The sequence below is a fragment of the Virgibacillus dakarensis genome (assembly GCF_900155625.1).
Taxonomy (GTDB): domain Bacteria; phylum Bacillota; class Bacilli; order Bacillales; family Amphibacillaceae; genus Lentibacillus_C; species Lentibacillus_C populi.
The window spans coordinates 287568-518253 of the sequence record NZ_LT732554.1; the positions used below are offsets into that span (position 1 = coordinate 287568).

Below are 230686 nucleotides of genomic sequence, written 5' to 3' on the forward strand. Positions count from 1 at the left end.
TGCAAGAAAAATGGCGATCCTTTCGAGGCTGGCTTTTTCTACTGATGTTGAGCTCGAGGATGTAGAGGTAAAGGGAATTGCCAACTTGGAATTAGCTGATTTACAATATGGAAAACAATTGGGCTACACCATGAAATTGATCGGCTACTCTAATTTTCATAACCAGCATGTGGAAGTAAGTGTTCAGCCGACGTTTCTGTCCAATCAGCATCCGCTTGCTGCAGTAAAAAATGAATACAATGCCGTTTATGTCAACGGGGAAGCGGTAGGAGAAACCATGTTTTACGGAGCAGGGGCTGGGAGTTTGCCAACCGCAACGGCCATCATGTCTGATGTTGTTGCTGTTATTACGAATATGCGCCTGGGGGTAAACGGAAGACGCTTTGTTTCACCACGCTTTAAGAAAGAACTAACACCACCAGAAGAGCGGTTTGGGCAATTTTATATTCGCATGCATGTAAAAGATGAAGTGGGAGCTTTTGCGGCAATTTCTCACGTGTTTAATCAAATGGATATCAGTTTTGAACGAATCCTGCAAATACCTCGTAGTAAAACGGAATTAGCGGAGGTTATTCTGATTACACACCGCACCGCCCTAGCAACATTTCAGGAATCAATGAACAAGCTGTACACCCTGGATGTTGTGGCAAGTGTTGAAAGCTCATTCCGTGTTGAAGGAGATGGAAAAAAATGAACTGGCCAGGACTGTTAAAACATTATGCTGAATACTTACCTGTAACGAACGATACTCCTGCACTTACATTAAAGGAAGGTGATACGCCGCTTATTCACTTTCCCCACCTTTCCAAACAATTGGGTATAGAACTGTACGGAAAGGTAGAAGGTGCCAATCCGACCGGTTCGTTTAAAGATCGAGGTATGGTAATGGCTGTCGCTAAAGCTGCCGAAGAAGGCAGTACATCCGTTATTTGCGCTTCTACTGGCAATACATCCGCTTCAGCTGCAGCATACGCGGCAAAAGCAGGCATGCGGGCAATCATTGTAATTCCTAAAGGAAAGGTTGCCCTCGGAAAACTTGCCCAGGCGATGATGTATGGTGCAGAGATTGTGGAAATAGACGGTAATTTTGACGAAGCATTAAAAATGGTTAAACGTGTCAGTGAAAATGCACCTGTTACGCTTGTCAATTCGATTAATCCGTACCGATTGGAAGGACAAAAAACGGCTGCATTTGAGGTTTGTGAACAATTGGGCGCAGCTCCTGATATCCTTGCTATTCCAGTTGGCAACGCCGGTAACATTAGTGCATACTGGAAGGGTTTTAAAGAATTTCATGAAGCGAAACAAACTGGTCTCCCGAAAATGTTTGGTTTCGAGGCAGAGGGCGCATCTGCAATAGTAAAAAACAAAATAATTGAACAACCGGAAACAGTTGCCACAGCTATTCGCATTGGCAATCCCGCCAGCTGGAAACTCGCTGTTAACGCAAGAGAGGAGTCAAATGGAAAAATTGGTTCTGTTACCGATGCGGAAATCCTTAACGCCTTTAAATTGGTAGCACGAAAAGAAGGTATATTTGCCGAACCAGGATCCTGTGCTTCCATTGCAGGGGTTATCCAGCAATGTGAAAATGGATTGATCGAACAGGGAAGCAAGGTTGTGGCTGTCCTTACCGGAAATGGGTTAAAGGATCCGCAAACAGCAATTGATCAGTTACAGGTTGATCCTGTTTCACTGCCTAATGATGAAGATGCAGTAACGGCTTATATTGAAGATGTGGTCATACGATGAATATGTTTAGTCTCTCCGTTCCAGCAAGCTCGGCAAATATTGGTCCAGGATTCGATTCCGTTGGCATGGCATTAAATCGTTATTTAACATTACAAGTCACTAGGCAGGAAAAATGGGAATTTGCACAACATTCCCATTTACTTCCTTCCTTTACTGATTATGAAGACCATTTTATCTATCAGATTGCAAAGCAAACAGCAAACTGGCACCAAAAATCACTGCCAGCATGCAAGGTAAGCATCGACAGTGAGATTCCGTTAGCTCGTGGACTTGGTAGCAGTGCCTCCGCAGTTATTGCTGGAATTGAACTCGCCAATCAGTTGTGTACGTTATCCTTATCATCATTGGACAAGCTCCAATTGGCGACCGAAATTGAGGGGCACCCTGATAATGTGGCTGCTTCATTAGTTGGTGGATTGGTGATTTCTGTTGAAACGGATAACGTGATCGACTATTGTCAAGTACCGGACTTGGATATTGATATCGTAGTATACATTCCGGCTGTAGAACTGAAAACAGAAAAGTCGAGGAAAGCGCTCCCAGCCTATTTTTCACGAAAAGACGCAACAATTGCAAGCGGCATTAGTAATCTTATGATTGCTTCCCTGCTAAAAGGGGACTATGAATTAGCAGGCAAAATGATGGAGCACGATCTATTCCATGAGCCTTATCGCGCAGATCTCATCCCCCATTATCACGACCTTAAGCAGGAAGCAAAACAATTTGGGGCTTATGGAACAGTAATAAGCGGTGCTGGGCCTACAATGATTTCCTTTGTACCTAAAGGGAAAGGCGGTACCATTTCTAAACAAATGAAAACATTTCTGCCCCATTACCAGATTGAACCATTAGATATCGACCATAACGGACTAAGGGTTGAACAGGAAATAATCTAAAGAAAATGTGAACATCTGCTTCCCCTTTACACCCAAGGATTTCATTTTCAAATAGTTTATCTTATAGCCATAACGGCTGCGGTATTTTCCGCAGCCCTTTTCACATTATGGACAAAACTGCATTGAAAACAGTGTGAATGGATAAATCGCTGAAGTTTCAGCAAAAAGTGCTGGGGTTTCCCGAAATTCGCTGAAGTTTCATGGGAAATAGCTGAACCATGATGAAATTAGTAGATAACCAATTTCATAATACCTCTATCCGGTAACCTGGATAATTAAAACCTTTAAGTAATTGCCCTCTGGATAATGTGGGCTTATTTTAAAATCCTCTGGCAAGGTGTATGCTTCCAAAATGTCGTACCTTGTGTTCATTTCCTTAAATGCTTTATCAACAAATTGTCTAAACCGCTTCATCCCGAACGTTGCATTATTCGTTGAAGCTACAATAATGCCGTTTTTTTCCGTAATAGCAACGGTATCTTTTATTAATGCTGGATAATCCTTTGCCGCTCGAAAAGTATGCTTTTTTGAGCGTGCAAAACTTGGCGGATCCAGGATCACTAAATCAAACTTTAAATCTTTCCTCCTTGCATAGTTGAAGTAATCAAAGACATCCATTACAATAATATCCTGCTGTTCAAAATCAATACCATTTACACTGAATTGTTCGATGGTTTTACCCTTGCTGCGTTTTGCCAAGTCCACACTTGTCGTTTTTAACGCCCCGCCAACAGCGGCGGCTATCGAAAATGCACCAGTATAGGAAAATGTGTTCAATACATTTTTTCCTTTTGCATATTTATCCCGAATGACTCTTCTTACTTCACGCTGATCCAGAAAAATACCAACCATCGCCCCGTCATTCAAGTAAACAGCATAATTCATTCCGTTTTCTTTGATAATGATTGGGAATTCACTGCGCTCGCCCTTGACAAAATCATCATCATCGATATATTTCCCATTTGTGTCAAATCGCTTTTTTTGATATATCGCTTTGTATTCTCCTAACGCATCCAAGGCGAGAATAACGCGCTCTTTAAATGAATAAATCCCTTCACTATACCAATTGATTAAATAGTAACCGGAAAAATAATCAATCGTTAGTCCGCCAATCCCGTCCCCTTCTCCATTAAAAACACGAAAGGCGGTTGTATTTGGATCGTTATAAAGCTTTTCCCTTTTTCTACAGGCCTGCTCGATTTTCTGTTTAAAAAATCCAAAATCAATCTTTTCATTTTGCTTGTCTGACAGTACCCAACCAATTCCTTTGTTCTGAATTCCAATGTAGCCCTTTGCAAGAAATTGATGTCGCTTGTCTCTTAAATGGAAGATACTTCCCTCATTTTGGTGTACGTCTGCATTCAATACGTCTTCTCGATGTACTAATGGATAACCTTTTTTATACCTTGCTGCCTGTTTCTGTTTTACAAATAAATCAACTGTTTGCACCATAATCTCATCCCAACAATCCGTTTTTTTCAAAAGTAATGAAAGTATAAAAATATAGGCTCTATTCTGCTTACGTCAGAGTTGGCCATGTCCAGCTCCAGCGCTAAAGCCAAGCAAACTTCACACTCCTTCACTACGATAAGTCTACATCGGTTCGCTTGACAAAGGAGGGCCGACTAAAAGCGGACTTTGCGTCCAACTCACGTCTACCCCTATGAAGGGGCATGTTTCCTTTATCTCATTGCGGTTGTTTGTTCGGTTAAAACCGCTGCTCCCGGCAGCAACACCGAACCACCCGCGTTGCGCGGGCGCAGTTTGTACGTTGCTAAACGGGCGCTTGCGCTTTTCTTATTATTACATGGATTTAGCAAAAAGAAAAAGGATAGACTGTACTTTCGGATAGTATTTCCCTGCAAAACCATTTGGATTACACTATAATAATACTGAGGTGAAAGATATGGCACGTGAACGGAAATTCTCGAAAGATGAGCTATTTCAAACGACAAAGGATATCCTGCTTAGCCACGGATACGAGGGGTTCACATTCAGTATACTAGCGGATCGCCTGCAAGTATCGAGGGGCACTATTTATAAATACTACGAGAATAAAGTTGAATTAATTACGGACTATACACTATTTGAAATGAACCAATTTCTTACAGATTTAAAACAACTTGATCACAATGGTAACTTTGATGCCCAGTTTGAATATCTCTTGACGATTATGTTCACCCACAGCAAAATCCGCCACATTCTTATAACTGCTAACCGGATATTGGGAACCGAGAATGAAAAAGTCAAGGCAAAAAAGGAACAATTGGGAGAGCTTCATTGGGAAATATACCGTCATCTGGAATCCTTTATTGGGCGTGGCAGAGAAGAGAATGTATTAAAGTCACATATCCCTGATGAACTAATTTTAAGCTTTATCTTTCATTCCATTGAAATTCCAAACCAGCTTTCACTTACACAAGAAGAATGGGTGCAATCTGTAAAAGAACTGCTTAGTCACGGAATGTTAAAAGAAAATTATTGACACATCCAGAAAATATCATGATAATAATGGTGACAGATGTGTCATTTTTATTTTCAATAAAGTGACGTATGTGTCACTTTTAAGCCTGAAGGGAGTTAGAAAATGAATGAAGTCAGCCATTCATTATATTACAGACCGTGTAGCAACAAAAAAGGGAATGTGGATTACCCTTGCCATATGGCTCATGATGACCGTATTACTGGCGGGGCTCGCACCAGGAGCTAGAGACTTTCAAGTTTCCGGCATTGATTCTTTACCGGATGATGCACAATCCGTTATTGCGCAAAAAAAGAAAGACAACTATTTTGCAGATAATGATGGAATTCCCGCCTTACTAGTATTTCAATCAGAAGATGGCAAGGTAGAACAAGGTAAACTCGCGAAATTTTTAAACAATGTTGAACAAGAAAACATTAGTGGTTTAAAACGTGTTATTCCCTTAGAAAAATTACCGCCTGAAGCTGCAGAAAGCTTTTTCTCAGAGGATCACGCTACAGCATTAATTCCGTTAACGTTTGATTCATCTTTAGATTCCAAGGAAATCCAACATTCCCTGGAAAAAGTTTATACACTGGCCAAGGAGGCTACTGATTTAACGCTATATATTACCGGGCCAGCCGGGATTTCGGCAGACACACTTGAACTGTTTTCACGGGCTGATATTGTCCTTATCCTGTCAACGGTTGCAATCATTCTTATATTGCTTATTGTCATTTACCGTTCACCATTACTGGCATTAATCCCCCTATTCGCTGCAGCTTTTGTTTATGAAATAACAAATCAAGTACTAGGTTTAATGGGAAAAGCCGGATTAACGCTGGATAATCAATCTTTATCGATCATGTCCATTCTTTTGTTCGCATCCATTACAGACTATTCGTTGTTTGTTCTGGCGCGTTTCAGGGAAGAACTGAAGGAACATAATAGTAAATTTGATGCGATGAAACAGGCAATGCGTGGGTCTGGTGTACCGGTATTTTTCTCTGGTGGAACGGTATTGGCTGCCATGCTTGTATTGTTTTTTGCACAGTTTGGCGATTACCTGAACTTTGCACCGATTTTTGCTACGGCAATGATCGTTGTTATCCTGGCGTCTATAACACTAGTACCTGCTTTGTTCACCTTATTCGGCAGAAAATCATTTTGGCCCAGAATTCCGCATGTTGGCGATCGCCATGTGAAAACAAACTCATTATGGAGTAAGGTAGGTCGTTTTGTATCCCGTAAACCAATTGTTTCTGTTGTGTTAGTCGGTATTATCTTGCTTGTCTCAGCAAGTAATGTGTTAACAATCGATTATGAATTTGACACGATGAAATCCTTCCCTGATGACATGCCTTCTAGAGAGGGGTATGACATTTTAGAGAAAAGTTTTGAACCTGGTGACTTGGCGCCAACCACCGTTTTATTCGAAGCAAAAGATGCAGTACCACAGGAAGAACAACGGGAACTGGCACATACACTATCTGAACAGCCATTAGTTAATAATGTTCAGGTAAACGGAGTAACAGATGATGAGAAAGTCGTCTCATACAGAATGACGTTTGCGACAAATCCATATGCAGTCGAAACAATGGACGCCTTGGAAGGAATACGAGGTAATGCAGCAAAACTTATTGATCAGAGTAAGTTGAATGGCGATCTTTACTTTGCCGGCGAAACTGCAGCATCCGTAGATGACCGTTCGGTTAATAACCGGGATCTAATCGTTATTGTCTCACTTGAAACAATATTAATTTTTTTGCTGTTAATTCTTTTAACACGATCGTTCAAAATGCCAATCTACATGATGGGAACCATTTTAGTATCTTTCGTTGCGGCATTAGGTCTGGGCACGTTTTTAATGGATTTATTCTTTGACATTGATACGATAAGCAATCGGGTGCCGCTATATTCGTTTGTCTTCCTCGTTGCACTCGGCGTAGATTACAATATTATACTCATTTCCAGGTTCATCGAGGAGCGAAAAAAACGAACTGTCAAGCAGGCTGTTGAAGTAGCAGTTGCCAATACAGGTGGCGTTATTTCCTCGGCCGGAATTATTCTTGCCTCTACATTTGCTGTCCTAATGACACAACCAGTTGAATTACTGTTCGTTTTTGGATTTATTGTAGCAGTGGGAATTTTACTGGATACGTTCCTCATTAGAGGGGTGTTGTTGCCGGGACTGTTAGTTTTATTAGAAAAAGATAAAGATAAAGAAAGAGGAGAAGAGGTATAGTTATTCCATGTAGAGTCTGCCCTTTTGGGAACAGGCTCTGCATTTTTTCTACTTTAAATTACATATTGCCCCCAAATTTTGGATTATCGGGGAAATGAAATAAAGTATGTTTACTCTAGTGGACGTTGTGGTAAATTAATTTTTTTGTTCTCAATTTATGTTCAATTTTAGTCGCATCCGAAATAAGGTGGTATTCAGGAAAGTCGGTTTTATTCGTGTTAGCGGCAATTCCTGCTAAACCAAAAACTGTATCTTCATTAACCTCATTCATCATTTTTATTTCCCCTCTTTCTCTTTTATAGTCAACGTTTTTACAGATTCGGTAATCGTATCCTGATTGATTTGAAAATCACATGATACGAGCTCATAATACTTCATCGCTTTTCCGTCATCAGATAGTTCGAGTTCACTCTTCACAATACCTGCCTTTTCCAGCTTTTGCAGGTCATTTGTAATAAAGGACCACTCATTTCTACCTCTCTAGTAAGCTGGCTAAAATCAAACCGCCCTTATTTCACTCTTTGCATTGAAAAATAATATTTATCTTGTGTAAAGGTGGGGTTCAGCATGTATTGAAATTAACAATACGTCTGGGGACCTATTATTAAATATTGCTTAGGGCGCTTATTTCATGCGCAATATCTCATTAATATAAATAGTAAAGCATAATTTGCTTGTTCAAAAAACTTAAGGATTTCTTAAGCTTTTCCGTAACTTTTTCTTATAGAGGATGTTCAAAAAGTCACCAAATGATAAGCGGCGAATCTCTTCGTTGGCTTGCTTTTCCGCTCCTCATGTACCTTTTTGTGTACACTCCGGTGCTCAAAGCTACGCCGCCTCGACCTTCTTGCTTCTCATTCGGCGACTTTTTGAACACGCACTTATATTTTTATTGATAAATTTGTGTTCGAAAAATGTTTTATTGCTTGAGGTGATTAATATGAAAGAAAATAAGGTATACATTCTTTTAACAGATACAGGAACCTTATTTACAAGAGCTATAAAGTTATATACAAAAAAACCGTACAATCATGCATCCATTTCATTTGACCCTGATTTATTAGAAGTTTACAGCTTTGGAAGAAAAAATGTGAAAAATCCCTTTGCCGGCGGGTTTGTTCAAGAAAATATTCAAGACAGGCTATATAACAATGCTACATGCACTATATTTTCGTATAGTGTTACGGAATTGCAAATGCAAAAAATGAAGCACTATATCCACCAGATAGAGAAAGAGAAACACCTTTATCGTTACAATTTCTTAGGATTACTTGCAATTATAGTCAAGAAACCAATAAAAAGAAAAAACGCCTTCTTTTGTTCGCAATTTGTTGCAACTGTATTACAGGAATGCGGTATCTATGATTTCACAAAGCCACTTTCACTTGTGACGCCACATGATTTCCAAGAATCACCTGGATTGCAGTTAGTGTACCAAGGAAACCTTAGCGATTATAATCAAGAAGGAACAGATCAGCAAAATGCGATATAGTAAACGCTTCAACTAGGATAGCTTCCTTTAAAATATAATTCAGAGTGGTGGTTGCTATTTTTTGCTGCCAAGTCATACTTTTTCAAAAGATGAAAGAGCTTATTTAATGTACCCTGGGAATGATCATCATTTAGAAATTCCTGTAATTGTACACTTGGATCAGCTGACAAAAACGCCTTCTGACTTGAAAGCTTTTTAACAACATCCGTTTTAGAATGATCAATATCACATACTCGCATATGATCACCTTTCTTGATTGGCATGATATCTCCACTCTGCCACACAGACATTCAGGAATCCTTGATGCAATCTTTACGTTGACAGCTTTTCATAAATCCACTATAATTACTCTTAATTCAAAATACATGAATTTAAAATAAATATGTGGAAGTGATGAAATGGGTGAAAACTTGTCGCTAAAGACTTTTGTTGTATTAATGAAATCGGCAAAATCGGTTGAGGATCGAATAAAGCAAGACATCAAAAGATATGGTGTTAGCACAACGGAGTTTACCATTTTAGAAGCATTGTACCATAAAGGGAATTTGACGGTACAGCAAATTTGCGATGCTGTTTTGATAAACAGCGGCTCCATCACATATGTTATCGATAAGCTGCAAAAGAAAGGATTATTGAAACGATCCCTTAGCAAAAGTGATCGCAGGGTAGTTCACGTACAGATAACTGATCAAGGAAAGCAATTGATGAACCGGATTTTTCCCAAGCACCAAGCGGTTATTGAGGAAGTGTTTAAAGACGTAAGCCCTGAAGAAAAACAAACTGTTATTGATGTATTGAAAAAAGTTGGTTTGAAGGCCGAGCGTGACTAGAAAGGAGAATCATCCATGAAAAAAACAGCAGGGATCCATCATATATCAGCGATAGTTGGCCACCCGCAGGAAAACGTTGATTTTTACACAGCCGTTTTAGGCTTACGACTGGTTAAAAAAACCGTAAACTTTGATGACCCCGGAACCTATCATCTATATTTTGGTGATGAAACCGGAAAGCCAGGTACCATTATTACCTTTTTCCCATGGGCCAGGGGACGCCAAGGAAAAATCGGTGATGGACAAGTAGGCGTAACCTCTTACGCTGTTCCGATTGGCGCCATGCCGTTTTGGGAAAAGCGCCTTACCAAATTCAACATCGATTTCACGAAGGACGAACGCTTTGGTGAAACGTATATAAGTTTCGCTGATCCACATGGGCTGCAATTGGAGATTGTAGAACGCAAAGCAGGAGAACAAAATAGCTGGACGTTTGGCGAGGTAACACCGAACGTTGCAATTAAAGGATTTGGCGGTGCAACATTACTGTCTGCCGAGCCTGTTAAAACCGTTCAATTACTGGAAGAAGGAATGGGCTTAAGAAAAGTTGGTGAAGAAGGCGATATTATCCGCTTGGCCGCATACAGTGACATCGGAAATATTATCGATATCAAAACAACATCAATTGGTCGCGGCACAATGGGAGTAGGCACCGTTCATCATATTGCCTGGCGCGCTGAAGATGATGCCGATCAGTCAGATTGGCAACAATATCTGCAAAAACACGGGTATGGAGTTACACCAGTAAAGGATAGAAACTACTTCCATTCCGTTTACTTTAGAGAGCATGGCGAAATTTTATTTGAAATTGCCACTGACTCTCCTGGTTTTGCAATTGATGAGTCAACAGAATCACTCGGAGAAAATTTGAAACTGCCACCTCAATATGAAGTGCACCGACAAAAACTAGAAAATAGCTTAATTCCAATTGAAGTTCGGGAGTTCGACTGAAGGGACTAGGTGAAAGGGGAAAAAAATGATACATTTATTTCAAAAAGGAACCAACCCATCCAGCCCAACATTCCTTTTACTTCACGGAACTGGGGGAACGGAACAGGATCTGATCCCGCTTGCCAGTGAGATAGATAAAGAAGCAAGTATTCTTAGTGTACGTGGTAATGTCTTGGAAAATGGCATGCCCAGGTTTTTCAAGAGACTTGCTGAAGGTGTATTTGATGAAGAGGACCTAATCTTCCGTACAAAGGAATTATCTGCATTTCTAGATCAAGCTGCAGAAGAACATCATTTTGACCGTAACAATATCATTGCAATTGGCTATTCAAACGGGGCTAACATTGCAGCCAGTTTACTGTTCCATTATCAGGACGCATTACAAGGCGCCATCCTTCATCACCCAATGGTTCCGAGACGAGGAATCGATTTACCGGATCTTACTGGAAGAAATATATTTATTGCAGCTGGCATGAATGATCCGAATTGCTCGTCGGATGAATCAAAAGAACTGTATAAATTACTGGAGCAGGCAAACGCAAATGCCACTATTTATTGGGGAAATAAAGGGCATCAATTAACCAATGAAGAAGTTGAAGCTGCTGCAACATGGTATTGGAATAACAAGTAATGAAAATCGGGAAGCCTGAAACATGGTTGGCTTCCCGATTTTCATTACTCAATACCGACAACCCGGCTCCTTCTCTCTAGAATAGAAACATCCCGCCAAATCCCATTTAGCTTTCCAATCCGCTCTCTTTGTCCAACTAGTTTAAATCCAAATTTCGTATGTAACCGAATGCTATTCGTATTTTCCGGAAAAATCCCTGATTGCAATGTCCAGATACCGTTCGCTTCACTTTCTTCTATTAATGCTTTTAACAATTTGCTCCCTATCCCTTTCCCACAGCTGTTTTGACTTAAATAAATGCTTACTTCTGCAACCCCAGCATAGGCGCATCTACTGGAAACTGGACTTAAAGCGGCCCAGCCAATCACATTTCTTCCTTCCCGTACAACCAATCTGCCGGCTGAGATATGACCCTTATCCCACTCCTCCCACGTGGGAGCCTCCTTTTCAAACGTTGCATTTCCAGTGTCTATGCCTTCTATATAAATGTCACGAACTTGTTGCCAATCTGTTTCTTGCATTTTATCAATTAATACAACTGTATTCTCCATTTATACCACCTATTCTCATCTATCTAGCTTTTATTATCAATCCAAAACCGGCGCTTTACCGTTCCATCGGTATCAGCAAAACTTTCATCCTCGATTCCGCCATTTCTTATAACGACCTTTGCGGAACCGATATTATCCTCATCACACGTTACCAGTACACGATCAATTCCTAATTCCTTGCATTTTTTCAACGCCTCTGCCAGAATCAATGTCGCATAACCTTTTTTTCGTTCGGATGGCCGAGTACTATATCCGATATGGCCGCCAACATTTCGCAAAAATTCATTAAGATCATGACGAATGTCAACCATTGCCACAATCCGCTCGTTGTCATCGATTAAAAAATAATTCGTGCTTGGCAGCCATCGATCAGTCCCACCTTCCCTTATTGCTAACGCTTTTAAATATTCTTCATAAGTCTCATGACCCGCCAAATCAAAGCTGCTTGGCACCAATCTTGATGGTCCCCATTCCCTCACATAGTTTTCGTGTTCCTCTTTCCACTTTAACGCCGGTCTAGCTAACCGCATAATGATCCCCCCACTATAAAAAAATTACGTTATTGAATCATTTTAATCAATAACGTGCATTTTTTAAACAACTATTTTAGTGAGAGCCAGTCATGTTCTTGTAATGATTAGCTCTCGCTTCTTATTTGACCGCAAGCATCCTGCCTAAAACATCTTCTCCTGCTTTCTTATGAATTTATCTAATTTTTCAAGCTCTACCATTAGCTTTACAATACTACTTGCAACAGGGAAAATTTCAATCCACTTTTCGATTTCTGATTGCTGCAACTCGTTGATCAAATCATTGATCGTCAAATTCATAGCGGTAAAACTTTCTTTTTGCAGCTCTTTTTGAACAATCACCTTATCTTCGTAAGTTAGAATGATGTTCTCATGATACTCAACAATCTTCGCAACAAGTTTTTTGACAAGGAATGAGTGGTTCGGTGATATTTCTTCGATGTTGTCTATTTTCAATTTCAGATTTTCAATTAGCTCCGATTCCAGCTCGACCACGTTAAGCATCTGTTTAAAAATGACAATATCACGCATGAAATGGTATCTGTTTCGAATAAACATCCTGCTTTTTTCGTCGATGATAATGTCGAGATAATTGTTTATTTCCTTGATATCCTTTTCCAATTCATCTTTCCTTTTTTTCAACTCCCTTACTTTCATTGTCTTATTGGGAATAACCTGAAGTAAAAAGCTCGTTTTATCCAATGACTTTTTGATCATATCGTAAAGAAGTTTTGGATGATTTGGGGGAAAAATAAACGCGTTAATCAAAAAAGCAGACGAAATACCGATAAAAATCAATGACAACCGCTCGATCAGATTCGTTAAGTGAATACCTTCATCCCCGGAAAGCATGATGATCGAGATTGTTATAATCGTTATGTTAACTGTTTTCACCCAACCCAATTTGATGTTGACCGCAATCGCAAGGATAACGGTTACCCCGATAGCGGCAGGGTGTAAACCAAGGGTGTATGCTCCAGCAAGCGCAAATATGATCCCGATAAGTGTGGAAAGAGCCGTCTCTTTAATATACGTAACAGAGCGCATGATCGAGGGCTGCATTGCAACTACTGCTGTTATAACAGCGACCAAGCCAAACTCAAAATTCAATACCTCTGTTATCACTATCGCCAACGTAACAGCCAAGCCAGTTTTCATCATCCTTGGGCCAATATGAAAGTTCACTTTATATTTCCCCCTAATTAAACCCGAAGAGTCCTCTAATTGATACTGTACTATAATTATCTATCATAGTACCACTTCTTAACCATTTTAGCAGTGCAATTACTTCTGGTTCTTGGAGAACAAATTTTAATCAATAACGTTACATTTCACTCTAATGCCTATACACTTTAAATAATCCACTTAAAGCATCCCAAATTAATCCAATAATGAGAATATATAATATGGATGAAGTCACCCATTCCCAAATGTTACTTATTGTTTCGAATTCCTCACTATGCTCCGTGACAATACCAGATTGCGTTAGTTCCGTCATAAAATCAGGATTCCAAAATTCCGGTCCTGCTATCATAACCAAAACCAGTACAAAGGTTACCACATTGATCAACGTGTTATATACAACAAGTTTAACCGTCCATTTCCCGGAAATAAGCTTGAGACATTCTTTTAAGATTCCTAATCCCAATACTAATATGATAAATGGGAAATAACTTGAAAAAGTCTCCTCATTTAAAAATGGAACGATAGTAAATCCTCCGTCGTGGAATCTAAAAACCCCAATATAGTTACTTGAGAAGGCAAACAATACCATTACTAATACTAAAAAGATTATCCCGCCAATCGGCTCACTTCGCTTAATTTGTCTTTTACGATCCGGAATTTCCGGAAGATTAGATGGTTTCCATTTTGAACCCTTTTTATTTATATCTTCGGATTTTACCCCAGCATGATCAATTATCGCAAATACTATTGTTACCCAGCCAAAACCTTGAGGAATTGCAAGAATAACAGAAACAATGAAATCTACAAAATGATCGAGAATTCCAACCGGTTCAATAATTACTTCAATTGCAAAAGAAATGCTCATTGCTATTCCAATTGATATTAATACGATCATTAACACGGAAATGTATGAATCATAAAACTCTGGACTAATAAGATACCGTTTTGTCCCCCGGTATTTTGCTGCTAAAAACTTCGGATCCCCTAACTCTAGCAATACCGCTTCCACGTCACCGTCAGTAACGTCCTCATCCTGAACGCGTTCATCTAGCATATCTTCAATTAAACCCCGAAGTTCTACTGCAATATCTTCCCGTTGTGCAGGCGGAAGTTTTTGTGTTACCGCATAAATATACCTTTCAACCATCTCCATTTTACATTCCTCCATGTTCATTAATTAAATGATCTAAACTTGAAACAATACTTCTCCATTCAACACAAAGCTGATCATACACTTCTTTTCCTGTTGCACTTAATAAATAATACTTTCGAGGACGAGCTTCATTCGTGTCCCACTTGCTTTCCAACAATCCTTGTTTTTCCAGCCTTCTTAACAGCGGATATAATGTACCAGGCTCAACGTCAATCCCCTTATCCCCTAACTTGGAAACAAGAGAGTATCCATATTGCGGTTCGGATAGCTGGCTAAGGACACCAATCGTAATCGTCCCACGTCGTAATTCCTGCATTAATTTATCAATCTGTTCACTTGCATCGCTCATGTCATCATCTCCTGTTTTCATTATAGTGTATGTCGTACACTATTGTAAAGGGTACATTATTATGTGATAAATTTTAAATTTGATGAGAGGTGCTTGGAAGAACATATTTTGTAAGGGGGGCAGCATGGCTTGATAAAGAGAATAAACCTAAGTAGTAAAAAAACAAACAACTAAATAAGCGTGCAGTTTGGTACGAACAGACTGCACGCTTATTTAAAATATCGTTAATTTTTTTCTAACAATTCATTGTTGATTTAGTCAACGTAATTGGTTATGTTTATATAGAGGGTATGATAAGTGCCCTACCCCTTTATGAAGGGGGGTGAAAAATAGTGGAGATGATTTTACTTCTAACGGCCATAATAGGCCTGGCTGCGTCAGTCGTTGGGCTTGTTACTGAAATTGTAACAACGTACCGTAACCTATATAGCCGAAAAGAAAAGAATCCTTCGCCGTCCCAACCGGAAAAGGATTCTAATAACAACCATTGAGGTCAGGGGGAAACCCCTCTCTGCACCACTATTATATTCATATCATACCCTCAATATAATAAAATTGTCAAGGAGGTTATCTGATGCAAACGGCTACTTTCATCATTTCAATTGCTTCAATCCTCATCAGCTGTACAACCTTAACCATTATTTATAAAACAAAAAGAAGAAGCAACTAAAAAGATAAAAATTGTAATAGAGGTGTGATTTTATGGTAGCTAAAAAACCGGAGCAATACTATGGTCTAAAGGAAATTTCTGATTTTGCCAAAGAAGAGGGGATAGAATACAGTACACGAGAGTTATCTGTCTACAAAAGCCGGAATAAATTACCTGATCCCGTTGTTATGATTGGAAAAAAAGCCGGCTGGACAAAGAAACAAATCGATGACTGGATAGCCCAGATCAAATTAAAAGAAAAACATAAAAATAAAAGTCAAAAATAAGCCGTTATTCAAAGAATTAAGCAAAACACCAAGTACTTAATGCCTAGAGCTTCGACGCAATTTCTGCTATCATTATCAATAACAAACCATACAGGAGAGAACTTAATGAAAGTTTATATCGATGCCGATGCCTGCCCAGTAAAAGAAGCAACCATTTCCATCGCAAAAGCTGAGAATATCCCTGTCGTTCTCGTAAAAAGCTTTGCCCACTTTTCGAATACTCGAGAAGCGCAAGGGGTCGAAACGATCTATGTCGACACTGGCGCTGACGCTGCTGATTACCGGATCATGAAATTGGCACAGAAAAACGACATCATTATCACACAGGATTACGGCCTCGCCTCGCTAGGGTTAGCTAAAGGATGTATTGTTCTGCACCATAAGGGATTTGCCTATACGAACGACAACATTGATCAACTCTTGCAAACACGTTACGAAAGTGCTATGGCCAGAAAAGGCGGAAAACGAACGAAAGGACCCAAAGCATTTACAGCAGAGGACGAAAATAAATTCTGTAAATTGCTCAAGCAAATTATTGAGCGGAATAGAGAATCCTTCCGCTGATTCAGTTATTTCGAATCAGCGTATCTTTGCCCGTTTTTCTCTATTCTCCTTTCTTGATGGCGCTGTACGGTATAATCTTTTTTCTTCCTCTGTTTCAGGATAAACTTTCGGAACCGCAATTGGCTTTCCTTCCTGGTCAACAGCAACCATGGTAAGAAAAGATTCAGTTGTAAGTCTTTCCTCATTTTTAATTAAATCACGTGCTGTAACTTTTACATAAACCTCCATCGAGCTTGTCCCAGTATAGGTAACAAATGCTTCTAACATCAAGGAATCCCCAACCTTGGCCGCAGAAAGAAAATCAACGGAATCAATAGACGCCGTAACCACAGCACTTTTGGCATGTTTCATCGCTGTTAATGCAGCAATTTCATCGATATAAGCCAGTACTTTTCCACCAAACATCGTATCCAAGTGATTGGTATCTGGCGGAAGTACTAAACGGGTTTGAATAGTTTTAGAATCCTGTATAGCTACTTTTTCCACATTTATATCCTCCTTTAAAAATGAAAAACACCTTCCAATAGAAAGATGTTAAAAATGCGCACAAAAAATAAAGATACATAAAATCAGAAAGCGCAACACCCTCCTATTTCCCGTAGGATTGAATGCTCTTCCCCATGGCAGGTCTCCTGGCTTAGAATCGACAAATCTCTTCCCTTCCCGTTTCTCATCTGAAACAGTGGTAATCAAAGGATTCTCCTCATTACAGTGGCGGGACCGCGCTGGAATTTCACCAGCTTCCCTTTTCAACTTGCAACACAAGTCACCATAAGGCAAAAAGTATTCCATTTTCTTGATTATATCACCTTTTTTAGTAAGATAGTGATTTTCACGGAACAATTCCATAACTTGCATTTTTACGTGATGTTTGACAGTTCTCAATCGATGATTTGCACTTTTACGTTGATGTGTTGTCCTTTTTCCATTGATGTTCTGCAGTTCATTACCGAAGTGAGCGGGGAACAAGATGTGCTGAATTTGGGTCTTTGAGCCGCGACCATTAGGATTATCCTTTAATCCGGAAGCTTTCCCGGAATCCATCACCACTTATTCTAATCACTTATTTTCAGAAATTCCACATAAACTATTGTTATATTTATCTAATTAGATTAAAATCTAATTAGATAAATCAACTGGAGGTTTCCTAAATGCAGCTTGATCGAATTGTAAATTTTCATAAAACCATTGGCGACAAAACGCGCATTCAAATTATTGCCTTGTTAAAAGATGGACCACTCCATGGGCAGGCCATTGCTGGTAAACTCGGTTTAACGCCACCAACGATTTCATACCATATTACCAAGCTTCGGGAAATTGATGTCATTTATCAAAGGCGCGACAAAAATACGATCTACTTTCATTTGAATGAAAAGAAATTAGCATTTTTAGCGCAGGCAATTCTTAAGATCGGGGGAGAAAAAGAAATGGAGCCTTTTCAGGTTGATGATAAAGAAAAGTATAATGTCGTCAAAAACTTCTTTGACGATAATGGGAAGTTAAAAACGATTCCCGCCCAGCGCAAGAAAAAACTAATCATTTTGGAACACCTGGTACAAGGCCTGGAAAAAGGCAAAACATACAGTGAAGAGGAAATAAATGTGCACATTAAGCAATTTCATGATGATTATGCAACCATTCGCAGGGAATTTATCATGTGCCAGTTTATGAATAGACAAAATGGCCAGTACGAATTAAACCCTGAAGAAATATGGCTGATTTAGTCAGCTAATTTTTTTACAAAGCTAATTAGATATATATGAAATTAGATGAAATTAAAATAAGGTGATAATAATGAAGAATTGGACCGTATGGAAGCAGGAAAAAAATTATCAAAAACTGTTTTGGTCAGGCTTTATGAATGGGATTGGCAACCGCTTCAGTCAGGTAGCTGTTCTGACGTTACTTTATCAGGTTACCGGTTCGGGAGGGGCAATTGGGCTTCTCTTCGCAATAAGGATGGCCCCATTTTTATTGCTAGCTCCCATCGGCGGGTTTTTGGCCGATCATTTTTCCAAAAGGAAGATACTGATCGTGATGGACATTATCCGAATTCCTTTTGCGATATCGCCAATCCTCGTTCAGGGTGCAGATGATTTATGGATCGTATACACAAGTGCATTTTTCCTTGCCGCTGGAGAAGCAATTTATTCACCAACAAGGATGTCTGCCATCCCTGCGTTAGTAAAACAAGATCGGTTGCTCTATATAAATGCACTGGAACAAATTATGGTCGGCGTTGTTCTTGTTGTTGGTTCCTGCAGTGGCGGGGTTATTTCCTATATTTTTGGTTTAAACCTGGCTTTTCTTTTAGATGGTCTATCCTATCTTTTATCAGCTTTATTTATTGTTAACATGACCATCCCGGCAGCTGTTAAGAATAAAACAGAGAGCTTAAATCCTGCACAATCCAGTTCTATATGGGGGGTTATCAAGGGATCTTCTGTACTTCTAATCTTTATCATTATCGAGATTACGATGCCTATAGCAAACGGGATTGATAATGTTCTGATAAGTGTATATGCACTGGACATTTTCCACATGGGTGACCTTGGCGTTGGGTTTATCTATGCCTCTCTTGGGCTGGGATTTATCATTAGTTCCTTTTTATCCAATCTACTGAAACGGAAGCTAGTTGCACTTATCATTGTATTCATTGCACTTGAGGGCTGTGGACACCTTCTCTTAAGTATCGCCCCTGTCTTTTCATTGGCGCTCATTATCGTTGTGTTTATTACATTTGCCGGTGGAATCAGTAATATTTGCTTAAGCACGCTGATCATGAAGATTGTACCCAAACCGCGGCAAGGATCATTTTTCGGAATTACCCAAATGATGACCAATACAATGCTTGGCATATCAATGGGAGTTGCCGGTTATCTGTTGGAAATCTTTGAACCAAGAATGCTAAGCTTTCTTGTCGGGACAACCTACATTCTATTCACAATTTTTTATGCCGTTATGTTTTCAAGGGTGAATCTGGTGAAGGAGAAAAGAAAGCTTGTTTTTCATGAAAATTAAAGTGAAGTGGTCGCTTCACTTTAATTTTTATAATGGTCATCACAAACTATTTAAATATACTATTTCCCTTCGACAAGCTTGCCGAAGTCTGTCCTATAATCAGGCAACAATGTAATGGTAGAGCATACAGCATTGGTTTCTACAACTTCGACTATGACATCCCCTCTGTTTGTATATGTCTTTTAAAAATATCCTTTGACAATTGATTAAGTCGTTTGTCAATTTGCTGATAAGCCCATGACTGTTTTAGAAGGGGAATTTAAATATTATTCTCAGAATAAATTGATAGAAACCCTGCATATCCATAAAATAGAGACTACTACTTAGACTCCAAAGGCTATTATCAACCTGTTTATGCTTTCCATAGTATAGTAGAGAAAAGGATATGACTATCTTATTCCGGGAATCCAGAAAAATTTATTGCTGATTGGGGTAGCTTTAGGAAAATGCGGATTTACAACGTTAAGTAAATTTCAATTTAAAAAGTCCAACTTCTCTATATTCAAATAAAGAAACTGGACTCTTTTCTTTTGTTACTACATAAAGGCTAAGGTGACTCCGCTATCGATTTTTTGGCTCCTTTGAGAAGCTGTTTTACTTTGAGTCCAAATAAAACACAGCAAGTTATCACGGCACAGAAATCTGCAATCGGCTCCGCGATAATCACGGCATTTGTTTTCGGAGAAATAACCATCGGAAGCAGGTATACCAATGGAATAAGCAAAATAATTTTTCGAAGTACAGCGATAAAAATGGAAACTTGTGCTTGCCCTAAAGCGATAAATACTTGCTGAAATGCTAACTGTACCCCATAAATAGAAGTACCTAAAAAGAATATTTTCATAAGCTTCGTAGTAAGCCTGATTAATTCGGGATCATTAGTGAAAACCATAATCGGAAGCTGTGGTAGAAAAGTAAATACGCTCCATATAGTCAATCCAAACATTCCACAAAAAAGGCTGCAATACTTTATAGTGGACTTCACTCGATCATGGTCACCTGATCCGTAATTATAGCCGATAATTGGTTGTGCCCCCTGTGCAAAACTATTCAACAACAATGTAAATAGTTGCATGAGGACACTCATGATTCCCATTGCAGCAACGTAAAGGTCTCCGCCATATTTACCAATAGAGGTATTGAATACAATTTGAATAAGACTTTCGGTTGATTGCATAATGAACGGTGAAAGCCCTAAAGCTAGTACACCGCCTGCTATTTTAAAATCGATGCGTATGTATTCAAATCGCAGTCGCAAATGTGCTTTTTTTGAGGTAAGAAACCATAAAACCCATACAGCAGAGATTGTTTGGGAAATTACAGTGGATAACGCCGCACCCTTTACTCCCATATTCATTCCGAAAATAAAAATCGGATCAAGAATAATGTTAACTGCTGCGCCTATACATATTGTTATCATAGCAGTTTTAGCAAATCCTTGTGCGGCGATAAATTGATTCAAGCCTAGTGATATAAGTACAGTGACCGAACCAATTAGGTATATGCCCATATAATCATCAGCAAATGGCAATGTATCAGGGCTTGCCCCAAACAGGACTAATAACTGCGATTTGAAGATTAGAAAAGTTATGGTCAATACGGATGAGACAATCAGTAACATTAAAAAACAACTTCCCAATAGCTTTTCAGCTTCTTTATGTTTTCTTTCTCCCATTTTAATAGAATCTAGAGGTGCACCCCCAAAGCCGATTAGAGCTGAAAATGATTGAATCACCATCATAATAGGGAACACTATCCCGATACCAGTCAAGGCAAGTGTGCCCGTCTCGGGTATTCTTCCAATAAACATTCGATCGACCACGTTGTACAGTGCATTTATTAGCTGTGCTACGATTGCTGGAGTAGCAAGCGAAAAAATCAGTTTTGGAATTTTCTCATTAGCAAAACGATCATTCATATTATTGCTCACCTATCTGCCTCCTTGTTTTGAGTATTTAAGCAATTATTGAGTAAGTATTAGAGCATGAGATATTAACAGAAAGTACAAAAAAGGAAACACCAGGTTCTACAAATCATGCTTTTTTACATTTATAATTATAACATAATCCACTTCTAAAATCACTGTATTAATCCACAAATAACACATTATATAAGGCATATATGAGCCGTTTTAAAGGGGTTATAACACATAATTAATGGTATTATACATGATATAAAATAAAAACCCTCAGAATGGATTTATGGAGGTTTTGAGGAAAAGTGTTTTCATTAAATATTTACCTTGCAATGTAAGATAAATTTAAAACCTCAAACAACCTAACCCCGTATTTGGGACGGGTTTAAAATAGTTGTTTAATTTTGGTTATAAAATGCTTTACGTTTTTGATTTACTCACGCCTAGAGATAGGGGTATTATACGTTAATGCGTTATAAATCCTCCTATAACTTCGTGTTCAAAAAGTCGCCGAATGAGAAGGCCAGCTGAACGACTTTTCTTGGGCTGATTGTTCGTGTGATTGACCCTTTCTGCCATAGAATTTTCCAATCACGTCCGTACACTGGCATCCCATCATAATTCAAGGGTAGAAAGGAAATTCCCTACTTTAACTCACTAAATAAGGGGTAAAGTTTATTGGAATTTATTGCAGTTTTAGTTTATTATTATTATTAATAAAATAGATTTTCCTTTTGGATTTTTTATAATGGATAGCTTTCATAACAAATGCTTAATAATTAGGAGGAAACATGCTACAAAAATTCGGTTTTTCGCAATACGAAAGCAAACTTTATGAAGTACTAGTGTCCAGTGAAGAACCAATGGATGCAACTAATATTGTTAACTATTCAGGTGTCCCTAAAGCAAAAGTATACGAAGTCATATCACGCATGGTTAAAAAGGGGATGGTAATGGAGTCGATATCAGAAAAGAAAAAGCTTTATTCAGCGTTGCCTCTGCCACTTGCCATCGAAAAACTATCTGCTGAATTTAAAGATAACATAAATCAATTAAAGAAAAAAACGTATAAAAAATCATTTACTGATGATCGTGTTTGGAGTTTAAAGGTTGACTCGTCTATTCGAGCGCAAAGTATTCAACTTCTTAAAAAAGCAAAAGAATCAATTCGTATTTCTGCTTGGAAAGATGAATTTGTGGAATACATACCGTTTTTAGAAGAGAAGGAACAAAGTGGGATAATTGTTGAAGGGCTTGTTGTTGGTGACCTGACAACTGCCTTATCAAATATACTTACTCTGGTCCCTACACAGGAGCATAAAGCGTTAGAGAGATTTAAATTAATTATCATCGACGATAAAGAAGTAATGTTTGCAGGTGTTGAAGATGACTCATGGCAAGCGATCAAGACGATGTCCAAGCCATTTGTGAAGGTATTTACTGAATTCTTGTATCACGATATCGCATTAGCTAAAATTAATAAAAAATATTACGATTTATTAATGGGCGATGAAGAAATAAAAACTTTTCTTATGAAGTTGAGATATTAAGTGTAAAAAAGGGAAACCTCCGCTCCAAAACGTAACCAATAGCTCTTACACTCTCTGAACAATAGCATCCCTCGACAAAAGCCCCCTTATCAGGGGCTATATTCTCTCCTTATTTCCATTTTTTAGCAGGCCATTAACTTCTTTATCTGTGGGCATACCAGATTGTGCACCAAACTTCGTTACAGATAATGCACCTACTGCGCATGCGTAGTGACATGAATCTTCAAATGATGCACCCTTAGCCAATTGAACAGCCAATCCACCATTAAATGAATCCCCCGCTCCAGTCGTATCTACTACTTCAACTTGATGACCAGGAACATGGATCTCTGTACCTTTCTCATAATAGACTATACCTTCGCCGCCTTTTGTAATGACTAATTTCTCTTTAAGTTTATTTAGATCTCCTGAATAATCTTTTATCAGTTCTTCATATTCATGTTCATTTGGGGTTATCACATCGGCAAAATCGATTAGTTTATCAGGCAGTTTTTGGAAAGGGGCAGGGTTTAAAATAACTCTTACCCCATGTTGATAAGCGATTGCCGCTGCGTTCACAACCGTTGATAAGGGAATTTCCAGTTGCAGCAATACAGCATCACTATTAGCAATTACCTCTTCATTTTGTAAAATCATTCTTTCCGTTACTAGATTATTTGCACCAGGTACCACAACGATACTATTATCTTCTTCCGCTAAAGTGATTGCTGCAATACCGGTTTTTACGCCCGGTACAGATTCCATGTTATCGATTATAATACCTTCTGCTTCTAAATGATCTAAAAGTTCTTTACCAAACGGATCTTCTCCCACACAACCAATCATTGTCACCTTTCCGCCGATACGAGCAGCCGCCACAGCTTGATTGGCTCCCTTTCCCCCAGGAATTGTAGAGAACTGTTTACCAAGAACCGTTTCACCTGCTTCCGGTCTCCTGTTAGCTTCCGTTACTAAGTCCATATTAATACTTCCAATAACTGTAATCTTCGGTTGCATTTGTATAATCTCCTTCCAGCAATATATATAGGTGTTGATCCTCTTAAAAATAGGTGATTATAGTGGAGTCAATTCAACAATTTTCCTAGACCCGGATATTAGTCGAACAAAGATTTATAATACCTGTATCATAAGATTATTCAAGCTACTTATTCATTTTCTTTAACGCGGGCAAACACACTTCAAAAAATGATCCACAAAGTGATTAGCCTCAACCTCAAGACATACTTTAACATTACCATCTTGATTCTCTACACCTACAGATTGCCCCTTTTCTGCACCCTCTGTTTTCACGTTGACTGTCATCGTTTTTGTTTTAACAAAAGATGAATCAATAGCAACACCGACCACTAAAGGATCATGCAGTGCACATCCATTCAATTCCGGCTCAACCTTGGCATAAGCATCCATATAGAAATGACACATATCTGCTAAAGCGCGTGAAAGTAGTGTATCTCTTTCTTTCCATTCATCCAATACCGATCGTCTGAGCAATGTCTTTAGTGTAACATCTAAACCGACGAGTGTTATTGGAATACCAGATTGAAAAATAAATTGTGCTGCTTCAGCATCATGATAAACGTTTGCTTCAGCATAAGGCGTTATATTACCTGGCACTTTTATAGCCCCGCCCATATGGATGACCTCTTGTACCAAATTTACTATTTCTGGATCTTTCTCAATCGCTCTTGCCAAATTCCCTTGATTTGCAGTTGTTAAAATCGTAATATCTTTAGGGTAATTACGAACAGCAGAAATAATAAAATCACGAGCACCCATGTCCTCCGCTTGTTTATCCGTGGAAGGCAGCTGAGCATCACCAATACCGTTCTCACCGTGAATCCAAGTTGCTTTATCAGCAGGCACATGTCCCGCAAAAGTTTCTTCAATACCCTGAAAAACAGGGATCTCTTCGGCATCAAGTACTTGTAAAAGTTGACATGTATTTCTTGTTGCTTCCATAACTGATGTGTTTCCAAAGGTTGTCGTTATACCTAGAATATTTAGTTCCGGTGAATGAACGGCATATGCGATGGCGAGCGCATCATCAACACCAGTGTCTACGTCTAAAATAACATTTTTCATATCTTTAGTCCCCTTCTAATATTCTTAGATGTTAACTATATTATGGTTTAAAGGATTGTAAAATTGGTCTTTACGTAACTCCGTTTTTTGTTGATCACTCTTGTCTTGAAAATCATATAGTGCATTCTCCTACCCCCATACATTGGATTCGGAAAGATAATAAACTTATCACCAAATTCATCGTTGAGATCTTCAACAACTTGATTTCTATCTTTCAAAGATTTTTCCTTAAACCCAGGAAAGTCTGATAAATTATATCCGAAAAACAATACAATATCATGTGTTTTTTCAATACGATCGTCCCGCTCCTTTTTTCCCTTCTTTATATATTGTTGGTGTTTTTTATAAAAAAACACCAATAATTGCAGCTGATAAAATAGAAGCTAATGTAGAGCCTAATAGTAATTTACCTCCAAATCTTGCCACGATATCCCCTTTTTCAGAATTGAGGGCTTTAACACAGCCCGTAATAACACCAATAGAACCAAAGTTGGCAAAGCTCACAAGAAAGACGGAAACAATACCTATCGTTCTAGCAGATAAATCACCCATAATTGCTTTTAAGTCTGTCATAGCAACAAATTCATTGGTTACTAACTTTGTCGCCATTACACTTCCAGCCTGTACAATATCTTGCATGGGTACACCTAAAACAAAGGCAACTGGCGCAAAAATATAACCAATTAATTCTTGGAATGATTTATGGAAAATAAAGGTGAATGCATCGTTAACAAAATATATTAAGGCCATAAATCCAATTAACATGGCTGCAATAGTAATGGCGACCTTAAAGCCATCCATAATACTGTCACTGATCATTTGGAAGAAAGCTGGTTTTTCTCCGTTGTCATCCGTAATCAGTTTGTCCTCTTCTTTATCGAGGTCATAGGGATTAATCAGATTAGCGATGACAAGGGCGGATAAAATATTAATCACAACGGCAACTACAACAAATTTCGGTTGGATAATCTGCATATATGCCCCGACAATTGTCATACTAACTGCACTCATGGAAGAGGTACATAACGTATACAAGCGTTTATCAGAAAGGTGCCCTAATTGTTTTTTCGTTGTTAACCATACTTCGGACTGTCCAATGATAGCGGCTGATATCGCATAGTAATTTTCTAATCTGCCCCACTAGCGTTGCATAAAAAATAAAAGATCTAGTCAACCATTTTGATTTGTAACTTATTTACATTTATCAATTATAAAGAATATTCAGTCTCACCTTCTTCGTGAATCAGAGAAAAAAAGATAATAGGGCTATAAAGGTAGTCCTTCATCCATTTTTTGGAATTCATTAGTTATTTAAACGAGTGGATCGTACGTTAGATCATCTAAATGTAAAACATCTCCTGATTCATATTGTGCTAAGGTTTCTTCAAATATTCGCTGATGCTGCATCTTTCGGCGTCCGTTGGATGTTCGATCCGGTTTTTTGAAAAGTTCTTTTATGAAGCTCGAAAGACTTTTAGACCAAAAATCACTTACCCAATTGAACATTTCCAGTAATGTACCTTTATATCCTAATTTGTTTTTCATTAACAGATTTAAGCAGAATGTAATCATCGCGATGTAAATCTGGTTGAATACGGCATTTTCGCTTTGTCCGTAAAATTTTATCAAGACCAAATGCTGCTTTATCCATTTGAAAAACAATTCGATTTGCCAACGTGTACGGTAGAGGTCACTAATTTCTTGCGCGCTCACTTTTGCATCATTGCATACAATCGAAATGAGGTTGCCTTTACTATCCAATGTTTCTACCAAATGTAAAGGATGTTTCATATTTCCGATTTTCACCATCGCATCACGAATGATTGCAGAGGATGGATCTACAGGTAGTTCCTCTATCACGTGAACGATCGTATTTGCTTTAATTCTGGTGACAAATCGAATTCCGTTTGCACAATAATACTCAAATTTGCCAAAGTCGAAATAGCCGCGGTCGAATACGTGAAGCGCATCTTTACCCAAAATTAATGGGTCTAACTGTGTGACATCTGCTGGCTTTGCAGGAGTAAGAATCACGTCATTTGGATAAGAAACACCATCACAAAAATTGACGGAAGTATGTAGCTTTATTCCAGCTTTTGTCTCTCGGAAAACGGCCCATTCATATTGGCTAAGGCACATCGAGATCGTTGATGAATCGATTAAATGTATCTTTCCAAGTGCCTTATCTGCTTGCTTGGAACCGAGTTCTTGATGCAATTTTTGAACCAGATGATGCAGGATAACCTGAAAAATTTCAGGCGGTATTTCACCCAGCTTTCGTGAAAGCTGAGATTTACTAATACGCTTTATGCCAACAAGTCTTTGTACCATTTTCTTGCGTTTTACATTATCGCTTATCCGCCCAAGACTCTTTAATTCTTTCAGCTGAGCATAAATGAAAGTTCTGATAAACGTGAGTACACCAAGCTTTTTTACATATTTATCGATTTGGGCATGGTCAATCATTTTTTGTATAACTTTTGTATCCAGTGGATGAATGTATTCCTTAAATACATGTTTTATGGTATTATTGTCCATGTTAGCTCCTTATAGTTAGGGATTTGGACTGGACTACCATACCCTAATTATAAGGCTTTTTTTATGACTTTTAAAGGTTAAATTGCCATTATTGCCAAATTTCACATAAAATATATTTCTTGACTTTTATATTTTATTTTCCTGCAACGCTAGTGAATCTGCCCATGCCATTTATTTTACTTAATATTAAGCCGATACACCTAATAATTAAAGGTAGCACTTTGATATAATTCAAGAAACTGATTAATATTGAAATAAAAATAATAGGTAAAAGCACGTTAATAAAGAAAGTTGCACCAGGTTCGTTTTCCAATCCACCAAAAACAAAATCAACACCTTTAACAGCGGTGTTCATAAGCGCATTAAACCAATCAGATATTGCATCTATTAAACCAATACCAACAATTGTGTTTAACAATATCCAAGATAGTATTAACTCTAAGACTATCATTACAATGATCGGTTTTGCTTTAATATTCCTGCGATCACTGCTGAATATAAACCCAATAATGAAAACAAGTAAAAAGCTTAAAATTAAATAGATGATCCTCATACGTTAACCCCCATATAAAATATCTACTTTTTTCCTTACCTCAAACGCAGTTAGGCATGACAAATCTAGTGTAGATCATAAAGAAATTTTGCTAAGACAAAACCGAAATCCTCCTACTGGAAGCGTGACAGGGAGTAACCGGTTACACATTTGTCTAAAATAATCCAAATCCCTTATAAATAAACTTGCAATCAATTCAGACATGCTTTTGTCACTAACATTGTTGTTATCGCTTACCAAAAGTAGAAATTTAAGAACGCCAGCATCTTATTTTAGGTTACCACTGAATAGGTAACTTTTTATAGAATACATCCACCTTTACTATTTGTCAATAAAAATTTAAACTTGCAAAACAGATATTCCGATACCCCACAAAACAAAAGGTCATGAACAGGAAATAATAGAGAAAAATCCTTATTAGGACGATGACAAAAATAAATTAACTATTAAAAAGGAATCTGTAATATCATACAGATTCCTTTTGCAAATGCTCAAATCGTTCCTTTGTTGCTAACAATTCTATCGAAGGTCTGGTAACTGAAAAAATAGCACATAAAAAGGCAACAAGGACAAACAGGCCACCTACCCACGCGTTATTTACAATGGAGTGATTGGCAATTACAACTCCTCCTACTGCTGATCCTAAAGCTATCCCCAACTGCAAAGCAGAAGCATTTAAACTTAGTTGAATATCGGAGGATTCAGGCGCAGTTTTGATAAGATAGTTTTGTTGTGCCGGGGTGATAGCCCAACTTAACATACTCCAAACAACCATTACAACTAAAAATAAATAGAAAGAAAATGTTGATACGGGTATAAGGAAAATGACGATTGCAAATGCAGGAATAATGACTAAAGTACTTTTTACTGAACCCCACCTATCAGCTGACCATCCGCCCAGGCCGCCACCTACAACTGCAGCTATACCAAAAACAAAATAAACGAAGCTTATCCAATTGGCGTTTAAATGTAACACCTCTTGCAGAAATGGAGTGAAGTAGGCATATAATGTTAGATGACCACTTAACACTAACACTGTCGTTAATTGAGCGCTAATGATTTTTGGCTTTTTCAATGTTAATAATTGCTGGCGTAATGGTATTACTTGTTTTGGCGCTATCCTGGGCAGTAAAACAGCAATACCGATCATAATCACATACCACCTGTTCAACAGGTGGTTTGACTTAGCCCTATAAGGGCATGTTACTTGCAACGCCTTAAGGGCGTGGTTTCGCAAGCCGACTACATTTATTTATTTAGCTTATCTTCTATCATATCTGCATCGGTTTGGTTTTTTATATACTTCTTGATAACCTCTTCATTTCGACCGACGGTATCTACATAATACCCTCTTGCCCAAAAGTGTCTATTTCCTTTACTTTTGTATTCAGGATGTCGGTCGAATATCATCAATGCACTTTTTCCTTTTAAATATCCCATGAATGTTGATACGCTAAGCTTCGGTGGTATCTTCACACATAGGTGAACATGGTCAACAGAAACACTTCCCTTTACTATCTCAATTCCCTTATACTCGCAAAGTTTTCTGATGATCTCACGTATATCTTCCCTAAGTTTTCCATACATTGTTCTTCGTCTATATTTGGGAATAAACACAATATGGTACATGCAATTCCACTTCGTATGTGATAAACTTGATTTATCCAATTTTGGATTTCCTCCTCTAACTGACATCGGCTTCCGAAACCTTTGTCATTATACCAGAGGGGGATTTTTTTATCATACGTAAAGGTACTTCCACTTTTGTTCTCCCACGCATAGCGTGGGGCTTAATCTGGAGTTATAAGTGTTAAAACAGATATCAATATAAATGGAGCACGCCATCCATAAGCTTTACCAATTAACAGCCCAAGAGGGATCCCTAATACCAAAGACGCGCTTACCCCCATCGTAATCGTACCTATTGCCCTGGCCTGGTATTTTTCCTTCACGATAGAAGACGCAATCGTGATAGACAATACGATGATCAGAGAGCCGCCTGCAGCAGATATGATCCGGCCGACAACTAATGCTGTATTTGGTACGTAACTGTTTTAATTCCTCTTCTTTCCGGTTCAGCCTTGACGTCAGAAAGCCAATTCTTGTTTTACGTTGTTGTATCGTTGAATCAAGATACGTATGTTCAAATTGATACGCATGATAATAGATGTCTGTCTTCTTTTTATAGCTTACGACAAAGTAATTGCCTTGTTTTTGTTCTCTTGCATGCTTGGGAAATTTAGGTTTGTCTTTGATGAAGGATGTTTTGATTTTTCTTAAGGTGGTTAATCTGGAACGTTCCTGTTTTAATTTCCGTTTGATGGAACGGATTTGTGCTGACTTATTTTCGATATAGATTTTTTTCAGTTCGTCCAGACTTTTTAATTGAGCCTTGGCAGCTTGAACAGCACTATTAGCGTAATAGTCGTCCAATTGATATTTTTCCTTGACGTTTACATGGATCGATTTTTCCCGTCTACTCTGGCCCGAACGCTTTTCCTTGACCAAGGTATTCAAGACGAACTGTTTTGCACGGTTGAAGCAGGATAAGCAATCGCGAATAGCTCCAACAACTGAATTGGAAAGTGTATTTTTATAGATTCGATTAGAGAAATATGCCTTTGTGCTCATCCCTTAAAAGCCCCTTTTCTTCCATCTATGCCTATTATCACTCGAATACAAGTTCTTGTCAACTTCAAAAAGTCTCCCTTGGAGAGGCGATTCATCCCCTACCTACTCATTGAGTTTCACCCTATACATTCCTTGAGGAAGGGGTCTTCTCGCCAATGGAAGATAAAATGATGCTACTAATCCTATATACTTTGGCTATATTTGAAAGCAGCGTACACTTAAGGACCCCTATATCACAGTTATACAGGGGCATTTTGTAAATAATATCATATTTATTACAACTTCCTCACTCTAAAATTATCCCCCAAAACCGCCCAGTTTTGCGGGAATGGGTTTCCTAACACCCAGTAGCTTGCTCCTCTTAGACCATATTCCTTTAACACATCGTATTTTGCTTGAACACTGCGGGCATCTTCAAACCATACTTCATGCTGCTGACCAGTCTCATCAGTATAGCGGAAAAATGGCGACTGGTAGGTTGTATTATACTGAATACTGGCGCCATAGTTTGCTGCCATCTGGACGGCTTCTTTCGGGCTGATCGTTCGAGCGATTGTCCCCTCTTGCCACGGAATTTTCCAATCACGGCCGTATAATGGTATCCCCATCATAATTTTATTGCGGGGAATGACGGTAACAGCAAAATCCAATACTTCACGAACTCTATTAATTGGTGCAATAGCTAATGGTCTGCCACCGGCCCAGCCCCATTCGTATGTCATAATGATAACGAAATCAACAATCTCTCCATGTGCAGCATAATCATGTGCTTCGTACAGTAATCCTGGTTGATCTGCACTGATTTTTGGTGCAACGGCTGTTGAAACAAGCAATCCTTCAGGACGCAGCCTTGTCACTACTCGGCGTAAGAATGCGTTATAATTTTCTCTGTCTTCCGGATAAACGTATTCAAAGTCAAAGTTTACTCCTGCATATCCTTTTGCCCTTATGGTTTCTAAAAGATTTGCAATTATCCTTTCCTGCAGGTCTGGATTTCTTAAAATCGTGGCAGCCAAGTCTGAATCAAAGTTTCCCCCGGAAAAGTTTGTTAAAACAAGGAGTGGGGAAACACCGTGCACTCGGGCTGCCTCCAGCAAGGCGCCTTCCTGCATTTGCGTAATTGTCCCGTCTTCTCTCATACTGTACATAAATGGGGAAAGATAGGTGAAATTTCTCCCTAACGCCAGTACCTCCGCTCTCCCTTGTTCATTTATTTGTGTAATATAAGCATTTATTTCTGTTACCGGCCGATTGCTGTGAGGAATTCGCAATGTTTGGCCTGGGTGTAGCACAGATGTTGGTGTGATATTATTCGCCTGTGTAATTTGATTTACGGTTACACCATACTTCCTGGCAATTGACCAAAGCGTATCACCTGCTTGTATCGTATAGGAAAAATAAGGAAGTACAAGCATTTCACCTACATAGATGAGTGATGGATTTGTAATATTGTTTACCGCGGCAAGCTCTTGGACAGTTACACCACGCCTATCCGCGATTGACCACAATTGATCACCAGGCTGCACCACATATTCACGATAAGGAATCGGAACAACCAGTGTCTGCCCAACGACTAAGACATTTGGATTATCTAACTGATTTACTAATACAATTTGGTAGATATTTGCATCATAGCTTTGTGCTATCCCCCATAACGTTTCCCCCTGCTTAACCACATGAATTTGCATCGTTATTTCCTCCAATTTTCATTTCTATATCCATGCTATTCATGTGACATCCGTCCTGTTAATGACTAGTTGAAGTGTCAAACGAGGGTTGACATTTATGCCAATTTGGGATAAACTAATTTCGAAAGTTGCATTAGGTAAACTATATTTTATTAATCCATATAACTGGTTGGAGGAAAACAATTAGAAGAGAAGGAAAAAATTATGGGAGCAACTGAAAATATTTTTAACGGGAAAACAAGAGGATTCAAGCGGATATTACCCTTTTTAGGGCCTGCCTTTATAGCGTCCGTTGCCTATATTGACCCAGGTAACTTTGCGACAAATATTACTGCCGGATCAAAATATGGTTATATGCTGTTATGGGTTATTGCAGCTTCTAATTTAATGGCGGTATTAATACAAACCCTGTCTGCAAAATTAGGGATTGCAACTGGAAAGAACTTGCCTGAGATAGCACGACAGCGGTTTCCAAAAGGGATTTCCTATTTTTTGTGGGTACAAAGTGAACTAGTGATTATGGCGACGGATTTAGCCGAATTTATAGGTGCTGCATTAGGTCTTTACTTGCTTTTTGGAATACCAATGCTACCCGCTGCACTGATAACGGCGATTGTCTCATTTGCCATACTGGAGTTGCAGCGCCGGGGCTATCGTTCACTTGAAATAGGAATTGCAGCAATGGTTATGATGGTTGTACTTGCTTTTGCATTTCAAACATTTTTAGCAAAACCGGATGCACTTCAAGTTTTAAATGGAATGGTCATACCGCGTTTTGATGGAGTAGAAAGTATCTTGCTCGCAACAGGCATTCTCGGAGCAACGGTAATGCCACACGCGATCTATTTGCATTCATCCCTTATGCAAAACCGGATAGTCGGCAAAAATGATCGGGAGAAAAAACTTATCTTTAAATTTGAATTTACCGATATTGTGGTTGCCATGATAATCGCTGGTGCTATTAACATGGCTATGCTGATTATCGCTGCTGCATTATTTTATAAAGAGGGGTTAGTAGTTGAAGATTTGGATGTAGCGTTTCGTGAGCTAAACCATTTAATCGGGCCATTTGCAGCTGGGGCATTCGGTGCCGGTTTGTTAATCGCTGGGTTGTCCAGTTCTTCAGTTGGTACGTTGTCAGGCGATGTTGTCATGCAAGGGTTTATTAAGAAGCGCATACCCCTATATGTACGACGGTTTGTTACGATGATTCCGCCTTTACTTGTAATTATTTCCGGGGTAAATGCAACATATGCGCTTGTCATAAGCCAGGTGATTCTTTCATTTGGTATTGCATTTGCACTTGTTCCACTAATTATGTTTACAAGTAACCAAACCATTATGGGGGTTCTGGTCAACAAACGTATAACAACTATTGCAGCTTGGATTATCGCTGTTTTAGTTATTTTATTAAACTTGTTTTTGGTGGTTGAGTTAATTTAACTGCAGTACAGGGACAGTCCTAAGACTGTTCCTGTTTTTTACATATTTTCCAGTCGTTCAATTCGACTCTCTATTGGTGGATGAGTAGCCCATAGACTGCCCCGTTTTTTACGCTTATTCCCTAAAGGTCGTGCAATATACATAGATGCTGTTGCCTCTTTCGCGTTTTTAACATCTCGTGGATTCTGGCTGATTTTCGTTAAGGCATTAATCAGCCCCTTAGGATTGCGCGTTATTTCGACTGCAGATGCATCAGCCAAATATTCACGATTTCTGGAAACAGCTAGTTGCACAAATTGAGCCGCAATCGGTGCCAGAATAACAAATACCAGTGCAATAATCATTAGAATAGGGTTGGACTTCTTATTTCCCCCGCCACCCCTTCTGCCACCACTAAAAAATAGCATGCGCGACCCAAAATGGGCAATTAAAACAATAACACCGACTAGTGCTATGCAGAGTGTCATCAGACGAATATCATAATTCCGTATATGTGAAATTTCATGGGCTGCCACACCAGACAACTCTTCACGATTCAACCTGTCCAATAAACCTGTCGTAAATGCAACAGCGCTTTTCTCAGGTTTTATTCCGGTGGCAAATGCATTAGGTGCCGGATCATTCACAATATAAACCTTTGGCACCGGAATCCTGGCAGCCAGTGAGAGTTCCTCCACAACATCGAAAAGTTATGGATTGTCCTCACGCTTTATTTCCTTCGCCCCGGACATACTCAAAACCTGTGATGTTGCGGACATGTAGGTAATCGGTACATAGAATGCTAGAATGATAAGCGTAATGATTAACCCCGACCAGGAGTCATTATTAAACAGATAGCCGATTGCCCAGCCAATTACCAGCACAAGCACACTAAATACGGTGACCAGCAGGATCGTTTTGCGCTTGTTTTGCAATATTTGTTTATAAAGCATAATTTTCCTCCACTAAAAGGTTACATTTGGTACTTCGCGATCCGCTTCGGGAATCGATAATAGCTGTTCCTTATCAAAACGAAACATTCCAGCCAGTATATTAGTAGGAAAGGATTCCCGTTTAATATTGTAATCAGCTACTGTTTTATTGTATAGCTGCCGTGAATAGGCTACTTTATTTTCCGTCGTTGTCAATTCTTCCTGGAGATTAAGAAAATTCTCGTTCGCCTTCAGATCCGGATATGACTCCGATAATGCAAAAATTGACTTTAATGCTCCTTCAATTTGATTATCTGCCTCAATTCGCTCTTGTGGTGTGCCATTTACTAATTGACTACGGGCCTGTACAACTTTTTCCAATGTTTCCTTTTCATGCTTTGCATATCCTTTAACCGTGTTCACCAGATTAGGGATTAAATCATGACGTCTTTTTAACTGTACGTCAATTTGACTCCATGCCTCTTGTACCCAATTACGGTATTTCACCAACCCGTTATAGGACACAATGGAAAAAATTACAATGATAACCACAACTGCAATCACGATAATAGTCGGTACCATTTCTTCCATCCTCTCTCAAGCAGCTATTTTTTTTCACTATAAGTATATGATTGTACAGATATAGTATAACATAGAAAGTAATCTGTTTTTTGCCTAAAAAACGCAAGTCCCGTGACTTATAAAGCATAAAGTCACCGGGACTGACTTCGCCCAATTATTCACCTGTTTTTATACTGATAAATTTCTGCTCCATCATTTCTTCCATTGCATATTTGACTCCCTCTCTGCCGACACCACTGTCCTTCCAGCCACCGTAAGGCATGTTATCGATTCGGTATGTTGGAATATCATTTACAATAACGCCTCCTGTTTCCAAACGTTCAGCCGCATAAAACGCCCGCTCTAGGCTTGGAGTCATTACGCCTGAATTTAATCCATACCGGGAATCATTGGCTTCATTAATCGCATCGTCCAACGTATCGAACGGAGAAATACAGACAATTGGACCAAAAACTTCAAAGCGGGATACCTTGGAATCACGATTTACATTTGTCAGAACAGTTGGCATCATAACGTTTCCCTTTACATTGCCGCCACATTCAATTTTAGCACCTTCCTCCACAGCTTCGGTCAGCCAGCTTTGCAGGCGTTCCAGCGATTTTTTTGAAATAACTGCTGTTATATTGGTTTTCTCATCAAGCGGTGAACCAACGACCAGCTGTTTCGTTCGGGTGACAAACCGTTCTAAAAAGTCGTGATACAATGATTGGTGAACATAGATTCGCTGAACCGAAATACATACCTGACCATTGTAGGAAAAAGCCCCCATTACACTGCGTTCAGTGATTTTATCAATATCTACCCCTTCGTCAATAATAAAAGGAGAATTCGATCCAAGCTCAAGTGTCAGCTTCCGGAAGCCGGCTTGCTGCTGGATCAGATGCCCAACCTCAACGCTACCGGTAAAGGTTACCTTTTTTACGTGTGGATGGGTGGTTAATGCCTCACTTAGCACATCCCCTTTACCCGGAATAATATTCAAGACCCCATCCGGAAGACCAGCCTCCTTAAATACCTCAGCAAGAAACAATGAACTTAACGGGGTTTGTTCTGCGGGTTTTAACACAATGGAATTCCCAGCAGCGATTGCGGGTCCGACTTTATGGGCAACAAGATTAAATGGAAAATTAAACGGTGTTATCGCTGTTACTACACCGATTGGGGTTCGTTTAGTAAAACCAAAACGGTTTTCGCCACCCTCTGCCGCATCCATGGGAATTCGTTCACCGTAATTGCTCTTGGCCGCCTCTGCGGAAAAACGATAGGTTTGTACAGTACGGCTTATTTCCTCCTGAGCATTGCGGATTGATTTAGCACCCTCCAGCGCAATAATTTTGGCACACTCATCACTGCGCTCTTCCATAATCGTTACAACTTTAGCTAAAATTTTCGCGCGTGCATGTGCAGGGTAGGACCGGAATTTTTGAAAAGCAGCGTGCGCCTCCACAATGGCTTCCACAGCATCCTCCGGTTCCGCTTGTCCAATTTGTGCCAGTTCTTCTTCCGTATGCGGGTTATTTAAAGGTTCATATGCCTTGGCTTCCCGCCATTTCCCGCCAATCCACAATTGCCACTTCTTTGTCATCTTGCGTTCCTCCCATTCTTGAGGTGCTGTCACTTCCCGAATAATATTACGGGGTTTGTGCAGCCTCTTAGCATTATAGTTTACAAATATAATCACCAAGTGTTTTGGTTAGCTCGACATTTTCTGAGTAATCTACATCTACATCAACTAATACAATCGTTTCGCTGGCAAGTGCCTCTTCCAAGGCAGGTAATAGTTCATCTGAATGTTTTACCTTAATCCCCTTACAACCAAAGCTCTTAGCGAACGTTAAAAAGTCTGGATCGGTAAAAGCAATCGCATTTGTCCGGTCATATTTATTCAGCTGCTTCCATTCGATCAATCCATATTTTTCATCGTGGAAAATAACGATTACCATAGCTACCCCGAGCCGCTTTGCTGTTGCTAACTCAACACCATTCATTAGAAAAGCGCCATCACCCGTAACAGCAACTACTGGTTTATCCGGATTCGCAAGTTTTGCTGCAATTGCCCCTGGAACAGCAATACCCATGGCTGCCCAGCCATTCGAAATGATCGTATGATTCGGTTTTTCCGGCTGATACAGACGAGCAACCCATAATTTATGTGCTCCGACATCGGAAATAACAATTGCTTCGCCTTTTTCTGCCTTTTTCAGATCAGCAATAATACGTTGTGGTTTCACAGGACTACTTGATACTTCATCAGATGCATGAAGTTTTTCTACAAGCTGTGATTTCAACGCTTTCACTTCTGGCCAAAGTTCTTTTGCTTTCACATGGGGGCTTAATGCTTTTAACGACTCCCCTACATTTCCTACTAACTCTGCCTCAAGTGGATAATAGGCATCAATTTCTGCAGGTAGACTGTCAATATGAACAATTTTATTCATTGCCTCATCATTCCAGTATTTTGGCAGATACTCGACAAAATCATATCCAACTGTGATAATACAATCGGCAAGATCGAAGCCGCACAGCACATAGTCTTTCGACTGCATCCCAACCGTATACAATGTCAGCGGATGATCGGATGGGAGAATGCCCTTTGCCATAAACGTGTTTACAACTGGAATATTTTTAGCTTCAGCAAATTCTCTTAATGCTTTGGCTGCATCATTGCGAAACACACCGTTTCCAGCCAGGATTATTGGCTTTTTTGCTTGATTGATCTTCTCTGCAGCCTTTCTTACCTCATCCTCTGCCGGTTGTGATATTGGCAATGGTGTGACAGGGAGCACCTCCCCATTCGTGTCCGTCATGGCAATATCCTCGGGAAGCTCAATATGAACGGCACCAGGCTTTTCCAAAACAGCAGTCTTAAATGCTTTCCGAATAATTTCCGGAATGGTGTGGGCAACGCGTATTTGCTGATTCCATTTCGTTATTTCTTCAAAAACACCGATAATATCTACATATTGATGTGATTCCTTATGAATACGTTCAAGCCCGGCCTGTCCTGTAATGGCAACAACTGGCGCATGATCAAGATAAGCATCACCAATTCCTGTCAGCAGATTGGTGGCACCTGGCCCAAGTGTAGCTAAACAAACGCCAGGATTCCCGGTAAGTCGGCCGTAGACATCTGCCATAAACGCTGCTGCTTGTTCATGATGAACAACAATAAATTCAATATTAGAACCAATGAGCGAATCAACCAGATCCGTATTTTCCTCACCAGGAATACCAAAAATATATTTTACGCCCTCATTCTCTAAACACCTTACAAATAAATCCGAAGCCTTCAAGTCGTTTAGCCTCCTCGTTGTTTATTTTTTTATAGTGTTCCGTGACAGTAGAAAAATTATGTAGTAACTAGACTTTTCCGGGTTGGAGCGAGGTTTATAGAAGATTTTGTTGCTGGTTGACTTATAGCTAGCTGTTTTATTAACATCTTCGGTACAGCTTGAACGGTACAAACGCAATGAGCTATAATAACTCAAGTATCGGACATGATAAATAAACCTCAACCTATGGTATAAATAGAACAGAGGTGATTTTATATCATGCTGCACCTGGATTAAGTAACGGGTTACGTAAGAATCCAGGTAATTTGTTAAAAAAGCGATCCAGAAATTCATTAATTTGTTCATCCGTTAGAAGACATTCTTCCGCAAGCATGGATCCTAATACTTCCAGTATGGTCATTAATGCTTCGGCAAAGCGAAGATCATCAAGCTCATCACAGCACATATAGAACAGCTGTCCAAGAGTTTTGGGATCTTCTTCCTCACGGGCGCTCAATGACAACATCATGTAACGCAGAAAGACAATCGTTGTATGTGCAGTCATGGAATCGTAGCTTTGACATTGAAACTCCTTGGCCAGTCGCAAATGAGATTTGACCACCTTGAAAAAGCACTCAATTTCCCAGCGCTTTCCATAAATTCGGATGGCATCTTCTTCCGTATGGGCGAGGTTGGTTGTTAAAAGTGCAAGCCACTTTTTGGAACGGTTTCGATCACGTACGAAAACAATCCGCGCCTGAATTTCATTGCCATTTTCGTCATCGTGACCAAGTCCAACTACGATGCTTGCAAGAATTTTGGCGCGACCACGCTTTTTGCGAACCTTTTTGTAAAGTTGGTTCAATGTGTAAGACTCTCCTTCATATGTATAGTGAATCTTTGGAGAACGTTTAATCATACAAACAACATGGAGAGGGTAGTTTTTCACGATTTTCGATATGATTGCCGGATAAGCAAACCAGCTATCAAAAAGAACGGTTTTCGCGCCAAGCTTTTTTGGATGAATGGAGTCCAAAAGATTGAACATTGTTTCGGTGCTCTTTTGTGTTGCCTCTTGGCGTCTATGATAACCGACTGTTCGCTTGTCTATTTTCGAGTCCATCTCTCGATAACGAGAGGCAACATTTTTGGAGCTTAAAAGCGAAAAAGCAAGTGGCATAAACGTAGCTCCATCAGACCAACCGAGTGTAAGCATACGGAAGCCTTTGAAATATCTCCCGGTTGTGTGATCTTTAACACGTGCAAGCAATTCAACGACCTTACTCCGATTGCGACTAAATAGAGAATCATCAAAGATCAGCACACGATCCCGGTCCTTGGACGTTAATGGGAGAATGTACTTTATAACGAGGTATGATCCAACACATGCAAGAAACTTACGCCAGTTATACGTAGGGTTTTTCAAAAGGTCGTATACAGTATCCTTTTGAAAATGCTTTGGAATTCGTTCGGATTCGAGTGCCCGGGAAAAGCCCATGCCATGAAGAACGAGTGCAAAAATGAATTGAACAATAATACGAGCAGAAACTCCCTTTTCCTTATGAATATTGGACTGATGCAGGAAAGTTCCAATTTTTGCTTGGGTGAAAAAACGCAGCATACGTGAATTTGATTTTTCATTTTCATTAGAATTTGGTAAAATAGTAGACAAGGAAAACATCCTTTCTTTGGTTGGTGTCGTTACCTATATTTTACCAAAGAATAGGGTGTTTTTTGTATTTTTTTGATTTGTTTTTGATAGTAAACCCTGATTTGATATGGGTTTGAACGGATTTTTTTACTCCGAAACTTGAGTATAATAATTTAAAATGCGGGGTGGAAAGGGTGGATAAACTTGATTGTGCGGGATCACTCGGATCGTTATATTTTAATCGAACAGGATAACCATGCCCATATATCTGGCAAGCTCGCGGCGAATTGGCAAGAGGCACTTTTTCAGGGAGATAGGGTAAGAAAAGCAGTTGAATTTGCTATTTATCATCATGATCTTGGCTGGAGACTTCTAGACAAACAACCATTCTGGAATGATAAAAGCAACAGGCCATATACATTCTTGGATTTCCCCGAACTTCCGAAAACCGTTTTTTACAAACATGGAATTGATGAGGTTGAACAAAACGATACCTATGCAGGTCTATTATGCAGCCGGCATTACACGCGCTTTTTGGAGAATAGCACACTAGAAGAAGCACGGTTATTTGTTCAGCATGAAAAGAGGCGACAGCAGCGGATCAAACAATCACTACCCGCATTCGACCAAGCAAGCTTCGACTTTCATTACGGGCTGCTGCAATTTTGTGATAATGTATCATTGTATATTTGTTTGAATGAACCTGGAGCTGCCAAAGAACAGGAACACCCTTTTTTTAAGGATGGTATTCCTATCCCCGATTCATTTGCTTTCTTAAAACAGAAAAAGGCAGAAGTCGCTTGGATGAACGATCAGACTATCATGATGGACGTGTTCCCCTTTAACGGTTCTGTAGACGTTATGCTAAAACAAAAAACAGTAACGAAAGAATCTATTTTGGAAAAAGGGGTGATAGAGAGCTATCAAAATGCCCCGTTACAACAAACGACTATTATGATCGAGGCAAAAGAAGGTTACATTACGAATTGACATATTCTCAGAAAAATGGTTAAATAAAAGTAGATTTTCAAAGGGGAGTAGCTTTAACAGTAAAGTCGTCATTACAGAGTGCGTTTTAGACTCTCGGCTTTACCGGCAACTTACGGCGTTGTTAGCAAGACCTTTGCCAATGTGGTAAAGGTCTTGTATTTTTTTTGAGGCCTTTACCATATTAACTGGTAGAAGTCTCTATTTTTTTATTTGGAGAAGGGAGCAGTCGATATGGATTCACTTTGGCTGGAATATGGATGGACATTATTAGTACTAATCGGATTAGAGGGTATATTATCTGCTGACAACGCACTCGTTCTGGCAGTAATTGCTAAACACCTGCCAGATGAACAAAAGAAACGTGCCATAAATTATGGTATTATCGGTGCGTTTATTTTCAGGTTCGCAGCCCTATTTGCGATATCTTTTCTAGTAAATGTGTGGCAGGTCCAAGCAATTGGTGCAGCCTATCTTATTTACTTGGGTTTAAAGCATGTATTTGGAAAGGAAAAGAAGAAAGAAGTATCAACCGGGAATGGTTTTTGGCCTACAGTAGCCAAAATTGGTGTTGCCGATCTTGCCTTTGCAATTGACTCGATTCTTGCAGCTGTTGCACTTGCCGTAGTCCTTCCTGAAACACCGTTACCGACGTTTGGCGGGATGGACGGAGGTCAATTTATAATTGTAGTTATTGCGGGGATTGCTGGTTTAATCTTAATCAAGTTTGCTGCAAACTGGTTTGTTACACTTCTAGACAAGCGCCCCGGGCTGGAAACAACAGCTTATTTAATTGTTGCTTGGGTTGGCGTAAAACTCGCTGTTATTACGCTTGGTCACAAGGATGTAGGCATCCTGGATGAGCACTTTGCCCATAGCACTGGCTGGAAAATTACCTTCTGGGGAATCCTTCTTGCTATAGCAGTCATTGGATGGTTTGTTTCAGGAAAGAGCAGCTCACAGAAAGGTTCCATTGAGGAAGGATCTTCTTAATATAACGATATAACGCCCTGTCGCTTCAGATGGTTTCAAGCGACAGGGCGTTATATTCATCTTGACCCATAAAGTCCCTGTTTCAATTTGTTCAATTCATCATTCAGCTGATGCATCATCGCTTCAGAAGCAACTTTTTTAGGTAGCCCTGTATCTAAAAAGATTGGCTCTCCGAAGATAATACTTGGCTTTTTACGCTTGAACAAATCTTTAAAGTTATTTGGACCGACATAAGCAACAGGTACAATTGGAACCTTTGAATGACTCGCAATGGTTACTGCCCCTCTTTTCAAAGGCACTTCATCACTTGTTCTCGTACCACTTGGAAATATACCGACAACTTCCCCTTCCGCCAGTAATCTACGCGGGATTTTAATGGAGCTCGGACCGGGATTTTCCCGATCCACGGGAAAGGCATTTAACTTTCTCATCAACCAATTTAACAAACCAGCTTGGAATAACTCCTTTTTCGCCATATAATGAATTTTCGTTGGCAATACGGATACTCCTAGCCACAATATATCTACCCAGCCTGTATGTGTGCAAGCTATAACATACCCTCCAGACTGTGGTAAATTTTCCTTATGATAAATTTTTATTCTGCCAAAAATGCTTAATACTATTTTTAAAACATAGGCTGCAAAATAATACATAACGATCCCCCTCTTCTGTAAGAGCTTATCCCTGCTATCACGTACAATATCGACTCAGGAATAACGCTTTTAAACTTATTTTAACACATAGTATTATGATCTGGTACTAATTATTACTATTGCTTTTTTCTTAAAAAGATTTATAATGAAATGGTTTGATAACCGTATCAAACACGTGGTTCGCAACCATCCCACGATAAAAAACTAAGGAGTGACTAAGATGAAATTAAAAACGCTGGTAATAAATGCGGTGATTGCGGCGCTTTATGTTGCGGTCTCATTAGTATTACTAATCTTTCCGCCGCTCGCCTTTTCGAATGTGCAGTTTCGTATCCCGGAGGTGTTCAATCACCTGGTTGTCTTTAATAAAAAGTATTTTGCCGGGATTGTTACAGGTGTCCTGTTAACAAACATCTTTTCCCCGACAGGAGTATTTGATTTGGTGTTTGGTGTGGCCCATTCAGCATTATCATTAGGAATTACCATCTGGCTTGGTAAATTCATTAAAAACCATTTAGCTCTTATGATTGTTAATACACTTGTATTCACATTTAATATGTTTATCATTGCCTTTGAATTGTACGTAGCTTTGGATTTCCCATTCCTGCTCACCTGGCTGACAACTGCTGCAGGAGAAATTGTTGTGATGGCAATCGGAATTCCAATTATGCATGCATTGAATAGGAAAGTACAATTTGGCAAATTGGTTTAATCAACGCAGCCTGCTATCTAAATGAACAGCAGGCTATAATTTTCTTTTTTGTTTGAGATATTTATACTTTTTTATAAGGGGCTGAATACATGAAACGATTTAGCTTAATGGTTATGTTAAGTTTAGTTTTTGTCCTAAACGCATGTGGCAATGATCTAAAAGGGGATGCACAGCTTAATGATGCTGACTTAACCGAATTTGAAAATGGCCTGCTTGATCTGATGAGTGGTGGTGCATTCGCATTTGACCTGGAAGTAAATAACGATGATCTTCAGGAAATACATAGTACAGTTGATTATTATACGAATGGCACATTTAATCGGCACGTACTGGACTTCAATACGGCGATTGATCCATCAAAAGGGCAAGATCCCGTTCGTATCATATTCATTCCACAGCAAATAGACGATCAACATGTACAATGGACTTCCTCGATTATGTCGAATGGGGTAGATACGGCCGAACAATCAACATTTACATCAGAGGCTATTCCTATTGAAACAACGTCTTACGCCTCTGGTCCAACTGGATTACCAGCGCCTCTTGTTATAGACAAGAAGAAAATCGTTGCTTCTACTGTATATTCTGATAAAAATGGAATAACTACCTATCAAAGCATTGAAACTGAGCAAGATATTCAGCAGGCTACCGACTATGAGGATGTTTTTCTGGTTACAATGGAATTGCACTAAAAGGAGGGTTAACCCTCCTTTTAGCTTCGTGACAACAAACTAAAAAAATTTTGCAGAGTAGGAACGATTTCCCCTTTTTGGATCATCTTTTCATATGTATCTTTGCTTACCCATTTAGCATCGATTACTTCGTCAGGTTGAAATTCCAGATCATTAAGCTTAGCGTTGGAGATAAACAGCCAGTTGTCGGAATGGTGATTGCTTCTCACTTCGCTAAAAAGAAGTTGTCCACTTTCTGGATTCAGCTCAATGCCCAGTTCTTCTTTTGTCTCTCTTAAAGCACCTTCCAAGCTGGTTTCCCCGGTCAATACGGAGCCCCCTGTACACTCCCACAGGTTTCCATAATGCTTGTTCGGATGCCGCTTTGATAGCAGGAGTTTCCCCCGATCATTTTGAATCCATACATGAACAACGATATGATAGCATCCTTCAGGCAGTGGCTCACCTCGTGTATGTGTCTTTCCAATCTTATTACGGTCATAATCGTATAGATCCCATTTTTCCAAAAGATCACCTCAGTTTTATTATGCTAATGGATAGGTAGCTTTACCGGTATGATAACAAAGCTTAGTTTATCATGTTTTACCAAAAACCTAAATAAGCATAAAAACTCTGAAAGTATATTTTTTAACCTGCGTTACAGCTACTAAGTCAAACTAATCACAGGCTCCATTACTGTCAACGTATTATTCACCGTATCCAGTTTAACGGTTGCACCAATTGGAATTGCCGCTTTATACGTGCCATGTGCAGTCGTAACATTGGTCATCAATGGTTTACCAAGTGGCACAAGGAAATCATTAATCAGATCTTCATAGGAGGTTCCGTAAGCAACCGGGCATTCCGTACATTCTCCAAGTACAATCCCAATGCAATCCTGAAATTTTCCTGCCAATTTAAGATGGTTAAGATATCTGTAAACCATGTTAATTGGCTCGTGCGTTTCTTCCAGCAGCAGGATTTTCCCTTTCGTATCAATTTCGTAAGGGGTTCCAAGCGTACCTACAAATGATGTGAGGTTGCCTCCAACAATAGATCCGGTCACATTGCCCGGGACTCTGCTTATTTGCGGGATTCCAGGAGGATTTTGTATTTGTCTTTGTGCGCTTAATACTGATGTTGCAGAAAAAAACTGATTATAATTATAAGCTGGCGTGTTCATGGTAAAATCAATCAGCAACAGACTTTGGAATGTAATTAAATTTGCATACTGGGCCAGGACATTTTGTAAAACGGTAATGTCACTGTAGCCGGTTAGAATTTTTGGGTGGTTTTGGATAAAAGTGAAATCAAGATAAGGAAGTATCCCTGCGACACCAACACCACCTCTTGAAGGCAAGATCATTTTCACTTGGTCATCGGCAAACATATTCATCAAGTCAGAAGCACGTTCTTGATCCGTACCTGCAAGAAAGCCATCTTCCGCATAGACATAGTCACCTAACACAACCTGAAACCCAAGGCTCCTCACCGTTTCAATTCTACTGTTTATTACGCTGGCAGGTAACGGGCTTCCGAGCGTAACAATACCGATCGTATCACCACTTTGCAGTATCGGTGGTTTTATCGCCAACAGAGACACCCCCCTTAGTTAAAAACGTATTGTCAAATGTTTCTTAGTAAAAACTATTGTCTTTCCCGATTTCATGCGTTTTTATACAAAAAAACTTGCCACCCCCTTAAATTTAGGGTATTAATGAGGTAACCACACACCCATAAACACCCAAAAAGGAAGTGACAAGTTGTTACCTCAATTTATAGCCTATTTGCTTCAATATATCAAGTACCAAGAAAAGATTATTTTTGGGCTCTTAGGAATTATTTTAGGTAAATCGGTCGCTAAAGCTCAATTTGATGAGCCTGTTAATAAGCCTTACAGAAAATTGGAAGTCGATGAAATGCCTGTCATCGAAACCCTGGAAAAACTCGATTTTCAAGAACTTATCCTGAAATACCAAGCTAAACATGGTAAAGTATTAAAACCTGTCGCTCGCCGTAAAAATAGTGTGGTTAAGGTGCCAGCGACGTTAACATGCCCAAAGTGTTCGGCCCCTGCTTCGTATTTATATGCCAACAACGGTGACAAAGGGCAATACCAATGTAAAGTGTGTGGTTGTCTGTTTAATAAACAGAATCGCTTTTTGAAAGAGGCTATTATCAAATGCCCTCACTGCTTGAAAACACTAGAAAGAATCAAAGAACGTAAGGATTTCTACGTTTTCAAGTGTAAAAACAATAATTGTTCCTTTTACCAAAAGAAGCTGAACCAGATGACCGAAGAAGAAAAAGAACGTTTTAAACAAGATCCACAGGCGTTTAAGGTTCGGTATATCTTTCGTGAATTTTACTTTGATTTCAAACCTTTATCCAAGGAATCACCAGTGAATCCTAAAGTGGATCTTTCACGGATCTATGCTTCACCACATACATTAGGACTTATTTTAACGTATCATGTGAACTATGGTCTCTCTGCCCGAAAAACAGCTGCACTGATGTACGATGTTCATCAAATTAAAATCTCGCACCAGACGATATTGAATTACATGAACAGTGTCGCACTCATCACAAAGCCATATGTTGATCACTATCCGTATGAACTATCTAACAGCTTCTGTGGTGATGAAACCTATATCCGCGTGAAAGGACGTTGGCATTATTTATTCTTTTTCTTTGATGCGGTGAAGAAAATTATCCTGTCTTATCCGGTTTCACCAAATCGTGATACACAATCCGCAATCAAGGCATTGGATGAAGTCCTGCAAAAGTTCAAGACAATTCCTGATGACTTAATGTTTGTCGTTGACGGCAACCCAATCTATATTCTAGCCCAGCATTACTTTGCACAACATGGCATTCACTTCGATATACATAAGGTAATTGGGCTTACCAACGACGACCCTGTTTCCAAGGAATACCGTCCCTTGAAACAAATCATTGAACGGTTGAATCGCTCGTTTAAAGGCAACTACAGGGCTACAACTGGGTTTGGTTCCCAGGAAGGATCTGTTTCCTACGTGACGTTGTTTGTGGCGTATTTTAACTTCTTACGCCCGCACGCATCACTTGAATACAGTGTTCCTGTCATCATCCCGGAACTTGAAAAAATGCCAAATATGCCGGAAAGATGGACAAAGCTAATCTCCATGGCTCAGGACTTCTTGATAGAGCAGCAATCGGCCTAGCTTTTGTTTAGCTGAGCCCGACGAACTAGCCATCGGCGTAGCGAACTCTTGACAAACCGAACTGGACAATGGTTTAAAATGGTAAAAGTCAAGGGCTTATTTGTCATGCCTTCTTTTGTTCCCTTCGCCCTTGACACCTCACATGTAAACCATTGTCGTGTTTGTCAAGAGCGATGGCGGTAGTTTTTCTCCTCTCAAAAATTTGGAAGTTTTATTTTGAGGTTGTTTTCATAGAACTTTTTACACTACCGTTAAAAATAAAGATCAATCTAGAATATTCATAAATAGTTGAACGTGTTCCTTTCTATATGTTTTGGCAACAAGCCGTTTTGCAGTTTATGCATTGATATGCAATGATAGTAGTAAATAAAATGATGGGAAGTGCAATGCGGATGACAAAAAAATATACATTACAACAACCAAAACTCCCCCATGAACTACCTGAAGAAACTTTTTCAATTAGCGACGATCCTTTTTTCAAGGGAATTACCATAAAAGATTGCTCCATTACCGGGGAAGAAATGAATCGCTTGGCCTTTGACCAGGTTATATTTAAAAATGTCTTATTTGAAGAAGTGGTATTTCGGGACATTGAATTAACCGACGTCATTTTTACGCACTGCGACCTTTCTAATGCGGACTTCAGTGGCGGAATTATCCATCGGGTAGAGTTTAGAGAATCAAAAATGCTCGGTATTGATCTTTCTGAAGCGACGTTAGGAAATGTCATGTTTACTACGTGTCACGCCAATTTAAGTTCATTTCGATTTGCCAGATTAAAACAAGTACTATTTCAGGAATGCTCTATGGATGCAAGTGACTTTTACGAATGTGCGTTAAAAAATATTCAATTCCAGCAATGTCATTTAAATGAGGCGACGTTTGCGAATGCCCCATTAAACGGAATTGATTTGAGCACCTGTAAATTTGAACGGTTGAATATCACGATAAATGATTTGGAAGGATGCATAGTATCAGCGGATCAAGCAATTGGATTTGCCAGATTACTGGGATTGAGGATCAAGGAATAAGCAGCTCCTATTGCAAATCCAATAGGAGCTGCAATGTTTTCCTAATAGTCCCGGGGCTTTGTTGCTAAAATTCGCATTCGGTATATATTCATCGCCGTTTCCCCCAATTGGTCGAGAAGATTATAGTTTGCATAGGCTCCTACAATCGCTCCGAATCCCGGGACGAGCTGAAGCATTTTTACCAGATCAATATAATCCCGGTATTCTTGCTGAAATGCTCGCCAATCCATATCGACGAGCTTTTCCTTTTCTATCTCCCAATTTTTCAATATATGAAGCGTTTCTCTTCGTTTCTCGTCATTTGAGAAAGCAAGCTGAAACACGTGCAGGATAAACAAGCGTTCTTCATATTTATTCGCATCAAATCCGTATACAGCAGCGGCATCGAACAAAAACTTCATTTTTATCGATAATAAAAGCGGAAAATCGGCAATCCCAAGAAAAATACCACCAGCACCAGTTCCGGCTCCCTCAACAACAGCGGTCTTTCGATAGGTGGCTAACTTTTCCTGAAGAAGTACATCACGTTCCTGCAAGCCCATCCCTGCTGATTGTCCTTTGTTTTGAATCAGGTTAGAACCAAACAGCGTTGCTTTGACCATGTTTTTGATACTCTCCGTTATCACACGATGAACCTTTTCCGGTATCATCCCATTTAACTTTGTCTGCGCTTTTTTTGACAGCCGGTTAAACAGACCCGATTGCTTTACTATTTTTCTTTCCCAGGCTTGAATCTCTTCATATACCTTTCGTTCATATTCAGTCATTTCATGTCATCCTTTGGTTTCTAATCGGTGATCGTTCCTATTTATCACTCACAACTGTAATACTCCCATTATCAGTAGTCAACTTTATGACGTTATCCCCATTGCCAATTATTGTGCTGCCATCGTATTTATTTAATATATTCACTTTACCATTACCCGTTTTCACAATAAACGTTGCATTTTGAGGAGCTTTTTCCGCCGCAACATTGATCCTCCCATTATTCGATTCTAATTCGAGCGGCTGATTCAGATCATGGATGGAAAGTGAAATACGTCCATTATTTGTTTTACCCACAATTTCACCGTTTACATCGTCCATCGTAATTTTTCCATTATCGGTTTCTGAACGAATAATCGATGCCGCAGCTTGCTTTAATTCCACTGTTCCATTATCGGAGTGGACATCCACTTCTTTAACCTCGAGTCCTGTCAGCTTAATTCGTCCATTACTTGTTTTTGCATTTAGCTTGGAGCCAGTGATTTCGTTAAATTCCAGCCGGCCGTTTGATGTCACAGCATTTATTTCATCGGCATTTACATGATTTACAAAAATTTTCCCGTTATCATTCGACACAATTAGCGAATGATATTGTTTTTCCGGTACATATACCTTTAGCGTTAAGGATGGTGAAAAGAAATCAAAGCTAAAAAGTTCGCGTTGTTCATCAGCTAACTTTATGGAAAGTATATGGTTGGTTACATCAACTGTGAATTTTTCTGTACCGTTTTTAAGCCGTTTTCCCGTCAATTCTGCTCTTGGCTCCGAATCGTCGGTAGCAATGAATTCTACTGTAGAATTGTCTGTTTGGATATCGATCGTCTTAAATTGGTCATCCGCTATCATTTTCTTTTCTGAAATAGATTCCTTTTGAAAAGCGGAATGATAGGTTAGGACGACCCCTATAATTCCAACAGCCAAAAGCAGGACACCAATAATAGATAAACCTTTCATGTTAATCATTAGTTAAACCACCTTTCACGAGGGAGGTATTCAGTTTCAGATAGCGGATAAATCCACGCGTTAGTATGTTTGTCAGATGATACATGCCAATTGTAATCAGTAGCCCTAATCCGCATAGCGCTATCGAGGCAAATAAGTCAAAAAGCACAAATGATCCGGGATAAATAACAACATTTATTAAAACAAGAAGCGGTGATAAACTAAAGGCTAATCCAATCACCCAACCGGCAGCAACAACTGCCAGCAAAGCAATAAAAGGCCCAAGTACGATAATTAGATTGAAAAATCCTAGTCCGATTCCTGCCCAAACCGCGCGAAACATATTTCCGGCGGTTACATTCGTCTCCGCCTTTTCCAAGTGATACATTGCAAGCAGTTCTCTGGCTATTTTATTTGGCGAGCCAAGCGCATCGGCAATTTGCTCTTCCGTTTTCCCCTCTGCTTTGCCAATAGCAAAATGCTCTTGATAATCCTGCAAAATATCTTGCTTTTCTTCTGTTGAAAGCTTTTTTAAAGAAGCATTTAATTGATCCATAAATTGCTTTTCAGTCATTGTTTTGCACACCTTCTTCGATTAATTGATTGACAGCATTGGAAAATTCCTTCCACTCCTGCATTTGTTCATGAAGATAATCCTTTCCTTTATCTGTGAGCTTATAATATTTACGCGATGGCCCCTCAGAAGATTCTTGCAAGTAGGTTGTAAAATAACCTTCTTTTGTTAATCTCCGTAGCAGCGGGTACATGGAACCTTCGGCAATTTCAATTTTATCTGAGATCCTTTGTACCAATTCGTAGCCGTAGCAATCCTGTTTCTCTAATAATACAAGGACACAAATTTCCAAAATACCCTTCTTAAATTGTACATTCACTATTGTCACCTCATCTTAACAATCTTCACTACCTTGCTATGAACAGTATCTGTCAAACGTTAATTTATCATATAGTACTGTTTAATGCAAGGTAGTGTGATAAAAATTTTTAAAACTTGCTGATATCCAATACTTACATGCAAGTTTGCTTTAAGCATTCCCAAATAACACGATTCGCATATTCATTTTTGTTTACTGCCTCGATTGTTTGTTGATGATATTCATTAGCTGGGGTAATTGGATATTCACCACAAATGTCAATACCACAAAACGCCTTTTCCCGAATAATTTCTTTCACCATTCCAATAAGCGGTTGCAGTCTCAATGTCCCGTGATCCCAAGCTGTTACCGCATCTCTTGAGTCAAGAACATCCTTATCAACGCTTATATAAACGGAATCTGTAGGTATTTCATCCATGATAGATTTTAAAATAGTGGATTCGCTGGTATGAAGGGATTGTTCCGAATATACCGCTACTTTTTCCACCATAGCAGACGGTATTTGCTGCTTCCAGTCCTCCTTTACACCAATAAGGATGACCTTCTCAAGCAAGGGGAGTTTTTTTACTGATTCGCGCACCCATGATCCGCATGAAATTAAAGATTCATTCGGACTTGGAAACATGTCCGTATGATGATCGAATAAAACTAATGTAAAAGGCTTTTGTATCACTGATAATAACAGGAAGGAAACATAATGGTAATTTCCGCTTCCCAAAAATGTCATCTGATTTATACCGCTCTGCTTGAGTTTCTGTTCAATCAGAAATAAACCATCTTTTTCACAAAACAAATTAGTACCTGGTATCCCTTCAAGGTCAAGCCACTGACAATTTTCTGTTTGAAGAAATGCCTGCTTACGGTACGTCTGGTCAAAATTTAATACTGTCACATGACTACCCATTTTTCTGATACTCCTATCGAAACATATTTAGGTAAGCTACAATAAATATTATAGCATTTCCATTATCAAAATTGTTGGAATTCATTTTGTCGATTGTTTTCCAAACAAAAACTGATAATATAAAATGGTAGCTATTTTCATAGATTAAGAAAGAAGGGCAACATGTTGAAAATAAAAGAACTAACTGCGTATCCATTTATCCTGACGGGAATCGTGTTTTTGTTATTATTCGGCGTTATTAGCTGGGGTGTGTATGTTGATAGCAGCTGGGTTCATACCTTTGATTTAACTTGGATTGACCATTTCCAATCCTACGTATCTAACGGAAAAACATCCTTTATTATGAAAATAACCGAGTTAGGAAATATCAGGCTTGTCATTGCATTGACCATCATCCTCGTTATTGTACTCTTTTTCAAGCGAAAGTATGCGGAAGGTCTTTGGTTAGGCGGGACAATTCTCGTCTGTGCAGCTATTGCAGTTAAACTTCTTAAACATCTGGTTGATCGGGATCGTCCTGAATATCTGCAGCTTATTACAAAGACAAATGAAAGCTTTCCAAGTGGACATGCGACCGCAACGACTATCTTTTATGGTTTAATCGGTTTGCTGCTGTTCCTTGCCGTGAAAAAAGGATGGACAAAATTTATTATAGCTTTTATAACATTGGCATGGATTTTGTTCATCATGGTAACCCGTATTTACCTTGGGGTTCATTATCCAACAGATGTGCTTGCTGGATTTCTTTTCGGCATGGCCTCCGTATTTATTTCGGTAGGGGTTTATTTAATTGCCCGGGATCCACTCCGTAATCTTCTGGGAAAACTAAAATTAAAGGATAAGAGCGAGTTATTGGAAAGAATGAGAGGGTAAATGAATGATCGCCTGCACGAATATGTGCAGGCGATCATTCATTTTATGACTGTCCCTATGATCCTTCGATATCCCGCTTGTTATATCCAATAAATCCGCCAATCACTAAGGCAACAGCATTAAGGTGGTTAATCTGGAGCGTTCCTGTTTTAGCTTCCGTTTGATAGAACGGATTTGTGCTGACTTATTTTCGATATAGATTTTTTTCAGCTCGTCCAGACTTTTTAATTGGGCCTTGGCAGCTTGAATAGCACTGTTGGCGTAATAATCGTCCAATTGAAATTTTTCCTTGATGTCTAAATGGATCGATTTTTCCCGCCTATTCTGGCCCGAACGTTTTTCCTTGACCAAGGTATTCAAGGCGAACTGTTTTGCGCGGTTGAAGCAGGAAAGGGCGTCGCGAATAGCCTTAAAAAGGAAATCACCCGTCTTTGTATTGACCGACTAACCTCACTATTCAGTTGATATTTCCGTTTGGCTAGTCAAGTCCGCTTGATCAGCGGCTTTTTGTGTTTGATCAGTGATTTTTTCTTTTTAATAAGCGGGAATTCCTCTAATTTCTTGTTGATGTTCCGCTTTTTTACTACATCAGAGCAAAAATAAGAATGATTCACCGCCTTTTGGGTAGTATATGGGTGGATATTAGTATTGGAAAAATAGTAACAGAAAGCGAGATGAACATAATGAAAGATCAGCCAAATCATGATAACCATCAGACGAACATCGAGAACAAAGATACGTTAACGAACAGACAGGGACATCCAGTTACGAACAATCAAAATGTCAGGACGGTTGGCAAACGAGGGCCTGCTACATTAGAGAATTATGATTTCATTGAAAAAATCAGCCATTTCGACAGGGAACCCGTTCCTGAACGAGTTGTCCATGCTCGCGGAGCCGGTGCTCATGGTTATTTCGAAACATATGGAACTGTTGGGGATGAACCAGTTGCAAAATATACACGGGCAAAGGTTTTTCAGGAAAAAGGAAAACAAACTCCTGTCTTCGTACGTTTCTCAACGGTAATACATGGCAGACATTCCCCGGAAACAGTCAGAGACCCACGCGGATTTGCGGTCAAATTTTACACAGAGGATGGGAACTGGGATTTAGTTGGCAACAATTTAAAAATCTTCTTTATTCGTGACGCAATGAAATTCCCTGACATGATTCATGCCTTTAGGCCAGATCCCGTTTCTAATGTTCCAGACAGTGAACAGTTTTTCGATTTCTGCTCGAATTCACCGGAATCCTTTCATATGGTGACATTTGTCTACTCCCCATGGGGTATTCCAGCAAATTACCGAATGATGCAAGGGTCTGGAGTGAATACGTACAAATGGGTAAATAAAGACGGTGAAGCGGTTCTTGTCAAATATCATTGGGAACCGAAGCAAGGCATTAAAAATTTGACGGTGAAAGAAGCAAATGAGATCCAGGCAACTAACTTCAGTCATGCCACACAAGATTTATATGAGGCAATTGAAAAAGGGGACTATCCCGAATGGGAATTGTTTGTGCAGATCATGAGTGATGATGAACACCCGGAACTGGATTTTGACCCGCTTGATGACACCAAACTATGGCCGGCAGATCACTTCCCATGGCTTCCAGTTGGGCGAATGGTGCTAAATAAGAATCCGGAAAATTTTTTCACCGAAGTAGAGCAAGCAGCATTTGGCACAGGGGTTCTTGTTGACGGACTGGATTTCTCTGATGACAAAATGCTGCAAGGCAGAACATTTTCTTATTCTGATACACAACGTTATCGCGTTGGCTCCAACTACTTGCAGCTGCCGATCAACGCTGCCAAAAAACGTGTCGCAACAAACCAGGAAGGCGGCCAAATGCGTTATCAGGCTGAACATCCTAAAGGAAACCCGCACATTAACTACGAGCCTTCGATTTTGGGTGGTTTAAAAGAAGCTGAGCAAATTGGCAAAGAATATACACCAAAAGTAGAAGGAAACCTTGTCCGAGAATCAATTGACCGCCAGAGTAATACGAAACAGGCGGGAGAGACCTATCGCAACTTTGAGGAATGGGAAAGGGACGAACTCATTTCCAATCTGGTAGGTGACCTTTCCCAATGTGACAAGCGAATCCAGGATAAAATGATTGCACTAGCAGAAGAAGCAGATGAAGAATACGGCCGTCGTTTACGTGAAGGTTTAGCAACTGCCGCAAAAGACGGATCAAGCAAAAATCCAATTGGTAATAAAGATAGCGAAAAAGCTCCACAGCAAGCTGTTGAAAAAGGTCATGACGCTGATCCTTATTGATTGAACTAAGGCGCTGGAGCCGGACGTGGCCTACCCCGGGTGCAAGCTGAATAGACCTGGAATTTTATACTTTCCTACCCCCTTAAAAAACAGTCTCTTTGTAAAAACCAGGGATAGCGATCCCTGGTTTTTACTTTGACTATGCCGATAGCATCATCACATCATTTAAAATATGGACATTATCCTAGACCGTGAATAAGATACATCATAACCTTCATAAAAGGAATGATGTGAAATGGCTAATCAGCCTTTACCTGTTTCAATCCGAACAATGCTTTATCAACAACAAGGTACCACCATCCATTACCCACAACTATTTGGTTTACAAAACCCCGAGGTACAGCAACAAATTAACCAGGAAATCGTTCAACAGGTACAAACATTGATTAATCTGCAATACCAGAAGCAAGGTGCGGATTCATTTACTGAGATGATCGGTAATTATGAAATCAAAACGAACGAAAGAAATGTACTTAGCCTCTCCTCCACAAATTATGCAATCGCTTATCATTACGCACACGGGTTAACTATCATGAAGTCACTAACCTTCGATACGCAAACTGGCAAAAACTTTAATCTAAAAGACTTGTTTAAGCCTGGCAGTGATTATGTGGACGTACTGTCAGAGATTGTCCAAAAGCAAATTCAGGAACGGAATCTGGATCTCTTGGATACGTTTAAAGGAATAGAACCTGACCAGGACTATTACATTGCTGACAAAGCCCTTGTTCTTTATTTTCAGCCATACGAAATCACACCGTATTATGTCGGCTTTCCAATGTTTCCAATCTCCGTTTACAGCATCCAGGATATAATCAATGAAAATGGGCCGCTTGGGCAAATGGCAGGCAATCAATGAAGTCCATTCTGCACCCGTCCAAGTTTATGTAAAAAAAGAAGATCAACGCAGTGATCGCATTGATCTTCTTCTAGTCAGGAATTAAGAAACCATTACTTTACAAATGTCGTTCGTAAATTCAACCGGATCGTTAATTGGCATTCCCTCAATCAGTAGTGCTTGGTTAAACAATAGTTTAGTGTATAGATCCAATTTGCCATTATCTGCTGCAAACGCATCTTTTAACGATTGGAACACCTCATGATTTACGTTGATTTCCAGCACCTTATCAGCCTTGATTTGCTGGTTATCCGGCATGGCATTGATTACCTTTTCCATTTCCAGCGATATTTCCCCATCAGCAGCTAGACATACAGGATGTGATTTTAACCGTTTGGATGCCCTTACTTCCTTTACGTTATCGGCTAAAATAGTTTTCATCGCTGCAAATAACTCTTTATTGTCCTTCTCTGCTTTTTCGCTGCTTTCTTCCGTTTCATCCTCATCAATACCTAAATCGCCACTAGATATCGATTTAAATTCTTTTTCTTTATAGTTCATCAACATTTTAATCGCAAATTCATCGACTTCCTCGGTGAAATATAAGATTTCAAAGCCTTTATCTTTTACCATTTCAGTCTGTGGCAGCTTTTCAATCCGTTCATTCGATTCCCCTGCAGCATAATAGATATACTTTTGTTCTTCCGGCATTCTGGAAACGTACTCGTCCAACGTTACCATTTTCTTTTCTTTGGAAGAATAAAACATCAGTAAATCCTGCAATGTTTCTTTGTTTTGGCCAAAGTTATTGTATACACCGAATTTCAGCTGTCTGCCAAAGGATTCATAGAATTTTTCATACTTTTCCCGGTCATCCCTTTGCAAACTTAGCAGCTGATTTTTAACCTTTTTAGTAATATTTTTCGCAATTAATTTCAACTGCCTGTCATGCTGCAGCATTTCCCTCGAGATGTTTAACGATAAATCCTCAGAATCTACCATTCCTTTTACAAAGCTGAAGTGATCCGGGATGAGATCGGCACATTTTTCCATAATTAAAACACCATTAGAGTATAGCTCCAGCCCTTTTTCATAATCCTGTGAATAATAATCGTAAGGTCTATTTTCCGGGATATACAAAATAGCGTTATACCGTACTGTTCCATCAATATTAAGATGAATATGCTTTAACGGTTTATCAAATCCATACCGTTTTTCCTGATAAAAGTTCTCATAATCTTCCTCGGTCAGCTCATTTTTGTTCTTCTTCCAGATTGGAACCATACTATTAATTGTTTGTTCCTCAATATGGTCCTCATATTCGTCTTCACTGCCTTCTTTCAGCTTGCTTTCCGTTACATCCATTTTGATCGGATAACGAATAAAATCGGAATATTTTTTGATAATTGCTTTTAAACGATATTCTTCCAGAAACTCATCATAGTTTTCATCATCGGTATTCTCTTTTATTTTTAAAGTAATCGTTGTACCTAACTGATCCTTTTCAACTGGCGTAATCGTATAGCCGTCGATGCCTTTGGATTCCCATTTATATGCCTCATCACTACCGTATGCCTTACTTTCCACCGTAACAACGTCCGCTACCATAAAGGCGGCATAAAATCCGACACCAAACTGGCCAATAATGTCATAGCCATCCTTTAATTCATTTGCATCTTTAAAAGCCAACGAACCACTCTTGGCAATGGTACCTAAATTATTTTCCAGTTCTTCTTTGGTCATACCAATTCCGGTATCGATAACCTTCAGTGTTCTATTTTCTTTATCTGCTTCCACTCTTATATAGTAATTTTCTTTATTAAAACTTAAATTGTCATCCGTTAATGCTTGATAATAAATTTTATCAATCGCATCACTAGCGTTCGAAATCAGCTCTCGTAAAAATACTTCACGCTGCGAATAAATCGAGTTAATCATCAATTCCAACAGCCGCTTAGATTCTGCTTTAAACTCTTTTTTTACCATGCCGCTTCTCCCTTTCAATTGTTTATATAACCATTTTAGCACTCTGACTATACGAGTGCTAAGCTCTATTATTTTAATATCACATCCTTTTATTGCTGTCAATTAATCGCGTTTCCCAAGCTGCCATTTTCTAAAGGTAGTAGTGTATTCTGATATATTGCATATTCCCATACAATTGTTTTTCATGTATAATATAGGTGGCCCACCTAAAAATTTATTTAATAAGGATGAATTGATATGCCGATACCCTCCGATCTTACCAAACCAGTCCGCAAATCAGCAAAAGAAAATGCCTTCAGCCAGCTTCAACAATGGATTATAGATGGGACACTGCAGCCAGGAGAAAAATTGAACGACACTGAACTTGCCGAAGCACTAGGTGTCAGCAGAACACCAATCCGTGAATCTCTACAGCTGCTTGAAGTAAATGGCTTTGTTAAAATGTACCCGGGAAAGGCAACACAAGTAACAGAAGTCAGAAAAAAATCGATCAATGAGCTTCTTCCACCCTTAGCCGCGTTACAAGCATTATCCGCTGAATTGGCCATTGCTCAGCTAACGGATAAAATTACTGCATTACTTGAAACAACAAATGAGCGTTTTGCCGAAGCTATCCGTTCGGAAAATTATTATTCTGCACTAAAAATTGATGAGGAATTTCATCAAATCATTGTTGATACTGCAAATAACCAGTATATTAGCTCGATCGTTGCATCACTGCAGGCCCATGTCAGGAGACTATTCTTTCACAATTCAATTGTCTTAACGGAGAAATCAATCGATGAACATGCGGCAATTATAAAACTCATGAAAGAACGTGATAGTGAAAAAGCAGCTAAAATTATGAAGGAAAATTGGCTTCGGGCGATTGATGAGTTTTACTTTAAAAATTCTGATTAAATATATAAGCCGACCCTCTATTTATCAAAAAAGAGGACCGGCCATTTTTATCCCGCCTTAACGGGCAGTAAAACCCCCACATCAATTTTCGAATGTAGCAATGAAAAGTAAGTGGGGGATTAACTGCCCATAAAGGTCCGATTCTGTTCAACTAACATTTGGTGGGGGAGGTAAGGAAACCCCCACCAAATGAAGTTTCACTTTATGCATTTGCTGTAGATAATCGTTGGATACGAATCATAGCACCCGTAATCACTATGACTGCCAGAGCTGGAAGCAGCCATCCAAGTCCTTGATTGTACATTGGCAGCGCCCGCTCATAGAAGGAAACAATCGGTGTCATCCATCCAAAATAATCTATCCCGAGTGAATCACAAAGCGATTTCAATCCATCAAAAATACTAATTATAAACGTAACAACTGTTGCAGAAACATAGACAACACGTGAATGATTAAACAGCGGTGACAAAAATGTTAAAAGCATTAGGACGATTGCCAGTGGATAGAGAAACATTAAAACCGGAACCGAATAAGTAATAATGTTGGCAAGTCCAAAGTTTGCGATCACAAATGTTAATGTCGCAAATAATACAACAAACATTTTATAGCTGAATTTTGGAAATAACGTGTGAAAATATTCCGCACAAGCCGTTGTCAGTCCGATGCTCGTTGTCAAACAGGCTAATATAATCACAACTGCCAGCAGAATAGAGCCCAATGTTCCAAAGTAATACGATGCTGCACTGCTTAGAACCGGTCCCCCGGTCGTAAAAATCCCAAAGGCTTCTGTACTCGTAGCTCCTAAATAAGCAATTCCAACATAAATAACACCTAGTAATGCAATTGCAACAAGTCCCGACTTTGCTGTTGCATGAAGTATTCCACGATTTGATGAAATACCCATTGCACGAATCGCGTTGATAACGATGATACCGAATACCAGGGAAGCAAGTGCATCCATCGTATTATATCCTTCCAGGAAGCCTTGTATAAATGCCCCTTCATTGTATGCCTCCTGCGGTGACTGAATAGCCCCCATTGGTCGGGTAATGACCATGAATAACAGAATTCCCAACAGAATAACAATTCCTGGTGCTAATATTTTACCGATATTATCAACCAGTTTTGCGGGATTTAATGAAAACCAAAGGGTAACAGCAAAAAACAATAAGGTAAATAGTAACAAACCGCCTTGCTGAAATCCTTCCCCTACAAATGGCGCAATGCCAACCTCGTAAGCAACCGTACCTGTCCGTGGTGCCGCGAAGAATGGACCTATCGTCAAATAAAGCAGGGAAGTAAAAAAGATTGCGTAGACTGGATTAACCCTGGTTGCCAGCTCCTGCAAATTCCGGCTTCCCGAAAAACCCATTGCTAAAATTCCAAGTAACGGTAGTCCAACCCCAGTAATCAAAAAACCAATTACTGCCGGCCATATATTCGTTCCAGCATTTTGTCCGAGCTGTGCTGGGAAAATAAGGTTTCCCGCACCAAAAAATAATGCAAACAACATGACCCCGACTACGAAATAAGATGAGAATGATAGTTTAGTTTTCAATACAATCTGCCCCTCTAAGTTGTGTTTGTGCTTCTGGATCTACTGCACGTATATGCAATATATTAGTGGTTTATATATTACTAGACTTTACAGAGAAATGCAATATATTGTAATTCAACTTATAAGTTCCCCTCACTATAATACCCGACAAGAACTGTAAACAATAATTCTTTAATTTACAGGGAATTTGTTATATCCTATTTATATTAAATAATAGGGGGGAATTTATATGGCAATGAAAAAAACACTTACACTTGCTGGTTCTGATTCAAGCGGCGGGGCTGGCATTCAAGCAGATTTAAAAACCTTCCAGGAGCTTGGAGTATACGGCATGAACGCCCTTACATCTATTGTAACGATGGATCCGCATAATGGCTGGAGTCATGATGTATACCCAATTGATGTCGATGTCGTAGAAAAACAATTGAACACCATCCTATCTGTAAAAATCGATGCTATGAAAACCGGTATGCTTGGCTCAGTAGAAATCATCGAACTTGGTGCACGGAAAATAGATGAATTCAACTTGGATAAAGTTGTCATTGACCCCGTAATGGTCTGTAAAGGTGAAGACGAAGTACTGCAGCCGGAAAATACCGATGCAATGCGTGAATTACTGCTTCCCCGCGCAACCATCACAACACCAAATTTGTTTGAGGCTGGACAGCTCGCGCAAACGGGGCGAATTAAAACAATTGACGGCATGAAAGATGCTGCAGTAAAAATACATGAACTTGGTGCCAAAACAGTTGTCATCAAAGGTGGAAAAGCACTGGATCATGAAAAAGCTATTGACCTTTTTTATGATGGCAAGGAATTTACTCTGCTTGAAGAGAAGAAAATTTCCACAACCTATAATCATGGGGCAGGTTGTTCGTTTGCCGCTGCCATTACAGCTAATCTCGCCAATGGAAAATCAGTAGAAGAATCCGTTGCCGCTGCCAAAGATTTTGTTGCAGCAGCAATTGCACACGGATGGAAGCTGAACGAGTACGTTGGTCCTGTTATGCATGGGGCGTTTAACAAATTCGGGGGCATTGAATAGGAGATTTGTATAACTACCACCGAATAAAATATTAGCTGACAGCTTAGCCTATGAATTTAACGGCACCTTTCCAATTTCCCGCGGGGCTCGATCGTTTTACGGAACTTCTCCGTCACATACCAAGCACATCTAAAGTCAGGGGAACCGGCCGTTTGCCGATTCCCCTGACTTTGCTTTCCGAAATCTATCTTCTACGATTACTTATATTCCTTCAGCTTAGACTCCATTTCAGTCATAAGTTTTCCGGCTTCCTCCCAATTTCCATCTGATAATGCTTTCTGATAAGCATCAAATAGATCGGCAAACTCCTGCAATTGTTCATCTGCTTTTGTAAGTGGCTGTGCAGGCTCCTCTTGTTTATTGGCATCACTTTTATCATCCTGCTTACCATCTTTTTGGCGCTTAGGATCAATTAAATCCAGCATACTATCAAGTGCTGTTTTAAAGTCTTTTTCCATCACGATCTTGTCACCATAAGCCAAAACAACCCGCTTGACTTCTGGAAGTGACGTGGCATTGGACGATTCAATATAAATCGGCTCCACATACAAGAGCGTATCTTCAATTGGAACTGCAAGCAAATTGCCGCGAATAACATCGGATCCACCCTGCGACCATAAATTCAATTGCTTGGAAATATCACTGTCCTGATTGATCCGATTTTCAATTTGCTGTGGACCGTAAATATTCTTCTGCTTGGGAAAGCGGTAGACAAACAACTCTCCGTAATGGTCACCGTCATTACGAACTCCCATCCAGGCAATCATATTTTGCCGCTTTTTCGGAGTGTATGGCATCATTAAAATAAACTCTTCCTGATCTTCCTCCTGCAGCTTCATTGTCATATAATACGGTTCCATTTCGATATCTTCATTAAAATATTTCTCCGTTGGGAACTGCCAAAAATCCTCCCGATTATAAAATACCTCCAAATTTTTCATATGATAGGTTCCGTACATGGAAGCTTGAACCTTGAATAGCTTCTCAGGGTACCGGAAATGTGCCTGAATGTCTTCTGGTATGTCTGTCGTAAATAACTGCGGGAAGATATTTTGATACGTTTGCATCAATGGATCATCTGGCTGAACGACATAAAATTTCACTTCACCAGTATATGCATCAACACTCACCTTTACCGGGTTTCGTATATAATTCGAATCGCCCTGATAAGGCTCGGCGTATGGATAACGTTCCGCTGTCAAATAAGCATCAACGATCCAGACAAGCGTTCCATCGTCCCGAACGACAATATACGGATCCTTGTCATAGGAGAAGAACGGCGCAATCCGTTTAATGCGATCCATAATATTTCTTGTGTCAAGTAATTGACTTTCATCCGTGATTTGATCCGATACGAACATCCGGAAAGAACCTTCATTCAGCGCAAACAATAGTCGTTTAATGCCCTTCAGCGGAATTCCACTGTCAGCCTCAAACCGGGTTTCCTCATTTTCATCCCCTGAAGGATAATCAAATTCATCAACTTTACTGTTCACAATTACATTTTGATAGGATTCCTCCCCAAAGTAGATTTGTGGACGTTTAATATCCAACACACCCTCCGGGGGGAGATTCTTCATCATATATTCCGGCTGCCCCTGTTCGGTAACCTGGTTCACGTGGCTCATTGCAACTCCATATCCATGCGTATAGCGCAAATAACGGTTCACCCACGTTTTTGCCTGATCCGGAAGATCCTCTGTGCTAAGTTCCCTCGATCCAAGAAAAACCTGTTCATAATCCCCATCTATCTGATAGCGATCAATGTCAACATCATTAAATTTATAGTACGTTCGAAACGTCTGTAATTGGTTATATACTTCCAAAAGCGGTCTCGCATCGTTCATCCGGATGTTATCAATAGTTTGTTTATTCCGGTCAATCATGGCTTCACTAAGCGAATAATTTCCCGGGTGTTCCTTTTCTTTAACCTTATCGAGGTCATATGCAGCCCTCGTTAATGTCAAATTATGTTTCAAATAAGGACCTTCTTTGGCAAATTCATTTGGCGAAACGATAAAATTCTGTACGACAGCGGAAGCTCCCTGGCCTACAAGCAAAAGCGCAATATAGACGGCTGCAGGAGTTACCATCGACCGCAATTTTCCGCGTATTAAAGCGATAATCATCCAAACGGAGCCGGCCACTGCAGCAAATGCAAGCACGTAGGCCTTAGGGATGTTAATAACTTTATCGGTGTAACTTAATCCATGAATTACGCTGTCCTGAAAAAGGTTCACCTTACTAGTTAAAAGGGTCTCATAAGGTGCCAGCAAATGATTCCCGGCTAATAACAATCCAATTACAGCAAGTGTTATCCCAAGGTGCAATTGCGCGAAACGGCTTAATCGGTACATGTGGAATACCGAGTACGCACCGATTTCAATCAACAAGAAAAAGATGGTTAATGACAATAGTAGCGAGACAACAAATTTTAAAAACGGCAATATAAACATGTAAAACGAAACATCCAGATTAAAATATGGATCCGTTTGTTCAAAAGAGGCATAGTGGATTAGCTTCAACGCTCTTTCCCAGCCAAATCCTTGTGTGAGCATACTCCCAAATAAACCAATAAAAATGGAAATACCAAGCATGATAAGCATTATCCATTTTCGCGTCAACAAAATTTTGGGCAATTGATGACGATCAAAATGACGTAAGTATGACTGCAAAATCCAGTACAATGTGATAAAAGTACCAGCCGCAAATAGGACAAATCCAATTGCACCAAGTACTATTTTGCTTCCTAAAGTCGTTGTAAATACTTGCTCAAATCCAAGCGAATCCATCCATATGTAATCCGTCAATATTTTAACGGAGGATAAACCAATCACGGCAAGTAATATAACAATAAGAATGATGTAGCCAATCCAGTTCATTGGTTTTTTCCATTTAATGAACGAATTGCCATGAAACAATTTATTCAGATTCAAAGTAATCCCCCTTCCCTTAAATCTTTCCTTTCCAATAATACTCGAATTATAGTAAGAAGCAAACCATGTTCAACCGGTTTCTCCTTAATAGTACGAATGGGAGGGGGAAAAGTTTCATTAGTAATGGTTATAATAATAAAAGCACTACAGCAAACCTTTTTCTATTTCTTTCATCTTGTAAAAATAGCCTTTTCGTTCAATTAGTTCTGCAAATGTACCAGATTCAATAATCTTTCCTTGCTCCATTACGATAATCTGATCCATTTTTTCCAGACCAGTTAAACGATGGCTCACTAATACGAGTGTATCGTCTTTCGCTTGTTTAAAAAGCCGCTCATAAATGGCTTGCTCGGTCAGAGCATCTATAGACGAGGTGGGCTCATCCAACAGCCAGAGCCGCCCTCCCTTCAGCATTACACGGGCAATCGCCAGCCTTTGTTTTTCACCACCTGACAGATTTTCTCCCTTTTCAAAAATAGGATCAGCTAAGGAAAGATGCTCCAATCGCACGTTGGCTAGTGCATTTTCCATCTGTTCATCAGTCAAGTTATCTTTAGCCAAAAGCAAGTTATCCCGGACGGTACCAAAGAAAAAGTGGTTTTCCTGCAAAACAACTTTAGCTACATTCCAGATGCTCGTTTGATCAATTGTGCCGATGGAAACACCATCGAATAAAATATTTCCCTGATCAGCCTTGTATATTTTTAAAAGCAGCTGTAACAATGTCGATTTCCCCGAGCCACTCGGCCCAACGATAGCTGTCTTGGAACCTGCTGGCAAACGTAAAGATACATCTTGAAAAGCTGTTCTCCATTCATCTGGAAAACGGAAAGTAACATCATTCAATTCAATCGAGGGCGCTTTATGATGCTCCAGCTGTTTCAGATCTTCCTGTATCTCTTCCTCCACTTTTTCCTCACGAACAATAGAGAATAGGCGAGTTGCTGCTCGTTTGCAGTCTTGCAAATAGATAGGAAGAACAGCCATTGGCGATGCATCCTCAAAAACCGTCAATGAAATCATTACAAGCATCGCAAGGAATATCCCTTCCAGCTCGCCTTCCACTACAAAATAGGCACCCAGCGCCAGGATAAACCACGATACTATTAGTGATATAAACGTATTTACAGATTGGCTATACATCATGTTGATGCCTTCCTGTTCTTGCTCTTTAATATACGCCTCAGATGAATGGATTAGTGATCGCTCTTTCTCCTCTAGCTTCTGGTAGATTTTCAAATCACGAAAACCGTGGAGAAATTCAGTAACCTCCGTCGATAGTTCTCCCCTTCCCTCGCGTATTCGACTGGCAATTTTCGCCTGCCTCACTGCAAATAATACAGGGACAACAAAAACTGTTATTATAAGTCCAATAAGTAAGGCGAGCGCTGCATAAATAGAAAAGAAGGATGTGAATAGAATGGTACTCAAAAACACGATCGTCAACACAATCGGTGGATAAAAAATTCGTAAAAAGAAATTCTGTAAACGTTCCACATCGCCAACAATTCGCGCCAGCAGATCCCCGCTTCGGTAATTTTGCAAAATTCCCGGGGCTAATGGTTCCAGTTTTTCAAAGAAAAAAATACGCAAATTACTTAAAATCGTAAATGTCGCCCGGTGGGAAAAATACCGCTCCAGATAACGGCTAATCGCCTTGGTAAAACCGAGCAGCTTCACTGTAGACGTTAAAATAATTAACGCATAAATAGGAGGGGCCAAGGCTGCTTTGGAAATCAAGTATCCACTTGCAGCAAAAAGCCCGACAGCAGCTATACCAGCAACAAAGCCAAACAGAATCGAATAAAAAATATCCTTTTTTTCCGCCATCATTAACTTAACAACAATTGCTAAATCTTTCATTATTCTGCAATCCCTCCCTGTTGAACCGACACCATGTCACGATATGCTGCCACTGTGTTCATCAGCTGATGATGGGTACCAGCTGCAATCAACCGGCCATTTTCCAGGAAAAGAATGCTATCTGAATGCTTAATAGTATGAAGACGGTGGGCAACGGTAATTACTGTAGCATTCTTGGACAATTGCCTCATCGAACGTTGTAACATTCGTTCTGTATAAAGATCAAGCCCGGTGGTTGGTTCATCAAAAAGAATCACCGATGGCTGCTTCAAAAACGCTCTTGCCAGGGCAACCCGCTGTTTTTCACCGCCCGAAAGTCCTCTGCCCGCCTCCCCGATAGCTGTATCATACCCTGCATCAAGTGATTGAATCATCTCCGCAATTCCCGCCTGCTCAGCAGCCTGCTCTACTTCACTACGGGATGCATCATGATTCCCGCCGATGGCAATGTTTTCTGCTATCGTACCGGAGAAAATATACGGATGCTGCGAAATATAACTCAATTGATTAAACCAGTCCTTTTCTTTGTAAACTGATAACGGCTGCCCATTAACAAGAATACTTCCGGTTGACGGCGCAACTAATCCAGCGAGCAAATGTAATAGTGTTGTTTTCCCCGACCCACTCTCGCCGACAATGGCAATTTGCCCGTATGACGGTATCTCTGCGTTTATATTCTTTAAGGCAAACTGTTCTTCTCCATAGCTAAAGCCTGCGTCTTGTAATACAATAGCTGGCGGGGTCAACTCTATTTGCAAGCTTTGATTCTCCCATTGAACGCCAGAGTCTTTTTCAGCTAATTCAGCAAACACCTTATTGGCTGCACCCATACTGCTTTTTCCGTTATGAAAAGCACTTCCCAGTTCCTTTAAAGCATTATAAAACTCGGGTGCAAGCACTAATACGAAGAAACCGATAAAAAAGGAAATGCTTTCATAAATAATTAATTGGATAGATACCTCAAGGGCAATAATCCCGATACTGAGCATTGAAATCAGCTCTAACATGAACGACGAGGTAAAGGCAATCTTTAAGATCTTCATGGTCGCATCACGAAACCCGATACTGCTTTGTTCGATCGCTTGTTTTTGCTGTGTTGCCCGTCCAAATAATTTAAGTGTGACAAGCCCCTGTAAAATATCAAGAAACCGGCCTGAAAATGCCCCAAGCTGCTCCATCTGCTCTTCTGACTTTTTCTTCGTTTGCATACCAATAATGACCATAAAAATTGGAATAAACGGTGCTGTAATAGTCATAATCAGGCCCGTATTGACATGCTGCGTAAAGACCACAATCAGAATGAAAAGCGGAATAAAGGAAGTGCGCATCACTTGTGGAATGTATTGACTAAAATAGCTATCCACTTGATCAACAGCGTCCATCATAACACTCACTTTTTCACCCGATTGCCCACGTAATGAGGCCTGTACAGGGTTACTTGCGTATTTATTTAAAAGGGCCTTGCGAAAATCAGCCTTTGCTATTGCAGCCATCCTTACACCTGTCCGACTACTTACATAAGCAGATATGGTTCTTATCAACAGAACGATCAGCAATCCCACCAAAAATGGCAGGATCGCTTTATAGGATTGCCCTTGTAAAAAAACACCATCAACAATCCGGACAAAAAGATAAGCCTGTCCAATAATAGCCCCACTGGTTATGACAGCTAAAATCAGCAAAAAAACCAGACTGCTTTTCTGTTTAAATGCTACTTCTTTTAAATTACGCACCATTGATCAATTCCCCTATTTTAAAATCGTCAAATGCAGTTACACTATTATCTTTTGCCTTTCACGTAATCCGCATCGAATAAAAACAGCCTCATTAATAAAATCAAGGAGGGAATTAACAAACACAATCCCGCAATAAATGCAACTATCAATGCAAATCCCATTGACTGATGTGTAGCACCCTCTGTAATCGTAATATACGGATCAAGGATATATGGCAAATGTCCCGCTCCATAGCCGAAAAAGGCAAAGAAGAATTGGAACATCACGCTTATAAAAGCAAGTCCATAATGTTTTCCTTGATAAAGCAGGGCCATTGCAATCAGGAAAAATCCGACAGATAAGCCGAACATCCACCATAAATCAAGCATTGCTTCATAATGTCTTTGGTTATGCTGACTTAATGCAATAAATGCCGTAAGACTGGCAATGATCGTTGGAACACTCCAAAATAAAGCGTATTTCCTCACGAGCGTTAATGCCGGCCTGTCATTTGCCCTTGCAGCATAAAACGTTAAAAATGTAGCACTGATAAAAAGCACCGATACGATCGCTAAAAATACCACACTCCATGAATATGGATTGGTAAATAACTCGAAATACTTCAGGGAAACAACCCCATTTTCTTCAACGATAAAGCCACCTTCTGATAATGTTAATGCCATAGACAATGATGCCGGAATCAACAAACCTGTTGCGCCATACAGAAACATGTATACATTGCTCTTTTTTGAGCCATAATTTTCAAATGCATAAAAAGAACCCCGAATCGCCAGCAGTATAATCGCAATACTTCCCGGAACCAGCAGCGCGGTACCGTAATAATGAGCGGTATCTGGAAAGAACCCGACGACACCGACAAAGAAGAATACGAAAAATACGTTCGTCACTTCCCATACCGGTGATAAATATCTGGAAATTAATTGATTCATCACATGATCTTTCTTCGTAATTTTGGCGTAATATGCATAGAATCCCGCGCCAAAGTCTACGGAAGCTACGATCAGATAACCGTAGAGAAAAATCCATAAAACGGTAATTCCAATCATTTCATAACTCATGAATCATCACCCTTTTCTATCGTTGGGTACAATTTTTCCAATTCCTCTTCAGCAGGATTCGAACGAAACATTTTCCGTAAAGTCACAGTACAAAGTGTTCCCAACACGATATACAAACCTAAAAACAACCAGAACATCAGTCCAATATAAGGGGAGGATGTTGCGGCCTCCTCTACCGTCATATAGCCCCGAATAATCCACGGCTGGCGGCCCTCTTCGGCAAGAATCCAGCCAAACTCGATCGCCAAAAATGCTAATGGTCCAGATAGAAAAATTAATATAAGCAGACCTTTATTATGTTCATTCCACTTTTTCACCTTACTGAAGATGAGATAAAGCATTGACACTGCTAAAAGAAAAATGCCAATAGCGGTCATTAAGTCAAACATATAATGGATCCAAAGCGGTGGTCTTACTTCTTCAGGAAATTCCTCCAACCCTGTTACTTCACTATTAAAGTCGCTGTGTGCCAGAAAGCTCAACAATTTAGGGAACCGAAACTCGTACCTCGGTTCGTTCTGCTCGTCAAGCCAGCCAAACATTATCAAGTCTGCCCCTTTTTCTGTTTCAAAGTGCCATTCAGCTGCAGCCAATTTTTCTGATTGGTGTTCAGCAAGAAATTTAGCCGACAGGTCTCCGGCTATAGCGGTTAGGGATGCAAATATGAACGTAACTGTAACGGTAAGCTTTAATGCCTTTTTATGATAGTCAGAAGCTTTTTTTCGTAACATCATAAAGGCAGAAATTGCTGCAAGAATAGCCGCACACGTTACATACGCCGAAGTTAATACATGAAACACTTTAGATGGGGTGGCTGGATTAAACATTGCGGTAATTGGATTGACCGCTGCAAACGCACCATTTGCCATTGTGAATCCTTCCGGTGTGTTCATAAAGGCATTAACAGTAGTAATAAATATCGCGGAAAGCCCGCCGCCTATGACAACCGGTAGCGATAACAACCAGTGGGTGAACGGCTTTTTAAACCGATCCCAAGTGTATAAATACATGCCAAGAAAAATGGCCTCAAAGAAAAACGCAAACACTTCCATAAACAACGGCAGACTAATCACATTGCCAGCAACCTGCATAAATTCCGGCCATACAAGCGATAATTGCAAACCAATAGCGGTTCCGGTTACAACACCAACCGCAACTGTAATCACAAAGCCGCGTGCCCAGCGCCTGGCTAGCATCCTATAGTGCGGGTCCTTTTTCTTGACTCCTATGAATTCTGCAATCGAGATCATTAATGGGATCCCTACTCCAAGCGTTGCGAATATGATATGAAAGCCAAGCGTCATCGTTGTAATCAACCTGCTCATCAAGACCGGATCAACATTCATCACGATAAAACCTCCCTGCTCATTTGCTCACTACTGATCAAAGTCTATTATATCTTTTAACTACTACCCCTAAGTTTCCCCATTATGAGCGGAATTAAGCAATAAGGATAATAGTTGAAATAAACCTATTTACACTTTACAGATAGTATAAACCATTTTGCTGGAAAAGAAAGATCATAGTCATGACAAATAAGTGACATTTAAGAAAGTGCCATTTTTATCCACGCCTGGCAAGTGGAAAAGGAAATGGCCGAAAATACAATTTGCATGTTCAGCCATTTCGTATAAACGTTATGCTGTTATCCAACAGGCGAACCATTGTCAATTGCTTCATCCGGTCTTAGCAGTACTACATCGCCTTCCCCTGGCATACCGCCGAGAACCAGTACCTCCGACTTAAAACCGGCAACACGCATTGGCGGAAAGTTTACTACCGCGGCTACTTGACGACCAACTAGCTGATCAGGCTCATATCGTTTCGTAATTTGCGCCGATGATTGTTTAACACCAATTTCCCCAAAGTCAATTTCTAATTTAATTGCCGGTTTTCGCGCCTCCGGAAATGGCTCAGCCTTTAGTATAGTACCTATACGAATATCCAGCTTCATGAAATCCTCAATTGTTGCCATTACTATAGCCTCCCATTTTAATTTGACCCAATTTTACACCATTTCAGTGCTAAATGGTATTCTGCAAGCCGACAAAAGGTAATGGGAACCCATTTAAAAGACCGCTATACTATTAAATGTACTATGCTATCCTCTATAGTTATTCGATTCAATTCTTCATTTTTCGGTCATTTTATTCATTCGAATTGATAATCCCTGCCATACGATAAACTTCATTGATAAAGTCAACGATGGCAGAAAGGTTCAACTTTAATCAATGCAGTAGGATTCAATCAAATAAAGGAGGGAAAACGCACATGACTTACTTTGGTGAAGTAACTCCAGCTGCAACAAACAGCTCTTCTGTAACCGGAACGAGTAATAGCGGTACCTCAGCTGATGGCGAAACTGATTAACTAGTCATCATCAGGAAAGGGATGCTAGGTGTGTGGATGATCCTGGTCTTAGGGGGTCGTCCACTCCCTGCTAATTCCGATCCTAAATCAGATGACAGCAAGGAGGAGTTTAAACCATGACAACTGACACCGAAGGAAACCAAACTAACGGGCAACTAACCGATAATCCTGCGTTCATTAAGGAGGGGGATTATCTTTTTCCCAGGTATACCGTTATAGAACTCATGCGTCGTGGAAAAGACTGCGACGTCTATCATGTGTGGAGTGAGGATCGTTACTGTAGCTGTATTGGAAAATGCCTGCGACCAGACCGGTTGGAAAAGCGTGCTGCCAAGGAACGGTTGATACGGGAAGGAGAATACTTAAAAAGATTAACCCATCCAAACCTTGTTCGTGCCTATGAGGTTCACAACGATCCTTTCCCGATCATGATACAGGAAACGCTAACCGGTCAAACGCTTCATCACCTGGTCAAGACACAGCAGAACCGTCGTCTGTCCGTGAAGCAATTGGCTCATTTGGGTGCTCAATTATGTTCTGTTATGCATTACCTTCATCAAGAAGGAATATTACATTTAGATTTAAAACCATCCAATATCATTAATCAACCTCCATTGGCTAAAGTAATTGACCTTAGTATTGCAGCTCAACCAGGGGAAATAAAAAAAGGTGCTGGGACACGCCAATTCATGGCGCCCGAACAAGCTCGCGGTGACCAATTGACCACTGCAGCAGACATATGGGGAATCGGTGCAGTACTATTTTTTGCTGCTACCGGGAATGCGCCATTTCAAACCTATGATGGCAATCGATATGATCAATTAGAACGGTGTGCGGAAAAAGTTCAAACCTGTCGCCGCTTACCAGCTAATTTCGCTAACATCATTAACCGCTCGCTTCACCCTAACCCATTGCAACGTCCAAAAATCGAGGAAATAGCATCAACCATGAAGCAGCATTACTAATTGAAAATGCTGCTCCTTCGGTTAATTTAAATTGACTGGTCTGGGCGGGAGTTTATTTTTTAAAAACCTTCTTGAACGTTTACACACCAATTTTTATGCTAACTAATATGGTGTCCTGAAAAACAGGCTGAAAAAAAGTGCCCAACCTAATTTCAGTTTGAGCACGACCTATCGTTAATCCTTCGCAATCATATCCAGCCATTTTATGTCCGCTTCCAAATGAAGCAACGCCCCTTCTACAAGCAGCTTCATTGTTTGATTCCCAGCTTGGTTCATCTGTTTTTTAAATTGCGTAAGGTGCAGGACATCTTTTATAATTGTCTGCTTCTGCACCTGAATCATATTTTGTTTTTCCTGGTAATCTACGTGACTGGCACAGAGGTATTTAAAATAAAACTCGTCTTTGAGCAAAGAACGCTCTACAGGATTTTTTAGCCAGTTCCATAGTTCTTTTTTTCCTTGTTCGGTGATCGTATATAGTTTACGATCCTTCTTATCATGTCCCGGTGATTCAACGAGATTATCCCGCTCCAACCTGTCAAGTGTCGTATATACCTGACCGGCATTGAGCGGCCACATGCTTTGAACAAGTTCATCAAAACCTGTTTTTAACTCATAACCATGGCTCGGTTTCTCATATAGTAATGCGAGTAATGAGTGTTTTACAGACATAAGTATCCCCGCTTATTCATAAGATATCGCTTCCTTAACCGGAACTCGTGATGCCGTGATGCTTGGCAACCATGCTGCAACCATTGTAAATAGTATACCACCTGCAACTGCCAAAAATAAACTTACCCACGGAACCGTAAAACTTAATAGTGCCTGCGCTTGATCAGACTGTGCGTTTAAGTAGGTAGCAAGAATGCCATAAACAACCCCTACAACCACACCGGTAACCCCAATAATTAATCCCTCTGCAATGATCATAAATTTGACTTGCCGTTTTGTAAAACCGATTGCCCGCATCGTACCAATTTCCTTTATCCGCTCAAGTGTATTCATAAATAGTGTATTACTAACCCCTATAGCGGATAGCGCTATAACTAAAAGAAGCAGCCCCTGCATAAGCTCATTCATTCCAGTTAACGCGTTGGTCGATTGTTCTACCCGTTGCGATAAACTCGATATACTTGAAAGTTCCTCCCCATAATTTTCCGATAGCTTCGAATATATGAATGGAATACTTGCTTTTCCGTTTGTAACTATCGCCACGTGAAACAGATGGGACCAATTTAGAACCTCCCCAAGTATTGACTCTTCTACAAATGCTACATAACTTGTATAGTGGGAGGTCTGCACACTCCCTTTTACATAGAAATCCGTCTTTCCAGCGGGAGTATTTAATGTAATATGATCTCCAACTTCGCCACCCCACTCAGCCAATGCGCGTTCTCCGAGATAAAGTTGCGGGAACCCGGCCACTTCCTTGGCTTCATCTGAAATACGAAAGAATGCAGCTTTATCTGGATCACCTGAGTAGCTCATGATGGAAAATTCCCTGTCTTCACCAGCTTTGGTTTGCCACGTAACATTTGGAATGTCTGCAAATCGATAAACATTTGCAGTACCTTCGATTCCTTGAATAACATCTAGATCATCATCCTGCCATGGTGTTTCCTTCATGACATGGATATCGCCACCAAATGTACTGCGAACTTCATCCTCCATTCCATCTGGAAGTGATTCAAGAGCCGCACTCATAAACATTGCCAAACTAACACCAATTGCTAGCATTGCGGATGTATTTGCATTACGATTTTCAAACAGGCTGACTGATCGAACTGCCTGCTTTCCAGCGAACCGAAAAGTGATCTGAAATAAGGGATTGATAATTCTTAGAATTGCTCGCATAAACAATGGGTACAAAAGGACAAGCCCGACAAAGAGCAGTAAAAATGCCCAAGCGTTATCAATCAATCCTATTCCGGTACATATAATACCTGCGATTATCCGGATAATACTTGCTCTTTTGCCGCCCTGCCGTGATACTGTCCGATCAACCATTGCTTCCAAAACTGGTGTTTTACCCGCCCGATAAACAGGGATAGCAGCAGCCAAGAAAGGAAATAGAAGCCCAACTGTTGCCGAAATAGTAAGCGGTGCCGCCAATTCCATATCGTATGTAATATCCTGCGAGGCAATTGCTGACATCAGCATTTCCTGAAAGAAATCACCAAACCAAATACCAAGCGGGAGCCCAACAACAGTTCCTATTAAGGAAAGAAGTCCGATTTCCTGAAGAACCAAACGATAAATACCTTTAGTTGTATAGCCTAAACTTTTCATCACAGCGAATTCTTTTCTTCGTTCAATAATACCCGCATAAATCATGTTAAACGCAATAAACCCGCTGATAAATATAGATAAAATGGCTATTATATCGAACGTATAGTATAGACCTTCCACATCATTATTTTGCCTGTCATCCATAACGACTGGCTGCACGAATAAATCAGATAATGCAAGCTCTGCTTGATAAGCAGCAAGAAGCTCATCCTTTTTTGAACCATCGTTTGTTACAAATCTATAGCTGGTAATCTGCCCTTTTGCTCCAGTCCATTCTTGCAAAATATCAAGCGGAACCATAACTTGTGAAGAACTGACACTCGCCTGTTCCTTTGTCCGGGGACTGCTTAGCATCGAGCCCTCATAAACAATTGCGGTAACGTCCATACTGCCCATATTTTTAAATGTAACCGTATCGCCTATTCCCTTTTTCCAAAGCTTTGCAGCATTCTCCGTAATAATAAGCCCTTCCTCGGAAATATCACCCTCTTTTACAGGAAGTTCAAATAAACCATTATCGAAAGTTGATACACCTGTGAACCGTACAGATGTCTGCGCCGGATTCATTCCATCTATTTCTGCAATTCCTCGTTTAAGTAAAATGGCATTTTCCTTTTTGACTTCATCTCGGGTGAATAACCAGTCTAGTTCCTTCTGTTGAAAAACACGATTATTACTTTGAATCCAAAAATCCGTATCACCCATATACATTTTTTCATATCTTTCAAGTGTACTTGAAGTTGTCTGTTTTGCAATGAGCATTGCTGTCATAACAACCACGCCAAGAATGATGGCAATAAGCGTAAAGAGAAAACGTTTTTTATACCTGGTCAAATTACGCCATGAAACGCGAAAGGAACTCAGCATAATCATCATCCTCCCTTTTTACTTCGGTCTCAATGATCCCATCTTTAAACAGGACAATACGATCCGCATAGCCTGCGGAAAACATGTCATGTGTCACCATAACAATTGTCTGCCCTCTGTCCTGATGAAAGGAGGACAATAACTCTAAAATATCGCTTGAATGCTCCCTATCTAAATTACCAGTTGGTTCATCTGCAAGCAGAATGGCCGGTTTGTTAATTAGTGCACGGGCAATTGCTACGCGCTGTTGCTGTCCCCCACTCAATTCGTGCGGAAATCGTTTGCCATAGCCTTTTAAATCCACAGCATCCAAAAGATCATAAATAGCCTCTGTATCAATCTTTCTGCCACTCGCATGCATTGGAAACGCTATATTTTCATAGACTGTTAATGTTGGAAGGAGCTGATAGTTTTGAAACACAAAACCTATCTTTTGGCGTCTTATAATGGTCCGTTTTTTTTCTGATTTTGTTTCTAATTTTACACCATCCAGTGCAATCGAGCCTTCCGTTGGGATATCCAACCCACCAAGCAGCTGAAGAAGCGTACTTTTCCCTGACCCACTTGGCCCCATAATGGCTACAAACTCACCTTGTTTGACAGAAAAGTCAACACCCTTTAGTATGGGTATCACCTCTCCCCCAGCTTTATACTCTTTTTTAACACCTTTCGTATGAATCATACTAGTCACCCTTTCGAATTAGATGGAAATATTGTATATGACCACGAATAAATAAAATCGGCGATAAAAGCAATCCCCCAAACCATCGAAATACCATAAATCGTCTCATTTGCATATGGTGTTTCCATAACATTTTCTGTACCGATCCAAGATAAATCCTTTATATATTCCAGGGATTGGGCTGCGCCACCGGTTCCGTAAATCCAGAACGCTATTTGAAAACCAACAAATACAATAAGATGTGCAATGGAACTCCAACGGTATTTTTTGGCCATATACTGTGGATCTTTCTGTCTATTCATGATTTCTATGTCCTTAGCTGAAAGAAGTTGGACATTGCGCCATCCTCCAATTACTTTACGCATCCAACGATCTAATTTCATAAAGTCAAAAATTCCAAACGTACACGCATATACTACAAAAACCGTAATAATGATTTGAAATTTTGATATTTCACCTGTCTCCCCATAGATAAACACTGCTAGTATAGCCTCGAGAACCAATAGTGCAACAAAACAAAAAAGGAACAACAGACTAACGTTACGCTTATCAAAAAGGTAACGTACAATCCCGAACAGAAGCAGGGAAGCAAAGGATAACACTTCTATTGCGATGAACAATTCCCATTGATAGGAAAGAATTAGATCCACCATTCGATCACCTACATTCATTATATACTGAGTATCTATTTACTTAGTATATAGATACTCAGTATATAAATCAAGATGAATTTTTATTTGTAATGCAAAAAATTTCAGCAAAAAAAGACTAAACCCGAACGGATCCAGCCTTGAATGAAGGTATTCTATTTTTATTCAAAGGAAGGTAGTAAAATTATTTGTTTGACCCAATCGTGAATCCCCTGTTTAAGAGGAACTTTGCTCCTTTTTAACTGGAATCATCATTACAAATTCTGGTTAGCTGAATATGGATCTTGATTCATCGGATATTTTTCGAAATGGGTTAAGTTATTTACATTGTTTCCCCGGTATTCCTCTTGCTCAATCCATTGATACAAATATTGGTACGACTTCTTAATGTTTTGGTGTTTATCGTGTTTACAGGTTGCGTAGGTTAAGGCAGGAACTGAGATAGTCACAGGATTAATATTTCATAACCGTACAATCTCGACTCCCATCGTTTCAAAATGATAGTCAAACGCAAAGATTTTATGAATTTGTTGTTCTTTGATCATTGCTACACTTAACGCATCACAATAAGAAATTTTGTGGTTTCTATATTGTTCAAGAAGTTGAAGTGTATTATTTCTGATTGTAGTGGTCACACCTGCAATAATAAATGAATATTTCAAAGAGACGGTTACTATATGAATAATTTTCTCACTTAAAATAGTATAAAAAACAGGGTGGTACAAAAGCTATTTGATGAGGTGAAAAAAATGCCAAGTAACCAAAAAAAGAAATTCCCAATCCCGACAAAAGCAAATACTGACGGTAAAATTAGTGTCAGTAGCGGGCTGGGGACAAATAATCCGCTGAATGAAGAGGATAATTTTGCGGGGGATTCGGTTGATGAGCATAAGGAATTGGAAGCGGCTAATGAAGTGATTGCGGAAAAGATTATATCACAGGTAAATAATAATTCTTAATACCCTGCGTTACCTAACTGAAAAAGTGGCATGAATTCATTTTCATACCACTTTTTTGTTATTGTTACATCGGGTTATTTAGCTCACGAAATAGAAAACATTTTATAAAGTTCGGACTTGTAAAAAGGAAATATGGAACCTCACGGCGAATTAACTATACATACAGTATTCTCTTGGGGGTTTTATCATGAATCCAATATTAAAACAAATTGGTGCAATTTTTATGCCCGTTAAAAATATAGAAGAAGCTCGCAAATGGTATTGTGATATATTAGGAATACCAGCAGATGGTAGGATAGTATTTGGACATTTATATATCATAACCATGAGCGGAACAGAGATTGTACTGGATAGCAAGATTTTTTCAAAGGATAATGTATTTAGAACCCCACCATTCCACTTTAATACCACCGATATCGAAAAAGCATATAAGTATATGAAGGGGAAGAATGTCGAAATTGTAACAGAAATTCAGTTCGATCAATGGTTTAATTTCAAAGACCCTGATGGAAACCATCTCATGATATGCCAGTGCTAAGCTTGGTTGTTACAGTTACCTTTTTCATGTTCAAAAAATAGTACCCTATTAGGAGAGCCTCTTAATAACTTCTTCTAAAGGGTACATATTATTTTCCAAACTTATTGGACACTTTACCGAACCTCTGCCTCAAACGTAATAACCTCATCAGCACCGGTTGGATATTTATCATATACATATCCGGATGAGCAATTGATGTTTATGAACCCCAGTTCTAATAAAATTGATCGGAATTCCTCAATCCCAAACCAAATTAAATTGAATTCCTGCAACTCTGTATCCATACATTTGCCATCCTTCCACTTTTCATATTTTAGATACGTTACTGTTTTTTGGTTAATCCAGTCCATAGCAATCGATTTTCTTTCGAGTGTAATTCCTTCTCCGTTTGACAAAGAAAATGCCTCCGTTGTTACTTCCCCAGCTTTGAAATCGTGTGGCAACAACAAATCAATAATAATGCGACCTCCAGGCTCCAGATGATCTTGGAATCTTCTCAGTACATTTATGACGTCTTCACGGTTATCAAGTAAACATAAAGACCCTGTAGGCATAACAATCGCTTTATATTTATTAGACAGTTGAAAATTCTCCAAACTTGCTTGATATAGTTGGGTTGCTAATCCTCGTTTTTTACAATGCTCCCTGCATACATTGAGCATATCCTTTGAGTAATCGATTCCATCAACGTTAAATCCTTGTTCTAATATCGGAATTAGAAATCTCCCCGTTCCAACACCCGCCTCCAGCACTCTTCCATCCATATGCCTTAGCCGTTCTATATAATATTCAATATCCCCACCAATGGACTTGCCAATCGGCTTTGTTAGGTTGTAGACTTCTGTACTCAATTTTCCATAATAACTGAACATTGTTTCTTCACTCCTTAATAGGCCATACCCAACCGTAATCTCAATGGGTTCCATTATTCATCACATTCCGCTTGCGAATTCGCATAACAAACAAAAAGAACAACACACCTGAGTATATTAATACATACATCCATTCCAGCAATAATCGTGCATTTATTAATAAGCTATCATCCCCTAGCAAATCAACAATCGAAAAGGCCGGGGGAATAACCCAAGTTATATAAGACATGAATTGGGGCAGAACACCTACCAGACCACCTTTTACCAGAGAAATAAGTAACACCAGGACAAGCAGCAGCCAGGAGCTAACTGTTTTCACCCGTGTCATCCAGCTAAGGTAAATGGTAATTGAAATGCTTAACATGGATATAAGCAAATGCGAACAAGCAGCAATGAAAATATCCTGCAATGTGACTGGACGATCAAACGCCCCAATCATGATCGGGTAGAAAATAGCAAAGGCGGATAACATCGAGATGATAACCAAGACCGATAAAATCATACTGCTGAATATCTTAATAACGCTTTTGGCATTGACAATTGTTATCTGTAACTGCACAGAATCTGTTGTTTGCATGATGGTTACCGACATCCAGGCTGAAATAAAATAAAGAACAGCACACGAAACCCCATAACTGCTTAAAACTGGATTTGGTGTATATGTGTAGGAAACGATCGTCCAAAGCAAGAAAAGGCATACAGGGGGAACAAACTGATATGATCGTATATAATCTTGCATGCAGTATTTCACTAAACTTTTCACTTTTTCACCTGCTTTTTCCCATTATCATTAGATCCCAGCATCGGCAACATATCCATCTGACGGGAGACAAATTGAATGGTTCCACCTAATGCAATGATCTCGCCAATTACCTCGTTACTTTTTACAGCATGTACCGAAATAATATGGGGCGATGAAGTCTGACAGACATGCTTCATAATGAATGGCGAACTGCTAACGAAGGATAAGAGAGCCTCGGTGGCACCTGAAAATTCGATTGTTCGATATTGGTTGTTTTCCCTGGACACCATTACTTCTTTTATGTTCTGTTGGGTTACATGAATGCTCCGATCAGCTAGTCTTTCAGCAAAAAACGACTCATGACAGGTAAAGATAATTGTTGTGCCTGCCTTTTTTAATTGGGTCAGAATGTCTACCAGCCTTTTCTGTGAATCAGGATCCAATCCCGATATCGGTTCATCTAGCAAAAGCAGCTCCGGATTAGGTAAAAGGGCTTGAATGATATTCACTTTTTGCTTGTTTCCTTTGGATAAATGCTGTATGCGGGTATGCTGATAGGAATCCAAACCAAATTGCTTCATAAGTTCTCCCCTGCGGATATTCAAAACATCAGCTGAAAGCCCTTGAATTTGACCCATATGCTGTAAATACTCTATTGGTGTAAAACGCAATGACTTAGGCGTCTGTTCCGGGACATAGCCAATATTTTGCGTGAATCGATTTTGACATTCCCCTTATTCGGAACCATTAAACCGGCGATGATTTTCAGCAACGTGCTTTTACCCGACCCGTTATCTCCAGTAATAGCAACACATTCACCATTCTTTAGGGATGTGGTCGCACCTTTAAATATGCATTTTTTATGTACTGAATAGTGGATATTTGTAAGTTCTAACATATTCACATTAGGCTCCTCTGAATCTCTCATATTTCCTCATATTGAAGCATTATTCCATATAATTAATTGCCTAAATAATATTATAATAAAAGCAAGGGTGCTTTAACAGTAGCACCCCCGGTTTTGATGAGGAACTATTCTATATTTGATTTTTATTAAAGAACAATTTCTATCCCAATCATTTCATTCTCAAGCTCAATATATTTCATATTTTGCTTTTTATTAAAGTTAATATTTTTCACCAACAGATTTTGTTCCAGTAGATCTCTAAATTGTTCAACAACATCCTTTAATGAATCACTCATGCAAAAGGTAAGGTCTACCCGCTTTTCGACAGGCAAATTCAATTCTTTACGGTACTGTTGAACAGCTCGAATGAGTTCACGAGCAAGACCTTCCCTACGGAGATCTTCGTTTATGTTTGTATTTAAGAAAACGGTATAGCGTTCATTAGAAGCCATTTCCATTCCCTGCTGCGCTGTTTGATTAATGAGTAAATCCTCTTTTTCAACACGAATGGACTCTCCCGATTGCATTTCCAATGCAACATACCCTTTACCTACCACGTCATTAGCTTCTTCCACTGACATCTGTTTTAAAGCCTTTTGAACAAATCCTACTTGCTTACCAAGCTTTGGACCCGCCGTTGGGAAGTTTAGTTTAATTTCATACTGAATATTTCCTCCAGCATGTTCTTGAAAATAAACCCGCTTAACATTAATTTCTTCCTCAATGATATAACGATATTTCGACAAAAAGTTTATGTCATTTTTTTCATCAACCACAATCAATTTAGATAGAGGCTGTTTTGTTTTAATATTCGAAGCGTTACGAGTATGGCGGGCAAGCTCAATAACCTGAAGAACTCCATCCATCTCCATCTCCAACTGTTCATCAATTAAGGCTTCATCCGGTACAGGGAAGTATTCTAAGTGTACACTTTTCCCCGTTAAATTGATGTGAATTTCCTCGGTAACAAAAGGTGTAAATGGAGCAAGTAGTTTGCTCGTTGTTGTTAATACCTCGTATAACGTATGATAAGCCGCTAGTTTATCATCATTCATTCCTTTACCCCAAAAACGGTCACGGGAGCGGCGGATGTACCAATTACTAATTTGTTCAACTAGTATAGATAATTCTCTTGCTGCAGGATTAAAATCATAGTTATCAAGATGTGCCGCTACACTTTTAGAAACAGAATGCAGGCGAGATAATATCCATTTATCCAACCATGACTTTTCACCTTGGGCATGCTTATTCGGATCGAATTGATCAATCTCCGCATAAAGCACGTAAAAAGAATGAATATTAATTAGTGTGTCAACTAGCTTGGACTTTGCTTGACTGACAATATTAGCTGAAAAACGCTTATTATTCCAAGGCGCACTATCAACAAGCAGTGCCCACCGCAACGCATCTGCCCCATATTTTTTCACAAGGTCCATTGGGTTAATAACGTTCCCTTTACTTTTTGACATTTTACGTCCATCTTCATCAAGGATATGTCCGAGCGAAAGAACACGTTTGTATGGTGCTTTTCCAGTATATAAAGAAGATACGGTGAGCAGGCTGTAAAACCAGCCACGCGTCTGATCCACACCTTCTACAATGACATCTGCAGGAAATTGTTTTTCGAATAATGCAGTATTCTCAAATGGATAATGATACTGCGCAAATGGCATCGAACCACTATCAAACCATACATCGATAACTTCCTTGGTACGAACCATATCTCCTTGGCAAGACGGACAAACAAGAATTATATCATCCACATACGGTTTATGAAGTTCTAACTCATCAGAAACTGGAAGCCTGGCATGTTTATTGAGGTCCTGAATACTATCAGGCGCATATTGATGGTTACAGTTCTTGCAAATCCAAACGTTGAGTGGTGTTCCCCAATACCGATTACGACCTAGATTCCAATCAACCATGTTCTCTAGAAAATTACCAAAACGTCCATGTTTCATATGCTCCGGGTGCCATTTAATGGTTTCGTTATTTTGGATGATCGTATCTTTTATTTCCGTCGTTTTGATAAACCAGCCTTCCGTTGCATAATAGATAAGCGGGGAATCACAGCGCCAACAGTGTGGATAGCTATGTTCGTATTTTTCTTTTGAAAATAATAAACCTTTGTCTGCCAGCATTTTAATTATCTGAACATCACAATCTTTGGCAAATTCCCCAGCTAAATCAGGAACTTCATCCGTATAGCGTCCTGACTGATCAACCACGTTAATAAAATCAAGCCCGTTTGCTCTCACAGCATTGTAGTCATCTTCTCCATGCGCTGGTGCGAGATGAACGATTCCGGTACCACTTTGGTCTGTAACAAAATCCGCCTCAATAACCTCATGCCCTCTTATTAGGTTCAAATAGTCAAAAGGAGCTTGATAGGTTAAGCCAACGAAGTCACTTCCTTTATGCATGCTAATAACCTCATATTCCTCATTGAATACCTGATCTGCCAAGTCTTTTGCAACAATATATAAGTCCGCTTCCTGCCTCACCTTTACATATTCCAAATCCTTATGGACAGCTAAAGCAACATTAGCAGGAAGTGTCCAAGGTGTTGTCGTCCAGCCCAAAAAATATTCATTATCGGTCCCATTAATTTGGAATTTAGCTGTTACGGACAGATCTTTTACGTCTTTGTATCCTTGTGCAACTTCGTGAGAACTTAAGGATGTTTGGCAGCTCGGACAATATGGCGTAACACGATGTCCCTGATCCAGCAGCCCTTTTTTGTGAATCGCAGAGAGGATATACCAAACACTTTCAATATATTCATTCCGTAATGTCACATATGGATCATCCATATCAACCCAATACCCAATAGCTTCTGTAAAAGAACGCCATTGCTTCTCATAATCAAAAACACTTCTTTTACATTCCTCAATAAATTTCTCTATACCATAATCTTCAATTTCTTTTTTTCCGGAGATGCCTATCTTTTTCTCAACACCGAGTTCAACTGGAAGACCATGTGTATCCCAGCCCGCTTTGCGGATAACCTGATAACCTTGCATTGTTTTATAGCGGGCAATGAAGTCTTTTATCACACGACCCAGCACATGCCCAGCATGAGGTAGGCCATTTGCTGTTGGGGGGCCTTCATAAAAGACAAAGGTTTCCGCTCCATCACGATTTGAAACAGACTTTTCAAACGTACTTTCAGCTTTCCACATATTGTTTACTCGCTTTTCACGCTGTTGGGGAAGCTCACTTATATCAACCTTTCTCATCATCTCACTCCTCGTTTGATTTTTTCATAAAAATACAAAAACCCGCCCCTAAAGTAGGGACGAGTTTAACCCGTGTTACCACCCTGATTCCGGAAATTACTTGTAAAATAAATGTGCCGGCACTCAAACAACGTACTATCATACGCGATCCTTGTAACGGCGGATCCCCGGAAAGGCTTAAAATGAATCTTCAGCTTTTCTTCTCGGAGAGGATTTTCAACATAAACTGAACATTGGTTTTCAGCAAAAGGCACCAACTCTCTGCAGAACAGGATTTATGCATACTCGTTCTCGTCAACGAATTTAATCGCTTTCATATTAAGATATAGCATATGCAGATAAATGTCAATCGATACACCTTCCATATTGCCAATTATCAAGCTTTTGTCTGAAACAGTTTTGTACAACAACCCCGTCCCCTTATTCTAAACCTAACGATTAATTCATTTAACCCATATCCATCGGCCTATTCCAATATGTCTAGCAATCCTTTAATCTAGTAATTGAAAAAACTTAAAGGGGGTTTCAGTATGGGAATTAGAAAAACAGGAAAAATTGCACTTATGCTTTTAGCAGCTCTGCTTGTATCTATACCACTTAGCAACAGCTCGGCAGATGCAGAAGAAGCTGGGGAAGGCACTGTTGACTTAAGACTCATGGAAACGACAGATATTCATGTCCATCTGGCAAACTATGACTATTATCAAGATAAGGAAACAAACGAATTTGGGCTAGCAATGACAGCAACGCTTATCAAGAAATCCCGAAGTGAAGTCAACAATAGCATGTTATTTGACAATGGTGACCTAATCCAAGGCAATCCTCTTGGGGACTATATCGCTCAAAAAGGCCTTGAAGAAGGAGAAGTGCATCCCGTCTATAAAGCAATGAATCTGCTAGATTATGATGCAGCAAATATTGGTAACCACGAATTTAATTATGGCATCGACTATTTGAAGGAAGCAACTGATGATGCTAATTTCCCATACGTCAATGCAAACGTCTATTATGATGACGGTGACGATGATCCAACCAACGATCAACCGTTTTTCGAGCCATACAAGATTTTGCCTAAACAAGTGGTAGATTCAAACGGTAACACCCAAACGATTAATGTTGGGATCATCGGCTTTGTTCCACCACAAATCATGCAATGGGACAAAACAAACCTTGAAGGGAAAGTAATTACCAAAGATATCTATAAAACAGCACAAAAATATATTCCGGAAATGAAGGAACAAGGTGCTGATATTATCGTTGCAATTCCACACTCCGGGCTTGGATCGGTTGAATTAAAGGAACGTGAGGAAAATGCCACTTACAACTTAACTGAAGTAGAAGGCATTGATGCTATTATGTTTGGTCATGCCCACGAAGCCTTCCCGAGTGAAACATTTGCGGGAATCCCAGGAGTCAACCTGGAAAAAGGAACACTCAATGGTGTACCTTCTGTTGAGGCAGGTTTTTGGGGAAACCATTTAGGGATTATTGATCTGAAGCTCCAGCAAAATGGCGACAGCTGGGAGGTTATTGATTCCAGCGCTGAAGTTCAAGCAATTTACGACGAAAATACCGGTGAAGCACTTGTTGAAGCCGATCAGGGAATTCTAGACGCCATTTCAGAAGACCACCAGGCAACTCTTGACTATATTCGCTCTCAGGTCGGTGAAACAACTGCACCAATTTACAGCTACTTTGCACTTGTCAAAGACGATCCGTCGGTACAAATTGTAGCCAACGCACAAAAATGGTACACAGAACAAGCAGTAAAGGAAACCGAATATGAAGGATTGCCAATTTTATCCGCAGCTGCACCATTTAAGGCTGGCGGTCGAGGCGGCGCTGGCTACTATACGTATATTCCAGAAGGGCCGATTGCCATTAAAAACGTAGCTGACCTTTATGTTTATCCAAACACTTTGAAGGTCGTGAAAATCAATGGGGAACAAGTTCGTGAATGGTTAGAGATGGCTGCTGGACAGTTTAATCAAATCGACCCGAATGCGTCAGAGGAACAATCTTTAGTTAACAATGACTTTCCAACGTACAATTTTGATGTTATCGATGGGGTCACCTATAAAATCGATGTTACGGAACCAACCCGCTATAACCGTGATGGGGAGTTAATCAATCCAGAGGCCCATCGCATTGTAAACTTACAATACAACGGTGAGGCCGTTCAAGACGATCAGGAATTTCTTGTTGCAACAAATAACTATCGTGCTGGTGGAGGAGGTAACTTCCCGAATTTAGATGGCAGCCAAATTGTCCTTTCTCCACAGGCGGAAAACCGGCAGGTAGTGATCGACTATATTCAAACGAATGGCACGATTGATCCATCAGCGGATAGCAATTGGTCATTTGCACCGATTGAAGGTAATGCACAGCTAACATTCCAATCTTCACCGGATGCCCAGCAATTCATCCAGCAAGATGGGAATATCGCTTATCTCGGTGAGGGGACAGACGGTTTTGCCAAATACGCGCTTGATCTATCAGAGGCCGAAGAAACTGTGACACTTTCGTCAATTAAACAAGATGTTGCGGATTATGTACAATCTGGTGATATTAATCATCCATTAGCTGTTAAGCTGACAAACAAACTGAAACAAGCAGAACATCAACTAAATAAAGGCCATCATCATCAAGCTGTTAAAAAGATGGAAGGGTTCTTGAAACATTTGAACAAAAAGGCGATGGATAAATTCATCACTAAAGAAGCGAAAGAAGGCTTGAATAATTCAGTTGAGGTTTTACTTAACGACTGGAGAAACAATTAACAGTAAAGATCCAATTTATTATTTAAAAACCCTGTGGTATGATGAAGCCACAGGGTTTTTTACATGCGTTTTAAAACAAAGAAGGCAGGTGAGTCCGATGTATATGTTTGTCGAGGAGAGAATTAAAGATTCCATAGACAAGGGGGAATTCGATAATCTTCCCGGAAAAGGAAAACCGCTGAATCTAAAGGATGATTTACCAGGTATGCGACCGGAAATAAAAATGGGTTATCGAATGCTGAAAAACGCCGGATATGTAACGGAGGAGGCAAAAGACAGCAAAAATAATATGAGTATGAATGATCTTTTAACCATAGCAACCGGTAAAACCCATAAGAGCGATGTACAAAGCAAACAGAAATTTGATGAATTTGTTCACGAAAGGAAATTGCATCAAAATAAGAGGTTTATCGCCTATGCCAAAAAGATTTACCGAAAATTGTTTTAGATCCCGCCAGGCCACGGTAATTTTCCGCACCACTCAAAACAAATTCAATTGTCTTGGGGAAAGTCCATCATATTCAATACCCAGCATTTTTTGAAATTCCTTAGCATTGCCTGCCGCATCCCCACCTGAGTTATTGTTAAATAGAACAATGATATGGTTGGTATCTTTTGATAGGTTAATGATTCTGTTTTTCCATTCCAAAAGCTCCTTACGATTGTATTTATATAAATAGCGAACCTCCCGCCAATTCGTATCAGTCCCGTTCGGTTTATTCCACCCATGCACATTTCTCCCATGCATCCGTACTAATGTCATGTTTCCATTCGTTGTCACAGGCACAATAGGAATCGATCCGTCACCAGCTTGTGGCTCATCAGCGATGGAATGGATCCAGCCCTCCTGTTTCATAAAAGAAAGTGTATTATCACGGTACGCGTCGCTAAACCAGGATTGGTGGCGAAACTCAAGCGCAACCGGGATATCCCCCATCATTTGCTTACAATACCGCAAATAATCGACATTCGCTTTTTTGCAATCAAACCATGGCGGGAATTGAAATAGCACCATCGCTAGCTTGTTTGCATCTTGGAATGGCTTCAGAGAATCTTTAAACGCCTGGAACATCTCCGCTTTTGTAACAAACGGTATATCCCCACGCTGATGCCCCGTCATTCCTTGATACGCCTTCACAACAAAGCGGAAATTTCCCGGTGTTTCCTTCACCCACTTTAACGTGTTACGGGCGGGCTGTACCGCGTAAAAGGATGCATCTACCTCCACAACTGGAAAGTGACTGCTATATTCAGGTAATTTATCTTTTCCTTTCGTTTGATTTGGGTACAGGGAATAATGGTCTCCCCATCCTGTTAAGCCTATATAAATCATCAGGTTCCCTCCTTTTAACATTTTAGCACAGGGTTAGGGAATACTGGGAGTTTGTAAATGGTACGAACTATTTTTATAAGGACTTTCATAACCGGCTTGATTTGACGTATTGTGGCCGCTCGATTTTTATATCTAATCAAGTACCAGAAACTATGTTTGATCTTTTTTAAAATATGTCTTAACAGCTGGTGGTTGATAAGTATAAAACTTATCAATTAAAGCCTCTGGGAAGGTATCCACAATTGCCATGGAACGATATTTTTCGTGTAGAAATTGCTGGTCTGCCATATGGTTGAAGAGTGACACAAGAGGGTCATAATAGTGATTAATGTTTAAAAGCCCACACGGTTTTTGGTGCACCCCCAGCTGAGCCCAGGTGAAGATTTCCATAAATTCCTCTAACGTACCCGGCCCACCTGGTAAAGCAATAAAACCATCCGCTAAATCAGCCATTTTAGTCTTACGCTCATGCATAGACTCAACAACAAATAATTTCGTTAAATTAGGATGTGAAATTTCCCGATCCTCCAGCATTTTAGGGATTACTCCAATAACTTCTCCGCCGTTATCTAAGACAGCGTCTGCTAATGCTCCCATAATTCCAACACTTGCCCCGCCATACACAAGTGTGAGTTCTCTTCTTGCCAGCTCTTTTCCTAACTGTATAGCGCCTTCCTTATATAAATCAGTTGCTCCATAGCTTGACCCACAAAAAATAGCTAAACTTTTCAATAATATCTCCTCCATCATTCCAATCATCTGTTATCATTATATAGATTCCCTTACAAAACTTAAAATCAAAATGAGGAGGCTAATAATGAACTTAACCGAATTTCAATCATGGGTCAAGGAATATTACGAAGCTAATGGCTGGTCCGATCTTGATATATTTATACGAATAGGTTTTCTAGCTGAAGAAACAGGAGAAGTTGCAAGGGCAATAAGGGCTTTGGAAGTTGGACGCGATAGACCCGATGAATTGGAAGGGACCTCCGAAGAACTAAAACGCGAATTGGTTGAAGAACTAGGCGATGTTTTAGGGAATATCATTGTTATTGCAAATAAATATGACATCACCCTTGAAAATATATTTGAATCTCACCGGGGCAAACTGCAAAAAAGGTATCAAGGTAACTGACCATTTGTTTTCGTATACTGATGAACAGCAAGCGCCCGTTTAGCGACGTATGGAGTGCGCCCTGCCAAGCAGGGTGGTTCGGTGTTGCTGCGCAAAGAAGCGGTCTTAACCGAACATTCCTACCGTAGGAGATAAAGGAAACATGCCCCTGCAAAAGGGGTAGACGTGAGTTGGACGCAAAGTCCGCTTTTAGTCGGCCTTCCTTCTTACCCGAGTCGATGTTGACTTATCGTACGGAGGCGGGTGTTGTCCACTACAGCTTTAGCGCTGGAGCCGGACGTGGCCTACTCTGCTGAGAGCAGAATAGAGCCTAAATTTATAAACTTTTGTATGAAAACACTTATCGAGAAAAGCCAATACAAAGCTAGACCCTTCATCATTCAATTTTTTGAAGGGGTTAAATTATCTACGGGCTTTATTTGTGATCTAAAGATAAAATACTATGTCCTTTCTTTGAACAAATTTAGCAATTTTGGTTAGGGTCTCCTTTATATTATAGTTAATGGAGGATGACCACATTACCAATATAACAATACAAATGACAGTAGTATTATTGAAAAACTTTTGTATACGTGTTCTAGTCACAATAGATGGTACTTCTATACTGTCACAACCCGTTTCTTATACAGGGTATCCCCTTTCAGGATCCACCAGAGTATTTTCGGCCTTGTTGTATTGTTATTAAACTGTATTGGCAATAAATGAATGTGATATACCTCCTATCCAGGCTAGAAATTCTTTTTCATCATAGATGGTGGCTGCGCGAATGCGGAGCCATGGTGGTTTCTTATCTTTTAAAATAGGAGCACTTATGGATGTGCTCCTTTTGCGTAAGGTCATTAACACAAATCAGTATAACACTTTTTACCATTATAATGCTCCACATCATATCCGGCTGTTATCTCGTTGACAATTTAACCGAAGTACTAACTCTTTCATATCGACCATTCGTGGGAATAATGGTTTCTCTGTGGTTCCTGCAATCACTAAAGGTACAAGTGACTCTTGTTTATGTAATGAGCCGTGTGCTGCACCACCAAGGTGGAATGGTGTGGACTGTGCTTTAAAATCACAGCCTGGTTTAGCATTAACCACAATGAACCGACCCGAATGGGAGTGCAATACGCTATAAACCCTAGCTAATGCGTCTGGATAATCCCCGTAGAATAATTCGTTGTTATTTATCACGTGCAAATCAAGAAGTTCAGGGTTTCCTTCCATACTCCAGGTTTGTCTGTACTCATCTGTATATTCTCCGGTTGGACAATAGTGTAATGAACCTTCTCTCATACCGGATGTGACATGAATAAAGTCGCCGTCCTTTCTGGCAATGATATCGATGCGAGGATCATTTTTGAGTTGTTCACTAACTTCAGACAATGAGAGATTTTTATCCAGTATGTAAATATACGCCATACGCTGGTTTACACATAGAACAATCTGGTCTTTTTTGTGTACTGGGCGATCAATACGGCCTATACGGTACTTTTTTAGTGTTTTCCGTAAATCAATAACAAATTTCCGGTAGCTGGCCCCCGTCGGAGAATGCCCGTTGTCCCCCATAACCATCCATACATTCCGGTTGAGCGCTTCTTCCCAGCTCGGATACATATTCAATGTTTTTTGAATTTCCCGGTCAATTTTGGCAATACCTTTTATATCCATCGGTCCCCTGAAATGAATACGGGCGTCCAAATCCTGAAATATACAAAACGTAAACCCTGGCAGTTGTTTTCTTCGTATTAAATGCCGAAGCTCCCGTGCTGTATATTTATAATTTCCAGCGGCTATTTGCAGTGTGAATCCCCGTGGTCGCAGTTTGGAAAATAGACCCAAAGAGAGAATGGACGTGGCATTGGTTGTCCACTCACCGTCTTCAAACCGGGTCAATGTGCTGAGGAGGCGAGGGACATGTAACCGTTTAGGTGTATTTCCACGATAGACAAAGGAATTAATCGAAGCAGAAGGAATCCCCATGTTAGCCAAATCCTCGTAGATTGTAGTGACGTCACTGCTTAAGTGCTCGTTATTCAGTCGGTAGAGCATGTTATGAACGGACCTGCGCATACCTAACCGCAACGTTTCACGAAAACCAGTCCCGTAGTTAATGATTTCTTTTCTGGAGTCATCAAACCAGTTTAAGCCTGGAACATGGTGCTTATCTGCATATGTTCCTGTCAAAAGGCTACTGTCAATCGTGACCGACATTGTTGGAAATGAACTGACCATATTAGGAATATAACTGCCTTTTTCCATCAAAAATTGTAAGGCCGGGGCATGCCCGGTTTGAGTAGCTACTTCCAACGGTTCAGACATTAACGAATCGATGTTTAGCAAAATTACTGGTTTTTGTTTCATGTTATTTTCATCCTCACTGCCGCTTTTTTTAAGATAAGTATAAGTAGAAGGAGTTCAGATAGTGAACCGTTCCCTCTCACACCAACCTGTGGATTCTATATCCTAGAAAGCATCTCTAGTGTTTACTTTATCCGAATGGAACAATCATACCAATTTTTCCCTTCCCAAAATTTATTTTTATCCCTTTACCTTCTTGTACTACTTAATATAATTTTTAAAGAAAAAGGCGATTGTTTCATCTTTTAAATTGAAAAGTCAGATTAGGTATGTTATTTTAGATATCGAAATACAATATCGGTTTTCGATATTGTATTTCGATAAAAGAAAGGAGAAGACTGTAATGGAGGATCGAATACTAAGAAAGCTTTTTTTGGGCTTTATCCAAATACATATTCTGCACCACGCAAAGGAACATCCTATTTTTGGTTTGTGGATGCTTGAAGAACTTAAAGAGCATGGCTATGAGATTAGTGCTGGAACATTGTATCCAATACTTCACAATATGGAGGATGATGGCCTATTAATAAAGGAAGAACGAAAAGCTGATGGCAAAATAAGAAAATATTACACAGCAACCGAAAAAGGGGAAGAGATTCTTATTCAGGCACAAGAAAAAGCCTATGAATTATTCAAAGAAATAAAAGATTAAGAGGGGGTCGTGACGATATTGAGTAAACTTAAATCTTTATTCGAAATCTTAGTTGTTTCTACCAGACTTGGACTAACTTCATTTGGTGGACCAATTGCACATTTAGGTTATTTTCATGAAGAGTATATCCGAAGAAGAAGGTGGATGGATGAAAGAAGTTATGCAGACTTAGTTGCCCTATGTCAATTTTTACCCGGACCAGCAAGCAGTCAAGTCGGCATTGGTATTGGGGTTATGCGTGCGGGGATCTTAGGCGGCATTACTTCATTTATTGGTTTTACGCTGCCGTCTGTGATCGTACTCATTATTTTTGCATCCATTCTCCACACTTTTGACATTGGAAATGCAGGCTGGATTCATGGATTGAAGATCGTGGCGGTTGTAGTAGTAGCTCATGCTATTTTAGGGATGGCTAATAAGTTAACACCTGATATACAAAGGCGGACAATTGCATTAGTTGCATTAGTTGCTACCTTATTATGGCAAACGACCTATACACAAGTCGTTATCATCGTAATTGCAGGACTTGTAGGCTTCTTAATTTTTAGGCGAAAAACCACCGAAGAAGAGCCATCACCTGTCTTACCATTTCCAATTTCTCATCGTACGGGATATTTATGTTTATCCCTGTTTTTTGGATTACTTATTTTTCTGCCAATTTTGAGGGAAATCACAGCTTTAGATTGGATTGCTTTTTTTGACAGCTTTTATCGCTCAGGCTCACTCGTTTTTGGCGGAGGGCATGTTGTTTTGCCTTTACTTGAGCAGGAGTTTGTTCCTGCGGGATGGTTAAATGAACAAGATTTCCTTGCAGGGTACGGTGCGGCCCAAGCAGTTCCAGGGCCTCTTTTTACTTTTGCCGCCTATCTTGGTGCGGTTATTAACGGATGGCAAGGTGGTTTGTTAGCAACCTTCGCAATTTTTTTGCCTGCTTTCCTTCTTATCTTAGGTACATTACCTTTTTGGAATTCTTTACGTTGTAATTATAAAATAAAGGGTGCTTTAATGGGCGTAAATGCATCTGTAGTAGGTATCTTAATTTCTGCACTCTACCAGCCTATCTGGACAACTTCTATATTAGCACCAGTTGATTTTGCCCTCGCATCCATTTTATTTAGTATGTTGGTATTTTGGAAATTACCACCATGGATTATCGTGTTAACAGGAGCTGCAGGCGGGTTATTAATATCCTTTATATAATTACCGCGACAATCTACTTTGTTTAAAATGAATTCTGGTAATAAGTGAAAGTACCCGTTCGTTGATAGCTTAGGTTATTTCTTTTGTATAAGACCAAACCCAACACCCGTAGGATCAACTAAGTAAGCAAGAAAAAATTCATCAAACTCCATCTTCTCCCGTACTACCATTGCACCGTTTTCTTTTGCTTTGGAGATAGAATCATCTATGGAGTCAACTTCTATCTGAATACGTGTACCATGAGGATAATCATTAGGGCCTTTACTTATTCCACCATTAAGTCCAGTTTTCTCAGTGCCTTTTTCCGAAGAGACTGCCCAATAATCCCATTTTGGTTCAGAAATATCCCATCCAAATACATTGGAATAAAACTTGACTGCTTTTTCCGGCTCCTGACTGCTTAACTCAAATCCGACAACTTTTCCCATTTTAAATCACCTCTTTCAACTATAATGAAATCCTTTACTACAATAATTCTCCATTTTTAATGAAATACCTTTTTTATCATTTCATCTGTTAACAAAAGAGCAAAAAGTAAAAGGATGGTTATCAAAAAATAATTACACATCATAAGTAATGGATAAAAAACATATTTAATCATAGTATTAAAGTAAAAGGACATGCAGTTGAAGGGTGATAAGGGAGGACTTTATCGGTGAATTTGATAAAAAGCATCAAACAAATTCTAATTCGTTTTTTTGCGGAGCGATTCTATGACCAATCGGCACAAATGGCTTATTACCTTATGTTATCCTTGTTTCCCTTTTTAATTTTTCTCTTTTCACTCATCGGCTTTCTGCGGGTAAATCCGGAGAATATTCTTTTAATGATCGAACCATTTGCCCCTCATGAGACATATATCGTGGTGCGAAACACATTGGAAAACATATTGGCTAAAGGGCGAGGTGAATTGTTGTCATTTAGCCTTATCGCAGCATTTTGGCTAGCATCGATGGCCATCCAGTCTCTTGTCCGATCGTTAAACAAAGCTTACAAAATAAAGCGAAAGCAGTCGTTTTTTTTGCAGGGAGTCATTAGTGATTTACTACTTACCCTAGGATTTATGATCATTTTATCTTTATCATTGCTTGTCCCTATTATTGAGGATTTTATTCGTACCTTTGTTCTCACAAAAGTTACAGTCAACGAATTATGGTACCGTTTATGGTTCTTAACGAGGTGGGGGCTCGGTACGTTGTTCTTATACCTTTTCTTTTTAACCTTATATAAAGTTGTGCCTAGTATCGGGGTACCGTGGAGAAGTGTTTTCCCAGGGGCAATTTTTGCAACAATTGGCTGGCAAGTCGTATCGGTTGGCTTCTCAAGGTATGCCGGTATGAGCAACTACTCCGAATTCTACGGACAACTTGGGAGTATCATTGCTTTAATGGTTTGGTTTTATCTTACGGCTGTTGTCTTGTTAGTAGGTGGTTTGATTAATGCATCGGTGTATAAAAGATGAATATGGTAAGAGTAATACAATTCACTCGGTACAGAGAGGAAAAGGATACGACATTATGCTAACTGCCCCCCTTTTTCTTGAACTAACCCACAAAACAAGTTTGTTCCATCCCCCGGAACAAACTTGTTTGCGCACGATCTTCTTCACCTGAAATACTACAGCTGATCCTTAATTTCATCTAAGTCTTTTTCAGTAAGATTTGTCAATTCCATAATCTCTTTTACCGAAAAACCTTTTTTAAACATCGCCACAGCTATTTCCTTTCTTCCTTCCGCTTTTCCCTCTGCCTTTCCCTCTGCTTTTCCTTCTGCTTTTCCTTCTGCTCTACCTTCCGCTTTTCCTTCCGCAATTCCCAGCCTTTTTCCTTCCTCCCTAAGCTCATCAAGAAAGGGTTTTAACGTCGGTGGGTCAGGATACATTGTTCTATCCATATAACTCGCCTCCTTTCCAATCATTGGTTTAATATCTTTTTGCAACTCCCTTGTCATCTCCTCAGGAACTTCCAATAAATAGTCGATAAAATAGAGTAATGATTGAATATATTCCTGAGAGCTTTTCTGCGGATCCTGAAGTAACAATTCAAGTAAACTCCGCTTAAACTGATATCGCCTACTTGCATTGTTTCTGCTCTTTAGCATATATATACCGGCCAAAACAGCATAGGCGAATGGATTATCTGATTGCAATAATTCCTCCTCGTCCTGTTCCAATAACTTATAGGTGTTATAGGCGTAAGATAATTCTGTTCCATGAAAATGGTATTTATAAATGCTTGGTTTGAAAGAGCGATCAGCGTCAGCGAGGAAGGCAATAGCATAAATCTTTCGGTGGTACTTGTCAAAAATCCGGTAAAAGTACTGAAACATCCGTTCAGAAAAATCTTCATCCTTACCTCCCTGAACTTCAATGTGGACAAGCAACCACTGTTCTTCCCCATCTTTCAGATGAACCTTCATCAGTTTATCGGTATACTTTGTTCCTTTTTTCTTCGGAATAGCACGATGAAATTCCTGTTCCAGTGAATCAGGTTTTTTATCCCAATCAAGTTTTTGATAAAGATCAGGAGCAAAAAATAATACAAACGGTTCAAATAAATCTGTGATGACTTTTTTCCACAGGCCATCTTTGTCCAAATACGGGGCAAATTCTTCAAGCACAATTGGTGAGGCTATGTTTACCATTATCCTATCACACCCTTTTTGTGAATGTAAATTTCTATGGTGAGGATACTGAGATGAATTGATGAGGCTGAAAATAGATATCTTATATGTATGTTAGCACACCTGATAAGCTGAAGCGAGGAAACCTTTTTTTAATTCCCTGATTTTTGAAACAGACCACATCGATTCGGGAGTTTGACAGTTTCACTTCCAAAAAAACACTGTAAGCCTTGTGAGGGCTTATTTTTTTTGTCAAATTTTTAATTTTATTATTGAGTACTATTTAGTACTATGTTATATTAGACGTATCTAAAGTGGAGGGATAGTAATGCGCATTAAAAAGAGTGTGTCCAAGAATTCCGTTTCCTATTCCGTCATCGAAAATGTCCGTGATATCAACGGAAAATCAACGACAAAAGTTGTAGAAGCGCTTGGAAATGAAAAGGAGATCCGTGAAAAACATCCGGGTGTGGATCCGGAGGAATGGGCGCGGGCCTATGCAAAAAAATTAACGGAACAAAAGAAACAAAAAAGCGCGGTCATTATCGCAAAATATAATCCGCGAAAAATCGTTGAGCACAATCAGCGACGCTCGTTCAATGTTGGTTATTTGTTTTTACAATCCGTTTACTACCAACTGGGTTTACAGCACACGACAAGGACCATTCAGGAAAAATATCAGTTTCATTATGACCTCAATGAAATCCTGTCTAAATTAATTTATATGCGTGTGCTGCATCCTACGTCTAAAAAGAACTCGTTTGAACAAGCGCAATCCTTATTAGAAGGCATTCAATGCGAGCCCCACCAACTGTATCGCGCGTTAGATGTGCTGAAAAAGGAAACAGATTTTATTCAACAAACGGTTTATAAAAACAGCTTGAAATTGGTCAACCGTCACAAAAAAATTTTGTATTACGACTGTACCAATTTTTATTTCGAAATCGAACAGGAGGATGGGGATAAACAATTCGGAATATCAAAAGAAAATCGGCCAAATCCGATAGTTCAAATGGGGTTATTTATGGACGCCTCTGGTCTTCCCCTTGCCTTTTCTATTTTCAGAGGAAATGACAACGAACAAGGGTCTCTTAAGCCTTTAGAAAAAAGAATTTTAAAAGACTTTGAGCTATCCCAGTTTGTTGTCTGTACGGATGCAGGCCTATCTTCTGAAAAAAATCGGATATATAACACGTTAGGCAAGCGTGGATTCATTACTACACAATCCATCAAGAAATTAAAAAAACATCTGAAAGAATGGGCACTTGACCCTTCTGGGTGGCATGTAAGGCCAGGCGATAAAGCCATTCATCTTTCTGATGTTGATGACAGTTCCGAAAATCAAACAACTTATTTCAAAGAGCGTTGGATTAAAGAAGGAAATTTAGAACAACGGCTTCTTGTCACTTTTTCACCAAAATATAAAAATTATCAACAAACCATTCGGGAGAGACAAATCGAACGAGCTCTGAAAAAAGTGAAAAAACCATCTTCTCTTAAAAAGAAAAGACCCAATGATCCTGCGCGGTTTATTCAGGCCCAGTATACTACAGGAGACGGAGAGGTCGCTAAAAAGGCCCATTTCTCAATTGATGAGGGATCGATTCAAAAAGAAGCAAAGTATGACGGGTTTTATGGAGTGTGCACTAATCTGGAATCTGATCCACTGGAATTGATTCGTATTAATCAACAACGGTGGGAAATTGAAGAAAGTTTCCGCATCATGAAAAGTGAACTAAAATCAAGACCTGTGTATGTACGAAAAGAAGATCGGATCGAAGCCCATTTTCTTACTTGTTTTCTTGCCTTACTAACCTATCGTATAGTAGAGCAAAAATTAGAAGAGGCATTCACTTGTCCCGCAGTCATTCAAAAATTACGAAATATGGAGGTAATGGAAGTTTCCGGTGAAGGTTATGTTCCACTTTATGAGCGGGATGAATTAACGGATAAGTTGCATAAGGTGTTTGGGTTTCGAACAGACTATGAAATTGTTCCGATAAAGGACATGAAAAAAATTTTAAAACAATTGAAGAAGACAAAATAGTACTCAACTTTTGATAGTAAAAAAAACCTTCCAAAACCTTTCAATAACAAGGTTTCGGGAGGTTTTACCCTTCAAAAACTGTCAAAGACGAGATTATCCTATCACACCCTTTTTGTGAATGTAAATTTCTATGGTGAGGATACTGAGATGAATTGATGAGGCTGAAAATAGATATCTTATATGTATGTTAGCACACCTGATAAGCTGAAGCGAGGAAACCTTTTTTTAATTCCCTGATTTTTGAAACAGACCACATCGATTCATACTTTACATAAATTTACGTGGTCTATCAAAAATTAAATCTGTTGGTTTAAAATGAATCTGCTGCTTTTTACAATGTTTTTTTGAATTTTCACACCACAATCCAAATACCTTAATATTCATGATACTCAAAATACGACCTATCAGTACAGATCCTGCTTTCTAAACTTTTTATATGTAACCAATATCGAAAACAAAATTACAATGCAGCAAGCATAATGTAGAACAGGTTAAAAGAATTACTTACTTAGGCCGTAGTTGTCTATATATACGATACAAATAGATATACCATATGAAAGAATAACAGCTAAATAAATGGAACTCCCCTGTAGCGGAGACAGCCCTCCTACAACCCGGAAGCTCGTAATGCTTTGGTTACCTCCTTCCTAAAAGCCGAATGCCTCGGATATTTGTTTCGATATTTCTCTACAAAAACCAGCCCTTCCTGCTTATTCCCCCGATTAGCCATATTTATTTCTTGTCCGTCATAACTCCCACGTATTATTGCTGATCTAAATTAAAGAAGTTAATTACCCTAAACACTTTGAAATATTACTAATAATTTGCTATTTCAATAATCTGTAGGATCAAGTATACTTTAGTGAGTCATTGAACATGGAAAAGATAGGAGGAAACAGCATGTTGGATAGAGCAATCGTTATTGGTGGGAGTATTGCTGGGAAACTAGCTGCAAAGGCCTTGGCAACATCTTTTCGACAAGTTATTATCCTGGAGGCGGGGTCGGTTTGGGAAGAAAAAACACCGAGAAAAAGGGTGCCTCAAACATATCACCCACATGTTTTATTAAAGGGTGGAGAGAAAGCTATAGAAGAATTATTCCCGTATTTTCTGGATCAATTAATTGAGGATGGTGGGATTATTAATAATTTCACGAGAGACTTAAAATGGCATCATTTTGGATTTTGGAAGCATCGGTTCCAAGGAGAATTAGTTATGGTACAGCAAAGTCGCCCGTTGCTCGAATGGCATTTACAGCAACGCATCAATCAAATAACCACGATTGTTACCAAGTATGAAACAAAGGTTGAACAGTTATTACCAGATGATCAGCATGCTAAAATAAGCGGGGTAAAAGCACGTTCACTACAGACAGGAAAGGAAGAGGAATTAACTGCAGACTTGGTTGTTGATGCCAGTGGTTTTGGTTCAAGAAGTATTGATTGGCTAAAGTCCTTTGGTCAAGAGGTCAAGGAAGAGAAGGTGTGGATTAAGTTATTTTACGCAACCAGATATTTTCGTCACAAGGGAAAGGAGCAAGATAATCCAGAATGGTGTAATTTGCTAATATCACCGAGCTTTCCCATTAACCCATATGGTGCCTTTATTCAATCGGTTGAAGGTAATCGTTTTTCCGTTACTTTTAGTGGCTATGCAAATGAATTGCCACCAAAAACAGATACCGAATTTATCAACTATGCAAAAAAGTTACCTGTTTCAGACGTCGTGGATTTTCTAGATAAAGTCGAGCCGATTTCAGAGATTAATATACATAAAATCCCTTATCAAGTGCGGCGGCGATTTGATTTGGCAAGTATGCCAGACGGCTTTGTCGTTATTGGTGATGCCCATTGCCGTTTTGACCCAGTGTTCGGGCAGGGGATATCTGTAGCTGCAATGGAGGCTTTAGCGTTGCAGCGATTACTTAGCGCTGACGGTTACCATGAAAAAGGATTCAGCAAGACATTCCATAAAAGAATTTCTAAAATAATTGCAACGCCATGGGATATGGCTACCACTGAAGTATTGAGGCATCCTGAAATAAAAGGTGATAGAACAATGATCCTGCCCTTCAAACAGTGGTATAGCAGAAAGGTTTATGAGCTTTCAGCAGTTGAACCTGAAGTTTACATTCGTTTAGTGAAAGTCATGAACTTAATGCGTCCCTCTTTCCTTCTTTTCCATCCGAAAGTAGCAAATGCAATCTTGTTTAACAATACCAAAGCAATGAAATAAAAGGTACAACACGGTTTGGAGAAACATTAATACTGTCATAAAATAGGAGACCATAGACTCACCTTTTTTAACAGTCGCTGACTTTACTCATCAATTCAAAGCCAACCAACAATACTAAGCCGCTTTTTTCAATTGAAAAGGCGGCTAATCTTACTAGTGAAGAAAGTATAAATTTCAACCGTATTAATCCGTTACTAGGAAGTTCCATTTCCAGCTCTGCTCCCAGTGGTTAGTACCCAACACCCGCCTCTGCTCGATGAGCTAACACACTAAAAGAGGTCATGCTGACGGTGTCTATTGCGTTCAGGTTTTAGCAACTTCCTTAAAACCGGGCGCCTACAATTTTCTTAAAATGTATGATCGATCAGCAACTTCATTGTTCCTTACAATTACATCAAAATGCCATTGAAGGGCCATCACATCACCCCCAGTCAAACATCGGTAGGATACCAGGAAAGTATTACGCATTTTGATTAGTTCACCCAACTCATCTCGAGAAACTGCTCAACAGTAAATTGCAATAGGTACTGTTATGGCATAGAGAGTCATTTTTCCATTGTTAATTCTGTTTGTGACTAATTCCAAGCTGAGAAGATAATCAGTTATATAGTGTGTAACCTACACATTATCGGTTTGCCACGCACAAAAATTCACGATCTTCTATATTCCAACGAGGGCGAGCTCTCTTAAGTGATTAGTTTCCAAAAAGTGAAAACTCACCGGTAACTATCATGAATTGGTTCAAACAAATCTTCTTGAGCAGTCCGAACAACAGAAAAATGGTCAACATTGTAATGGCCATGTAGTATTTCATTATGATGACTTATTATCTTTTCGGCTGATAGAGTTGAAGAATCTGTTGTCGAATGACCATCTCCAACTAAAGTAACATCAAAATGATTCACCGTTGCCGTTCTAACTGCTGTATCAATACAGTGTTCTGTTTGGCATCCCATAATAACAAGATGTTCGACCTCGTTTTCCTTTAAAAAATCCATTAATGCTGTACCGTAAAACGAATTTGTAGCAGCTTTATCAAATATTTTGGCTGTAGTTGGGACGTTTACTTTTTTGTGTATTTGAAATCCCGGACCTTTACCATCAGCAACATCTTTATCCCTCATAAAGACGATTAAAGCATGTGATTTTAATGCTTTATTAATTACAGCATTAACATGATCTAGCAACACTTCTTTATTAAACACACTTTTCTCTTCCTTGTTACCGTCAACTAATTCCTGTTGAACATCAATAATAAGTAAAGCTTGTTTCAATCGAGCAACTCCTTTTCAACTTAATTTATATCCTGATCACCAAACCTGTCTTAATTATCTTATTCATAATATCGCCCCCTTTACCTTTTAAATATATTTCGCCATAAAAACTTGAATTCCTCTTTTTCATCCTCATCTACAAACAACTCAAAGCTCTATCAAAAGTGAATTGTTGGTGTTTCCTTTTGTGATTAAAAAGATTGTATGATGTAATTGGAAAATCAAAAAAGCAGGTAATGTTTTAAAGTACAGGACTTTACATCATTTAAAAAAGCCAGTAACTTAAGAACAAACATGAAAAGAAGCCCTTCCGTCCAGCTTCTTTTCATGTTAGACCTAATTCATTTTCTAGTACAGCCAAAGACTATCCCTCAATTGTAATTAGTCTAATTTTTTAGTAAACAAGACCCTATCATGATTTGGTCCATCATAATCAGCAACCACCGAAATTCCGCCAACTTCTTTATCACCTTTTTCAATTTCAAATCCCATTTTAATGTGATAAGCAATTGAAACCTTATTAACTGGCGAGGTAACTGCTCGAACAATATTTCTGCCGTTTTCTTTAACAGCATTAAAAAATTGATGATAAAGTTTCTTTCCTATATGGTGTTTTCGATACTCCGGATGAACCCCTACAAAATGGATATATCCTTCATAAGAATGTGATTGAGATACAAAGCCAATTAAAAAGCCCACTATTTTACCATCTTTTTCGGCAATAAAACTCGTATTATTGAAATGAACAAAGAATAGCTTAGGTAACATATCTGCCATTTGCCTGCCAGCCCACCACTCGTTAACCAAGGGTGATATAATAGTAAAGTCTGAACTTTCCACCAAACGAAATTCCACTAAAACACTCCTCGTTTATAATGTGAAAATAGATAGTACATTAATTGCTTTTCTCCCCTGTTTGCATATACATCTTCCTAAAAGGCTAAAGGGAATCTGAATTAGGAATTTCTTTTTGTTGTTTAAAAGTATTCGTAACTGATGTATGCATTTCAGTATAAACTTTTAATGTTTTCAGGTAGTTTAAAAGGGTTTTGTTTATTAATACGGTCATAAAACATAATCCCGTTTAGATGGTCTATTTCATGTTGGATCACAATGGAGGGATATCCGCTAAGTTTTAATAATAGCTCTTCTCCCAATAAATTAAATCCTTTCACCTTAATCCGCTCATATCTTGGAACAAACCCTTTTATATCACGATCAACAGAGAGGCAGCCTTCGCTTTGTGGTAAATAAATCATGGATACGGAATGGCTGATTATTTTCGGATTAATAAGTGTATATTCATGTTCTCTGCCCTTTTCATCCGTTAAATATGCTGCAAACATTCGCTTATTCAAACCAATCTGATTTGCTGATAACCCTACGCCAGCACGTAATTTATACTTGTTTGCCAGATTGGGATCTTGACTATTTTTCAAGAAGTTCATCATGCAAATTAATGTTTCTTTATCCTCTTCAGAAGGCGGTACCGTTACTTCTTGTGTTGCTTGATGCAGAATTTGGTTCCCATCCCTGACAATATCCTTCATCGTGATCATATACTTCGAATTAAATTTACTCATAAATAAACAATTCATCTACCTTTACGTTTAATATTTTTGATAATTTGAATGCTAGTTGCAATGTAGGGTCATATTTATCATTCTCTATACAATTTATCGTTTGTCTAACTACCCCACAATCCCTGGCGAGTTTCTCCTGGGTAATCCCCAGTTTCTTCCGTATTGCTTTAATTTTATTTTTCAATTTCATCACCTATGTCAAAAGTATTGGATATTTTTATTTTAGCAGTCTCACCCAACATGTCAATAACTTTAGACATTTTTGTTTCTCAACAAATTTCTAATGCTGATTGGTATATAAGGGGATAGAAGGACAATATTGGTTATAGGGAGTTTATATTATCTGGCGCCTGTTCCCGGAAAAGTTATATAAAAAAAGTTCCAGATCTGTTTCTTGATCAATATATTTGTAAGAGCCGGCTTGACACATACAAAGGTTACTAGCATTTGACGGCATCCATGTTTTTTGTTAAATTGGAAATAAGTTTAAGTGCGAGGAGAATTTTAATGAATCAGTTGGTTCTTAACTAATTTATCAATTGGATAATTGAAATAGGATATATTTTAAAATCGTCCATATAAGACGTTTATTTAGTTATGCCCATTTCAATCGGTTAAGAACATGATTCATAGCTATAATCATATAATTTTGCATAGAGCCGTTGATTTAACATCAATGGCATAGTCTATGCTCTATTTGAGATGCACGGCGTGAATAATTGTTCACGCCGTTTTTTTTATGTTCTATAAGTGTTAGGTCGTTCTCTTTGCAGCATCAAAGAAGAGCTTGCAACTATAAAAATGAAGATTAAAACGATCCATAAGCAAAAATTTCTATTTAACTATTTAAAGAAAAGGTGTATATAGATGATTGACGAAATAGCAAAAAGCGTAAAACTGGAAGAAGGATACATCACAGTTGAGCATTTATTATTAATGTGCTACTTTCACCCAGGAATTTCAACCAAAAAACTGGCACAAAAATTAGCACTACCAAAACCTGTTGTTGCAGCTATTAAAAATGAATTTATTAAAGTAAATGTACTCGAACAAAAGAGAGGAGTATTTGTAACGAACAAAGGGATTAGACTAATTGAAGCAGAATTTGGATATAAAAATGTCGACAAACACTTATATTTACAGATAGTCCGAACAAAACCTGAAGAATTCATAGAGAATAAAGGGATGATGATTTTAGATGAATTAACGAAAATTCACAAAAATGCACCGCAAATTGAATCCCAATTTGATCAATCAAAATGCACACCAAAAACAAGTTTAAAAAGGGCACTATTATCAGTAAAAAACTATTCTTTAGTAGGAAAAAAAGTGTTATGCTTAGGTGATGATGACCTCGTAAGTATTGCATTAGCTATGCTCTTAACAAGGTTATTTCCATACAGTGATCATCACCAAACAGAAATACATGTGATCGACATTGACGAGCGTTTCTTGTCATTCATCAGTGCTGTTGCAAAAGGTAAGTCTTTACCAATCATTTGCCATCATGTCGATTTGAGAAGGAAAATCCCGAATCGCCTGGCGGGAGTGTATGACACCGTGTATACAGATCCCCCTTATACCAATAGAGGAATGTCGTTATTTTTATCTTCCTCAATAGAATGCTTAAAGAAAGAGAAGGGACTTATAATCTACTTGTCCTTTGCGCAAAAGTCAGCAGATCTATCCTTACATCTACAAAAGGAATGGCTGTTAATGGGATTGGCTGTCATGAAAATTTCTCCTGGTTTTAATGATTACATTGGTGCACAAATGATTGGTAATCAAAGTCAAATGATCATTCTGAAAACGACGTCATTAACAAAACCGCTGAATAATTATGAGCAGCCAATTTATACAGGAGAAATAAAACAGACAATACGTTCTTATAAATGCCTTCATTGTCATGAAGTGATCTCTGTAGGTACAAATACACGCTATCGTTCAATTGAATATTTGAAAGATAAAGGTTGCCCAGTATGTAATCAAAATAAGTTTCACTTAATCAAGAAAGAAAGGGTATAGGAGGAGCGATTGGAATGGATACACTTGGTCATCATATCGTATCTGACTTATGGGGATGTAATGTCCGTAAACTAATCAATAAAACTTATCTGGAAAATGAACTTGTCTCTGCAGCAGAAAAATCTGGAGCAACGGTATGCGGCGTTTTCTTTCATGAATTCTCACCTCAAGGGATTAGCGGAGTTGTCATCCTGGCTGAGTCTCATTTAAGTGTGCACAGTTTTCCCGAACACGGATATGCTAGCATTGATATATATACATGTGGAAGGCATGTTCAGCCAGAGTTGGCAATACAGTACTTGTATTCTTCTTTGGAAGCAAAATATAATAACTGTAGAGAACTAGTAAGGGGCATAAAACCTGAAAACGTATAATTTATAAAGTAATACAAACATCCACTAGGAGTTTACTCAACAGATAAAAGCGTAGAAAGGGCTGATTTTTTCAGCTCTTTTTACGTTCTATCCACCTTTTGATATTGAATGTCGTGAATTGCGGACCCGTTTTTTCCGTCATAAAGGACAACGATGACAATTTTACCCCAAAGTAAATACTCTAAATTAATTATTTCTAATAGCCACCTAGTTTTAGAGAAATTATTCATAACTTCAAATAATCATAGCGGGATTTGGCACTATATAATGCATAACATCACATCCCAAAAGGATGGTCTTTTAATTAGTCACTTAAAATTTCCCGCAAAAACTTTTCTCTATTTTGTAAATAATAACTCGTTATTTGATAGTGGTCGGTCATCTCGTAATCTATCTCTTTAATTGTATCATTATCAAAACTAAAGATAGTAGCATTTGGATACCCTAAAAGAATTGGCGAATGTGTAGCAATAATAAATTGACTATCACCTGATAACACTAAGTCATGCAAGATTTTTAAAAACGTAAGCTGTCGTTGTGGCGATAACGCAGCCTCTGGTTCATCCAACAAATAGATGGCTTTGCCATTGAACCGGTTTAAAAAGAGAGAAAGAAAGGACTCCCCATGTGATTGTTGATGCAAAGAGCGCCCGCCATAAGCGTCATGGGCTCCTACTGCATCAATATGAGAAGCAAAATGATAAAAAGACTCCGCCCGAAGAAAGAAACCGTTCGTCACTTTAGGAAGCCATGAAAGCCTTATATATTCGCCAAGTGCTGATTCAGTTGCATGTACACCATAATAGTTATTCCGTCCTCCACCAGCTGTATTAAATTCGCATTTATCCGCAATTGCTTCTAACAGTGTGGATTTACCTGTACCATTTTCACCAACAAAAAATGTCACGTTGTTTTGTGTCAAATCTAGCTGATAAAGGTTTTTGATGGAAGGAATAGAAAAAGGGTATTCATTAAAAGATGGAATAAGTTCATGCTGAAGTTCAACCCTCTTTAAAAACATGTTATCACCTGCGATTTCCTTTTTTATTTTAAAAGCATTGATTTCCCGTAATACCTGCGATCGGTGTTATCTCCACTTTACCATAAATCGCGATTTTTTTATTAAAGGTTTAGACGCTCGTCCATCAATCAAAGACCCTATTTCCTGATCATGATCTATATTTTACGCGACAGGGATACTACCCCTACTCTTCCCCCGTCCTGTTTTCAAAAATACCATACAAAAATAAGTGTGTTATTTCCTTGTGACGTTCCACATCCATGTTCTCTCTTATTTCCGGGTTTCCTACCCCTAAATTTCACACATTAGTCTTTAAATACTCTCTTTCATTTCGACATAAAAAACACCCCTTCAGATGATCATATGCGAAGGGGTCAAACTGAACTGCTTTATTTTAATTCTGTCCTAAAATCGGAATGGGATTACATGTTTTTTGGAGCTTTTAAAAATTAAATTAATACTTTACCCTTCCTGCTTATCATTTACTTTAAGAATATTGATTGCTTCCTTTGCTGCCTGCGCAATAAGCTTGTCATCATAATCAGCATCCTTTTTATCGCGACTAGAAAGTACAGCAAGGACAATAGGATCTCCTTTTGGCGGCCAAATGATAGCAATGTCATTTCGCGTTCCATATGATGCCGATCCAGACTTATCGCCAACTTCCCAGCCCTTTGGTACTCCCGCACGAATTAATGTATCTCCAGTGGTGCTTCTCTTTAGCCAATCTGTTAAAATCGAGCGTTTCTCTGCTGGGAGTGCGTCCCCGATCGTAAAAGCCTGAAGACTGGCAGCAAGCGCTTTTGGTGTGCTAGTATCCCGGGTTTCGCCAGGCTCTACTTCGTTTAACTCTGGCTCAAATCGCTCCGGATTAGTAACATTATCACCAATCTCCCTAAGTGATTGTTCAAGTCCACTTGGGCCGCCAAGTTGCTCAAGTATCAGATTCTCCGCAGTATTGTCAGAATATCGGAGAGCAGCATCGCACAGCTCTTTAAGCGTCATTCCCGTATCAACATGCTTCTCGGTAATTGGATTATAATTGACAAGATCATCATGGGTGTACGTAATTCTTTGGTTAAGATCCGCTATTGATTTTTGTCGTAACAGTGCTCCAACAGCTAAAGCTTTATGCGTAGATGCATATGCAAAACGCTCATCTGATCGATATGTTACGGTTTGATTTGTGCCAGTGTCCAGGGCAAAGACGCCAAGTCTAGCATCAAATTTATCCTCGAGTTTAGCAAAAACATCTGTATTTACGGTTTCTTGATTTTTTTCTCCAAGTTGAGCAGGGTCGGTGTTATCCTCTGAACAACCCGTAAGCATGACACCCGAGAGAAGGAATACAGGTACGGCTTTTTTTAATCTAACCTTACTAAAAATCGCGTTCCATAAACTCATTTAAAATCCAACCTCTTTCTAAAAATTTTACTATATCTACTGATCACTAACTTTTGATAGTTAGTTCCTTCATCCTTTCCACAATGGTGTATGGATTTGCATAACTTATCTTAGCTGCTCTTATCCCATAACTCTTATATAATGAAATAGCTACTGTAATGATTTAAAAACGTCCCTTGCTTTCGGAACGACGTAACCGCTGCCACCAAGCTCTTTCACATCTTCGATCATCATTGCCAGCAGTAATTCATTATCTTCTGTGTCGAAGCCGATAAACCAGCCATTTTCCGTACCTTTTTTGTCATCTTTATTTTTTTTGATTTCGGCTGTACCAGACTTGCCTGCAATAGTCATGCCGGGAATATAAGCACCATGAGCCGTACCATTCGGATCCTCAACAACCTGGATTAAATCTCCCTTGATTAATTCAGCGGTTTTCGGTTCAATTAGATTTTCCTTCCAAACAGTTCGTTCTCCTTCATCTTTCAACAGATAAGGCGATAACAGATCACCTTCGTTCACAAAAGGCGTGTAAGCTAATGCAAGATGAAGGGCGCTCATCATGACTTCTCCCTGGCCATAGGCAGAGTCAGCAAGCTGTGCTTCACTATTTATCCCGTCATTTGAAAGTTTGGAAGGCTCAATAGAAAATGGAATGGGAAGTTCTTCTTCAAAGCCGAATGCTTTTGCTTCGGTTAAAAAGGTGTCTTTCCCCATTTCAAGTGCTTCTTGAGCAAAATAAATGTTGTCCGAATAAACAAACGCATCACGTAAATTGACGGAAGTTTTGTCATGGACGCGTGTAACATAGTAATCACCCCATGACTTATCTTTTGTCCAGCGGAGCCCCTCAATATGTCTGACTTTCTCCGGGTCCGTTACGCCTGACTTTAATCCTACAGCTGCTGTAATCGTCTTAAACACCGAACCCGGCGCATAACGATTGGTAAAACGATTTAAAAAAGGTTCTTCGGGATTGTCGCTCCATTCCTTCCATTGTTCGTCGGAAAGCCCTCTAATGAAAGCATTTGGGTCATATGATGGCGAACTGATTAACGACAAAACCGCTCCTGTTTTTGGATCTATAGCTGCAGCAGTCCCAGCGTCTCCTTTCAATTGATCATATATTTCCTGCTGAAGATTGGCATCAATCGTTAACTGAATGTCTTCTCCTGAAACAGGATCGGCTTTTGCCAACGTTTCCTTAAAGCTTCCATCTGATTTCTTAATATAAATATGACCCCCGTTTTTCCCTCTTAACTTTTCCTCAAAAATCTTCTCCAGTCCCGTTTTTCCAATGATGTCCCCTGCGGCATATCCTTTCTCTTGCAATTCGGCAAGCTGTTCTGCAGTGACTTCACGTACATAACCCGTTAAGTGGGCTGTCGAAGCTCCAAAAGGATAAGTGCGAACAATTTTTCCTTGAGCTGCCACCCCGGGAATTTCAAAATAAGGTTGAAGATTTTCTTCGTCTGGTGGCAATGTTGCAAGCGGAACAAATGAATTAGGTTTTACCCATGAAGCATTTAACTTTTGGTTTATTTCATCAGTTGTTATTCCCAATAAATCAGATAACTTTTCTTTAGAATCTGCAGTTTCATCGCCAAGTTTTTCTGGTACGATTCCAATCACGTTAGCTTTAGCATTAATCGCAAGCCCGCTTCCGTTTCTGTCGCTGATTTCTCCCCTCGCTGCCTCTAATGTTTCTACTGCCACTTTTTCCCCTTTTTCCAGAGAAGGAAAAATGAGCGCTGGTTTCCATTCCACGAACCAGTTCCGGTCAGATTCATTTTTTTCCTTAACTAAAGTCGCGTGATAGGTAAATTCAATAGGGCCAGCCACCGTTTCCATTTTCACATGGTATTTGAAGGTAACAGAATCGCCTTTCGTTTCCTCTTCGTTTTTGCTGTCAACTATTCCATCTATCTGTAAGTTTTTAGCCTCAATTCCTTTGTAGATATCGTTATAACGCTCCACAAATTCCTTTTTCCTGATTTCCTTTTTAGATTGCTGAGACAGATTCTGATACATTTTTTCAAAATTCATGTCCTCCCAATTGGCAAGATATGCTTTCAAAGCATCCCCCGGTTCTTCCTTATCTGAGCAACCTGCTATAACAGCAAGAAATGCAACCACGATGATGCCTATCCAAAATCGTTTCAATCTTTCCACCCCCTTTACAAACGTTCTAAATACTATATGTAACATCCAATACGCACTACTTACATTTGTAAGCGAAACATTTCCTAATGTTCACTCGACTCTCTGCAATAGGTGGGCTCATGATCTACAGCAATTATTTGTTTTGCACAAAGTTTTTTTAAAGCGTTGGACTACACGTGTAATATAATACTACATTTGTAATCTAATTATGTCAACTTTTATTAAATTTAGGAGGATCACCAACCCCTGCTGGTGCTAGTTTAAAAGCTTCGTAACCCCGTCGTAAGTCTTGAAACAGCTTCAAATTTGAAACTATAAAAACAATGAAAACTTGATTCATACCATTCCTATATACTTGTTCACAAATAACAAATAGACTGGTAAACTAATAAGGTGAAACGCGTAATTTTTATGTTAAGTTTGGGAATACCTTATTTTTTAAGAGAAAATTCATAAACCTTTTAAACAGAACGGGAAAGGTCTGGAAATGGAGACGAACGCCATGTTTTTTACCCACTTTGTCATAAGTTTTATCGTGTCTTCTTTTACTGTTGCGATCATTATGCTGTTTCGCAAACTGTTCAAAAAGCAATTATCCGCGAAATGGCAATATAATCTCTGGTTTCTTTTGCTGATTGCATTGACGCTTCCTTTTATACCAAATCATTTGTTTGATTTTGGAAACTACTTTTCATGGGATAGTCATCAAAACAATGTATCAGGTGATGATGCTATTGCCTCTGCTGGGGATCATGCGTTAAAAGACAAAAATTGGATGCAGGACTTTGCGATATCAGTAAATCGTTTCGACCTGACCTCCCTGAGCGAAATTTTGGCCGGTATATGGATGATAGGGATATTGGTTATGATTGCTTTGTCAATCCATGCTTGGTTAAAATTAAAGCGAATTAAAAGCACTACATCCAGCTTAAAAAATAAAGAAATCCTAGCTTTATTCGAACAATGCAAGCGAAGTTTAAATATATCGAGACATTTGATTATCGGGGAATCACCACTTATCAAATCTCCATTGACTTTTGGTATTTTTAAGACCTATGTTGTCCTGCCAAGTCATTTTGAGGAATGGCTGTCTATGGAGGATATCAAATACGTCTTTTTACATGAACTGAATCATTATAAATATAAAGATATTGCCACGAATTACCTGATCGTCTTTTATCAAATTTTATACTGGTTTAACCCTTTTGTTTGGGTTGCTTTCAGGGAAATGAGATTGGATCGCGAAATAGCTTGTGATATTGCTGTCTTAAATTCTTTGAATAAGCATTCTTACGCGAAGTATGGGAATACGATTATTAATTTTGTTGATAGATCCTCCCGACTGAGGTATTTCCCATTGGCAAATCAGCTAAACGGTTCCAAGGAACAAATCAAAAGACGTATTGAACGTATTGCCTCCTTTACTGCTGAAACAAAGCGGTTGAAACTGAAAAGCATTGCCATCTTTATGTTTTCGGGGGTATTTGTTGCAAGTCAGATTCCAATCGTTTCTGTATTTGCTTATGAGGATAATCATTACGACTTTGCGGGAGAACAAACAGTTTACGAGGATCTAAGCAACTATTTTGCCGGATATGAGGGAAGCTTTGTTTTATATGATTTGCAAGCTGATCAATATAGTATCTATAATGAAAATAAAAGCACATTAAGGGTTTCTCCGAATTCTACTTACAAGATCTATAGTGCATTGTTTGCATTAGAGTCAAATGTTATAACAAGGGAAAGTTCCACAATTAAGTGGAACGGTGAACAGTATCCTTATGACGCTTGGAATAGGAATCAAAATTTATCTGCAGCAATGAAAAATTCCGTGAACTGGTATTTTCAAGAAGTGGATAAAAGGGTCCATCGGGATACCATTCAAGCTTATCTGAAACAAATAGACTATGGTAATTACGATCTTTCAGGTGGAATAACCCAATATTGGATCGAGTCTTCGTTAAAGATTTCTCCAATTGAACAAGTTCAACTACTAAAGGCTTTTTATACAAACAAATTTGGATTTAAGGACAAGAATATCCAAACCGTTAAAGAGATCATCAAATTAGAGGAAAAAGATGGTACACAGCTGTCCGGAAAAACTGGTACAGGGAGTGTCAATGGTAAAAACATTAACGGCTGGTTCATTGGATATGTCGAGACCAAAAAAGATACCTATTTCTTTGCAACCAATATACAAAATGAAAGTAATTCCTATGGAAGTAAGGCAGCGGAGATAACGAAATCTATTTTGCGGGATAAAGGCATTTATTAAGGAATTAATAAAAAAATCGGAAAGGCAGGAGGAGTGTTAGCGTGTCAGATAAGGTACCAAGTATTTCAGAAGCAGAATGGGAAGTCATGAATGTACTTTGGAAAAAGGCTCCGCAAACGGCTAACGAAGTTATTTCCTCCCTGCAGGAGCAAACGGACTGGAAGCCGAAAACAGTACGAACACTTTTGGACCGCCTTGCCCAAAAAAAAGTAGTCGGTGTAAATAAAGACCAGAAAGTCTATACTTTTTATCCGCTTTATTCTCAGGATGACTGCCAGCACGCGGAGGCACAGTCCTTTATTAAGCGAATTTATGGTGGGACGTTAAAGTCAATGCTAGTTCAGTTCATTCAGGAGGATTCTTTATCAGAAGAGGATATTAAAGAATTACGTTCCATTTTGGATGAAAAGCCTAAAGAAAAGAAAAGCAAATAAAGTTAGTAAAGGCTATTAAAGACGTGCTTATCCTAGCACGTCTTTTCAATTGGAAGTTAATACGCTGCGTAAACGAGAGAGTCAAGATTTATTTTCAATATTTTTCAGCTAATATTTAATGTTAAAATAAGTAGCAGGCTTATCTCAATCTTCCTCCTAACCATAACATGAAACAAATTGGGAGAGATTCTCTTGACGATTTGAAAACATTCCTGTTATTCTAAGTCCATTATTAACTGCATACTATTGCCAGGTCAGGCTCCTGTGCTGAAGATCTGCTGTTTTTGAAAATAACTCCAGATTAAGCCCCACGCTATGCGTGGGAGAACAAAAGTGGAAGTACCTTTACGTATGATAAAAAAATCCCCCTCTGGTATAATGACAAAGGTTTCGGAAGCCGATGTCAGTTAGAGGAGGAAATCCAAAATTGGATAAATCAAGTTTATCACATACGAAGTGGAATTGCATGTACCATATTGTGTTTATTCCCAAATATAGACGAAGAACAATGTATGGAAAACTTAGGGAAGATATACGTGAGATCATCAGAAAACTTTGCGAGTATAAGGGAATTGAGATAGTAAAGGGAAGTGTTTCTGTTGACCATGTTCACCTATGTGTGAAGATACCACCGAAGCTTAGCGTATCAACATTCATGGGATATTTAAAAGGAAAAAGTGCATTGATGATATTCGACCGACATCCTGAATACAAAAGTAAAGGAAATAGACACTTTTGGGCAAGAGGGTATTATGTAGATACCGTCGGTCGAAATGAAGAGGTTATCAAGAAGTATATAAAAAACCAAACCGATGCAGATATGATAGAAGATAAGCTAAATAAATAAATGTAGTCGGCTTGCGAAACCACGCCCTTAAGGCGTTGCAAGTAACATGCCCTTATAGGGCTAAGTCAAACCACCTGTTGAACAGGTGGTATGTGATTATAAAAATTGCAATCCGCTGTTAAAACAAGTATCTTCAAATGGTATCACACTAGATTCCATCCCGCAGTTGGAGGGGTTTTTTTGAATGTTATCGTCAACATATTAAAAAAAATGACTTACAAACAAATTATTTTCTACACCATATTAGTACTTTGTTTTGTCGCCTCTGTTGTTTTTGTTAATCATAATTATTCATTCTATGATCGTCCAATCGCCAAAGTAATCGAAACGAAGCTGGTAGATACAGCGGAAGTAACAGATGAACATCATAATAAAGATAAGTTATTCACGCAGCGGATAACGGCTGAACTGAAAAATGGAGAAGAAAAAGGACAACTTATCCATTTAACGAATAAGTATTCATCGTCCGGAGCTTATGATCAAGAATATCATGCTGGGAATGAATTGTTTGTTTCGATTGACAAGAATACAGAAGAAAATACCGAATTAACTGGAAGCATAAAAGACGTAAAACGTGATAAATACGTACTAATTATTGGATGGATTTTTATCTTTACGTTACTTATCGTTGGGAAAAAGCAAGGGCTGTTTTCTATCATTAGTTTAGCAGTCAATGCCGCTTTGTTATTCTACGCATTGGATGTTTATGTGAATACGGAAAGTACGCGTTTGTTATGGGTATGCGGTATCAGTGCAATTTTATTTACTATCATTTCTTTGTTACTCGTTAGCGGTTTTAATGAAAAAACATATGCAGCAATTGTTGCTACACTAATAGGGACTTTTCTTTCGCTGCTGATTACCTATCTTGTGATGGGCTTAACTTCCGAAAATGGCCTGCGATATGAAGAGATGCAATTTCTAACCCGCCCTTATCGGATGGTGTTTATGGCAGGGTTATTACTTGGATCTTTAGGAGGCGTAATGGATGTAGCCATTACCATGTCCTCTTCTATCTTTGGGTTGTATGAAAAGAATAACAACATATCGGTAAAAGCACTTAAAACTTCTGGAATGGATATTGGGAAAGATATTATGGGGACCATCACAAATATTTTGTTTTTTGTCTATATAAGTGGTTCGATTCCAATGCTTATTTTGTATTTGAATAATGCTTCTTCATTGTCGTTTACCCTTTCCATGAACCTGTCATTGGAATTGGCACGAGCTTTGGCAGGTGGTATTGGGATCGTGTTAACTATTCCGATAGGTCTATATACTTCTATTTTTTTTGTTAATCGAAAGAGGGCAAGATAATGAATGTATTAGTATGGTTGGCAGCCATTTTATTCATATTGATGGTGCTTATTGGCGGAAAAAAAGGAGTACGGTCTTTTGTTGCTTTATTCTTAAATTTTGGTGTGCTCCTTCTTACCATCATTATTATGACAGTGCCAAATGTTAACCCAATCATCTTAACATTAATTGCATGTACGTTGATTAGTTGTATTAATCTATTTTATATTAATGAAGTGAACCGTAAAACAAAAACAGCTTTCATTTCTACGATGATCACCATTGTTATTTTACTCTTTTTTATTGTCATCGCAACCGAAAAATCGATGTTTCAGGGATTTGGCGAAGAGGAAATAGAGGAAATCAGCGTGTTTTCCCTTTATATTGGGGTAGATTTTACTAAAATTGGAGCCTCGATGATTATTATGAGTGCAATAGGTTCCATTGTGGATGTCGCCATTTCTGTTGCTTCTTCGATGAGTGAAATACGTAATCATAATCCATTCATTAGCAGGAAAGATTTATTTACATCTGGATTAGGTATTGGGAGAGATATCTTGGGAACAGATACGAATACGTTATTTTTTGCCTTCTTTGGAAGCTATCTAGGATTGCTTATTTGGTTTAAAGATTTATCCTATTCTTTTGGAGAAATTGTAAATTCAAAAGTATTTAGTGCTGAAATGATAAATATACTCTGTGCCGGAATTGGTGTTGCTATAATTATTCCGATTACCGCCTGGATTACTGCCTATTTTTTAGTGAAAACAAGAGATAAATAATGAGTTATTTAAACTTTGGCAAGAAAGCGTTCTATATTAACCAAACTTGAATAAGATTTGGGATGATTAATATAAGTATTCCTTAAATTTCAAGCTCTTGAGACAGCCATCCTCCCTTTCCATGAGCTTATCTTCTCCTTTTCTTAGTTTAATTTGGATTATGAAATAACCTAAATGGGTATGATATGTATATCTATCAGGCCATGATTTATCTAGGTTACTAAATGGGTACTTGGAAACAAAAAAGTGCCTGCTTAACATAAGTGACCTTGCTATATTATACTTGGTATGAATTAATATACAAGGAGGAATTAAAATGAACCATACTTATCCGCGTTCATTTTCTCATATTGGACTCTCTGTTCCAGACTTGGATAAAGCTATAGACTTTTATAAAGAGGTTATGGGATGGTACGTTTTGATGGAACCGTCTGATGTAGTAGAAGACAACAGTCCTATTGGAATTATGTGTAAGGATGTCTTTGGCCCTGGTTGGGGACAATTCCGCATTGCTCATCTATCTACATCTGACGGAATCGGACTTGAATTGTTCGAGTTCCCGAACAATGAGACACCTGAAAACAACTTTGAATATTGGAAAACAGGCATCTTTCATTATGCTGTCCAAGACCCAGATGTAGAGGGGCTTATAGAAAAAATCAAGGCTCATGGAGGAAAACAGCGTATGCAAATTCGTGAGTACTATCCTGGAGAAAAACCTTATCGCATGGTCTATTGCGAAGATCCGTTTGGCAACCTTGTAGAAATTTACAGCCACAGCTATGAATTAACTTATTCTCAAGGTGCTTACTAAGAAAGTCAACGATTCTATATACGTAATGTTTCGTATGTACAAATTACACTGCAGGCGTTCACGCCAAAACCTGAAAACGGATTTTTTTTAGAGAGTACGAGGAGTGGAATATAATGAAAGCGTGGTTAGTCGAACAACCAGGTAGTATTGATAAGCTTGTCTGGGCGGATACAGAAGGTGTACAAGCAGAAGCAGGACAACTTGCCGTAAAGGTCATCAGTACTGCTTTAAATCCCGTTGATTATCAACTGATTGAAACCGGCAGCCCTAAGTGGAGCTATCCGCATATTACCGGAGTGGACTTAACAGGCGAGGTTGTTGAAGTTGGTCAAGACGTAGAAGAATTCCGAGTTGGAGACCGCGTGGCATGCCATACCGATTTATCTGACAAAGGTGCGTTTGCAGAGAAAGCAACAGTAAAAGCAGATGCAACGGCAAAGATCCCTGAGGGCGTCTCTTACGATCAAGCAGCGGCCATCCTCTGTGCAGGAATGACTGCCTATGAAGCGGTCATTCAAAAGTTAAATCATGTGCAAAAGCAGACTATCTTAGTTCACGGTGGTGCCGGCGGTGTTGGCGGATATGCCATTCAGCTGGCAAAAGAGCTGGGGTTGAGCGTCTTCACTACGGCTTCATCTCACAATCATACTTGGGTTCAATCTCTTGGAGCTGATGTTGCAATTGATTATAACACAGAAGACGTGACAAAACGCATCTTGGAAGAAACCAACAATGAAGGTGTCGATTTGATTTTCAATACAGTCGGGCCTGATGAAGCAACAAAAGACTTGAAGCGTTTGGCGTTCTCAGGTCATTTGGCATATATCGCAGGTGCACCAGATCTTTCTAGTATTAAGCCGTTCACTCTCTCACCGTCCATACATGAAGTGGCACTTGGCGCTGCTCACAGTAGTGGATCTTACCGTGCAAGCAGGAACTTAGCTTTTATGGCCAGTGAGCTAATGGAACGGGTTCAAAAAGGGACAATGGATCCAATGGTAAGTGATGTGCTTCCGCGTCAAGAACTACCAACAGGTTTGAAAAAATTAAAAGGTCGTCATGTGCGAGGCAAAATTATTGTTAGAATGCAAGAGGAATAGAGAAGAGAAAGTCGGTTACACTTCATCAGTTCCAAAAAACTATTTTCATTCAGTGTCTCCGTTAAGAAAAAACAGTTGATCCTCTTCGTGCTTCAGCTATAAAAGATTGTTTGTCTTCCATCAAATTCCCATCTTTAATTTTGTTGACTGGTCATTTTTTTAATTGATTGACCAGTATAGCACATAGAGGACCTGTCCTAAACTTCAGCTCAATAATACGCAGAGAAGGCAAAACAATTTGCTCCGCTACGCTACCTAACAAAAAGGATTATAAAATCGATCCCCATCATGAAATGTAATGTAAAGGGAGACAACCAGAATAGCCAAACCAATAAAAAGCGTAAGGTAGTCCGCGTGCCTGAAAGCCTTCGTACTATACCAGGTTCGTTTTTTCTTCTTGCCAAATCCCCTTAACTCCATAGCATTGCTAATTGTTTCAATCCGCTCGAGGCTGGAGAATATTAACGGCATAATAATTGCGGCGGCATTTTTCACCCGCTTAACAAGCTTTTCATTTCTAGACAGGTCAATCCCTCGTGCTTGCTGGGATTGGGCAATCATCCGAAAGTCACGTTGGATATCAGGAATATAACGAAGGGCCAATGAGACGGAATAGGCGATTTTACAATTTACGCCCATCCGGTTCAAAGAGGCGGCAAATTCGCTTGGATGTGTCGTAACAATAAACAAAAGAGCTGCAGGAATAACAACAAAATATTTCAACGTAATATTAAACTGATAAAATAGCTGTTCTATTGTCACATTGTATCGTCCGGCAATGTCAAACAGCACATGACTAGTACCGTAAATATTCACCCCCTCTTGTGGTGAAAAAATATAAATCGCAATATTATTTAAGAGTAAAAAAATCAAGATAAAAATAAGTACAAAAGCGATATCACGGAGTTTGACCTTTGACACGATAAAGATGGCGATGCTTGCTGCAAACAAAAAGAGCAAAACTCTAGTGTCGTACGTCAGCATGGCTGCAGTAGACCACATCATAAAGATTACTAGTTTTGTAACACCGGAAAGCCGATGAACAGGAGATTCGCGTTCAATATACGAGAGCATTTCTACTGCCACGTCTTGCGCACCTCCCTGTCGTGCGTGATAAAACGGGTAACAAATTGCGCTGGCTGTTCGATACCTATGCGTTTTGCCAAGCCGAACAAGGACGTTTCCTTTAAATTTGCACTTTGAATTACCGTTTGGTCGGTTAATACTTCAACAGCCGATTTGTCGGCAATTATTTTCCCATCCGCAATTACAATCGCCCTTGGTGTATATTCCAGCATTAAATGCATATCATGTGTAATTAGTAGGATCGTAACACCCTGCCTGTTCAATTCAAGCAAAAAATCCATGATTTCCGTATAGTGTCGGAGATCCTGTCCAGCAGTAGGCTCATCGAGAATCAGTATATCCGGATTAAGTGCAAGCACCGAAGCAATCGTAACCCGTTTTTTCTGGCCAAAGCTCAAAGCGGAAATCGGCCAGTTCCTATATGGGTATAAGCCGCAGATTCGTAGGGTAGTGTCAACCCGGGACTTTATTTCCTCCTGTTTGAATCCTCGTTTGACTAGTCCTAATGCCACTTCATCGTAAATCATATGTTTAGAGATCATATGATTGGGATTTTGCATTACCATACCGATTCGCTCAGCCCGCTGTCTGATACTATCGCCCGTAATATCTTTGCCATGTAAACGAATGGTGCCGCAATGGACTTTTTCAAAACCGCAAATTAATTTGGATAATGTTGATTTTCCAGCACCGTTTTTACCGACAATACTAATCATTTCCCCTTTGCTCACGAGAAAAGACAGCTGATCAATGGTATTTTTCCCTTTTTCATACCGAAATGAAATTTGATCCAGTTCAAGTACCACCGCGTCTTTTTTTGTATCATCTTCGGGTTGCTTCACAGCCTCAAACCATTGCACTAAGTGTTTTCTCCATGAGTCTATCTGAAGTGTATTTAGATGTGCCGGTTGCATCGCTGGTGTTACCTTGCAGCCAGCATATTTCATTGCTTTAATATATAACGGCTCCCTGATATGGGCCGATTCAAGGACTGGAGAGGCTAATAAATCGTCTGGTGTCGAATCACTGACAATCTGGCCTTCATCCATGACAATCACACGGTCAACCGTTCCATGTAAAACATCCTCTAAGCGGTGCTCGATAATGAGGACGGTCGTATTGGTTTCCTTTTTGATTTGATCAATTAAAGAAATCGCATGTTTTCCTGTTGCTGGATCCAAGTTTGCCAAAGGTTCATCAAAAAGCAAAATATCCACATGATCAACCATAACCCCCGCCAGGGAAACTTTTTGCTTTTGACCACCGGATAGTTCGTGTAGCGAGGCATCCAGTTTACTTTCCATATCGACTAGACGTGACACATCCATCACTTGCTTTGTCATATCAGGCTGCAAAACACCATCGTTTTCAAGGGCAAAAGCAATATCCTCGCCAACGGAAAGACCGATAAACTGGCCATCCGGATCCTGCAGAACGGTACCGACCACTTTGGAAACGGTGAAAATATCAAGTTCCTTTGTCTCTTGCTCTTTTATTCGTAGACTACCTTCCAACTCTCCTTTATACGAGAAAGGCACCAGCCCGTTAATGCAATGAGCTAGTGTACTTTTTCCAGAGCCGGACGGTCCAACGATTAAAATTTTTTCCCCTTCGTAAACACTCAAATTAATATTTTTAAGTGTTGGCTCAACTTGACTTCGGTATTTAAATGTAAACTGGTTAAATTGAATAATCGGCTTTTTCATACTATCTCCCTGATAATGTTGTATATTTCTTGTGTCGAACAAGCAACAAATCTATTGAATCCATAGCAGGCATGAAGTCACCATGATTTTCCATGACATCCTCTTAGTCCAGCTTATCATTCTTTTGCCAAACTATCACTCTGACTACGTGTTTTTGCATAGTAGACATAGAGAATGGTTCCAATAACCCCAACAGTAACGATATTTGACAGACCTGCAACGATTCCTTGTAAGTAAACCTTATTGGCTGGTTCAGCATAAATCGCTACGTCCAAAATTGGTGCAAGCAAGAACCAGCCAACTGCTTGCACAGCTGCTTGAACAATATTGAATGTAACTATTTGTCTGGAACCGGCAATTCCTGATTCAACATTCAGCCTTTTTGCAAATAATCCGATAAAAAGGCCCACAAACGCCGATACGATTACCCAACTCCACCAAATCGCTCCGTAAAAAACAGCATCCTTTAACGCGTGCCCAATCAAGCCTATTAACCCTCCGGCAATTGGTCCAAATATCGTAGCCATAAGCGCCAAAAATGCGTACGATGTTTCAATGGTTGTATTTGGAATTCCGGTTGGGATCGAAGCAAATCTCCCCAAAATGACAAATACTGCTGCTCCAATTCCAATTGCTACAATTGTTTTAATGGATAAACTATTTTTTTCCATCCTTCTCGGTTCCCCTTTTTTATTATATTTTACTATTTTATAACACCGTGTCAGTTGCTGATCAAACGCGAAATTTTGCGGATCGTTATTTTCCAATTAGCACCTGTTTCGATATGATATGCTTTGGCAAATGAGCCTTGATTGATAGCAACTCCCAGGTTATCCAATGAATTTACGTATAACAATGGTTCTCCCAAATGACTATCTGCAAAGGAACGTCCATATGTCATGATATTTTTATAAACCTGATGGGTGTTATTTTCAATCGTCACTTCTAGTGAATCGCCGTATTCCACCCCTGATTCAATAAATAACTCCCGTCCAATATTCGTCCAAAGATTGCCGAAGCGAATATCCAGGATGTCAATATTCCCGAAAACCACTTCACCTTCCAGATATGCTTTCGGTCTGGTCAGTTCAATAATATTATCGACACCAACTTTTGGCCCTACCTCTTCAAAAGAGATTACATTGGCAGCTAGTCGAGCTCCTGTATATGCGTACACATCGCGGCCATGAAACGTGTAAGACTCTCCAGAGTTTGGCAATCGGTTCACGTTTTCATCAATGATTCTAGCCTCAACAATACCGATATCCTGTTTTATATGAGTAAGTGTTCCATTATCAGGTGTAACGATATATTGGTTAGCAGCTGTTCTTACGACAATGCTGAGGCGTGATGTTCCGACACCCGGATCCACAACAGAAACAAATACAGTACCCTCCGGCCAATAATTGACTGTTTGATATAGCCGGTAGGAACCCTCCCATATATTGTACTGCGGAATGTCATGAGTTAGATCAAATATACGGATTTCGGGGTCCACGGTATTGGCAACACCATACATCGCACTTACTGCACCATCACTAATACCAAAATCTGTTTGCAAAACTAAATTACGTTTCATTTGAACAACCTCCTGATGATTTTTATTGCCAGCATACTCTAGCTGGCCAAGCTATTTGTGATTATAAAATTCCCTACCATCGTAAAAGAGAATTAAAAAACCACGCCCCTACCGAATAACGGTAAGGACGTGGTTGAATATACGTGGTACCACCTTACTTCACTGTCTGCTCACGCAAACAGCCTCTACAAGTACGCAAATACAAGGGACTTTTTATACTGTGGTATGGGTAACGAGTACCAAATCTCGTCGGAACCTACTAGTGTCCATGTGACATGTTCAGCACCGCAACTCCGAGGCCATTGTTCAGACACGCATTTTTTGCTTCTTTTCAGCTGCCGAAGCTCTCTGTGTAAAAATTCTGTATCCTACTTTCCTCTTCAACGTCTTTTCACGTGCAGGTATTCTTTTATAATTTAGATACATTATACGGAAGGCTTTACAGGAATGCAAGAAAAATTTTAAATACAGGCTGATAAACATGATAAAAATCCATATCTTTTCTTTTTTAATCTGAAACGTTAGCAGATATGAATCACCCTGCTTTCTTTTATATAATCAATCCAACTTAAACCGTCCAACCAATCCATTTAATTCTTCAGCCAATTTAGCTAGATATTCTGAACTTCCGGCAACATCCTCCATTGACCCGCTAGCTTGTTGAGCAGATGCTGCTGTTTGGTCTACACCTGCTGCAGCTTCCTCTGAATCTGCTGAACTTACTATTCCTTTAAAGCCATCCAAAATCTCACGTTCAAGTGGCTTTAATCTCTATTGAGGCTGCTTCACTTATCAATAGTAATGCCTGCTTCTCGTACTTAAAAGCATTACATATTTATGACTGCTTGACTAATAATAGTGATAAGTATGGACGAGGGAGCTTGTTTAAATGAAGCGTTATGCTAACATCAAAAAGCTACTAAAAAATATGAAGGAAAGGCAAAAAGAAGGCAACTCTAATGATAAGTGGCAGCCGTTCTCAACAAATATTAACGAAAACGAAAAAACATTAAGACAGCAGTTAGGTACAAGTCAAGATGTTATGTTTACTAAATTCACAATTAAATTACAAAACGGTGACAGGCTTAGTGCCATGTTAGTTGCAATTGATGGGTTAGTTAAAGAAGATGCAAAACGTGACAATGTACTGAAACCACTAATCGAAAATCCGCTGCAAGAAAAACTCAATAAAGATTTAAAACAGATTCAGGAAAGACTTTCGACAAAAAAAGCCACTTTGGAAGACAATCTTTCAAAAGCGGTTTTTCAAATCTTAAAGGCAAAAGCATTACTAATCGTTGATGGTTTTAATAATGGGTTACTAATTACTATCGAAGGATTTGAAACTCGAGCTATCGAAGAACCCGATACAGAACAGGCAGTGCGAGGAGCAAGGGAAGGTTTTATCGAATCAACGGGAGTAAATGTTTCCTTGCTTCGCCGTAGAGTTGCTCACCCTTCTTTGCGATTCGAAACAATAGAAATCGGCAAGTTTAGTCAAACGGGTGTTACGATAGCTTATATAAAGGACATCGTTGACCTTGACCTTGTACAACGAGTCAAGCATCGGCTTGATAAGATAAAGGTGGATTCAATTAGCAGTTCAGGAGATGTTGAACAATTGATTGAAGATCACCCATATTCAATCCTTCCGACAATTGGCAATACGGAACGGCCTGATAAGGCAGCAGCTTTATTAATGGAAGGAAGAGTCTTGCTTTTAATTGATGGAAACCCATTCTGTTTATATGTTCCACATTTGTTTCTCGAAAGTTTCCAGAACATTGAGGACTATAATTCTCGTCCTTATTATAGCTCATTCATTCGTTTACTGCGCTTTTTAGCTTTTTTTATCAGCATCTCTTTTCCTGCTTTATATATTTCTGTCCTTAATTTTAATAAATCGTTAATTCCCTCAGATATGATTGTTCCACTTATTCAAGCAAGAGAAACGGTTCCGTTTCCACTTGCGATGGAAGTCATTATGATGATCTTAATGTTTGAAGTTGTTCGTGAGGCTGGAGTTAGACTGCCCAAACAACTCGGATCTGCTTTAAGCATCGTTGGTGCCTTAATTTTGGGAGATGTATCCGTATCGGCTGGACTTGTCGGAGCCCCGACAATTGTTATAGTTTCCATATCTTATATAGCCGCCTTCGTCATTACGCCAATCGCGGATGTCACTGCATTAATACGTATTGGTTTGTTCATTGCCAGTAGCGTGTTCGGATCATATGGATTGTGTATGGCTATGTTGGGTCTGTTAACCCATATGGTGTCATTAACATCACTTGGGGTTCCTTATATGACACCCTTTTCACCAAGCCACTTTCAAGATTGGAAGGACGGTATTATCCGTTTTCCAACGAAGTTGCTGAAACAGCGACCAAAAAGTATACCAAATCAACGCACAACAAGAATGAAGTCATTACCAAAAACAGGTGATAAACAATGATACGAACGATCTTCATCATGATTTGCAGCCTCTTTTTATTAACAGGTTGCTGGAACAACCAAGAGCTTGATAAAACAGCCCTCGTCCACGGAGTTGGTCTGGATAAGTCAGACGAACAATTAAAAATAAGCGTTGAAATCATTAAACCAACAAGTAATCAAGAAGGAGGTCAAGGTGGGGGTAAAGGTAGTGGACAACATATCATACTAGAAAAAAACGCTGATACATTTCTTGAGGGAGCTCGTGAATTGATTCGGTATGCAAAACGGCGCCTTCAATTCGGACATGCCCGTGCATGGATAATTAGTGAAAGGTTAGCAAAAGGGAATTTTTTTCAAGTGCTCGACAGTGTTAGTCGTGACCAAATGTTTCGCTTAAACAGTCACCCATTTGTAACGCAAGAAGATCCAAGCGACATTTTGAGCACACCGACCCTGTATGAGAATCTTACCTCTCTTGAGCTTGTGACTGCTTTAGAGCAAACGCAATTTATTGCCGAATATGCACCATTAACACTTCGTGAATTTTATAAGTTAACCGAAGGACCTATTCCTAATGCCTACATACCAATGATTTCAATTAAAAAGGCAGGTGAACAAACCATCACCTCAATTGACGGAACAGCAGTTATCAAAAACAATCAAATGGTGGGCAAGCTTAACACTGAAGAAACGATGGGGCTGAATTGGCTCTTAAATCATGTCGAGGGTGGAAGCACTACTGTTTCCCTTGATGAAAACGAGAAAGTTTCTTTAGAAATTACGAAAGCAAAAACAAAAACGAAACCGATTTTAAATGGAAGGCAGTTAAACGTGGGTATCCAAACAAAGATTGAAGGTACACTTTCAGATAATATGACGACAAAAAGAATTAACGAAGCTTTCTTAAAAGAAATTGAAAAAAAGATCTCTCATCACGTTCAAAATGAAATTCATACCACATTAAAGAAATTACAAAAAGAATTGGAAACAGATATTACTGAAATTGGATTAGAAACACATCGAACATATCCAGAACAGTGGCAAACTATTCATTCGGAATGGAATGATATCTTTGCTAATGCAAAGATATCTATCGATGTTGATGCCAACATTACCCATGAAGGGTTGATTAACGAAAATGATCCTCGTGAACATCGAAAACCATACAACAACCCCTATCCATTTTCAAAATGAACTTTATAATTATAAAGGACTCAACTTTCGCAGAGTAAAAATGTAGTTTAACTTAGGTACAATACTAGTCAATAGCTAATGTGTTATGTTGCTTGACACTCAATCATCATAAAAGAAAAACACCTCCAGTTTTGGTATAGTTTAATTGTCCAGAAAAAACTACCAAATAGAAGAGGTGCTCCTACTATGATAGCGAAAAATAACCTAAATAAGCAACTGCCAAACGAGTTAAAATCTACATTTAAAGAATTAAAAGTTCTAAAACATCTAAGACATGCAGGAATCACGAAGAATTTTGGCTATTCCTGCGCTCATCTTTTTCAATTAGTCTTTTGTTTGATCTTCGAAAATAAAAACTGGTTTCGCGCACTTGAAAGTAAAAAGTCTCCTGAATTTCCGGCTAAGGATACTGTTTACCGCTTTTTGAATCAATCAACATTTGCTTGGCGTCGATTTTTACTATTCTTAGTCGCGTTTACCGCTGGAAAGGTAACGAAACTTACAAATCATGCCCGTCCGAAAGTATTTATTTTGGATGATTCTGCATATGATCGAAACCGTAGTAAAAACGTAGAATTACTTGCTCGTTGCTTTGATCATGCTTCCCAAAAAATGCGCTTTTACAAAGGATTTCGCATGTTAACTTTAGGTTGGTCTGATGGTGCGACGTTCCTACCGGTTGATTTTTCTTTATTGAGTTCGAAAAAGAGCCAGATTAACGGTATTTCTTCAAAAATTGACAAGCGCAGTTCTGGCTATAAGCGACGTCTTGAAGCGTTACAAACTGCACCGGAACAAATCCCGAATATGATCAGTCGCGCAATGAACACGGGGATCCAAGCCGATTATGTGTTGATGGATACATGGTTCACGCACCAGCCACTCATTAAAGACATTAAAGAACAAGGTCTAGATGTGATTGGTATGGTCAAAAAATTAAAACAGCGTTACCTAGTAGGTGACGAGCGTGTATCCTTGGAACAGCTCTATCGTTTGGCGACTCCAACCGATGGAAAGAAAGGGATTTTGCGCTCCATCCATACTGTCCAAGCAAACGGTGTCCCAGTAAAAGTGGTCTTCGTTCGCAATCGCAATAAGAAAAATGACTGGTTGGCTATTTTAAGTACAGATTGCACATTGAGTGATCAAGAAATTATTCGCATTTACGGCATGCGATGGGATATTGAAGTCTTTTTCAAAACAACAAAATCCTTACTGAAGCTACAAAAGGAATTTCAAGGCCGTTCCTATGACTCACTTATTAGCCATACAACTATCGTGTTTACAAGATATATCGTGTTGTCATGGCAAAATCGTTGCAGTACAGATCAACGTACTTTAGGTGGCATGTTTTATGAGCTTTGTGATGAAATCAGTGACCTTGATTGGGCTGTAGCATTACAGCAATTAATCGAGCTTCTTGAAGATACCATCAAAAAGAGTAACAAGAAAATGCAAGGATTAATCAAAATTCAACTACAGCAGTGGATTGCAGGCTTGCCTAATTACATCAAGGTTTACCTGCCTATTTCAGCATGCGAAAGTTGAGTAAAGGAGTAAAAAATATGTTAACAAAATGGGAGACGCTATTTTTATTAATCATGACACTTCCTGTTATGGGACATGTCCTTATTCTCCCGATAATGCTCGATGTAGCTGGAAGAGATGCTTGGATTTCCGTTCTTCTCTCACTTCCAGCTGCATTTGCATTTGCATATGCTATTTATCGACTGAGATTGAACCATCCGGACATTACTATTTCCGAGATGTTTTCCCTTCTTTTAGGTAAATGGTTTGGAAGAATCATTGTCGTGCTTTTTATTCTCTATTTTTTATTTTTAACGGTGCTCTCGTTTTCCGCCTTAGTTGATGTTGTTTTTATTGATTTTTTGCCTGAGACGCCTCGAATGGCCATTCTCATCTGGTTTTTAATCTTTTTCTTCTATGCAGCCACAAAGGGCATTAAACGAATTGCACTAACCGCAGGTGTGTTAGCCTTAATTAGTTTGATCACAGGTCATACTGTTACGTTGATGGATACTCCAAAAAAAGAATGGAGTGAACTCCAGCCTTTGTTAGAATTTGGTTGGAGTCCAGCTTTATGGGGTACTCTAATTCTTATAAGCATTTGGATTGAATTGTTGTTGTTATTATGTGTACCAATCAAAAATATTCACGAAAAACGATTGTTTTTATTATGGATCATCGGGATATTGTTAAATGCACTGATGATGACTTCGACAATAACCGGTGTCGTTACGATTTTTGGACTGGGACAAGCTGATAATTTTACGTATCCGGCAACGGAAATTGTACGAATTATTAACTTAGGGTTTATTGATCGTTTTGATATTTATGGCATGATTTTAATGACATTCGGTACGTATATCCGCTGTAGTCTTTATTTTCGGATTGCCTACAATATGAGCGTATCGGCAAATTCCTCGAAATGGGTGAAACGAATACTGTTTTCTCTTTTCGTTGTTCTTATTTTTTTCGGTACCCTTTATCTTTCAAAAGAACATTTTCGTATTACTGAAGCAATTAACATATATACATACATGATTGTCCTGTTTCCAATTCCCTTTTTATTGTTATTCATCTCGCAAATAGTGAAAAAAAAGGAAAAACAAAAATGACTTGAAAGTTAATCATAGAAGGGGGGATTCGTTCCTCAGCTTCGCTAATCATTTCCTAGCTTTGCTGCTCATTAGAGTAATTTAGGTGTGAAAAAGGTCTCATATTCACATTACCTTTTTACAATCCTGATAAGCGCGGATATCCTCCAACTTGACAGAGATAAAATCAAGCACCTGCTGAAGATGACTTTACATTGAAAACTGTAAAGTCATCATCCATTGTGACTAGTTAAGATAACCGCGTCGTTGGCGATATCCTAAGCCTTACTTACTATCCAAACTGATTTTAAATACATCTCCAACATTGCCACCAAAAACAATCAACCCATCTGCTGGTAGTACTACTGAATTTTTATCGCTTGCCCTTGAGAAATTTACAATTGTTCCCTCTTTGTCGTAAACAGCAAATCCTCCACTTTTTGGGGCATCAACCGTCATTTTTTGATTGGCTGATTGTTCATCAATTTTATACCACCTGGCATGGCCATCAGGTTTTATTGTAGAAGTCGACATCTTCTTTCCTGAGATTGGTTTTATCGCATCTTCGCTAATATAGGAGAATCCATCAATTTCTAAATACTCTTCTTGTTGCAATTTGTAAAAATTTAAATCAAACACATCTCTTCCGGCCATAATTGGTATTTCGACAGCGTTTACTGCTTTATTCTCATCAATAATTTTAGTGCCGTTTGCATATCCATGATCAAGATCAACCGATATATTTCTAATTATAACCGATGGATCTAGATAGAAAATAGAAGTGATTTTCTCATCCAAACCATAGTACTTTTTCCCGTTTCTATTTTCCCATACCTGTTTAGTTGTATCATTTAAAGGATTGACATCCAGCTTTTGGTATTCATAGGTTACCATATCCATCTGGCCAATTCCCGGAAAATCCAAATATGCTTTAAGCTTTAAATATGTTTTGCCATTTGTTTGTTTGTCGAAGCTTACTACCGCACTGCCATCGCTGTTTTTAAATTTTCCATTGCCGGTATACACATATTTTTGTGCTGGTATAAGCCCTTCAAGTTCAGGTAATTTAATTGCGCCATTATTCATATCAATATTTATTGTTGAATCCACTGTGCCGTATAATCCAGAATAAGAGAGTAAATCGGAGGGCATTTCCACCTGTTTAGAAGGCTCAAATGTTTTTTTAGGTAGAATATCTTTAATAATACCTTTCTCCTTCAAGTATTCTAATAACACATTAGATGCAAATATCGTATCGTAAATTGAGCTGCCACCGGATGAGAGCACCGCTATAGAGATATTATATTCTGGTATTGCAATCAAATCGGCATGATACATGATTGTATCTCCACCCTTGGATAATGCAGTTATCCCATAATCATTAAACGGTGCCAAGCTAACGGCATCCCAGCCAAGCCCATAATTAGTGTTGTTGGACTCGTCAGAAACCCACACTCCTTTTTTATACTCAGGATTTTGCATAGCTTTTGCTGATTTTTTAGATAGAATATCTGCTCGTTTTCCTGTTAATACTTCTGAGAACGTACTTAATTCTTCTGCAGTCGAATATAAACCTCCTGCTCCAATCACATTGGCATTCTCAACGGGTAAAGCCTTATCTATCGTAGGAAAATAAGTTTTTGCCAGCCTTTGTCTATCAAAATTGTCTAGCGGTGTCTTTGTAGAGCTTAAATTTAACGGATTGCTAATATAGGTTTCAAGGAATTTGGTATAGCTTAAACCACTTACTCGTTCAACCAATATTTCAAGCAGCTGGAACCCATCATTACAATACACGGAATACTCACCAGGTTTTGATTTTAATCTACTTGATTGTAATCTTACTAGTAATTCATCATGGTTTTTGGTATCATTATCATTGAATAGCATACTATTCCCGTAGTGAGTACCATAAAGTCCTGACGAGTGATTCATTAGCATACGTGGTGTAATTTCTTTATATCTTTCATCAGCCATTGTAAAGTCTTTGATATACGTTGTAAGTGGTTTATCCAGATCAACTTTATTAGCATCAACTAGCATCATCGTTGCAGCAGTTACATACAACTTGCTTACCGAGCCAATACCAAACATCGTTTCTTTGGTTACCGGTGTATTGGTAGCTTTATCATAGACACCAGCGCTATCAGACAAAGTAATGGAGCCGTTATCGTTGATTGCATACTGTATACCACTTACATCATACTTGGATACGAGCTCCGATGCCATACTGTGAGCCCTTTCCTTTATATTATCCTTCTTATCCGGGGCGTGGGTCATCGGTATTACAAAAAGCATAGAAACAATGACCACAGAAGCAATGACCACAGAAGCAATGACTACACAAGCAACGATCGCCGAAATTTTCCTTTTCATTATTAATTCCCTCTCGTCTATTATTATTAACTAGTATTTGTTACTCTTTTAAACCTTTCCAAGGTATAATCTATTTAATCGGATAGAGGTTGTCGTATTCCCTTTGAAGTCAACTTCTGTAATTGAATCAGTTTAACTCACATCCACCCGATCGAGGTTCCGAAAACTTAGATAAGTAATGAGTATGCCAAGTGCTGCAAGGGACAAAGGAACCGCAATAATGGAACTTAGATTGAAACTCCCCGTGTTCGAGCACATGATAATTACGATAAAAATGGATGAGGCGACAGTGGCCGCCGCTGATTTCTTTCGCAAGCCCAACACCAGTGCCAACAAGCTCATTCCTGCTGCTCCGAAGGCCTGTAGCAGCACATATATTGCTTGATGAACCAGCAACGTAGTCGTTAAAGTACCGGATACAAAACCAATGTTATGATTCATTACGATAAACAAGGCGTCAACGAGCAGATTGGCTAAAACGACATTGACGAATGTCCAGCAGAATACAATCGACAGCTTGGCAAAAATAAGTTTCTTACGATTTATTGGATAGGCAAATAAGAGGGTGATGGTCTTATCCCTGAATTCGTTAATAATAAGCTTCGATAGGAGAACCGACGCGTAAATAATAAATGTCGCCAGCACGAATGTATTGATAACATTTAGCGCATCCTCATAGTTCTGAAATCCATCCTCCGACAAGTTATGGCTGGTAAAATAAATCATCATCGTAAGACCGGCGATGCCCGCATAAGCTAGCAGGGATCCCCAAAGGTAACCGTTAAGGCCACCTTTCTTAAACTCCAGCTTGATAAGGTGTATCATGGTTAGTACCTCCTTTAATCATACCGAAAAAGTATTCCTCTAATGAATGATGGTGGCGATTAATCGATTCAATCGGCACATCGTTCAATACAAGTTCTTTGGATAACGTATCCTGCGAAATTCCCAAGTCATAGACTCGTATCTTACAGTCGCTGATTTGCTTGAGATTTTTCAAGTCTAGTTTCTCCTCCAGCACAAAGGCTGCAAGGGTGATATTTGACGTAACAATCTCCACATAATCGGTTGTGGACGCCCGAACATCTTCCATAGATACCTGACGAATCAATTGTCCACCATTGATAACGCCGATCGTATCGGCTACCTGCTCAATCTCAGAAAGCAAATGACTGGAAATCAGAAGTGATAGGCCCCATTCATCGCGCAGCCTGCGGAATAAATTTCGCATGACTTGAATGCCTTCCGGGTCTAAGCCATTCACGGGTTCATCCAGTAATAGCAATTCAGGCCGGGTAGAGATCGCCCGCGCAATACCGAGCCGTTGTCTCATGCCAAGTGAGAATTGTTTTACAGGCTTGTTATCAACACCGGACAGCTGTACCAGCTCCAATGCTTCACGAACCATCTGTGTATTGTAATATCCCATGTACTCGCCGTGAAGCTCCAGATTTTGCTTCGCAGTTAACTTCTCATAGAAGACCGGTGTCTCAATCAAATGCCCGATCCGTTTAAGATGTTCCGTAGAATTGATGAGCAACCGCTCTCCGAATAGTTCGATTTCGCCGCCAGTGGGCTTCACCAGTCCAAGCAACAGCTTCATTAAAGTCGATTTCCCTGCGCCATTCGGTCCGAGAAATCCGTATATTTCGCCGCGCTGAACGTTCATATTGACGCTAGACACAACCTCCTCCGTTCCGTAACTTTTATTAAGTAACCGTGTTCGGATGACACTTGTCATTTTCTTCACTCCCATTTATTTTTAATTCTCTTTTAGAATATCGCAGGATTCTTTCTTTTAAATGACGGAAATCTTACTTATTTCTTAATTCGTCCGTTTCTCCTTTTTGAGAGGATCCGAATTCGGACTTGGGAAGGGTTACAGTGAAACAAGTGCGCTGATTGGGGATGCTGGCCAGATCAATGCGGCCGCCCAATCGCTCCGTCAGCCTTTTTGCAATGGCGAGCCCCAGTCCGCTGCCCTGTATATTGCGGTTTCTTGAATCATCCATTGTGTACATTCTTTCAAAGACTCTGGCTTGATCTACCTTTTCGATACCACGCCCGCGATCAATCACATTGATCTGAACCTTTTCTTTGTCCGATATAAGCGACAATCCCAAATATCCCCCATCTGAACCATAACGTATGGCATTGGACAGCAAGTTATCAAGAATTCTTGACAGAGCCTCCTCATTCGCGTACACCAATACCGCCTCTTCGGGAACACGGATATCCACCTTGATATCCCGTTCAGAAAGAAGATCGAAATAAACCAATATTCGCTGACGGCACACTTCACAAGCGTCCACCATGGAGAATGGAATGTCATACTCATCCGACTCGAGTTTGGACAAATCAAAAAAAGCATTAATCAGTTCCTGCACCTGGGTCGTCTTTTTGTAAACCTGGCTAAGCATTCTTCTTCGTTCGTCCTCAGACAAGTCAAAATTCCGGTCAAGCACCTCGGCGTAGCCCATAATAACAGTGAGCGGTGTTTTTAAATCGTGCGATACATTCGACAGCATCCTGCGCATCTCCCGCTCCATTCGCACATAATCTGAGGCCGATTGACGCGCACGATCAACTATTGCATTGACCACACGAAGCAGCTCTCGCAGCTCGGGTTCATTAGTCACCACAAGAAGACTTTCCTGTGTCAGGGGTTTAGTGTCATCTGTAAATTCCACCATTTTTCGGTTGATGTAAGCTAGATCGTTTCGAATCGCCCTTCTCGATGCCCGCTCACGTAAATACAATAGGAAAAATCCCACAGCAGTAATCAGCCAAATCCACCAGAACATTGCCATTTACTGTTCCCCCAGCCGATAACCAATTCCCCACAGCGTGCAGATATAGCGTGGATTTGACGGATCGTCTTCAATCTTCTCCCGCAAGCGTCTCATATGTACATTAATGACATTATCGTCATGATAGTATTCCTCATTCCATACAAGTTTATAAAGCATTGCCTTCGTATAAACCCGCGTCGGATGTTGAACAAACAGCTTCAGGATCTGAAATTCCTTGGCAGTCAACTTAATCTCTTTGTTTTTTTTCAAGACTTTGAAATTATCAGGATCTATGATTAATTCGCCAACAGACAATAACTGCGGTTTCGGCTCATTTCCGTTATCAGCGTTGGAATATTGCGTTGCCCTGCGAATCGATGCCTCAACACGTGCAGCTAACTCAAGCGGCGAGAACGGTTTAGCAATATAATCATCAGCGCCGATTCGCAGACCAAGTGCCTTATCCGCTTCTCCATCCTTTGCCGACAAAATCAGAATGGGTACCCGGCTTTGTTCCCTAATTTGTCGCAAAACTTCCAGTCCATTCAGCTTGGGGAGCATTAAATCCAACAGAACCAGGTCAAAACGGTCTAGCACGAACTCCCGAAGAGCTTGTTCTCCATCATGGACAACTGTGGTTTGGTACCCTTCCTTTTCCAGATAATTTGCTACCATGTTGCTGATTTCAGGATCATCTTCAATAATCAGTAAGTTTCCTTCCATTGCAATGTTCCTCCTTATTCTATGGTATCTATCTTTATTAATGGAATGGCTGGCGCTGATATAAGTATGGAACTCATAGATACACCCGCTATCATCAATCTTCTACTTTAATCACTTTACCGTTATTTTTCACCTCAGTCAAAATGCCTTTTAAAGGATACTTGGAATGGGTTGCCATGAATTTTGGGTAAGAATGAGCATGTTGGGAAAGAATCGAGATAGAGGGGAGATGATTTTTCTTAGTTCCCTAGGCCGCACGTACCGGTCCTTATACGGCACCTATTCCGGGCACCAAGAAAAGACTGAACCCTCATGGATCCAGCCCGAATTTGAATTGATTTCGGATTCATTTTTCATTTGGAAATAATTTCGAAAACCTCACTTGCTATAAAACGCTCCCCAGCCTTTATCCCTCCCTTTCCTCTCTCCTACTTAATTACAGCAGGTACCAACTCTTTCAGCAGAGATAACGAAAAAGATAATAGGAAGGTTATAAACCAACTTTTTACTGAAACGTTACATTTCTTCTAAATTTTCATATTCATTTTTATTGGATTTAATATACTTAGTAAATATAAAACGCACTAGCGGTCCCATAATAATAAGTTGTAAAGGTAGTGCCATAATAAAGTTTTTACCAAACACTGATAAATAATCTGTCATAATTGAGCTCGTATAATCATTGTGTAAATTGGTTGTAACTATACCGTAAATTGACATGAAAAACGCCATTCCAATAACCATACATGTTGAAATTGCTAGGACTGTATATAACCTGTTTGTTGTATTAGCCGTTATTTTCAATGCTATTTTTTTAGCATTAGGTCCAACAATAACTAGGTCAAGTATAAATGCAATGATAAACCCAATAAAAAAATCGGAAAAGATACAGACTTCCCACCCGCATTTTTCTCCACTCAACAGATGACAAAGCCGAAACATACTGAAAAACTACCGATCATATTTCGGCTTATCCAAGATTAATTTAATTGTTTGTGATTATACCCACGCTAAGAGAATTCCTGTACCAACTGTTATGGTTACTGTATAATGACAAAGGAAAATGAAAAGTACTAGGATTCGCTTACAAGTATTCCCGGTAAGTCATGGAGTTGATCTTTGTGTATTCGATTGCAGCATTTTTAGGAATGGGTGTTTTAACCGGATTTTTATCAAGTATGTTTGGGTTCGGTGGCGGGTTTGTGGTCATCCCTGTTCTGTATTTACTCCTTCCGCATCTGCATGTTCCTCACTTTTTGGTTATGCATGTGGCGGTTGGGACATCGCTTGCGATTATGATTGTCAATGCGTTGAATTCCACGATCTCCCATCATCGGCAACACCATATATTATGGTTTATCTTTTTTCGAATGGCGCCGGCAATTGCTGTCGGCTCTTTAATTGGAGGGCTCGTTTCTCCCTTTATTGGAGGGAACATTCTCAGATATTTATTCATTCTTTTTGTGGTTTATACCATCATTTCCTCCCTCGTAAAGAAAACGTTTATAGATATAGGAGACCATGATATCAAGATACCTAACCTTGTAAAGACCTCCTTTCTTGGGACAGGCATTGGTTTTATTGCTACGTTGTTAGGAATCGGGGGAAGTGTACTAACCATTCCTTTCCTACGAAGCTGCAAATTAAAAATGATCAATGCTGTATCATTGGCAACTCCGCTAAGTTTGCCTATAGCGATTGTGGGAACAACTACTTCTGTATTTGCAGGCATGCAACAGCCCGATCTGCCTTCATGGTGTTTCGGTTTTGTTTATATTCCGGCTTTTATAGGTATGGTTATAGGGGGATTTATCGGGGTCCCCATAGGCTCCCGTGTTGCACACAACGTGCCCGATCGTTTATTTTCCAGGATTTATATTGTATTACTTGTTGTTGTCGTCATCACGATGATCTTCGAATAAAGTGAAACTTCAATCAGCGGGGAATCCTTCATCCCCCACTGATTGTTAGTTGAACCGAATCGGACTTGGATCCCCACTTATCATTCTAGATTCCCTTAAATGCCTGAAGTGGGGTTCTTACTGCCCGTTAAAGTCGAATAAGTCCCTTGAGATAAGAAGACCGCGAATTGAGAACAATGTAGAACTAAATCAATTTTTCAGTACAGTTTTCAAGGATACCAAATGAAAATTACTCCACAATTTTTTTCGCAGGTGAATCCTCTCTCAATCTAAAATCATATTTATTTTCATTTTCATATTTTGGATCTAAATAGCTGGATTTCGCATCACTTTTTGAATCAATTTTGAATTCCGGAAAAGAAGTATATTCTTCATCCTTCCATACCCAAATACCAGTTTTACCCTTTTCTTTATGAAATACATTCCTTTGTAGTTTATTTGCTTGATTGGTTGTAAAATAGTTGGCAATAAATAAACGAGATGGTCCAGCGGTCATAATATTTTTTTCGACCACGTTGTTTTTTACATCGTGCTGTAATAAAAGCTGTCCCCCATCCAGTCCCTTCGTATCATTTCGATACATGATGTTTTGAGAGATGGTAGAATGGATCGTGCCTCCCCGATTTTCGCCATATCCGCCAATCGATATCCCAGTGTAAAAGTTGTGATAAATAATATTGTCTATAATGTTAATATGATCAGCATATTTTTTTGCATGTTCAGAGGTTGCTTCAATTCCGATATCGCATTTATAAATGGTATTCTTTTCAATGGTTATGTTTTTCCCACCATCTACGTAAATTCCGCCAGCGGAATAATCTTCCCCATAGGCCGGATTGCCATACGAGGATATTTCATAAACTTTATTGTGTTTAACAACACCATTTCTCACATAGTCAGCTCTTTTATCATTAGAAGTACCTTCGTACCCGATTAGATCAATTCCGATATTATCGTTTCGGCGAACTAGATTATTTTCCACCTTAAAACCATCAATATTTCCATTAAGTACAAGCGATTCACTAGAACCCAGTTTTAAATCTTCCACCGTATTATTTAAAATATGGATGTCTTCCATCGGGCCAGTTCCGTATACTGCAATCCCATGGCCATTCCCATCATCTGCATGGGTCTCCATTCGCTGCACATGGTTATTCTCTAATGTAATATGACTGCTAGAGCCCGTTACATAAATCCCCATTACCGTTTCATTTGGTAAATCAGTCGTTAAATCTTGTATCGTTAATCCACTAATCGTAATATAATTTTTATTGTTTATCGTAACTAAGGATGTATCCCCCTCAGTATCCTTTAGGCTCTTTCCACTGAGAACGACCTGTTCCTTATTGTAGGCTTTAAAAATAATTGGTTTTGCTTTTGTACCACTATGTTTCACGACAAGCTTTTCATTATAGGTCCCTTTCCGTATGTAGACAGTAGTCCCCGCTTTAGCTTCTGAGGAGGCTTTTTTTAGTGTGCGAAATGGCTTTGATTTTGTGCCATCATTTTGATCATCGCCATTTACAGATACGTAGATAGCATTATCCTTTTTAGCATCCGTATTATTTATGGCAAAAACAACCATGATAGCTGCCGCAGCCAAGAGGATAAACATAGTAATTTTCATTTAACATTCCTTCTTAAATATAATTTGTGTAGTTCGCTTCCTGCTGATGATAAAAAAGGCATCGTATCGACAACACATAATAGATAATCCATTCAATTTTACCACAAAAATCTTGCCTGCATGAAATGCGGTTGTCATCGTGTAATCAGTTCGAGTCCAAATCACATCTTCCGCCTTGGACAAGGATAAAAGTCAGCAGCCGGCCTATTCGTGAGCCGCATAGATCCGTTTGCTTCGTAAAGGAGGGCATTTATTCTATTCGCTACTAATAAATCAATACATTGGCTTATTAACCAAAACAGGGGATGGAGTAAATTTGACGGCTTATTATATCTTGACACGTCATATTATTAATAGTAATATTATGAATATGAAAAACACAATTAAAAAATCACCTGTCGCTTTAGCCGTTCTTTGTTTTCTTATTGAGGAGCCTATGCATCCGTATCGTATGCAACAGCTTATTAAAGAGAGGGGGAAAGATGAAGTTATTAACGTTCGCCATCGCACGAGTATTTACCAAACGATTGATCGTTTACATCGAGACAAGGCCATTACCATCCAGGAAAAGAAAAAAAATGAAGGGAGACCGGATTTAATTGTTTATGAAATCACGGATCTAGGACGAAACACTGCATATTCATGGATCCGGGAAATGATTTCTACACCGGCTCAGGAGTTTTTAGAGTTCCCTGCTGCTGTATCTTTTCTGGCATTGTTAACGCCTGAAGATGTTGCATTGCTCTTCAAGCAAAGAGTAAGTGTTCTTGAAAATACACTTGCTCGACTTGAAGAAGATCAGTTTCAGAAAGGAGCATCAATGAGTCTGCCGCGCTTATTTTTACTTGAGGCCGAATATCAACGAGCAGTACTTACGGCTGAAATAGAATGGATTCAATCAATCATCGCGGATATTAACGCAAAACGGCTGAAATGGAGCATGGAAGAGCTGCGCGAGAAAGAAAACTAATTTATATATGAAAGGTTGTATTTTTAATGAATAAACGATTAAATAAATCCTTATCATTTGATGAAACAGTTCCTGTCCTCGTTGTTGGAGGAAGTCTGGTAGGCCTGTCATTCTCCCTTTTTCTGTCTCGCCAAGGAATTAAGCCATTAGTCGTAGAGCGCCATCCAGGAACGGCCATTCACCCGCGTGTTTCGAGCCTAACCGCCCGAACGATGGAAATATTCCGTTCGGCCGGGATCGAGGAGGTGATTCGCCATGAAGAGCCCCCTTTCCCTCGAGATTTTGGCATCATGTTTGTAGAGAGTTTGGCTGGGCAAGTATTTGATAACCTGATGGAAGATATGAGTGCTTACTTTACGGATGCCAGCCCAGTTGAAGGAAACGGCATCGCACAAGATCTGCTTGAGCCGGTTCTTCGGGCACAGGCCGAACAAGCCGGTGTCGATTTGCGCTACAACACGGAGTTGATCGAGTTCGAAGCTGACGAGGATAGCATCTCGGCCGTGATTTGTGATCGAATCAGCGGCGAAACGCGCCGTGTTCGAACCAACTTTTTAGTAGGAGCGGATGGGAGTAAGAGTGGAACCCGCACACAATTAGGTATTGGCCAACATGGAGAAGGTACGCTCTTCCATCTGATCAGCGTCGTTTTTGATGCAGAAATTCATGAGCTGTTTAGAAGCCAAAACGCGCATATGTGTTTTTTCGCCAATGATACCGTAAGCGGAAGTCTTGTACTGTATCCTGGAACTTCCAGGCGACCCCATATATACCGGTTGGACGTTATATATGATCCCGAAGAGGAAACGATTGCCGATTATCCGGAGGAACGCTGTGCTGCATTAGTTAGGGCAGCAATCGGAATTCCTGACATCCCCGTTACGATCAAAAAGGTATTGACTTGGGAAATGGCTGCCCGCGTAGCTGATCGCTTCCAACAAGGCCGCATTTTTTTAGTTGGTGATTCCGCACGGGTTCAACCTCCAAGCGGCGGTTTGGGAGGCAACACCGGCATCGCCGAGGCGCAGAACCTTGCTTGGAAACTGGCCGCCGTCTTGCGTGGTGAAGCCGGTTCGGATTTGCTTACGACATACGATGTTGAACGGCGGCCCATAGCGGATTACACGGCAGAACAGGTCGTCATGCTGTCCCAGCAGCGTGAACACGAGGGATCGGATGGGATTACAGTAAGTACCCTGGATGTCAATATGGGTTATCGTTATCAAGACGGCGCATTCGTACCTGAAGCAGGCGTGCAGAACCTCCCAATTGTACAGTCGCCCGAGTTATGGACGGGACAGCCGGGAACCCGTGCGGCGCACATTGTTCTCGAACGGGACGGTCGTACCATCTCCTCATTAGATCTATTTGGTTCTCGATTCGTCTTGCTCGTTGGCCCCGATGGACAAAGCGGGTTGGAGGCTGCTCAACATGTTAAAGATGAGCTCCGTCTCCCGATGGATATTTATCAGATTGGTGGTCATAAAGGTGATTTCAGCGATCCCGGGAACGATTTTCTTGACGCATACGGAATCACTTCTACAGGGGCTATCATCGTCCGGCCAGACGGGTATATCGGATGGCGAAAACCGGTTGCCGAGGAGAATAAGGAAGAAATGGAAAAAGTCTTAACCAATGCCCTGTTGACAATCCTTTTTCGCTAAATCAACTACTTCAAAAAGGAAAGGAAAATAATCATGCTCACATTTGAATATACTGAGACTTATGACTACCCTGCATCTATTATTTTTTCACGTCTCATTGATCTAAAGGGACGAGATTCCTGGATTAAAGGCATTACAGAGATTCAAGTCACTCCTGAAGGACCGGCCCAGTTGGGAACCAAATACTTTGAGAGTGGAAAATATTCAGGTTTTAAAAGCGAAAAAACAATGATCGTAACCGAGTGTATCAAGGATCATTTGTTGACAATGGAGACAACGCCCGATGAAAAACAATCGTTTCGCGAAAGCTATCGTATTGAGCCGATATCAGAAAAATCTTGCCGTGTTCATTTCACCATTCAAGTTGGCAACGTCCCAAAGGTAGCTGAATTTTTCATGGGTCAATCTATGAAAAAAGAACAACCACAAACAGCTGCCCGCTTGAAGGCTGTCCTTATGGGATGACCTCCATATTGTTTGTTACGCACGAGTGCAATTACGGCATTTCTTGGTGTGTTTGAGAAATTTTTGTTTGGCTTCTTATGGACTGCATGAACCAGTGAAGTGACTTTTTGCCGTTAGAGGTTAAAAAGAAGCCACGGGCATGTGTTCGCGGCTTCTTTATTAATAAAAATTGTTATTGCGGCTTTGCAGCCATTGATTGAATTCGGCAGGTGTGCGCACATTATTGTCTAATACAGCGGTATAGATATCGAAGCTTTTCACTTGCTTCCCATACTCGGCTCGTGCAGCCCAAACGGTTTTAATGCTTAAAATAGAGACAATCGTTGCCGGAGTAAGACGGTCGGGCATCGTGCGAATATGCTGTAGATCAGGCTGCTTATCAGGCTCGTCTACGAACCAAATATCCAGTTCCCATTTATTGCCGTTTTTTGACTCGTACGTCATACCGAGAAAATAACCGTCGGGATAGGTCGGATCGGTGTTCCAGTTGCCAGTATCGTTGATGAATTTCAAATCCCGGACTTGAGGATTGGACATTAATTGCGCTGCAATTCCGGAAATTGCAGCGATGTTCAACTTGGAACAAGCGACCGTAATATCGAGGTCTCTCCAAACCATTAAACCAAGCGCCGAACTCCCTACTTTTACTGGCGTACCGGCTGTTGCCAGCAATTGCTTAAGGTGCATCTCTTCCGCAATCGCATCTGCTTCAGCTTGTAACTGCAGTTGGCGAGCAAGCAGATCTTCCTGTTCTAACATTTTCCGCTCCCCCCTTTTTTGTTATTATTACAGTATAACGAATAAATGGCCATGTTGTCTCTGAAATACGCCGCTTCATATAGGTTTAGATATAATGATTTTAGGGTTTATCACTATATATAGTACATAACTTTATAAATATGAAATGGTATCTAGGATTATCCACTGATGATGGGAGATGAATGAAATGAGAAAACTTCGAATTCCTTCTTTTTTGCATGATGTATTTGGTGAAAAACAGTCTGTTGGATCCATTCTGACGATACTGCTTTTTGGGGGGATTCTGACGGCTGCGCTATATTACAGATTCCCGGAATTGACCGACCATTTGCCGGCGTGGCGCAGCTCCCTGGCATTATTATTGATATTCGATGTTTTTGCCGGCTGCATAGCAAATTTTACGGCTTCAACCAGCAACTTTTATGCGGTGCGAAAAACAAATCGGATCGTATTCATTGCGATCCATGTCCATATCGTGCTTGTTGCCTTTCTCCTCAATACCGATATTTGGTATTCACTGGGGATATGGGCTTATACGATCATCGGGGCATTTATCGTAAATAGCTTTATCGGGAAACATTCGCAATTATTCGTAGCGGGCTTGCTTTTGTCTGTTGGTCTAGGCTGCATGCCCATGCTGCCAGGAATAACGCCTTATATGCTGATCATTGGCATACTGTTTTTAATGAAAGTATTGTTTAGCTTCTCCGTTGATCATTATGGCAAAGCAAAACATAACACCGGTAAAGAAGCATAAATCGCCTAGAATAATCAAGCTGGTCAAGCTGAACAAATCCTTATTCTTATCACATGAGCAGAGCATTTTCCCCGGACCTTTATTCTTGTATTTATTTGGCGATTCCGAACAGTACCTTAAGGCAAAAAGAAATGTGACAGCGTTTTTGTCCTTTTATGTTTGATAAAAGCTTGTTACTAATCCATATTCGCCATCTATTCTTGAGTTTGAAGGGCTAAACGTATGCCTAATCCAATATAAATTAAACCAACAATTTTCTCGACTTTATTAGCAAAAATACCTGATGTTTTGAACATCTTTGCTCCAATGAAACTTGTACAATAAGCCAAAAAGGTAGTGAATGCAATGCTCATTAGCACAAATACAATACCTAAAATAAGAAGTTGTAATGTCACACTGCTTCCGTCATTTTGGATAAATTGAGGTAAAAATGCTAAAAAGAATAATGCTGTTTTAGGATTCAATACTTCCGCTAAAAAGCCTTGTTTAATTGGTGTCCAACTCGAACTTTTATCTATACTCACAGACGTTTGTTCAAGGTGTGATTTTTCTTCTTGTTTAGTCTTTGTAAGTAACATTTGAATCCCTAAGTAGCATAAATAAATAACCCCGATATATTTTACGATTTCAAATGCTAAAGCTGAACTTAATAATATCGCTGATAGCCCTAAAACAGCGAACAACGCATGGATACTATCGCCTAAGCCAATTCCTAAAGCAGTCATAATACCATTTTTTCTCCCGCTTTTTATCGTTTGCGAAATTGTAATAATGACCGCAGGACCCGGGATTAGAAATAAAAGAAATACAACGACAATAAATGAAAACATGCTATCACTACACCTTTCTTCCATAAAAAATCATAACATTTCATTATCATGATCTGCTAATTTTTTACCTAGTCTAAACTAAATGAATATCGAAATATTCCTTTTTATTATACAGAAAAACTGAAAAAGATGGTATGAAAATCCGATTTCATACCGTCTTTTTAAATAACTTTATTATTCGTGAACAACTCGCACACAGAGATATCGAAGACGCAGTATTGTATACTAGGAGTAGATTTTGAAGATCTGAGTCTTCCTATCATGAGCTCCCGAGTCTGGTTTTCATCCTTATCAGTAACAATTATTTCTCCATCAAGAATGGCTGCATCCAAAATATCTATATAATGAGTTCCTTAAATTTTGTGATGACTTCGTTATGGTGTTTCATATATAATCTAATCTTTCCATGGATAATTTGTGATATCTGGCTTCAAATTCAAGTTATTACGAAAAATGTTTTCTAGATCATAATGTTTCTTTAAGCTAATTAAACGATGTAGTATTTCTTCTGAATAAAACTCCTCCAATCTGTCCGTATCACCAATCTCAATAAAGTTCACGTCGGCTCCAGCAGCATAAGGTTTTAATTTATCCCACAAATTCTCCATACAAGTGTAATGACGATCTGCTTCTTCCATCGATGTGAAAACATTTGATATGTGAACCAAGTAGGGTTTATTCCTGTGAGCAAATGCCGTATGATTCTCTGGTACTCGACTTATTGCTCCCCCAAGCACACGTAATTGAATACTGATGTTCGACGATAGATTCTTATTTACTACTTCAACAAAAGTCTTTGCCTTTTGCTCGTCAAATGTTTCCATATACATATTTCGCCCATATGACCCAAATGTTAGATCTTCAGGAAGATTCGTTAGTAAATTTTTGTATGGTTGTTGTGTAACTTGATCTGAAATGATGTTTCCAATTTTACGAAAAGGTGCTATGACATTTTTGCCTGTCTCTAGATCGCCAGCGTAACAAAATGATACGGATATTACAGGTTGAAAGTGATATTTTGCTGGAAGAAACGGTACCGGATGTGCAGCCATCATATCAATAATTACCGTGAGTTCATCTTGGGCTTCATAAGCAAGATTCACTATTTTCAGCAAATCTTCAGCTTTTATTCCTTTATAATATAATGTACCTCCAAGTACCTCTTCAACTTCGAAGAGATCGAATTCGAAATCAGTGATGATACCGAAATTACCAGCGCCTCCACGAACGCCCCAAAATAATTCTGGATTCTCTTTCCTGCTTGCTCGGCAAACTTCACCATCTGCTGTGACCATCTCAATTGAACGTAAAGCGTCAATGGTAAGTCCATACTTGCGTGATAAAAACCCAATACCACTTCCTTGTGTAAGCCCTCCAACCCCTACGGAAGCCGCATCACCTGACGGAATCGCCAGTTTGTAGGGTTGAAGCGCATCACTCACATCCCCCCAGGTATTACCCGGACCGAGATGGGCATTCCGTAATTGAACATTTACATCAATATGGTTTACATCAGACAAATCAATTAAGACTGACTGATTTTCTGTGTAATACCCAACATAACTATTATGCCAACCACTTCGTACCGCTAAAGGAAGCCGATGTCTCCTGGCGAAGTTAAGAACTTTTATAATGTCTTGTACATTTTTAACCCTTACAATTAAGCATGTAGCAGTCCTTACAGCCATATTCCAATACTTTTTTACCTGAGAGTCTGATGAGAATAAAATAGACCCTTGAATTTGCTGCTTTAGTTCAGTAATCTGTGGTTTTAATTGAGAAAAACTTTGTTTCATTGGTCTGCTCCTTTTCAAAATAATTGCCAAGAGTTTTATAAGGTGCATTTGCACTCTTGGGAAAAGACACGTTAGAGATAATTTTTTCTAAACCCAATTAAAAATATTCAAGTTATTGGCTATACGATACTATCATCCTTTCTCTGATCCATTTTTGTAAGTAACCCTGTACTTGGTTTTAATTGTAGTTTATGATAGTGACAACGGATGTCATAAACTTTTAAAAAAATGGAGAAAAACAATGTACAAATCGAAACGGCTAATGGAATTGATGATGACTGTCAATCGAAAGAGAAAATTTACAGTCAAGGAACTTGCCGAGGAATTTGACGTGTCATCGAGGACGATATTAAGAGATTTACAAGAGCTGAGTGAGTTAGGGGTCCCTTTGTATTCGGAAGTGGGTCCTCACGGTGGTTATCAGGTGTTGAACGATAGAGTCTTGCCTCCTATCGCTTTTACCGAGGAAGAGGCTGTCGCCATCTTTTTTTCGAGTTATGCGTTACGTTACTATTCATATCTTCCTTTTAAAAAGGAATCCTCTTCGGCACTAAAAAAATTTTATTCTTTCATGCCTGACGATATACGGGATCGTATCGATCAAATGAAGGACCGTTTTGATTTTGTCACACCGATGAGACAATTGAAAACTCCCTTTCTATCCACTTTTCTTGATGCGGCTATTCATCAAAAAGTGCTTCTCATTGATTACGAATCACGAAAAGGAAAATTAAGTCGTGAAATACAACCAATTGGTATCTATGCAAGCAACGGTTTATGGTACTGTCCTGCTTATTGTTTTCTTCGTGAGGATTTTCGCTTGTTCCGCTGTGACAGAGTTCTGTCGGTTGATGATTCTCCCACAACAAGACCTTTGGATTTACGACATGTTGATATAGGAAATTGGGAGTCTTTTCTTAAGGAGGAGCGAAAGTACGTCAAGCTCTATGTGGAGCTGACAAAAGTGGGTGTCCAGAGATGCGAAGCTGAATTATGGCAGCCGAAAATTAATATTCGGAAAGCTGAGATAGGATCGCCTCCTAAAGTTCATATTCGGGAGGACGGCACTGGTTGGCTGGACAATGACGTTCCGAAAAGCCATATTTCGTTTTTGGCAAAGTTTTTTATCGGCTTGGGAAATGATGCAACAGTAGTAAAACCACCTGAACTGATAGATTGTATGAGATGTATGCTTTTAGAGATCATGGCAAAGTATGAAAGTAGCGACTTTAAGTAGTCGCTACCAGAAACTCCTCTCTGCTCGGCAGTCTAAGACCATCGGTTCGTCCGGTAAAATATCGTTGGTTAAGATCGGCCGAGGATACATGCCGGACTGTTCGGAACCTGCCTTGCGGGCCAATGCCAGTATCTCCGGCGGTCTGAAGAAGCTAATGAAAGGCGTGCCGCTTACTCGCGCTCCCTTCTCCGCCGCCTCAACCTCAGGACGCTCCTCGGGTTCGGCGAGCTCAAGCGGTAACAAGAACGTAATGGCCAGCATGGAGCCGGGGGAAAACATTGCAACCTGGCGCAGTGTGGCCGTGATCGCGTTCTTGGTGAGGTACGAGGTGACACCGGTGGAGGCCACCACAGCTGGCAGGCTCGCGTCGAAACCAGCTGCCGTTAGCTGGTCCCACCAAGACCAGCATAACGTTAAAAAATAAACATATCTACTACACTATTTGATTATAACTAATAATGGACAATCCATAATTACGGAGGTTTATCATGCAAACATGGGTAACAGATATAATGGAGCAATTCGGTTATATCGGGGTTTTTTTTATGATGGCGTTGGAAAATGTATTTCCACCGATACCATCTGAGGTTATTCTCCCTTTCGCGGGATTTATGACAACAACAACTCAATTGACCGTTATGGGAGTTGTCGTAACATCGACAACGGGCTCGGTACTCGGCGCAATCATTCTTTATAGAATTGGTAAGCTACTCGATGTAAAACGGATGGAGAAAATAGTCAGTAGATGGGGACATATCATTCGAGTTAAGAAAGAGGATATTCATAAAGCGGACGAGTGGTTTGACAGGTATGGCTATTGGACTGTGCTATTTTGCAGGATGATCCCGCTAATACGAAGTCTGATTTCGATTCCAGCGGGTATGTCAAATATGAAATTTTGGTTATTTTTACTGTTTACGATGATCGGTACCGTTGCATGGAATGTCATTCTCATTTTAATTGGTGCCGCATTAGGTGAATCATGGACAAACATTCTTCAGTTTATGGATATATATTCAACTATAGCTTATGTCCTTATCGGTACTGGAATAGTTGTTTTTATCATTCTATTTATCTCGAAGAAAAGAAATAATAAAGGGTAGTTTACCAAAGGGATGTGCATATTCGATGGATTTAATTGAAATTTTAAAAGCAATTATTTTAGGTCTGGTAGAAGGATTAACAGAATTTGCTCCAGTTTCTTCAACAGGTCATATGATAATCGTTGATGACATGTGGTTGAAATCTGAAGCGTTTTTAACAGAGTATGTTGCGAACACATTTAAAATAGTTATCCAACTTGGTTCGATTTTAGCAGTAGTGGTTGTTTTTAGAAAAAGATTTTATGACCTATTGGGCTTAACAAAACATAATAATAATGAAGCAATGAGAAATCACCGCTTAAAATTAAGTCAAGTTATCGTAGGTTTGATCCCAGCTGGTGTTTTAGGTGTTTTATTTGAAGATTATATTGATGAACATTTATTTTCAACGGAAACAGTTTTGATAGGTTTACTTTTAGGAGCTATATTGATGATTATTGCTGATAAATTTGCTCTAAAAGATCCTGTAGCCAAAACAGTAGACCAAATTACGTATAGACAAGCGTTTACGGTTGGGCTTATTCAATGTTTTTCCTTATGGCCAGGATTTTCGAGATCTGGTGCAACCATTTCTGGTGGTGTATTGACTGGGATGAGCCATAAGACTGCTGCCGATTTTACCTTTATTATGGCCGTTCCGATCATGGCGGGGGCTAGTGGGTTATCTTTATTAAAAAACTTGCAGTATTTTACCATTGATGCACTACCATTCTTCATCGTTGGTTTTATTAGTGCATTTGTATTCGCACTAGTATCTATCAAATTTTTCTTGAAGCTGATTGACCGAATTAGACTCGTTCCATTTGCGATATATCGGATTGTTTTAGTTGTGGTCGTTTGGCTGATTTATTTTTAGAATAGTTGTTAATTATGTGGATTTGAAATAAAGTGTGATCATTTATAAGCGTTTGATGAAAAATGTAGCTGGAATTGTGTAATAGCCAAAGAGGCAAAAATAGCGACAGGAAACAGACATGATAGAGCCTGCTCCCAACCAAAACAAGTGAGTTGCTTAAGTGATCTCATGATTTGTGCCTTCAAAGGTTTTTTTCGAGAATCATTTTGGATGGTTAAATTCATGAGAGTAACTCCTCTTTTATAAATTTGATTTATTGAAATTATGGAAAAATAAATCTCCCTTTTCCTTTCAATGTTAAATATTCCTCGCTTTTAACCTTTGGTGTCTTCATCACTTCGGTATTCTAAAATATCTCCGGGCTGACATTCTAAAGCCTTACAAATCGCCTCTAAAGTTGATAATCGAATCGCTTTTGCCTTTCCGTTTTTCAATATAGAAAGGTTAGCCATTGTTATTCCAACCCTATCCGAAAGTTCTGTTACGCTCATTTTCCTTTTAGCCAGCATCACATCAATATTGATTATAATTGCCATTGTTTTCACCTCAGACCGTTAAATCATTTTCTGATTTTATAGTAATAGCTTCTTTTAAAAGTCTTTGGAGAACAGCAGCAAAGACTGCGATTACCATTGAAGCAAAAATAATGATCAATCCGATTACTATGATACCTGGGGCGTCGTCTATCTCCGCGATGAGATATAAAAGCGGCATGCCTGCCACATACACGATACTGATTGTGACTGCACAGTATTTTATATTCTTTAAAGCTTTTACAGAAATTTGCGAGAAAGCTTGTGTTTTGTCAATATAGCTTAAAAGTTTAAAAGCTTGATACAGAGCAAAGTAAAAAGGTATCGCTGCTGCATACATGACGATAAAAACGAGATATTTCATATAAGCAACATCTGGATACAGATCTGCTGCATAATTCGCTATCTCAGGCACCAAAAATATACACAAAGCAAGAACTGGGATTCCAATAAGAACAACAGCTATCTTTAAAAAAAGTGTTGATCCTCGTTTCATAAAAAACACCTCACTTATTTATTGTGATTTTGATTTTAACACATAATTTATCGTTTTACAATAAATAATTATCACTATTAGATATTTTATTGTTGAAATTCAATTCACTAAACTGAAAATGGCCAAATACCTAAATGTTAGGATCACACAAAATACATAAACAGTCTCTTCAAAAAGCGTACTTTTGAAAAGAGTTGTTTGGAACAAATAAAATTTCCGGCAAAGAAAGGGTAAATTATCGATATTAAAAAACCGGAACCCAACAAAGACGGTTAAGCATTCTGAGTAAGGATGAATTCAAAGCTATCTTTGGTAGACCGAACTTTACATATGAAGACGCTGTTATTATTTTTCACTTTCCAAACCGAGAAAGAGTTACTACGAAGGCTGCGAGGCTCATTTTGTCCTGTAACTTGACAATTGAAGGCCAAGAATCTTTTTGTTTTATGAACGGGGGCAGGGTGATAAGTTCGATCAAAAAATATGCTGTAACCCTTGATATTACATCCGTGCTAAGTTCCATTTATAAAAAAGATTGATCAAAACCGGGTACAATTGCCTCATTTTGATCAATCTTTATTTTAAAGGGTCGAGCTTTAACCAATGAAGTGGAGTTCAACCCCCTATTCCCGAATGAAAATCATTTTGATGAAACGACCATAGCCTAATTCTCCTTACGCATTAAAAGTTGTAACGTTTCTTCAAGTCCTTTTCTGAAGGGAGTTGCTGGAATTGGGCCGATTCGTCTCTCATATTTTTCACCATTCAAAACAAACCCTTCTTTCGTAAGATACATGATCTCAACAACTTCTCTAATAAATGGATCAAACAAGCCAATGAAGCGAATCGCATTTTTATTTAAAGGAATGACCCTCTTTCGATTTCCAGTTACTTCCCGAGCTATCCGAATGATTTCTTTTCCTGAAATCAATCCCGCTCCAGGTATATTCCAGTTCTCTCCATAAGCATCGTCTTTTTCCGCTATATTCACAACCATCTTGGCTGCATCCGGTAAATAGACATATTCCCGTGGTGTTTTCAAATTTCCAATAAAGATTGAATTTTTACGAGCAGCCATCCCTTCCAATGTAGGCTGTAAATAGGAATTCTGTGAGGTCGCGCCATAATAATCCGGTAGCCTGACAATTAATGCCTTTGCATTCTCCCATTTGTTACTGAATATTAAGTTCTCGAATTCTACCCTTAATTTCCCTTTCTTCGTATGTGGCTGTTTTGGATGATTTTCAACACCCTTCGCAACTTGATGCCCGTAAACATAGATCCCATCAACAATGACAATCTTCTTTCCTAGAATATTCGCTGCTTTCATCACATTTTCTCCAAGCAAAAGAAGTCGATCAGCCATTTCTTGATATTTAACATTAGCACACTGGAATATAACCTCAACATCTTTTGCCGCCTCTACAATCGTTTGGTAGTCAAATATATTACCCAGCTTATACGACAACCGTTGATTAAAATGGTGCTGTTCTATTAATGCTTTCAATTTATTTTCGGAACGTCCGAAGGCAATCACCTTGACACCTCTGGTCAGTAATTCCGATACAATAACCCGGCCCGTCCCACCAGTCGCTCCTAATACAATCGCAGTTTTCATTGTCCATTCTCCTTTAATTAGTGATTGATCAATAACTAATATTGAAATAAAAAACCGACGCTAATCGGTCATGGGTTTTGCTCCATCATCAATTAGTTCCGGTAAATCTATAAAATAGGAAATATTGCAGAGTATTCCCCTAGCCAGAAAGGTCGTGACTGCTCTATCGGCATTTGCGATTCCTACAGCTCGAAACCTTTCCAATGTATAACTTCTAATACGTGACAAACCCTTCTGCGTAGATTTTCTTATTGATTCTTCTGTCACCGAAAGCCCTATAACCTGCAAGGCGATCTCATTGGGGTTTGATACAGACATCTCCTCATATGCTTCAATCATTTTGGTAACAAGTTGATCTGGGTTGGCCTCCACATTTTTAAAAGTTTGAAGGATCCTTTCATATGCCCGATCCAAAGCTGCTACAAACAATTCCTCTTTAGTTTTAAAGAATCTAAACACATAAGGTTGAGATATGCCTGCTTTTTCAGCAATAAGTGCGGTGGTTGTATTATAATAACCTCTTTCCGCAAATATTTCTAAACCCGCCTCAAGAATATCTTCTTTACGAGTGTCACTTTTTGATCTAACCATTGTTCAACCCCCTTATTGCGTTTAGTTATTGATTGATTAATTACATAATAACCGACTTTGATATTTTATGCAAGGAAATATGAGAAATGGATGTTATATCGCAATTGGGAATATAGAAAACTCCATCAAACCAATGAGCATTAATAACTGTTTCTGCAGCATCCGTAATAATCTCTCGACTTGGTAGGGAATAACGCATCCCAATATGTCCCATAGCAATCCCATCATTAACCCCGATGGTATTAAATTCAAATGGAACTCCACCGGCTTCTTAAATCGCTTCTTTTACCACTTCTGCAAAGTGATTCAAATGCTTATGTCTGGAATAATATCAATATATGAATTACAAACACCGATAAAAGGTTTTTCTAAATCTTTTGTTTTAAGACCTGTTGCATATAATAGACTTCGATGCGGGCGCGGTTATCACTTCTCATTGCTTACATCTCCTTTTATGTCAGATCCTTAGACGAAATTTAACAAATAGGCAAAGGTCCTTTGAACACTCATCACAAGTGGAATTAACCGACCTTTAACGGTTCGTCATAAATTTTAACTCCATCCGTAACGGTTAATTTGCTGAAACCTTCTGATAAATCCTTTGTGACTGGTCCCGGTCTTCCCTCACCAATAATACGTCCATCAATCTTTGTTACAGGAATGACTTCTGCAGCGGTCCCTGTTAAAAACACTTCATCTGCCGTATAAACTTCATGTCTAGTAAAAATACCTTCTGTCATTTCATACCCTTTTGTTTCTGCTAACTCCATTATCGCATTTCTAGTAATTCCGACAAGCGCTCCTACATAGCCAGGTGGTGTTTTCAGTTTATTATCTTTCACTATGAATATATTATCAGCAGATCCCTCTGCCACATACCCTTGATCATTTAACATTAAAGCTTCCGATACTCCTGCTAATGTGGCTTCTATTTTTACCAATACATTATTTAAATAGTTTAGAGATTTCACCATCGGGCTTAATGCATCCGAACGATTACGTCTTGTAGCAACTGTAATGATCTCAAGCCCAGTCTCATATAACTCTTTCGGATAAATGCGTAACGGTTCTGCAATGACCATTACTGTCGGGTTCTCGCATGTATAGGGATTTAATCCTAAATCACCTGCACCACGTGAGACTACGATGCGAATATAGCCATCTTTCAGCTCATTTTGGCGGAGTGTTTTTACAACAATGTTAGTCATTTCCTCTTTTGAATACGGAATGGTTAACATGATGGACTTCGCCGAGTCTTAAATAATTTTGTTTTAGCTGTTATATTATCCCTTGGAAATAGGGATAAAGCCTCGCTCATTATTTTTCTTAGCTCACTCATTCCTATCAGGAGCCATAGGAAGCTGTTCTAACCATTTGTTTTTAACCATTATTTTAGCCCCTTCCACAACGAATAATTAATAATAACTTCAACATAGTATTTTTTTGAGTGAAAATAAGGTAATAATTAGAAGTGTGGATGAAAAATCTATTGTAAAAAAGGGAGCTTTTTGCAATGATAGGGTTTATTACCGCAATAATTCTTTTTAATTTGGTATGTTTTACAACCAATAAGCGACTAACCAAAAATCAATTTGTACATATATGGACGTTTACAATCGCTCTCCAGGCGGTTACAGAGACATTTATTGACTTTAAATACCATGGCTATTGGTACTTTAGTAAAGAAATTAATTGGTGGGTGCTTCCTGCTTTTACTATATTGATTCCTCCTGTAAATATCATTTTTTTAAATTGGTATCCATTTAAGAAAACCTTTTACAAACAAATGCTTTATATACTTTGTTGGACAATAGCTATCACATTATATGAAGCCGCCGCATTGTTACCTGAACCATGGGGTTATTTTCACCATAGCTGGTGGAGTATATGGTATTCATTACTGGTTAACCCATTTTTGCTTATCGCTGTCTTAAGTTATTATAGATGGATCTGTAAAATCGAATCGTGCGCGAATTTAGATAAGAACAGAGCCTGCTTTTTAAAAAAAGATTAATTAAAACAGGCTCTTAAAATATTTTGTTCTAGCTAGAGAATCTTATAAAAATAATTTGATCATTTTCTACCTGTGCTGCTCTTTTTTTAATAATTTTACTCTGATATAATTTCAACAGTAAACCCCTGGAGCTTGAACATAAAAGGTATATTAACTATTATCTTCTTAAACTAACCTGCTGCTTTAGTTTAATTACATTCCTTCACAATCTCCATTAATTTTATCATAACTATTAAATAATCTTAGGGAAGATCTTCAACCTACTTATAGTAAAGAACACTTTGTCAAAGTAAACAGCTTTTTTATCAAGTAGGGTATTTTTGCACAACCCCTTGAAAAGGTTTATTTCAGAATATCCTAAAAACAATCATACCTATCGTCAATGAAAAATGGGCGCTTCCTCATTCCAGAAAAGCGCCCCACTTATTCCTTGTCACCTTGGTTCTTTTCCTTTAACCCGTGCAAATAATCGTCCAGGCGATCGAGTCTTTCCTCCCAGATTTGTCGGAAAGACTCCAGCCAGGAATCCAATTCTTTAAATGGCTCCGGCCGAAGCTTATAGATTCGTCGATTGGCAACCGCCTGAACCCCAACAATTCCCGCCTCGCTTAGCACGCGAAGATGTTTTGACGCTTGGGGCTGGCGAAGCTGAAGTCGATCGGCGATCTCTCCTACGGTGAGAGGGCCTTCACGTAAAAGTTCAACGATGTGTAACCGATTGGGTTCGGCAAGTGCACTCCATTTCGTCGTATCCACTGTTTCCTCTACATTCCAACCATTTGAATTTCCATTGCTGTCTGCCCCTGGATGATATGAATTGCCCTTCTCATTGGAAACACTCCCTTGTATATTATACCGTACATAAGTTCATAGCACCTATCCATAGTATCTGCTGAACAACCGTTGCTAAACACATGTACGTATTCCCCTACAATGAGTTTACTGGATTCGTCCCTCTTTTAACAAGGTAACTGATTTGTCGATACGTCGTTGCCGGGTTTCCGCTTTCTTGGCACCTTCAATCGTTAGTACAAACCGTCGCTTGTTACTGTAAGACAGCCCATCGAAAAACTTCTTCGCCCCGGGTTCCCGGTCAAGCGCTTCGGCGAAATCGGGCGGTACGGTCACCGCACGAGGCTCGGTATCAAGTACAATGTCGACATCTACCTCATCCCCGGCTTCCACATCAGCGCCTTTACGATGCTCTGCACTAACGGGAATCATGAACTTCCCTTCCATGGTTCCCACGGTACTACGGTAGGTATAATCTTTAATCATCACTTTCACCCTCGGTTTTTTCCCTGAATTCAGGCTCTCCATGATTTCCTCCGGAACCTGTATGCCTGTTGCGGTCTTACCGTTAAGCTGAATGACGGCACGAAACTTCATCTAAAATCTACCTCCTGTTTTTTAATTGATATTTTTTATTTGAAAAGCTCAAACTTTAACTGTACGGCCATTATTGATATCCAGCCCATGCGAGGAGCACAACCGCGATGGAAAAAGCGATGTTGATCCATTCATAGTCGGTACCTGAGGCGATCCCGGCAAAACCTGCAAAGAAGAGCACACCAGTGATGATGGAATAGACGGCCCAGCCTGTCCAAAGAGAGAAAAATCGGCGGGCAAACACAAAACATGCTCACATCAACGGAAGAAAACCGACTAAAATGTACAGAGAACGGGCAATCACGCCGAATTCAAGTAATTTTCTGATCCTTGTTGTGGTTACTAAGCTGTTTTGATTCTCACATCTTTTTTTAAAGATACGCTATCCATCATATCCATCTCCTATTTTTTATAAATTTGAACAATATTTTATTCCATAAAAAACTCGGTCAACACCGGCGCCAGTGCGTCCGGTTTGACAATGTGTGTCTGGCCTTCCAACGTTCGGTGTTTCGTATTTGGAAGCACGTTCGCAAGTTCCTGCATAGCGTTATTCATCCACGCCGGACTTTTCCCGCCGACCCCAACGAGCGTAGGAATCGTTATAGAAGACCATTCTTCTCCCGATAACGACTTCCCTTTCTGATGGTCAACGGTAAGAATTGTGTCGTAAGGCAGTGTGTGCGCAATGGCCTTCATTTTTTTCCAGGCGGGCATGAACGGCATCATCGTGATAAATATGGCAGGAACACCTACTCCTTTTCCCATGAAGAGTTTAATTGCTTTACCCCGGCGATCCGATGCCACATGTTCGGTAAGTTGGTCCAAATAATCTTCCGGTACCCCAGCCCGGCTGTCGTCAACAACGAACGGTGCCTCATACAAAGCCAATTTCTTAATGGCTGGGAGGCACCGGGCCGCTTCAAGAGCAAGCGCTGCACCAGAGGAGCTGCCAAACACGTAGGCTGATCCCCCGGCTTCCTGAATAAGAGCATCAATATCTTCAACCTCTCGCTCGACGGCATATGGTTTCTTTTCATCACTGTCCCCACGACCACGGCGATCGTAAGTATATACGGTGAAATCCTCTTTTAACTGTTCCGCCAGCGGGCCATTTGGACCTGATGCCCGGTAACAAAGTGCCCCATCTACCAAAATCAATACCGGGCCATTGCCTGTTTTATCGTACGCGATAGAAGTACCGTCTTTCGAAATGACCTTATTCATGAGATTCTCCTTCTTTCTTAATGATTTAAATACCATTCACGCCCCTTAATTATTATGATGTTTGCATCATTGGACATATATAAGTCGTAAGTTTTGCGATTTCAATATCCTTTCACCATTTCATTTTTATCTTGCTCTTGACCTTTATAATGAACCTCTTTCACGCGATCTGAAGTTCTTCCAAAACCTTCGCCAATTTGTCGTTGATACACTCGGTGAGTCCTTCCTTCATGCCCATTTTCAGTGTTGACTCAAGTTCTTTAGCCGACTCTAACTGAATACGAACAGTAAGTTTCGTCTTTCCTTCCTGTTCGGCAAAGGTGACTGTTACCTGATGCTCTGGGATGCCTTCAACCGGGTTGGCGCCCTCATCCGAGAAGCCGCCGGTATAAACAATCTTCTCCGGCCCAACAATTTCACGGTAAACCGCTCTGGCCCAATTTCTGTCACCTTCGGGCGATTCCATACAATAGTGCCAGATTCCACCTGGACGAAGGTCAATGTTGCAAACTGGAATCGTAAATGGATCCGGCGCCCACCAGCGAGAGATATGCTCGGGTTCAGTGAATGCCTTAAATACAAGTTTACGTGACGCATCAAAGACACGCACCAACGTAAATTCCCGCTCTCCTACGTTTGAAGTGATGTTTTCCAATGCATTGCTTTTTGCCATTACAAATCCCTCCTTTTCAAATTTTTCACTCAACTACAGCCTGTAAATTTGGAAAATACTCAAATTCGAATTTGTATTTATAGTATACCACATAAGGAATATTCCTTCAAAGGAATATTCAAAAGAATTTTGTAGCTTTACATAAAAAACACTTACTTGTCAATCAAAACAATTGTATGGTTATGTGATAAGGAAACCATATCATACAATCTATTTCTTCAACAACCTAAGTTCACCCCATCAGCTCAAAAAGCTTTATTCAATTATTTGGTGTTGGTTTAAAATAAAATTTGATTGTTGCTCCGAAAAAGCACCCATTTGTGGGGGAATGTTTATTTATATCGAACCACAAAAATCCCCCACTTCATAAAGTCATAAAGTTAGGGGATTATTGTGAAATAACGGATAAAGTTTTCCTATTAATTTATTCCACCGGTGAAAGTTCTGTTTCCGTCACCCATTTATGATTTTTCACTTCCTCACCAGTCTCCGTATCCGTGTAGCTCACCATATAAATGGTAGTTTGTTCTGTTGAATCAATCGTGGCTGTAGCGCCATCCATTCCTTCCATATGATCCGTATTTAATACTACTTCATCTCCTGCTTGAAATGGCTCTTCTCCGGGATCTTCAATTTCTTCATGAATAACCCATTTATGATCTTCTACAGGCTCTCCACCAGTCGTTGGGGTATAGGAAACGGCATAAACAGTTGTCTCAAATGCACCTGTAACGGTTGCTGTGGCACCATCCATTCCTTTCATGTGATTCGCATGCATAACTGCTTGACTTCCAACTGGATAAGTTGGGTTTTCTGCAACTGTTAAATCCTCCGGAACCTCACCTGAACTTGAATGATTCATCCCTGAATGATCCATTCCTTCTTCCATGGAATCAGACTCTTTTTCATTCATATCCATGTTTTCATTTGACTCATTCTCTTTATCTGTATTATCTTTGGGTGCTGTTTCATCATTTCCTGCACAAGCCGTTAAAACAAGAGCTATCATTAGAGGAACTAATCCAATCAGTAATTTTTTAATTTTCATTATCCCTTGCCTCCACCTGAGTAAATTTTAAATAGTAATCAATCTTCCATAATTGAGCATTAATAGCACAAATGATGGTACTTAGCGACATAATGACTGCTCCAATAGCTAGGCGCATCATCTATCATGACTACTTTTTTCCCATCTTGCTTAATTCTTTCAAAATGAAAAGCTGATTTTCGCAACAGAAAACCAGCTTTTTATTCTTATATTTAGGCATTAACATCATAGCCTTGTTCTTCAATAGCTTCTTTCATGGCATCAACATTTACTTTTGTTTCATCAAAAGTAACATCTACAATACCCTCTTCTAAATTAACTTCAGCTGCTGATACACCATCTAATTTTTTTAATGCACCTTCAACTGACATTTTGCAATGACCGCATGACATGCCTTGTACATTTAACGTTTTCTCCATTACCTTTTCACCTCCTTTAAAGTTGCAGAAAAAATTATATCTTAACTCTCTTTAAGCGAAGGGAGTTGGAAACAACACTTACCGAACTTAATGCCATTGCTGCGCCAGCAACCCATGGTGCAAGCAATCCGATTGCTGCAACCGGGATTCCTGCTGTATTGTAGCCGAAAGCCCAGAAGAGGTTTTGACGGATATTTTTAATCGTGGCATGGCTAATTTTGATTGCTTTCGGTATGAGTAATAGCTCTCCACCGAGAATCGTAAGGTCAGCAGCTTCAATTGCCACTTCTGTACCAGTTCCAATGGCAATTCCAATATCTGCAGTAACCAATGCAGGTGCGTCGTTCACACCATCGCCAACCATCGCTACCTTTTTACCCTTGACCTGAATTTCTTTGACTTTATCCGCTTTTTCTTCAGGTAACACTTGAGCAATCACATAGTCGATTCCTACTTGTTTTGCAATAGCTTGAGCTGTTCTTTCGTTATCCCCTGTTAACATGATTACTTCCAAGCCTTGTTCTTGTAACTCTTTAATTGCTTGTGGTGCTGTTTCTTTAATGGTATCTGCAACCGCAACAATTCCACTATATTTTCCATCAATGGCAATCAACATCGCTGTTTTGCCATTGTTTTCAAATTCAACTAATTTCTCTTCGTTAGTCCCAATATCAATTTGATGATCATTCATTAATTTTCGATTTCCAACAAGAACTTGTTTTCCAGAAATCTTAGCTTCAATACCATGACCAGGTATAGCATCAAATTCATCCACTTCCCCAAAATCAATAGCTTTCTCTGTTGCGTATGCCACAATAGCTCCTGCAAGTGGATGTTCCGATCCTTTTTCTGCACTAGCTAACAATTGTAATGTTTCTTCATCACCAGAAAAATCCGTTACTTCCGGTTTCCCTTTTGTGATGGTTCCTGTTTTATCAAGAACAATTGCATCTAACTGATGCGTTCTTTCCAGGTGTTCTCCACCTTTAAAAAGAATTCCGTTCTCTGCAGCCTTTCCTGTACCAACCATAATTGATGTTGGTGTTGCAAGCCCTAACGCACATGGACATGCAATAACAAGGACAGCAATTGCTGCAACTAGGGCAGGTTCAAATTGACCAGGTTGGACAAATGAAATCCAGACAATAAATGTTAGAATTGCAATACCAACAACGATCGGTACGAAATAGCCGGAAATAACATCGGCTAAACGTTGAATTGGTGCTTTCGATCCTTGTGCTTCTTCCACAACTTTGACAATCGATGCAAGGGCAGTATCTTTACCTACCTTTGTTGCTTCCATTTCAATCGAGCCATTTTTGTTTATCGTCGAGCCGATAAGACATGAGTCTACTTCCTTTTCAATTGGAATGGATTCACCTGTAATCATCGATTCATCGACAGATGTTCTTCCCTTCACAAGCCTACCGTCTACAGGTATTTTCCCCCCTGGTTTTACAACTAATCGATCACCAACAACAACTTCCTCAATCGGAATCATGATTTCCTCGCCATTTCTTATAATGCGAGCTTCTTTTGCCTGTAAATTAAGCAAAGAGGATAGTGCATTCGTTGTCTGGCTTTTTGCTCTCGCCTCTAAATACTTACCAAATAAAATCAACGTGATTAATACAGCACTTGTTTCAAAATACAAATGAGGCATATAATTTGGATTTCCAATGGTCTTAAGTGCTTCATATAAACTATAGAAATAAGCAGCACTTGTACCTAATGCAACAAGTACATCCATGTTCGCTCCACCACTCTTCAGGTTCTTATATGCACCAACATAAAATTGCCATCCGATGATAAATTGCACAGGCGTTGCCAAAGCAAATTGGAACCACGGATTCATGAATATATCCGGTAGATTCATATTAAATAAATGAACCACCATGGTTATTAATAGCGGTGCAGCTAACACAGCCGAAATAATTAACTTCATCTTCTTGTGTTGTAGTTCTTTTTCTTTATGTGTTTGCTTTTCCGCTGCTTCCGCTTTAGGTATCGCATCATAACCCACATTTTTGATTTTTCCAATCAATGCTTTAAGATCTGTGAGTCCAGGGTTATATTCAATAGATGCAGTTTCTGTTGTTAAGTTTACAGTTGCGTGCTTTACTCCTTCTTGCTTATTCAATACTTTTTCAATACGGTTCGAACATGCAGCACAGGTCATTCCCAAAACATCTAATTCTGCCTTTTCCATTAAAACTCCATAGCCGACATTTTCAATTTTCTTCGTAATATCTTCTATGGAAGTTTTTTCTGAATCATAGTCTACGGTTGCCTTTTCTGTCGTTAAATTAACTTGTGCTTCCACACCGTCCATTTTATTTAAAGTTTTTTCAATACGACTGGAACATGCAGCACAGGTCATTCCTGTTATTCCAAGTGTTGCATGATTCGTTTCACTCATAATAGCTCCCTCCTTACTTAGAAAACTGCTTCAATACACTCATTAACTCCTCAATCGTTTCTTTACCTTCACCTTGTCTGATCGCATCACTGACACAATGGTTAATATGTCGTTCCGTGACAGAAAAACCTACATTTTTTAATGCGGATTGGACTGCGCTAATTTGTACTAAAATATCTACACAATATCGATCATCTTCCACCATTTTCTGTATTCCACGAACTTGGCCTTCGATTCGTTTTAAACGGTTAATGATTTTTTGCTTTTCATCTTTAGTTCTTGGTTTAACTGGGTGATCATGTAAGAATTTATCCAAATGAATCACTTCCTTTTCTGTTATATCTATACTATACCCCCACATGGTATATTTGTCAATAAAAAACCTCATATTTTGTAAAGTGTCTTGGAAATTTTTTATTCTACATTTATAGTACAGTCTTAATTTGTCACTTCAACAATAACCTATACCAAGATCCAGCCCTGGCAATAAAGCCTGGGACTTTTTCATTTCTTTCACCGTACATTCTTAAAATCCAACCGAATTCTCATATACTATACAAAGCAAATGGAAATTGCGTTTACTGGGAATGATTCGATTTTCCTTGTTTTGGTGAGCGGACAAATATAATCGCCAATACCGCTCCTACAAAGGCTAAAATTCCAGCCCAGAAGAATGCTTGTTGAAAGCTCTCGTTCAGTGCGACAACTGAGTTTCCTGCAGTACTGGAGTCCGTTGTCGATGCAGCAACAGCGACCATAATGGCAAGACCGATCGCTGAACCAATTTGGAAATTTACATTATATAAACCGGATGCAAGTCCTGATTTTTCTGATTCTACTTCTGCCACAGACGCCGTCGTAGCCGGTAAATAAGCAAGTGCATTACCAAGAGATGCGATGAACGAAGGCAGCAATAAGCTTATCCAATAATTCCCATCTACTGTAGCTGCCCTATCATGCTTTTTGGTTTTCCCACCAACCCCAAAAGGGATGGATGAGAAAATACAAGTGCTGGTACGACGGCTGTTAACTTTAACTCTTTCGAATACGGCTTCCAAGAAGTTGCTTCTTCTAAACTATCTTCTCCATGAACTTCATATTTTCTTTTCCAATCTCTAATAGTCCCGGGATCAACAGAAAATTTAGCGGTAATGTCAGCTATTAAATGATGACCATTCTTCATAAAGGTGTAAAATGGATAATTTTTCTGTCTTTGAATATTTAATTCGACCCATAAAAAAATACTCCCCTTAGATAAACAGATTTTTATTTTTTAATCTGTCTACCTGATGGGGAGCAGTTCAAAGATTGATCAAAATGGATTCTTTTTTAATAGACACTATTTGTTTTTCATAAAAAAGTTTGATCATTTTCCACTGGAGTTACTCAACAATTGCCAGTTAGTTGAACAAAAAACCTTAAAACATAAAAATGATTATTCTATAACAAAAGATAAGAATTTCAATATAACATCTTTCTTAATGTAAAGTATTCAGCGGTTACAATATTTCGATATACCCTTCTGTTCCATGCACACGAATTCGTTGCCCATCTTTTATCAGTTTGGTAGCATTTTCCACCCCGACAACTGCTGGCAAACCATATTCACGCGCGATAACTGCTCCATGGGTCATCAGTCCACCAACTTCGGTGATGAGACCTTTTATAGATACAAACAATGGTGTCCAGCTAGGGTCCGTAAAGGCGGTGACTAATATATCTCCATCTTCCAGATCAGCTTCATCCATGTTTAAGATGACACGTGCTCTGCCCTCTATAACACCGGAAGAAACCGCGAGACCTGCAATTGCTCCGGCCGGGAGATTTTCTCGTTTGTATTCACCTGCTATGATTTCACCATCAGACGTGATAACACGTGGGGGAGTTAGTTTTTCATATAATTTGTACGCTTCTTTCCGTTTGCTGATGATCTGGTAATCCAGTTTATTTGTGCGTACGACTTCGTGAAGTTCTTCAAAACTGAGATAGTATATATCTTCTTTTTCATGAATCACATCCGCTTGTACAAGTCGTTCGGCTTCTTTCAGCAAAGCCTGCTTATAAACGAAGTAGTGATTCATCCAAGCGTATTTGGGATATTCCCGGTAACCGCTGAAATTCAGAACGATGTCGATCATTCGTTTGGTTTCTTTGGCTTTTGTCTCACCGTCCGGAAGACGCTTCAATCGTTCCAAAAGCTCTTGTTCTTTGTCCATAGCAACACGCTTCCCATGTTCGAACTTCAAGCTGCCGGCATGAGGCTCAAAGTTTCTAATGTTGCTCAGGATCATGGGGACAAGCGTACTCGGTTTTTCGCTCCACCGCGTTCTTGTTATATCGATTTCTCCAGTGCACCGCATTCCGTATTTTTGGAGAAAAGCATAGATCGCGTCTCGAGTTTCCTGTCCGCCGTCAAACTTATGGAGTTCATCCAAAAAGTTATCCGCTTTTACATATTGCAAATAATCAATCACCTCCGGATAGGGACGAATCACATCTGCGACATCCATTAGCTCCAGACCCATTTCCGACGTAACGTTGTTCGGCACAGATTGAGAAAGCGTATCCGCCGCATTCTTTTCGCCTAACCACTCGTTCATGTTTTCATTGATCCATCTTGAAGCATTTATAACGGCCATAATGGCGCTCAAACCTTGCGGGTCAGTCAAGAACTTCATTAATTGCTGGATATCTTCCCGAATAAAATCGAATAACGCCGATCCAGACTTCGTTTGAATGTTTTGTTTCAACTGTTCGATCAACGCTTGACTGCGCTTGATCAAATCCAAGACGATTGTCGGATCGTTATCGAATTGTGCCAGCGGATCTGGATTGCTACTACTGGGACTCGCTGCTTTTGTATCATCTTGTACCGATTTTATAAAACCTTCTCGCTCTACTATGGTCATGAGTGCGTCTTTTATAAGTGGATCGTGTTGTCCCATGCCATTTAAAAACATTTCTCTGCTATTAGGCGAAGCCAATTGATGTGTGACATCAACAAACAACCTTCCGCCAGCTTTACGCATCGGCGCTGGAGTCATTAATAGGTAAAAAGACAATCCGAGCGGTTTGATGGGATCAGTCATCATTTGTTGGTGGCCAACAGATATATAGACGTGACTTTCTTGATCATTCACTTCTGGGATCGGGTATAGCGTCGTGATGGGCCGGCTCTGCACAATGTAAAATGTATCATGGGTCAAACACCATTCGATATCTTGCGGCTGGCCGAAATAAGCCTCGATCTGTCTTCCGATGCGTGCTAGTTGTAAAATTTGTTGTTCAGTAAGTGTTTGAGTCTTTTGCTGATCCGGATCGATCTGTTGTGTCTCTGTTCCGCCTTCTTTTCGTCCATAGATAGCCAACTTTTTTTTTGCTATCCTCTTATCAACGATTTCCCCTTCCTGTACTTTATAACAATCGGCAGATACCAAGCCCGAGACCAGTGCTTCCCCAAGTCCAAAGCTGGCATCGATTGATAGCAGCTTTCGGTTAGAAGTAATTGGATCAGCGGTAAATAAAATTCCTGAAGCCTGTGGGAACACCATCTGTTGGACGATTACGGATAAATACACTTGGCTGTGGTCAAATCCGTTTTGCATACGGTAAATCACGGCACGATCCGTAAATAGGGAAGCCCAACATTTGCTGATGTGCTGCAAGATCGCTTCTTTTCCGATGATATTTAAATAGGTGTCTTGCTGACCGGCAAAAGAGGCATGGGCTAAATCTTCAGCAGTTGCACTGGAACGCACTGCATAAGCATGTTCATCGCCAAACCGGGAGAGATAGTGAGCAACAGCTTTCAAAACATCGGAAGGAATCTCTACTTCCATAATGGTTTTCCGAATCTTCCTGCTGATTTCACCAATTTGATCTCGATCCTCTACTTTTAGCAGTGTTAGTTGATCCAACAATTTGTTGAAGGCTTCGTTTTGTTCGAGGGCTTTTTGATAGGCTTCTGTCGTAACACAAAATCCTTCTGGCACTTGTATTCCATGAATCTTCGATAGTTCCCCTAAATTCAACCCTTTTCCTCCGACGAGTAAAAGTTGCGTTTTATCAATCTCCCGAAACTCTAGTACATACGGTTTCATTTCTTTCCCTCCCATTTATCGCTTAATACCAAGACGAATCATATGACAAAATTGTTCATCTGATCAGCCAATTACGCTGTCCACTCGTTCTTGCTCCTGGCGAAGTTCCATGTTCATATCAAACACTCCTTTTAAAAAATAAAAATAGGGGTTGACTAAAAAGGGTTTTAGATGTATAATTGAGATAGGGGAATTTATACGAAAATATATCATTAGTGCATCTATATAAATTTACCACAGTTTCTCATTTTTATCAATGTATTTACACGACAATAATTGTTATAAATTAAAAAGAAGAAAAACCCCATTTTACAAGACAAATGGCTCCCACTAAATGATATCCAATCATTTAATGTAGCGTCAGGAAAATACGGATTTACAACGTTAAGAAATTCCGATATTGAAAAGCCCAATTTCTTAGTATTAATATTAAGAAATTGGGCTTTTTTCGTTACCCCATTAAAGCGCCCGTTAGCGTAACAAAGGTTATCTATATACCATTTTATGATTGATCATCCTATAATTAAATCTCGGGAACATTACCTGATATAAAACGCTGGTGGTTCAATACCCAGCATCCGAAATAATATAACCCTGCCCACGGTGGTGGATTTCATTTTCGAGCGCTTATTGAAGCCGTTCAATGTGGCTTTGCTGCCCGGCGCCAAAAAACGGATCTTCCTTCACCTCGGCAAGTCTTTCATCCGTAACGGAGGACCACATTTCACGTGTCTCTCCACGCATTTTCTCACAAGCCGTAAGCAAATCAGGCTGACATTTGCGCCGAGGTATACTTAGATTATATAGGAGTTTTCCTGACAACCCCTGTCAGTGAAGTTTATTTTCTTCATCTCTTTTCCCTAACATCCAGTGTTTCTACTCTAATCTTGCGAAGTAGTCGAAATGCCTTTTCCACCTACGGGTAATGATGTATTAATTTTCTCCACCCCTGCAATTATCGGTTTGGCTTTTTGAATTAATGTCTGCGCTCCTTCCATTGACAAAGAAGCTTGATGAGCATTCTCGTCACTCCATACCTCATAAACATAAATTGAGTCAGAACCGTCATCATCTAAACTAACAACATACAACTCACAGTCATTTAATTCCTCCATCGACTTTGAAGCCTCCAACAGCATTTCTGCCAAAGCATCGCGTTTCCCTTCAACAGCAGTAAACTTGTTATACAACCCGAATTTACTCAATGTCATTCCTCCATTTAAAAAATGTACGATATAATAGTAATTCCATCTAACCTTTATAAATCCTTCTTTTACACAATCTGGACCGTTTGCGGTATAACCTTATATTACTTTTACCATAAGAAACCCCTTTAGACAAATTACATCCAAAGAGGTAAAACATCGCAACAACTTTATAAACATCGCATCTTTTTTTACAAACTTCGCGACTTTATTTTGCCATTAAATGGCCTTTTTTAAAGCATTTGCGGGCACAGCTTTATTCCAGATTTGCGCCCGTTAAAGGAACAATGAAATTACATATTGGGTACCTTAAGTTTGATCAGAATTTATCTAAAGCATGCCAAGCTGTTGCAGGAAGTGTACATCATCACAAGAAACCCAATAATCCTTGATTTTACCCTCTTCCAGAGAGAAGATATCCATACCATGAAAAGAGATAACTTCTCCAGCATTTGCCTTGGCACCCGGCATTTCCCCGTTATATGTTCCAGTCAATTTCCAACGTGCGGAAACATAAGCGTTTTCTTCGATAGGGCCTACTTCAATTGACATCTTTACGTCATTAAAGATCGCACGCCCATTCGTTATCATTTCCTTTAATGCTTCTACTCCTTTTCGTGCTTCTGAATCCTTCTTATCAAGCCTTGCTTGATGAACTGTGCAGTTAGGTGACGTCACCTCATTAAGAATGGAAACATCTCCATTCCAAGCCTTTACCCATAGCTTATAAACTTGTTTTCCATTAAGAACAGTCAATCCAAAAACCTCCTCAGTACGATTATATACTGTATTCAAGATCTCCCTTGGGATTCCTTCTTTTCTTCTTCCCTGATTTGCTTTTGCCTCATCTAAGTGCATGTATTGGGGGTCAAATTCACCTGCAAACCTCATAATATTCTCTTTTGTTAATTTGTATGATTTAGTTTTGAAAACTTATCCAATTGTAAACTCATCTAATTTCAAGAAAACACCTCTTTTTGTTAGTTAACGCTACTACTCATTATAATTTTCTGCGGTTTGATTTCATTTTCAACTCTTGCACCCTATAGTTAAGTAGAATCCTTAACAGTATCTTCTGCACCTTAATATATCTCCAATCCGTTAAATGTGTTGCTCCATAATATGATTGATTAGAAAAAGACGCCTTTCTTTTAAAGAAAAGCGCTCCTTTTGCGGAAGATAATTTCACGATTTACTTGGTTAAATTAAAGCTTTGCTCAATTAAGTTATAAACTTCTTTTTCTGAATCTATACGTTCTAAAACAAGTGATATCCAATTTTCCTTATCCATATGATATCCAGGTAAAATACTCTTTCCATTTCTTAAACTGTCACTTATTTCGGGGGGACATTTTAAATTCAGAATATCTATTTCGTCATTTCCATCTAATCCTAATTTTTCTGGGAGAATATTCATTACAAGACCATACCATTTTTCGTTAGATTCATGTCTTAAAGCGGCATAGTTTGGAAATTTTCGAAATGGGTAATCAGGCGATGTACCGAAGTTTTCTTTGACGTGCTTAAAAATATCTTCTCTTGTTAACATACTTAATAATTCCTCCAACAATTTAAATAAATTTTCGGCATTTGCCGATCCAAATGGAACAATGGTGTTTTTTGAAGTCATCTTCATAATCGATGTAAAGGTGACGCGTTTTACTAACTGTCAACATTAAGGCTTTTATTTTGAAATCTGTTGTTATTACAATTGATATTTCAGCCAGTGAATATAAAGGACAACAAACTGAAAATGCGATTGAAAATTGCGAATAGGGTAGGTAAAAGAAAACAAAGCCCGATTGTTGAAGGTTATTGTATTCCTTATCTTTAAGATACACCCGTTTGTCCTATTAAAGATTATTTTTTATATTGACTCTATAACTACTTCCCCTTCGCATGAAGGTACTTCGAATCCGTTTAGATAAGATGTTAAAGTATCTTCGGTGATTGGAAAAGCTGCATTTGCATCAAATCTTTTACTCCGTACATCTAACCGTTTGCGAATAATTTCAGGGCTAACTTTCAAATAAATAAGTTTCCACTCACCACCAGCTTCTTCAATTAGCTGTTTGTATCTATCTCGTTTGGCTTTTTGCCAAAAACTAAAATCAATAACAACCTTTCGTTTATCCTGAATTAGACGTATCAATTGATTACGAAGCCTTGTTTCAGCTTCAACTTGATAATCGCCATATTTCTCAACAGGATAGTCTATTCCATAACGTCCATTAACCTTCCAAATCTCTTCATCAATTGAAAGACGTACAAACCCTTCTTTTTCCAAGCGTTGTGCGAATGTCGTCTTCCCTGAACCTGCTACACCACACATCATAATAATTAATGGATTTGAAGTTATTTGTCTTAATATATCCTTTAAATTTATATTGACTTTCATTTTGAACACCCTTAAAATTCTATATTTGGAGTATTTTATTAAAAAATACTTATTTAATTATTCAGCTTCATTTAGTTGGAGGACACGATTATAATTGTAAACTAAATATCCTTCCGAAAAGTTCCTACAATATTCCACAATCATGTGGCCCGTTTATTGAATTGTCACATTCCGGCTTGGCAACGTAATTGTATTAAATAAGAAGTTGGGCAGAAAAGGGTCTGCTACGAAGGGCTTCGGAAATTGCATATCCATATTCCAATAATTGTTCTTGCCATGTATTTTTAGTTAATGAAATTTCAATTTCTCCACTTACTTGATTAATTAATTCTTGAAATATGGCTTCCTTGCTATTAAAGTGCCAGTAAATGGATGAAACCGTTAAATCGAGTTTTTTTGATAACTTCCTCATAGAAAATAACTCCAACCCCTCTTGTTGAAGTAACTTCCATGAAGTAGATATTATCTTATCCTTTGTAACGCTTTCCTTTATTGCCATGCTGTTTTACCTTCCTTCTATATTGAAAATTATTTATGTTTTATGTCCCATTATTTTCGATTATACGCAACATGGAGTTGTTTAAACAGTCATATGGCATAAAACAGGATAGTAATTAGTATGCAAAATATAAAAAGAAACAACATATTAGTTTGGAATAAAGTTTGATCATTTTTCTACCCATGTTGTTCCACAGGTGCGCCATATTGTGGTGTTAGTGCGGGTGCTCTTACAATGTAGTAATAATCGGTCCTTCCTTGGTAAGAATAACCGTATGTTCGTATTGAGCCACAAAGCTTTCATCGGTTAGGAAGGTCCATCCATCTTCAGATTGGAAAACTTCCTCTTCAAATGTAGAGATCATAGGCTCAAAAGCAATTACCATACCATCTTTTAAAATCTCGTCATCCCAGCGGGCGAAGTAATTGAAAATATGTTTTGGTGCTTCATGAATCGAACGCCCAACACCGTGTCCAGTAAGATTTTTTATAACTGTTAAGCCATGCTTTTTCGCAACATTGTGTGCAGCTTTTCCGAGCGCGCTTTTTTTTGAACCTGGCTTTGCCTTCTTAAGTCCAGCGTCAAATGCTTCTTTAGCAACGTCGCATATTTGCTGTAAAATTCTCTCCCCATTCCCTACTACAAAGGAAATTCCAGTATCTGCGAAATACCCGTTTTTTGAACCTGAAACATCAATATTTACTAAATCCCCTTCTTGAATGATCCGTTTCCTCTTCGGAATCCCGTGCGCTACTTCTTTATTTATGCTAATGCACGTATATCCGGGAAAATCATATTCTCCTTTTGGGGCAGATTGAGCCCCTGCTTTTTCAAACATCTCTCCCGCAATTTCATCGAGTTCTTTTGTGGTAATCCCAGGTTTCGTACTATGGACTAATTCATCTCGAATCGCCCCACAGATTTCACCAATTACTTTTAATCCATCAAAATCCTTTTTAGTCTTTGCAACCATTATATGTCCTCACTTTTTAATGTATTTTATGATTGGTATTCCATTTAGTTTCTAACATAAACAGAACGGTTTTTCTTCAACAATCTGTCCCGGTTTGCAGTATAACCTTATATATTACTTTTGCCATAGGAAATCATTTAATAAAGCATATCCAAAGTAGCAAAACGGTGCAACTCTTTTCAAAACGGTTTAACTTTTTTATAAATGGTCCAGCTTTTTTACAAACGGTGCGACTTTATTCTAAAGCCACAAAACTTGTTGATTTAGAATAAAGTTTAATCAAAAAGTGCCATTAAAACCTGATTTGGCTACAAAGGAAGAGCCTGTTTTTGTAAAAAGGATTGATCAAAACAGACTCTTAAAATATTTGCTACAGAAGATTCTTTGTAAAAAAGTTTGATCATTTTCTACCGTTGATCTTCCGCAATCGCGTTTTGTGGAATCTAACCATAATGTTACTGCCTTTTGCGCTTGTTAAACTATAGCGTTACTTTAAATGTAGTACTTCATAATAATAACCTTGTTTAGTTAAATCTTTCGTACATATTGATTATCACTCTGATCTTTCACAACTACCCCCAGCTCATTTAAATCCACTTTTAAATTTTTTGCCTTTTTCTTATCTCCTTCCCTAATTGCATTTCTACGTTTATATAAGATAGCATTAATTTTCTCTCCAAATGTATTATCTTCCAGGGTCCAAAGAACGAATTCATCTACATATGGATCCTGTTCACTCCAGGGGTAATGATGTTGCAGGAAGATTTCTCGTATTTTTTCCTTCTTAATGTCCGTCTTTTCACTCAAAAGCTCTTGACCTTTATTACCCGTAATTACGATCTCATTATCTTCCATAAAGATTTCTTTTATCTCGGATTTTCTAATTGTCTTTTCCTTTTCATCTTTATTGATCAATATTTCTTGATCGCTTATACTCATTTTTAGTGCTTCACTATAGACTGTTAGTGATAAAAGAACACCTATAACTACACCTACGAACATCAAGATAATAGACACCCAAAAAGGGTTGAATGAATCCAAAAGTTGAATGACTTTTGAATCGGAAAAGAAAGATATTCTTTTTACGAAATCCAACAACTTTGGAAGAAACCAGCCTATCGTTCCTAAAACAATAGGAAATAATACTGCAATCAATTTTTCCAAGAAACCCATACCAATTGTGGATGTATTTTTCATTGGGATTGTCACCTCCGGGATTTTATATTTTAAGATAGTTGAATTAAGATTTATGGAGTATCTTGAAATTCTGACAAAATATTCAATACAAAGTAAGTTAGAATACTTCGATGAAAATAATAATTATCAAACAACAAATACGCATTTAAAATATATAGCCTTATTCAACCATCAACTATTCTAATTAAAGTGAAGTAGACCTTTTGGTGTTACATAACTATTTTTGTTATTACTCTAGTTAAATCATCCCTATACTTCTCAAGACTAAAGGAATTCTTATTTTTAAGCATACTTTCTTCAATTGCACCTTGAATCAGGACACAAATCATTTCTACGTCAAATTCATTAGAAAACTCTTGACTCTCTTGTCCCTCTAACAAAATCTCTTTGAGCAATGCATTTAACAGATCTTCTTCGTCATCATCAGCTTTATAGTAAGGCACTCCTTCTTCGTTTTTAGCATTAAAAACAATTTCAATTAATGCAATATTATTTTTATAATTAGCTACTTGGTAAGTCAAACTAGCTTCAATATATGCTTTTAATTGTAAAATAGGCGTTTCTTCTCGAACAACCTTTCCACTAATAAAATCCAACTTTTTGTTAAGTAAATACAGTAAGGTTTGATTGATTAAATCCATTTTTCCAGAAAAATGATACGAAATTAATCCTGTACTTACTTTTGCCTTTTTAGCGACTTTAGTTAAACTGACATTTGTATAACCAACTTCGTCAAGTGTATCAATACAAGCTTGAATAATCTGTTCTCTTCGTGCTTCAGCAATAAAAGATTGTTTGTTTTCCATCAGGTTCTTCCTCTCGTTCATGTTGATTGTCCAATATTTAAATTGATCATCCAATCAATTTTTATTTTAGTACAAATTCCCTATTCCTGTCAACACCAAGTAATTCGCCAAATAGTCTTCTGATCAATATATAGCTAAAATCACCAAACATGATTAAAAATTTACCATACAACGGTTAAAAATATTTGTTTTTTCGATTGTAGTTTTGAAATAAAGTTTGATCAAAAGAGACCTCAGAACCCATATTCTATGGCAAATAAAAACAATCAATTTTGAAAAAAAGATTGTTCAAAATGGATTGCTCCCTTGTGAATTAGTATACATTTTTTATAAAAAAGTTGATTGTTTTATGACTACGATCCTTCAACAAACGTGTCCGATTGCAGTATAAAGTTCCTGAAAGTGAAGCTCCAACCCATCAATAATTAGCCATAATTCGCGTACCTAATAACACCGATGATATTAGTCTAATAATTGGACATAACAAACGGGGATTTTTATACTAAATATAATAATCTCTAGGAGTGTCTAAGATGGCCAAACGATATGATAAAGAATTTAAAATATATGCAGTTAAGTTGGTAGTGGAAGATGGCAGGAAAGCAGCCGAAGTGGCAAGAGAGTTAGACTTAGTCCCACAGACGCTACAAAAATGGATAGCTAAGTATAAGGAAAACGAAGAGGATAGCTTTGTAGGAAGCGGTAATCGCAGTCCCAAAGATCAAGCTGGGTATGAAAAAGATAAACGAATTCGTGATTTGGAAGAGGAGGTAGCTATTTTAAAAAAGGCTATGGGCATCTTCGCAAAAAACCAGAGATAATCTATGCATTTATCCAAGAACACCACCACGAATTTCGTGTAGAGAAGATGTGCCAAGTACTAGGTGTTTCCAAGAGTGGTTATTATGAGTGGAGAGATCGTCCTGTCAGCGATCGAGCCAAACGCAAACAAAAACTGACGTCCCAAATCAAACGTGTATTTATTGAATCGAAGAGAAGGTATGGAAGCCCTAAAATCACCCAGGTTTTACGTGGTGAAGGGATACCTGTTTCTCAAAAAACGGTGTCTCGTATCATGAGGGAAAATGGCTTACGTTCAAAACGGTGAAGAAATATAAGGCGACAACGAACTCGAAGCATTCGCACCCTGTCTATCCAAATCTATTAAACCAAAATTTTCGGGTAGATAAGCCAGGACAAGTATGGGTGAGCGATATCACGTACATTTGGACCAAAGAAGGATGGCTCTACCTAGCGACCGTCATGGATTTGTTTTCCAGGCGAATTATTGGTTGGGCAATGAGTCATCGAATGACCAAAGAATTAACACTCACTGCATTAAAAAGAGCCATCAGCCAGCAAACGCCGCAAGAAGGGTTGATTCATCATTCAGATAGAGGCAGCCAATATGCAGCGAAGGAGTATCAGCGCTTTTAAGAAAACATCATATCAGTATGAGCCGGAAAGGCAACTGTTATGATAATGCATGTATCGAGTCGTTTCATAGTGTGCTCAAGAAGGAATTAATCTTTCATGAGAATTATCAAACCAGAGAAGAAGCAAAGCGTAATATCTTCTCTTACATCATGACGTTTTATAATTTCAAGCGAATTCACTCGACCATTGGATATATGGCACCAATGGCGTATGAAAAAATGTATCTAAGGTAAGATAGCTTTATAGAAAAACGTACTAGCCTCTCTGTTAAAAGAAGGGGCGTTCTTTCCCCTTCTTTTAACAGAGAGGGAAGCAAGCGGAGCGCGGTAGGAATTTAAAAAATTCACCATTTCTAGTGTCCAATTTCTTGACATAGATCCAAAATACATCTAAAAATAGTTTTTTCATGTCCTCGAAATCGCATTTTTTTAAAATACTTACCTCCATCTAGTTAAACCTCCTACATCATGATTCATAAATTATGTATCGTTAATTTTCTGTTTTCTTTACACAATAGCAAAGGCACTTTTTGAACTTGTTCCTCTAAAACGCCCTTTTATTGAAGAATTATTTATTTTAGATGGCATTGTAGAACCAAATAAAGTGAAACTTCAATCAGTGGGGGGTTTTTTTCATCCCCACTGATTGTTAGTTTAACAGAATCGGACCTTTACGGGCAGTTGATCCCCCACTTACTTTTCTCGTCTATTCTCGAAAACTTGAAGTGGGGGTCTTACTGCCCGTTTAGGCGGGATAAAATTAAGCGTATTTAAACCGAACAATTTTAATGCCTTTTTTGAGCCATTCACGCCATGTCCGGCTTCAAGGTGTTTAAAAATGGCACCGCCAAGAACAATATTGATCATCAGCGCACCAATTCTCGCAAATTTTTTCCCTGATTTGGATATTATTGATATAAATAAAAATATGGAACCGATCAATTCAAGAAAGCCTGCAAACTTCATTGCCCTTCTGGATAATTTAAAGCCTTCTTTAAATTGCATTGCAGCCTGGTCATCATCTTGCACCTTTGGCAAGCTGCTTTGAAAAAGGGTTTTTGCGACATAACCATTGGAAAAATGTTGTAGCATGTCTATTCACTCCTGAGTCTAATGTGTATTTTCCAAACGTTTTTCCACGTTTAATGATAGTGATAAAAAACATTAACGTCGTATATCATATCAAAATCATCTGCAACATCCAAAGGCATTGCTTGCAAAGTCAACTCCTAAAATAAACGTTTTCTCTTCGGACTTACACAACCCAGCAAATATAATGTGGAATAGACACCCATAGTTAAACCGACTAATACCACGATTGTTATCACCCAAATAAGCATCTCCAAATTACTCATCTCCGCAATCCATAAACTTAAACAATCCGGCCCTTATATGCTATGTTGGCGCGATTCTTATTCGTAATCGCACCCGATGGGTAACAATGTAGAATTAGTGGTGTTTGCTTCACCGCCTTTTTTAACATCTTCTTCCTTAACTTTTATATGATATGTGGTAGCAAGTCCATATCCTCCACTTGCCCGCCTCCTGCTGCAAAAGGAGATTTGAAGCAATCCCATAATTACCATCTTACAAGGGATTCAATCAGAAATGATATTCTGGACAACATCGCCTAACGCCGCGGCTAGCTCCTTCGGGCGTGACAACATTGGCCAGTGGTGTGTCGGCAGATCAACATAGGTAACATCATTCAACTCTTCGAGGCCACTTAGCCACCCTTTTTCGATAAAAGACTTGATCTCATCAGATGTGTGCGCTGTGCAAATAATGGTGCTCGGCACATCAAGTCGCCTGTCATTGGTCAAAACAGGTGCCTCACGTACAGCACCACCCGGCTCGGGAACAGCTCGTTGTCTTAAAAGATTACGGTGTTCATCGCTCATTCCATTGATGTCGGCCTCATCAAGGTTTTTCCACGAAGGAAACGGCATCTCAACGCTATCGAATTCCGGATTCATTGCATCCTTCTCGGGGAAGCTATCAACATACACCATGGCAGCGATTTGTTCAGGCATGCGGTCACTCACAGCGTAACCTGTGGCTCCAGTAGCACTGTGTACGGCGAGCACAACAGGCTCCCCAGCTACTTTTACGGCATCACATATGGCATCGACGTGGTCAGAAAAATTAATTGCAGAACGATCGGTATCATTTGATTCCAAACCTGGCAGCGTCAAAGCTCTGACATTGTAACCATCCGCTCGGAGGACATCTGTAACATCATTCCATGCCCATGCCCCTAGCCAGAATCCGGGAACCAAAATGATCGGTGTATCTGATTTTTGTTTGTTCATGAATATTTCTCCTTTGTTATAAAATCAAAGAACCAATCCTTGTGTAAAATCATATAAATGCCGTGGGGCACAGTAGATTATACAGCTTGTACCCTGACAACCTCTGTCAGAAAAATTCATTTTCCTCAAAAAGTCCCTCCTCTACTTCTTTTGTCTCAATATATAGTCTTCTGTATTCTTTATTTCGACACAATAATAAAGATCCCTTTTTTAAAGGGGAGATTAGTCGTTAAATTGTTCCTTTTATTACTGTTTAAACATATATATTAATTAAAAAGGCTCCATTTTGAAAAAAGATTGAATCAAAATGGAGCCCCCGCTCAGTATATCCAAATTTCTACTTTAATCTTCAACTTTCTGCCTGATACAGCTAAGAATTCCTTCTTGAAAAAATCGAGTAAAATTTAACTTCTTACCGATTTGTTTGCACCCACTAATTTCTCTGCTTCCTCTGGAGGGTAGGTTTTCTTTATAAAAAAGGCCAAAATGACACCAACAACGGAAAGCACGGTGATCACTATAAAGGCAACATTCACGCCATGAATCATCGGGGTTAAGATCGTTGGGTCCTGCTTCGCCTCCTCTCCCGTTGTGGTCATGACAGTCACAAGAATCGCCGTTCCAATCGAAGCAGAGACCTGGCGCATGGTATTATTCATCGCTGTCCCATGCGCGATTAACCGTTTAGGTAATTGATTCAACCCAGCCGTTGTCACCGGCATCATCACCATCGACAATCCAAACATCCGAATAGCATAATAGATGGTGAGATAAGTAAACGAAGTTGAAGTCGTCAGGTTTGCAAATGGCAATGTCGTGAGAGTCATGATGATTAATCCCGTAATCGCCATCCACTTGGCGCCAATTTTATCGAAAATACGCCCCGTGATCGGTGACATCAAACCCATGACGAGTGCCCCGGGTAAAATGGCCAATCCGGATTCCATCGCTGTGAAGTCCCGCATATTTTGCATATAAAGCGGGATCAAAGTTTCGATTCCAATGAGACCCATAAATGCGAGCATTCCAATGCCGGTCGTCAATGTGAAAATAAAATATTTAAATACCCTGAATTCCAGCATCGGATGGGCAAGTCGCAGCTGCCGCACAATAAACAGAACCAAAGCAATCACACCTATTGTTAAGGTGAGTATGGTTGTCAAATTTCCCCAGCCGAAATTTCCTGCACAGGTGAAGCCATAAAGCAATCCTCCAAAACCAAACGAGGATAGAATAATAGATAAGATATCGACTTTCGGACGGGTCAGCTCTGTAACATTTTGCATGACACGCGTAGCAATGCCAATAAGCAAAAGGGCAATAGGCAAAATGACAAAGAACATGACACGCCAGGAATAAGCACTGATCAGCCAACCGGACAGGGCCGGCCCGATAGCCGGAGCAAACTGGATAACTAGGCCAACCAGCCCCATCGCAGCGCCTCGCTTATGAATTGGATAAATTAATAAAAAGACCGTTTGCATCAATGGCATCATAATCCCGGCACCTGCTGACTGTACAATTCGTCCAAATAAAAGAACACCGAAGTTCGGCGCAACTCCGGCAATTAATGTTCCAAAGGCAAAAATGCTCATTGCTGAAATAAAGAGCTGCCGTGTTGTAAAGCGTTCAATTAAGAATGCTGTAACGGGAATCATCACACCATTGACAAGCATAAAAACGGTTGTTAACCACTGGCCTGTATTTGCAGTAATATGCATTTCTTTCATAATCGGAGGGATTGCTGTTATCATCGTCGTCTGATTTAAGATTGAAATAAATGCCCCCGCCAATAGCAAGGCGACAATTGTCTTTCTGTTATAAGTTTGGGATGTCATTCATACCCACCTCTTCTATCTGTAAAAAAAGATAGTTTTATTATGACAAGTACCTATCATAACCTGTTTCCCAGCCATTTGAAAAGTAAGAAGCATCATCCCCCACTTTTTTTAATAAGCTGGGTGCTTATGTCCTGATCACTACATTAAACCCTGAACAATGCCTATTTGGCAAGTCCAGGGTTCTTTCTTGTAGCTATAAAAAAGATTTGATCATTTCTTCGGTATTTTCCCTGTTGAAGGTACAATACCTTTGCTTTTGATTGACCTTTTCTTTTAAGCCAGTAATGTTGAAAAGTTAATCAATTTCTTTTAAAAGTTGCTCTACTTGTTGTCTAAGTGTAGGAATTTTGTTTTGCACTACATCCCAAACAATCCGATAATTAATGGAAAAATAACCATGAATCATCATATCTCTCATTCCAGCCATCTTTCTCCACTCAACTTGAGGATTCATTTTTCGGATTTCTACTGGAATATTTTTGGTCGCTTCTCCGATAACCAAAATATTCTTAATGACCGCATCGAAAACTAAATCATTATCTAGGAAATCGTCATAGGATACTCCTCTAGTAAATTTCTCTACTTTAACTGCAGCGGATAAAATATCTTCTAAAAAAACTCTAGGCTCCCTCTGCATATATAGCCCCCCTTAAAATACTGGGTTTTAAAGCGGGTTTAATATCATCCAATATTACTAAATCAACCGGCTTCTGAAAATGATCCTCAAGGTTGAATTTTAAGTCCATGTAATTATCAAAAGACAAGTCTGTATCATTAAATTCTACTATCACATCAATGTCGCTGGATTCTTTTTGCTCTTCGCGGCTGTACGAACCAAACAAGCCAATACGCTTAACACCATATTTTTCTTTCCATATATTCAATTTTTTTGACAATTCATCAAGGATTTCCTGTTGAGATAACATATCATCACCGTCATTTCCCGATACATATTTATTTTCATTATAACATTACCATGTAAAAATTATTCTTCTATGCAGTGAAAAACCAAGTTAATAATCCATGGAAATCACTAATTATTTACCTCTACACTATTTATTTCTGATAATGCATTAAAAAACAAATCGGGTTGTTCCATCATTGTCATATGCCCAGCATCAGGAATGATAAAGATTTTTTTATTTGGGGCCTTTATTTCTTCAAAGTATTTTTGAGCAATGGTGTATGGTGTCTGCCAGTCATTTCCGCCCAGCCATAGGTAACTTATTTAAAATATTACAATAAACCTCGTTTTTGATAGAACGGTCTTTGGTTTTTAAGACCGTTCCATCAAAAATGAGGCCAGCAAGCGACAGCGCGGTAGCCGAACAAGGTGTACAAAATGGGAGCGCCTGGAATATTGGTATGAAAGCAACGTCGAGAAAAACTTGACACATACATAGAGGGAGGAAGAAAAGTGTTTGTCTGATAATGATGATAAAATTAATATATCTTCACATGACAATGATAAAAACTATAATCCAAGTCGCCGAAGATTTGTCAAGAATACAGGAATGGTGGTCGGAGGTTTAGCTGGAGGTTCGCTGCTTGGCGGACTTTTGACGAATCAATTCCAAAAAAAATGCTACAATAGATAACCCTAAAGAAAACAATAAGAAAGAGGCATATACGGAAGCGCTCATATTTTTCACAAGATATGAAGACTTTGTTGTTCTGGAACAAGCTACCGAGTGCATTTTAATCGTTAAGCCTTTTTTATAACCGCATGGTCAATGATAGCTAACGGTCCAAATCCAGTATCCGCATGTTTAGCCCCAAGAATATTCCCCGGTTGGACACGTGTAATTGTGAATGGACCTTTGAAAGGCTGTCTATGACTTTCCGCTACAAGTTTTTGTAACAATACAAACTCCCCCTTCATCATAGTATACAAGAAAATCGATTATCCAAAAGGAGATCGATTTTATGATGATCATATGATTTTAGTTATTTATTTAATAGCATACGGATCCTGTTTTATCTTTTACATTACGCACAAATATACCACCCACATCTACCACCATTCATACAACAACTTCCTCAGGAATATGATGTACGTTATATTGGCACTAATCCTTACTGTGGAATAGCGTTAGCAAGTATATATTAGCCTCATCTAATATATAACACGCTTTCCAACTAACATGATACATAAGGGGTTGGTGTTTGTTCTTTTACATTTAAGCAATGAAAAAGATTGATCAAAATGGATTCTTCTCTAACCGATTAAAAAGGTTTGATCATTCAGTTTAATGGTCTAGAGGTATATGGCTATTGACACACTTATACGACTAATCTGTTTCCAGTCATGCTAAAAGTAATGCCTCTAAATCATCTACCGCCTCGGAAGCACTTTTTCCATCAATACGATATTGATAGTTTGCCCTGTTATATGTTCTTCCGAAGTATTCTATATCAAGGCTAATTTCTTTTAAATAATACTTTTCACTTTCCTTAGATTGTTCCACTTCAATTGGATTCGAATAATCATCATAAAACCTTATACGCTGCAATATGTTTTTTGCCCTATCTTTTAAAACGACCGTTACCAGACTGTCATCCTGCTTAATAATCCGCCAATAAGAATCCATCAATCCGCTTGGTGGCATAGCTATAATAAAATCATCTTCATTCTCTTCAAGAATTTTGCTTAGAACAACTCTTGCCTCCTTTCTATAGCTATGCTCTGTTAAAAACTCTCTTTTTAGAAATGAAATCGGACGGTTAAAATAATTCTCAATTTCATAATCAAAATCAAAAAACTTATAGTCCACTTTGTCGGCAAGCATTTTTCCTATAGTCGACTTTCCTACACAGGATACACCAGTAAGCACAATTCTCATCCGTTTTCCCCTCCTGCTTAAAGACGCAAATTTTATAGTACGAGCCCAGTACGCTATTATTTTCACAAATTTTGTTGATAGCGTTGCAGCTAATAACCCTTGAACAACAAGTCTTTCCTGTCCACCTGGGGTTATATGATGAATCACTTTATCATCTGAAATATTGTAAATAATTGAATATCCCTAACTGTAAAAGTCCGTTCAAACGTAATTAATAATAAATATGTTTATTATTTTTTCAAGAACTTCTCTCCAAACAGGAGAAAGTTTCCTACATTCTTTACAAGTTGTACACCCAATTTATATCCATATATTTTCCTTTTTTCTTTTATATATTTTGATCTGGGTGAGCAATCTAATGAGGAGAAATCTTGAATTTTTAGCCGTAACTGATAATATGCACTGCTAGATTCTCTATCGTCTTTTTCCACTTATCAAATTTGGGTGTCTTTTTCTTTTCGCCACAAAAACACCCCTTTAGACAATCATATCCAAAGGGGTAAAACGGTGCAACTTTTTTATAAACGGTATAACTTTATTTTAAACGGTACATCTTTTTTATAAACGGTACGACTTTATTTCAACGCCACAAACAAAACTCATAATCCACCTAACCCTACTCCACCGTCACACTCTTCGCCAAATTCCTCGGCTTATCAACATCACAGCCACGGTGCAACGCTGCATAATATGCCAGTAACTGCATAGGCACAACCGTTACAAGCGGTGACAATAATTCATGAACATGCGGTAAAACAAATGCATCACTATCTTGCTCCAGGCCTTTCATGCTGACGACTATCGCATTTGCTCCACGGGCGACTACTTCCTGCACATTACTGCGGATTGCGTAGTTGACTTCGGCTTGGGTTACTAGTGCAATAACTGGAGTACCTTCTTCAATTAACGCAATTGTTCCATGCTTTAACTCGCCACCAGCGAAACCTTCTGCTTGAATATAGGAGATTTCTTTAAGCTTTAATGCACCCTCCAGGCAAACAAAGTAGTCACTGCTTCTACCGATGAAAAATGCGTTGCGCGTTGTCTCCAGGTAATTTCTTACAAGAGCTTCAATTGCTTCTTTCTGATCCGTTAAAATTTCCATCGCATTGGCAGCAATCGCCAGCTCCTGCATTGGATCAAAGTCTAGTGGAATACCTTTTGCCCGGGCTGTGTCAACCGCTAAAATTGCTAATACTGCGATTTGTGCTGTATATGCTTTTGTTGACGCGACGGCGATTTCTGGTCCTGCATAAAGATTCAATGTGTAATCTGCTTCACGAGAAAGGGTGGATCCTGGCACATTTGTAATCGTCAGTGCTGGATGTCCCATTTCTTTAATTTTTACTAATACTGCACGGCTATCGGCTGTTTCTCCGCTTTGAGAAATAAACACAAATAATGGTTGTTCCGATAGGAGTGGCATGTTATATGAAAACTCGCTTGCTACATGGACTTCAACTGGAATCTTAGTTAATTTTTCAATGAACTGTTTTCCAACCAACCCAGCATGATAACTTGTTCCCGCAGCAATGATATAAACACGGTCACATGCTTTCATTGCTTGGCGTACATTTGCATCGAGTTTCAGTTCATTATTTTCATTTTGATATTCATTGATAATTTTCCGCATGACAAATGGCTGTTCGTCAATCTCTTTCAACATAAAGTGCTGGTATGTTCCTTTTTCAATATCACTTGCGTCAATTTGAGCTGTGTATGGTTTACGATCGACGACTGAACCATTAAGCTTTTGAACCTCAACAAAGCCGCGGTTCACTAAGACAATTTCCTGGTCAAAAATCTCAAGATATTGATCCGTTACTTTTAATGTAGCCATTGCATCGCTCGCGACAACGTTGAACCCATCTCCTAAACCAACCAATAATGGACTCTTATTTTTTGCCACATAAAACGTTTCTTGATCTTCTGCATCGATCATGCCGATTGCGTAAGAACCTTTTAAAAGACTCACTGTTTGACGAAATGCTTCAGCAGTATCTTGATCTTTTTCAAAAAATTTTTCGATTAGCTGAACAACAACTTCGGTATCTGTTTCACTGGCGAACGTTACATCCTCAAGAAATTCCTTTTTCAATTCCTGATAGTTTTCAATAACACCATTATGAACGAGTGTAAATCTGCCTGACGCGCTTTGGTGCGGGTGTGCGTTTTCTTCGCTCGGTACGCCATGTGTCGCCCAGCGGGTATGGCCGATTCCCATTGTTGCATGAACAGCGCTATCCACTCGATCCCGAAGCGTCGCGATACGCCCTTTTACTTTAAAAAGGTTCATTCCGTCATCATTTAGCATCGCAATTCCAGCTGAGTCATAGCCGCGATATTCCAATTTTTCTAATCCATTTAGCAATATTTCTTTCGTATCATTCTGTCCAATATAACCTACAATTCCACACATATCGTTGTTTCCTCCTTGTATTAAAAGGGGCAACAAACGACCTTTACATAAGAAAAACACTAAAGCGTCTTTCGTGAAGCAAGAGGTCAGAAGCCAGACGTAAGAATCGCCTATTTCGCTGAAAAAGGTCTAAAAGTCAATTCCTAAGCTAACTTCCAACATCTTGCCTCTTACTTCTGTTACGGGGCGTTTTGCTGCCCCTTTCTCGTGATTGTTTTTGTCATCCCGCTTTCTTCTTTGTACAACAAGTTACCTCATTGGTTTGAGAACAAAGCATAACGATTGAGATGTACAACCGGGAGGAATCCGCCGAATACACTCGATTAGCCTCCACCTCGTCAACTATTTTCTTTACCGATCTGAAAATAGTTCTGGCGCTTTTCTTGCTTTTAATTAGCTATCCACCTTTCTGCATTAAACTGAATGACCCACCCGGGACAATTTCGAATGAGCACACCATTCATTTTAACCGACAATCAATGAATTGGTCAATCTTTTTTTTGGGGGTGGTATTATTTAGTTTATGAAGGGCTGCAAAATATGTTCATTGCTATTGGCCTTCATTACTTCGTATGTAATATCCAAAAAGCATCTTTTCTGTTTGCTCACTGGCGAACTTGCAGCATTTACTGTCCGAATTTGGGAGTTTACTGTCCAAACTTGGCGGTTTACTATCCGATCTGGCACATTTATTGTCCAAACCCTGCAGTTACTTTCCAAGCGTGTAAAAACACACAGAAATCAGGTAAGACCGTACCGGGCGGTTATACCTGATTCCTCCATTTCGCTTATGCGCGCTGCTTTTCATCCTGATGCTTTGCCAAAAAGTCTAGCATTCGTGTATAAACCTCGATCTCATTTTTCTTTTTTGAAAATCCGTGACCTTCATCTTCCATGACAAAATACTCAACATCACGGCCTTTTTCCTTTAATTTAGCAACAACCTGGTCGGATTCCTCTTTCACAACCCGCGGATCCTTTGCCCCTTGGATGACAAGCATCGGTTTAACCATACCATCCAAATATGTAACTGGGGAATCTTTAATAAACCGTTCCTTGTCACGTTCCGGGTCACCTATCCAGCGTTCCATGATTGGTTTCCAATGCGGTGGAACAGAATTAACGAATGTGAATAAATCGGATGGGCCAAATATATCAACGACAGCCTTGAAGTATTCCGGATGACGTCCATGTAACAATAAAGCCATGTACCCGCCAAAACTTCCGCCAACCAGAAATAGTTTATCACGATCGGAAATACTATTCGCAAACAGCCACTCCATTCCGGCTACACAGTCCAGTCTTGGTCCTTCTCCCCAGTCCTGTTCCACCAGTTTTACAAATGAAGATCCATAGCCAGTACTCCCGCGGAAGTTCGGTGCAAAAATACTGTATCCGCGGTTGAGAAAACATTGAAACATCGAGCGGAATGTTTTTCGTTCAGCCGCCTGTGGTCCACCATGCGGCCAAAAAATCGTATGGCCATTGTCGGAATCCGGATCAGCTTTAAACAATAATGCTTCGATTTCCATTCCATCAAACGATTTATATGATACAACTTCCGGTTCAACCATATCTTCACTGCTAACACCAAGCACAGTATTATTGGTCAACCGTTTCCAGCTGCCGCCATCAGCTGAATAATGAATATTCATTGGTTCGGTAGCATTGATGCCCAGTACATATAATCCCCCGGACTGCGCCACATGAATTTGGCCAATAACATCAACCGGCAGGGCCAGTTCTTCCAGTTCCTCGCTTGCAATATCATACCGATACAGGCCATCCACTACACCATTTTCCGTAACAAGATAAAGGGTGTTTTGCTTTTTATTGAATTTCAGTGATTGTACACTTTCCTGATCAATCGTAACAACTGCAGAAAATTGTTTCGATTGCAAATCGAACTTTGCCAGATAGCTATACTCACTTTCATAGTCCGTGACAAAGTAAATGGTCGAATTATCGGTAAAGACAGGATCAAACGTTACGTGAACCTTTTTCGGATCGGGAGTAAGACTAAACGTTTGGTCGCCAGCTTTTACAATACTCGTTACGTACGTATTGGCGAAGGCGCGCAAATAGACGCATGTATGCTCATCATCCGATACAGCAGCTAATTCAGTGGGAGAAAGTTCACCAGTGTTGATTAACGTATCAGAACCATCAAGCAAATGGCGTACCCGTGCGTTTAAATACGATGGATTGCCTTCCGAGGTCATGTAATAAATACGTTCCCCGTCATCGCTTAAATGGGAAAAGTAATACTTCTCCTTTGCATCACCTGTGATCAGTGGCTGCGGCAGGCCGCCATCATAAGGAATGGCATATATATGGTGGTTTTCATCACCATCTTTATCAAACCCTGCCAATACATACCGGTTTTCCGGATCGAATGTAATAAAATTGCATGACTCATCCTGATGGGCAAACAAATATGGATAATTATCAGGCAAATCCATCGCCCACAGATTCATTTTTCCGTTTAAATTTGCAGCAAAAACAAGACGTTTCTCATCTTTGCTAACAGCAAAATTTGTAATCGCGTACGTTCTAAAAAATTGCTCGACAGTCGGTTTTGGAAACTGTATCATCGATAATTCCCCCTAAAAGTTTTATATCTATGAATTCGATACAGGTAGCCACTTTTCCTGCACGATTGGAAGCACGTTAGCTAACTATCCAAAATTGTTCCAGGATAGAGGTTATCGTACCAATTTTCAGCTATAACACCTAAGATTGAATCTTATTCTATGCAGGCTATTTTTTAGGTATATGTACCTATTTGATCTCCTGCCATTCCATTTGAATAAGTAAGCACGCTGAAGAATAGGAAATTATTAATTGTAAAATTTCCCCCCTTTTGAAGGAAAAAGCAAATCGATGTCGAATAGGTATATTGAAATCACAAAAATAAAAGGAGGAATTTCATGTCTTATTATCCTGTTTTAAAATTTTCTAATGCAGAAATGGGGGATTTGCACAATTTAAAGAAGGAGACAAAAGAGATAATTACGCCTATCATCGAATCTAAAGTAATACCTGAAAATAAAGTTGATGTGGTAATCAACTTTTCGAACATTAGGAACATAACTCTCTAGTAAACTAGGATCCACTAACTTCATTTACGATTTTCATTCGGCTTTTGAGAAGATTGGCGAAATGCAAAAGTTAGTTGACAATGAAAGCGGCAAAAACATAATAGAACATTGTATTGAAAAATTAGTCCAAGCCGAGCTCAATTTCATACCGTGCATTCATTTTGATTCACCAATATGGATGATAGATTCAGTTCTCCAAACACAACAACCAGAAATTGCAATTCGAATAAGGTGTCACGACTTCAGTAGCCCGCTAGAAGATATTATTGCTGAAAGAATATCAGATAAAGTCATGGATAAGATGAACAACAAAAATTTCATTATTTTATTAGACTTCTACGATTCTCCAATCAATGAGAACAGATTATTAACTTCCCTAAAAAACTTCTCTGGAATCAACGCTTATAAACTGGTTTTACTCCATACATCATGTCCGGAAAACGCAGACTGGGCAGCACCAAATTCTTTCTCACTTGTTTCCAGTAGAGATGATTTAAAAACATACTTCAAATTACAAAAGAAATATCCTGATTTAAAATATGGTGATTATACGGTAAGACTAAAGCCAAGCCTAGAAGGTGCCAATATAAATTACTATAATACCTATTTAAAGATTTTCTATTCCTCCACAGATGATTATTATATTGGAAAATCGACATTATTGGAAAATAAAGGGGTTGAAACAATTAAAGGTGTTTATCAGGAAATAATTGATAGTGATGTATATAAAAGTCCCGATTTTTCGACAGGTGATAAGGCTATTTATGATTGCGCGAAAGGAATCATTGAAATTAGCAATCATGTAAAACCAATTGAGTATGGCATTAATCACCATATCGAACTAACCGGAACACAGTTATAAGTCCGGCCGCCAATTTTCCCGGGTTTTTAAGGACTTGTATACGTGTTGTTGAATAATATCCGCATCAGCTTCTCTTGAAAAAATCTCCAGAAGCTGATGTTTTTTTAGCTTTTTCATTTTTTTAGGGTATCCTAATACATCAACAAACGCTTCTAAATCCTTTTTCCAAAGTAAACGAAGTAAATAATCTTTATCCTGAGAAGATTGCTTTCTTCCTTTTCTTTTTTCAATCAATCGGGTTCCATCTGCGCTAATAACTTTGACCCCCCACCAGATCGGGACTAACTCACAAACTTGATGGTAATACTTTCGAGATACGACAATTGTCATACGCTGAAACAATTTATTATAATAATCCATTTGTCTTGGTAATCGATCTAGTGTATCAAAATCACTTTTAATTTCATAACCATGAATAATTCCATTGACAACAGCGACATCTACTCTTGATTCACCATTATTTATACCCAATTCATTTATTATTCTTGTTTCGGGATCATGTTTGTAAAGGGATTGAAGCTCATCTATTAATAAATTTCTTACTCCGGCATCATTTAAAAGCATAGTTATCACCTCCAATTTATTATTATAAATCCCCAAGTTTTTTTCAAGTATTGTTCTACAAATTTAATTAAAGGGAAGGTTTTGAGAAGAGGGCTAGCTATTATTGATTTTACTCCACTCATTTCAAACAATCCATCACACTCCCGAAAATTCAGATTCTAATAATTGCCCAATCTCCCATGTAATATATTCTTTTCATAACTTATCCATGTTATTATTAGAGTAATTTTATAATTAAAGTCAACATTATCCTTATCAACCAAAATAAAGCCATAAAACACGTTTTAAGCCAACATGGGATGATTAAAGTGGAATACCAGAACCCGACCGGCTTCTGTTTTTAAAAATATGTTTATTGGGAGTTTAGATGATGAAAATATTACTAACCAATAGAAATTTTTTATCTATGTGGTTTTCTAATTTTATTTCCATTTTAAATAGCCGATTTAGTGAATTAGTGATACCATTAGTCGTCTTAGGATTAACAAGTTCTCCCTTGATTACCGGCCTTGTGGCACTTTCCCAGCAGTTAGGAACTGTATTATTTGCAATCCCTATCGGCACTTGGGCAGAAAGGAAAAATAAAGTGAGATTAGCTGCCACATGCTATTTCCTATACGCTTTCTGCAATTTTTTGCTGGCCTACTTTATTTTTCAAAATCAGGCGAATGAGGTATTTATTGCTTTTATATTGTTTTTTATGGGAATTCTGGCTCTAATAAGCAGGACTGCTTTTAATACAATGATCCCAAATGTTGCAGGAAGACAAAAGTTATTGGAAGCGCACACCAGTTTAGAGGCAGCAGATGCTATTTGTACCTTAATAGGGCCGGCAATTGGCGGGGCTTTATTAGCTGCGGCCGGGGCAGGTATTACCTTAGCGTTATGTGGTTTTCTTTTCATTTTTTCAATGATATTTATTTTAATTGTAAAACACCGGGAAAAAACAACCGACTATAGGAAGAAACATGTTTTCATGAAATCCAGGATCGATGACTTTATACGCCAGTCGGTAGAAGGGCTCAACTATCTTGTTGCGAATCCGCCCCAGTTAATAAGTACCTTGGTCATGTGTATCTTAGGATTTTCTACCGTTTTTATCGTTTTAACCGTTATATTCCACGCTAGACTGTCATTTGATCTTTCTGAGGAATTAATTGGAATCCTTTTATCCAGTGCCGGAGTTGGGAATATCATTGGCGTTTTTATGATGAAATGGTTTAAAAATGCTAACTGGCTACTCCTGTTTAGTATGTTGCTTCTAATATCTTCCTTAGGCGTGTTGATCATTCTCATAACGAATCAGTTTTTAGTTATGTGTTTAGGTATGCTGATTTTTGACGGTGCCCTTTCGATGGCATTTGTAGTGCAAGGAGCAGTTCATCAAGGAATTACTCCAGATGAATTTTTATCAAGAGTCCGAAGCGCCACTTATGTAGTAAGCGGGATATTTTCAATGCTGGGAACATTTCTGGCTGGTGCAATTCCCGAGGTTACTACATCAAAAGTTGCGCTTGGACTGGGAGTAGCCATGCTTGCTGTTCCAGGGATTTACATCATCAAATTTAAAAGATTCAGTGTTAAATTCAGTAAAATAGAACCGGTTTATCTAAAAGAAAAGTCGGGTAAAAAGGCTTGAGGTTTATAATGACACAGCTTTTTAGCATTAGAATTAATTTATCCTATTTAACTATCCGGTACCAATCCAGCTTCAATAAAGATCACTTAACCATTATAAATTTGCTGATAACCCCGACTAAATTCACAAGATTTATCATAGTTTCCCTATTTCATAAGGTTCTATTCTTTACCCTCCGTTACCCACCACAAATGTGTATCAACCTGTGATGTAAATGCGTTTGTATGAACACTTTGCAAGCGTTTGTTAACAGCATATACATCTGCTGGTGCATATAGGAAAATGTTTGGTAATTCCTCATTTAGGATTTTTTGCCACTCCACATACACTTCTTTACGATACCCTTCATCAAACGCTTTATCGCTTAAGCCCTCTTCAATTAGCTGATCAGATTCCTCGTTTACCCAACGACTGAAATTCCAGTAGTCGTCAGATCTCCACAAACCTGTTGGGTCGGGATCACCTGTAAGATCCCATTTACTGTAGAATAATTCAACAGTTGATTCATCATGTTCAATTACATCATAAAACAAGTTTAATTCCTTAAGTCCGCCGTTTAGTCTAACGTTAAGGCCAACATCTTGCCAATTTTTGATGATATAGTTTGTGCGTGGTTTGGAAATTTCATAACCAGAAGCGGCATCAAAATTGATCGTGAACTTTTTCCCCTCTGGATCCTCGCGCCATTTATCACCATCCACATCTTTATAACCAGCCTCATCAAGTAACTTTCTCGCCTTCTCCGGATCATAATTATATACTGTAAGTTCTGATTCATCAGCGCTTGCCCAGCTAGCTGGATGTATTGGTGCTTCGATTAATTCACCTAATCCATTATAGAATGAATCCAATATTCCTTGGCGATCAAGCGCATAAGCCATCGCTTGACGAAGCTTTTTGTTCTGAAATTTAGGGTTATCCATTACATTTACTTCCTTTTCCTTATCCCAATGGCCTAACTTAAACCCGATATAGGAATATTCTAATGAAATTTCTTCATTTAAAATTACATTGTCAAGTGCTTTAACATCCTTGTATTTACTGTCTGGGATAGCCATGATATCCACTTTACCATTTTTAAGTGCCTCTGTAGTTTGTGAATCGTCTATAACTTTGAAGGTAATGCCGTCCAAATACGGTTCACCTCTCCAGTAATCATTGAATTTCTCCAATTCTATTGTTTTACCTGGAACAATATTCGTTACTTTAAACGGACCGGTTCCAATTGGATTTTTGCTTACTGCATTCGATTCAGCTAACTCTTTTATTGGAATATCCTCGTAATAATGTTTCGGCATTGGATAGCTCCACAGTATTGACATCGTATTAGGAGCAATATCTGTTAGTTTTAACGTAATTGTTTTATCGTTTACAATGTCAATACCTGAGATACCGTCAGCCTTACCTTCATGATATCTTTGTGCCCCCTCAATCATAGATACGTTTGCATAACGTAATCCGGTATAATCGGGATGTGCAATAACTTCGTAAGCAAATGCAATATCCGCAGAAGTTAGTGGTGTATCATCATGCCACTTGATTCCATCTTTGATTGTAAAAGTAACCGTTTTTGCATTTTTATCGACTACGTAATCAGCCATACCTGGCTTAAGCTCCAATGAATCACTTTTGTCAACCAAACTATCCGAAATAAAATTGAGAATCAGTTCGTCTTCTTTGTGTTCGAACAACCCTCTTTCCAATAACGAATCAAACGGTTTAGTAGCCGCAAAAGTGACCGTTCCTCCTGACTTGGGTTTATTTGTATTTTCTTTCGTTGCTGCTTGGTTACTGTTATCAGTTATTTCCTGTTCGTCTACCCCTTTACTCGATCGATTATCCGTACAGGCGGTAATTCCAAACAATATGAAGAGAATAAGAGTTACCAACAACCCAGTCTTTTTCAAAGGCATTTCCCCCTTAGGATGGTTTCCTTTTTACTCGGCAAAATATAAAACTTACGCTGGGACAAAAACTTCAATATTCACATATGTATAACTCCCGACAATAAATATGACCCTTATATGTTTATTTTTCTTTTCAGTCAGTAATTGCAGCTTTTAAATTTAATCTTAAATAGATATTTGTGATTGCTAATTTTTATGTCCAAACAAAGTAATTTAGTATCTATAAATAAAAAACGATATTGAGAACTAGTAACTCAATATCGCTATTTGCTATATCTAACCTGATGACGTTAAAGGTAACGTAATACAATTAAACTGTATTCCTAAAGCTTACTTTTTAGCTTTTGGATCTAAAGCATCTTTTAATCCCTCACCCAAAAAGTTTATAGATAGTATCGTAAACGTAATACAAACTGCCGGCGGTACCCAAATCCATAATTTATTTTGTAATACATCCGTTTCTCTAGCTTCCATTAACATGTTTCCCCAACTTGGTATTTCCGGAGGCACTCCGACACCAATAAAACTAAGACCAGCTTCAGCCACAATATAAACCGCCAGTAACAGCGTTGCCTGTACAATGATCGTAGTCAACACATTAGGGATCAAATGTTTGATAATTACTTTAGATGGCTTACACCCAATGGAAGTAGCTGCCAGAATATATTCATTTTCCTTCTCTGCAAGAATTTTACTGCGAACAATCCGTGCTACACTCCCCCATCCCAGTAAACTGAAAACGATAATCAAACTCCACATGCCAGTTACTTTACCAAAACCCATCATAATTGCATTTAAAACAATAACAAAAACATAGAATGGAAGGGTTAATACAAAATCCGTAAACCGCATTAAAAGATTGTCAACCCACCCACCGTAATACCCGGCAATTGATCCAAAAAATGAACCGATCAAGGTAACGAAAACCATAGACAGTAATCCGATGGTCAATGAGACTCTTCCGCCGTAAAGTGTCCTTGCAAAAACATCTCTGCCATTTCTATCCGTTCCGAGCCAATGATCACTGGATGGTTCCTGGTTTATTTCTGCCAAATTGATTCTTGTAACGTCATCCATACTCAGAAGATAAGGTGCCAAGAATGAAATAGCTATCATAAACACAAGGAATATCAGGCTTGTCATAGCCAATTTATTTTTGAAAAATTTCTTTCTGGCTATCGTCCAGGTTGAGTCAAACTTCTGTTTTTCCACATTCTTTGATGACGTATTCATTACTGGTTCCATTTCCAACTCCCTCCTTAATAACGAATTCTAGGATCGACAACTCCATATAGTAAATCAGAGACCAAGTTACCCACTAAAGTCAGCAAAGAAAACAACATGGTTAAGGACATGACCACGGGATAATCTCTTGTCGTAACCGAATCAATAAACAACATGCCGATTCCGGGGTATGTAAAAATCGTTTCGGTTATAATGGCTCCTCCAATTAATGTTGCCAAGTCGAATCCAAAAAACGTTATAAGCGGGATGATCGAGTTTCTCAAAATATGTTTATTGTAAATAATTGATTCTTTTGTTCCTCTTGCTCTTGCGCTGCGAACATAGTCTTTTCCGCTATTTTGAATAATATCGTTGCGGAGAAACTGTGTGTATGAAGCAGTGGAAAACAAACCTAATGTAATGGCCGGTAACACAACATGATGTATTCTGTTACTCCAAAATTCCAGTGATCCTTCTTCAAGGCCAGGAGTAATAGAACCACTTGATGGAAACCAGCCTAATTGAAACGCAAAAAAGTAAATGGCAATGATAGCAATAATGTATTGCGGGATTGCTATACCAGTGTAGTTAAATGTAGCAATTAAATTATCGCCGAGTGTATATGGCTTCCTGCCAGAATACATTCCTAAAATAAACGCTACCACATATGTAATCATTAATGCTGTAAGTGCTAGAAAGATTGTATTTGGTAATCGATCTAAAATGACATCTAAAGCTGGTTTTTTATAAGTTGTCGACTTCCCTAAATCTCCTTGTACAAAATTAGTAACCCATCTTTGATATTGGATAGCAATCGGATCGTTATACCCGAGCTCTTCCCTCATTTCCTCAATATACTCCACGCTGGTGTTGTTTGGATCAATCTCCCCCGAAAAGGGGTCCCCTGGCATTAGCTTTGCCAGGGAAAATACAACAACGGAGATAAGGATTAACAAAGGAATCATGGAAAGAAGTCTGCGCAAGGTGTAAGCTAGCATATTCATTTCTCCTTATCTGCAATTTCAACCATTGAACTAATTAGTCAGTTACTGTCCACTCGTGGAAGTCATGTAAGCCATTCGCATCAATCGTTACTCCCTCTACACGTTTATTAATACCGTACAGGTCAACGTTTTCCCAAAGCGGAAGCCCCGGAAGCTCTTCATTGTACAATTTTTGCCATTTAATATATACATCTCTGCGGTAGTCTTTATCAAACGACTTTTCACTTAGTCCATCATCAAGTAATTTGTCAGATTCCTCATTTACCCAGCGGCCATAGTTCCATTCAGATGTACTATGCCATAAACCAGATGGATCTGGATCTGAGCCTACTAGCCACGCTCCGAAGAATACCTCAATATTTTTATCGTCATTATCTTTCATTTCATTATACGTATTAAATTCGATCAATTGTCCTGTTGCTAATTCTGTTTTTAAGCCAACATCTTCCCAGTTTTGCATGATCGCCTGTGTACGTCCTTCAAATGCTGACGGGCCAGCATAATGGGCAAATTTTACGACGAATTCCTCTCCATCCGGATCTTCTCTGTATCCGTCACCGTTCGTATCAACGTAGCCCGCATCCTCAAGCAGTTGTTTCGCCTTCTCTGGATCATAATCATATTGCGTTAATTCTGATTCGTCTGCTACAATCCAGTGTACAGAAGGAATTGGTGTATTAACAATGTTCGCTTTACCGGCTAGATAAGAATTAATAAGCGATTCGCGGTCAAGGGCGTAAAACATTGCCTGGCGTAATTCCTTATTAGCATATTTATCAAAGTCGGCAACCGCTTGTCTTTTATCCTTATCATAGTGACCAAAACGGAAACCAATATACGAATATCCAAGTCCTGCCTGTTCCTCAACCTTCATATGTTCCATTTTTTCCAGTTCTGCAACGTCATCTGGATTGACTTCCATAATATCGATTTCTCCATTTTGGAAAGAACCTTGTATCAATGATGGGTCTACCACTTTAACAAGTACTTCATCAAGTTTAGGTTTACCTTGCCAATAATCATCATATCGTTCTAGGCTCACATACTCGCCCTGCTTAATTTCTTTTACTTTAAACGGCCCCAGCCCAACTGGAGTTTCGCGAACTTCTTTTGACGATGATAAATCCGCTACAGGGATATCTTCCAATTCCTTTTTAGGCATTGGGTCAATCCATAAGTTCTCCAAATTGTTGACCTTTGCTTCCTTAAAGGTAATTACCGCAGTGTATGGGTCTTTTACCTCAAACCCGGAAATCGTGTCTGCTTCCCCGTTATGGTATTCTTCTACCCCTTCAATATGGCTCACCATATCGTAACGTGGACCATCATAATCAGGATCCGCGATGACTTCAATCGCAAAAAGCCAGTCATCCATTGTCAGTTCTTCACCATTGTGCCACTTCACGCCTTCTTCAAGCGTAAATGTAAATACCTTATTATCCTCCGTTTCCCAACTGGCAAGGTTTGGTTGGAACTCCATGTCCGCATTAACGTCCAGCATACTTTCATGGATAAAATCATTTATTTGGCTATCTATCGCACTTCCCGCAAAACCAGGAATAAATAAACCTTCAGGAGCCTGGTCTACGGCATAAGTGATGGATCCTCCGCCTTCCTCACCGCTTTTCGATTCTTTTGCGTCTGCATCTTTTTTACCATCACCTGAAGAATTATTACTACAAGCTGCCAATACCAGTGATAACGAAAATACAAATGCTAATAAAAACAAAAATTTCTTATTCAACAATGATTCCCCCTTTGTCATTATTTGTTTTCTTCTTCATATAAAAGGCATGCGACCTGTCTATTAGGCCTCACCTCCTTCAATTGCGGTACAATTTCTTTACATTTTGGCATTGCAACCGGACATCTTGTATGAAACACACAGCCGGTAGGTGGGTTCTGCGGGCTAGGTACATCCCCTTCCAGAATAATTCGTTCCTTCTTATGTAATGGATTTGGTTCTGGAATTGCCGAGGTTAGAGCTTGCGTATAAGGATGTAGCGGTTCATGATAAATTTCCTCTTTATCGCCAACTTCCACCATATGCCCTAAGTACATCACGCCAATTCTGTCACTCATATGTTTCACAACACTCAGGTCATGGGCAATAAACAAATAGGTTAAATCAAATTCATCCTGTAATTCTTTTAACAAATTAAGGACTTGCGATTGGATGGATACATCTAATGCGCTTACCGGCTCATCAGCAATAATTAGTTTTGGATTCAAGGCTAGAGCCCTGGCAATACCAATCCGCTGCCGTTGTCCACCAGAAAACTCATGCGGATATTTGTAATAGTCCTCTGCGCGTAATCCGACTCTTTTCAATAACTTTTTTACTTCTTCTCTTAATTCTTTATGGGACTTATTCGTATAATTTCGTAATGGTTCATCTACTAAATGCCCTACCATCATCTTGGAATTTAATGATGCGTATGGATCCTGAAAAACCATCTGGAAATTCCTTCTTGCCTTTCTAAGTTTTGATCCACGCAAGTTGGTAATGTCCTCGCCATCAAAGATAATCTGCCCTTCTGTTGGATCTGTCAGACGCAATAATGTTCTTCCGGCTGTAGATTTGCCGCATCCCGATTCACCCACAAGTCCAAAGGTTTCTCCCTTTTTAAGCGATAATGTTATATCATCTACTGCTTTTACATCGCCAACTTTTCGTTGAAAAAATCCAGCGGTTACAGGATAATATTTTTTTAAATTCTTAACCTCAAGCAGTACTTCTTTATTATATAAATCCTTTTTCTTCTTTTCCGATACTACCTGCTCACTCATAACTTCACTTCCTCCTTTTTACCTGCTGTTGTGTCTGGATAGCATGCATCATAAAGGAGGCACCGTGCGTATTGTCCGTCTGCTACTTCGGCAAGCTGTGGGGTAACCTTCGTACAATCACCAAACGCCTTTGGACACCGATCGGCAAACCGGCAGCCAACCTGTGGCATATTTTCTAGTGATGGAACCACCCCTTCAATCGAATTCAGTTTCTCCTCGTCCTGATCCATTCTGGGAATACTGCCTAGCAATGCCTCGGTATATGGATGTTTTGGCTTGGTAAACAATTCAACAACATTGGACGTTTCCACTACTTGCCCGGCATACATGACGATGACCCGATCGGCCATTTCCGCTACAACACCTAAATCGTGGGTAATCAGCATAATCGCCATATCTTCTTTATCTTGAATATCTTTCAGTAATTCCAATATTTGGGCTTGGACCGTAACGTCCAGTGCTGTCGTTGGCTCATCCGCAATAAGTAATTTGGGGTGCAAGGCAATTGCCATTGCAATCATGACACGCTGCCGCATTCCGCCCGACAGCTGATGAGGGTATTCATCAATAATTTTCTCCGGTCGGGAAATCCCAACCTGCTTTAATAAAACAATCGCTTTTTCACGTGCTTCTTTTTTAGAAATCTCCAGATGATTAAACAATACTTCCATTAACTGCGAGCCAATCGTAAATACTGGATTTAACGCAGTCATTGGTTCCTGGAAGATCATTGCAATTTCCTTGCCGCGTACCTTGTTCATTTCTTTATCCGATTTTTTTGTCAAGTCTTCCCCATTGAATAAAATTTCACCGGCTGAAATTTTCGAGTTTTGTTTAGGCAATAGCTGCATGACCGATAGTGACATAACACTTTTTCCACAGCCTGACTCCCCAACAACACAAACAACTTCTTTCGGTTTAACATCTAAATTCACATCTACTATTGCATTATGTAATTCGCCATCAATAATAAATCCCGTATGTAAATTCTTTATTTTGAGCAGGTCGTTGTCATACTGATTGAGTACCAACCACTCTTCCCCCTTTATGTAAAAGTATCAAGATTGCAAACATTTGCAGTAAAAAAAGCGATGCCACTACTACTATATTTTAATTAAATCGTAACATTCCTGTAATATAACAACTATTTGTTCAAGTATAAATTATTTTCAGATTGTTAACAAGCCTTTTTTCACATTTTTATATCATTTTTTTGAAATTTGTGTTTAATTTCCTAGAAAAAACAAAAAAACCGGGGATTATTTAATGATTTAAAAAGGTATAATGACCCACTAGATTGCATCCAGTGGGTCAATTTACTTAATTTCCTTTTGTTTTATATTCTTCATTATAACGATCGTCGTATAAGTGGCAAGCGACCCAGTGATCTTGTTTGTATTCTTGAAAATCAGGTATAACACTGGCACAAACATCCATTGCGAATGGGCATCTTGTTCGGAATCGGCATCCGCTTGGTGGATTTATCGGGCTGGGAACATCACCTTCAATGACAATTCTTTCCCTCGTTCGTTCCACCTCCGGATCGGAAATGGGAATTGCACTTAATAAAGCTTGGGTGTATGGGTGAAGCGGTTCGGCATATAAATCATCACTTGTTGCAATTTCTGCCATGTTTCCTAAATACATCACTCCGACACGATCACTAATATGTTTGACCATTGATAAATCATGCGCGATAAAAAGAAACGTTAATTCATGGTCATGCTGCAATTTTTTCAATAAATTAACAACTTGCGCCTGAATCGATACATCCAGTGCGGAAATAGGCTCGTCGGCAACAATAAAGTCAGGATTAACTGCCAGTGCCCGGGCAATTCCAATCCGTTGCCGCTGCCCACCACTGAATTCATGCGGGTAACGATTTCCGTGATCACTGTTTAGACCGACCGTTTCCAGTAGCTCGTTTACCCGACTTGTTCGTTCTTGTTTGTTTTTTACGAGCCCATGAATATCCATACCTTCTGCAATAATGTCCTTAACCGTCATTCGCGGATTTAAAGAAGCATACGGATCCTGGAAGATCATTTGCATACTCCGGTTAAATTTCTTCAGCTCTTTTTTTGATTTTTTCCCGTGAACATTTTCTCCGTAAAAATTAACGGTACCATCGGTTGCCTCATATAGCCTTAGTATTGTTCTCCCGGCAGTAGATTTACCACATCCGGATTCACCTACCAGTCCGAATGTTTCTCCCTTATAAATATCAAAGCTAATATCGTCAACGGCTTTCAAGTAACTATTCCGGTCTATTTTAAAATGCTTTTTCAAATGTTTAATTTCAAGTAATTTTTCACGTTGGTTATCCATGGACTTTCGTACCTCCTACAATAGCTGTGTCCGGAATATCCACTTTTGGTGCGCGTTGATCCAATAACCAGCATGCGTTTTTTTGTGAAGCCGAAACTTCCGTATACTGGGGCATATGATCCTCACATACCTTCATCGCATACGGGCATCTCGTTGCAAAAGGACATCCCTTCGGCGGATCAGCCAAATCCGGTGGTGACCCGGGAATTGCTTGTAATTCTTCACTTCCCCCATCCAGCTTCGGCATTGAGCCTAATAATCCCCAAGTATACGGATGCTTTGGGTTGTAAAAAATTTCATCCACTGTACCTGTCTCGACAATTTTTCCACCGTACATGACAGCAACCCGATGTGCCGCGTTCGCAACTACCCCCAGGTCATGGGTAATTAGGATGATGGCTGTACCTGTCTTATCCTGAAGTTCACGCATCAGGTCCAGGATTTGTGCCTGAATGGTTACATCTAAAGCTGTTGTTGGCTCATCGGCAATTAACACTTTTGGGTTACAAGCAAGCGCAATAGCAATCATTGCTCGCTGCCGCATTCCACCAGAAAATTGATGCGGGTATTGTTTGATTCGTGCTTCCGGATTTGGAATACCTACAAGCTTTAATAACTCCACACCACGATGATATGCTTCTTTTTTCGACATGTTCTGATGTTTAATCAGCCCTTCTGCTATTTGCTTGCCCACTGTCATCGTCGGGTTTAACGATGTCATTGGGTCCTGGAAAATCATACTGATATCCTTTCCACGGATACTTTCCATTTGTTTTTCAGATTTCTCAACAATATTTTCACCATTAAATTCAATCGATCCACCGGTGAATTTTCCCGGTGGCATTGGAACTAATCGCATAAGTGATTGTGCCGTAACACTTTTTCCTGACCCTGATTCGCCGACAATGGCTAATGTTTCCTTTTCCTTTAGTTCAAATGTCACACCCCGGACGGCTTTGACTTCACCACCATATGTGTCAAACGAGACGGATAAATCATTCACTTTCAAAATTTTATCCATTTATTTATTTCTCTCCTTATTTACGTTCTTTTGGATCTAATGCATCACGCATTGCATCACCAATAATGTTAAAGGCGAGCATCGTTAAACAGATGAAAAATGCCGGGAAGAACAACTGGTACGGATAATACTCCAGAGCTGGCAATGCATCTGACGACATGGTTCCCCAGCTTGCCAGTGGTGCCGGCACACCAAGTCCCAAATAGCTCAAAAATGCCTCCGTAAAAATCGCATTTGGAATCGTCAATGTCAAGGTGACGAGAATCGGCCCGAGTGTATTAGGCACCAGGTGTCTGAACATTATTCTGGAACTACTTGCACCAAGTGATTGTGAAGCCATTACATATTCCTCTGATCTTAGCTGCATGACCTGTCCTCTGACAATCCTTGCCATATTAATCCACCCGGTAATGGTCATGGCAATGATTAGTGTCCAAAGCCCCTGTGGCATGATAACCATTAGTAAAATAACGACCAGCAAATATGGAACCCCATATAAAATATCAGCGATCCGCATCATATATTCATCGATTTTACCGCCAAAAAATCCGGAAACAGCACCCCAAATAACCCCAATGATGAGGTCAATAAAGGCAGCCATTAAGCCGATAAATAAAGAGATTTTTGCCCCGTACCATGTTCTGGCAAACACATCCCGTCCAAGGTTATCGGTGCCAAACCAATGTTCTGACGATGGAGGCTGATTAGATTGCATTAAATCATTTTTGAAGTAGTTTTCACCGGAAATAGGAGCCCCAATAAAGGACATGATCCCAAGCAACACAATGACAACGACTGCGGCAATTGCTAATTTATTTTTTCTAAAACGGCGCCAAGCATCCTTTCCAAACGAAGTACTTTCTCCCGATATTTTTTCAGCATCTTCCTGTTTCCGTTCAATTTGTTCAAAATCACGTTGGTTTAACTTTAATTGTTCCATGAATTACTTCCCCCCCTTACTGGCAACTTTAATTCGGGGGTCGACCAGCCCGTATACCAAATCAACGATAAGAATAGTTATAAGCAAAATAATACTAAAGAATACAGTTGTCCCCATGATGACGGTATAATCCCGGTTAGTTACACTAACAACAAACTCATTGCCTAACCCAGGTATACCGAATATTCGCTCAATTATAAAACTTCCTGTCAGTATAGATGCAACTAACGGTCCCATGTAGGAAACAACCGGGAGAATCGCATTCCGGAGTCCGTGTCTATATGTAACAATCCGTTTTCCCAGCCCTTTCGATTTAGCCGTTTTAATATAGTCCGCATTCAATACATCAAGCATACTGGAACGCATTAACCTGGCAATGAAAGCGAGCGGTGTGGTGGCGAGCGCAATTGCCGGCAAAATGGTATGGGCGAATGATTCAAACCTAGCAACCGGCAGCATTTGCAGCTTCATGGCAAAAATATATTGCAGTACCGTTGCCATAATAAAACTCGGCACCGATATGCCAAGCACAGCAATAACCATTGCCACATAATCCCCGAACTGGTTATGCCTCAGAGCCGCTATAACTCCGAGTAATACGCCTACTGCCACCGCAATAAATATTGCTTCTAATCCCAAAATGAGGGAAAATGGAAAACTTCTGCTGATAATATCCATTACATCTTGTCCGACGTATTTAAACGACGGGCCAAAATCAAATTGTGCCGTACTTACAAGGTAGTCAAAGTATTGTTGATAAATCGGATCGTTCAAGCCGTATGCCTCGTTCATTTGCTCCTCAATCACCGGCGGCAGCTTCCTCTCTGATGCAAACGGACCACCAGGGGCTGCCTTCATGAGAAAAAATGTAATTGTTACAATGAAAAATAATGAAATTAAAATAAAACCGAATCGTTTTAGCAGGTATCTAGCCAAGAAATCACACCTCCAAAATTCCTGTCCACAAAAATAGGGGTGAATTCCATCCCCTTTAACAAACCATTCACATGACTCTACTGATTAACCATAAGCTAAACAGTAAATTACGGGTAAGCGGGTTTTGTTGAAAGCGCTTACCACACTTAAAGGAGCTTCGTCTCATGATGCTCATCTATCATATTTTGGATCTTAAACAAATAAGCACCAATATAAGGTATATAGAAATTCTATATACCTTATATTTAGTTAACTTATTTGTACGTTTAAAGTACATTTTAATGTTCTGTAATATAACCCCACTTCAGATTAAAGCTGCCGACTGGGTTTACCTGGATTCCTTTTACATAATCCTGATGGACAAATACATTTGTATAGAAATAAATTGGAGCTAATGGCATTTCATCCATAAAGATTTCTTCTGCTTGACGAAGCAGGTCTTTACGTGCCTCAAGATCTGTTTCCGTTCTCGATTTCTCTAACAGCTCAGCATACTCTTTATTCTCCCAGTTCGTGTAGTTGTTCCCGCCTACAGTTTGGAAGATTTCCAGGAAGTTAATGGCGTCGTTAAAGTCGCCAATCCACCCCATTCGTCCAACCTGATAGTTTCCTTCACCCATCGTATCAAGGAACACGTTCCATTCTTCGTTATTCAGTTCTACTTCAACACCAAGATTCTCTCTCCACATATCTTGAACTGCCTGCGCAATTGCTGCATGCCCTTCGTCTGTGTTATAGGTGAGTTTGATCGTTGGCAGTTTATCAATACCAAGCTCTTCCATACCTTTTTCAAGGTATTCTTTCGCTTTCTCAACATCATTGTCTTTAAAGTAGCCCTCTTTATTCTCTTCCCAGATAGAAGGTGGTACTAGAGCCATCGCTGGTTGCTGTTCACCTTTTGTAATGTTCTCGACAACTCCTTGACGATTAATGGCCAAGGCAAACGCTTTACGGATGTTTACATTGGTAAATGGTTCAACCTCGGTGTTGAAGGAATAGTAGTAAACACCCGCCTTAGGTGAAATATTTAGTGAACCATCCTGCTTTAACGAAGGAATTGCAGCAAGCGGGATAGCTCCAGTTGGTGATCCTGCCCAGTCCAATTCACCATTTTCATACATTTTTAGTTCTGTTGCTTCGTCCTCAATCATAAACATGTTAATCGTTTCTAGCTTAACATTTTCTGCATCCCAATAATCTGGATTCTTCTTTAACACGATTTGACTTTTATGGTCCCATGACTCTAACAAAAATGGTCCATTAGTCACATAATCTTCACTGACATCTACTGCCCATTCATCATTACCTTCAACAACCTTTTTGTTTAATGGGTAGTAAGTATGGAATGCGGTTAACTCAAGAAAATAAACAGTCGGCTGGTTAAGTTCAACAACCAATGTTTTATCGTCTTTTGCTGTAATACCTACTTCATCAAGTGATACTTCACCGCTTTTTGCTTTCTCGGCATTTTTGATTGGGTACAATTGATAAGCATAATCTGTATCAGGGCTATCCGGATTAAGTACCCATTTCCATGCGTATTCAAAATCTTGTGCTGTTACAGGGTCACCATTCGACCATTTAACATCATCACGAATGGTAAATGTATATGTTTTTTCATCATCAGAAATTTGGATATCTGATGCCATTGCTTTTTCCGGCTCGCCATCCTGGTTTACACGTGTTAACCCTTCAAAGACCTGGTCAAGTACCGAACTTGAGGTTGTATCAGATGATTTACCTGGATGTAATGAAGGTGGTTCTGTTTTGATATTGATGTTAAACGTTTGATCGGCAGCAAGCGCTTCATCACCACTTTCCCCGCTGTCGCCTTTCTCTTCCTGATTAGCTTTGTCTCCGCCATCGTCACTACTTGCTTTATCATCCCCGCCGCCACAAGCTGCAAGAAAGATACCCATAGCAAATACAAGCATTAGAAGTAAAGACCATCTCTTCCAATTCATTAATTTGACCCTCCCTGGTATTCTCTAATTTAACAGATAATTCACATTGTTAGTTAAATTATCTGCCCTATTTATTATACTATCATTTCAAAATTATTTCATTACTTTTTTTAAAAAAACTATTGGTAATAGGGGAATAATTTATTTCGGAAACTGAATATTTCGTATACTGAAGTTTCCAAAACCCCTAACCAGACTGGGTTTAGGGCCTATTCCCTATAAGTAATCGCTTTCATACTTTTAAATAAAAATTTTTAAAAAAATATTTTCCTTTAGTAAAAAACGCCCTGTTATTTGGCAAAATTTAGGTTTAAAAATAAAAAACCGGGACCATTTCGCTATAAAATGAACCCGGTTTTTTGATCTGTTTACGCTTTTATCGTTTGTGTTTCTTTCGCTTCATCATTATATCTTTCATCGTACAAATGACATGCTACCCAGTGATCTTTTTTGTATTCCTGGAATTCTGGTACTACTTTCGCACAGACATCCATGGCAAATGGACATCTAGTTCGAAAACGGCAGCCGCTTGGCGGGTTTATCGGACTTGGGACATCACCTTCTACGATGATTCGCTCTCTAGAACGTTCCACCTCCGGATCGGAAATCGGAATCGCACTTAACAATGCCTGCGTATAAGGATGCAGCGGTTCTTCATATAGATCATCACTTGTCGCTATTTCCGCCATACTACCCAAATACATAACACCTACACGGTCACTTATGTGCTTTACCATCGATAAATCATGGGCAATAAACAAATATGTTAACCCACGCTCCTTTTGCAGTCTCTTTAATAGATTGACTACTTGAGCCTGGATGGACACATCAAGTGCCGAGATTGGTTCATCGGCAACAATGAAGTCCGGGTTAACCGCCAAGGCTCGAGCAATCCCAATTCGTTGCCGCTGCCCGCCACTGAATTCGTGGGGATAACGGTTACCGTGGTCGGCGTTCAGACCGACTGTTTCCAATAATGCATTGACACGATCCAGTCGTTCCTTTTTGTCCTTTGCCAGGCCATGGATGTCGATGCCTTCAGCAATAATATCTTTGACAGTCATTCTTGGATTAAGGGACGCATAAGGATCCTGAAATATCATTTGCATGCTGCGGTTAAATTTTTTCAACTCTTTTTTCGATTTTTTGGCATGAACATTTTCACCTTGAAAGTCTACTTCACCTTCTGTCGCCTCGTACAGGCGTAAAATGGTACGACCTGCCGTAGATTTTCCGCAACCGGACTCTCCTACTAGTCCAAATGTTTCCCCTTTATAAATATCGAACGAAATACCGTCAACGGCTTTTAAAATATTCTTGGAATCTATTTTAAAGTGCTTTTTAAGATTATTGATTTCCAGTAATTTTTCTCTCATTTCACTCATGAACTTTGGCACCTCCTACGACCGCTGACTCTGGGGGTTCTACCTTTGGTGCGCGCTCATCCAACAGCCAGCAAGCTGTTTTTTGTGTATCAGACAGCTCTGTATAGTCTGGCATATGGTTTTCACATACCTTCATTGCATATGGGCATCGTGTAACAAACGGACATCCTTTAGGAGGATCTGCCAAATCAGGCGGGGAGCCCGGAATTGCTTGAAGTTCTTCTGCACCGCTATCCAATTTTGGCATGGATCCTAACAATCCCCAAGTGTAGGGATGCTTCGGTTTATAGAAGATTTCATCCACAGTACCGGTTTCTACGATTTTCCCGCCGTACATAACAGCTACACGGTGGGCAGCATTTGCAACAACACCGAGGTCATGTGTGATTAGAATAATTGCTGTACCGGTTTTTTCCTGCAGGGCACGCATCAGATCGAGAATCTGTGCTTGAATTGTTACGTCCAGTGCGGTTGTTGGTTCATCAGCAATCAATACTTTCGGGTTACATGCTAACGCAATAGCAATCATCGCACGTTGTCGCATACCACCAGAATACTGGTGCGGATATTGGTTAATGCGGGCTTCCGGATTTGGAATTCCAACAAGCTTAAGCAACTCAACACCACGTTTATGTGCTTCATTTTTCGACATATTCTGGTGCTTGACCAATCCTTCCGCAATCTGTTTACCAACCGTCATAGTCGGGTTTAGCGATGTCATTGGATCTTGAAAGATCATACTAATATCTTTACCACGAATTCCCTGCATTTGCGTTTCCGACTTCTGGGTCAAGTCTTCTCCTTCAAACATGATCGATCCACCAGCAAATTTACCTGGAGGCATTGGGATCAGCTGCATAATCGCTTGTGATGTTACGCTTTTTCCTGATCCGGATTCGCCAACAATTGCAAGTGTCTCTTTTTCATCAAGCTCAAAGCTAACACCGCGAACGGCTTTTACTTCACTACCGTATGTGTCAAACGATACAGAAAGATCGTTAACTTTTAATAGTTTACTCATTTCCTATCCTCTCCCATTACGCCTCTACTAGCGCTCTTTTGGATCTAACGCATCTCTCATTCCATCACCAATAACATTAAATGCCAGCATTGTTAAACAAATGAAAAACGCTGGAAAGAAAAGCTGGTACGGATAATACTGCAGTGCTGGCAGTGCATCAGACGACATCGTACCCCAGCTTGCAAGTGGTGCTGGCACCCCAAGACCAAGGTAGCTTAAGAACGCTTCTGTGAAAATAGCATTTGGAATCGTTAGTGTTAATGTAACAAGTACAGGTCCCATTGTATTTGGTACTAAGTGTCTGAATAGTAACCTGCTATTGCTTGCACCAAGGGACTGGGACGCCATCACATATTCTTCAGACCGAAGCTGCATAACCTGCCCCCGTACAATCCTTGCCATATTGATCCACCCGGTAATGGTCATCGCGATAATCAACGTCCATAACCCCTGTGGCATAATAACCATCAATAAAATGACAACTAAAAGATATGGAACACCGTACAAAATATCGGCAATCCGCATCATATATTCATCAACTTTTCCACCGAAAAATCCGGCAACTGCACCCCAGATAATCCCAATAATCAGGTCAATCAGGGCAGCCATTAAACCGATAAACAAGGAAATCTTTGCTCCGTACCATGTTCTGGCAAATACGTCTCGGCCTAAGTTATCAGTACCAAACCAGTGCTCACTCGATGGCGGTTGATTAGATTTCATCAAGCTGTTCTCGTAATAATTTTGACCCGAAATAGGACCACCGGCAAAAGATGCAATTGCTAATAAAACAATAACGACAATCCCAAAAAGGGCTAATTTATTTTTCCGAAAGCGGCGCCAGGCATCCTTCCAATAGGATGTACTTTCACCAGCAATCTTTTCAGCTTCTGCATCATTGACTTGAAGGGGTTCAAAGTCCGACTGCGTTAAATCTGCTTTCTGCAAACTTGATTGTTTTTGTTGTGCCATTATTTTTTGTCCCCCTTCGCAACAATTTTCATCCTTGGATCAACAAGTCCATATATTAAATCAACGATTAAAATGGAAACGAGCAATAACACACTGAAGAACACAGTCGTTCCCATAATGACGGTATAATCACGGTTTGTTACACTTACAACGAACTCATTTCCAAGTCCCGGAATACCGAATATTTTTTCAATAACAAAGCTTCCGGTCAAGATTGATACAACTAACGGTCCCATATAGGATATTACCGGTAAAATGGCATTCCGGAGTGCGTGTCTATATGTTACGACCCGCTCACTTAACCCTTTTGATTTTGCCGTTTTAATGTAATCAGCATTCAATACTTCAAGCATACTGGAACGCATGAGTCTGGCAATAAAAGCAAGCGGTGTTGTGGCTAATGCTATTGCCGGCAAAATGGTATGGGCAAATGATTCAAACCTCGCAACCGGCAACATCTCCAACTTAATGGCAAATATATATTGCAAGACGGTTGCCATAATAAAACTTGGAACCGATATTCCTAGTACGGCAATAACCATCGCCACATAATCACCAAATTTATTATGCCTTAACGCTGCTATTACTCCCAGAAGCACACCCACCGCCAAGGCAAGGAAGATAGCCTCTGCACCCAGTATTAGGGAATATGGAAAACTTCTACTGATGATGTCCGTAACTTCCTGTCCAACATATTTAAAAGATGGCCCAAAGTCGAATTGAACGGAATTCACAAGGTAATCAAAATATTGTTGATATAATGGGTCATTTAATCCGTATGCCTCGTTCATTTGATGCTCTATTTCCGGTGGTAACTTCCGCTCAGAAGCAAAAGGTCCACCTGGCGCTGCCTGCATTAAAAAGAATGTTATCGTAATGATAAAGAATAGTGAAACAATTATATAACCTAGCCGTTTTAACAGGTATTTGGCCAAGAGATTACACCTCCGTATTCCCTCTGATAAGCTAACAAACGTTTTTTAGGAATTATTTTTCTTTTAATGAAAAAGGGATGAAACGTTTCACCCCCCTACGAGAACACCTTACCATCTATGAAACTGGTTACGTTTAATAGAAATAGTTATTAAGCAAATGCTTTATCTGGATAAGGCCTTGCCAATTCTGAAGGTTGTATCAAAGGAGTTTTCGATTCATGCTGTTTTTGTTACTTCCAAATTCGGTACCAATGCGAGGTATGCAGAATTCACTGCACACCTTTTGATCCTTGGTACCACAATTGTGATTAATGTTCTGTGATGTAACCCCACTTAAGTTGTATCTCACCAAGTGGTGAAACATCAACATCTTTTACATAATCTTTGTTTAACCATACGTTTGTATAGAAATAGATTGGTGCAATTGGCATTTCATCCATGAATATCTCTTCAGCCTGATGTAAAATATCATCACGTGCTGCTTCATCTGTTTCTGTTCTGGATTCGGCTATTAATTTAGCAAACTCTTCATTTTCCCAGTTGGTATAGTTATTGCCGCCAACAGTTTCAAAGATTTCCAGGAAGTTGATTGCATCATTAAAGTCTGCATTCCAGCCCATACGGCCAACCTGATAATTTCCTTCACTCATCGTATCAAGGAATACATTCCACTCTTCGTTATTCAATTCCACATCAACACCAAGATTTTCTCTCCACATATCCTGGACAGCTTGTGCAATTGCTCCATGTGCTTCACTTGTATTATAGGAGATTTTAACAGTTGGTAATTTGTCCAACCCTAGTTCGTCCAATCCTTTTTGTAAATATTCTTTCGCCTTTTTTACATCTTTGTCTTTAAAATATCCTTCACTGTTTTCTTCCCAAATAGAAGGTGGAACTAATGCCATCGCTGGCTGCTGCTCACCTTTTGTAATATTTTTCACGATACCTTCGCGATCCATTGCCAGCGCAAAAGCCTTGCGAATATTCGCATTATTGAATGGTTCTTCTTCTGTATTAAAAGAATAGTAGTATACACCTGCCATTGGTGATATATTCAATGAACCATCTTTTTTCAATGCCGGGATTGCTGCTAATGGAAGCGAACTTGTTGGTGACCCTGCCCAATCCAGTTCACCGTTTTTATACATTTGCAGTTCTGTGTTTTCATCATCGATCATGTACATATTAATTGTTTCCAGTTTAACGTTGTCTGCATCCCAGTAGTCCGGATTTTTCTTCAATACGATTTGATTTTTATGTTTCCATGATTCCATTGTGAATGGTCCGTTTGTAACGTACTGGTCTCCAGCATCCTGAGCCCAGTCATCAGAACTTTCAGCAACGTTATGGTTCACTGGGAAATACGTATAAAATGCTGTTAGGTTTAAGAAATATGGTGTTGGATTATTCAGTTCAACAACCAATGTTTTATCATCTTTTGCGGTAATACCAACATCGTCCAATGATCCGCCATTTTCCTTTGCATCTTGAGCACCTTTAATTGGGTAAAGCTGATAAGCATAATCTGTATCAGGGCTTTCTGGATTTAACACCCATTTCCATGCTGATTCAAAGTCCTGTGCTGTAACAGCATCACCATTGGACCATTTCGCATCATCACGAATCGTGAATGTGTATGTTTTCTTGTCATCGGAAATCTCCACTTTTTCCGCCATTGCTTCTTCCGGTTCCCCGTCTTGGTTAATTCGCATTAACCCCTCAAATGTTTGTAATAGGACAGCCGCTGATGTAGAGTCAGTAGCTTTCCCTGGATGTAGTGTCGGCGGCTCTGTTTTAATGTTTATATTAAACGTTTGGTCGGATGCCATTGCTGTTTCACCGTTTTCGCCGTCTCCACTGTTAGAAGATCCTTTTGATTCTTTATCAGTATCTCCGCCACAAGCAGCAAGAACAAGACTCATAGCGAATACTAATGTTAAGAGTAAAGACCACTTCTTCATGAACTAATTCCCTCCTGTTGTTTTTCTATTATTTTTTAATTCAGACAATTTAGGTTTATTAAATTTGTCTGCATGGAGAATTATACTACTATTCGACAAAATTTGCACATGTTTTTTAAAAAATTGTTGAATTTAGCCCAAATTTTTTATTTGTGTCCTGAAAAATTTCGTGAATCTAATTTCCATAAATCCTTTATTATAAGTATATTTAAGTATTTAAATTTGTGAATTCATTTGCAATATAAGCAAACATGTAATTTTTCCCATTAAACGACATAAAATTAGCAAAACTTTGATTTGCCATCAAAATATAAGTGCTTTTGTCGAAATTATTCATAAAAAAAGACAGTGAACCTAAACGGTTTTACACTGTCTTTTTTCTATTGATTTTATATTATAAAATGGAATGTCAGACTGCATTTAGCCAAATAACCCCTTAATAAAGTTGCCGATCATCTGGAAGATTTCCCTAAAAAAATTTCCTACCTTTTCCCAAAAGCCGGGATCCAACCCTAACTCATCTATTTTATTTTTAACCGTTGATGCAATATCTTCAAGCTGGTTTTTTACTTTGTCAAAGTCAATATTGAGATCACGCATTTTTTCGAAAAGATTAGTTAACATTTGCCTGTCCTGGTCACTTAGCGAGATTTGCAACTTATCTAGTTGTTCCTTGACAATTTGTTCGACTTCTTCCTTTGTAGCTGGATCTTGTTCGGCAATTGCTTTTTTAATTTCTGTCATTAATTCACTTACTTTTTCTTGGTTCATTCCTTCTTTTTTCGCAAGGTCTGTCGAAACATCCAATTCTTCATCCGCCAATTGCATTCGTTCTTTATCAAGCTCTACCCCTTGAACATCATATGCTTTGTAGATTCCGGTTAATGCCGAATGACCACTTACTTTTACTGGTGAAGCGACATCAACAGTTGCATCTTCAACACCGGCTGTTAACAATGCATTTGCGTACATCTCACTTGTCACTTCTGTTATATTTTCCGGTGTTACAATATTAATGGTTAGCCCTTTACCTTTTTCCTCTCGGGTGATTTTCGCGGAAGAATACATACGCGAATTGGGATCCCCGTCAATATAATTGGCAATATCTTGTCCCGTCACATTATATTCCTCCGTATTATCCGGATCTTTTACCTCAAGGAGCTTACGAACCTCTTGCTTCTGGCTATTTGATAATGTATCACCGTAAACAACAATCGGAACACCCAGTTTTTCATTGATGCTCTCAGAATTATCATTTGCTCCTTCTGCTGCCATGACCGGTAATGCAATCCCGGTAATCAAGCCAATTAGTAATGCAGCCGTTGTAAGCTTCTTCCAAAAACGTCTCATATTGAATTCCCCTTTACATACATTTCTATACTATTCGTAATGTCAAACTTATTTCTATTCGTTTGCAGTACATCCTATTCCTGATTATTATAACGCATCCGTCGAGATTAAACATGGACTTTATACCGTTTTAGCAAGGAAAATTTGTGGAAATTCAGTGATAACGTGACCGTGAGCATAAAACTTTCATTTTGTGTCTGCACTCGATATTATTTAGAGTGACGAAATAAATGCACGAAAGAAGGTATTGGCAATCGTTGACCAGCAAAATTCAATTGTAAAGCGAAATTTAGCGATCATGTGGTTTGCTAACTTTTTTGTTTCCGGAAGTATGACAATGGTGCTTCCATTTCTCTCTTTGTACATTGAAACCTATGGAGATTTCTCGGCTTCCTATGTACAAAATTGGTCCGGCTGGATATTTGGCATTACGTTTGTGACCGCCCTTCTCTTTTCACCGATATGGGGACGAATCGGCGACAAATATGGCCGGAAGCGAATCCTGATGATTTCTGCATCAGGTCTGGGTTTCTCTATCCTCCTGATGGGATTCGCCACCAACGTATGGCAGCTTTTTATCTTGCGGTTTTTCATGGGGATATTTACTGGCTTTATTCCAATATCACAAGCGTTCATCTCGACGCAAACGCCAAAAAACATTGCCGGCCGCGTGCTGGGTACATTGCAAACCGGCAGCATCACCGGTTCATTAATGGGACCTTTATTGGGTGGCGCCTTTGCTGATGCGTTCGGTTATGCAGCAACATTTAAATGGACGTCTATCTCTATCTTTATATCAGGGATAATTGTATACTTCGGGGTAAAAGAAATTGTGATGAGATTCGCTGATGACAAAGATGACACAAAAGCCTATTCAAGCAAGGAAGTGATCGCCCACATTATTTCCCGGCCCGTACTGCTCGTTGTCATGTTAATCTCCATGCTTGTTCAAGTCGCCCACTTTAGCGTACAACCAATTTTATCGTTGTATGTCAGTGAATTGCACGGAACAGCAAATATCGCATTATTTTCCGGGATGGCCTTTTCGGCAGCAGGTCTTGGTAATCTGTTAATGGCGAGGAGATGGGGGCGCTTAGGTGACCGGATCGGGTATATTAAAATCGTGATAGTTCTGCTGTTCATGGCAGGCATTGTCTACTTCCCGGCGGCATTTGTCACGAATATTTGGCAATTGATAGTCCTGCGCTTCTTACTCGGTATTTCGATCGGCGGTATTATTCCTGTCCGCATTGCCTATATCCGGCAAGAGGCACCACTCTCCATTCAAGGTGAGGTACTCGGCTACAATACTTCCTTACGATTTGCCGGCAATATCGTTGGACCAGCACTTGGAGGAATGCTCGCAGGATTCTTCGGTTTTTCCGGTGTATTTTTCGTAACAAGCGGCCTGCTTGTATTAAGTGGCGTGATCATGTTGGCAGCCTGGTATCGGCATGAGTATGAAGGAAAGCATTCGCGCCGGCTTTCTTCTTACTCATAGTTAGGAATAGTTGAATGAAAACGGATAGCTTTTCCTTAGCTGTCCGTTTTTGATGGATGAATTTGTACTTGAATCAACGTTTTCTTGATAGCATTACCTTGCCAACGTATAATAATCCTGCGATTGATAGGACCTGAAACCACATGTCTCATAAAGTTTAAGCGCATGATCGTTTTTTGTCTCTACCTCCAGAAAAAGGGGATAGCCTTTTTCTCTTTCCTGTTTAATGACCTTTAGCAAGATCTGTTTTCCATACCCCTTACCCTGGTGCTCCGGAGCAATACAATACCCAAAAATCCAGGCCTCATCGTTATGATGAGCAACTCTGATCTTGCCAATTACAATTCCGTCTAAATCAATTATATAAAATTCCTGATCTTTATCTTTTTTGATCCGTTCATTATACAGCTTTGCCTCCTCTTCTTCAAAACCGAAACAGCTGATATCCAAACGAACCTCTTCGGCAAAATCTTCTGGCCCTGCGTTTCGAAGTACTAAGCCTTTATCTGTCATTTTAAAATCGCCGCTTTGTTTCTCATCGTATTGCATTTGGTGCTCGGTCATTGCATATATACAGGATTGGTTCATCACAAATTCCCTTCCTGATACAGAATTTGCAGGTGAATTAAGCAGTATCGTTTTATAATCACCTTCGCTAATGACATCTAAAGCATCGTGAAATAGTTTTGTAAAAATTCCTTGTCTTCGGTATTCTGGTTTCACCATGCCACATACCTCGATTTTCGTACCAAATCCGTACAGCCCAAGAAAGCCAACAAGTTCATTATTTATATAGTGGAAAAAATCGAGATTTTCATTGCTGGAACGATTCTGGAGCATTTCCCAGTTTAATTTTAATTGAAATTGTTCATCCGCTTCACATTCGTGTTGCAATTTTTTAATATCGTTTAACTGCTTTTCAGTAAGCATCGCATGCCCTCCCCTTTGAACGTATTATACTACAATTATGTATCCGGGAATTTATTATTTTTATGGGGAAATTCTTTGATGCCATAACGGTCATTGACGCAAAAATATTGAATTGCTTTTCTGGATATGCTACAACTGACACAGTCTAACTTATAGAAAGAAAGTGATAACAGTGGGTATTGTCGTTATCGATGTTTGTGACGGAAATGCGATTACCACGTTAGATATAGAAGGGATTATTGAAGCTGAATTTCCCGAGGCTTCTGTTGTCATTAGTGAATGCCTATTGCATTGCGGATTATGCCGGGTTAGACCATATGCACTCGTAAATGGGAAAAAGGTTTATGCAAAGACCCCGGAAGAATGCTTGGATAAAATAAGGGAAACCATAAAAAAAGAACTAGCTGTTTACTACTAACAGCTAGTTCTTTTTTGAGTACCCTGCTTTTTCCTATAATGCAGCTTTAAAAATCGCAACGGAATCTTCTCTTGTTAACCTTGCAAATTTCCCGTACTCAGGACGAGCTATGACGGTTTTGTCCGCCATTACTTCGATCGAACTTTGATCAATTGCATATTCGGCAAGATGTGCTGGTGCACCAATGGAAGACCAGAATTCCCGCAGCTTTTCAATTCCTTCAACCGCTGCTTGACGATCTGATTTGCCAGAAGTGTTTACATCAAACACACGTACAGCTAGTTGCTTAAACCGTGCAACATTCTCATCCAGCACATGCATCATCCAATGCGGGAACAAAATAGCCAAGCCGCCACCATGCGGAATGTCATGCACAGCAGATACAGCATGTTCCAAATTATGTGTAGCCCAATCGCCTTGGTAACCCATGTTCAGCATACCATTTAATGCTAAAGTTCCGCTTAACATAACCGTTTCACGATACGCATAATTCTCCAGGTCCTGCAAGAGCTTTGGAGCTGTTTCCATTACGGTACGCAAAATTGCTTCACAAAAGCGATCCTGTATTGGTGTATTAGCTGTATGATGGAAATAGTGTTCTAAAACATGTGACATCATATCAACTATTCCGTAAACCGTTTGTTCACGCGGCAATGAAAACGTATGTGTTGGATCCAAGATGGAGAATTTAGGAAATGTAAAGGGTGTGCCCCAGCCATGCTTTTCGTTTAATTCCCAGTTCGTGATGACCGATCCGGCATTCATTTCTGACCCAGTTGCCGCAATGGTCAATACCGTTCCAAAGGGCAGTGCTTCTATTGCTTGCTCCTTCTTCGTCACGATATCCCACATATCGACATCTGTCTTTGCCCCAACGGCAATTGCCTTCGTGCAGTCAATCGTACTGCCGCCGCCAACCGCTAGAACAAATTCAATTTCCATGTCCTTACAAATCTTGACGCCTTTACGAACCGTTGATATACGTGGATTCGGCTCAACACCAGCCAGTTCATAAACGTCTGCGTTGATCTCTTGTAATTTATTGATAACATTGTCATAGATACCGTTGCGCTTAATGCTGCCACCGCCATAAACAAGCAAAACTTTCTTTCCATATTTGGCAACTTCTACTGGCAGTGCATCTAATTGACCTTTACCAAATATCAATTTTGTTGGGTTATAATACGTGAAATTATTCAATAACTTACATCCTTCCGTTACTTTAAATACGCAACTACGTCCATTTCTACAAGCACATCTTTAGGAAGACGACTCACTTCGACGGTCGCTCGTGCAGGATACGGTTCTTGCAAATAGCTTCCATAAATTTCATTTACGGTTGCAAAGTTATCCATGGATGCAAGGTAAATCGTGAATTTGACTACCTGCGAGAAATCTGCTCCTGCCTCTGTTAGAATGGCCTGAAGATTTTTCAGCACCTGTTTGGTCTGTTTTTCTATCCCCTGTTCCACATCACCTGTAGCAGGGTTAATCGGAATTTGCCCCGAAACATAGACGAAATCCCCCGCCTTAATCGCCTGTGAATATGGCCCAATGGCCGCTGGTGCGTTTTCTGTCTGAATAGCTTTTACCATTATTTATGCCTCCTTATATATTTCATTTCCTTTATTTTATCACTTCTCACCCTATTTTTGTTGATCATCCAGCGCTTCCTTATATTTCATCACATCACGAACATAGTAAATATCCCCATAGCAGGCATTATACTGTTTCGCCTCCTGACGCAAACAAGTATAAATCGATTTGTCTTCAGCATTTTTATACATTTTTTTGGAAAAGTCAATTGCCGCTTCTTGTGTATATGATCCGGCATTATTTTTCACATAGTCAATAAAGCCTCTGCCAAAATTATAGGACTGGATGGCTAATTCGACATCACCGCCTGCTGCATCAATTGTTTGTGAAAAGTAATAGACACCTTGTTTAATCGAAAGCTCGGGGTCGTCAATACAGCCTACTTTTCCGCAATAACTTTCCGAGGCCTGCATTGGGTCATTTCCCCGTCCACCGGATTCCTGCATCATCATTGCCAGTAATACATCTTGATAATCTGTCACTTCATATTTCTTAGCATATTTTTCAATAAGCGGCTCATACGCAATAACCTGTTCACTAATCAGCGAGCGGTCTATTTGAAAATCCGTATCATTATGTTTAATCGATACGACGGATATGAAAATAAAAATCCCGCATAGTACGGTTAAAATAAGGAGTGCTTGCTTGATAGCTTTCTTCACGTTTCGTTTCATTTTGCTTCGCCTTTCATTAGATCGACATACTAGTTTCATAGGTTATCCACAGACTAATTCTATATTTTGTGTCGAATTTTATCAATCCCTACAAAATATAGCGGTTATGCACAGCGTTATCCACAGCTTGTGCATAAACACTAGGTATTTTCACGTTTTGTGAATAACTTTTTTTCCCGCCATTTTCCATAACGATAATATAGATACGCGAATAGACTGCTAGTCAAAAAGCTTGCCCCCATGCCCATTGCAATTCCTGTGTCTCCAAAAATAGTTGCACCAATTGCTGCCAAAGGATAGCGCAGGATCCATAAGGAAATGACGTTTAATGCAAGCACCTGATACATGGCACCTGCAGCGCGAACAATTCCATTTAAGATAAAATTTATGCCAAGAAACGGATAGCATAATGCCACAATTTGCAAGTATTTCGTGCCAAAATCAACAGCTTCCGGATCATCTATAAATAGCCTTACACCATATTTTGCTAGAAACAGAACCAATATTCCTACCAACAGCATAACAGAAAAGTTGTATAGAACTCCATATTTGGCAATGCTGCTTACACGAGACCAGTTTCGGATGCCGATATTTTGCCCGGCCATACTGCTTACTGATGTTCCCAGGGCGTGTGCCGGCAGCATCAGCAAGCTATCCAGCCGCTGTGCTGCACTGAAACCGGCAACAACATCCTCGCCAAATCCCGTGACAACACTCATAATCGCTGCCACACCAGCCGAAATAACCGCCATCTGCAAACCGGATGGAATGCCGAGGTTTAGGATTAAGGCGACTTCCTGCTTGCTTGGAAGTGCAGGGATACTAAATGGGGCAAGTTTTCGATACAATACATAACCAATCCCGTACAAAAATGCTAACCCTTGCGATGTCACCGTAGCATATGCAGCACCTTCTACACCTAAGCCAAATCCACTAATGAACAATGGATCAAGCACGATGTTCAGAATAACGGCAATCAGAACGAAACGCAATGGGGTCTTACTATCTCCTAACGCCCGAAGCACGGTACTAATAAAGTTATAGCCAAACAAAAATAATATCCCAAGAAAATTAATTTGCAAATAGGCTTTTGCTGATGCCATCATGCTTGCAGGAGTTCCTAACAGATGCAGCAGCGGCTCAGCCAACACGAAGCCGGCTGTTCCCAGCAAAACGGCTAACAGTGTTAAGATGATAACAAAAGCATTAAGATAACGCCTCAGTCCTTCTGCATTATCACGGCCTTTTTGCTGCGACAGAATTGTTAATGCGGCATTATTCAAGCCGATAATAAAGGACAAAATCGTAAAAATAATGGTACTGGAAACAGCAACAGACCCAAGTGCGTTTGCCCCAAGTAAATTTCCGACCCATAAACTATCAGCAAATTGGTAAGATGTCTGCAATAGGTTTGTCAGCATAATTGGCCCGGAAAAAGTGATCAGCTGTTTCAGGATATTTCCCTGTGTGAAGTCATGCTGCTGTCTGTCCATTTGAAAACCTGCCTCTCATTGTAACTATTTTAGCATGACTAATTCGGCAATGCCTTTCATATAGTTTCATTAAAAAGAACAATTTTGTGAAAACGTTTGCAATCTTGTGATATTATAGGTATAAGGTCTAATTAAATAATAAAGGGAGATGGTTGGTTATGATGCAAACCCCATTAACAGTAGGATCTTTGCTCGAGCGTGCTGAGAAATTTTTTGCCAAGAAGCAGGTGATTTCGCAAACGCATGACAAGCTCCACACTCTAACGTACACCGAGATCGGCAAAAGAACACGTAAGTTAATGAGTGTATTAGCGGAATTAGGTGTCCAAAAAGGCGACCGGGTTGGTACACTTGCTTGGAACCATCACAGGCACTTGGAAATTTATTTTGCCGCACCTGGTATTGGTTCTGTTTTGCACACGATTAATATTCGGCTCTCACCTGAACATATCATCTACATTATTAATCACGCCGAAGACAAGGTTCTGTTGATCGATGAAGATATTTTGCCTCTCATCGAAAAAATTCAGGGTCAGCTCAAAACAGTTGAAGCATTTGTTGTGATGACCGATAAAGCAGAACTCCCGGAATCATCCCTACATCCATTGTATTCCTATGAAGAATTACTTCATACCGGAGATCCAGCCTTCCCATTTGCTGCTGACATCAACGAAAATGATCCGGCCGGAATGTGCTATACATCCGCGACAACCGGTAAGCCTAAGGGTGTCCTATATACCCACCGCGGCATTGTGTTGCACAGCTTTGCCCTGGGACTTGCTGATACTGCTGCTATTTCCGAATCAGACGTATCGATGGCTGTTGTGCCGCAATTCCACGTAAATGCCTGGGGGACTCCGTTTGCTTGTACCTGGTTCGGTTCAACTCAAGTCATGCCAGGACCGCGATTCACACCAAAACGACTTGCTGAATTCATCGAAAAGTTCAAGGTGACCATCACGGCTGGGGTACCGACAATCTGGCTGGGGCTACTAAAGGAGTTGGAACAAGGGAATTATGATACATCGAGTTTGCGAGCGGTACTTTGTGGTGGAGCAGCCGCACCAAAAGGTTTAATCCAAGCATTTGAGAAAAAATACAAGATTCCATTTTATCATGCCTATGGTGCGACGGAAACAACACCACTGGTAACCTTTTCCCGCCTAAAAAGCTACCAGCAGGACCTAAGTGATGATGAAAAACTGGAGGAACGATCCAGGCAAGGTATCCTTGTTCCAGGATTGGAAATGAAAATTATCGGCAATGATGGTGAGGTAGCATGGGATAATCAGGAAATGGGCGAACTATGCCTGCGCGGCCCGTGGATTGCCAGTGAATATTACAAAGACGAACGAAGCGAGAATGCCTTTACTGACGGCTGGTTCCATACCGGAGATGTCGTGACCGTCGATGAGGAAGGGACAATCAAAATAGTCGACCGGACTAAGGATTTGATCAAAAGCGGCGGGGAGTGGATTTCATCGGTAGAGCTTGAGAATGCCCTGATGGCACACGATGCCGTTTTTGAAGCCAGTGTAATTGCCATTCCAGATAAAAAATGGCAGGAACGCCCGATTGCCTGCGTCGTTCTGCATGAAGGGTATAGAGACTCCGTTGGAAAAGCGGAACTGCTGGAATTTTTACGTCCACAATTTGCGAAATTCTGGGTTCCCGACGATATACTATTTTTTGATGAAATACCGAAAACATCAGTAGGAAAATTTCTCAAACGGCAATTACGGGAACAGGTAAAGGAGCACTATAGCCTGCAGCAATAGATTTGGAGGGGGGAGTGACAGAGTGCCGTATAAGTGGCACACTTCCCGAATTTTGTCGAAAGCCGATCGGGTTTTTTATGCGCTCGATCGGGGTTTCTGCGGGCTCCACCGGGTTTTTTGTGCGTTCGATCGGTTTTTTCGCGCGCTCGATTGGGTCTTTCGCGCGCTCCATCGGGTCTTTCGCGCGCTCCATCGGGTCTTTCGCGCGCTCCATCGGGTTTTTTGTGCGTTCGATCAGGGTTTCCGCGGACTCCATCGGGTTTTTCGCGCGCTCGATCGGGTTTCTTATGCGCTCGATTAGAGTTTCCGCGGGCTCCATCGGGTTTTCCGCGGACTCCATCGGGTTTCTCGCGCGCTCGATCGTAGGACAGGCCTTGTCCACAATCATCATTGATCTTGATCCAAAGCATGAATAATTGCTGCAGCTGTTTCTTCTTTTTCAATCGCGCCAACACCTTGACCTGCCCAAAGTGACTGATAGGCAGAAACAGCAAATTCCTTCGCAGCACTGCGCACATCCTTCGTCAGCTCGTTTTGAATCGGAAACGGTAATGTCTCGACCTGACTCTTTTCCACTTCTTCAATGAAGCGGTTATGAATTGCCCGCGCTGGCCGTCCGGAAAACGCCTTTGTAATAACAGTATCCTCACCCTGCGCCTTCAGGAGTGCTTGCCGATATGCACGATTTGTTCCAGCTTCTTTCGCTACTAAAAACCGTGTACCTAATTGAACACCTGCTGCTCCCATTTCCAACAGCGCATCAACCTGATTCTTTGCATGTATCCCACCAGCAGCAATGACGGGAACAGTAAGGGTGGATACTAATTCCTGCACTAAAACAACCAGTCCAATGTTACAGCCACCTTTATATTTTTCGACATTAAACGTTCCCCGATGGCCGCCAGCTTCATGGCCCTGCGCAACAATGATATCATATCCAGCATCAACTAGTTGATTCGCTTCCTCCACGTTCGTTGCCATTCCGAGTAATGTTACCTGATTCCGCTTTAGCTCTTCTATCAAAACCGATGGCAATACCCCAAATGCCGTGCTGACAACTGGAACATTTTCTTCCAGGATTAGCTCTACCTTCTCCTGTAAATAATCATGAACCTTTACAGCTCTTTCTCCGTGTTTTATTTCGAGTTTATCTCTGAATTGATTTAGTACACCTTGCATTTCACTTGTATCCGTAGCGAATGCTTCCAAATTCGTTGCAAACAAATTAACAGCAAAAGGCTTCTTCGTTAAGTTCTTGACTTGTCTTATCTCCTTTTTCAATGCGGTTGAACTCATATAACCTGCACCGATTGTTCCAAGCGCTCCAACATTCGCAACCGCCGCTACAAGCTCTGGCGTTGTAATTCCTCCGGCCATCCCAGCTTGAACAATGGGGATGGTTATTTGCAGTTTTTCCGTCAACGTCTTCATCAAAAATTCCCCCTCTTTCATCATTAATCTAATCCTATCACGAGAGTTAGTTCCTCGTCATGTTAATGGGATAATGTTTTAACGTGCGGGAACCCATCACATAAAAATCAGCTATTTTCCTTAACTTTCCTTGAATTACTTCTTGACAATATTAAGAAAATTCCGTACCATAATAATAATTAACGCAGACGTGTTAAGCATAACATTTTTTCTTGAATAATTTACTAAAAATTCACATAAATTGAAGTAAGTACATTACTCAGCTATTTTAGTTAACTTGAAAAAGGTGAATGAACCATGAGCCTTAGTGAATTAGAAGCAGCTATCCTTAACAAAATTGATGAAACAATTGATCACTTTTCTATTTTGATAAAAACGAAATCCGGTGATATTGCGATTAATGCATGCGAATCAATAAGGGCTGCGAGCATGATTAAGATTCCTATTCTTATCGAAGCCTATCGACAAATCGAACGCAACCTGCTAGACCCCGAGACATCTGTGGATATAGAAAGTGAAAAGAAGGCGGGAGGAGCTGGTGTCATTAACTATCTTACAAACGTTAATGGATACAGCTACCAAAATTTGCTGGAATTGATGATTATTGTTTCTGACAATACCGCGGCAAACCTGCTGCTGGAGAAAATAGGTGTCCAACACGTAAATAAATTTGCTGCAGAAATTGGCTTGTACCATACAAAAATAGGCAGAAAATTCATGGATCAAAAGGCGATTGAGAAAGGGAGGGATAATTATACATGTGCATATGATATGGTACAACTATTAAGTCTGATTGCTGAACCCAACAAAATAGTAAACGATGACAGTAGAAAGCAAATGCTGCGGATACTGTATTACCAGCAATTCAAACAGAAATTACCGGCCTACTTGCATGAAGGAGATGGAATTGACTTTTTCCACAAGACCGGTGAGCTACCCGGTATAGAGCATGATGCAGCTATTATCAGCAATAAAGGAGACACCATTTATGCTGCTATACTGACACAAAACTGGGTTAATAACGGAATCGGCAGAGACTATATTGCCGACATCGGAAGGTTGCTAATCAATTATCTGAAAAACTGATCAAAACATAGCACCACGGACTCCATTCTTCAGCAACCATACAGAGCCGAACTATTTTACATGATTTCTAAACACTTCTTTAATTAGGGTCAAAACATACTATACAAGGGGATTTCGTCTATGAAAATTAAGATTGCTGTTTTTGGCAGGAAGGAAACAATTGACAAACTAAACTACTATGTGGAGGATCAGGAGGACATTGAAATTACTCCGTTTATTTTTACGAATGCAAAGGAAACAATTGAATTAATCGAAAAAGCGGTCATGTGTGATATCTATTTATTCGCTGGTACACTTCCATATCTGTATGCGAAGGAAAAAATTGATAAAAAACGTCTTCCTGCCGTTCAGGTTGCGTGCGATGCGTATACGATCCTGACATCTTTTTACCGGCTGCAAAACGCTCATAATAAATCATTGGGCCGGTTTTCCATCGATGTACTGAATCATAATCATGTGAAGGAAGTAATGACAGAATTAGCGATGCATGATCATCCTATCTATACATATAGTTATGGCGAAGATAGAGAATTGGACATCGATCGGATCATAAAGCATCACGAAGACCTTTGGAATGACGGTAAAATTGATTATATTTTAACCTCGATTGAGGAAGTTGCGGAGCGATTGGAAAAAAATAATATACCGGCATTCTGTATGCAAATCCCCAAAATTAACATGGAAAATGCGATTGAGCGTGCGAGGGAAACTGCTAAATTGAATCAGTCCAAAAGCGTACAAATCGTTTCCGGTTTTGTTCGCATTAAAGATTATGAATTGCTTACTGCCGACAAAGGTGAACTGTTTGCACAGAACCTGTTACTTGAATTACAGCAAATTTTACTGAAATTTGGTCAGCAAACGCGTTCCTCTGTCTTGGCAAATGGCAATCAGTTTGCCCTGTTCGGAACACGCGGGATATTAAATTATATTACAAACCATTACCGGGACTTCCCGCTTTTATTGGAAATAGAACGAACGTTGAACATTACAGTGGAAATTGGGTTTGGGCTTGGGCTGACAGCGAAGCAAGCGGAGGATCATGCCAAATTAGCATTAGAAACGTGCAAGCATTCGGAAAACAGTAATTGTTATATTGTGAATGAACGTAAGGAAACGATCGGACCACTTGGAGTTGAGAAACATTTTAACGCTTCCCAGCTATACCGTGCCTTAATTCATAAGGCGAAATTAAATAATGAATTATCGTATAACTTTATTGACTTCATTAAATTGCGTAACAATGAACCGTTTTCCGCAAACGATATTGCCAATTACTATCGTGTAACCAAACGCAGTGCTGAACGGACGATATACAAATTATTATCAGGAGAGGTTATTAAGGCAGTGGGCGAGGAAAAGCCTTATCAAAAAGGACGTCCGAGAAAATTATTTAAAATAACCATTTAAGTGTGTGTTCAAAAATTCGCCGAATGAGAAGGGCGACTAAGAGCGGCACGTCCTGTACGTCGTAAGTCCACTCTAGCGTTCACCGCCTATCATTTGGTGATATTTTGAACAACCTCTTAAAAATGCTTGAGTCAGATTGGATCGGCAATCTGGCTCTTTTTTATTAACGAATGAGGGAAAACAAGGAAAGTCCCCCATTTGTCAGCTTTCATCATTGAACAAATAATCCATAATTTGGTCAAAAAGTGAAACATCGTCGGTAACTAAAAATACTGGCAGTAAAATAATCGTAATGACTACCGCAGCATTAGCTACAAAAAACTTGCAAACCCCATTGAATACTTTTTTCAATTTTGACCATCCCCTTTTGTTATTTGAATATACTATATATTTGGTACAATTGCAATACCCGTTTTCCAATCATTTGGGCGCCAGGACGCGGCTCATCATGACTAGCAAGTTATCCACAGCGTATCTAATTTTCTTGTGAAGAGGACAAAGCCGATTAAACGCGGGAAGTCGCTGATCAAAAGCGGATAATCGCCGATCAAAACCGAGAAGCCGCTGATCGAAACCGAAAAGTCGCCGATCAAAACCGGGAAGCCGCTGATCGAAACCGAAAAGTCGCCGATCAAAACCGGGAAGCCGCTGATCGAAACCGAAAAGTCGCCGATCAAAACCGGGAAGCCGCTGATCAAAACCGAAAAGTCGCTGATCCAATCTAGAAAAAGCTGCTGGGAGAGCTCGTGTAGCGGTGTATGGACTGCGCACTGCCAAGCTTGGGCGGACGGCGTGGCGTTGTCGCCTGGGGTTTTAACAAACTTTCCCTTTCACCGATGTTGCCCCTATCGTGCGGCGGGTGTTGGCCGCTGGCGCCGGGACGCGGCCTGCCACGACCAGTCAGTTATCTACAGCGTATCTAATTTCCAGCTGGACGATTAAAAAACTGCCAAGCACTATAAGCTCAGCAGTTCTCTTACATCTTCCTCCGTCAAGCTGGTTAGCATTTTCTCACCAGGCTTAATGACTTGATCAATCAGTTCCCGTTTCTTTTGCTGCAGGTCATAAATTTTTTCCTCAATCGTTCCTTCTGTGATGAGACGAATTACCTGCACGACATTTTTCTGCCCAAAACGATGTGCCCTGCCTGCAGCCTGATCTTCAACAGCCGGATTCCACCACAGATCATATAGAATCACTGTATCCGCCCCTGTTAAATTTAACCCGGTACCGCCAGCCTTCAGCGATATCAGAAAGACACGCTTTTCACCATTATTAAATCGCTCGCTCATTTGCACCCGATCCTTTGAGGGTGTCGATCCGTTTAAATAAAAATAATCAATCCCCGCTTCTTCCAATTTATTGATAATAATCTCATGCATACTGGTAAATTGGGAAAAGATTAGCATCCGCTTGTCGTTTTCAACTGCATTTTGCACGGTTTCCATTAACTGCTCAAGCTTCCCTGATTGCCCTTCATAATTCTCGATAAATAAAGATGGGTGACAGCAAATCTGCCGCAATCGTGTCAGTCCGGCCAAAATTTTCATCCGGTTTTTTTGAAAGTCATCATTCTTCATCGTTTGTGCCGCTTCCTGCTGCAGCTTTCGCAAATAACCGAGATATAATTCTTTTTGCGGCTTGGTTAATTCGGAAACATGAACTGTTTCAATTTTTTCCGGGAGCTCCCTTAACACATCCTGCTTCAAGCGACGCAAAATAAATGGCTTGGTCAGCATCGCGATTTTTTCATGCTGCAGTTGTCGGAAGGTACGCTGATTTGGCATTAGTCCTGGTAGAATAACCTGAAAGATTGCCCACAATTCATCAATCGAATTTTCGATAGGTGTCCCGCTTAAGGCAAATCGTTTACGTGCCTTTATTTCCCGGATAGCACGAGATGTTTTCGTTGCGTAGTTTTTAATATATTGTGCTTCATCCAAAATGACCGTTTGGAAAGTCAGTCCCTGATACAATTCGATATCCTGCCGTAAAGTCGAATATGACGTAATCCAAACATCCTGATGGCTCATTTCCTGAATCAGCTTTTGCCGTTCTGCTGGGGTGCCGGTTATAATCGCCGTCTGCAAACCGGGTGCAAACTTTTGACATTCACTTTTCCAATTGTATAAAACCGATGACGGGGCAACAATTAAATGCGGTTTATCACTTGGTTCCGATACAATGTACGTGATACTTTGCAATGTTTTTCCCAGCCCCATATCATCCGCCAAAATACCACCTAATTGATAGGTACTTAACGCCTTAAACCACTGATAGCCGGTTTTCTGGTAATCCCGTAATGTTGCATGTAATTGCTCAGGTAAAGGGTAAATTTGCTCCTCCGGTGATTTCAGTTGGTGAAGCAGGCGGCGAAAGGATGGATCATAGTCCTTTTTTGTTCCGATTAATTCATCAATTTGTGCGCCGCGATATACTGGCATTTGTACGTTTCCATCCTGTATATCCGATTTGCTAATATCCAGATCCGTCAAAAGCTCTTGAATTGAGGAAAATTCCTCCCCCTCCAAGGAAAGCAATGCACCGCTTTGCAAACGATAATACCGTTTCTTCTCCATCACCGCATTCAGAACATCATTAATTTCACTATCATTTATCCCGTCCATTGTAAAACCGATTTCCAGCAAATTGGACGATGACTCCAGTCTTACACTAGTAGTAGGTGATGCTTCATTTTCCACAATAAATTGGCGAACTTCTGAAGTTAAAAACAGTTCCACATATTGCTCAAACAACGGTAAAATGTGATATAAAAAATCATATAACGTTTCCTCATCGGCACTGATATATAATTCTTTTCCATTGTAATGAAAGTTCGCATGCTCAATCAGCCGCATAATCTGCTGTTCCGCACCAACATCACGAATAATAATCACATCATCCTGTTCACGGCCATTGAACGGATCAATGTTGTGGTCGCCATAATGATATTCCAGCTTGCCAACAATGAGATCCTCTTGCACGTCAAGGTAAAGTTTAGCCCGCAATGGTACTTGAATAATCTCCGATGCAACTGCTTCTGAAATTTGTACCTCTCCGACTTTTTTCAACGTAGGAAGAACCTCCGACACAAAAACATCTGCTTGCTTTTTCGTAACCGGTAATTGCTGATTCTTCATGCCAACCGTGTTTAATTGTTCCACGATCGGCAGCTGTTCTTTTGTCGGAAAATAGAACGTTCCATTCGAAAACAATAATTGATACGCGTTGAAATAGACCATGGAATCCATTTCATCTATTGCTAACATCATTTCCCCTTGTTTATTTTTCGAAATAGCAAAACGAAATGGCAGGCTGTCTTTTACAACGTCCACATGATCAAAGCTCTTCTCCCTAGTTTCTACAATAAAATGACGATCAATAAGTCTATCCAGCAATGGTTCGATAAGCAGCGGCGGAATGACGATCGATCGTTCTGATGTATCCCGGTAATGGTAAAATGCCCGATCGGTATATATTTGCTCATTACGTAAAACTGAATACAGCATCTCAAACAATTCCATATCCTGTGTAAAAAAATAGTGATTATCCGGATTGTACGTAAATGTTTTTGTGAAATAGTGCTCATTACCATGCAGAACATGTTTTAAAAATTCATGGGCATTCTTGACAACAAATGAGCGCTTTTCACCCGTTTTTAATTCGAGCAATAACTGCTGGTCATATGTCCATTTCATATAATACTCGACTTTAAGCGGCACCTTTTGTGTCATCATTTGCGATGTCTCCTGGTGCTGAATGGACGTAATCGAGTCAATAAAACGGCTAGTCGTCTGATAATCATCTAAGGTTTGCGCAAATACATTTGATGATGGTTTTTTGGAAATGGCAATTAGAACAGCTACTATATGCTTGCACGTGTTATAGGTATCAAAAGCCGGACAGTCGCAATAGGTATCAATTGAACCACTGTTAAAATCGGCCATGTTTATTTCAACAAAATACATTTCCGACCCGCGAACGGTAGCTGTCCAAACCTGATTATTAATATCAAATAGCAAGTCACTGACCCTGTTCTGTTTATAGTATTCCAATCCACGTCGGTAAACCGCGGCTGGAAACAGTTTTTGCAAATTTATATTCTGAATACTAGCCAAAGTCTATTAACCTACCTTCTGCATGCCTCTCTTTTCTTTATTGTAAACGAGTTTAGCATGTTTTTAAACTGTGAAAACTTTTTTAAATAGATAAGAAGGTATAAAATTTAGGCTCTATTCTGCTCATGCCAGACTAGGCCACGTCCGGCTCCAGCGCCCAGCGGCTAGTATGCAACACCCGCCTTCGTACGATAAGTCAACATCGACTCGGGTAAGAAGGAAGGCCGACTAAAAGCGGACTTTGCGTCCAACGTCGGCATACCCCTTTTGCAGGGGCATGTTTCCTTTATCTCCTACGGCAGGAATGTTCGGTTAAAACCGCCGCTTTGCGCAGCAACACCGAACCACCCTGCTTGGCAGGGCGCAGCATATACGCCGCTAACCGGGCACTTGCGCCTTTGTTCACTAGGGTAGGCTCATTTTAAACATTCTATACGTTTTCTACAACTATAATCGTCATGACCCAGTCAAAATGGGGCATCTATTTTCAAAGAAAATTTTCATTGGGATTATAACTATGACCCCTAATATCCTATCCTTACAAAACTGTAAGACTACTGAAAGAAAAACAGATATTACTTTCGTATGTAGATGGTTAAACTAGCAATAGATCATTTATTTGGAGGTTATTGTAATGAATCAAGCCGTTGTTAACGTACAAAACGTTCATAAAGTTTTTGGCAAGAAAAACGAAAATCAATTCCATGCACTGAAAGGTGTTTCGTTTGATATTCAGAAAGGTGAATTCGTCGGGATTATGGGGCCTTCAGGAGCTGGGAAAACAACACTATTAAATGTTGTTTCCACTTTGGACAAACCGACCGATGGCACAATTGAAATTGCTGGGACCAACATTACGTCGATGAAACAAGGCCAATTGGCAGACTTCCGGTCAGAGCAGCTCGGCTTTATTTTTCAGGATTTTAACCTGCTAGAGAACCTAAGCATCTATGAAAATATTGCATTGCCATTATCATTGCAAGGTGTTCCATCACGAAAGATTAAACCAAGTGTCGTGGAAGTAGCAAAAAAACTTGGCATTGAGGCTATCCTGGAAAAATATCCTGTTACGGTTTCAGGTGGACAGAAGCAGCGGGCAGCAGCAGCCCGGGCATTAGTACATGAGCCGGCCATTATTTTAGCCGATGAACCTACAGGGGCACTGGATTCCAAAAGTGCAAAGAGCATGATGGAAGCAATGCTCCATTTGAATGAAAATCACGGAGTATCGATCATGCTTGTAACGCACGATCCACTTAGTGCCAGCTATTGCGAACGAATTTTATTTATCCAAGATGGTGCATTATATAAAGAAATTCACCGTGATGGCAACCGAAATGAATTTCATCATCAAATTCTCGATGTACTAGCTGAATTTGCAGATTAGGAGGACCTGAAATGTTATTAAAATTATCATTTTCCAGCATGCGTAAAATGTTTAAAGACTATCTTGTGTTATTGTTCGGACTAACTATTTCGATAGCCATCTTTTATATGTTTGAAACGCTAGCACAAAACAAGGCTTTTCTGGAATCAAACGCCATGATTAGTTCCATTGTTTTTATCTTTCACGTCGGTACATTTATATTGGCGTTCATTACGTTATTTTATATCTTTTATGCGACATCATTTATGCTTTCCATGAGACAAAAGGAATTAGGGATGTACATGACCCTCGGTGCTAAAAAGCATAAAGTCGCCCAGTTGATGTTCTTTGAAACGTTCTTTATCGGCATTATCTCGTTGGTTGTCGGAGTAATCGTTGGAGTTGGATTCGCTCAAGGAATTGCAGGATTACTGATGGATCAGCTTGATTTTTCCGGTGAAGGGTTTCACGCGCTTTATAAATCATCTGTCATCACAACGGTTATTTTTTATGTAGCTTTATTTTTACTGACTTCCATTGTCAATGCCATTAAGATATCTAGTAAATCTGTATTGGACTTGCTTCATGCAGAAGAGAAGCATGATCAGGTAAAGGCAAAAGGCGGAAGAACTATTTTAGGAGTTATTTTTGCCGTGATTCTTATTGGCGCAGGGTATTACGCGATGTTTAACATGGCGCAACTGGCACAATTCGGTGTTATTCTAGCAGCGATCACGATCACGCTTGGTACGTACCTGATGTTTATTTCGCTGTTACCGTATTTGATGAAAAAGGTAAAAGGGATTCGTACCCTTAATGAAAAAGGGATTAATTCATTCACATTCGCCCAATTGCGTTTCCGGATGGGGAACTTAACAAAAGTGCTTGGAACAGTCGCAATGCTTGTAGCACTTGGACTAGGAGCAATGACGGCAGGTCTTTCATTTTACAACAACGTGGAGCTGCAGGCGTCGATGTTTCATGGAAACGACGTTACGATTCACCAGCCAACAGAGAAAGATATACAGGCCTTAAACAACATGAACACCACGGAGGAAAACACGTATCATTATAAAGTAGATGATAATGGGGTTTATTTTCTCAAAAAGGATCTACTCGATCATCCGCCGCTGATAAAGCAATTTAACCCGGAAACGTTAGAAATGCCAGAACCAAAACGGGTTGCAACGGACCTTCCAGACGCGCAATATTCGAATAGCGGAGCGGAGGGAATGAAGAATATTCCGGATCCATGGAGTACCGCCCTGTCAACCGAACTACGCGCTGACTTCCAAATGTTTGGCGATCGTGATATTTTCATTGTGGACCAGGCTCATTATCAGAAGGTAACCACCGCCGAGCAAAAAGTTGTGGTGGCGCGTGTTGCTGATTTCATGGCGTATCTGCCGCAATTGGAGAAAATCGAAAAGCGTCAGCAACAATTGGCTGCATCCTACACAGGTGAACCTGGACTCGAAATGGCCGGCGGAAGTAAATTCGCTGATTACATGGCGTATAAAGGGATCGCCAGCGGAACCATTTTCATGGGATTTTTCCTTGGAGTTGCTTTTCTGATGATGATGGCAAGTGTACTAATGTTTAAACTATTGTCCAGCGCTTCTGCTGATACGCATCGCTATAGTATGTTGCGAAAAATTGGCGTTCGAAAATCATTGTTAGTGAAATCGATTTATAAGGAATTATTTCTATTGTTCCTCTTCCCGGGCTTAGTTGGACTCGTACACGTGTTAGTCGGCATGCAAATGTTCAGTTTCATTCTAGTGGAACCATATACAAAAATCTGGTTGCCAATTAGTATTTTCATTGTTATTTACGGCGTCTATTATTGGCTGACGGTACAGATGTATAAGCGGATTGTATTGCCGAGGGAAGCTTAAAGGGGAAATAATGGAATGGAACAGTTCACGTTTATATTAGCTATTGTATCTCTAGGATTAGCGATAAGTATCTTTATAGGAAACATTCTATCAAATGGATTA

Annotated in this window: 204 protein-coding genes, 12 pseudogenes, 2 riboswitches and 2 other annotated features (2 of these 220 only partly in view); of the genes and pseudogenes, 71 read left to right on the top strand and 145 right to left on the bottom strand. The window is 39.5% G+C overall.

Annotation, left to right across the window (positions count from 1 at the left end; translation table 11 throughout):
- The 3 genes in view from CZ382_RS10970 to thrB are tightly spaced (each overlapping or abutting the next) and all read left to right on the top strand, a layout consistent with a single transcriptional unit that may run on beyond the window.
- A protein-coding gene (locus CZ382_RS10970; protein ID WP_088051289.1) for a homoserine dehydrogenase crosses the window boundary here: on the top strand, window positions 1-694 show its 3' portion. 608 nt of this gene lie to the left of the window's left edge; the window shows 694 of its 1302 coding nt (coding positions 609-1302); its start codon lies beyond the left edge, outside the window; its stop codon occupies window positions 692-694.
- Window positions 691-1752 carry a threonine synthase gene (thrC, locus tag CZ382_RS10975; RefSeq protein WP_088051290.1) on the top strand — a complete coding sequence of 354 codons (1062 nt, stop codon included), beginning with the start codon at window positions 691-693 and terminating at the stop codon, window positions 1750-1752. The genes CZ382_RS10970 and thrC overlap by 4 nt, the downstream gene beginning before the upstream one ends.
- On the top strand, window positions 1749-2648 hold the full coding sequence (thrB, locus tag CZ382_RS10980; RefSeq protein ID WP_088051291.1) for a homoserine kinase: 900 nt from the start codon (window positions 1749-1751) through the stop codon (window positions 2646-2648). The genes thrC and thrB overlap by 4 nt, the downstream gene beginning before the upstream one ends.
- 255 nt (window positions 2649-2903) lie before the next feature.
- Here thrB and CZ382_RS10985 read toward each other — a convergent pair whose 3' ends face one another.
- Window positions 2904-4100, bottom strand: a complete 1197-nt coding sequence (locus CZ382_RS10985; protein WP_088051292.1) for a class I SAM-dependent rRNA methyltransferase — start codon at window positions 4098-4100, stop codon at window positions 2904-2906.
- Window positions 4101-4554: 454 nt separating this feature from the next.
- Between CZ382_RS10985 and CZ382_RS10990 the strand changes: the two genes are divergently transcribed.
- Together CZ382_RS10990 and CZ382_RS10995 are read left to right on the top strand one after the other, a co-directional pair.
- Window positions 4555-5133, top strand: coding sequence for a TetR/AcrR family transcriptional regulator (locus tag CZ382_RS10990; protein ID WP_088051293.1), 579 nt, complete (start codon window positions 4555-4557; stop codon window positions 5131-5133).
- Between the two features lie 106 nt (window positions 5134-5239).
- Entirely contained in the window at window positions 5240-7354 is a 2115-nt protein-coding gene (locus CZ382_RS10995; protein ID WP_088051294.1) for an MMPL family transporter, read from the top strand.
- A 115-nt stretch (window positions 7355-7469) separates the two neighbouring features.
- Here the strand turns inward: CZ382_RS10995 and CZ382_RS23730 are convergent, their stop codons facing one another.
- Together CZ382_RS23730 and CZ382_RS23735 are read right to left on the bottom strand one after the other, a co-directional pair.
- Window positions 7470-7628 (bottom strand): hypothetical protein, encoded by a 159-nt coding sequence (locus tag CZ382_RS23730; RefSeq protein ID WP_155555454.1) that lies wholly within the window; start codon window positions 7626-7628, stop codon window positions 7470-7472.
- 2 nt (window positions 7629-7630) lie between these two features.
- The gene (locus CZ382_RS23735; RefSeq protein WP_155555453.1) at window positions 7631-7771 is read right to left on the bottom strand and encodes a hypothetical protein; all 141 of its coding nucleotides are present in this window, start codon (window positions 7769-7771) and stop codon (window positions 7631-7633) included.
- Between the two features lie 523 nt (window positions 7772-8294).
- Between CZ382_RS23735 and CZ382_RS11000 the strand changes: the two genes are divergently transcribed.
- Window positions 8295-8846: a hypothetical protein gene (locus tag CZ382_RS11000; protein WP_088051295.1), complete on the top strand. Its 552-nt coding sequence runs from the start codon at window positions 8295-8297 to the stop codon at window positions 8844-8846.
- Window positions 8847-8854: 8 nt separating this feature from the next.
- Here CZ382_RS11000 and CZ382_RS11005 read toward each other — a convergent pair whose 3' ends face one another.
- Window positions 8855-9109: a group-specific protein gene (locus CZ382_RS11005; protein WP_230856213.1), complete on the bottom strand. Its 255-nt coding sequence runs from the start codon at window positions 9107-9109 to the stop codon at window positions 8855-8857.
- Between the two features lie 135 nt (window positions 9110-9244).
- Between CZ382_RS11005 and CZ382_RS11010 the strand changes: the two genes are divergently transcribed.
- From CZ382_RS11010 to CZ382_RS11020, 3 genes are read left to right on the top strand one after another with little or no spacing between them, the layout of a single operon-like run.
- Entirely contained in the window at window positions 9245-9676 is a 432-nt protein-coding gene (locus CZ382_RS11010) for a MarR family winged helix-turn-helix transcriptional regulator (protein ID WP_088051296.1), read from the top strand.
- 15 nt (window positions 9677-9691) lie between these two features.
- Window positions 9692-10627 (top strand): ring-cleaving dioxygenase, encoded by a 936-nt coding sequence (locus CZ382_RS11015; RefSeq protein ID WP_088051297.1) that lies wholly within the window; start codon window positions 9692-9694, stop codon window positions 10625-10627.
- Window positions 10628-10652: 25 nt separating this feature from the next.
- The gene (locus CZ382_RS11020) at window positions 10653-11258 is read left to right on the top strand and encodes an alpha/beta hydrolase (protein WP_088051298.1); all 606 of its coding nucleotides are present in this window, start codon (window positions 10653-10655) and stop codon (window positions 11256-11258) included.
- A 44-nt stretch (window positions 11259-11302) separates the two neighbouring features.
- Here CZ382_RS11020 and CZ382_RS11025 read toward each other — a convergent pair whose 3' ends face one another.
- The 5 genes from CZ382_RS11025 to CZ382_RS11045 form a co-directional block, all read right to left on the bottom strand.
- Window positions 11303-11809: a GNAT family N-acetyltransferase gene (locus tag CZ382_RS11025; protein WP_088051299.1), complete on the bottom strand. Its 507-nt coding sequence runs from the start codon at window positions 11807-11809 to the stop codon at window positions 11303-11305.
- Between the two features lie 23 nt (window positions 11810-11832).
- Complete coding sequence (locus tag CZ382_RS11030) at window positions 11833-12339, bottom strand: GNAT family N-acetyltransferase (protein ID WP_088051300.1); 507 nt, start codon at window positions 12337-12339, stop codon at window positions 11833-11835.
- Between the two features lie 144 nt (window positions 12340-12483).
- Entirely contained in the window at window positions 12484-13524 is a 1041-nt protein-coding gene (locus CZ382_RS11035) for an FUSC family protein (protein ID WP_088051301.1), read from the bottom strand.
- Between the two features lie 151 nt (window positions 13525-13675).
- A complete protein-coding gene (locus CZ382_RS11040) occupies window positions 13676-14677 on the bottom strand; it encodes an HAAS signaling domain-containing protein (RefSeq protein ID WP_088051302.1) in 1002 nt (333 codons plus the stop codon).
- Window position 14678: 1 nt separating this feature from the next.
- Complete coding sequence (locus CZ382_RS11045) at window positions 14679-15026, bottom strand: PadR family transcriptional regulator (RefSeq protein ID WP_088051303.1); 348 nt, start codon at window positions 15024-15026, stop codon at window positions 14679-14681.
- Between the two features lie 702 nt (window positions 15027-15728).
- Between CZ382_RS11045 and CZ382_RS11050 the strand changes: the two genes are divergently transcribed.
- Together CZ382_RS11050 and CZ382_RS11055 are read left to right on the top strand one after the other, a co-directional pair.
- Entirely contained in the window at window positions 15729-15962 is a 234-nt protein-coding gene (locus tag CZ382_RS11050; protein WP_088051304.1) for a hypothetical protein, read from the top strand.
- Between the two features lie 105 nt (window positions 15963-16067).
- Entirely contained in the window at window positions 16068-16526 is a 459-nt protein-coding gene (locus CZ382_RS11055) for a YaiI/YqxD family protein (RefSeq protein ID WP_088051305.1), read from the top strand.
- 15 nt (window positions 16527-16541) lie between these two features.
- Here CZ382_RS11055 and CZ382_RS11060 read toward each other — a convergent pair whose 3' ends face one another.
- Window positions 16542-17012, bottom strand: a complete 471-nt coding sequence (locus CZ382_RS11060) for an acyl-CoA thioesterase (RefSeq protein WP_196406363.1) — start codon at window positions 17010-17012, stop codon at window positions 16542-16544.
- 119 nt (window positions 17013-17131) lie between these two features.
- Window positions 17132-17315: riboswitch (cobalamin riboswitch) on the bottom strand.
- Window positions 17316-17677: 362 nt separating this feature from the next.
- Here CZ382_RS11060 and CZ382_RS11065 point away from each other — a divergent pair.
- Complete coding sequence (locus CZ382_RS11065; RefSeq protein WP_088051306.1) at window positions 17678-18250, top strand: DUF2087 domain-containing protein; 573 nt, start codon at window positions 17678-17680, stop codon at window positions 18248-18250.
- A gap of 70 nt (window positions 18251-18320) precedes the next feature.
- Complete coding sequence (locus tag CZ382_RS11070) at window positions 18321-19547, top strand: MFS transporter (RefSeq protein ID WP_088051307.1); 1227 nt, start codon at window positions 18321-18323, stop codon at window positions 19545-19547.
- Window positions 19548-20094: 547 nt separating this feature from the next.
- Here CZ382_RS11070 and CZ382_RS11075 read toward each other — a convergent pair.
- A complete protein-coding gene (locus CZ382_RS11075) occupies window positions 20095-21477 on the bottom strand; it encodes an MATE family efflux transporter (protein WP_200809522.1) in 1383 nt (460 codons plus the stop codon).
- Window positions 21478-22253: 776 nt separating this feature from the next.
- On the opposite strand from CZ382_RS11075, the gene CZ382_RS11080 reads away from it, so the two are divergent.
- Window positions 22254-23012 carry a TrmB family transcriptional regulator gene (locus tag CZ382_RS11080; RefSeq protein ID WP_088051308.1) on the top strand — a complete coding sequence of 253 codons (759 nt, stop codon included), beginning with the start codon at window positions 22254-22256 and terminating at the stop codon, window positions 23010-23012.
- Window positions 23013-23108: 96 nt separating this feature from the next.
- Here the strand turns inward: CZ382_RS11080 and rbsK are convergent, their stop codons facing one another.
- From rbsK to CZ382_RS11130, 10 genes and pseudogenes are all read right to left on the bottom strand, one after another.
- Entirely contained in the window at window positions 23109-24008 is a 900-nt protein-coding gene (rbsK, locus tag CZ382_RS11085) for a ribokinase (RefSeq protein WP_088051309.1), read from the bottom strand.
- Window positions 24009-24170: 162 nt separating this feature from the next.
- A complete protein-coding gene (locus CZ382_RS11090; protein ID WP_088051310.1) occupies window positions 24171-25094 on the bottom strand; it encodes a nucleoside hydrolase in 924 nt (307 codons plus the stop codon).
- 24 nt (window positions 25095-25118) lie between these two features.
- A pseudogene (locus CZ382_RS11095) lies at window positions 25119-25417 on the bottom strand (HAD family acid phosphatase); the annotation flags it as partial.
- A gap of 19 nt (window positions 25418-25436) precedes the next feature.
- Window positions 25437-26231: pseudogene (locus CZ382_RS11100) on the bottom strand (nucleoside transporter C-terminal domain-containing protein); the annotation flags it as partial.
- Window positions 26232-26405: 174 nt separating this feature from the next.
- Window positions 26406-27632 (bottom strand): IS4 family transposase, encoded by a 1227-nt coding sequence (locus tag CZ382_RS11105; RefSeq protein ID WP_088049366.1) that lies wholly within the window; start codon window positions 27630-27632, stop codon window positions 26406-26408.
- Window positions 27633-27765: 133 nt separating this feature from the next.
- Window positions 27766-28185, bottom strand: coding sequence for a Na+ dependent nucleoside transporter N-terminal domain-containing protein (locus CZ382_RS11110; RefSeq protein ID WP_088051312.1), 420 nt, complete (start codon window positions 28183-28185; stop codon window positions 27766-27768).
- 466 nt (window positions 28186-28651) lie between these two features.
- Window positions 28652-29341: pseudogene (locus CZ382_RS11115) on the bottom strand (MFS transporter); the annotation flags it as partial.
- Window positions 29342-29433: 92 nt separating this feature from the next.
- Window positions 29434-29880 (bottom strand): IS200/IS605 family transposase, encoded by a 447-nt coding sequence (gene tnpA / locus CZ382_RS11120; protein ID WP_088051190.1) that lies wholly within the window; start codon window positions 29878-29880, stop codon window positions 29434-29436.
- A gap of 107 nt (window positions 29881-29987) precedes the next feature.
- Window positions 29988-30215 (bottom strand): annotated as a pseudogene (locus tag CZ382_RS11125) (MFS transporter); the annotation flags it as partial.
- 876 nt (window positions 30216-31091) lie between these two features.
- Window positions 31092-32504, bottom strand: coding sequence for a LysM peptidoglycan-binding domain-containing protein (locus tag CZ382_RS11130; protein WP_088051315.1), 1413 nt, complete (start codon window positions 32502-32504; stop codon window positions 31092-31094).
- Window positions 32505-32708: 204 nt separating this feature from the next.
- On the opposite strand from CZ382_RS11130, the gene CZ382_RS11135 reads away from it, so the two are divergent.
- A complete protein-coding gene (locus CZ382_RS11135; protein ID WP_088051316.1) occupies window positions 32709-33947 on the top strand; it encodes an Nramp family divalent metal transporter in 1239 nt (412 codons plus the stop codon).
- Between the two features lie 38 nt (window positions 33948-33985).
- On the opposite strand, the pseudogene htpX reads toward CZ382_RS11135, so the two are convergent.
- From htpX to CZ382_RS11160, 5 genes and pseudogenes are all read right to left on the bottom strand, one after another.
- A pseudogene (gene htpX / locus CZ382_RS11140) lies at window positions 33986-34879 on the bottom strand (zinc metalloprotease HtpX).
- Between the two features lie 12 nt (window positions 34880-34891).
- Window positions 34892-35440: a LemA family protein gene (locus CZ382_RS11145; RefSeq protein ID WP_088051317.1), complete on the bottom strand. Its 549-nt coding sequence runs from the start codon at window positions 35438-35440 to the stop codon at window positions 34892-34894.
- A 154-nt stretch (window positions 35441-35594) separates the two neighbouring features.
- A complete protein-coding gene (locus CZ382_RS11150; RefSeq protein WP_088051318.1) occupies window positions 35595-37025 on the bottom strand; it encodes an aldehyde dehydrogenase family protein in 1431 nt (476 codons plus the stop codon).
- A 73-nt stretch (window positions 37026-37098) separates the two neighbouring features.
- Entirely contained in the window at window positions 37099-38733 is a 1635-nt protein-coding gene (locus CZ382_RS11155) for an acetolactate synthase large subunit (protein ID WP_088051319.1), read from the bottom strand.
- A gap of 256 nt (window positions 38734-38989) precedes the next feature.
- A complete protein-coding gene (locus tag CZ382_RS11160) occupies window positions 38990-40384 on the bottom strand; it encodes an IS4 family transposase (protein WP_088050032.1) in 1395 nt (464 codons plus the stop codon).
- Between the two features lie 189 nt (window positions 40385-40573).
- Here CZ382_RS11160 and CZ382_RS11165 point away from each other — a divergent pair, with 189 nt between their 5' ends.
- Window positions 40574-41353 carry a DUF3891 family protein gene (locus CZ382_RS11165; protein WP_230856137.1) on the top strand — a complete coding sequence of 260 codons (780 nt, stop codon included), beginning with the start codon at window positions 40574-40576 and terminating at the stop codon, window positions 41351-41353.
- Window positions 41354-41584: 231 nt separating this feature from the next.
- A complete protein-coding gene (locus tag CZ382_RS11170) occupies window positions 41585-42343 on the top strand; it encodes a TerC family protein (protein ID WP_088051321.1) in 759 nt (252 codons plus the stop codon).
- Between the two features lie 56 nt (window positions 42344-42399).
- On the opposite strand, the gene CZ382_RS11175 is transcribed toward CZ382_RS11170, so the two are convergent.
- The gene (locus CZ382_RS11175) at window positions 42400-42996 is read right to left on the bottom strand and encodes a lysophospholipid acyltransferase family protein (protein WP_088051322.1); all 597 of its coding nucleotides are present in this window, start codon (window positions 42994-42996) and stop codon (window positions 42400-42402) included.
- Between the two features lie 169 nt (window positions 42997-43165).
- A riboswitch (PreQ1 riboswitch) is annotated at window positions 43166-43210 on the top strand.
- A gap of 6 nt (window positions 43211-43216) precedes the next feature.
- Here CZ382_RS11175 and CZ382_RS11180 point away from each other — a divergent pair.
- Both CZ382_RS11180 and CZ382_RS11185 read left to right on the top strand, forming a co-directional pair.
- On the top strand, window positions 43217-43708 hold the full coding sequence (locus tag CZ382_RS11180; RefSeq protein ID WP_088051323.1) for a QueT transporter family protein: 492 nt from the start codon (window positions 43217-43219) through the stop codon (window positions 43706-43708).
- Between the two features lie 89 nt (window positions 43709-43797).
- Window positions 43798-44400, top strand: coding sequence for a hypothetical protein (locus tag CZ382_RS11185; protein WP_088051324.1), 603 nt, complete (start codon window positions 43798-43800; stop codon window positions 44398-44400).
- A gap of 20 nt (window positions 44401-44420) precedes the next feature.
- Here the strand turns inward: CZ382_RS11185 and CZ382_RS11190 are convergent, their stop codons facing one another.
- A complete protein-coding gene (locus CZ382_RS11190) occupies window positions 44421-44906 on the bottom strand; it encodes an NUDIX hydrolase (protein ID WP_088051325.1) in 486 nt (161 codons plus the stop codon).
- A gap of 140 nt (window positions 44907-45046) precedes the next feature.
- Entirely contained in the window at window positions 45047-45973 is a 927-nt protein-coding gene (locus tag CZ382_RS11195; RefSeq protein ID WP_088051326.1) for a S66 peptidase family protein, read from the bottom strand.
- A gap of 169 nt (window positions 45974-46142) precedes the next feature.
- Here CZ382_RS11195 and CZ382_RS11200 point away from each other — a divergent pair, with 169 nt between their 5' ends.
- Complete coding sequence (locus tag CZ382_RS11200) at window positions 46143-47582, top strand: DDE-type integrase/transposase/recombinase (protein WP_088049299.1); 1440 nt, start codon at window positions 46143-46145, stop codon at window positions 47580-47582.
- Between the two features lie 392 nt (window positions 47583-47974).
- A complete protein-coding gene (locus CZ382_RS11205) occupies window positions 47975-48613 on the top strand; it encodes a pentapeptide repeat-containing protein (RefSeq protein WP_088051327.1) in 639 nt (212 codons plus the stop codon).
- Window positions 48614-48654: 41 nt separating this feature from the next.
- Here the strand turns inward: CZ382_RS11205 and CZ382_RS11210 are convergent, their stop codons facing one another.
- The 5 genes from CZ382_RS11210 to CZ382_RS11230 form a co-directional block, all read right to left on the bottom strand.
- Window positions 48655-49380, bottom strand: a complete 726-nt coding sequence (locus tag CZ382_RS11210; protein WP_088051328.1) for an EcsC family protein — start codon at window positions 49378-49380, stop codon at window positions 48655-48657.
- A 37-nt stretch (window positions 49381-49417) separates the two neighbouring features.
- Window positions 49418-50341, bottom strand: coding sequence for a DUF4097 family beta strand repeat-containing protein (locus CZ382_RS11215; protein WP_088051329.1), 924 nt, complete (start codon window positions 50339-50341; stop codon window positions 49418-49420).
- Complete coding sequence (locus CZ382_RS11220) at window positions 50334-50894, bottom strand: HAAS signaling domain-containing protein (protein ID WP_088051330.1); 561 nt, start codon at window positions 50892-50894, stop codon at window positions 50334-50336. The genes CZ382_RS11215 and CZ382_RS11220 overlap by 8 nt, the downstream gene beginning before the upstream one ends.
- Window positions 50887-51213: a PadR family transcriptional regulator gene (locus CZ382_RS11225; protein ID WP_088051331.1), complete on the bottom strand. Its 327-nt coding sequence runs from the start codon at window positions 51211-51213 to the stop codon at window positions 50887-50889. The genes CZ382_RS11220 and CZ382_RS11225 overlap by 8 nt, the downstream gene beginning before the upstream one ends.
- A 133-nt stretch (window positions 51214-51346) precedes the next feature.
- Entirely contained in the window at window positions 51347-52117 is a 771-nt protein-coding gene (locus CZ382_RS11230) for an arginase family protein (RefSeq protein WP_088051332.1), read from the bottom strand.
- Between the two features lie 162 nt (window positions 52118-52279).
- On the opposite strand from CZ382_RS11230, the gene CZ382_RS11235 reads away from it, so the two are divergent.
- The gene (locus tag CZ382_RS11235) at window positions 52280-52990 is read left to right on the top strand and encodes a phosphatase PAP2 family protein (protein WP_088051333.1); all 711 of its coding nucleotides are present in this window, start codon (window positions 52280-52282) and stop codon (window positions 52988-52990) included.
- A 105-nt stretch (window positions 52991-53095) separates the two neighbouring features.
- On the opposite strand, the gene CZ382_RS23740 is transcribed toward CZ382_RS11235, so the two are convergent.
- Window positions 53096-53266: a hypothetical protein gene (locus CZ382_RS23740; RefSeq protein ID WP_155555031.1), complete on the bottom strand. Its 171-nt coding sequence runs from the start codon at window positions 53264-53266 to the stop codon at window positions 53096-53098.
- A 407-nt stretch (window positions 53267-53673) separates the two neighbouring features.
- Here CZ382_RS23740 and CZ382_RS11245 point away from each other — a divergent pair, with 407 nt between their 5' ends.
- Window positions 53674-55272: a catalase gene (locus CZ382_RS11245; protein ID WP_088053447.1), complete on the top strand. Its 1599-nt coding sequence runs from the start codon at window positions 53674-53676 to the stop codon at window positions 55270-55272.
- Between the two features lie 235 nt (window positions 55273-55507).
- Window positions 55508-56131, top strand: a complete 624-nt coding sequence (locus tag CZ382_RS11250; protein WP_088051335.1) for a DUF3298 and DUF4163 domain-containing protein — start codon at window positions 55508-55510, stop codon at window positions 56129-56131.
- 81 nt (window positions 56132-56212) lie between these two features.
- On the opposite strand, the gene htpG is transcribed toward CZ382_RS11250, so the two are convergent.
- Entirely contained in the window at window positions 56213-58096 is a 1884-nt protein-coding gene (gene htpG / locus CZ382_RS11255; RefSeq protein WP_088051336.1) for a molecular chaperone HtpG, read from the bottom strand.
- Between the two features lie 237 nt (window positions 58097-58333).
- Here htpG and CZ382_RS11260 point away from each other — a divergent pair, with 237 nt between their 5' ends.
- Window positions 58334-58996, top strand: a complete 663-nt coding sequence (locus CZ382_RS11260; protein WP_088051337.1) for a GntR family transcriptional regulator — start codon at window positions 58334-58336, stop codon at window positions 58994-58996.
- Between the two features lie 202 nt (window positions 58997-59198).
- Here the strand turns inward: CZ382_RS11260 and brnQ are convergent, their stop codons facing one another.
- Window positions 59199-60554: a branched-chain amino acid transport system II carrier protein gene (gene brnQ / locus CZ382_RS11265; RefSeq protein WP_088051338.1), complete on the bottom strand. Its 1356-nt coding sequence runs from the start codon at window positions 60552-60554 to the stop codon at window positions 59199-59201.
- A 229-nt stretch (window positions 60555-60783) separates the two neighbouring features.
- Between brnQ and pdxK the strand changes: the two genes are divergently transcribed.
- Entirely contained in the window at window positions 60784-61599 is an 816-nt protein-coding gene (gene pdxK / locus CZ382_RS11270) for a pyridoxine/pyridoxal/pyridoxamine kinase (protein ID WP_088051339.1), read from the top strand.
- Window positions 61600-61796: 197 nt separating this feature from the next.
- Here the strand turns inward: pdxK and CZ382_RS11275 are convergent, their stop codons facing one another.
- The 6 genes from CZ382_RS11275 to csaA all read right to left on the bottom strand — a co-directional run bounded on the left by CZ382_RS11275 (window position 61797) and on the right by csaA (window position 71167).
- Window positions 61797-64481, bottom strand: coding sequence for a UPF0182 family membrane protein (locus CZ382_RS11275; RefSeq protein ID WP_088053448.1), 2685 nt, complete (start codon window positions 64479-64481; stop codon window positions 61797-61799).
- A 198-nt stretch (window positions 64482-64679) separates the two neighbouring features.
- Window positions 64680-66398, bottom strand: a complete 1719-nt coding sequence (cydC, locus tag CZ382_RS11280) for a thiol reductant ABC exporter subunit CydC (protein ID WP_088051340.1) — start codon at window positions 66396-66398, stop codon at window positions 64680-64682.
- Entirely contained in the window at window positions 66398-68131 is a 1734-nt protein-coding gene (cydD, locus tag CZ382_RS11285) for a thiol reductant ABC exporter subunit CydD (RefSeq protein WP_088053449.1), read from the bottom strand. Before cydD ends, cydC begins: the two co-directional genes overlap by 1 nt.
- A 47-nt stretch (window positions 68132-68178) precedes the next feature.
- Window positions 68179-69192, bottom strand: a complete 1014-nt coding sequence (locus CZ382_RS11290) for a cytochrome d ubiquinol oxidase subunit II (RefSeq protein ID WP_088051341.1) — start codon at window positions 69190-69192, stop codon at window positions 68179-68181.
- The gene (locus CZ382_RS11295) at window positions 69189-70538 is read right to left on the bottom strand and encodes a cytochrome ubiquinol oxidase subunit I (protein WP_088051342.1); all 1350 of its coding nucleotides are present in this window, start codon (window positions 70536-70538) and stop codon (window positions 69189-69191) included. Before CZ382_RS11295 ends, CZ382_RS11290 begins: the two co-directional genes overlap by 4 nt.
- A gap of 299 nt (window positions 70539-70837) precedes the next feature.
- The gene (gene csaA / locus CZ382_RS11300) at window positions 70838-71167 is read right to left on the bottom strand and encodes a chaperone CsaA (RefSeq protein WP_088051343.1); all 330 of its coding nucleotides are present in this window, start codon (window positions 71165-71167) and stop codon (window positions 70838-70840) included.
- Window positions 71168-71678: 511 nt separating this feature from the next.
- Here csaA and CZ382_RS11305 point away from each other — a divergent pair.
- The gene (locus tag CZ382_RS11305; protein ID WP_088051344.1) at window positions 71679-72527 is read left to right on the top strand and encodes a serine/threonine protein kinase; all 849 of its coding nucleotides are present in this window, start codon (window positions 71679-71681) and stop codon (window positions 72525-72527) included.
- A 174-nt stretch (window positions 72528-72701) separates the two neighbouring features.
- Here the strand turns inward: CZ382_RS11305 and CZ382_RS11310 are convergent, their stop codons facing one another.
- The 4 genes from CZ382_RS11310 to CZ382_RS11325 are packed head-to-tail and all read right to left on the bottom strand — an operon-like array spanning window position 72702 to window position 77018.
- On the bottom strand, window positions 72702-73199 hold the full coding sequence (locus CZ382_RS11310) for a PadR family transcriptional regulator (protein WP_088051345.1): 498 nt from the start codon (window positions 73197-73199) through the stop codon (window positions 72702-72704).
- Between the two features lie 12 nt (window positions 73200-73211).
- Window positions 73212-75683: an ABC transporter permease gene (locus CZ382_RS11315; RefSeq protein WP_159457791.1), complete on the bottom strand. Its 2472-nt coding sequence runs from the start codon at window positions 75681-75683 to the stop codon at window positions 73212-73214.
- Window positions 75652-76365, bottom strand: coding sequence for an ABC transporter ATP-binding protein (locus CZ382_RS11320; protein WP_088051347.1), 714 nt, complete (start codon window positions 76363-76365; stop codon window positions 75652-75654). Before CZ382_RS11320 ends, CZ382_RS11315 begins: the two co-directional genes overlap by 32 nt.
- Window positions 76366-76370: 5 nt before the next feature.
- The gene (locus CZ382_RS11325; RefSeq protein ID WP_088051348.1) at window positions 76371-77018 is read right to left on the bottom strand and encodes a hypothetical protein; all 648 of its coding nucleotides are present in this window, start codon (window positions 77016-77018) and stop codon (window positions 76371-76373) included.
- A 746-nt stretch (window positions 77019-77764) separates the two neighbouring features.
- On the opposite strand from CZ382_RS11325, the gene CZ382_RS11335 reads away from it, so the two are divergent.
- On the top strand, window positions 77765-77974 hold the full coding sequence (locus tag CZ382_RS11335; RefSeq protein WP_088051350.1) for a hypothetical protein: 210 nt from the start codon (window positions 77765-77767) through the stop codon (window positions 77972-77974).
- A gap of 187 nt (window positions 77975-78161) precedes the next feature.
- Entirely contained in the window at window positions 78162-78512 is a 351-nt protein-coding gene (locus CZ382_RS11340) for a VOC family protein (protein WP_088051351.1), read from the top strand.
- A 113-nt stretch (window positions 78513-78625) separates the two neighbouring features.
- On the opposite strand, the gene CZ382_RS11345 is transcribed toward CZ382_RS11340, so the two are convergent.
- From CZ382_RS11345 to CZ382_RS24540, 5 genes and pseudogenes are all read right to left on the bottom strand, one after another.
- Window positions 78626-79384 (bottom strand): class I SAM-dependent methyltransferase, encoded by a 759-nt coding sequence (locus CZ382_RS11345; RefSeq protein WP_088051352.1) that lies wholly within the window; start codon window positions 79382-79384, stop codon window positions 78626-78628.
- A gap of 40 nt (window positions 79385-79424) precedes the next feature.
- Complete coding sequence (locus tag CZ382_RS11350) at window positions 79425-80147, bottom strand: hypothetical protein (protein WP_088051353.1); 723 nt, start codon at window positions 80145-80147, stop codon at window positions 79425-79427.
- Window positions 80147-80964: pseudogene (locus tag CZ382_RS11355) on the bottom strand (ATP-binding cassette domain-containing protein); the annotation flags it as partial. The gene CZ382_RS11350 and the pseudogene CZ382_RS11355, both read right to left, overlap by 1 nt.
- Before the next feature lie 215 nt (window positions 80965-81179).
- Window positions 81180-84272, bottom strand: coding sequence for an isoleucine--tRNA ligase (ileS, locus tag CZ382_RS11365; RefSeq protein WP_088051356.1), 3093 nt, complete (start codon window positions 84270-84272; stop codon window positions 81180-81182).
- A 52-nt stretch (window positions 84273-84324) separates the two neighbouring features.
- Window positions 84325-84579, bottom strand: a binding site (T-box leader).
- Window positions 84548-84679, bottom strand: a complete 132-nt coding sequence (locus tag CZ382_RS24540) for a hypothetical protein (protein ID WP_268811324.1) — start codon at window positions 84677-84679, stop codon at window positions 84548-84550. Its footprint overlaps the feature before it by 32 nt.
- A 123-nt stretch (window positions 84680-84802) precedes the next feature.
- On the opposite strand from CZ382_RS24540, the gene CZ382_RS11370 reads away from it, so the two are divergent.
- Both CZ382_RS11370 and CZ382_RS11375 read left to right on the top strand, forming a co-directional pair.
- The gene (locus tag CZ382_RS11370) at window positions 84803-87052 is read left to right on the top strand and encodes a bifunctional 2',3'-cyclic-nucleotide 2'-phosphodiesterase/3'-nucleotidase (RefSeq protein ID WP_188725495.1); all 2250 of its coding nucleotides are present in this window, start codon (window positions 84803-84805) and stop codon (window positions 87050-87052) included.
- A 97-nt stretch (window positions 87053-87149) separates the two neighbouring features.
- A complete protein-coding gene (locus CZ382_RS11375; RefSeq protein WP_088053451.1) occupies window positions 87150-87500 on the top strand; it encodes a DnaJ family domain-containing protein in 351 nt (116 codons plus the stop codon).
- 33 nt (window positions 87501-87533) lie between these two features.
- Here the strand turns inward: CZ382_RS11375 and CZ382_RS11380 are convergent, their stop codons facing one another.
- Both CZ382_RS11380 and CZ382_RS11385 read right to left on the bottom strand, forming a co-directional pair.
- Window positions 87534-88385, bottom strand: coding sequence for a DUF72 domain-containing protein (locus CZ382_RS11380; RefSeq protein ID WP_088051357.1), 852 nt, complete (start codon window positions 88383-88385; stop codon window positions 87534-87536).
- 150 nt (window positions 88386-88535) lie between these two features.
- Window positions 88536-89117 (bottom strand): LOG family protein, encoded by a 582-nt coding sequence (locus CZ382_RS11385; protein WP_088051358.1) that lies wholly within the window; start codon window positions 89115-89117, stop codon window positions 88536-88538.
- An 85-nt stretch (window positions 89118-89202) separates the two neighbouring features.
- Between CZ382_RS11385 and CZ382_RS11390 the strand changes: the two genes are divergently transcribed.
- Complete coding sequence (locus tag CZ382_RS11390) at window positions 89203-89523, top strand: MazG nucleotide pyrophosphohydrolase domain-containing protein (protein ID WP_088051359.1); 321 nt, start codon at window positions 89203-89205, stop codon at window positions 89521-89523.
- A gap of 885 nt (window positions 89524-90408) precedes the next feature.
- Here the strand turns inward: CZ382_RS11390 and CZ382_RS11400 are convergent.
- Window positions 90409-91881: an alkaline phosphatase family protein gene (locus tag CZ382_RS11400; RefSeq protein ID WP_088051361.1), complete on the bottom strand. Its 1473-nt coding sequence runs from the start codon at window positions 91879-91881 to the stop codon at window positions 90409-90411.
- Between the two features lie 340 nt (window positions 91882-92221).
- On the opposite strand from CZ382_RS11400, the gene CZ382_RS11405 reads away from it, so the two are divergent.
- Window positions 92222-92530: a PadR family transcriptional regulator gene (locus CZ382_RS11405; protein WP_088051362.1), complete on the top strand. Its 309-nt coding sequence runs from the start codon at window positions 92222-92224 to the stop codon at window positions 92528-92530.
- 9 nt (window positions 92531-92539) lie between these two features.
- Window positions 92540-93730, top strand: a complete 1191-nt coding sequence (locus CZ382_RS11410) for a chromate transporter (protein ID WP_088051363.1) — start codon at window positions 92540-92542, stop codon at window positions 93728-93730.
- Window positions 93731-93804: 74 nt separating this feature from the next.
- Here CZ382_RS11410 and CZ382_RS11415 read toward each other — a convergent pair whose 3' ends face one another.
- Entirely contained in the window at window positions 93805-94158 is a 354-nt protein-coding gene (locus tag CZ382_RS11415) for a VOC family protein (protein WP_088051364.1), read from the bottom strand.
- 227 nt (window positions 94159-94385) lie between these two features.
- On the opposite strand from CZ382_RS11415, the gene CZ382_RS11420 reads away from it, so the two are divergent.
- Complete coding sequence (locus tag CZ382_RS11420; RefSeq protein ID WP_235000419.1) at window positions 94386-95192, top strand: YihY/virulence factor BrkB family protein; 807 nt, start codon at window positions 94386-94388, stop codon at window positions 95190-95192.
- A 155-nt stretch (window positions 95193-95347) separates the two neighbouring features.
- On the opposite strand, the gene CZ382_RS11425 is transcribed toward CZ382_RS11420, so the two are convergent.
- Entirely contained in the window at window positions 95348-96373 is a 1026-nt protein-coding gene (locus tag CZ382_RS11425; RefSeq protein ID WP_088051365.1) for an RpnC/YadD family protein, read from the bottom strand.
- Window positions 96374-96680: 307 nt separating this feature from the next.
- Here CZ382_RS11425 and CZ382_RS11430 point away from each other — a divergent pair, with 307 nt between their 5' ends.
- Together CZ382_RS11430 and CZ382_RS11435 are read left to right on the top strand one after the other, a co-directional pair.
- Window positions 96681-98399 carry an IS1634 family transposase gene (locus tag CZ382_RS11430; RefSeq protein WP_088050135.1) on the top strand — a complete coding sequence of 573 codons (1719 nt, stop codon included), beginning with the start codon at window positions 96681-96683 and terminating at the stop codon, window positions 98397-98399.
- 900 nt (window positions 98400-99299) lie between these two features.
- The gene (locus CZ382_RS11435; RefSeq protein WP_088051366.1) at window positions 99300-100634 is read left to right on the top strand and encodes an NAD(P)/FAD-dependent oxidoreductase; all 1335 of its coding nucleotides are present in this window, start codon (window positions 99300-99302) and stop codon (window positions 100632-100634) included.
- Window positions 100635-101350: 716 nt separating this feature from the next.
- Here the strand turns inward: CZ382_RS11435 and CZ382_RS11440 are convergent.
- From CZ382_RS11440 to CZ382_RS11455, 4 genes are all read right to left on the bottom strand, one after another.
- A complete protein-coding gene (locus CZ382_RS11440; RefSeq protein ID WP_088051367.1) occupies window positions 101351-101908 on the bottom strand; it encodes an isochorismatase family protein in 558 nt (185 codons plus the stop codon).
- A 381-nt stretch (window positions 101909-102289) separates the two neighbouring features.
- Window positions 102290-102763, bottom strand: a complete 474-nt coding sequence (locus CZ382_RS11445; protein ID WP_088051368.1) for a GNAT family N-acetyltransferase — start codon at window positions 102761-102763, stop codon at window positions 102290-102292.
- A 152-nt stretch (window positions 102764-102915) separates the two neighbouring features.
- Window positions 102916-103491, bottom strand: a complete 576-nt coding sequence (gene def / locus CZ382_RS11450) for a peptide deformylase (protein WP_088051369.1) — start codon at window positions 103489-103491, stop codon at window positions 102916-102918.
- A complete protein-coding gene (locus CZ382_RS11455; protein WP_088051370.1) occupies window positions 103484-103675 on the bottom strand; it encodes a helix-turn-helix transcriptional regulator in 192 nt (63 codons plus the stop codon). Before CZ382_RS11455 ends, def begins: the two co-directional genes overlap by 8 nt.
- Window positions 103676-104358: 683 nt before the next feature.
- On the opposite strand from CZ382_RS11455, the gene CZ382_RS11460 reads away from it, so the two are divergent.
- Together CZ382_RS11460 and speD are read left to right on the top strand one after the other, a co-directional pair.
- Window positions 104359-105516, top strand: a complete 1158-nt coding sequence (locus CZ382_RS11460) for a bis-aminopropyl spermidine synthase family protein (protein ID WP_088051371.1) — start codon at window positions 104359-104361, stop codon at window positions 105514-105516.
- Between the two features lie 14 nt (window positions 105517-105530).
- Window positions 105531-105890 carry an adenosylmethionine decarboxylase gene (speD, locus tag CZ382_RS11465; RefSeq protein WP_088051372.1) on the top strand — a complete coding sequence of 120 codons (360 nt, stop codon included), beginning with the start codon at window positions 105531-105533 and terminating at the stop codon, window positions 105888-105890.
- 304 nt (window positions 105891-106194) lie between these two features.
- Here the strand turns inward: speD and CZ382_RS11470 are convergent, their stop codons facing one another.
- The 3 genes from CZ382_RS11470 to CZ382_RS11480 form a co-directional block, all read right to left on the bottom strand.
- On the bottom strand, window positions 106195-106911 hold the full coding sequence (locus tag CZ382_RS11470) for an AAA family ATPase (protein WP_088051373.1): 717 nt from the start codon (window positions 106909-106911) through the stop codon (window positions 106195-106197).
- Window positions 106912-107373: 462 nt separating this feature from the next.
- Window positions 107374-108315 carry a class A beta-lactamase gene (bla, locus tag CZ382_RS11475; RefSeq protein WP_088051374.1) on the bottom strand — a complete coding sequence of 314 codons (942 nt, stop codon included), beginning with the start codon at window positions 108313-108315 and terminating at the stop codon, window positions 107374-107376.
- Between the two features lie 150 nt (window positions 108316-108465).
- Window positions 108466-110478 carry a penicillin-binding transpeptidase domain-containing protein gene (locus CZ382_RS11480; protein WP_235000420.1) on the bottom strand — a complete coding sequence of 671 codons (2013 nt, stop codon included), beginning with the start codon at window positions 110476-110478 and terminating at the stop codon, window positions 108466-108468.
- Window positions 110479-110980: 502 nt separating this feature from the next.
- On the opposite strand from CZ382_RS11480, the gene CZ382_RS11485 reads away from it, so the two are divergent.
- The 7 genes from CZ382_RS11485 to CZ382_RS11515 all read left to right on the top strand — a co-directional run bounded on the left by CZ382_RS11485 (window position 110981) and on the right by CZ382_RS11515 (window position 118026).
- A complete protein-coding gene (locus CZ382_RS11485; protein WP_196406372.1) occupies window positions 110981-112753 on the top strand; it encodes a BlaR1 family beta-lactam sensor/signal transducer in 1773 nt (590 codons plus the stop codon).
- A gap of 41 nt (window positions 112754-112794) precedes the next feature.
- Window positions 112795-113187 carry a penicillinase repressor BlaI gene (blaI, locus tag CZ382_RS11490; RefSeq protein ID WP_088051377.1) on the top strand — a complete coding sequence of 131 codons (393 nt, stop codon included), beginning with the start codon at window positions 112795-112797 and terminating at the stop codon, window positions 113185-113187.
- A 427-nt stretch (window positions 113188-113614) separates the two neighbouring features.
- Entirely contained in the window at window positions 113615-114034 is a 420-nt protein-coding gene (gene tnpA, locus CZ382_RS11495) for an IS200/IS605 family transposase (protein WP_268811323.1), read from the top strand.
- Window positions 114035-114244: 210 nt separating this feature from the next.
- On the top strand, window positions 114245-115351 hold the full coding sequence (locus tag CZ382_RS11500) for a YibE/F family protein (protein ID WP_088053453.1): 1107 nt from the start codon (window positions 114245-114247) through the stop codon (window positions 115349-115351).
- A complete protein-coding gene (locus CZ382_RS11505; RefSeq protein ID WP_088051378.1) occupies window positions 115351-116112 on the top strand; it encodes a YibE/F family protein in 762 nt (253 codons plus the stop codon). Before CZ382_RS11500 ends, CZ382_RS11505 begins: the two co-directional genes overlap by 1 nt.
- A 316-nt stretch (window positions 116113-116428) precedes the next feature.
- Entirely contained in the window at window positions 116429-116926 is a 498-nt protein-coding gene (locus tag CZ382_RS11510; protein WP_088051379.1) for a lactoylglutathione lyase family protein, read from the top strand.
- Between the two features lie 113 nt (window positions 116927-117039).
- Window positions 117040-118026: a zinc-binding dehydrogenase gene (locus CZ382_RS11515; RefSeq protein ID WP_088051380.1), complete on the top strand. Its 987-nt coding sequence runs from the start codon at window positions 117040-117042 to the stop codon at window positions 118024-118026.
- 255 nt (window positions 118027-118281) lie between these two features.
- On the opposite strand, the gene CZ382_RS11520 is transcribed toward CZ382_RS11515, so the two are convergent.
- The 5 genes from CZ382_RS11520 to CZ382_RS11540 all read right to left on the bottom strand — a co-directional run bounded on the left by CZ382_RS11520 (window position 118282) and on the right by CZ382_RS11540 (window position 123141).
- On the bottom strand, window positions 118282-119112 hold the full coding sequence (locus CZ382_RS11520) for an energy-coupling factor transporter transmembrane component T family protein (protein WP_088051381.1): 831 nt from the start codon (window positions 119110-119112) through the stop codon (window positions 118282-118284).
- Window positions 119103-120818, bottom strand: a complete 1716-nt coding sequence (locus tag CZ382_RS11525) for an ABC transporter ATP-binding protein (protein ID WP_088051382.1) — start codon at window positions 120816-120818, stop codon at window positions 119103-119105. Before CZ382_RS11525 ends, CZ382_RS11520 begins: the two co-directional genes overlap by 10 nt.
- Before the next feature lie 116 nt (window positions 120819-120934).
- The gene (locus CZ382_RS11530) at window positions 120935-121489 is read right to left on the bottom strand and encodes an ECF-type riboflavin transporter substrate-binding protein (RefSeq protein WP_088051383.1); all 555 of its coding nucleotides are present in this window, start codon (window positions 121487-121489) and stop codon (window positions 120935-120937) included.
- 50 nt (window positions 121490-121539) lie between these two features.
- Complete coding sequence (locus CZ382_RS11535) at window positions 121540-122397, bottom strand: SAM hydrolase/SAM-dependent halogenase family protein (RefSeq protein ID WP_088051384.1); 858 nt, start codon at window positions 122395-122397, stop codon at window positions 121540-121542.
- Window positions 122398-122517: 120 nt separating this feature from the next.
- Window positions 122518-122790: a binding site (T-box leader), on the bottom strand.
- Window positions 122791-122955: 165 nt separating this feature from the next.
- Window positions 122956-123141: a hypothetical protein gene (locus CZ382_RS11540; RefSeq protein ID WP_088051385.1), complete on the bottom strand. Its 186-nt coding sequence runs from the start codon at window positions 123139-123141 to the stop codon at window positions 122956-122958.
- 145 nt (window positions 123142-123286) lie between these two features.
- On the opposite strand from CZ382_RS11540, the gene CZ382_RS11545 reads away from it, so the two are divergent.
- The 4 genes from CZ382_RS11545 (at window position 123287) to CZ382_RS11560 (ending at window position 128666) form a co-directional block, all read left to right on the top strand.
- Complete coding sequence (locus tag CZ382_RS11545) at window positions 123287-124852, top strand: spore germination protein (RefSeq protein ID WP_088051386.1); 1566 nt, start codon at window positions 123287-123289, stop codon at window positions 124850-124852.
- Between the two features lie 17 nt (window positions 124853-124869).
- On the top strand, window positions 124870-126027 hold the full coding sequence (locus tag CZ382_RS11550) for a Ger(x)C family spore germination protein (RefSeq protein ID WP_159457793.1): 1158 nt from the start codon (window positions 124870-124872) through the stop codon (window positions 126025-126027).
- 186 nt (window positions 126028-126213) lie between these two features.
- Window positions 126214-127575, top strand: coding sequence for an IS4 family transposase (locus CZ382_RS11555; RefSeq protein ID WP_088049373.1), 1362 nt, complete (start codon window positions 126214-126216; stop codon window positions 127573-127575).
- Window positions 127576-127592: 17 nt separating this feature from the next.
- Entirely contained in the window at window positions 127593-128666 is a 1074-nt protein-coding gene (locus CZ382_RS11560; protein WP_159457794.1) for a GerAB/ArcD/ProY family transporter, read from the top strand.
- A 264-nt stretch (window positions 128667-128930) separates the two neighbouring features.
- Here CZ382_RS11560 and CZ382_RS11565 read toward each other — a convergent pair whose 3' ends face one another.
- The 6 genes from CZ382_RS11565 to CZ382_RS11590 form a co-directional block, all read right to left on the bottom strand.
- The gene (locus CZ382_RS11565; protein ID WP_407701321.1) at window positions 128931-130943 is read right to left on the bottom strand and encodes a serine hydrolase domain-containing protein; all 2013 of its coding nucleotides are present in this window, start codon (window positions 130941-130943) and stop codon (window positions 128931-128933) included.
- Between the two features lie 210 nt (window positions 130944-131153).
- Window positions 131154-131846, bottom strand: a complete 693-nt coding sequence (locus CZ382_RS11570; RefSeq protein ID WP_088051390.1) for an ABC transporter permease — start codon at window positions 131844-131846, stop codon at window positions 131154-131156.
- Window positions 131818-132762: an ABC transporter ATP-binding protein gene (locus CZ382_RS11575; RefSeq protein WP_088051391.1), complete on the bottom strand. Its 945-nt coding sequence runs from the start codon at window positions 132760-132762 to the stop codon at window positions 131818-131820. The genes CZ382_RS11570 and CZ382_RS11575 overlap by 29 nt, the downstream gene beginning before the upstream one ends.
- Window positions 132763-132835: 73 nt before the next feature.
- The gene (locus tag CZ382_RS11580) at window positions 132836-133831 is read right to left on the bottom strand and encodes a sensor histidine kinase (protein WP_088051392.1); all 996 of its coding nucleotides are present in this window, start codon (window positions 133829-133831) and stop codon (window positions 132836-132838) included.
- Entirely contained in the window at window positions 133832-134536 is a 705-nt protein-coding gene (locus CZ382_RS11585) for a response regulator transcription factor (protein WP_088051393.1), read from the bottom strand.
- Between the two features lie 516 nt (window positions 134537-135052).
- Window positions 135053-135457: a DUF2798 domain-containing protein gene (locus CZ382_RS11590; RefSeq protein ID WP_200809523.1), complete on the bottom strand. Its 405-nt coding sequence runs from the start codon at window positions 135455-135457 to the stop codon at window positions 135053-135055.
- Window positions 135458-135657: 200 nt separating this feature from the next.
- Between CZ382_RS11590 and CZ382_RS11595 the strand changes: the two genes are divergently transcribed.
- Window positions 135658-136458 carry a sulfite exporter TauE/SafE family protein gene (locus CZ382_RS11595; protein ID WP_159457795.1) on the top strand — a complete coding sequence of 267 codons (801 nt, stop codon included), beginning with the start codon at window positions 135658-135660 and terminating at the stop codon, window positions 136456-136458.
- 229 nt (window positions 136459-136687) lie between these two features.
- On the opposite strand, the gene CZ382_RS11600 is transcribed toward CZ382_RS11595, so the two are convergent.
- Entirely contained in the window at window positions 136688-138085 is a 1398-nt protein-coding gene (locus CZ382_RS11600; RefSeq protein WP_088051395.1) for a right-handed parallel beta-helix repeat-containing protein, read from the bottom strand.
- A gap of 316 nt (window positions 138086-138401) precedes the next feature.
- Here CZ382_RS11600 and CZ382_RS11605 point away from each other — a divergent pair, with 316 nt between their 5' ends.
- Genes CZ382_RS11605 through CZ382_RS11615 form a run of 3 tightly spaced genes read left to right on the top strand, consistent with a single transcriptional unit; the run spans window position 138402 to window position 141184 of the window.
- On the top strand, window positions 138402-139055 hold the full coding sequence (locus CZ382_RS11605; protein WP_230856133.1) for a PadR family transcriptional regulator: 654 nt from the start codon (window positions 138402-138404) through the stop codon (window positions 139053-139055).
- A 26-nt stretch (window positions 139056-139081) separates the two neighbouring features.
- Window positions 139082-140719, top strand: a complete 1638-nt coding sequence (locus CZ382_RS11610) for an FAD-dependent monooxygenase (RefSeq protein WP_088051396.1) — start codon at window positions 139082-139084, stop codon at window positions 140717-140719.
- A gap of 33 nt (window positions 140720-140752) precedes the next feature.
- Window positions 140753-141184, top strand: coding sequence for an SRPBCC family protein (locus CZ382_RS11615; RefSeq protein ID WP_088051397.1), 432 nt, complete (start codon window positions 140753-140755; stop codon window positions 141182-141184).
- Window positions 141185-141343: 159 nt separating this feature from the next.
- Here the strand turns inward: CZ382_RS11615 and CZ382_RS11620 are convergent, their stop codons facing one another.
- Complete coding sequence (locus tag CZ382_RS11620) at window positions 141344-141943, bottom strand: hypothetical protein (protein WP_088051398.1); 600 nt, start codon at window positions 141941-141943, stop codon at window positions 141344-141346.
- Between the two features lie 187 nt (window positions 141944-142130).
- Here CZ382_RS11620 and CZ382_RS11625 point away from each other — a divergent pair, with 187 nt between their 5' ends.
- Window positions 142131-142700, top strand: coding sequence for a hypothetical protein (locus CZ382_RS11625; protein ID WP_088051399.1), 570 nt, complete (start codon window positions 142131-142133; stop codon window positions 142698-142700).
- A gap of 194 nt (window positions 142701-142894) precedes the next feature.
- On the opposite strand, the gene CZ382_RS11630 is transcribed toward CZ382_RS11625, so the two are convergent.
- Together CZ382_RS11630 and CZ382_RS11635 are read right to left on the bottom strand one after the other, a co-directional pair.
- On the bottom strand, window positions 142895-143530 hold the full coding sequence (locus tag CZ382_RS11630) for a LysE family translocator (protein ID WP_088051400.1): 636 nt from the start codon (window positions 143528-143530) through the stop codon (window positions 142895-142897).
- Between the two features lie 395 nt (window positions 143531-143925).
- Window positions 143926-145326: an FAD-binding oxidoreductase gene (locus CZ382_RS11635; RefSeq protein WP_159457796.1), complete on the bottom strand. Its 1401-nt coding sequence runs from the start codon at window positions 145324-145326 to the stop codon at window positions 143926-143928.
- A gap of 241 nt (window positions 145327-145567) precedes the next feature.
- Between CZ382_RS11635 and CZ382_RS11640 the strand changes: the two genes are divergently transcribed.
- Window positions 145568-146563: a helix-turn-helix transcriptional regulator gene (locus CZ382_RS11640; protein WP_088051402.1), complete on the top strand. Its 996-nt coding sequence runs from the start codon at window positions 145568-145570 to the stop codon at window positions 146561-146563.
- A 3-nt stretch (window positions 146564-146566) separates the two neighbouring features.
- On the opposite strand, the gene CZ382_RS24800 is transcribed toward CZ382_RS11640, so the two are convergent.
- On the bottom strand, window positions 146567-146914 hold the full coding sequence (locus tag CZ382_RS24800; RefSeq protein WP_286171237.1) for a hypothetical protein: 348 nt from the start codon (window positions 146912-146914) through the stop codon (window positions 146567-146569).
- Window positions 146915-147051: 137 nt separating this feature from the next.
- Here CZ382_RS24800 and CZ382_RS11650 point away from each other — a divergent pair, with 137 nt between their 5' ends.
- Both CZ382_RS11650 and CZ382_RS11655 read left to right on the top strand, forming a co-directional pair.
- Complete coding sequence (locus tag CZ382_RS11650; RefSeq protein ID WP_088051403.1) at window positions 147052-147666, top strand: DedA family protein; 615 nt, start codon at window positions 147052-147054, stop codon at window positions 147664-147666.
- A gap of 25 nt (window positions 147667-147691) precedes the next feature.
- A complete protein-coding gene (locus CZ382_RS11655) occupies window positions 147692-148522 on the top strand; it encodes an undecaprenyl-diphosphate phosphatase (protein ID WP_088051404.1) in 831 nt (276 codons plus the stop codon).
- 74 nt (window positions 148523-148596) lie between these two features.
- On the opposite strand, the pseudogene CZ382_RS24210 reads toward CZ382_RS11655, so the two are convergent.
- The 7 genes and pseudogenes from CZ382_RS24210 to ilvE all read right to left on the bottom strand — a co-directional run.
- Window positions 148597-148746, bottom strand: a pseudogene (locus CZ382_RS24210) (DUF817 domain-containing protein); the annotation flags it as partial.
- Window positions 148747-148836: 90 nt separating this feature from the next.
- Entirely contained in the window at window positions 148837-149058 is a 222-nt protein-coding gene (locus CZ382_RS11665) for a helix-turn-helix domain-containing protein (protein WP_088051406.1), read from the bottom strand.
- 10 nt (window positions 149059-149068) lie between these two features.
- Entirely contained in the window at window positions 149069-149551 is a 483-nt protein-coding gene (locus CZ382_RS11670; protein WP_088051407.1) for a DUF2975 domain-containing protein, read from the bottom strand.
- A gap of 664 nt (window positions 149552-150215) precedes the next feature.
- A complete protein-coding gene (locus CZ382_RS11675) occupies window positions 150216-151169 on the bottom strand; it encodes an SDR family NAD(P)-dependent oxidoreductase (protein ID WP_088051408.1) in 954 nt (317 codons plus the stop codon).
- A gap of 60 nt (window positions 151170-151229) precedes the next feature.
- Complete coding sequence (locus CZ382_RS11680; protein ID WP_088051409.1) at window positions 151230-151760, bottom strand: TetR/AcrR family transcriptional regulator; 531 nt, start codon at window positions 151758-151760, stop codon at window positions 151230-151232.
- 97 nt (window positions 151761-151857) lie between these two features.
- A pseudogene (locus CZ382_RS11685) lies at window positions 151858-152117 on the bottom strand (dihydroxy-acid dehydratase domain-containing protein); the annotation flags it as partial.
- A 164-nt stretch (window positions 152118-152281) separates the two neighbouring features.
- Window positions 152282-153016 (bottom strand): annotated as a pseudogene (gene ilvE / locus CZ382_RS11690) (branched-chain-amino-acid transaminase); the annotation flags it as partial.
- 257 nt (window positions 153017-153273) lie between these two features.
- On the opposite strand from ilvE, the gene CZ382_RS11695 reads away from it, so the two are divergent.
- Complete coding sequence (locus CZ382_RS11695) at window positions 153274-153774, top strand: hypothetical protein (RefSeq protein ID WP_088051411.1); 501 nt, start codon at window positions 153274-153276, stop codon at window positions 153772-153774.
- Window positions 153775-154197: 423 nt separating this feature from the next.
- On the opposite strand, the gene CZ382_RS11700 is transcribed toward CZ382_RS11695, so the two are convergent.
- The 21 genes and pseudogenes from CZ382_RS11700 to CZ382_RS11790 form a co-directional block, all read right to left on the bottom strand.
- Window positions 154198-154530: an ArsR/SmtB family transcription factor gene (locus CZ382_RS11700; RefSeq protein WP_088051412.1), complete on the bottom strand. Its 333-nt coding sequence runs from the start codon at window positions 154528-154530 to the stop codon at window positions 154198-154200.
- Between the two features lie 183 nt (window positions 154531-154713).
- Window positions 154714-155163, bottom strand: a complete 450-nt coding sequence (locus CZ382_RS11705) for a YdeI/OmpD-associated family protein (protein WP_088051413.1) — start codon at window positions 155161-155163, stop codon at window positions 154714-154716.
- Window positions 155164-155233: 70 nt separating this feature from the next.
- Window positions 155234-155407, bottom strand: a complete 174-nt coding sequence (locus CZ382_RS23745; RefSeq protein ID WP_159457797.1) for a hypothetical protein — start codon at window positions 155405-155407, stop codon at window positions 155234-155236.
- Window positions 155408-155592: 185 nt separating this feature from the next.
- Window positions 155593-156390, bottom strand: a complete 798-nt coding sequence (locus CZ382_RS11710; protein WP_088051414.1) for an alpha/beta fold hydrolase — start codon at window positions 156388-156390, stop codon at window positions 155593-155595.
- Window positions 156391-156550: 160 nt separating this feature from the next.
- Window positions 156551-157063: an SRPBCC family protein gene (locus CZ382_RS11715; protein ID WP_088051415.1), complete on the bottom strand. Its 513-nt coding sequence runs from the start codon at window positions 157061-157063 to the stop codon at window positions 156551-156553.
- Between the two features lie 424 nt (window positions 157064-157487).
- Window positions 157488-158111 carry a YdhK family protein gene (locus CZ382_RS11720; protein ID WP_088051416.1) on the bottom strand — a complete coding sequence of 208 codons (624 nt, stop codon included), beginning with the start codon at window positions 158109-158111 and terminating at the stop codon, window positions 157488-157490.
- 212 nt (window positions 158112-158323) lie between these two features.
- Window positions 158324-158530 carry a copper chaperone CopZ gene (copZ, locus tag CZ382_RS11725; RefSeq protein ID WP_088051417.1) on the bottom strand — a complete coding sequence of 69 codons (207 nt, stop codon included), beginning with the start codon at window positions 158528-158530 and terminating at the stop codon, window positions 158324-158326.
- Between the two features lie 34 nt (window positions 158531-158564).
- The gene (locus CZ382_RS11730; protein WP_088051418.1) at window positions 158565-160949 is read right to left on the bottom strand and encodes a heavy metal translocating P-type ATPase; all 2385 of its coding nucleotides are present in this window, start codon (window positions 160947-160949) and stop codon (window positions 158565-158567) included.
- A 13-nt stretch (window positions 160950-160962) separates the two neighbouring features.
- Window positions 160963-161265, bottom strand: a complete 303-nt coding sequence (locus CZ382_RS11735) for a metal-sensing transcriptional repressor (RefSeq protein WP_088051419.1) — start codon at window positions 161263-161265, stop codon at window positions 160963-160965.
- A gap of 262 nt (window positions 161266-161527) precedes the next feature.
- Window positions 161528-162007: an MFS transporter gene (locus tag CZ382_RS11740; protein ID WP_088051420.1), complete on the bottom strand. Its 480-nt coding sequence runs from the start codon at window positions 162005-162007 to the stop codon at window positions 161528-161530.
- A gap of 65 nt (window positions 162008-162072) precedes the next feature.
- Window positions 162073-162132: pseudogene (locus CZ382_RS24215) on the bottom strand (helix-turn-helix domain-containing protein); the annotation flags it as partial.
- Between the two features lie 316 nt (window positions 162133-162448).
- The gene (gene ppsA, locus CZ382_RS11750) at window positions 162449-165049 is read right to left on the bottom strand and encodes a phosphoenolpyruvate synthase (RefSeq protein ID WP_088051421.1); all 2601 of its coding nucleotides are present in this window, start codon (window positions 165047-165049) and stop codon (window positions 162449-162451) included.
- A gap of 881 nt (window positions 165050-165930) precedes the next feature.
- Complete coding sequence (locus CZ382_RS11755; RefSeq protein ID WP_088051422.1) at window positions 165931-166254, bottom strand: putative quinol monooxygenase; 324 nt, start codon at window positions 166252-166254, stop codon at window positions 165931-165933.
- Between the two features lie 330 nt (window positions 166255-166584).
- Window positions 166585-167049, bottom strand: coding sequence for an ester cyclase (locus tag CZ382_RS11760; RefSeq protein ID WP_268811343.1), 465 nt, complete (start codon window positions 167047-167049; stop codon window positions 166585-166587).
- 27 nt (window positions 167050-167076) lie between these two features.
- Window positions 167077-167217, bottom strand: a pseudogene (locus CZ382_RS24220) (MaoC/PaaZ C-terminal domain-containing protein); the annotation flags it as partial.
- A 229-nt stretch (window positions 167218-167446) separates the two neighbouring features.
- Complete coding sequence (locus CZ382_RS11765) at window positions 167447-167803, bottom strand: MmcQ/YjbR family DNA-binding protein (protein WP_088053456.1); 357 nt, start codon at window positions 167801-167803, stop codon at window positions 167447-167449.
- 318 nt (window positions 167804-168121) lie between these two features.
- Window positions 168122-168652, bottom strand: a complete 531-nt coding sequence (locus CZ382_RS11770) for an AAA family ATPase (RefSeq protein ID WP_088051423.1) — start codon at window positions 168650-168652, stop codon at window positions 168122-168124.
- Between the two features lie 193 nt (window positions 168653-168845).
- A complete protein-coding gene (locus tag CZ382_RS11775; RefSeq protein WP_200809524.1) occupies window positions 168846-169151 on the bottom strand; it encodes a TetR/AcrR family transcriptional regulator in 306 nt (101 codons plus the stop codon).
- 229 nt (window positions 169152-169380) lie between these two features.
- Complete coding sequence (map, locus tag CZ382_RS11780) at window positions 169381-170124, bottom strand: type I methionyl aminopeptidase (RefSeq protein ID WP_088051424.1); 744 nt, start codon at window positions 170122-170124, stop codon at window positions 169381-169383.
- A 528-nt stretch (window positions 170125-170652) separates the two neighbouring features.
- Window positions 170653-171321 carry a YqeB family protein gene (locus CZ382_RS11785; RefSeq protein ID WP_088051425.1) on the bottom strand — a complete coding sequence of 223 codons (669 nt, stop codon included), beginning with the start codon at window positions 171319-171321 and terminating at the stop codon, window positions 170653-170655.
- 209 nt (window positions 171322-171530) lie between these two features.
- Window positions 171531-172127, bottom strand: coding sequence for a TetR/AcrR family transcriptional regulator (locus CZ382_RS11790; RefSeq protein ID WP_088051426.1), 597 nt, complete (start codon window positions 172125-172127; stop codon window positions 171531-171533).
- Window positions 172128-172660: 533 nt separating this feature from the next.
- On the opposite strand from CZ382_RS11790, the pseudogene CZ382_RS11795 reads away from it, so the two are divergent.
- Window positions 172661-173797, top strand: a pseudogene (locus tag CZ382_RS11795) (IS3 family transposase).
- Window positions 173798-174256: 459 nt separating this feature from the next.
- On the opposite strand, the gene CZ382_RS11800 reads toward CZ382_RS11795, so the two are convergent.
- The 5 genes from CZ382_RS11800 to CZ382_RS11820 all read right to left on the bottom strand — a co-directional run bounded on the left by CZ382_RS11800 (window position 174257) and on the right by CZ382_RS11820 (window position 178642).
- Window positions 174257-174655 (bottom strand): DoxX family protein, encoded by a 399-nt coding sequence (locus tag CZ382_RS11800; protein WP_088051427.1) that lies wholly within the window; start codon window positions 174653-174655, stop codon window positions 174257-174259.
- Between the two features lie 506 nt (window positions 174656-175161).
- Window positions 175162-175875, bottom strand: a complete 714-nt coding sequence (locus CZ382_RS11805) for an alpha/beta fold hydrolase (protein WP_088051428.1) — start codon at window positions 175873-175875, stop codon at window positions 175162-175164.
- A 404-nt stretch (window positions 175876-176279) separates the two neighbouring features.
- Entirely contained in the window at window positions 176280-177713 is a 1434-nt protein-coding gene (locus tag CZ382_RS11810; RefSeq protein ID WP_088051429.1) for an MDR family MFS transporter, read from the bottom strand.
- Window positions 177714-178011: 298 nt separating this feature from the next.
- Window positions 178012-178353: a HepT-like ribonuclease domain-containing protein gene (locus CZ382_RS11815; RefSeq protein WP_088051430.1), complete on the bottom strand. Its 342-nt coding sequence runs from the start codon at window positions 178351-178353 to the stop codon at window positions 178012-178014.
- Window positions 178337-178642: a nucleotidyltransferase family protein gene (locus CZ382_RS11820; protein ID WP_088051431.1), complete on the bottom strand. Its 306-nt coding sequence runs from the start codon at window positions 178640-178642 to the stop codon at window positions 178337-178339. The genes CZ382_RS11815 and CZ382_RS11820 overlap by 17 nt, the downstream gene beginning before the upstream one ends.
- Window positions 178643-179137: 495 nt before the next feature.
- Here CZ382_RS11820 and CZ382_RS11825 point away from each other — a divergent pair, with 495 nt between their 5' ends.
- On the top strand, window positions 179138-179314 hold the full coding sequence (locus tag CZ382_RS11825) for a twin-arginine translocation signal domain-containing protein (protein WP_088051432.1): 177 nt from the start codon (window positions 179138-179140) through the stop codon (window positions 179312-179314).
- A 107-nt stretch (window positions 179315-179421) separates the two neighbouring features.
- On the opposite strand, the gene CZ382_RS23750 is transcribed toward CZ382_RS11825, so the two are convergent.
- From CZ382_RS23750 to CZ382_RS11845, 4 genes are all read right to left on the bottom strand, one after another.
- Window positions 179422-179580, bottom strand: a complete 159-nt coding sequence (locus tag CZ382_RS23750; RefSeq protein WP_155555423.1) for a hypothetical protein — start codon at window positions 179578-179580, stop codon at window positions 179422-179424.
- 442 nt (window positions 179581-180022) lie between these two features.
- Window positions 180023-180559, bottom strand: a complete 537-nt coding sequence (locus CZ382_RS11830; RefSeq protein ID WP_088053458.1) for a shikimate kinase — start codon at window positions 180557-180559, stop codon at window positions 180023-180025.
- Between the two features lie 616 nt (window positions 180560-181175).
- Window positions 181176-182978 carry a glutamine--fructose-6-phosphate transaminase (isomerizing) gene (gene glmS, locus CZ382_RS11840; protein ID WP_088051433.1) on the bottom strand — a complete coding sequence of 601 codons (1803 nt, stop codon included), beginning with the start codon at window positions 182976-182978 and terminating at the stop codon, window positions 181176-181178.
- A 788-nt stretch (window positions 182979-183766) separates the two neighbouring features.
- Entirely contained in the window at window positions 183767-185572 is a 1806-nt protein-coding gene (locus CZ382_RS11845; RefSeq protein WP_088051434.1) for a S9 family peptidase, read from the bottom strand.
- Between the two features lie 568 nt (window positions 185573-186140).
- On the opposite strand from CZ382_RS11845, the gene CZ382_RS11850 reads away from it, so the two are divergent.
- The gene (locus CZ382_RS11850) at window positions 186141-186941 is read left to right on the top strand and encodes a beta family protein (protein ID WP_088051435.1); all 801 of its coding nucleotides are present in this window, start codon (window positions 186141-186143) and stop codon (window positions 186939-186941) included.
- Here the strand turns inward: CZ382_RS11850 and CZ382_RS11855 are convergent.
- Window positions 186936-187505 (bottom strand): sce7726 family protein, encoded by a 570-nt coding sequence (locus tag CZ382_RS11855; protein WP_088051436.1) that lies wholly within the window; start codon window positions 187503-187505, stop codon window positions 186936-186938. The two genes, CZ382_RS11850 and CZ382_RS11855, sit on opposite strands and share 6 nt — an antisense overlap.
- A gap of 367 nt (window positions 187506-187872) precedes the next feature.
- On the opposite strand from CZ382_RS11855, the gene CZ382_RS11860 reads away from it, so the two are divergent.
- The gene (locus CZ382_RS11860) at window positions 187873-189144 is read left to right on the top strand and encodes an MFS transporter (protein ID WP_088051437.1); all 1272 of its coding nucleotides are present in this window, start codon (window positions 187873-187875) and stop codon (window positions 189142-189144) included.
- 161 nt (window positions 189145-189305) lie between these two features.
- Here the strand turns inward: CZ382_RS11860 and opp4A (CZ382_RS11865) are convergent, their stop codons facing one another.
- The 17 genes from opp4A (CZ382_RS11865) to CZ382_RS11945 form a co-directional block, all read right to left on the bottom strand.
- Window positions 189306-191057, bottom strand: coding sequence for an oligopeptide ABC transporter substrate-binding protein (gene opp4A / locus CZ382_RS11865; protein WP_088051438.1), 1752 nt, complete (start codon window positions 191055-191057; stop codon window positions 189306-189308).
- Between the two features lie 324 nt (window positions 191058-191381).
- Window positions 191382-192296 (bottom strand): oligopeptide ABC transporter permease, encoded by a 915-nt coding sequence (gene opp4C / locus CZ382_RS11870; RefSeq protein ID WP_088051439.1) that lies wholly within the window; start codon window positions 192294-192296, stop codon window positions 191382-191384.
- Window positions 192297-192310: 14 nt separating this feature from the next.
- On the bottom strand, window positions 192311-193273 hold the full coding sequence (gene opp4B, locus CZ382_RS11875) for an oligopeptide ABC transporter permease (protein ID WP_088051440.1): 963 nt from the start codon (window positions 193271-193273) through the stop codon (window positions 192311-192313).
- Between the two features lie 40 nt (window positions 193274-193313).
- Complete coding sequence (gene opp4A, locus CZ382_RS11880; protein WP_235000422.1) at window positions 193314-195023, bottom strand: oligopeptide ABC transporter substrate-binding protein; 1710 nt, start codon at window positions 195021-195023, stop codon at window positions 193314-193316.
- A 20-nt stretch (window positions 195024-195043) separates the two neighbouring features.
- Window positions 195044-196069: an ABC transporter ATP-binding protein gene (locus tag CZ382_RS11885; RefSeq protein ID WP_088051442.1), complete on the bottom strand. Its 1026-nt coding sequence runs from the start codon at window positions 196067-196069 to the stop codon at window positions 195044-195046.
- Window positions 196066-197100, bottom strand: a complete 1035-nt coding sequence (locus tag CZ382_RS11890) for an ABC transporter ATP-binding protein (protein WP_088051443.1) — start codon at window positions 197098-197100, stop codon at window positions 196066-196068. Before CZ382_RS11890 ends, CZ382_RS11885 begins: the two co-directional genes overlap by 4 nt.
- A gap of 289 nt (window positions 197101-197389) precedes the next feature.
- Complete coding sequence (locus CZ382_RS11895; protein WP_088051444.1) at window positions 197390-198397, bottom strand: ABC transporter ATP-binding protein; 1008 nt, start codon at window positions 198395-198397, stop codon at window positions 197390-197392.
- Window positions 198390-199418 carry an ABC transporter ATP-binding protein gene (locus tag CZ382_RS11900; RefSeq protein WP_088051445.1) on the bottom strand — a complete coding sequence of 343 codons (1029 nt, stop codon included), beginning with the start codon at window positions 199416-199418 and terminating at the stop codon, window positions 198390-198392. The genes CZ382_RS11895 and CZ382_RS11900 overlap by 8 nt, the downstream gene beginning before the upstream one ends.
- 16 nt (window positions 199419-199434) lie before the next feature.
- On the bottom strand, window positions 199435-200358 hold the full coding sequence (locus CZ382_RS11905) for an ABC transporter permease (protein ID WP_088051446.1): 924 nt from the start codon (window positions 200356-200358) through the stop codon (window positions 199435-199437).
- Window positions 200359-200361: 3 nt separating this feature from the next.
- Entirely contained in the window at window positions 200362-201294 is a 933-nt protein-coding gene (locus tag CZ382_RS11910; protein WP_088051447.1) for an ABC transporter permease, read from the bottom strand.
- Window positions 201295-201572: 278 nt separating this feature from the next.
- A complete protein-coding gene (locus CZ382_RS11915; RefSeq protein WP_088051448.1) occupies window positions 201573-203258 on the bottom strand; it encodes a peptide ABC transporter substrate-binding protein in 1686 nt (561 codons plus the stop codon).
- Between the two features lie 368 nt (window positions 203259-203626).
- A complete protein-coding gene (locus CZ382_RS11920; protein ID WP_327365394.1) occupies window positions 203627-204643 on the bottom strand; it encodes an ABC transporter ATP-binding protein in 1017 nt (338 codons plus the stop codon).
- On the bottom strand, window positions 204636-205664 hold the full coding sequence (locus CZ382_RS11925) for an ABC transporter ATP-binding protein (RefSeq protein WP_088051449.1): 1029 nt from the start codon (window positions 205662-205664) through the stop codon (window positions 204636-204638). The genes CZ382_RS11920 and CZ382_RS11925 overlap by 8 nt, the downstream gene beginning before the upstream one ends.
- A gap of 27 nt (window positions 205665-205691) precedes the next feature.
- The gene (locus tag CZ382_RS11930) at window positions 205692-206636 is read right to left on the bottom strand and encodes an ABC transporter permease (RefSeq protein ID WP_088051450.1); all 945 of its coding nucleotides are present in this window, start codon (window positions 206634-206636) and stop codon (window positions 205692-205694) included.
- The gene (locus CZ382_RS11935; RefSeq protein ID WP_088051451.1) at window positions 206636-207571 is read right to left on the bottom strand and encodes an ABC transporter permease; all 936 of its coding nucleotides are present in this window, start codon (window positions 207569-207571) and stop codon (window positions 206636-206638) included. The genes CZ382_RS11930 and CZ382_RS11935 overlap by 1 nt, the downstream gene beginning before the upstream one ends.
- Window positions 207572-207879: 308 nt before the next feature.
- The gene (locus CZ382_RS11940) at window positions 207880-209535 is read right to left on the bottom strand and encodes a peptide ABC transporter substrate-binding protein (RefSeq protein ID WP_088051452.1); all 1656 of its coding nucleotides are present in this window, start codon (window positions 209533-209535) and stop codon (window positions 207880-207882) included.
- A 420-nt stretch (window positions 209536-209955) separates the two neighbouring features.
- Window positions 209956-210885, bottom strand: a complete 930-nt coding sequence (locus tag CZ382_RS11945; protein WP_088051453.1) for a DUF1002 domain-containing protein — start codon at window positions 210883-210885, stop codon at window positions 209956-209958.
- Between the two features lie 298 nt (window positions 210886-211183).
- On the opposite strand from CZ382_RS11945, the gene CZ382_RS11950 reads away from it, so the two are divergent.
- Window positions 211184-212386: an MFS transporter gene (locus tag CZ382_RS11950; protein WP_088053460.1), complete on the top strand. Its 1203-nt coding sequence runs from the start codon at window positions 211184-211186 to the stop codon at window positions 212384-212386.
- Window positions 212387-212479: 93 nt separating this feature from the next.
- Here the strand turns inward: CZ382_RS11950 and CZ382_RS11955 are convergent, their stop codons facing one another.
- On the bottom strand, window positions 212480-213316 hold the full coding sequence (locus CZ382_RS11955) for a GNAT family N-acetyltransferase (RefSeq protein ID WP_088051454.1): 837 nt from the start codon (window positions 213314-213316) through the stop codon (window positions 212480-212482).
- A 172-nt stretch (window positions 213317-213488) separates the two neighbouring features.
- On the opposite strand from CZ382_RS11955, the gene CZ382_RS11960 reads away from it, so the two are divergent.
- A complete protein-coding gene (locus CZ382_RS11960) occupies window positions 213489-213734 on the top strand; it encodes a DUF1450 domain-containing protein (protein WP_088051455.1) in 246 nt (81 codons plus the stop codon).
- Window positions 213735-213767: 33 nt separating this feature from the next.
- Here the strand turns inward: CZ382_RS11960 and CZ382_RS11965 are convergent, their stop codons facing one another.
- The 4 genes from CZ382_RS11965 to CZ382_RS11980 all read right to left on the bottom strand — a co-directional run bounded on the left by CZ382_RS11965 (window position 213768) and on the right by CZ382_RS11980 (window position 217497).
- Window positions 213768-214934 (bottom strand): iron-containing alcohol dehydrogenase, encoded by a 1167-nt coding sequence (locus tag CZ382_RS11965; RefSeq protein WP_088051456.1) that lies wholly within the window; start codon window positions 214932-214934, stop codon window positions 213768-213770.
- A 17-nt stretch (window positions 214935-214951) separates the two neighbouring features.
- The gene (locus CZ382_RS11970) at window positions 214952-215329 is read right to left on the bottom strand and encodes a RidA family protein (RefSeq protein WP_088051457.1); all 378 of its coding nucleotides are present in this window, start codon (window positions 215327-215329) and stop codon (window positions 214952-214954) included.
- A 51-nt stretch (window positions 215330-215380) separates the two neighbouring features.
- Window positions 215381-216004, bottom strand: a complete 624-nt coding sequence (locus CZ382_RS11975; RefSeq protein WP_088051458.1) for a lysozyme family protein — start codon at window positions 216002-216004, stop codon at window positions 215381-215383.
- Window positions 216005-216144: 140 nt separating this feature from the next.
- On the bottom strand, window positions 216145-217497 hold the full coding sequence (locus CZ382_RS11980) for an MATE family efflux transporter (RefSeq protein WP_088051459.1): 1353 nt from the start codon (window positions 217495-217497) through the stop codon (window positions 216145-216147).
- A gap of 158 nt (window positions 217498-217655) precedes the next feature.
- On the opposite strand from CZ382_RS11980, the gene CZ382_RS11985 reads away from it, so the two are divergent.
- On the top strand, window positions 217656-219275 hold the full coding sequence (locus tag CZ382_RS11985) for a long-chain fatty acid--CoA ligase (RefSeq protein WP_088051460.1): 1620 nt from the start codon (window positions 217656-217658) through the stop codon (window positions 219273-219275).
- On the opposite strand, the gene CZ382_RS11990 is transcribed toward CZ382_RS11985, so the two are convergent.
- Entirely contained in the window at window positions 219223-219666 is a 444-nt protein-coding gene (locus CZ382_RS11990; RefSeq protein ID WP_140392730.1) for a hypothetical protein, read from the bottom strand. The genes CZ382_RS11985 and CZ382_RS11990 overlap by 53 nt on opposite strands.
- A complete protein-coding gene (locus tag CZ382_RS11995) occupies window positions 219663-220706 on the bottom strand; it encodes an NAD(P)H-dependent flavin oxidoreductase (RefSeq protein ID WP_088051462.1) in 1044 nt (347 codons plus the stop codon). The genes CZ382_RS11990 and CZ382_RS11995 overlap by 4 nt, the downstream gene beginning before the upstream one ends.
- A 297-nt stretch (window positions 220707-221003) precedes the next feature.
- On the opposite strand from CZ382_RS11995, the gene CZ382_RS12000 reads away from it, so the two are divergent.
- Window positions 221004-221792 carry a serine hydrolase gene (locus CZ382_RS12000; protein WP_088051463.1) on the top strand — a complete coding sequence of 263 codons (789 nt, stop codon included), beginning with the start codon at window positions 221004-221006 and terminating at the stop codon, window positions 221790-221792.
- A gap of 120 nt (window positions 221793-221912) precedes the next feature.
- A complete protein-coding gene (locus tag CZ382_RS24230; protein WP_088051464.1) occupies window positions 221913-223202 on the top strand; it encodes a hypothetical protein in 1290 nt (429 codons plus the stop codon).
- Window positions 223203-223403: 201 nt separating this feature from the next.
- Here CZ382_RS24230 and CZ382_RS23755 read toward each other — a convergent pair whose 3' ends face one another.
- The 3 genes from CZ382_RS23755 to CZ382_RS12010 form a co-directional block, all read right to left on the bottom strand.
- A complete protein-coding gene (locus CZ382_RS23755; RefSeq protein ID WP_155554977.1) occupies window positions 223404-223553 on the bottom strand; it encodes a hypothetical protein in 150 nt (49 codons plus the stop codon).
- Between the two features lie 101 nt (window positions 223554-223654).
- A complete protein-coding gene (locus CZ382_RS23430) occupies window positions 223655-223879 on the bottom strand; it encodes a hypothetical protein (RefSeq protein ID WP_140392731.1) in 225 nt (74 codons plus the stop codon).
- A gap of 279 nt (window positions 223880-224158) precedes the next feature.
- Complete coding sequence (locus CZ382_RS12010; protein WP_088051465.1) at window positions 224159-227320, bottom strand: DEAD/DEAH box helicase; 3162 nt, start codon at window positions 227318-227320, stop codon at window positions 224159-224161.
- 634 nt (window positions 227321-227954) lie between these two features.
- Here CZ382_RS12010 and CZ382_RS12015 point away from each other — a divergent pair.
- The 3 genes in view from CZ382_RS12015 to CZ382_RS12025 are tightly spaced (at most 15 nt apart) and all read left to right on the top strand, a layout consistent with a single transcriptional unit that may run on beyond the window.
- Complete coding sequence (locus tag CZ382_RS12015) at window positions 227955-228707, top strand: ABC transporter ATP-binding protein (RefSeq protein WP_088051466.1); 753 nt, start codon at window positions 227955-227957, stop codon at window positions 228705-228707.
- Between the two features lie 11 nt (window positions 228708-228718).
- Window positions 228719-230584: an FtsX-like permease family protein gene (locus tag CZ382_RS12020; protein WP_088051467.1), complete on the top strand. Its 1866-nt coding sequence runs from the start codon at window positions 228719-228721 to the stop codon at window positions 230582-230584.
- A gap of 15 nt (window positions 230585-230599) precedes the next feature.
- Window positions 230600-230686, top strand: the 5' portion of a protein-coding gene (locus CZ382_RS12025; RefSeq protein ID WP_088051468.1) for a hypothetical protein. The gene runs 105 nt beyond the window's last position; 87 of the gene's 192 nt are visible here — the first part of the coding sequence; the start codon lies at window positions 230600-230602; the stop codon falls past the right edge of the window.

Bases quoted from the DNA above. Each gene is read 5' to 3' on its own strand.
- thrC (WP_088051290.1), top strand. From the start codon at position 691: ATGAACTGGCCAGGACTGTTAAAACATTATGCTGAATACTTACCTGTA.
- thrB (WP_088051291.1), top strand. From the start codon at position 1,749: ATGAATATGTTTAGTCTCTCCGTTCCAGCAAGCTCGGCAAATATTGGT.
- CZ382_RS10985 (WP_088051292.1), bottom strand. From the start codon at position 4,100: ATGGTGCAAACAGTTGATTTATTTGTAAAACAGAAACAGGCAGCAAGG.
- CZ382_RS10990 (WP_088051293.1), top strand. From the start codon at position 4,555: ATGGCACGTGAACGGAAATTCTCGAAAGATGAGCTATTTCAAACGACA.
- CZ382_RS10995 (WP_088051294.1), top strand. From the start codon at position 5,240: ATGAAGTCAGCCATTCATTATATTACAGACCGTGTAGCAACAAAAAAG.
- CZ382_RS23730 (WP_155555454.1), bottom strand. From the start codon at position 7,628: ATGATGAATGAGGTTAATGAAGATACAGTTTTTGGTTTAGCAGGAATT.
- CZ382_RS11000 (WP_088051295.1), top strand. From the start codon at position 8,295: ATGAAAGAAAATAAGGTATACATTCTTTTAACAGATACAGGAACCTTA.
- CZ382_RS11005 (WP_230856213.1), bottom strand. From the start codon at position 9,109: ATGCCAATCAAGAAAGGTGATCATATGCGAGTATGTGATATTGATCAT.
- CZ382_RS11010 (WP_088051296.1), top strand. From the start codon at position 9,245: ATGGGTGAAAACTTGTCGCTAAAGACTTTTGTTGTATTAATGAAATCG.
- CZ382_RS11015 (WP_088051297.1), top strand. From the start codon at position 9,692: ATGAAAAAAACAGCAGGGATCCATCATATATCAGCGATAGTTGGCCAC.
- CZ382_RS11020 (WP_088051298.1), top strand. From the start codon at position 10,653: ATGATACATTTATTTCAAAAAGGAACCAACCCATCCAGCCCAACATTC.
- CZ382_RS11025 (WP_088051299.1), bottom strand. From the start codon at position 11,809: ATGGAGAATACAGTTGTATTAATTGATAAAATGCAAGAAACAGATTGG.
- CZ382_RS11030 (WP_088051300.1), bottom strand. From the start codon at position 12,339: ATGCGGTTAGCTAGACCGGCGTTAAAGTGGAAAGAGGAACACGAAAAC.
- CZ382_RS11040 (WP_088051302.1), bottom strand. From the start codon at position 14,677: ATGGAGATGGTTGAAAGGTATATTTATGCGGTAACACAAAAACTTCCG.
- CZ382_RS11045 (WP_088051303.1), bottom strand. From the start codon at position 15,026: ATGAGCGATGCAAGTGAACAGATTGATAAATTAATGCAGGAATTACGA.
- CZ382_RS11050 (WP_088051304.1), top strand. From the start codon at position 15,729: ATGGTAGCTAAAAAACCGGAGCAATACTATGGTCTAAAGGAAATTTCT.
- CZ382_RS11055 (WP_088051305.1), top strand. From the start codon at position 16,068: ATGAAAGTTTATATCGATGCCGATGCCTGCCCAGTAAAAGAAGCAACC.
- CZ382_RS11065 (WP_088051306.1), top strand. From the start codon at position 17,678: ATGCAGCTTGATCGAATTGTAAATTTTCATAAAACCATTGGCGACAAA.
- CZ382_RS11070 (WP_088051307.1), top strand. From the start codon at position 18,321: ATGAAGAATTGGACCGTATGGAAGCAGGAAAAAAATTATCAAAAACTG.
- CZ382_RS11080 (WP_088051308.1), top strand. From the start codon at position 22,254: ATGCTACAAAAATTCGGTTTTTCGCAATACGAAAGCAAACTTTATGAA.
- rbsK (WP_088051309.1), bottom strand. From the start codon at position 24,008: ATGCAACCGAAGATTACAGTTATTGGAAGTATTAATATGGACTTAGTA.
- CZ382_RS11090 (WP_088051310.1), bottom strand. From the start codon at position 25,094: ATGAAAAATGTTATTTTAGACGTAGACACTGGTGTTGATGATGCGCTC.
- CZ382_RS11105 (WP_088049366.1), bottom strand. From the start codon at position 27,632: ATGGACAATAATACCATAAAACATGTATTTAAGGAATACATTCATCCA.
- CZ382_RS11110 (WP_088051312.1), bottom strand. From the start codon at position 28,185: ATGAGGATCATCTATTTAATTTTAAGCTTTTTACTTGTTTTCATTATT.
- tnpA (WP_088051190.1), bottom strand. From the start codon at position 29,880: ATGTCAGTTAGAGGAGGAAATCCAAAATTGGATAAATCAAGTTTATCA.
- CZ382_RS11130 (WP_088051315.1), bottom strand. From the start codon at position 32,504: ATGCAAATTCATGTGGTTAAGCAGGGGGAAACGTTATGGGGGATAGCA.
- CZ382_RS11135 (WP_088051316.1), top strand. From the start codon at position 32,709: ATGGGAGCAACTGAAAATATTTTTAACGGGAAAACAAGAGGATTCAAG.
- CZ382_RS11145 (WP_088051317.1), bottom strand. From the start codon at position 35,440: ATGGTACCGACTATTATCGTGATTGCAGTTGTGGTTATCATTGTAATT.
- CZ382_RS11150 (WP_088051318.1), bottom strand. From the start codon at position 37,025: ATGACAAAGAAGTGGCAATTGTGGATTGGCGGGAAATGGCGGGAAGCC.
- CZ382_RS11170 (WP_088051321.1), top strand. From the start codon at position 41,585: ATGGATTCACTTTGGCTGGAATATGGATGGACATTATTAGTACTAATC.
- CZ382_RS11175 (WP_088051322.1), bottom strand. From the start codon at position 42,996: ATGTATTATTTTGCAGCCTATGTTTTAAAAATAGTATTAAGCATTTTT.
- CZ382_RS11180 (WP_088051323.1), top strand. From the start codon at position 43,217: ATGAAATTAAAAACGCTGGTAATAAATGCGGTGATTGCGGCGCTTTAT.
- CZ382_RS11185 (WP_088051324.1), top strand. From the start codon at position 43,798: ATGAAACGATTTAGCTTAATGGTTATGTTAAGTTTAGTTTTTGTCCTA.
- CZ382_RS11205 (WP_088051327.1), top strand. From the start codon at position 47,975: ATGACAAAAAAATATACATTACAACAACCAAAACTCCCCCATGAACTA.
- CZ382_RS11210 (WP_088051328.1), bottom strand. From the start codon at position 49,380: ATGACTGAATATGAACGAAAGGTATATGAAGAGATTCAAGCCTGGGAA.
- CZ382_RS11215 (WP_088051329.1), bottom strand. From the start codon at position 50,341: ATGATTAACATGAAAGGTTTATCTATTATTGGTGTCCTGCTTTTGGCT.
- CZ382_RS11220 (WP_088051330.1), bottom strand. From the start codon at position 50,894: ATGACTGAAAAGCAATTTATGGATCAATTAAATGCTTCTTTAAAAAAG.
- CZ382_RS11230 (WP_088051332.1), bottom strand. From the start codon at position 52,117: ATGGGTAGTCATGTGACAGTATTAAATTTTGACCAGACGTACCGTAAG.
- CZ382_RS11235 (WP_088051333.1), top strand. From the start codon at position 52,280: ATGTTGAAAATAAAAGAACTAACTGCGTATCCATTTATCCTGACGGGA.
- CZ382_RS11245 (WP_088053447.1), top strand. From the start codon at position 53,674: ATGAAAGATCAGCCAAATCATGATAACCATCAGACGAACATCGAGAAC.
- CZ382_RS11250 (WP_088051335.1), top strand. From the start codon at position 55,508: ATGGCTAATCAGCCTTTACCTGTTTCAATCCGAACAATGCTTTATCAA.
- htpG (WP_088051336.1), bottom strand. From the start codon at position 58,096: ATGGTAAAAAAAGAGTTTAAAGCAGAATCTAAGCGGCTGTTGGAATTG.
- CZ382_RS11260 (WP_088051337.1), top strand. From the start codon at position 58,334: ATGCCGATACCCTCCGATCTTACCAAACCAGTCCGCAAATCAGCAAAA.
- pdxK (WP_088051339.1), top strand. From the start codon at position 60,784: ATGGCAATGAAAAAAACACTTACACTTGCTGGTTCTGATTCAAGCGGC.
- CZ382_RS11275 (WP_088053448.1), bottom strand. From the start codon at position 64,481: ATGAACTGGATTGGCTACATCATTCTTATTGTTATATTACTTGCCGTG.
- cydC (WP_088051340.1), bottom strand. From the start codon at position 66,398: ATGAAAGATTTAGCAATTGTTGTTAAGTTAATGATGGCGGAAAAAAAG.
- CZ382_RS11290 (WP_088051341.1), bottom strand. From the start codon at position 69,192: ATGAGTTATGAAATGATTGGAATTACCGTTTTATGGATTTTTCTCTAC.
- CZ382_RS11295 (WP_088051342.1), bottom strand. From the start codon at position 70,538: ATGAATGTTGATCCGGTCTTGATGAGCAGGTTGATTACAACGATGACG.
- csaA (WP_088051343.1), bottom strand. From the start codon at position 71,167: ATGGCAACAATTGAGGATTTCATGAAGCTGGATATTCGTATAGGTACT.
- CZ382_RS11305 (WP_088051344.1), top strand. From the start codon at position 71,679: ATGACAACTGACACCGAAGGAAACCAAACTAACGGGCAACTAACCGAT.
- CZ382_RS11310 (WP_088051345.1), bottom strand. From the start codon at position 73,199: ATGTCTGTAAAACACTCATTACTCGCATTACTATATGAGAAACCGAGC.
- CZ382_RS11315 (WP_159457791.1), bottom strand. From the start codon at position 75,683: ATGCTGAGTTCCTTTCGCGTTTCATGGCGTAATTTGACCAGGTATAAA.
- CZ382_RS11320 (WP_088051347.1), bottom strand. From the start codon at position 76,365: ATGATTCATACGAAAGGTGTTAAAAAAGAGTATAAAGCTGGGGGAGAG.
- CZ382_RS11325 (WP_088051348.1), bottom strand. From the start codon at position 77,018: ATGGTGGATCTAATTCTTTCCTATCAATGGGAATTGTTCATCGCAATA.
- CZ382_RS11335 (WP_088051350.1), top strand. From the start codon at position 77,765: ATGCCAAGTAACCAAAAAAAGAAATTCCCAATCCCGACAAAAGCAAAT.
- CZ382_RS11340 (WP_088051351.1), top strand. From the start codon at position 78,162: ATGAATCCAATATTAAAACAAATTGGTGCAATTTTTATGCCCGTTAAA.
- CZ382_RS11345 (WP_088051352.1), bottom strand. From the start codon at position 79,384: ATGTTCAGTTATTATGGAAAATTGAGTACAGAAGTCTACAACCTAACA.
- ileS (WP_088051356.1), bottom strand. From the start codon at position 84,272: ATGAGAAAGGTTGATATAAGTGAGCTTCCCCAACAGCGTGAAAAGCGA.
- CZ382_RS11370 (WP_188725495.1), top strand. From the start codon at position 84,803: ATGGGAATTAGAAAAACAGGAAAAATTGCACTTATGCTTTTAGCAGCT.
- CZ382_RS11375 (WP_088053451.1), top strand. From the start codon at position 87,150: ATGTATATGTTTGTCGAGGAGAGAATTAAAGATTCCATAGACAAGGGG.
- CZ382_RS11380 (WP_088051357.1), bottom strand. From the start codon at position 88,385: ATGATTTATATAGGCTTAACAGGATGGGGAGACCATTATTCCCTGTAC.
- CZ382_RS11390 (WP_088051359.1), top strand. From the start codon at position 89,203: ATGAACTTAACCGAATTTCAATCATGGGTCAAGGAATATTACGAAGCT.
- CZ382_RS11400 (WP_088051361.1), bottom strand. From the start codon at position 91,881: ATGAAACAAAAACCAGTAATTTTGCTAAACATCGATTCGTTAATGTCT.
- CZ382_RS11405 (WP_088051362.1), top strand. From the start codon at position 92,222: ATGGAGGATCGAATACTAAGAAAGCTTTTTTTGGGCTTTATCCAAATA.
- CZ382_RS11415 (WP_088051364.1), bottom strand. From the start codon at position 94,158: ATGGGAAAAGTTGTCGGATTTGAGTTAAGCAGTCAGGAGCCGGAAAAA.
- CZ382_RS11425 (WP_088051365.1), bottom strand. From the start codon at position 96,373: ATGGTAAACATAGCCTCACCAATTGTGCTTGAAGAATTTGCCCCGTAT.
- CZ382_RS11430 (WP_088050135.1), top strand. From the start codon at position 96,681: ATGCGCATTAAAAAGAGTGTGTCCAAGAATTCCGTTTCCTATTCCGTC.
- CZ382_RS11435 (WP_088051366.1), top strand. From the start codon at position 99,300: ATGTTGGATAGAGCAATCGTTATTGGTGGGAGTATTGCTGGGAAACTA.
- def (WP_088051369.1), bottom strand. From the start codon at position 103,491: ATGAGTAAATTTAATTCGAAGTATATGATCACGATGAAGGATATTGTC.
- CZ382_RS11460 (WP_088051371.1), top strand. From the start codon at position 104,359: ATGATTGACGAAATAGCAAAAAGCGTAAAACTGGAAGAAGGATACATC.
- speD (WP_088051372.1), top strand. From the start codon at position 105,531: ATGGATACACTTGGTCATCATATCGTATCTGACTTATGGGGATGTAAT.
- CZ382_RS11470 (WP_088051373.1), bottom strand. From the start codon at position 106,911: ATGTTTTTAAAGAGGGTTGAACTTCAGCATGAACTTATTCCATCTTTT.
- bla (WP_088051374.1), bottom strand. From the start codon at position 108,315: ATGAGTTTATGGAACGCGATTTTTAGTAAGGTTAGATTAAAAAAAGCC.
- CZ382_RS11485 (WP_196406372.1), top strand. From the start codon at position 110,981: ATGTTTTTTACCCACTTTGTCATAAGTTTTATCGTGTCTTCTTTTACT.
- CZ382_RS11500 (WP_088053453.1), top strand. From the start codon at position 114,245: ATGACTTACAAACAAATTATTTTCTACACCATATTAGTACTTTGTTTT.
- CZ382_RS11505 (WP_088051378.1), top strand. From the start codon at position 115,351: ATGAATGTATTAGTATGGTTGGCAGCCATTTTATTCATATTGATGGTG.
- CZ382_RS11510 (WP_088051379.1), top strand. From the start codon at position 116,429: ATGAACCATACTTATCCGCGTTCATTTTCTCATATTGGACTCTCTGTT.
- CZ382_RS11515 (WP_088051380.1), top strand. From the start codon at position 117,040: ATGAAAGCGTGGTTAGTCGAACAACCAGGTAGTATTGATAAGCTTGTC.
- CZ382_RS11525 (WP_088051382.1), bottom strand. From the start codon at position 120,818: ATGAAAAAGCCGATTATTCAATTTAACCAGTTTACATTTAAATACCGA.
- CZ382_RS11530 (WP_088051383.1), bottom strand. From the start codon at position 121,489: ATGGAAAAAAATAGTTTATCCATTAAAACAATTGTAGCAATTGGAATT.
- CZ382_RS11535 (WP_088051384.1), bottom strand. From the start codon at position 122,397: ATGAAACGTAATTTAGTTTTGCAAACAGATTTTGGTATTAGTGATGGT.
- CZ382_RS11545 (WP_088051386.1), top strand. From the start codon at position 123,287: ATGAAGCGTTATGCTAACATCAAAAAGCTACTAAAAAATATGAAGGAA.
- CZ382_RS11550 (WP_159457793.1), top strand. From the start codon at position 124,870: ATGATTTGCAGCCTCTTTTTATTAACAGGTTGCTGGAACAACCAAGAG.
- CZ382_RS11555 (WP_088049373.1), top strand. From the start codon at position 126,214: ATGATAGCGAAAAATAACCTAAATAAGCAACTGCCAAACGAGTTAAAA.
- CZ382_RS11560 (WP_159457794.1), top strand. From the start codon at position 127,593: ATGTTAACAAAATGGGAGACGCTATTTTTATTAATCATGACACTTCCT.
- CZ382_RS11565 (WP_407701321.1), bottom strand. From the start codon at position 130,943: ATGCTTTTTGTAATACCGATGACCCACGCCCCGGATAAGAAGGATAAT.
- CZ382_RS11570 (WP_088051390.1), bottom strand. From the start codon at position 131,846: ATGATACACCTTATCAAGCTGGAGTTTAAGAAAGGTGGCCTTAACGGT.
- CZ382_RS11575 (WP_088051391.1), bottom strand. From the start codon at position 132,762: ATGACAAGTGTCATCCGAACACGGTTACTTAATAAAAGTTACGGAACG.
- CZ382_RS11580 (WP_088051392.1), bottom strand. From the start codon at position 133,831: ATGGCAATGTTCTGGTGGATTTGGCTGATTACTGCTGTGGGATTTTTC.
- CZ382_RS11585 (WP_088051393.1), bottom strand. From the start codon at position 134,536: ATGGAAGGAAACTTACTGATTATTGAAGATGATCCTGAAATCAGCAAC.
- CZ382_RS11600 (WP_088051395.1), bottom strand. From the start codon at position 138,085: ATGAAAATTACTATGTTTATCCTCTTGGCTGCGGCAGCTATCATGGTT.
- CZ382_RS11610 (WP_088051396.1), top strand. From the start codon at position 139,082: ATGAATAAACGATTAAATAAATCCTTATCATTTGATGAAACAGTTCCT.
- CZ382_RS11615 (WP_088051397.1), top strand. From the start codon at position 140,753: ATGCTCACATTTGAATATACTGAGACTTATGACTACCCTGCATCTATT.
- CZ382_RS11620 (WP_088051398.1), bottom strand. From the start codon at position 141,943: ATGTTAGAACAGGAAGATCTGCTTGCTCGCCAACTGCAGTTACAAGCT.
- CZ382_RS11625 (WP_088051399.1), top strand. From the start codon at position 142,131: ATGAGAAAACTTCGAATTCCTTCTTTTTTGCATGATGTATTTGGTGAA.
- CZ382_RS11630 (WP_088051400.1), bottom strand. From the start codon at position 143,530: ATGTTTTCATTTATTGTCGTTGTATTTCTTTTATTTCTAATCCCGGGT.
- CZ382_RS11635 (WP_159457796.1), bottom strand. From the start codon at position 145,326: ATGAAACAAAGTTTTTCTCAATTAAAACCACAGATTACTGAACTAAAG.
- CZ382_RS11640 (WP_088051402.1), top strand. From the start codon at position 145,568: ATGTACAAATCGAAACGGCTAATGGAATTGATGATGACTGTCAATCGA.
- CZ382_RS11650 (WP_088051403.1), top strand. From the start codon at position 147,052: ATGCAAACATGGGTAACAGATATAATGGAGCAATTCGGTTATATCGGG.
- CZ382_RS11655 (WP_088051404.1), top strand. From the start codon at position 147,692: ATGGATTTAATTGAAATTTTAAAAGCAATTATTTTAGGTCTGGTAGAA.
- CZ382_RS11665 (WP_088051406.1), bottom strand. From the start codon at position 149,058: ATGGCAATTATAATCAATATTGATGTGATGCTGGCTAAAAGGAAAATG.
- CZ382_RS11670 (WP_088051407.1), bottom strand. From the start codon at position 149,551: ATGAAACGAGGATCAACACTTTTTTTAAAGATAGCTGTTGTTCTTATT.
- CZ382_RS11675 (WP_088051408.1), bottom strand. From the start codon at position 151,169: ATGAAAACTGCGATTGTATTAGGAGCGACTGGTGGGACGGGCCGGGTT.
- CZ382_RS11680 (WP_088051409.1), bottom strand. From the start codon at position 151,760: ATGGTTAGATCAAAAAGTGACACTCGTAAAGAAGATATTCTTGAGGCG.
- CZ382_RS11695 (WP_088051411.1), top strand. From the start codon at position 153,274: ATGATAGGGTTTATTACCGCAATAATTCTTTTTAATTTGGTATGTTTT.
- CZ382_RS11705 (WP_088051413.1), bottom strand. From the start codon at position 155,163: ATGAAGTTTCGTGCCGTCATTCAGCTTAACGGTAAGACCGCAACAGGC.
- CZ382_RS11710 (WP_088051414.1), bottom strand. From the start codon at position 156,390: ATGAATAAGGTCATTTCGAAAGACGGTACTTCTATCGCGTACGATAAA.
- CZ382_RS11715 (WP_088051415.1), bottom strand. From the start codon at position 157,063: ATGGCAAAAAGCAATGCATTGGAAAACATCACTTCAAACGTAGGAGAG.
- CZ382_RS11720 (WP_088051416.1), bottom strand. From the start codon at position 158,111: ATGAAAATTAAAAAATTACTGATTGGATTAGTTCCTCTAATGATAGCT.
- copZ (WP_088051417.1), bottom strand. From the start codon at position 158,530: ATGGAGAAAACGTTAAATGTACAAGGCATGTCATGCGGTCATTGCAAA.
- CZ382_RS11730 (WP_088051418.1), bottom strand. From the start codon at position 160,949: ATGAGTGAAACGAATCATGCAACACTTGGAATAACAGGAATGACCTGT.
- ppsA (WP_088051421.1), bottom strand. From the start codon at position 165,049: ATGAAACCGTATGTACTAGAGTTTCGGGAGATTGATAAAACGCAACTT.
- CZ382_RS11765 (WP_088053456.1), bottom strand. From the start codon at position 167,803: ATGTTAACAAGAGAAGATATTTTTAAGCACGTCAAAGAAAACTTCGGT.
- CZ382_RS11770 (WP_088051423.1), bottom strand. From the start codon at position 168,652: ATGAAAGTCAATATAAATTTAAAGGATATATTAAGACAAATAACTTCA.
- CZ382_RS11775 (WP_200809524.1), bottom strand. From the start codon at position 169,151: ATGGCAATAAAGGAAAGCGTTACAAAGGATAAGATAATATCTACTTCA.
- map (WP_088051424.1), bottom strand. From the start codon at position 170,124: ATGGTTGCAAAGACTAAAAAGGATTTTGATGGATTAAAAGTAATTGGT.
- CZ382_RS11785 (WP_088051425.1), bottom strand. From the start codon at position 171,321: ATGAAAAATACATCCACAATTGGTATGGGTTTCTTGGAAAAATTGATT.
- CZ382_RS11790 (WP_088051426.1), bottom strand. From the start codon at position 172,127: ATGGAAAACAAACAATCTTTTATTGCTGAAGCACGAAGAGAACAGATT.
- CZ382_RS11800 (WP_088051427.1), bottom strand. From the start codon at position 174,655: ATGCTACAACATTTTTCCAATGGTTATGTCGCAAAAACCCTTTTTCAA.
- CZ382_RS11805 (WP_088051428.1), bottom strand. From the start codon at position 175,875: ATGAACAAACAAAAATCAGATACACCGATCATTTTGGTTCCCGGATTC.
- CZ382_RS11810 (WP_088051429.1), bottom strand. From the start codon at position 177,713: ATGACATCCCAAACTTATAACAGAAAGACAATTGTCGCCTTGCTATTG.
- CZ382_RS11815 (WP_088051430.1), bottom strand. From the start codon at position 178,353: ATGCAGAGGGAGCCTAGAGTTTTTTTAGAAGATATTTTATCCGCTGCA.
- CZ382_RS11820 (WP_088051431.1), bottom strand. From the start codon at position 178,642: ATGTTATCTCAACAGGAAATCCTTGATGAATTGTCAAAAAAATTGAAT.
- CZ382_RS11830 (WP_088053458.1), bottom strand. From the start codon at position 180,559: ATGAGAATTGTGCTTACTGGTGTATCCTGTGTAGGAAAGTCGACTATA.
- glmS (WP_088051433.1), bottom strand. From the start codon at position 182,978: ATGTGTGGAATTGTAGGTTATATTGGACAGAATGATACGAAAGAAATA.
- CZ382_RS11845 (WP_088051434.1), bottom strand. From the start codon at position 185,572: ATGATACAGTTTCCAAAACCGACTGTCGAGCAATTTTTTAGAACGTAC.
- CZ382_RS11850 (WP_088051435.1), top strand. From the start codon at position 186,141: ATGCAAAAGTTAGTTGACAATGAAAGCGGCAAAAACATAATAGAACAT.
- CZ382_RS11855 (WP_088051436.1), bottom strand. From the start codon at position 187,505: ATGCTTTTAAATGATGCCGGAGTAAGAAATTTATTAATAGATGAGCTT.
- CZ382_RS11860 (WP_088051437.1), top strand. From the start codon at position 187,873: ATGATGAAAATATTACTAACCAATAGAAATTTTTTATCTATGTGGTTT.
- opp4A (WP_088051438.1), bottom strand. From the start codon at position 191,057: ATGCCTTTGAAAAAGACTGGGTTGTTGGTAACTCTTATTCTCTTCATA.
- opp4C (WP_088051439.1), bottom strand. From the start codon at position 192,296: ATGGAACCAGTAATGAATACGTCATCAAAGAATGTGGAAAAACAGAAG.
- opp4B (WP_088051440.1), bottom strand. From the start codon at position 193,273: ATGCTAGCTTACACCTTGCGCAGACTTCTTTCCATGATTCCTTTGTTA.
- CZ382_RS11885 (WP_088051442.1), bottom strand. From the start codon at position 196,069: ATGAGTGAGCAGGTAGTATCGGAAAAGAAGAAAAAGGATTTATATAAT.
- CZ382_RS11895 (WP_088051444.1), bottom strand. From the start codon at position 198,397: ATGGATAACCAACGTGAAAAATTACTTGAAATTAAACATTTGAAAAAG.
- CZ382_RS11900 (WP_088051445.1), bottom strand. From the start codon at position 199,418: ATGGATAAAATTTTGAAAGTGAATGATTTATCCGTCTCGTTTGACACA.
- CZ382_RS11905 (WP_088051446.1), bottom strand. From the start codon at position 200,358: ATGGAACAATTAAAGTTAAACCAACGTGATTTTGAACAAATTGAACGG.
- CZ382_RS11915 (WP_088051448.1), bottom strand. From the start codon at position 203,258: ATGAATTGGAAGAGATGGTCTTTACTTCTAATGCTTGTATTTGCTATG.
- CZ382_RS11920 (WP_327365394.1), bottom strand. From the start codon at position 204,643: ATGAGTGAAATGAGAGAAAAATTACTGGAAATCAATAATCTTAAAAAG.
- CZ382_RS11925 (WP_088051449.1), bottom strand. From the start codon at position 205,664: ATGAGTAAACTATTAAAAGTTAACGATCTTTCTGTATCGTTTGACACA.
- CZ382_RS11930 (WP_088051450.1), bottom strand. From the start codon at position 206,636: ATGGCACAACAAAAACAATCAAGTTTGCAGAAAGCAGATTTAACGCAG.
- CZ382_RS11940 (WP_088051452.1), bottom strand. From the start codon at position 209,535: ATGAAGAAGTGGTCTTTACTCTTAACATTAGTATTCGCTATGAGTCTT.
- CZ382_RS11945 (WP_088051453.1), bottom strand. From the start codon at position 210,885: ATGAGACGTTTTTGGAAGAAGCTTACAACGGCTGCATTACTAATTGGC.
- CZ382_RS11950 (WP_088053460.1), top strand. From the start codon at position 211,184: ATGTGGTTTGCTAACTTTTTTGTTTCCGGAAGTATGACAATGGTGCTT.
- CZ382_RS11955 (WP_088051454.1), bottom strand. From the start codon at position 213,316: ATGCTTACTGAAAAGCAGTTAAACGATATTAAAAAATTGCAACACGAA.
- CZ382_RS11970 (WP_088051457.1), bottom strand. From the start codon at position 215,329: ATGGTAAAAGCTATTCAGACAGAAAACGCACCAGCGGCCATTGGGCCA.
- CZ382_RS11975 (WP_088051458.1), bottom strand. From the start codon at position 216,004: ATGAAACGAAACGTGAAGAAAGCTATCAAGCAAGCACTCCTTATTTTA.
- CZ382_RS11980 (WP_088051459.1), bottom strand. From the start codon at position 217,497: ATGGACAGACAGCAGCATGACTTCACACAGGGAAATATCCTGAAACAG.
- CZ382_RS11985 (WP_088051460.1), top strand. From the start codon at position 217,656: ATGATGCAAACCCCATTAACAGTAGGATCTTTGCTCGAGCGTGCTGAG.
- CZ382_RS11990 (WP_140392730.1), bottom strand. From the start codon at position 219,666: ATGATGATTGTGGACAAGGCCTGTCCTACGATCGAGCGCGCGAGAAAC.
- CZ382_RS11995 (WP_088051462.1), bottom strand. From the start codon at position 220,706: ATGAAGACGTTGACGGAAAAACTGCAAATAACCATCCCCATTGTTCAA.
- CZ382_RS12000 (WP_088051463.1), top strand. From the start codon at position 221,004: ATGAGCCTTAGTGAATTAGAAGCAGCTATCCTTAACAAAATTGATGAA.
- CZ382_RS24230 (WP_088051464.1), top strand. From the start codon at position 221,913: ATGAAAATTAAGATTGCTGTTTTTGGCAGGAAGGAAACAATTGACAAA.
- CZ382_RS12015 (WP_088051466.1), top strand. From the start codon at position 227,955: ATGAATCAAGCCGTTGTTAACGTACAAAACGTTCATAAAGTTTTTGGC.
- CZ382_RS12020 (WP_088051467.1), top strand. From the start codon at position 228,719: ATGTTATTAAAATTATCATTTTCCAGCATGCGTAAAATGTTTAAAGAC.